The sequence below is a fragment of the Antarctobacter sediminis genome (assembly GCF_019218285.1).
In the GTDB taxonomy this organism is placed as follows: domain Bacteria; phylum Pseudomonadota; class Alphaproteobacteria; order Rhodobacterales; family Rhodobacteraceae; genus Antarctobacter; species Antarctobacter sediminis.
Map to the genome: position 1 here is coordinate 54526 of NZ_JAHUZG010000001.1, position 222154 is coordinate 276679.

At 63.6% G+C, this 222154-nt stretch carries 220 protein-coding genes and 1 tRNA gene (2 of these 221 running past the window's edge); 118 read left to right on the forward strand and 103 right to left on the reverse strand.

Features of this window, described 5'->3' with window-relative positions:
* Positions 1-936, forward strand: partial view of a quinone oxidoreductase family protein gene (locus KJP30_RS00295; protein WP_218446966.1) — the 3' portion only. It extends 60 nt beyond the left edge of the window; only the last 936 of its 996 coding nucleotides appear in the window; its start codon lies off the left edge, out of view; the stop codon is at positions 934-936.
* 17 nt (positions 937-953) lie between these two features.
* Here KJP30_RS00295 and KJP30_RS00300 read toward each other — a convergent pair whose 3' ends face one another.
* Positions 954-1853 (reverse strand): DMT family transporter, encoded by a 900-nt coding sequence (locus tag KJP30_RS00300; protein WP_218446967.1) that lies wholly within the window; start codon positions 1851-1853, stop codon positions 954-956.
* Positions 1854-1972: 119 nt separating this feature from the next.
* On the opposite strand from KJP30_RS00300, the gene KJP30_RS00305 reads away from it, so the two are divergent.
* Positions 1973-2629: an NADPH-dependent FMN reductase gene (locus KJP30_RS00305; protein WP_218446968.1), complete on the forward strand. Its 657-nt coding sequence runs from the start codon at positions 1973-1975 to the stop codon at positions 2627-2629.
* On the opposite strand, the gene KJP30_RS00310 is transcribed toward KJP30_RS00305, so the two are convergent.
* The 6 genes from KJP30_RS00310 to KJP30_RS00335 all read right to left on the reverse strand — a co-directional run bounded on the left by KJP30_RS00310 (position 2626) and on the right by KJP30_RS00335 (position 8948).
* Positions 2626-3486: a helix-turn-helix domain-containing protein gene (locus tag KJP30_RS00310; RefSeq protein WP_218446969.1), complete on the reverse strand. Its 861-nt coding sequence runs from the start codon at positions 3484-3486 to the stop codon at positions 2626-2628. The two genes, KJP30_RS00305 and KJP30_RS00310, sit on opposite strands and share 4 nt — an antisense overlap.
* 1 nt (position 3487) lies before the next feature.
* A complete protein-coding gene (locus KJP30_RS00315) occupies positions 3488-4285 on the reverse strand; it encodes an IclR family transcriptional regulator (RefSeq protein ID WP_218446970.1) in 798 nt (265 codons plus the stop codon).
* A 139-nt stretch (positions 4286-4424) separates the two neighbouring features.
* The gene (locus KJP30_RS00320; RefSeq protein ID WP_218446971.1) at positions 4425-5732 is read right to left on the reverse strand and encodes a TRAP transporter large permease; all 1308 of its coding nucleotides are present in this window, start codon (positions 5730-5732) and stop codon (positions 4425-4427) included.
* On the reverse strand, positions 5719-6234 hold the full coding sequence (locus KJP30_RS00325; RefSeq protein WP_218446972.1) for a TRAP transporter small permease: 516 nt from the start codon (positions 6232-6234) through the stop codon (positions 5719-5721). Before KJP30_RS00325 ends, KJP30_RS00320 begins: the two co-directional genes overlap by 14 nt.
* Before the next feature lie 60 nt (positions 6235-6294).
* Complete coding sequence (locus KJP30_RS00330) at positions 6295-7389, reverse strand: type 2 periplasmic-binding domain-containing protein (protein WP_218446973.1); 1095 nt, start codon at positions 7387-7389, stop codon at positions 6295-6297.
* 59 nt (positions 7390-7448) lie between these two features.
* Positions 7449-8948, reverse strand: coding sequence for an aldehyde dehydrogenase family protein (locus KJP30_RS00335; protein WP_218446974.1), 1500 nt, complete (start codon positions 8946-8948; stop codon positions 7449-7451).
* Positions 8949-9052: 104 nt separating this feature from the next.
* Between KJP30_RS00335 and KJP30_RS00340 the strand changes: the two genes are divergently transcribed.
* Positions 9053-10663 (forward strand): GMC family oxidoreductase, encoded by a 1611-nt coding sequence (locus KJP30_RS00340; RefSeq protein ID WP_218446975.1) that lies wholly within the window; start codon positions 9053-9055, stop codon positions 10661-10663.
* Positions 10664-10667: 4 nt separating this feature from the next.
* On the opposite strand, the gene KJP30_RS00345 is transcribed toward KJP30_RS00340, so the two are convergent.
* The 9 genes from KJP30_RS00345 to KJP30_RS00385 all read right to left on the reverse strand — a co-directional run bounded on the left by KJP30_RS00345 (position 10668) and on the right by KJP30_RS00385 (position 20456).
* Entirely contained in the window at positions 10668-12251 is a 1584-nt protein-coding gene (locus KJP30_RS00345) for an MFS transporter (RefSeq protein ID WP_218446976.1), read from the reverse strand.
* Positions 12244-13239, reverse strand: a complete 996-nt coding sequence (locus tag KJP30_RS00350; RefSeq protein ID WP_343222724.1) for an aldo/keto reductase — start codon at positions 13237-13239, stop codon at positions 12244-12246. Before KJP30_RS00350 ends, KJP30_RS00345 begins: the two co-directional genes overlap by 8 nt.
* 12 nt (positions 13240-13251) lie before the next feature.
* Positions 13252-14550, reverse strand: coding sequence for a TRAP transporter large permease (locus tag KJP30_RS00355; protein WP_218446977.1), 1299 nt, complete (start codon positions 14548-14550; stop codon positions 13252-13254).
* Positions 14547-15014: a TRAP transporter small permease gene (locus KJP30_RS00360; RefSeq protein ID WP_218446978.1), complete on the reverse strand. Its 468-nt coding sequence runs from the start codon at positions 15012-15014 to the stop codon at positions 14547-14549. Before KJP30_RS00360 ends, KJP30_RS00355 begins: the two co-directional genes overlap by 4 nt.
* Positions 15015-15077: 63 nt before the next feature.
* Entirely contained in the window at positions 15078-16091 is a 1014-nt protein-coding gene (locus KJP30_RS00365; RefSeq protein WP_218446979.1) for a TRAP transporter substrate-binding protein, read from the reverse strand.
* A 56-nt stretch (positions 16092-16147) separates the two neighbouring features.
* Positions 16148-16705 carry a carboxymuconolactone decarboxylase family protein gene (locus tag KJP30_RS00370; RefSeq protein WP_218446980.1) on the reverse strand — a complete coding sequence of 186 codons (558 nt, stop codon included), beginning with the start codon at positions 16703-16705 and terminating at the stop codon, positions 16148-16150.
* Between the two features lie 5 nt (positions 16706-16710).
* Positions 16711-17958 carry a thiolase family protein gene (locus tag KJP30_RS00375; protein WP_218446981.1) on the reverse strand — a complete coding sequence of 416 codons (1248 nt, stop codon included), beginning with the start codon at positions 17956-17958 and terminating at the stop codon, positions 16711-16713.
* A complete protein-coding gene (locus KJP30_RS00380) occupies positions 17955-19466 on the reverse strand; it encodes a class I adenylate-forming enzyme family protein (protein WP_218446982.1) in 1512 nt (503 codons plus the stop codon). The genes KJP30_RS00375 and KJP30_RS00380 overlap by 4 nt, the downstream gene beginning before the upstream one ends.
* Before the next feature lie 3 nt (positions 19467-19469).
* Positions 19470-20456, reverse strand: a complete 987-nt coding sequence (locus tag KJP30_RS00385; RefSeq protein ID WP_218446983.1) for a zinc-binding dehydrogenase — start codon at positions 20454-20456, stop codon at positions 19470-19472.
* 126 nt (positions 20457-20582) lie between these two features.
* On the opposite strand from KJP30_RS00385, the gene ribB reads away from it, so the two are divergent.
* From ribB to KJP30_RS00410, 5 genes are all read left to right on the forward strand, one after another.
* The gene (gene ribB / locus KJP30_RS00390) at positions 20583-21230 is read left to right on the forward strand and encodes a 3,4-dihydroxy-2-butanone-4-phosphate synthase (RefSeq protein ID WP_218446984.1); all 648 of its coding nucleotides are present in this window, start codon (positions 20583-20585) and stop codon (positions 21228-21230) included.
* Complete coding sequence (locus tag KJP30_RS00395; RefSeq protein WP_218446985.1) at positions 21220-22113, forward strand: alpha/beta hydrolase; 894 nt, start codon at positions 21220-21222, stop codon at positions 22111-22113. Before ribB ends, KJP30_RS00395 begins: the two co-directional genes overlap by 11 nt.
* Positions 22114-22131: 18 nt before the next feature.
* Complete coding sequence (locus KJP30_RS00400; protein WP_218446986.1) at positions 22132-23361, forward strand: acyl-CoA dehydrogenase; 1230 nt, start codon at positions 22132-22134, stop codon at positions 23359-23361.
* Between the two features lie 101 nt (positions 23362-23462).
* Complete coding sequence (locus tag KJP30_RS00405) at positions 23463-24641, forward strand: acetyl-CoA C-acyltransferase family protein (RefSeq protein WP_218446987.1); 1179 nt, start codon at positions 23463-23465, stop codon at positions 24639-24641.
* A gap of 43 nt (positions 24642-24684) precedes the next feature.
* Complete coding sequence (locus tag KJP30_RS00410) at positions 24685-25887, forward strand: acyl-CoA dehydrogenase family protein (protein WP_218446988.1); 1203 nt, start codon at positions 24685-24687, stop codon at positions 25885-25887.
* Positions 25888-26020: 133 nt separating this feature from the next.
* Here KJP30_RS00410 and KJP30_RS00415 read toward each other — a convergent pair whose 3' ends face one another.
* From KJP30_RS00415 to KJP30_RS00425, 3 genes are all read right to left on the reverse strand, one after another.
* Positions 26021-27520 carry an aldehyde dehydrogenase family protein gene (locus KJP30_RS00415; RefSeq protein WP_218446989.1) on the reverse strand — a complete coding sequence of 500 codons (1500 nt, stop codon included), beginning with the start codon at positions 27518-27520 and terminating at the stop codon, positions 26021-26023.
* Positions 27521-27624: 104 nt separating this feature from the next.
* Positions 27625-28164 carry a riboflavin kinase gene (locus KJP30_RS00420; protein ID WP_218446990.1) on the reverse strand — a complete coding sequence of 180 codons (540 nt, stop codon included), beginning with the start codon at positions 28162-28164 and terminating at the stop codon, positions 27625-27627.
* A gap of 3 nt (positions 28165-28167) precedes the next feature.
* Entirely contained in the window at positions 28168-28617 is a 450-nt protein-coding gene (locus KJP30_RS00425; protein ID WP_218446991.1) for a MaoC/PaaZ C-terminal domain-containing protein, read from the reverse strand.
* A 159-nt stretch (positions 28618-28776) separates the two neighbouring features.
* Between KJP30_RS00425 and KJP30_RS00430 the strand changes: the two genes are divergently transcribed.
* Positions 28777-30495 (forward strand): acyl-CoA dehydrogenase family protein, encoded by a 1719-nt coding sequence (locus KJP30_RS00430; protein WP_218446992.1) that lies wholly within the window; start codon positions 28777-28779, stop codon positions 30493-30495.
* Positions 30496-30513: 18 nt separating this feature from the next.
* Here the strand turns inward: KJP30_RS00430 and KJP30_RS00435 are convergent, their stop codons facing one another.
* The 4 genes from KJP30_RS00435 to KJP30_RS00450 all read right to left on the reverse strand — a co-directional run bounded on the left by KJP30_RS00435 (position 30514) and on the right by KJP30_RS00450 (position 34324).
* Positions 30514-31377 carry a crotonase/enoyl-CoA hydratase family protein gene (locus KJP30_RS00435; RefSeq protein WP_218446993.1) on the reverse strand — a complete coding sequence of 288 codons (864 nt, stop codon included), beginning with the start codon at positions 31375-31377 and terminating at the stop codon, positions 30514-30516.
* Entirely contained in the window at positions 31374-32165 is a 792-nt protein-coding gene (locus KJP30_RS00440) for an SDR family oxidoreductase (protein WP_218446994.1), read from the reverse strand. Before KJP30_RS00440 ends, KJP30_RS00435 begins: the two co-directional genes overlap by 4 nt.
* Positions 32166-32238: 73 nt before the next feature.
* Entirely contained in the window at positions 32239-33474 is a 1236-nt protein-coding gene (locus tag KJP30_RS00445) for an LLM class flavin-dependent oxidoreductase (RefSeq protein WP_218446995.1), read from the reverse strand.
* A 13-nt stretch (positions 33475-33487) separates the two neighbouring features.
* The gene (locus KJP30_RS00450; protein ID WP_218446996.1) at positions 33488-34324 is read right to left on the reverse strand and encodes an alpha/beta fold hydrolase; all 837 of its coding nucleotides are present in this window, start codon (positions 34322-34324) and stop codon (positions 33488-33490) included.
* A gap of 273 nt (positions 34325-34597) precedes the next feature.
* On the opposite strand from KJP30_RS00450, the gene KJP30_RS00455 reads away from it, so the two are divergent.
* Positions 34598-35356 (forward strand): helix-turn-helix domain-containing protein, encoded by a 759-nt coding sequence (locus KJP30_RS00455; protein WP_218446997.1) that lies wholly within the window; start codon positions 34598-34600, stop codon positions 35354-35356.
* Between the two features lie 23 nt (positions 35357-35379).
* Here KJP30_RS00455 and KJP30_RS00460 read toward each other — a convergent pair whose 3' ends face one another.
* Together KJP30_RS00460 and KJP30_RS00465 are read right to left on the reverse strand one after the other, a co-directional pair.
* Entirely contained in the window at positions 35380-35889 is a 510-nt protein-coding gene (locus KJP30_RS00460) for a nuclear transport factor 2 family protein (protein WP_218446998.1), read from the reverse strand.
* Positions 35890-35944: 55 nt separating this feature from the next.
* Positions 35945-36889, reverse strand: a complete 945-nt coding sequence (locus KJP30_RS00465; RefSeq protein ID WP_218446999.1) for an alpha/beta hydrolase — start codon at positions 36887-36889, stop codon at positions 35945-35947.
* 391 nt (positions 36890-37280) lie between these two features.
* Between KJP30_RS00465 and dusA the strand changes: the two genes are divergently transcribed.
* The 3 genes from dusA to KJP30_RS00480 are packed head-to-tail and all read left to right on the forward strand — an operon-like array spanning position 37281 to position 39880.
* Positions 37281-38288, forward strand: coding sequence for a tRNA dihydrouridine(20/20a) synthase DusA (gene dusA, locus KJP30_RS00470; protein ID WP_343222725.1), 1008 nt, complete (start codon positions 37281-37283; stop codon positions 38286-38288).
* Positions 38289-38291: 3 nt separating this feature from the next.
* Positions 38292-39107, forward strand: coding sequence for a sulfite exporter TauE/SafE family protein (locus tag KJP30_RS00475; RefSeq protein WP_218447000.1), 816 nt, complete (start codon positions 38292-38294; stop codon positions 39105-39107).
* Positions 39107-39880: a hypothetical protein gene (locus tag KJP30_RS00480; protein ID WP_218447001.1), complete on the forward strand. Its 774-nt coding sequence runs from the start codon at positions 39107-39109 to the stop codon at positions 39878-39880. The genes KJP30_RS00475 and KJP30_RS00480 overlap by 1 nt, the downstream gene beginning before the upstream one ends.
* A gap of 18 nt (positions 39881-39898) precedes the next feature.
* Here KJP30_RS00480 and KJP30_RS00485 read toward each other — a convergent pair whose 3' ends face one another.
* From KJP30_RS00485 to ccmI, 3 genes are all read right to left on the reverse strand, one after another.
* Positions 39899-40135: a DUF1289 domain-containing protein gene (locus tag KJP30_RS00485; protein WP_218447002.1), complete on the reverse strand. Its 237-nt coding sequence runs from the start codon at positions 40133-40135 to the stop codon at positions 39899-39901.
* 5 nt (positions 40136-40140) lie between these two features.
* On the reverse strand, positions 40141-40638 hold the full coding sequence (ruvX, locus tag KJP30_RS00490) for a Holliday junction resolvase RuvX (RefSeq protein ID WP_218447003.1): 498 nt from the start codon (positions 40636-40638) through the stop codon (positions 40141-40143).
* A 144-nt stretch (positions 40639-40782) separates the two neighbouring features.
* Positions 40783-42015 (reverse strand): c-type cytochrome biogenesis protein CcmI, encoded by a 1233-nt coding sequence (ccmI, locus tag KJP30_RS00495; RefSeq protein ID WP_218447004.1) that lies wholly within the window; start codon positions 42013-42015, stop codon positions 40783-40785.
* Between the two features lie 170 nt (positions 42016-42185).
* Here ccmI and KJP30_RS00500 point away from each other — a divergent pair, with 170 nt between their 5' ends.
* The 10 genes from KJP30_RS00500 (at position 42186) to rarD (ending at position 50900) form a co-directional block, all read left to right on the forward strand.
* On the forward strand, positions 42186-43430 hold the full coding sequence (locus KJP30_RS00500; protein ID WP_218447005.1) for a sarcosine oxidase subunit beta family protein: 1245 nt from the start codon (positions 42186-42188) through the stop codon (positions 43428-43430).
* A 106-nt stretch (positions 43431-43536) separates the two neighbouring features.
* Positions 43537-43779 (forward strand): hypothetical protein, encoded by a 243-nt coding sequence (locus tag KJP30_RS00505; RefSeq protein ID WP_218447006.1) that lies wholly within the window; start codon positions 43537-43539, stop codon positions 43777-43779.
* Positions 43780-43896: 117 nt separating this feature from the next.
* Positions 43897-44226: a sarcosine oxidase subunit delta gene (locus tag KJP30_RS00510; protein ID WP_218447007.1), complete on the forward strand. Its 330-nt coding sequence runs from the start codon at positions 43897-43899 to the stop codon at positions 44224-44226.
* A 62-nt stretch (positions 44227-44288) separates the two neighbouring features.
* Positions 44289-47309 carry a sarcosine oxidase subunit alpha family protein gene (locus KJP30_RS00515; protein ID WP_218447008.1) on the forward strand — a complete coding sequence of 1007 codons (3021 nt, stop codon included), beginning with the start codon at positions 44289-44291 and terminating at the stop codon, positions 47307-47309.
* Complete coding sequence (locus KJP30_RS00520) at positions 47302-47874, forward strand: sarcosine oxidase subunit gamma (RefSeq protein WP_218447009.1); 573 nt, start codon at positions 47302-47304, stop codon at positions 47872-47874. Before KJP30_RS00515 ends, KJP30_RS00520 begins: the two co-directional genes overlap by 8 nt.
* A gap of 74 nt (positions 47875-47948) precedes the next feature.
* Positions 47949-48365: a hypothetical protein gene (locus tag KJP30_RS00525; protein WP_218447010.1), complete on the forward strand. Its 417-nt coding sequence runs from the start codon at positions 47949-47951 to the stop codon at positions 48363-48365.
* A gap of 92 nt (positions 48366-48457) precedes the next feature.
* The gene (locus tag KJP30_RS00530; RefSeq protein ID WP_218447011.1) at positions 48458-49057 is read left to right on the forward strand and encodes a superoxide dismutase; all 600 of its coding nucleotides are present in this window, start codon (positions 48458-48460) and stop codon (positions 49055-49057) included.
* 151 nt (positions 49058-49208) lie between these two features.
* Positions 49209-49439 carry a hypothetical protein gene (locus KJP30_RS00535; protein ID WP_218447012.1) on the forward strand — a complete coding sequence of 77 codons (231 nt, stop codon included), beginning with the start codon at positions 49209-49211 and terminating at the stop codon, positions 49437-49439.
* Positions 49439-49891 carry a host attachment family protein gene (locus KJP30_RS00540; protein WP_218447013.1) on the forward strand — a complete coding sequence of 151 codons (453 nt, stop codon included), beginning with the start codon at positions 49439-49441 and terminating at the stop codon, positions 49889-49891. The genes KJP30_RS00535 and KJP30_RS00540 overlap by 1 nt, the downstream gene beginning before the upstream one ends.
* A gap of 94 nt (positions 49892-49985) precedes the next feature.
* Positions 49986-50900, forward strand: a complete 915-nt coding sequence (gene rarD, locus KJP30_RS00545; RefSeq protein ID WP_218447014.1) for an EamA family transporter RarD — start codon at positions 49986-49988, stop codon at positions 50898-50900.
* Here rarD and KJP30_RS00550 read toward each other — a convergent pair.
* The gene (locus tag KJP30_RS00550; RefSeq protein ID WP_218447015.1) at positions 50837-51394 is read right to left on the reverse strand and encodes an LOG family protein; all 558 of its coding nucleotides are present in this window, start codon (positions 51392-51394) and stop codon (positions 50837-50839) included. The genes rarD and KJP30_RS00550 overlap by 64 nt on opposite strands.
* A 131-nt stretch (positions 51395-51525) precedes the next feature.
* Here KJP30_RS00550 and KJP30_RS00555 point away from each other — a divergent pair, with 131 nt between their 5' ends.
* The gene (locus KJP30_RS00555) at positions 51526-53493 is read left to right on the forward strand and encodes a LysM peptidoglycan-binding domain-containing protein (RefSeq protein WP_246594316.1); all 1968 of its coding nucleotides are present in this window, start codon (positions 51526-51528) and stop codon (positions 53491-53493) included.
* A gap of 135 nt (positions 53494-53628) precedes the next feature.
* Positions 53629-55446 (forward strand): ABCB family ABC transporter ATP-binding protein/permease, encoded by a 1818-nt coding sequence (locus KJP30_RS00560; protein WP_218447016.1) that lies wholly within the window; start codon positions 53629-53631, stop codon positions 55444-55446.
* 84 nt (positions 55447-55530) lie between these two features.
* Here KJP30_RS00560 and KJP30_RS00565 read toward each other — a convergent pair whose 3' ends face one another.
* Positions 55531-56166, reverse strand: coding sequence for a CatA-like O-acetyltransferase (locus tag KJP30_RS00565; protein ID WP_218447017.1), 636 nt, complete (start codon positions 56164-56166; stop codon positions 55531-55533).
* A 135-nt stretch (positions 56167-56301) separates the two neighbouring features.
* Between KJP30_RS00565 and KJP30_RS00570 the strand changes: the two genes are divergently transcribed.
* Positions 56302-58452: a malate synthase G gene (locus KJP30_RS00570; RefSeq protein WP_218447018.1), complete on the forward strand. Its 2151-nt coding sequence runs from the start codon at positions 56302-56304 to the stop codon at positions 58450-58452.
* 79 nt (positions 58453-58531) lie between these two features.
* Here KJP30_RS00570 and KJP30_RS00575 read toward each other — a convergent pair whose 3' ends face one another.
* Positions 58532-58861, reverse strand: a complete 330-nt coding sequence (locus KJP30_RS00575; RefSeq protein WP_218447019.1) for a hypothetical protein — start codon at positions 58859-58861, stop codon at positions 58532-58534.
* 29 nt (positions 58862-58890) lie between these two features.
* Positions 58891-59907: a DUF2333 family protein gene (locus KJP30_RS00580; protein WP_218447020.1), complete on the reverse strand. Its 1017-nt coding sequence runs from the start codon at positions 59905-59907 to the stop codon at positions 58891-58893.
* Between the two features lie 154 nt (positions 59908-60061).
* Here KJP30_RS00580 and KJP30_RS00585 point away from each other — a divergent pair, with 154 nt between their 5' ends.
* The 13 genes from KJP30_RS00585 (at position 60062) to KJP30_RS00645 (ending at position 73931) form a co-directional block, all read left to right on the forward strand.
* Entirely contained in the window at positions 60062-60571 is a 510-nt protein-coding gene (locus tag KJP30_RS00585) for an RNA polymerase sigma factor (protein WP_218447021.1), read from the forward strand.
* 11 nt (positions 60572-60582) lie between these two features.
* Entirely contained in the window at positions 60583-61377 is a 795-nt protein-coding gene (locus KJP30_RS00590) for an anti-sigma factor family protein (protein ID WP_218447022.1), read from the forward strand.
* A 501-nt stretch (positions 61378-61878) separates the two neighbouring features.
* Positions 61879-62445 carry a Na+/H+ antiporter subunit E gene (locus KJP30_RS00595; protein ID WP_218447023.1) on the forward strand — a complete coding sequence of 189 codons (567 nt, stop codon included), beginning with the start codon at positions 61879-61881 and terminating at the stop codon, positions 62443-62445.
* A gap of 5 nt (positions 62446-62450) precedes the next feature.
* Positions 62451-62702, forward strand: a complete 252-nt coding sequence (locus KJP30_RS00600; RefSeq protein WP_218447024.1) for a monovalent cation/H+ antiporter complex subunit F — start codon at positions 62451-62453, stop codon at positions 62700-62702.
* A complete protein-coding gene (locus tag KJP30_RS00605; protein ID WP_218447025.1) occupies positions 62699-63001 on the forward strand; it encodes a cation:proton antiporter in 303 nt (100 codons plus the stop codon). The genes KJP30_RS00600 and KJP30_RS00605 overlap by 4 nt, the downstream gene beginning before the upstream one ends.
* Positions 62998-63897: a hydrogenase subunit MbhD domain-containing protein gene (locus KJP30_RS00610; RefSeq protein ID WP_218447026.1), complete on the forward strand. Its 900-nt coding sequence runs from the start codon at positions 62998-63000 to the stop codon at positions 63895-63897. Before KJP30_RS00605 ends, KJP30_RS00610 begins: the two co-directional genes overlap by 4 nt.
* A complete protein-coding gene (locus tag KJP30_RS00615) occupies positions 63894-64172 on the forward strand; it encodes an NADH-quinone oxidoreductase subunit K (RefSeq protein ID WP_218447027.1) in 279 nt (92 codons plus the stop codon). Before KJP30_RS00610 ends, KJP30_RS00615 begins: the two co-directional genes overlap by 4 nt.
* A complete protein-coding gene (locus KJP30_RS00620) occupies positions 64165-65598 on the forward strand; it encodes a complex I subunit 5 family protein (RefSeq protein WP_218447028.1) in 1434 nt (477 codons plus the stop codon). Before KJP30_RS00615 ends, KJP30_RS00620 begins: the two co-directional genes overlap by 8 nt.
* Complete coding sequence (locus KJP30_RS00625) at positions 65595-67067, forward strand: complex I subunit 5 family protein (protein WP_218447029.1); 1473 nt, start codon at positions 65595-65597, stop codon at positions 67065-67067. The genes KJP30_RS00620 and KJP30_RS00625 overlap by 4 nt, the downstream gene beginning before the upstream one ends.
* Positions 67064-68761: a proton-conducting transporter transmembrane domain-containing protein gene (locus KJP30_RS00630; protein ID WP_218447030.1), complete on the forward strand. Its 1698-nt coding sequence runs from the start codon at positions 67064-67066 to the stop codon at positions 68759-68761. Before KJP30_RS00625 ends, KJP30_RS00630 begins: the two co-directional genes overlap by 4 nt.
* A 244-nt stretch (positions 68762-69005) precedes the next feature.
* Positions 69006-70433 (forward strand): dynamin family protein, encoded by a 1428-nt coding sequence (locus tag KJP30_RS00635; protein ID WP_343222726.1) that lies wholly within the window; start codon positions 69006-69008, stop codon positions 70431-70433.
* A 213-nt stretch (positions 70434-70646) separates the two neighbouring features.
* Entirely contained in the window at positions 70647-72926 is a 2280-nt protein-coding gene (locus KJP30_RS00640; protein ID WP_218447031.1) for an AAA family ATPase, read from the forward strand.
* Between the two features lie 228 nt (positions 72927-73154).
* Complete coding sequence (locus tag KJP30_RS00645) at positions 73155-73931, forward strand: gamma-glutamyl-gamma-aminobutyrate hydrolase family protein (protein WP_218447032.1); 777 nt, start codon at positions 73155-73157, stop codon at positions 73929-73931.
* A gap of 252 nt (positions 73932-74183) precedes the next feature.
* Here the strand turns inward: KJP30_RS00645 and KJP30_RS00650 are convergent, their stop codons facing one another.
* Positions 74184-76421 carry a xanthine dehydrogenase family protein molybdopterin-binding subunit gene (locus KJP30_RS00650; protein WP_218447033.1) on the reverse strand — a complete coding sequence of 746 codons (2238 nt, stop codon included), beginning with the start codon at positions 76419-76421 and terminating at the stop codon, positions 74184-74186.
* A gap of 3 nt (positions 76422-76424) precedes the next feature.
* Entirely contained in the window at positions 76425-76880 is a 456-nt protein-coding gene (locus KJP30_RS00655; RefSeq protein WP_218447034.1) for a (2Fe-2S)-binding protein, read from the reverse strand.
* Positions 76881-76970: 90 nt separating this feature from the next.
* On the opposite strand from KJP30_RS00655, the gene KJP30_RS00660 reads away from it, so the two are divergent.
* Positions 76971-77552, forward strand: coding sequence for a TetR/AcrR family transcriptional regulator (locus KJP30_RS00660; RefSeq protein WP_246594318.1), 582 nt, complete (start codon positions 76971-76973; stop codon positions 77550-77552).
* A gap of 9 nt (positions 77553-77561) precedes the next feature.
* Here the strand turns inward: KJP30_RS00660 and KJP30_RS00665 are convergent, their stop codons facing one another.
* Entirely contained in the window at positions 77562-78311 is a 750-nt protein-coding gene (locus tag KJP30_RS00665; RefSeq protein WP_218447035.1) for an SDR family NAD(P)-dependent oxidoreductase, read from the reverse strand.
* Between the two features lie 124 nt (positions 78312-78435).
* Between KJP30_RS00665 and KJP30_RS00670 the strand changes: the two genes are divergently transcribed.
* From KJP30_RS00670 to KJP30_RS00690, 5 genes are all read left to right on the forward strand, one after another.
* Entirely contained in the window at positions 78436-79392 is a 957-nt protein-coding gene (locus tag KJP30_RS00670; RefSeq protein ID WP_218447036.1) for an MBL fold metallo-hydrolase, read from the forward strand.
* 75 nt (positions 79393-79467) lie between these two features.
* The gene (locus KJP30_RS00675) at positions 79468-79893 is read left to right on the forward strand and encodes a rhodanese-like domain-containing protein (protein ID WP_218447037.1); all 426 of its coding nucleotides are present in this window, start codon (positions 79468-79470) and stop codon (positions 79891-79893) included.
* 78 nt (positions 79894-79971) lie between these two features.
* Positions 79972-80424, forward strand: coding sequence for a methyltransferase family protein (locus KJP30_RS00680; RefSeq protein WP_218447038.1), 453 nt, complete (start codon positions 79972-79974; stop codon positions 80422-80424).
* 377 nt (positions 80425-80801) lie between these two features.
* Positions 80802-82376, forward strand: coding sequence for a Re/Si-specific NAD(P)(+) transhydrogenase subunit alpha (locus KJP30_RS00685; RefSeq protein WP_218447039.1), 1575 nt, complete (start codon positions 80802-80804; stop codon positions 82374-82376).
* A 15-nt stretch (positions 82377-82391) separates the two neighbouring features.
* Entirely contained in the window at positions 82392-83825 is a 1434-nt protein-coding gene (locus KJP30_RS00690; RefSeq protein WP_218447040.1) for an NAD(P)(+) transhydrogenase (Re/Si-specific) subunit beta, read from the forward strand.
* A gap of 79 nt (positions 83826-83904) precedes the next feature.
* Here KJP30_RS00690 and KJP30_RS00695 read toward each other — a convergent pair whose 3' ends face one another.
* Positions 83905-84339 carry a hypothetical protein gene (locus tag KJP30_RS00695; protein ID WP_218447041.1) on the reverse strand — a complete coding sequence of 145 codons (435 nt, stop codon included), beginning with the start codon at positions 84337-84339 and terminating at the stop codon, positions 83905-83907.
* A 272-nt stretch (positions 84340-84611) separates the two neighbouring features.
* Here KJP30_RS00695 and KJP30_RS00700 point away from each other — a divergent pair, with 272 nt between their 5' ends.
* Entirely contained in the window at positions 84612-84911 is a 300-nt protein-coding gene (locus KJP30_RS00700; RefSeq protein WP_218447042.1) for a hypothetical protein, read from the forward strand.
* Positions 84912-85057: 146 nt separating this feature from the next.
* Positions 85058-85657, forward strand: coding sequence for a biotin transporter BioY (locus KJP30_RS00705; protein ID WP_218447043.1), 600 nt, complete (start codon positions 85058-85060; stop codon positions 85655-85657).
* Positions 85658-85723: 66 nt separating this feature from the next.
* Here KJP30_RS00705 and KJP30_RS00710 read toward each other — a convergent pair whose 3' ends face one another.
* Positions 85724-86935, reverse strand: a complete 1212-nt coding sequence (locus KJP30_RS00710) for a bifunctional alpha/beta hydrolase/OsmC family protein (protein ID WP_218447044.1) — start codon at positions 86933-86935, stop codon at positions 85724-85726.
* Positions 86936-87036: 101 nt separating this feature from the next.
* Here KJP30_RS00710 and KJP30_RS00715 point away from each other — a divergent pair, with 101 nt between their 5' ends.
* Together KJP30_RS00715 and KJP30_RS00720 are read left to right on the forward strand one after the other, a co-directional pair.
* Complete coding sequence (locus tag KJP30_RS00715) at positions 87037-87906, forward strand: endonuclease/exonuclease/phosphatase family protein (protein ID WP_218447045.1); 870 nt, start codon at positions 87037-87039, stop codon at positions 87904-87906.
* Complete coding sequence (locus KJP30_RS00720; RefSeq protein WP_218447046.1) at positions 87896-88426, forward strand: NUDIX hydrolase; 531 nt, start codon at positions 87896-87898, stop codon at positions 88424-88426. The genes KJP30_RS00715 and KJP30_RS00720 overlap by 11 nt, the downstream gene beginning before the upstream one ends.
* 9 nt (positions 88427-88435) lie before the next feature.
* Here the strand turns inward: KJP30_RS00720 and dddP are convergent, their stop codons facing one another.
* Positions 88436-89776 (reverse strand): dimethylsulfonioproprionate lyase DddP, encoded by a 1341-nt coding sequence (gene dddP, locus KJP30_RS00725; protein ID WP_218447047.1) that lies wholly within the window; start codon positions 89774-89776, stop codon positions 88436-88438.
* A 138-nt stretch (positions 89777-89914) separates the two neighbouring features.
* Here dddP and KJP30_RS00730 point away from each other — a divergent pair, with 138 nt between their 5' ends.
* Positions 89915-90655 carry a heme-dependent oxidative N-demethylase family protein gene (locus KJP30_RS00730; RefSeq protein WP_218447048.1) on the forward strand — a complete coding sequence of 247 codons (741 nt, stop codon included), beginning with the start codon at positions 89915-89917 and terminating at the stop codon, positions 90653-90655.
* Here KJP30_RS00730 and KJP30_RS00735 read toward each other — a convergent pair.
* The 5 genes from KJP30_RS00735 to KJP30_RS00755 all read right to left on the reverse strand — a co-directional run bounded on the left by KJP30_RS00735 (position 90636) and on the right by KJP30_RS00755 (position 94581).
* Positions 90636-91307 carry a hypothetical protein gene (locus tag KJP30_RS00735; protein WP_218447049.1) on the reverse strand — a complete coding sequence of 224 codons (672 nt, stop codon included), beginning with the start codon at positions 91305-91307 and terminating at the stop codon, positions 90636-90638. The genes KJP30_RS00730 and KJP30_RS00735 overlap by 20 nt on opposite strands.
* 119 nt (positions 91308-91426) lie before the next feature.
* Positions 91427-92227, reverse strand: coding sequence for a lytic murein transglycosylase (locus tag KJP30_RS00740; protein WP_218447050.1), 801 nt, complete (start codon positions 92225-92227; stop codon positions 91427-91429).
* A gap of 117 nt (positions 92228-92344) precedes the next feature.
* Complete coding sequence (locus KJP30_RS00745; RefSeq protein WP_218447051.1) at positions 92345-92575, reverse strand: hypothetical protein; 231 nt, start codon at positions 92573-92575, stop codon at positions 92345-92347.
* 190 nt (positions 92576-92765) lie between these two features.
* The gene (gene glnA / locus KJP30_RS00750; RefSeq protein WP_218447052.1) at positions 92766-94169 is read right to left on the reverse strand and encodes a type I glutamate--ammonia ligase; all 1404 of its coding nucleotides are present in this window, start codon (positions 94167-94169) and stop codon (positions 92766-92768) included.
* A 73-nt stretch (positions 94170-94242) separates the two neighbouring features.
* Positions 94243-94581 carry a P-II family nitrogen regulator gene (locus KJP30_RS00755; RefSeq protein ID WP_218447053.1) on the reverse strand — a complete coding sequence of 113 codons (339 nt, stop codon included), beginning with the start codon at positions 94579-94581 and terminating at the stop codon, positions 94243-94245.
* A gap of 169 nt (positions 94582-94750) precedes the next feature.
* Here KJP30_RS00755 and KJP30_RS00760 point away from each other — a divergent pair, with 169 nt between their 5' ends.
* Positions 94751-96379 (forward strand): NAD(P)H-hydrate dehydratase, encoded by a 1629-nt coding sequence (locus tag KJP30_RS00760; protein WP_218447054.1) that lies wholly within the window; start codon positions 94751-94753, stop codon positions 96377-96379.
* A 19-nt stretch (positions 96380-96398) separates the two neighbouring features.
* Here KJP30_RS00760 and KJP30_RS00765 read toward each other — a convergent pair whose 3' ends face one another.
* A complete protein-coding gene (locus KJP30_RS00765) occupies positions 96399-96896 on the reverse strand; it encodes a Hint domain-containing protein (protein WP_218447055.1) in 498 nt (165 codons plus the stop codon).
* A gap of 150 nt (positions 96897-97046) precedes the next feature.
* On the opposite strand from KJP30_RS00765, the gene KJP30_RS00770 reads away from it, so the two are divergent.
* The 3 genes from KJP30_RS00770 to KJP30_RS00780 all read left to right on the forward strand — a co-directional run bounded on the left by KJP30_RS00770 (position 97047) and on the right by KJP30_RS00780 (position 99953).
* Positions 97047-97131 (forward strand) — tRNA-Leu (locus KJP30_RS00770).
* 130 nt (positions 97132-97261) lie between these two features.
* The gene (locus KJP30_RS00775) at positions 97262-98242 is read left to right on the forward strand and encodes an ABC transporter substrate-binding protein (RefSeq protein ID WP_218447056.1); all 981 of its coding nucleotides are present in this window, start codon (positions 97262-97264) and stop codon (positions 98240-98242) included.
* Complete coding sequence (locus KJP30_RS00780) at positions 98235-99953, forward strand: ABC transporter permease (RefSeq protein WP_343222728.1); 1719 nt, start codon at positions 98235-98237, stop codon at positions 99951-99953. The genes KJP30_RS00775 and KJP30_RS00780 overlap by 8 nt, the downstream gene beginning before the upstream one ends.
* A gap of 19 nt (positions 99954-99972) precedes the next feature.
* On the opposite strand, the gene KJP30_RS00785 is transcribed toward KJP30_RS00780, so the two are convergent.
* The 9 genes from KJP30_RS00785 to KJP30_RS00825 form a co-directional block, all read right to left on the reverse strand.
* Entirely contained in the window at positions 99973-100983 is a 1011-nt protein-coding gene (locus KJP30_RS00785) for an ABC transporter ATP-binding protein (protein WP_218447057.1), read from the reverse strand.
* A gap of 106 nt (positions 100984-101089) precedes the next feature.
* Positions 101090-102547, reverse strand: coding sequence for a DUF4384 domain-containing protein (locus tag KJP30_RS00790; protein WP_218447058.1), 1458 nt, complete (start codon positions 102545-102547; stop codon positions 101090-101092).
* A 3-nt stretch (positions 102548-102550) separates the two neighbouring features.
* Positions 102551-104401 (reverse strand): caspase family protein, encoded by a 1851-nt coding sequence (locus KJP30_RS00795; protein ID WP_218447059.1) that lies wholly within the window; start codon positions 104399-104401, stop codon positions 102551-102553.
* Positions 104402-104465: 64 nt separating this feature from the next.
* Positions 104466-105155 carry an OmpA family protein gene (locus tag KJP30_RS00800; protein WP_218447060.1) on the reverse strand — a complete coding sequence of 230 codons (690 nt, stop codon included), beginning with the start codon at positions 105153-105155 and terminating at the stop codon, positions 104466-104468.
* 36 nt (positions 105156-105191) lie between these two features.
* The gene (locus KJP30_RS00805; RefSeq protein ID WP_218447061.1) at positions 105192-106148 is read right to left on the reverse strand and encodes a trypsin-like serine peptidase; all 957 of its coding nucleotides are present in this window, start codon (positions 106146-106148) and stop codon (positions 105192-105194) included.
* A 124-nt stretch (positions 106149-106272) separates the two neighbouring features.
* Entirely contained in the window at positions 106273-107259 is a 987-nt protein-coding gene (locus tag KJP30_RS00810) for a hypothetical protein (RefSeq protein ID WP_218447062.1), read from the reverse strand.
* A 62-nt stretch (positions 107260-107321) separates the two neighbouring features.
* Positions 107322-108236, reverse strand: a complete 915-nt coding sequence (locus KJP30_RS00815) for an OmpA family protein (protein ID WP_218447063.1) — start codon at positions 108234-108236, stop codon at positions 107322-107324.
* 347 nt (positions 108237-108583) lie between these two features.
* A complete protein-coding gene (locus tag KJP30_RS00820) occupies positions 108584-109327 on the reverse strand; it encodes a ParA family protein (RefSeq protein ID WP_218447064.1) in 744 nt (247 codons plus the stop codon).
* On the reverse strand, positions 109324-110859 hold the full coding sequence (locus KJP30_RS00825; protein WP_218447065.1) for a CHAD domain-containing protein: 1536 nt from the start codon (positions 110857-110859) through the stop codon (positions 109324-109326). The genes KJP30_RS00820 and KJP30_RS00825 overlap by 4 nt, the downstream gene beginning before the upstream one ends.
* A 284-nt stretch (positions 110860-111143) precedes the next feature.
* Here KJP30_RS00825 and KJP30_RS00830 point away from each other — a divergent pair, with 284 nt between their 5' ends.
* The 9 genes from KJP30_RS00830 to KJP30_RS00870 all read left to right on the forward strand — a co-directional run bounded on the left by KJP30_RS00830 (position 111144) and on the right by KJP30_RS00870 (position 119858).
* Positions 111144-111920: a DUF2182 domain-containing protein gene (locus KJP30_RS00830; RefSeq protein WP_218447066.1), complete on the forward strand. Its 777-nt coding sequence runs from the start codon at positions 111144-111146 to the stop codon at positions 111918-111920.
* A gap of 10 nt (positions 111921-111930) precedes the next feature.
* Complete coding sequence (locus KJP30_RS00835) at positions 111931-112635, forward strand: DUF1326 domain-containing protein (RefSeq protein ID WP_218447067.1); 705 nt, start codon at positions 111931-111933, stop codon at positions 112633-112635.
* Positions 112632-113150 (forward strand): DinB family protein, encoded by a 519-nt coding sequence (locus KJP30_RS00840; RefSeq protein WP_218447068.1) that lies wholly within the window; start codon positions 112632-112634, stop codon positions 113148-113150. The genes KJP30_RS00835 and KJP30_RS00840 overlap by 4 nt, the downstream gene beginning before the upstream one ends.
* A gap of 108 nt (positions 113151-113258) precedes the next feature.
* The gene (gene acuI / locus KJP30_RS00845; protein WP_218447069.1) at positions 113259-114254 is read left to right on the forward strand and encodes an MDR family oxidoreductase; all 996 of its coding nucleotides are present in this window, start codon (positions 113259-113261) and stop codon (positions 114252-114254) included.
* Positions 114251-114667, forward strand: a complete 417-nt coding sequence (locus KJP30_RS00850) for an HIT family protein (protein WP_218447070.1) — start codon at positions 114251-114253, stop codon at positions 114665-114667. Before acuI ends, KJP30_RS00850 begins: the two co-directional genes overlap by 4 nt.
* Before the next feature lie 244 nt (positions 114668-114911).
* A complete protein-coding gene (locus KJP30_RS00855; protein WP_218447071.1) occupies positions 114912-115325 on the forward strand; it encodes a universal stress protein in 414 nt (137 codons plus the stop codon).
* 57 nt (positions 115326-115382) lie between these two features.
* On the forward strand, positions 115383-117038 hold the full coding sequence (locus KJP30_RS00860) for a BCCT family transporter (protein WP_218447072.1): 1656 nt from the start codon (positions 115383-115385) through the stop codon (positions 117036-117038).
* Between the two features lie 131 nt (positions 117039-117169).
* Positions 117170-118366 (forward strand): aminotransferase class V-fold PLP-dependent enzyme, encoded by a 1197-nt coding sequence (locus KJP30_RS00865; RefSeq protein ID WP_218447073.1) that lies wholly within the window; start codon positions 117170-117172, stop codon positions 118364-118366.
* A gap of 70 nt (positions 118367-118436) precedes the next feature.
* Positions 118437-119858, forward strand: coding sequence for a cryptochrome/photolyase family protein (locus KJP30_RS00870; RefSeq protein WP_218447074.1), 1422 nt, complete (start codon positions 118437-118439; stop codon positions 119856-119858).
* Between the two features lie 2 nt (positions 119859-119860).
* On the opposite strand, the gene KJP30_RS00875 is transcribed toward KJP30_RS00870, so the two are convergent.
* Positions 119861-120262, reverse strand: coding sequence for a hypothetical protein (locus KJP30_RS00875; RefSeq protein WP_218447075.1), 402 nt, complete (start codon positions 120260-120262; stop codon positions 119861-119863).
* Between the two features lie 145 nt (positions 120263-120407).
* Here KJP30_RS00875 and KJP30_RS00880 point away from each other — a divergent pair, with 145 nt between their 5' ends.
* From KJP30_RS00880 to KJP30_RS00910, 7 genes are all read left to right on the forward strand, one after another.
* The gene (locus tag KJP30_RS00880; protein ID WP_218447076.1) at positions 120408-121613 is read left to right on the forward strand and encodes an SAM-dependent methyltransferase; all 1206 of its coding nucleotides are present in this window, start codon (positions 120408-120410) and stop codon (positions 121611-121613) included.
* 3 nt (positions 121614-121616) lie between these two features.
* Positions 121617-122057 (forward strand): TrgA family protein, encoded by a 441-nt coding sequence (locus tag KJP30_RS00885; RefSeq protein ID WP_218447077.1) that lies wholly within the window; start codon positions 121617-121619, stop codon positions 122055-122057.
* A gap of 2 nt (positions 122058-122059) precedes the next feature.
* Positions 122060-123178 carry a gamma-glutamylcyclotransferase gene (locus KJP30_RS00890; protein WP_218447078.1) on the forward strand — a complete coding sequence of 373 codons (1119 nt, stop codon included), beginning with the start codon at positions 122060-122062 and terminating at the stop codon, positions 123176-123178.
* 252 nt (positions 123179-123430) lie between these two features.
* A complete protein-coding gene (locus KJP30_RS00895) occupies positions 123431-124465 on the forward strand; it encodes a cysteine synthase A (RefSeq protein WP_218447079.1) in 1035 nt (344 codons plus the stop codon).
* A gap of 11 nt (positions 124466-124476) precedes the next feature.
* Entirely contained in the window at positions 124477-126891 is a 2415-nt protein-coding gene (locus KJP30_RS00900; protein ID WP_246594319.1) for a DUF3772 domain-containing protein, read from the forward strand.
* Complete coding sequence (locus KJP30_RS00905) at positions 126888-127607, forward strand: alanyl-tRNA editing protein (RefSeq protein WP_218447081.1); 720 nt, start codon at positions 126888-126890, stop codon at positions 127605-127607. The genes KJP30_RS00900 and KJP30_RS00905 overlap by 4 nt, the downstream gene beginning before the upstream one ends.
* Before the next feature lie 83 nt (positions 127608-127690).
* Positions 127691-128044 carry a Rap1a family protein gene (locus KJP30_RS00910; RefSeq protein ID WP_218447082.1) on the forward strand — a complete coding sequence of 118 codons (354 nt, stop codon included), beginning with the start codon at positions 127691-127693 and terminating at the stop codon, positions 128042-128044.
* A 251-nt stretch (positions 128045-128295) separates the two neighbouring features.
* On the opposite strand, the gene KJP30_RS00915 is transcribed toward KJP30_RS00910, so the two are convergent.
* From KJP30_RS00915 to KJP30_RS00925, 3 genes are read right to left on the reverse strand one after another with little or no spacing between them, the layout of a single operon-like run.
* A complete protein-coding gene (locus KJP30_RS00915; RefSeq protein ID WP_218447083.1) occupies positions 128296-128709 on the reverse strand; it encodes a Fur family transcriptional regulator in 414 nt (137 codons plus the stop codon).
* Complete coding sequence (locus KJP30_RS00920) at positions 128706-129632, reverse strand: DMT family transporter (RefSeq protein WP_218447084.1); 927 nt, start codon at positions 129630-129632, stop codon at positions 128706-128708. Before KJP30_RS00920 ends, KJP30_RS00915 begins: the two co-directional genes overlap by 4 nt.
* A 7-nt stretch (positions 129633-129639) precedes the next feature.
* Positions 129640-130494 (reverse strand): tellurite resistance TerB family protein, encoded by an 855-nt coding sequence (locus KJP30_RS00925; RefSeq protein WP_218447085.1) that lies wholly within the window; start codon positions 130492-130494, stop codon positions 129640-129642.
* 120 nt (positions 130495-130614) lie between these two features.
* Here KJP30_RS00925 and KJP30_RS00930 point away from each other — a divergent pair, with 120 nt between their 5' ends.
* The gene (locus KJP30_RS00930; RefSeq protein WP_218447086.1) at positions 130615-131517 is read left to right on the forward strand and encodes a DMT family transporter; all 903 of its coding nucleotides are present in this window, start codon (positions 130615-130617) and stop codon (positions 131515-131517) included.
* 23 nt (positions 131518-131540) lie between these two features.
* Here the strand turns inward: KJP30_RS00930 and KJP30_RS00935 are convergent, their stop codons facing one another.
* From KJP30_RS00935 to KJP30_RS00950, 4 genes are all read right to left on the reverse strand, one after another.
* Positions 131541-132959 (reverse strand): protein adenylyltransferase SelO, encoded by a 1419-nt coding sequence (locus KJP30_RS00935; RefSeq protein ID WP_218447087.1) that lies wholly within the window; start codon positions 132957-132959, stop codon positions 131541-131543.
* A gap of 72 nt (positions 132960-133031) precedes the next feature.
* Positions 133032-133478 (reverse strand): GNAT family N-acetyltransferase, encoded by a 447-nt coding sequence (locus KJP30_RS00940; protein ID WP_218447088.1) that lies wholly within the window; start codon positions 133476-133478, stop codon positions 133032-133034.
* Positions 133475-134416, reverse strand: coding sequence for a nucleoside hydrolase (locus tag KJP30_RS00945; protein WP_218447089.1), 942 nt, complete (start codon positions 134414-134416; stop codon positions 133475-133477). Before KJP30_RS00945 ends, KJP30_RS00940 begins: the two co-directional genes overlap by 4 nt.
* A 108-nt stretch (positions 134417-134524) precedes the next feature.
* Entirely contained in the window at positions 134525-135472 is a 948-nt protein-coding gene (locus tag KJP30_RS00950) for a radical SAM protein (protein WP_218447090.1), read from the reverse strand.
* A gap of 209 nt (positions 135473-135681) precedes the next feature.
* Between KJP30_RS00950 and zwf the strand changes: the two genes are divergently transcribed.
* The 4 genes from zwf (at position 135682) to KJP30_RS00970 (ending at position 140194) form a co-directional block, all read left to right on the forward strand.
* Positions 135682-137136: a glucose-6-phosphate dehydrogenase gene (zwf, locus tag KJP30_RS00955; protein WP_218447091.1), complete on the forward strand. Its 1455-nt coding sequence runs from the start codon at positions 135682-135684 to the stop codon at positions 137134-137136.
* A gap of 27 nt (positions 137137-137163) precedes the next feature.
* On the forward strand, positions 137164-137841 hold the full coding sequence (pgl, locus tag KJP30_RS00960) for a 6-phosphogluconolactonase (RefSeq protein ID WP_218447092.1): 678 nt from the start codon (positions 137164-137166) through the stop codon (positions 137839-137841).
* Positions 137842-137922: 81 nt separating this feature from the next.
* Positions 137923-139506: a glucose-6-phosphate isomerase gene (gene pgi, locus KJP30_RS00965; protein ID WP_218447093.1), complete on the forward strand. Its 1584-nt coding sequence runs from the start codon at positions 137923-137925 to the stop codon at positions 139504-139506.
* 94 nt (positions 139507-139600) lie between these two features.
* Entirely contained in the window at positions 139601-140194 is a 594-nt protein-coding gene (locus KJP30_RS00970; protein ID WP_218447094.1) for a PRC-barrel domain-containing protein, read from the forward strand.
* A 63-nt stretch (positions 140195-140257) separates the two neighbouring features.
* Here KJP30_RS00970 and KJP30_RS00975 read toward each other — a convergent pair whose 3' ends face one another.
* Positions 140258-140683 (reverse strand): cupin domain-containing protein, encoded by a 426-nt coding sequence (locus KJP30_RS00975; protein WP_218447095.1) that lies wholly within the window; start codon positions 140681-140683, stop codon positions 140258-140260.
* A gap of 84 nt (positions 140684-140767) precedes the next feature.
* On the opposite strand from KJP30_RS00975, the gene KJP30_RS00980 reads away from it, so the two are divergent.
* The 4 genes from KJP30_RS00980 (at position 140768) to KJP30_RS00995 (ending at position 144499) form a co-directional block, all read left to right on the forward strand.
* On the forward strand, positions 140768-141391 hold the full coding sequence (locus KJP30_RS00980) for a holin-associated N-acetylmuramidase (protein ID WP_224874306.1): 624 nt from the start codon (positions 140768-140770) through the stop codon (positions 141389-141391).
* Positions 141382-141945 carry a holin family protein gene (locus KJP30_RS00985; protein WP_218447096.1) on the forward strand — a complete coding sequence of 188 codons (564 nt, stop codon included), beginning with the start codon at positions 141382-141384 and terminating at the stop codon, positions 141943-141945. The genes KJP30_RS00980 and KJP30_RS00985 overlap by 10 nt, the downstream gene beginning before the upstream one ends.
* An 83-nt stretch (positions 141946-142028) precedes the next feature.
* Positions 142029-143996: a heme lyase CcmF/NrfE family subunit gene (locus KJP30_RS00990; RefSeq protein WP_218447097.1), complete on the forward strand. Its 1968-nt coding sequence runs from the start codon at positions 142029-142031 to the stop codon at positions 143994-143996.
* The gene (locus tag KJP30_RS00995; protein WP_218447098.1) at positions 143993-144499 is read left to right on the forward strand and encodes a cytochrome c-type biogenesis protein; all 507 of its coding nucleotides are present in this window, start codon (positions 143993-143995) and stop codon (positions 144497-144499) included. The genes KJP30_RS00990 and KJP30_RS00995 overlap by 4 nt, the downstream gene beginning before the upstream one ends.
* 18 nt (positions 144500-144517) lie before the next feature.
* On the opposite strand, the gene KJP30_RS01000 is transcribed toward KJP30_RS00995, so the two are convergent.
* Positions 144518-144895, reverse strand: coding sequence for a VOC family protein (locus tag KJP30_RS01000; protein ID WP_218447099.1), 378 nt, complete (start codon positions 144893-144895; stop codon positions 144518-144520).
* A gap of 223 nt (positions 144896-145118) precedes the next feature.
* On the opposite strand from KJP30_RS01000, the gene KJP30_RS01005 reads away from it, so the two are divergent.
* Positions 145119-145622, forward strand: a complete 504-nt coding sequence (locus KJP30_RS01005) for a DUF2087 domain-containing protein (protein ID WP_218447100.1) — start codon at positions 145119-145121, stop codon at positions 145620-145622.
* A gap of 69 nt (positions 145623-145691) precedes the next feature.
* Positions 145692-146468 (forward strand): enoyl-CoA hydratase-related protein, encoded by a 777-nt coding sequence (locus KJP30_RS01010; RefSeq protein WP_218447101.1) that lies wholly within the window; start codon positions 145692-145694, stop codon positions 146466-146468.
* Positions 146469-146552: 84 nt separating this feature from the next.
* On the opposite strand, the gene gltA is transcribed toward KJP30_RS01010, so the two are convergent.
* The gene (gene gltA / locus KJP30_RS01015) at positions 146553-147848 is read right to left on the reverse strand and encodes a citrate synthase (RefSeq protein WP_218447102.1); all 1296 of its coding nucleotides are present in this window, start codon (positions 147846-147848) and stop codon (positions 146553-146555) included.
* 81 nt (positions 147849-147929) lie between these two features.
* Positions 147930-149345 carry a glutamate--tRNA ligase gene (gene gltX / locus KJP30_RS01020; RefSeq protein WP_218447103.1) on the reverse strand — a complete coding sequence of 472 codons (1416 nt, stop codon included), beginning with the start codon at positions 149343-149345 and terminating at the stop codon, positions 147930-147932.
* Positions 149346-149421: 76 nt separating this feature from the next.
* Between gltX and KJP30_RS01025 the strand changes: the two genes are divergently transcribed.
* The gene (locus KJP30_RS01025; protein WP_218447104.1) at positions 149422-151488 is read left to right on the forward strand and encodes a ComEC/Rec2 family competence protein; all 2067 of its coding nucleotides are present in this window, start codon (positions 149422-149424) and stop codon (positions 151486-151488) included.
* Here KJP30_RS01025 and lexA read toward each other — a convergent pair.
* From lexA to KJP30_RS01065, 8 genes are all read right to left on the reverse strand, one after another.
* On the reverse strand, positions 151482-152177 hold the full coding sequence (lexA, locus tag KJP30_RS01030) for a transcriptional repressor LexA (RefSeq protein WP_218447105.1): 696 nt from the start codon (positions 152175-152177) through the stop codon (positions 151482-151484). The genes KJP30_RS01025 and lexA overlap by 7 nt on opposite strands.
* A gap of 186 nt (positions 152178-152363) precedes the next feature.
* Positions 152364-153530, reverse strand: coding sequence for a molybdopterin molybdotransferase MoeA (locus tag KJP30_RS01035; protein WP_218447106.1), 1167 nt, complete (start codon positions 153528-153530; stop codon positions 152364-152366).
* Positions 153527-154411, reverse strand: a complete 885-nt coding sequence (locus KJP30_RS01040) for a GIY-YIG nuclease family protein (protein WP_218447107.1) — start codon at positions 154409-154411, stop codon at positions 153527-153529. The genes KJP30_RS01035 and KJP30_RS01040 overlap by 4 nt, the downstream gene beginning before the upstream one ends.
* Positions 154408-154884, reverse strand: coding sequence for a cyclic pyranopterin monophosphate synthase MoaC (gene moaC / locus KJP30_RS01045; protein ID WP_218447108.1), 477 nt, complete (start codon positions 154882-154884; stop codon positions 154408-154410). Before moaC ends, KJP30_RS01040 begins: the two co-directional genes overlap by 4 nt.
* Positions 154881-155684 carry an indole-3-glycerol phosphate synthase TrpC gene (gene trpC, locus KJP30_RS01050; RefSeq protein ID WP_218447109.1) on the reverse strand — a complete coding sequence of 268 codons (804 nt, stop codon included), beginning with the start codon at positions 155682-155684 and terminating at the stop codon, positions 154881-154883. Before trpC ends, moaC begins: the two co-directional genes overlap by 4 nt.
* On the reverse strand, positions 155681-156346 hold the full coding sequence (locus KJP30_RS01055) for a uracil-DNA glycosylase (protein ID WP_218448396.1): 666 nt from the start codon (positions 156344-156346) through the stop codon (positions 155681-155683). The genes trpC and KJP30_RS01055 overlap by 4 nt, the downstream gene beginning before the upstream one ends.
* Before the next feature lie 17 nt (positions 156347-156363).
* Positions 156364-157383, reverse strand: a complete 1020-nt coding sequence (gene trpD / locus KJP30_RS01060) for an anthranilate phosphoribosyltransferase (protein ID WP_218447110.1) — start codon at positions 157381-157383, stop codon at positions 156364-156366.
* Positions 157380-157961, reverse strand: coding sequence for an anthranilate synthase component II (locus KJP30_RS01065; protein ID WP_218447111.1), 582 nt, complete (start codon positions 157959-157961; stop codon positions 157380-157382). Before KJP30_RS01065 ends, trpD begins: the two co-directional genes overlap by 4 nt.
* A gap of 189 nt (positions 157962-158150) precedes the next feature.
* Here KJP30_RS01065 and KJP30_RS01070 point away from each other — a divergent pair, with 189 nt between their 5' ends.
* Positions 158151-159776, forward strand: coding sequence for a polysaccharide deacteylase family 2 protein (locus KJP30_RS01070; RefSeq protein ID WP_218447112.1), 1626 nt, complete (start codon positions 158151-158153; stop codon positions 159774-159776).
* On the opposite strand, the gene KJP30_RS01075 is transcribed toward KJP30_RS01070, so the two are convergent.
* The 5 genes from KJP30_RS01075 to KJP30_RS01095 form a co-directional block, all read right to left on the reverse strand.
* On the reverse strand, positions 159773-160435 hold the full coding sequence (locus tag KJP30_RS01075) for a DUF1638 domain-containing protein (RefSeq protein WP_218447113.1): 663 nt from the start codon (positions 160433-160435) through the stop codon (positions 159773-159775). The two genes, KJP30_RS01070 and KJP30_RS01075, sit on opposite strands and share 4 nt — an antisense overlap.
* On the reverse strand, positions 160416-160589 hold the full coding sequence (locus KJP30_RS01080) for a hypothetical protein (RefSeq protein WP_218447114.1): 174 nt from the start codon (positions 160587-160589) through the stop codon (positions 160416-160418). Before KJP30_RS01080 ends, KJP30_RS01075 begins: the two co-directional genes overlap by 20 nt.
* A gap of 91 nt (positions 160590-160680) precedes the next feature.
* Positions 160681-160998 carry a YbjQ family protein gene (locus tag KJP30_RS01085; RefSeq protein WP_218447115.1) on the reverse strand — a complete coding sequence of 106 codons (318 nt, stop codon included), beginning with the start codon at positions 160996-160998 and terminating at the stop codon, positions 160681-160683.
* Positions 160998-161213 (reverse strand): hypothetical protein, encoded by a 216-nt coding sequence (locus KJP30_RS01090; protein ID WP_218447116.1) that lies wholly within the window; start codon positions 161211-161213, stop codon positions 160998-161000. Before KJP30_RS01090 ends, KJP30_RS01085 begins: the two co-directional genes overlap by 1 nt.
* 87 nt (positions 161214-161300) lie before the next feature.
* Positions 161301-162005 carry a corrinoid protein gene (locus KJP30_RS01095; RefSeq protein ID WP_218447117.1) on the reverse strand — a complete coding sequence of 235 codons (705 nt, stop codon included), beginning with the start codon at positions 162003-162005 and terminating at the stop codon, positions 161301-161303.
* Positions 162006-162178: 173 nt separating this feature from the next.
* Here KJP30_RS01095 and KJP30_RS01100 point away from each other — a divergent pair, with 173 nt between their 5' ends.
* Positions 162179-163264 carry a PA0069 family radical SAM protein gene (locus KJP30_RS01100; RefSeq protein ID WP_218447118.1) on the forward strand — a complete coding sequence of 362 codons (1086 nt, stop codon included), beginning with the start codon at positions 162179-162181 and terminating at the stop codon, positions 163262-163264.
* On the opposite strand, the gene KJP30_RS01105 is transcribed toward KJP30_RS01100, so the two are convergent.
* Positions 163261-163533, reverse strand: coding sequence for a DUF4242 domain-containing protein (locus tag KJP30_RS01105; RefSeq protein ID WP_218447119.1), 273 nt, complete (start codon positions 163531-163533; stop codon positions 163261-163263). The two genes, KJP30_RS01100 and KJP30_RS01105, sit on opposite strands and share 4 nt — an antisense overlap.
* 115 nt (positions 163534-163648) lie before the next feature.
* On the opposite strand from KJP30_RS01105, the gene KJP30_RS01110 reads away from it, so the two are divergent.
* Positions 163649-164584 (forward strand): LysR substrate-binding domain-containing protein, encoded by a 936-nt coding sequence (locus KJP30_RS01110; protein ID WP_218447120.1) that lies wholly within the window; start codon positions 163649-163651, stop codon positions 164582-164584.
* 8 nt (positions 164585-164592) lie between these two features.
* Here KJP30_RS01110 and bmt read toward each other — a convergent pair whose 3' ends face one another.
* Genes bmt through KJP30_RS01130 form a run of 4 tightly spaced genes read right to left on the reverse strand, consistent with a single transcriptional unit; the run spans position 164593 to position 169102 of the window.
* Positions 164593-165606, reverse strand: a complete 1014-nt coding sequence (gene bmt / locus KJP30_RS01115; RefSeq protein ID WP_218447121.1) for a betaine--homocysteine S-methyltransferase — start codon at positions 165604-165606, stop codon at positions 164593-164595.
* A gap of 36 nt (positions 165607-165642) precedes the next feature.
* Positions 165643-166350: a YdcF family protein gene (locus KJP30_RS01120; protein WP_218447122.1), complete on the reverse strand. Its 708-nt coding sequence runs from the start codon at positions 166348-166350 to the stop codon at positions 165643-165645.
* Positions 166347-167915 carry a glutamine-hydrolyzing GMP synthase gene (gene guaA, locus KJP30_RS01125; RefSeq protein ID WP_218447123.1) on the reverse strand — a complete coding sequence of 523 codons (1569 nt, stop codon included), beginning with the start codon at positions 167913-167915 and terminating at the stop codon, positions 166347-166349. Before guaA ends, KJP30_RS01120 begins: the two co-directional genes overlap by 4 nt.
* Before the next feature lie 41 nt (positions 167916-167956).
* A complete protein-coding gene (locus KJP30_RS01130) occupies positions 167957-169102 on the reverse strand; it encodes an alpha/beta hydrolase (RefSeq protein ID WP_218447124.1) in 1146 nt (381 codons plus the stop codon).
* A 186-nt stretch (positions 169103-169288) separates the two neighbouring features.
* Here KJP30_RS01130 and KJP30_RS01135 point away from each other — a divergent pair, with 186 nt between their 5' ends.
* A complete protein-coding gene (locus KJP30_RS01135) occupies positions 169289-169468 on the forward strand; it encodes a hypothetical protein (protein ID WP_218447125.1) in 180 nt (59 codons plus the stop codon).
* Positions 169469-169553: 85 nt separating this feature from the next.
* On the opposite strand, the gene KJP30_RS01140 is transcribed toward KJP30_RS01135, so the two are convergent.
* Positions 169554-170255 carry a DUF2270 domain-containing protein gene (locus tag KJP30_RS01140; RefSeq protein WP_218447126.1) on the reverse strand — a complete coding sequence of 234 codons (702 nt, stop codon included), beginning with the start codon at positions 170253-170255 and terminating at the stop codon, positions 169554-169556.
* A gap of 128 nt (positions 170256-170383) precedes the next feature.
* Between KJP30_RS01140 and KJP30_RS01145 the strand changes: the two genes are divergently transcribed.
* The 3 genes from KJP30_RS01145 (at position 170384) to KJP30_RS01155 (ending at position 172732) form a co-directional block, all read left to right on the forward strand.
* Complete coding sequence (locus tag KJP30_RS01145; protein WP_218447127.1) at positions 170384-170725, forward strand: Lin0512 family protein; 342 nt, start codon at positions 170384-170386, stop codon at positions 170723-170725.
* Positions 170722-171051 carry a hypothetical protein gene (locus tag KJP30_RS01150; protein WP_218447128.1) on the forward strand — a complete coding sequence of 110 codons (330 nt, stop codon included), beginning with the start codon at positions 170722-170724 and terminating at the stop codon, positions 171049-171051. The genes KJP30_RS01145 and KJP30_RS01150 overlap by 4 nt, the downstream gene beginning before the upstream one ends.
* Before the next feature lie 136 nt (positions 171052-171187).
* Positions 171188-172732, forward strand: coding sequence for a trimethylamine methyltransferase family protein (locus KJP30_RS01155; protein ID WP_218447129.1), 1545 nt, complete (start codon positions 171188-171190; stop codon positions 172730-172732).
* Positions 172733-172765: 33 nt separating this feature from the next.
* On the opposite strand, the gene KJP30_RS01160 is transcribed toward KJP30_RS01155, so the two are convergent.
* On the reverse strand, positions 172766-173053 hold the full coding sequence (locus tag KJP30_RS01160) for a DUF6477 family protein (protein ID WP_218447130.1): 288 nt from the start codon (positions 173051-173053) through the stop codon (positions 172766-172768).
* A 230-nt stretch (positions 173054-173283) separates the two neighbouring features.
* Between KJP30_RS01160 and KJP30_RS01165 the strand changes: the two genes are divergently transcribed.
* Complete coding sequence (locus KJP30_RS01165; RefSeq protein ID WP_218447131.1) at positions 173284-174399, forward strand: DUF6456 domain-containing protein; 1116 nt, start codon at positions 173284-173286, stop codon at positions 174397-174399.
* Between the two features lie 224 nt (positions 174400-174623).
* Complete coding sequence (gene lipA / locus KJP30_RS01170; protein WP_218447132.1) at positions 174624-175571, forward strand: lipoyl synthase; 948 nt, start codon at positions 174624-174626, stop codon at positions 175569-175571.
* A 177-nt stretch (positions 175572-175748) separates the two neighbouring features.
* On the opposite strand, the gene KJP30_RS01175 is transcribed toward lipA, so the two are convergent.
* Both KJP30_RS01175 and KJP30_RS01180 read right to left on the reverse strand, forming a co-directional pair.
* Complete coding sequence (locus KJP30_RS01175) at positions 175749-176627, reverse strand: c-type cytochrome (RefSeq protein WP_218447133.1); 879 nt, start codon at positions 176625-176627, stop codon at positions 175749-175751.
* 6 nt (positions 176628-176633) lie between these two features.
* Entirely contained in the window at positions 176634-177086 is a 453-nt protein-coding gene (locus tag KJP30_RS01180; protein ID WP_218447134.1) for a c-type cytochrome, read from the reverse strand.
* Positions 177087-177281: 195 nt separating this feature from the next.
* Here KJP30_RS01180 and KJP30_RS01185 point away from each other — a divergent pair, with 195 nt between their 5' ends.
* The gene (locus KJP30_RS01185) at positions 177282-178226 is read left to right on the forward strand and encodes a tetratricopeptide repeat protein (protein WP_218447135.1); all 945 of its coding nucleotides are present in this window, start codon (positions 177282-177284) and stop codon (positions 178224-178226) included.
* 10 nt (positions 178227-178236) lie between these two features.
* On the opposite strand, the gene hpt is transcribed toward KJP30_RS01185, so the two are convergent.
* Entirely contained in the window at positions 178237-178776 is a 540-nt protein-coding gene (gene hpt / locus KJP30_RS01190) for a hypoxanthine phosphoribosyltransferase (RefSeq protein WP_218447136.1), read from the reverse strand.
* A gap of 71 nt (positions 178777-178847) precedes the next feature.
* On the opposite strand from hpt, the gene KJP30_RS01195 reads away from it, so the two are divergent.
* Entirely contained in the window at positions 178848-179291 is a 444-nt protein-coding gene (locus KJP30_RS01195) for a type II toxin-antitoxin system RatA family toxin (protein WP_218447137.1), read from the forward strand.
* 144 nt (positions 179292-179435) lie between these two features.
* On the forward strand, positions 179436-179945 hold the full coding sequence (locus KJP30_RS01200) for a hypothetical protein (protein ID WP_218447138.1): 510 nt from the start codon (positions 179436-179438) through the stop codon (positions 179943-179945).
* Between the two features lie 63 nt (positions 179946-180008).
* Here KJP30_RS01200 and KJP30_RS01205 read toward each other — a convergent pair whose 3' ends face one another.
* The 4 genes from KJP30_RS01205 to KJP30_RS01220 all read right to left on the reverse strand — a co-directional run bounded on the left by KJP30_RS01205 (position 180009) and on the right by KJP30_RS01220 (position 183547).
* The gene (locus tag KJP30_RS01205; RefSeq protein ID WP_218447139.1) at positions 180009-181187 is read right to left on the reverse strand and encodes an ammonium transporter; all 1179 of its coding nucleotides are present in this window, start codon (positions 181185-181187) and stop codon (positions 180009-180011) included.
* A 283-nt stretch (positions 181188-181470) separates the two neighbouring features.
* Complete coding sequence (locus KJP30_RS01210; RefSeq protein ID WP_218447140.1) at positions 181471-181938, reverse strand: CinA family protein; 468 nt, start codon at positions 181936-181938, stop codon at positions 181471-181473.
* Positions 181935-182420: a phosphatidylglycerophosphatase A family protein gene (locus tag KJP30_RS01215; protein ID WP_218447141.1), complete on the reverse strand. Its 486-nt coding sequence runs from the start codon at positions 182418-182420 to the stop codon at positions 181935-181937. The genes KJP30_RS01210 and KJP30_RS01215 overlap by 4 nt, the downstream gene beginning before the upstream one ends.
* Complete coding sequence (locus tag KJP30_RS01220) at positions 182417-183547, reverse strand: bifunctional 2-C-methyl-D-erythritol 4-phosphate cytidylyltransferase/2-C-methyl-D-erythritol 2,4-cyclodiphosphate synthase (RefSeq protein ID WP_218447142.1); 1131 nt, start codon at positions 183545-183547, stop codon at positions 182417-182419. Before KJP30_RS01220 ends, KJP30_RS01215 begins: the two co-directional genes overlap by 4 nt.
* A gap of 196 nt (positions 183548-183743) precedes the next feature.
* On the opposite strand from KJP30_RS01220, the gene dusB reads away from it, so the two are divergent.
* The 11 genes from dusB (at position 183744) to KJP30_RS01275 (ending at position 197021) form a co-directional block, all read left to right on the forward strand.
* Positions 183744-184724 carry a tRNA dihydrouridine synthase DusB gene (gene dusB / locus KJP30_RS01225; protein ID WP_218447143.1) on the forward strand — a complete coding sequence of 327 codons (981 nt, stop codon included), beginning with the start codon at positions 183744-183746 and terminating at the stop codon, positions 184722-184724.
* Positions 184724-185806, forward strand: a complete 1083-nt coding sequence (locus KJP30_RS01230) for a two-component system sensor histidine kinase NtrB (protein WP_218447144.1) — start codon at positions 184724-184726, stop codon at positions 185804-185806. Before dusB ends, KJP30_RS01230 begins: the two co-directional genes overlap by 1 nt.
* Positions 185807-187177 (forward strand): response regulator, encoded by a 1371-nt coding sequence (locus KJP30_RS01235; RefSeq protein ID WP_218447145.1) that lies wholly within the window; start codon positions 185807-185809, stop codon positions 187175-187177.
* A 131-nt stretch (positions 187178-187308) separates the two neighbouring features.
* The gene (locus tag KJP30_RS01240) at positions 187309-189567 is read left to right on the forward strand and encodes a sensor histidine kinase NtrY-like (RefSeq protein WP_218447147.1); all 2259 of its coding nucleotides are present in this window, start codon (positions 187309-187311) and stop codon (positions 189565-189567) included.
* A 27-nt stretch (positions 189568-189594) separates the two neighbouring features.
* Positions 189595-191010, forward strand: coding sequence for a nitrogen assimilation response regulator NtrX (gene ntrX / locus KJP30_RS01245; protein WP_218447148.1), 1416 nt, complete (start codon positions 189595-189597; stop codon positions 191008-191010).
* Between the two features lie 10 nt (positions 191011-191020).
* On the forward strand, positions 191021-191629 hold the full coding sequence (locus KJP30_RS01250; RefSeq protein WP_218447150.1) for a hypothetical protein: 609 nt from the start codon (positions 191021-191023) through the stop codon (positions 191627-191629).
* A gap of 235 nt (positions 191630-191864) precedes the next feature.
* Positions 191865-193241, forward strand: a complete 1377-nt coding sequence (trkA, locus tag KJP30_RS01255) for a Trk system potassium transporter TrkA (protein ID WP_218447151.1) — start codon at positions 191865-191867, stop codon at positions 193239-193241.
* A gap of 69 nt (positions 193242-193310) precedes the next feature.
* On the forward strand, positions 193311-194819 hold the full coding sequence (locus KJP30_RS01260) for a TrkH family potassium uptake protein (RefSeq protein ID WP_218447152.1): 1509 nt from the start codon (positions 193311-193313) through the stop codon (positions 194817-194819).
* A 136-nt stretch (positions 194820-194955) separates the two neighbouring features.
* Positions 194956-195195, forward strand: coding sequence for an RNA chaperone Hfq (hfq, locus tag KJP30_RS01265; RefSeq protein ID WP_023849333.1), 240 nt, complete (start codon positions 194956-194958; stop codon positions 195193-195195).
* Complete coding sequence (hflX, locus tag KJP30_RS01270) at positions 195192-196469, forward strand: GTPase HflX (protein ID WP_425515692.1); 1278 nt, start codon at positions 195192-195194, stop codon at positions 196467-196469. Before hfq ends, hflX begins: the two co-directional genes overlap by 4 nt.
* Before the next feature lie 51 nt (positions 196470-196520).
* Positions 196521-197021 (forward strand): P-loop nucleotide/nucleoside kinase family protein, encoded by a 501-nt coding sequence (locus tag KJP30_RS01275; RefSeq protein WP_343222729.1) that lies wholly within the window; start codon positions 196521-196523, stop codon positions 197019-197021.
* 15 nt (positions 197022-197036) lie between these two features.
* Here KJP30_RS01275 and KJP30_RS01280 read toward each other — a convergent pair whose 3' ends face one another.
* On the reverse strand, positions 197037-197912 hold the full coding sequence (locus KJP30_RS01280; RefSeq protein ID WP_218447153.1) for an aminoglycoside phosphotransferase family protein: 876 nt from the start codon (positions 197910-197912) through the stop codon (positions 197037-197039).
* Complete coding sequence (locus tag KJP30_RS01285; RefSeq protein WP_218447154.1) at positions 197909-200374, reverse strand: penicillin acylase family protein; 2466 nt, start codon at positions 200372-200374, stop codon at positions 197909-197911. Before KJP30_RS01285 ends, KJP30_RS01280 begins: the two co-directional genes overlap by 4 nt.
* A 102-nt stretch (positions 200375-200476) precedes the next feature.
* Here KJP30_RS01285 and KJP30_RS01290 point away from each other — a divergent pair, with 102 nt between their 5' ends.
* From KJP30_RS01290 to KJP30_RS01305, 4 genes are all read left to right on the forward strand, one after another.
* Complete coding sequence (locus KJP30_RS01290) at positions 200477-201349, forward strand: NAD(P)-dependent oxidoreductase (protein WP_218447155.1); 873 nt, start codon at positions 200477-200479, stop codon at positions 201347-201349.
* 155 nt (positions 201350-201504) lie between these two features.
* Positions 201505-203625, forward strand: a complete 2121-nt coding sequence (locus KJP30_RS01295) for an ATP-binding protein (protein WP_218447156.1) — start codon at positions 201505-201507, stop codon at positions 203623-203625.
* Positions 203626-204028: 403 nt separating this feature from the next.
* Complete coding sequence (locus KJP30_RS01300; protein WP_218447158.1) at positions 204029-207517, forward strand: Rne/Rng family ribonuclease; 3489 nt, start codon at positions 204029-204031, stop codon at positions 207515-207517.
* A gap of 163 nt (positions 207518-207680) precedes the next feature.
* Positions 207681-207905, forward strand: coding sequence for a hypothetical protein (locus KJP30_RS01305; RefSeq protein WP_218447159.1), 225 nt, complete (start codon positions 207681-207683; stop codon positions 207903-207905).
* Positions 207906-207970: 65 nt separating this feature from the next.
* On the opposite strand, the gene KJP30_RS01310 is transcribed toward KJP30_RS01305, so the two are convergent.
* Complete coding sequence (locus KJP30_RS01310; RefSeq protein ID WP_218447160.1) at positions 207971-208192, reverse strand: sulfurtransferase TusA family protein; 222 nt, start codon at positions 208190-208192, stop codon at positions 207971-207973.
* A gap of 110 nt (positions 208193-208302) precedes the next feature.
* On the opposite strand from KJP30_RS01310, the gene KJP30_RS01315 reads away from it, so the two are divergent.
* The 5 genes from KJP30_RS01315 to KJP30_RS01335 all read left to right on the forward strand — a co-directional run bounded on the left by KJP30_RS01315 (position 208303) and on the right by KJP30_RS01335 (position 213511).
* Complete coding sequence (locus tag KJP30_RS01315; protein WP_218448399.1) at positions 208303-209058, forward strand: cytochrome c biogenesis CcdA family protein; 756 nt, start codon at positions 208303-208305, stop codon at positions 209056-209058.
* Positions 209059-209119: 61 nt separating this feature from the next.
* Positions 209120-210361, forward strand: coding sequence for a hypothetical protein (locus KJP30_RS01320; protein WP_218447161.1), 1242 nt, complete (start codon positions 209120-209122; stop codon positions 210359-210361).
* On the forward strand, positions 210358-211707 hold the full coding sequence (locus KJP30_RS01325) for a cytochrome P450 (protein ID WP_218447162.1): 1350 nt from the start codon (positions 210358-210360) through the stop codon (positions 211705-211707). The genes KJP30_RS01320 and KJP30_RS01325 overlap by 4 nt, the downstream gene beginning before the upstream one ends.
* Positions 211708-211837: 130 nt before the next feature.
* Complete coding sequence (locus KJP30_RS01330; RefSeq protein WP_218447163.1) at positions 211838-212740, forward strand: fructose bisphosphate aldolase; 903 nt, start codon at positions 211838-211840, stop codon at positions 212738-212740.
* 264 nt (positions 212741-213004) lie between these two features.
* On the forward strand, positions 213005-213511 hold the full coding sequence (locus KJP30_RS01335; RefSeq protein WP_218447164.1) for an adenine nucleotide alpha hydrolase family protein: 507 nt from the start codon (positions 213005-213007) through the stop codon (positions 213509-213511).
* A 139-nt stretch (positions 213512-213650) separates the two neighbouring features.
* On the opposite strand, the gene KJP30_RS01340 is transcribed toward KJP30_RS01335, so the two are convergent.
* Positions 213651-214313: a helix-turn-helix transcriptional regulator gene (locus KJP30_RS01340; RefSeq protein WP_218447165.1), complete on the reverse strand. Its 663-nt coding sequence runs from the start codon at positions 214311-214313 to the stop codon at positions 213651-213653.
* 185 nt (positions 214314-214498) lie between these two features.
* On the opposite strand from KJP30_RS01340, the gene tatA reads away from it, so the two are divergent.
* Genes tatA through KJP30_RS01360 form a run of 4 tightly spaced genes read left to right on the forward strand, consistent with a single transcriptional unit; the run spans position 214499 to position 217007 of the window.
* Positions 214499-214720 (forward strand): twin-arginine translocase TatA/TatE family subunit, encoded by a 222-nt coding sequence (tatA, locus tag KJP30_RS01345; protein ID WP_218447166.1) that lies wholly within the window; start codon positions 214499-214501, stop codon positions 214718-214720.
* Between the two features lie 6 nt (positions 214721-214726).
* Positions 214727-215194, forward strand: coding sequence for a Sec-independent protein translocase protein TatB (gene tatB, locus KJP30_RS01350; protein WP_218447167.1), 468 nt, complete (start codon positions 214727-214729; stop codon positions 215192-215194).
* The gene (gene tatC, locus KJP30_RS01355; protein ID WP_218447168.1) at positions 215191-216150 is read left to right on the forward strand and encodes a twin-arginine translocase subunit TatC; all 960 of its coding nucleotides are present in this window, start codon (positions 215191-215193) and stop codon (positions 216148-216150) included. The genes tatB and tatC overlap by 4 nt, the downstream gene beginning before the upstream one ends.
* Positions 216151-216161: 11 nt before the next feature.
* Positions 216162-217007, forward strand: coding sequence for an ATP-binding protein (locus KJP30_RS01360; protein ID WP_218447169.1), 846 nt, complete (start codon positions 216162-216164; stop codon positions 217005-217007).
* A gap of 72 nt (positions 217008-217079) precedes the next feature.
* On the opposite strand, the gene KJP30_RS01365 is transcribed toward KJP30_RS01360, so the two are convergent.
* From KJP30_RS01365 to KJP30_RS01395, 7 genes are all read right to left on the reverse strand, one after another.
* Positions 217080-218243 (reverse strand): peptidoglycan DD-metalloendopeptidase family protein, encoded by a 1164-nt coding sequence (locus tag KJP30_RS01365; RefSeq protein ID WP_218447170.1) that lies wholly within the window; start codon positions 218241-218243, stop codon positions 217080-217082.
* Between the two features lie 77 nt (positions 218244-218320).
* Positions 218321-218962 carry a protein-L-isoaspartate(D-aspartate) O-methyltransferase gene (locus KJP30_RS01370; protein WP_218447171.1) on the reverse strand — a complete coding sequence of 214 codons (642 nt, stop codon included), beginning with the start codon at positions 218960-218962 and terminating at the stop codon, positions 218321-218323.
* Positions 218959-219744 carry a 5'/3'-nucleotidase SurE gene (gene surE / locus KJP30_RS01375; protein WP_218447172.1) on the reverse strand — a complete coding sequence of 262 codons (786 nt, stop codon included), beginning with the start codon at positions 219742-219744 and terminating at the stop codon, positions 218959-218961. The genes KJP30_RS01370 and surE overlap by 4 nt, the downstream gene beginning before the upstream one ends.
* A gap of 135 nt (positions 219745-219879) precedes the next feature.
* The gene (locus tag KJP30_RS01380; RefSeq protein WP_218447173.1) at positions 219880-220542 is read right to left on the reverse strand and encodes an SDR family NAD(P)-dependent oxidoreductase; all 663 of its coding nucleotides are present in this window, start codon (positions 220540-220542) and stop codon (positions 219880-219882) included.
* Between the two features lie 42 nt (positions 220543-220584).
* Positions 220585-221148, reverse strand: coding sequence for a DUF2199 domain-containing protein (locus KJP30_RS01385; protein ID WP_218447174.1), 564 nt, complete (start codon positions 221146-221148; stop codon positions 220585-220587).
* A 63-nt stretch (positions 221149-221211) separates the two neighbouring features.
* Positions 221212-221478: a pilus assembly protein PilP gene (locus tag KJP30_RS01390; RefSeq protein WP_218447175.1), complete on the reverse strand. Its 267-nt coding sequence runs from the start codon at positions 221476-221478 to the stop codon at positions 221212-221214.
* A 139-nt stretch (positions 221479-221617) separates the two neighbouring features.
* Positions 221618-222154 carry the 3' portion of a hypothetical protein gene (locus KJP30_RS01395; protein ID WP_218447176.1) on the reverse strand. Its footprint extends 87 nt past the window's final position, so the window shows 537 of its 624 coding nt (coding positions 88-624); the start codon falls outside the window, past its right edge; the stop codon is at positions 221618-221620.

Here is a 222154-nt window from a genome sequence, read left to right on the forward strand (position 1 = left end):
CAGTCGACCCCCATGCCCGGCAAGGGGCAGGTTCTGATCCGCAACCATGCAACGGCGGTGAATTTCATCGACACGATCATTCGCCGGGGCGAAATGCCGGAGGGCATGATGCCTGATCTTCCACATGTTCCGGGCGTCGAAGGTTCCGGCATTGTCGAGGCGCTGGGCGAGGATGTCGTGGGACTGACGGTCGGGGACCGCGTGGCCTGGCTCGGCCCGGTGGGGGCAGGCGGCTATGGCACGCATTCGGTGATTGGTGCGCCCTATGTGACCAAGCTGGCACCAGAAGTGGATTTTTCCACCGCAGCCGCGATCCCGGTCAATGCAGTCACCGCGTGGCATATGCTGGTCAACCTTGGCCGTGTGACGCGTGGCGATACGATTCTGGTTCATGCGGCGGCTGGCGGTGTCGGAACGATGATCCTGCATATTGCCAAGCACCTTGGCTTGACTGCCATCGCCTCGGTCAGTTCGGGAAAGCAGGAATATGCCCGCGCGCAGGGGGCCGATTACGTGATTGATTACCGCACCGAGGACCTCGTCTCACGTGTGATGGAAATCACCAACGCGCGTGGCGTTGACTTGACGCTGAACCCGGTGGCCGGAGAGACGCTGAAATCAGACCTCGAGGTACTGGCCCCGCTGGGCACCGCCGTGATCTTTGGTTTTCTATCCGGGCCGCCGACCGGCAGTTTTGCCGAGGATCTGGCAAGGCACTTTCAAAAATCCGTCGCGGTGCGGGTCAGCGACCTCTACACGTGGTACAAGGCGGCGCCCGACCGGTTCAGTGCCGACATGACCAGTGTTTTCGATCTTTTGGCCGATGGGGTTCTGCGCCCTCAGATTGGAACCTTGCCGCTGTCCGATGCGCCCGAGGCGCACCGGAGGCTTGAGGCGGGCGAAACCACGGGCAAACTGGTGCTGACCATTGAGTGAGCCTTGTCCCGGCGGCATCAAGCGTCCGCCAGACGGAGCGCTGTAGGCGCGGTAAGGATCACCAGCAAGCCGGTGCTGGCCAAAAGTGAACCGGCCAATTCCGCCGCATCGGGAGCGTTGCCGAACAGAAGGTAGGTCAGCACAAATCCCATGACCGGCGTCAGCGAGGGCAGGGCCGAAGCGCGCGGCCCGCCCAGCGACCGGATTGCCAGTGCAAAGGTCAGCACCGCCAAACCTCCGCCAACGACGCCTTGCAGGATGGCCTGCAAGGCGATCTGTGAAATCGGCGCGGGCGGCAGCGCGGGGCGCAGGAAAAGGCAAGCCAGCAGAACCTGAAGCAGGCTGAACCCGGCTACGCCACAGGTGACCGGTCCGGGTGGCAGCCGCCAATGGCCGATCAGGAAGGTAAAACTGCCCCACATCAGACCAGCGACGACAAAGATCACATCGCCTGCCAGAACGCGCGGGCCAAGCTGTTGCAAGTCGAAGCCCGAAAGCACAACCAATCCGACCAGCAACAGGCCTGCGCCCGCGTATTGGCGTGCGGTAAACCCGGGCTTTCCCATCAGTCGCCCCCAGATTTGCCCCGCCGCCAGAACCGCCGCCGGTGCAAAGACCAGCCCGTGCGACAGGGGCGCATAGCGATAGCCCCATGTCGCAACCACGCCGAACAGCGGGCCGCCCACGATGGACAGAACAGCCAGTTTCTTGGCGCCGATCCGGCGCAATGGGTGCCGGTACAGCCATAGCCCCAAGGGCAACAGCAGCGCGCCGGAAACGCCGAAGCGCAGAAGCGAGAGGTCGAGTGGTGTGAAGCCTTCGGCAATCCCGGCCACGGCGGCCACGTTGTAGCCCGACCACGACAAAATGGTGAGAAAGGCCCAAAGCAGCCCCAGCGCCAACCTTTTGTCCGTCATAGGCGCAGGTTTCCGATTGGGTTGACAGAGGGATGGCGATTCATCTTGAAAACGTCCTGTTCTTTGGATTATGTTCTAAATAACGGGATTGATCCACTTATGCAAACAGGAGGTGCAAGATGACCCCGAAGGATATCATCGACGGATACCGTCCCTTTATCGTTGGGCTCGGGGGCACGCAGCGTCCGAATTCGACCTCGGAAAAGGCGGCGCGACTGACCTTGAAACATGCCGAGAAAGCTGGTGCGAAGGTCGAAATGCTGGCCGGTCCCGACCTGATCTTTCCGATGTATGACCCGGCGGTGACCGAACGGACGGAAAACGCCGTGAACATGATCGAAACCCTGCGCAAGGCGGACGGGATCGTGCTGAGTTCGCCCAGCTATCACGGTTCGATTAGCGGTCTGCTGAAAAACGCGCTGGATTACACAGAGGACATGCGCAGCGACAAAAAGGTCTATTTCGGCGGGCGGGTCGTGGGCTGTATCGGCTGCGGCGCGGGATGGCAGGGCGCGGCCTCGACCGTCGAAACGCTGCGGTCCATCGCACATGCGCTGCGCGGGGTGCCGACCTCGATCGGAGGGTTGATCAACACGGCAGAACCGGTGTTCGACGGTGATGGCAACTGCATTGATCCGCGAACCGACGAGGTGCTGCGCATCATGGCCATCCAGATGGTAAAGCTCGCCCGGATGCGCTATGTCGCCCGCGCCGCCGATCCCGATTGGGAACATTGGGTCAAGACCGACGAGCGCATTCCGGTGCTGTATCGTTAACTGCCGCCGGCCGTCAGACGGATGACCTTCAACTCTTCCATCTGGATCTCATCTGGCGGGATGTCGTCAAAGGGTGTGGCCGCCTTGTCCCCGGCGGCCACAAGTGTGGCACAGATCGCGGCGGCCTCTTCGTCGATCCCTGCGGCAAGCGCGGTGTCTTGCAAACGGTCCGGGACAACTCCGACCGAAAGCGAGCCAAGCACCGCGCCCGTGCCAGACCGCAGGGGATAGCTCAGCCAGTTCAAAGCGCTGTAGTCGGTGGGTTCCAGCCGCAACTTGCCATCCTGGCTGACCGTGCGGGCCAGCGCGGCAAGGTCTTTCATGTCGGGCGCGGGTTCGTCGCCACGCGGGCCGGATTGCGCCCACCACGCCTGATAGGCCTCGATCCCTGCGGGGCCAAGCGCGGCAAGGATGGTCCGCGGACCGATCCCAAGATGAAGCGGCCGCGCTTCGCCGATGCGCCGGATCTGATAGCTTTCACGCGTTCCTTCGAAGGCGGACAGGCGCATGCTGTGCCAGCCGATCCGCCAGTTCAGCGAGACCGTCACATCGCAACTTTCGCATAGCGCACGCATCGGATCGGCCAGAATGGCGCGGGCCGGGAACAGTCCGACCATCGAACGGATCAGGTGGTGGATCGTTTCCCCGGCGATCAACTTTGCCGTGCGGCCCGAGCGTTTCGCAAAGCCGCTTTCTTCCAGCGTCATCAGCGCGCGGTGCGCCGTGGATTGCGGCAGCCCCATGCTCTCGGCGATCTCGTTGAGGCCAAGGGGGTGGGGGCTTTGCGCGATCAGGCGCATTGCCTCGATCACGTGGCGGGTCGATGAATTTGTCTTGGTGCTGTCGCTTTGGGCCATGTCAGAGTGCCTCGTAAAGGGCGGCAATGGTGCGCAGGCGGTCGACGATGTCCCGCATCCCGGGCAGCAGACTGTCTTCCCAGTCGCGGGGCAGCCGTTCGACGGGCCCGCCAACCACAACCGCGCCGTGCGGCTTGCCATAGACGTCGGGCAGGGCGAAACCGATCGCGGCGGTGCTTTGGTTGAAGTCACCGAAAGAGATCGCATGCCCAACCTCGCGCACCTGTGCCACTTCCTTGCGGATGGCGGCGGGGCGGGTCAGCGTCTTGTCGGTATAGGCGCGCAAAGGCGCATTGCGCGACAGGTAGTCCTCGACATCTTCGTCGCTCATGGCGGCCAGAATGGCGCGCGAGGCGACCGAGACATGCAGAGGTAGCGCGCGACCCAGCTTGACCCGCAGGGCGACAGAACCGTCGCCTTCGATCCCGTCCAGCACCACCTGCACGTCGCCGGACCGAATGGACAGGATGACCGTTTCGCCGGTCAGTTCCTTCAGTTCTTCAAGGAAGGGGCGGGCAATGGTGCGGAAATCCGGCGCGGGCACTTCGGTGTTCTGAAGGCGGGCCAGATTGTAGCTGAGGTGATAGCGGCCGGTGTCGCCGTGCTTGTGCAGCAACCCTTCCTCGGCCAGCGTGACCAGCGCGCGGTGCACCATGTTCCGGCTCATGTCCAGACGGCGGCTGAGTTCCGAAGCGCCCAGTGGTTCGGTCTGGCCGACGAAGCTTTCCAGCACCATCAGAACGCGCTGTGTTGCCTTGTTGATGCCTTTGCTTTCAAGCTCTTGCCGTGGTGCGACCATACCTTGCCCGTTGTGTCGAATTCCCTGTGCCCACGTTACCTGTCTGTCCGGGCAAGTACACCGTATTTCGGGTTTGGTTTCTTGATTTAAACGGCGTGTCGCAGGCAAACCCCGCGCGGATCACCGCGCGGGGGGCAATTCAGTTCAGCAGCGAGGGCAGGAACAGCGACAGTCGCGGAAAGCCGATCAGGATCGCCATGATCAGCACCTCGGCCGCAAGGAACCATGTGAGACCGCGAAAGATCTGGCCTAGCGTGACCTCGTCGCCAACCACGCCTTTGACCACAAAGGCATTCATGCCGACCGGTGGTGTCAGCAGGCCGATCTCGACGAATTTCACCACGATCACGCCGAACCAGATCAGGTCGTAACCGACGCTTTCCGCGATTGGCAGCAGGATCGGCAGCGAGACCAGCATCACGCCCAGACCTTCGAGGAACATGCCAAGCACAAGGAACAGCGCGCAGATCATCAGCATGACGATGAAAGGGTCGACCGCGTTGTCCTGAATGGCACGCGCGATAAAGCGCGGCACACCCGAAAGGGTCAGGAAATGGGTGAACAGCACCGTGCCGATGATGACGAAGAACAACAGCGCCGTGGTGCGTGCGGCGTCCGACAGGCTGCCGATGAAACGGCTCCAGTTCATCTCGCCGTTGGCAATGGCCACAATCAAGGTCAGGAACGCGGCGGCGGCGCCGGCCTCGGTCGGGGTGGTGGTGCCGGTGTAGATGCCAAGGACAACGCCGAACACGATGACGGGCAAAGGCCAGACCGCGCGGATCGCCTGCCATTTTTCGTCCCAGCCGGGGCGGGTTTCGGGCATGGGCGCCAAGGCGGGCGTGCGTTTGACCCGCAGGTAGATCATCAGGCAGTAGACAAGCGCCGTCAGGACGCCCGGCACGATGCCCGCCAACAGCAGCTTGCTGATGGATTGCGAGGAATACCAACCATAGATCACGAAGGCGACCGAGGGCGGGATCAGCGCGCCCAGCGTGCCTGCGGCGGCCACGACGCTGGTGGCCAGTGCCTTGTCATAGTTGTGTTTGAGCATCTCCGGCACCGCCAGCCGCGACATGGCGGCCGTGGTAGCCAGGGTCGAGCCGGACACGGCGGCAAAGCCCGCGGCGGCGAAATTGGTCGAAATCGCCAGCCCACCGGGAAGGTGCCCGATCAGAACGCGGGCGGCGGTGAACAGCCGTGCCGCCATGCCGGACCGCTGTGCGAAAGTGCCCATCAGCAGGAACATGGGAACGGCGGACAGCGCCCAGGTGGCTGCAAAATCGTAGGGGGCGTCGCCCAAGGTGCCTAGCGCTGCGCGTTCCCCCCGGATCAGGTACAGCCCGCCCAGCGAAACCGTGCCCAAAGACACGGCAATCGGCACCCGGATCGCCAGCAGCACCATCATCAGGCCGATGCCATAGAAACCGATTTCAAGATTGCTCATCGGAGGCTCCGAACAGGATGGTGGGGATGTCTTGGATCAGTTGCAGCAGGCACCACAGGCAGGTCGCCCCGTAGCCAAGCACCGGCAGCCAACGGCCCGGCCAGACCTGCACCTGGAACTCGATATTCGTGGAAAGCTCGCGCACCAGTGTCTTTTCCAGCGCGGTCCCGAAACCTTTCCAGGTGAGCAGCGCGCAAAAGATCAGCGTCAACAGCAAGGCAAAGGCATCCAGCGCGGCCTTGCCCCGCGCAGGCAGGTTCTGGGTGAAGAGTTCGATAAAGACCTGTTGCCGGTCACGCTGCACAACGGCCAAGGGCAGAAAGACCAGCGTGACCATGTAGAACAGGCTGACCGTTTCCAGCGTTCCGATGATCGGCTGGAGGAGGAACAGCTTGGAGGCCACATCGGCGGTGACATGCAGCATCATCAGGCCTGCGGCCAGGGCCGCGATGCCCAAAAGCAGGCGGCTGATACCGGTGAGAAGGTTCGATAGGTGTGACATGGGAAATCCGGCATTGGGGACGCCGACCGCGGGAGGATGACGGTCGGCGTCCTCTGGGCCTCAGCGGCCCGCGTACACCGTTTCGGCAAGCTCGGCGCGGACGGCATCGGCGTCCCCGTTCAGCTCGCCTACTCGGGCATTCCAATGCGCGACCTTGGCGACAAATCCGTCGAGGATCGTCGCGGCATTTGTGACGCCGTGGTCCTCGCCCCATTTCTGCACCGAGGCGCGTTCCGAGGCGAACCATTCGGCCATTGTGGCGCGCATCTCGTCGGTGGGTTCGCCCCACACGACCCCGCGCTCGATGGATTCCGCGCGGATCGCGTCGGCCGCGACGATGCCATTGGCGGCGGCCTGCGTGACCAGCGTTGGCAGGTTGCCGAGGATCGCGGCGCGCGCGTCGTCGTCGAGGTCGTCGTTCCAGATCTCTTCATTCACGCCAAAGACCAGTCCGTTGTTGTACTGGCCCATCGGCAGATCCAGCACATAGCCGACGGAATCCCAAAGGCTGTACGCCTGCAACCAGAAGATCGAGCCGACGGCGCATTCCACCTGACCGCGCTGGATGGCTTCCATGACCTCGGTGGTGGGCGTGTTCACGGGCGTCGCGCCGATGAAGTTGACGAACCGCAGGTTGGCCGAGGCCGCCCGGATCGACTCGCCCTTGAGGTCGTCGAAGCTGGCGATCGGGTCCTTGCACATCAGGTAGAAATGCGGGGTTCCCGCGTAGGCAAGCGGCAGGACACCGTGGCCTTGCGCCTCGGCCCGGCAGTCATCGCAGTCGTTCAGGATGAAATCCGTCACCGCCGCCGAGATTGACAACGGGTTTGCCTCGACCACGGAAAACTGTGTCAGCATCGAGTCGATGGGCATCTCCGCCTGGTAGATCGCTCCGGCGACATAGCCAACATCGACCAGACCGTCCTCGATCCCGCCAAGGACCGTGCGCATCCCCACGACCGAACCATCGTAGAAAGTGTCGAAACGGACCGCAGCGGTGTCCGCAACCGCCTCTGAGAAGGTGTCGAACGCCTTCGAGGCCGGATCGCTGGAGGGGGCCCATGACCCGTAGGCCAACGTGGTTTCCGCAAGCGTGGCCGTTGCGGCCGTGACGCCGAGGGCGGTGGCTGTTGCTGCGATGATGGGGTGTTTCATGGGTCTCCTCCCTAAGAAAACAGGTCCTGCGTGGGGCGGGGGATGACTCCCCCGCGGGGTCAGCCGTCCATGTTCAGGATCAGCGTCTTGAGTTCGGTAAAGGCTTCGATCGTCGCCTTGCCGCCTTCGCGTCCGATGCCCGAACGCTTGATCCCCCCGGCGGGCGAGTTGGGCATGACCGAATAGCCATTGATGCCGACGGTGCCGGTGCGCATGGCACGGCCAACGCGGAAGGCCCGTGTCAGATCCGAGGTCCAGACCCCGCCTGACAGGCCATAGTCGCTGCTGTTGGCGATGCGGACGGCCTCTTCTTCGGTCTCGAAGGGAATGACCGACAGCACCGGGCCAAAGATCTCTTCCTGCGCGATGCGCATGTCGTTGGCGACATTGGTGAACAGCGTCGGGTTGATCCAGTTGCCATTGGCAAGATCCCCGCCCGGGCGATCGCCGCCAAAGACCAGTTCGGCCCCCTGTTCCCGGCCGATGTCGACATAGGTCATGATCTTGTCGACCTGCCGTTTCGAGATGATCGGCGCAGAGGTTGTCGTCAGATCGAAAGGATCGCCGAATTTGACCGTGGCGACCTGTGCCCGTGCGTGTTCCAGAAACTCGTCGAGGATGGCACGGTGCACCACCGCCCGCGTCGGCGTGGAACAGACCTGACCGGACAGAAAGGTCGAGGACAGCGCCATGGTTGTCTTGGCGGCTACCTCGACGCCACGCGCATCGGGAAAGATCAGCGCGGCGGATTTCCCGCCCAGTTCCAGCGTCACGCGCTTCATGTTGCGCCCGGCGGTCGACAGGATCTTTTCCCCGACAACCGGGCTGCCGGTAAAGGTCACCTTGTCCACGCCCGGATGATCGGACAGGGCGGCGCCGGTCTCGGCGCCGCCGGTCACAAGGTTGAAGACGCCCTGCGGCAGGTCGCTTTCGGCGATGATCTCGGCCAGTTTCAGCGCCGCGAGGTTTGCCAGCTCCGAGGGTTTCAGCACGATGGTGCAACCGGTGGCCAGCGCCGGCGCAACCTTGAGTGCGAACATCATGATCGGCGCGTTCCATGGGATGATCGCGCCCACCACGCCCACCGGTTCACGGTAGGTCATGAAATGCAGGTTCTGGCTGTCCGTGTACTGGGGAAAGGTCTCGCCCGTGATCTTGTCGATCCAGCCGGCGTAGTGGTCGAAAATATCCGAGGCCGTGACCGCCGAAACCCGCGTATTCAGGCTGAAGTTGATCGGGATGCCGTTGTCCAGCGTTTGAAGGTGTCCCAATTCCTCGGATGCATCAAGGATGCGGTCCACCAGCCTTTGCAGGATACGTTTGCGTTCGCGCGCACCCATCTGCGGCCATGGGCCGTCATCAAAGGCGCGGCGTGCGGCGGCCACGGCCTTGTCGACGCCGCGCTGACCGGCCTCGGGCATCGCGGCCACGATTTCATTCGTCGAAGGATGCACCTGATCGAACGTCGGGCCTTCGCCCGACTGCCATGATCCGTCGATGAACAGACGCCCGTCGCCCACGTTCCATCTTGCTTTTTGCTGTAGCACGCTGCTGGTCATGCGATGCCTCCGTTTGTTCTGATTTATGGGAGTAATCCCAAATATTGCAAAAATCAAGCCGGATGTTAAGACTGCTTTCCAGAGAGTGAGAACAGGGATGAAAAATGACGGACTACGTGATCGTGGGCGCGGGCTCGGCTGGCTGCGTGCTGGCCAACCGACTGTCGGAAAACCCGAAAAACACCGTGACGCTGCTTGAGGCGGGTGATGCGGACCGGTCCATGATGATCCATGTTCCAATTGCCAGCGGCGATCTGATTCGCCGCGGAGCCTTTGGCTGGAACTTTCATACCGAGCCGGAACCGGCGCTGGGCGACCGACGCATTTTCTGGCCGCGTGGCAAGGTGTTGGGGGGGTGTTCTTCGATCAACGGGCAGGTCTATATTCGCGGCCACCGGTCGGATTTCGACCACTGGGCGCAGCTGGGCAATAGTGGCTGGTCACATGACGAGCTGCTGCCCTACTTTCGCCGCTCCGAAGGACATGCAGACCGCAACGATCCCGCGCATGGGCGGGATGGAGAGTTGCGCATCACCCGCGCTGCGATGGAGAACCCGCTGTTTGATGCCTTCGTGCAGGCCGGAGGGCAGGCAGGGTATCCGGCGACCGATGATTTTAACGGCGCGCAACAAGAGGGCTTTGGGCGTTTCGATTTCACCACCTGGAACGGGCGGCGGCAAAGCAGCGCGGTGGCCTTTCTGCGGCCTGCCAAAGGGCGGCCAAACCTGCGGGTGGTCAAACATGCCCATGTGACCCGGGTTGTGATCCACGACGGGCGTGCCGTGGCCGTCGAGGCGCGGGTGCGTGGCAGACCGACGCGTTTCGCCGCCGCGCGCGAGGTGATCCTTTCGGCGGGGGTTGTCGGGTCTCCGCATGTGCTGATGCTGTCTGGTATCGGTGGGGGTGCCGCCCTGTCGGCGCAGGGGATATCGGTGCAGACGGATCTGCCGGGCGTGGGTGGCAATTTGCAGGACCACGTGCAATCGCCGCTGATGTTTGCCTGCAACGCACCGCTGACCATGCATCAGTTGATACGCATGGATCGGGCCGCGTTGCGCTTTGCCCAGGCGTTGTTTCTGCGCAGCGGTCCCTTTGCGCATTTCCCGGTGCAGGGCGGGGCCTTTACCCGGTCGCGTCCCGGACTGGAGGTGCCGGACACGCAATGGCATTTTGGCATCGCGCTGGGGATGCGCCGCGCCCGTTGGCCCAGCTGGAAAGCCTCTGGCGATCCTTTCGACCGCGATGGCTTCACACTTGCTCCCTGCCTGTTGCGACCGCAAAGCAGGGGGCGGATTTCGCTGGCTTCCTCGGACCCCGATGCCGCGCCGCGGATCGAAGCGCGCTATCTTTCGGCCGAGGCGGACAGGCTGTTCTTCCGCGATGTCCTGCGCGATGGCCGCCGGATCGCGGGGCAGCCCGCGCTGTCGCGCTATGTCGCCGCCGAACTGAGGCCCGGCGATGCGGTGCAAAGCGACGACGAAATCGACGCCTATGTGCGTGAGACACTGGCCACCTGTCACCATCAGGTCGGCACCTGCAAGATGGGCGTCGACCCTCAGGCCGTGGTGGATCCGCAATTGCGGGTGCGCGGGGTTGCGGGGCTGCGCGTGGCCGATGCCTCGATCATGCCGACGCTGGTGGGCGGCAATACCAACGCGGCGGCGATCATGATCGGTGAAAAAGCTTCGGACCTCGTGCTGGGCAAGGCGGCCTGAGAGGTTACAGCCGCACGGCCACCCAATGCGCCACGCGCGGCGGGTGGCCTTCGACCAGCAGTTCCATCTTTCGTTCGCGCAGCAGTGCATCGGCTTCGGTCGTGCGCAGGGCCTGCCGCTGTCGGTCGCCCCAGCTTTCATAGATGACCTGTTCGGTGAACCGGTGACTGTCTTCGAGGTCGCGGAACAAGGACCACGACAACGCGCCGGTCCGTAGGCGCAGGCGGCGGCTTTGGCGCAGTATGTTCAGGAACGCGGCTTCGGCCCCGTCGCGGATCGTGTATTCGATCAGCAGCACGGCAGGGCCGCTGTCATGGGTGACGGGGATCGCCAGAGCAGGTTCGCTCCAATAACGGTTCGGGGTGATCTCGGGCTGCGCGGGGGCCAGCAGGGTCAGCCATGGGCGCACCGACGCCATTGCCAAGCCGCCAAGCGCCGCCAGCCAGAGCGTCGGCGTCAGCCCGATCAAGCTTGCGATCTGCCCCCAGACGGCGGCACCGATGGCCACACCGCTGATCAGGGCCGCATGGGCCAGCGCCATGCCACGCGCGCGAATCCATTCCGGCAGCGATTGCTGGGCGAGGCTGGTAAAGGTCGCCAGACCCGCCAGCCAGCCCATCCCGTGCAGGATGGCCCCTCCAAGGGCCAATGGAATCGACGGCGCAAGGCTGACACAAAGCGCCCCGGTCGCCATGAACAGCGCCGCAAGCCGCGCCACCTGCGTCCGGCGCAGACGACTGCGCAGACGGGGCAGGGACGCCCCGGCGAGAATTGCGCCAACGCCCGCCGCGCCGATCATCGCCATAAAGCTGTTGGCCCCGCCACCCAAAGAACGCGTCGCCGCCAAAGGGGCCAAGGCCTGCGCCGCCGCGCCGAAGAAAAAGAAAAAACCGCCCCGGATCAGCACCCGGCGCAGCTCGGGGCTTTGGGTGGCAAACTGGACAGAGACGCGGATCGCACCCAGCATCCGCTCGGCGGGCAGGACGGTGTCCGGACGGCCTTGCGGCAGGTCGCGCAGCAGGATCAGCGCCCCAAGGCTGAACAGGGCTGTCAAAAGGTAGGGGCCGGGTGTCCCCAACGCCCAGATCGCCACGGTTGCCAGAGCGGGCCCCAGAAAGCGGCTGACCGAAGTGGCGATGCCCAGCAAGGTCATTCCGTCGGGCAGATGCGCGGGGTCCAGCGTTTCGGGAACCAGCGAGGTCAGCGCCGGCAGCCGCATCGCCACCGACAGTCCCCCCAGCGCCACCGCGCCCAGCAGCCAGACCGGTGTCGTGGCCCCCAGCCAGACCATGACTACAACCGCACAGGCGACCAGAACGCTCAGCATCTGCGCCACGCGCAACTGGCCAAGGCGTCCGCCGGTATCGGCCAGCGCGCCAAAGGGCAGGATCATCAGGACCACGGGCAGGGTCGCGGCGGTGGAGGTCAGCGCCACCAGCGCTTCGGGCGCGCCATTTGCGGCCAGAGTCCATGCGGCGCTGGCCTCGAAAATGGCCGAGCCCAGAAAGCACAGGACATAAACGATATAGAGCCGCGCAAAGCCCGCGCCGCGCAGCGGATGCCAGACAGCGCCCGGCGTGTCAGGCATCGACCCGCGCGCCGACGCTGCCCTCGGGCCAGCTTTGCCCGCCAAAGGCCTCGGCGGGGGCGGCGCGTTCGATGGCGGCAAGGTCCTGCGCCGTCAGGTGAAGGTCCAGCACGGCGGCATTTTCTTCGAGTTGTGCAATGGTGGTGGCCCCGTTCAGCGGTGTGACGGATGCGGGGGCGGCGCGGCACCATGCCAGCGCCAGCTGCGCCAAGGTGCATCCCTTGGCCTGCGCCACCTTTTGCACCGCGTCCACGATGGCAAGGTTGCGGGCAAAATTCTCGCCTTGGAAACGTGGGGAATGCCGTCGCCAGTCATCTTCGGCAAGATCGTCGATGGATCGGATCTGCCCCGACAGGAAACCACGCCCCAGCGGGCTGTAGTTGACGAAGGAAACGCCCAGTTCGTTCAGCGCCTCGAAATGCATTTCCGGATCGCGGTGCCAGAGCGAATATTCCGATTGCAGGGCCGAGACCGGGTGCACCGCGTGGGCGCGGCGCAGGGTGGCGGCGCTGATCTCGCAAAAGCCGATGTGGCGGACCTTGCCTTCTTGCACCAGTTCGGCCAGCGCGCCGGTGGTTTCCTCGATCGGTGTGGTCGGGTCCAGCCGGTGCATGAAGTAGAGATCGATCACATCCGTCTGCAACCGTTTCAACGAGGCCTCGCAAGCGCGCTTGACGAACTCGGGCCGGCCGTTCAATCCGCCCGTCAGACCAGCTGCATTGCCTGCTTCGCGGTCGACGCCGAACTTGGTGGCAAGAATGGCCTTGTCACGCTTGCCTTTCAACGCCCGGCCCACAGCCTCCTCGTTGCGGAACGGGCCATAGGCATCGGCGGTATCAATCAGCGTGATACCCAGATCCAGCGCGCGGCCGATCACCGCGTCCGGGTCGGCATGGGCGCTGTCCTTGCCATAAAATTCCGTCAGGGCCATGCAGCCAAGGCCAAGACCGGGCAGGGTGAGGCGCGGGGAAGGGGAAGTGTCGGTCACGGGCGGGCTCCGTTACATCGAATTGGGAAGATACAGGACAATGATCGGGAACAGCACGATCAGGATGACGCGGATCATGTCGACCGCGATGAAGGGGGTCACGCCGGCATAGATCTCGCCCAGCCGCAGGTCGGGGGCGACGCTTTTCAGCACAAAGACGTTCATGCCGTAGGGCGGAGAGATCAGGCCGATCTCGACCACCATGACCAGCAGGATGCCGAACCAGATCGGGTCGTATCCCAGTTCACGGATCACCGGCAGCATGATCGGCACGGTCAGCAGGATGATGGCAAGGCTGTCGAGGAACATGCCAAGGACGACATAGCCGAGGATGATGATGAGCAGCACGGTGCCCGGACTCCACGGCAGGTCTCCGACATAGTTGGCAAAATTCTGCGGCGCGCGGGTCACGGTCAGGAAATAGCCGAAAATCACCGCGCCGATGGCAATGATAAAAATCGCGCCGGTCAGGCGGGTCGCTTCCTTCAGCGAGGCGAGCGTGCTGGAGAGCGTCAGCCGACCGCGCAGGATGCCGATGATCAGCGTGCCGCCCGCGCCCATGGCCGCGGCCTCGGTCGGGGTGAAGAACCCGACATAGATGCCGCCGATCACAAAGACGAACAGCAGAACCACCGCCCAGATCCCGGCCAGAGACCGGATCGCCTCACGCAGGTCGAACTGGCCAGAGGCCGGGGCTACTTCGGGTTTCAGTCGGGTCAGGACGGCGATCACCCCGGCATATAGCGCAATGGCCAGCAGGCCCGGCACCAGGCCGGCGATGAACAGCCGGGCAATGTCCTGTTCGGTCAGGATGCCATAGACCGCAAGCACGATGGACGGCGGGATCAGGATGCCCAGCGTCCCGCCCGAGGCGATCGTGCCCGAGGCGAAAGAAGGCCGATAGCCATAACGCAGCATCTCGGGCAGGGCGACCTTGCCCAGCGTTGCGGCAGAGGCCACCGAAGACCCGCAGATCGCCGCGAAACCGCCGGAGGCAAAGATCGTGGCAAGGGCCAGACCGCCGCGCCGATGCCCGACCCAGGCGTGCGAGGCCTTGTACAATTCCTGGCTGAGGCCGGAATTGGTGGCAAAGGTGCCCATCAGGATAAACAGGGGGATAACGCCAAACACCTCGTCCGTCGCGGTGCGGATCGGCGCTTGACCAAGGATGTTCAGCGCCGGGTCAAAGGCGATCATCGTGCCGAAGCCGCCAAAACCCACCATGATCATCGCGATGCCGATCGGCACCCGCAGGATCATCAGGCCAAAGAGCGCGCCAAAGGCCAGCAGGGCAATGAGTTCGCCGCTCATGCCTTGGGCTCCCCGACCAGCGCCAGCCATGTGTTGCGCAGGGCAAAGCCCGCCGCGACCAACAGCGCCAGCGCGCAGGCGGCGTAGAAATACCAAAGCGGGATGCCGGTGTCCTGCGTGCGGATGCCATTGCCCTGCGCGTCGATCACGGTCAGGACCATCCGCCAGCTTAGCAAGGCAAGGATCACCAGCGTGCAGGCCGATCCGGCAAGGTCCAGAATGCGGCGCCCGGTCTGGCCCAGCGCCTGATACAGGAAATCCGCCGTGATCAACGACCGCCACGCCACCGCGCCCGCAATGCCCCATGTGACCAGAACGCCAAGGAACATTCGCGACAGGTCGAAAGCGTCAGGAATGATAAAGCCGAAAACTTGCCGCGCGATGACGGAGCAGAAGATGACCGCCATCACGATGAACAGCGCGACGGCGCCAATGGTTTCCGAGATGTCCTGCAAGCGCTGCACGGGGGCCTCCTTTGTTGTTCGGCGGGCGGTCATGAAAGCCGCCCGCCGGTTTCCCTGTCTGGATCAGTAAGCCACACCGGCCTGTGCCAGCGCATCCAGCAACTGGTCCAGCGCGGCCTGCGGGTCGTCCAGATCATCGGCCACGTCGGCCATCCAAGCGTCGCGGATCGGCAGGCTGGCGGCGATCCATTCGGCCTGCGCCTCGGCGGGTATGTCGAAAAAGACGTGGCGGTCATCGCTCTCGGCGAGGATCTGGTTGGCCTCTGCCTCCCAGTCCGACCACATGCCGTTGATCCGCTCGGACCATTCCGGGGTGCAATGGGCATCAACGGCGGCGCGGCCCTGTTCGGACAGCCGGTCATAGCTGCGCTTGTTGAACACCACGGCGGCGGGCACCGCGTAAAAGATCATCTGCTGATGGTAAAAGACCGAGCGATCCATGCCAAAGGGGATCAGGGTACGGGTAGGAAAGGCGATACCGTCCAGCATACCCCGGTCAAAGGCCTGTTGCGCCTCCGGGGCCGGGATGGCCACGGGTACAGCACCAGCATCGGTGAAATACTTGGTGACCAGCGTGCCCGCCGGACGCATTCGCAAGCCGGCGATCTCGGCGTAGTGCACCACTTCGCGGTCTTTGAAAGACAGTTTGCCGTTCGGTGCCATTGTGACAAAGCAGAACTTGGTCTCTGACATCTCTTCGTCGGCATATTGCGCATACCATTCGTGGAATACGCCCGAAGCCTTGGCGGCATCGGTGGTCATGAAGGGCATTTCCATCGCCGCGAAGATCGGAAAACGACCGGGTTCGAAGGCGGGCACTGCCCATGTCAGGTCGGCGATGCCGTCGCGCGCCATGTTGTAATGGTCGCGCGGGTTGCCCAGCTGGCCCGAGGGATAGAGATCCACCTTGATTTCGCCGCCCGAGGCATCTTGTAGCGACTCCATCCAGGCCTTGAACCCCGGCGTGGGGTGGGTGGTTTCGGGCACCCATGTGCCAAAGCGCAGGGTGGTTTCTGCGGAGGCCGTGGATGTCATCATCAAGGCAAAGGCGCCCGCGGTGAGAAACTTGGTCAGCATGATCTCCTCCATCCTGCTGTTATGTGGGATGACTTCTATTATTTAGACGATTCGATTTATGTCAACGCGTTTCTGTCAAAGACCGTGCTTCCATCGGTCGTTTCATGTTCAACCGCGTTCAGAAGATGCGCGCCGATCTGGTAATAGCCGATCAGGGCGGTCAGCTCGACAAGGGCCTTTGCGCCAAATTCTGACATGAAGTCAGTGTATTGCGCGTCGCTTAGCCGGTTCTTGTCGAGCAGGCCGCGCACCGTGTCGTGCAGGATGGCCGCCGGGCCTTGCAGATCCTCGGGCGGTCGGCCTTGGCGCAGGGCGTCAATAATTTGCGGTGCCAACCCCTCGCGCGCGGCGATGGGGGCGTGAACGAACCATTCGAACTCGCAGCGATGATGGGCGGCGACCATCAGGATCACCATTTCGCTCAGGTGCTTTGGAAACACGTTGTTGAAGCGCAGATGCTCACCCAATGCCTGTGCGCGTTCGGCCAGATCGGGGCTGTTCAACCACAGCGCCAACGGTCCGGCCACGCGGCCGCGCGGGCCGCTGGCGATTGTGTCATGCAGCGCCTGCTGGCGCGCGTCCATATTCGGGGGAATACCCTTCAGTCGGTCCATCTGGCTTAACCCTTTTGCGGTGCTTCCAGCACCGTCACCACGCAGGCGGCATCCTCGACGCCCACGAAACCGCCACCGTTCTCGGCCACAGCAATCCGCGCACCGTCGATCTGTCGTGGCCCCGCCTCGCCACGCAACTGCGTCACCAGTTCGTGCAACTGGATGATGCCCGTCGCCGCAATCGGATGCCCTTTGGACACCAGCCCCCCCGAGGGGTTCACCGGCACCCGTCCGCCCAACGCCGTGTCCCCGGCCAGCGTTGCCGGGCCACCTTGGCCGCGCGGCACGATGCCAAGGTTCTCGATCTGCATGATCTCGCCAAAAGAGGTTGCGTCATGCAATTCGACCACGTTCACCTCACTGGCCGAGATCCCGGCGGCGTCATAGGCGTCCAGCGCGGTCAGGCGGCCGATGTGGCCGTCATAGTCTTCCACGTCGCGCGCCTGTCCCGAGCGCAAGGCAATGCCCCGCAGCCCAACGGCGCGGCCACGGCCATGGCGGCGCACCCAGTCGTCCGAGGCGACGACCAGCGCGGCGGCCCCGTCGCTGATCGGCGCGCACATGGCGCGGGTCAGCGGAAAGGTGATCGCCCGGTCGGCCAGCACCTCGTCCAGCGTCATCGCATGCTGATATTGCGCCAGCGGGTTCATCACGGAATGAGCGTGGTTCTTGGCCGCCGCCGCGCCGATCTGTTCCTGCGTCGTGCCGAATGTCCGCATGTGGTGTTTGGCCAGCGCGGCGTACATATCCATAAAGAAGGTATGCGTGCCGCCCTCGGCGGTTGCCCCGTCGCCCAGTTCGCCGGCCAACTGGCGGAAAAAGGCGCGGGCCTCGTCCATGCGGTGGATGTCGGTGCCGCCCATGAAGGTCTTGAACACCGTTTCCTTGTCCACGTCGGGATAGATCATCTTTTCCGATCCGACGACCAGCGCGACCTCGCAGGTGCCCGAGCGGATCGCGTTGACCGCGTTCCAAAGCCCGGTCGAAGACGAGGCGCAGGCGTTTTCGACATTGTTGATGCCGGCCCCGTGAAAGCCGAGATCGCGCAGCGCCGCCTGTCCACGGATCGAGTTTTGCCCTTCCATCAATGCCTGTCGCGTATTGGAGAACCAGATCGCCTGCACCTCGGGGGGCTCGATCCCGGCATCTTTCAGGGCGCCGCGAACGGCCTCTTCGGCCATGTCCTTGACGGACCGGTCCAGCAGCTTGCCGGTGCGCAGCATGTGGATCCCGATGATAGATGTACCGGTCATGCCAATTCTCCCAGCGCGATGGCCCAGGCCTTTGCGTCCTTGCGCAGCACCTTGCCGATGGGCGAGCGGGGCAGATCGTCCGAGATGTGCACACGCTTTGGGGCTTTGACCGATCCGATCCGCTCTTTGACGTAGGCGATCACGGCGTTTTCATCCGTGGTCATCCCCGGATGCAGTTCCACCGCCGCCTCGACCCGTTCGCCCCATTTTTCGTCGTCGATGCCAAAGACCACCGCCTCGCGGATTGCGGGATGCTGAAACAGCACGTCTTCGACCTCGATCGGGTAGACGTTAAAACCGCCGGTGATGATGACGTCGCGCAGGCGGTCCTTGATATAGAGAAACCCCTGATCGTCGAGGTAGCCCACGTCGCCCGTATGCAGCCAGCCATCGACCACCGTGCGGGCGGTTTCCTCGGGCATGCCGTAATACCCTTTCATCATCAGCGGGCCGCGCCCGACGATCTCGCCGGTTTCGCCGGGCGGCAGGATTCGGCCCTGTGGGTCCATGACCTCGACCTGAATGCCGGGGGTGATCCGGCCCGATGATGCCAACCGGCGATCATCGGCGAGGTCCCGCGCCGTCATGATCGACATGACCACTGGCATCTCGGTCTGGCCATAGACGACCTCCAGCTTGTCCCGGAAGAACGCGCGCGCCTCGCGGACCTTTTCCGGCGGCATTCCCGCCGCGCCGTAAATCAGGTGGCGCAGGTCGGCGAAGGCGGGGCGGCGGTCGCCCGCAGAATCCATGATGGCATAGACCAGCGTCGGCGGAATGAAGGTGGTGGTGCCTTCGCCGGTTTCCAGCAAGTCCAGCACGATCTCGGGGGCCGGGTTCGGCACCAGCCGGTTGACACCGCCGGTGGCGAGGATCGGTATCATGAAGGTGCCCGCGCCATGGCTGATCGGTGCCACGCAAAGATGCCGGTCCCCGGCGTCGAAGCCAAATTCCATCATCATCGTGGTGACAAGAGTGCTGACACAACGAAAGCTCTGTTCCACCGCCTTGGGCACACCCGAAGTGCCGCCGGTGAATTTCAGCCCGTTGGTGTCGTCCAGCGTCACATCGGGCCAGTGGGGTGTCTGCCCGGCAAAGCTCTGGCGCAGCTCCGAGGCATCATAATCTCCGACACCGGGCGCGCCGCCGATGACTGGCACATCGGCCCCGGCGAACAGGCCGGCGGTCTTGGGTTCGGTATAGATCATGTCCGGTTCCGCCCGCGCGATCTGGGCCTGCGCGTCGGATGCCGAATTGCGGGCATTGATCGGCACAAGGATGCCGCCTGCCGCGTGAACGGCCAGCACGGTTGCGAAATGGCCCAGCGTGTTGTTGCCGCAGACGGCGACCTTGGGGCGCTTGGTCCCGGCCAGTGTTTGCAGCGCGGCGGCCATGGCATCGACTTCGGCCAGCATCTGGCGGTAGGTCCACGTGGTCTGCCCGTCGCTGGCGGCGGGGGCGTCGGGCGTGTAGCGCGCGGTGCGGCGCACGAAATCTATGGGAAACATCGGTTACTCCTCGGAACCCGTGGTCAGGATGACCTTTCCGAAATGCTGGTTGGCACGCATGTAATCTTGCGCGGCGAGCGCTTTGTGCAGGGGAAAGGCGCGGTCGATGACCGGCGCGATGCGGCCCGAGCTGAGATGCGGCGACAGATCCCGCAGCATGGCGTCTCGCACCGCCCGTTTCTGGTCGCGTGTCCGGGTGCGAAAGGTGACCCCGATCAGCGAAAGACGGCGCAGCGCCAGCTTGTCGAAATCCACCGTGTCGTTGAACCCGCCCATGCGCCCGACAGAAACGATGCGCCCGCCAAGCGCCGCGGCATCCATCAGGGCCGGGACAAGGCCCGCGCCAACCATGTCGATTGTGACATCTGCGCCGTGGCCCTCGGTCTGCGCCATGACCTGATCGGCCAGAGTGCCCGGTTCGCCGGACAGCACCGCATCAAATCCCGCATCGGCCAGCCTGGGATCTTCGCTGCGCACCGTTCCGATGACCCGACCCGCGCCAAGCGCCTTGGCGCATTGGGCGGTGGCAAGGCCGACGCCTGATTTGGCGGCGGTGATCAGCACGGTGTCGCCCGGTGTGAAACCTCCGGCACTGACCAGCGCGTCATGCGCGGTCTGATACCAGACCGCCAAAGCCGCCGCAGCGTCGAAAGAGACGCCTTGCGGCACCTTCAGCGTCGCGGCTTCGTCGGCAATGGCGAAATCCGCGTATCCCCCCGGCGCCATGGCAGCCACCCGTTCGCCAATGGCATAGCCGGTGACGCCGGGACCCAGTGCCGCGACGCGGCCCGACACCTCCAGCCCGGCGATCACCGGGCCATCGACCGCGAAATGCGCCTGTGTGCGGCGCAGGTCGGCACGGTTAAGCCCGGCTGCGACCACCTGGATCAGGATCTGGCCCTCTCCCGGTTCGGGGCGCGGGGCCGAGATCACTTCCAGTGTCGGTCCGTCCTGTCCTTCGATGATTGATACAGCGCGCATCGTCGCCATGGCGTCTTGCCTCCCGGATCATGTGGCAGCGATCCCCGGATCGCGGCTTGTTGACAAGCTAATACATGTCTGCAATGTTAAACAAGTCCTGTTTTTTAGAACAGTTGTGAATTGGAGGAGAAAGAGATGTCCCAGCCGGGTCTGTCACCGATCGAAGAGGCGCTGGACGAGATCCGCGCAGGGCGTCCGGTCATCGTGGTCGATGATGCGGATCGCGAAAACGAAGGCGATTTCATCATGGCGGCGGAACATGCCGGTGCAGACTGGCTGGGGTTCGTCATTCGTTATTCCAGCGGCATCGTCTGCGCAGCGATGGGCGCGGACCGGGCTGACGCTCTAGAACTGCCGCCCATGGTCGATACCAACACCGATCCGCGTCAGACGGCCTATACGGTGACGGTGGATGCGGCGCATGGGGTGACGACGGGGGTTTCGGGCGCTGACCGGGCGCACACCATCCGGCTTTTGGCCGATCCGGCAACCCAACCCGACGCGCTCAGCCGTCCGGGGCACATCCTGCCTCTGCGAGCCCGCGAAGGCGGCGTGCTGACCCGCACCGGCCACACCGAGGCGACCGTCGATCTCTGCCGTCTGGCCGGGTGTCAGCCCGTTGGCCTGCTGTCCGAGGTCATGCGCGACGATGGCGAGATGATGCGCCTGCCGGAACTGGTGTTCTTTGCGCGGCGGCACGGGTTGGTCGTCATCTCGATTGCCGATCTGGTGGCCTGGCGGCTGCGCAATGACGTGCCCGAAGGGGTCGAACGTGTCTGCTGACCAGTCCCTCAGCGCCAGCGACATGGGCCGCCTGTCGCCCAGCCTGCGCGCACAGGCTGAAACCTACGCCAAGGCGCGAGCGGCGCGGGGTGTGGATGACGACAGTTTTGACGTTGACGGCGCGCGGGCCGCGCTGGCCAAAAGCTCGGAAGGGCGGGCCACGGCGGAGGCTTTCATGCGGCGCAGGCTGGGTGAGGCCGCCGTCTGCGAACGTCCGGGGCAGGGGCCGGTGCTGCTTTACCTGCACGGCGGCGGGTTTGTCGGCGGATCGGTGGACAGCCACGGACATATCGCCCTGCAACTGGCCGCGCCGCTTGGCCTGCCGGTGTGTTTCGTCGATTACCGGCTTGCGCCGGAACATCCGTTTCCAGCCGCATTTGACGATGTGGACGCCGCTTTGTCCGCCACGCGGGGGCCGGTGCTTTTGGCTGGCGACTCGGTTGGGGGGGCGCTGGCGCTGTTTCTGGCGCTGCATCATCGGGACCGCGCCCGCATCCGCGCGCTGGCGCTGCTGGCCCCGATGCTGGCATTTGATACCGGCACCTCGGAATACATGCGCACGCACGGGCGCGCCCGCGCCATGATCGCAAACGCGATCCGCGAAGGGGACCGGACCGATCCCCGCCTTTGTCCGCTGGCGCAAGACCTGTCGCACCTGCCACCTACCTTGGTGCAAAGCGGCGGCGCCGATTACGTCAAGGCGGACGGCATCGCCTTTGCCAGCCGGGCCATGCAGGCCGGCGCACCGGTTGTTGCCGAACACTGGCCGCACATGCCGCATGTCTGGCAGCGCTACGCCCCCGACGCGCCCGAGGCGGCGCGGGCGCTGGCACGGGCCTCGGCCTTTTTGTCGGCCCATGCCGGCACCTTTCCCTCAACCTGACCCGCTGGAGACATTCCGATGGACGGACAATCCGTGACGCGCGATCTCGCGCCCAAATCCCGCCCCGAGCTTGGCCATTTCGACTGGCAGGACCCGCTGCTGCTGGAGGCGGACCTGACCGACGAAGAGCGCATGGTGCGTGACACCGCGCGCGCCTATGCGCAGGACAAGCTGCTGCCGCGCGTCATGAGCGCCTATGCCGAGGAACGCACCGACCGGGAAATCTTTTCCGAGATGGGCGAACTGGGCCTTCTGGGCTGCACCACACCCGAAGCCTATGGCGGGGTAGAGGCCTCTTACGTCGCCTATGGCCTTGTCGCCCGCGAGGTCGAGCGGGTCGACAGCGGGTATCGTTCCATGATGTCGGTGCAAAGCTCGCTGGTGATGTACCCGATCTATGCCTACGGTTCCGAGGAGCAGCGGCAGAAATACCTGCCGAAACTGGCCAGCGGCGAATATGTCGGCTGTTTCGGACTGACCGAACCCGATGCCGGCTCTGATCCGGGCGGTATGAAAACCCGGGCCGAACCGGTCGATGGCGGCTATGAGCTGACCGGATCCAAGATGTGGATTTCGAACTCGCCCTTCGCGGATGTTTTTGTGGTCTGGGCCAGATCGCGGGCGCATGACAACCGCATCCGGGGTTTTATCCTCGACAAGGGGATGGCGGGCCTCAGCGCGCCCAAGATCGGCGGCAAGCAAAGCCTGCGCGCCTCTGTCACCGGCGAAATCGTCATGGACAAGGTCTTTGTCCCCGAAGAAAACCTGATGCCGCATGTCGAAGGTCTGAAAGGTCCGTTCGGCTGTCTGAACCGCGCGCGCTATGGCATCTCATGGGGGGCGATGGGCGCGGCAGAGGATTGTATGCACCGCGCCCGGCAGTATGGGCTGGACCGCAAGCAATTCGGCAAGCCTCTTGCCCAGATGCAGTTGTTCCAGAAAAAACTGGCGGATATGGAAACCGAGATTGCGCTTGGCCTGAACGCCTCGCTGCGGGCCGGGCGGTTGCTGGAAGAAGGGCGGCTTGGCCCCGAGGCCATCAGCCTGATCAAGCGCAACAATTGCGGCAAGGCGCTGGAGATCGCGCGCATGGCCCGCGACATGCATGGCGGCAATGGCATCTCCGAGGAATTCCACGTGATCCGCCATGCCGCGAACCTTGAAACGGTGAACACCTACGAGGGAACGCATGACGTGCATGCGCTGATCCTTGGCCGTGCAATCACCGGTCTTCAGGCCTTTGCCTGAGATCTGACCCGACGTCCCTTTTCGCTAAAACGCCCCGGCCGGACCGAGCGGCCGGGCTGTGCCTTGTCGCGCCTGCGACCCATGACGGAGACCTTATAACCATGACTGACGTGGTGATCCTGTCCGGTGCCCGGACCCCGATCGGAACCTTTGGCGGCGCGCTCGCCAGTGAAACGCCAACACGGCTGGGGGCGCATGTCGTGCGCGCGGCCTTGGCGCGTGCGGGGCTGGACCCGGCGCAGGTGGGCCATGTTGTCATGGGCCATGTGATCAATACCGAACCGAAAGACATGTATCTGGCCCGAGTTGCCGTCGTCGAGGCGGGCCTGCCGGACAGCGTGCCCGCGCTGACGGTCAACCGGCTTTGCGGGTCCGGTGCGCAGGCCATCGTTTCAGCGGCGCAGCATCTGATGCTGGGCGATGCAGATTTCGCCGTGGCCGGTGGCGCCGAGGTCATGTCGCGCGGACCGCACGCGCTGCAATCTGCGCGTTGGGGCCAGAAGATGGGTGATACGCAGGCTGTCGACATGATGGTGGGCGCATTGACCGATCCCTTTGGCACCGGTCACATGGGCGTCACGGCTGAAAACGTGGCCGCCGAGAATGGCATCACCCGCGAGGAACAGGATTCCTTTGCCTTGGAAAGCCAGCGCCGCGCCGCGGCAGCCGTGGCCGCCGGGCATTTCGACGAACAGATTGCGACGCTGACGCTGAAGACCCGCAAGGGCGAGGTCGAGGTTTCGCGCGATGAACACATCAAGGCCGATGCGACCGCCGAAGGGCTGGCCAAGCTGCGACCGGTCTTTCGCAAGGACGGGACGGTGACGGCGGGAAACGCCAGCGGCATCAACGATGGCGCGGCGGCGCTGGTTCTGGCGCGGGCCGAGGCGGCGCAGGCGGCGGGATTGACGCCGCGCGCACGGATCGTCGGCTATGCCCACGCGGGCGTGCGCCCCGAAGTCATGGGCATCGGCCCGATCCCGGCCGTTCAGACCTTGATGCAAAAGACCGGCCTGACGGTCGCGGATTTCGACGTGGTGGAATCGAACGAGGCCTTTGCCGCGCAGGCCTGTGCGGTCTCAAGGGCGTTGGGATTTGATCCGGCGCGGGTGAATCCCAATGGCGGCGCAATTGCCCTTGGTCATCCGATTGGCGCGACGGGGGCGATCATCACCCTGAAATGCCTTGCCGAACTGGAACGCACCGGGGGCCGCCATGGCCTGATTACCATGTGCATCGGCGGCGGGCAGGGTATCGCGCTCGCCATTGAGCGGCTGTGAGGGCAGGGCGATGAAAGACATGACACAGAGCCCCGTTCCCCGCATGGCGGACACGATGTATCACGACATGCTTTCGCCGCCCGAAGTGGTGGCCATCCGTGCCGAGGTTCGCGATTTCGCCGAGCGCGTGCTGCGCCCGCGCGCCCGCGCCATCGGTGAGACCGACGAGTCGGTCGAGAGTTTTCCCCGCGATGTCTTTGACGCGATGGGAGAGGCCGGGCTGTTCCGGATCCCCTTTTCGGCACAGAATGGTGGCCGCGGCCTGTCCCATCCTGTGGCCGCCACGGCGACGGCAATTGAAGAACTGGCATATGTCTCCAACTCTGTTGCCGCAGTCTATGACGTGCATTGCATCCTCGCCGGGCGCACGATGGAACGCGCCTCGCCCGAATTGCGCGAGGAATTTCTGCTGCCGGTGACCCAAGGCACCAAGATCGGCGCTTTTGCCACCACAGAACCCGAGGCGAGTACCGATCTCTCGCGGCGCGCGATGCAAACCACCGCAATGCGCAAGGGTGCAGGTTATGTCGTCACCGGGCACAAGCGCTGGATCACCAATGCGCCGGTGGCGGATTTCGTCACCATGCTGTGCAACAGTGACGAGGGCATGGTCGAGCTGTTGATCGACCTGAAATCGCCGGGCGTCCGGGTCGGGGCGCCGGATCGAAAACTGGGCAATCGCGGCCAGTTGACCGGCGACATCTACCTGGACAAAGTAGAGGTGCCGGAAGCCCGCCGCATCGGGGAGCCGGGCGAGGGGCTGCGCATCGCGCTGCAAACCTTGACCTATGGCCGGATTGGCATTGCCGCGACCGGCGCGGGCATGGCGCAGGCCTGTTTCGACGAGGCGATGCAGCATCTCAAGACCCGGCAGGCCTTTGGCAAGCCGGTGGGGGCCAACCAGCATTGGCAGTTCAAGATGGCCGAGCGCGCCACCGCGCTGGAAAACGCGCGCAGCCTGTACCTCAAGGCGGCGCTGCGCATGGATCAGGGCACCGAGTTCCCGGAACCCGAAGCCGCCATGGCGAAATACTATGCCACCGAACTGGCGGTCGACATGGCGCGCGATGCCATTCAGGCGATGGGTGGCTATGGTTTCATGCGCAGCCTGTCGCATGACGATCATCACAATCTGGTCGAGACCATGTACCGCGATGCCAAGATTGCCGAGATCTACGAGGGCACGAACGAGATCCAGCGCCTTGTGATCGCCCGCGCCTTGTTCGGCAAAGAGTTGACGGGCTGAGATACAGCGCCCCGAGATCCAAGCGAAAGCCGCCGGGTACATCCGCCCGGCGGCTTTTTCGTGCCCGGTTGAAGGGAACGGCAAAAGAAACGGGCGCCGAAGCGCCCGCATGCTTTTCCGCCGTGCGTGGATCTTAGACGTTGAGGTTGAAGATCATGGTCTTCAGCTCGGTAAAGGCCTCGATCGAGGTAAAGCCGCCTTCGCGCCCCAGACCCGAGGCCTTGAACCCGCCGAACGGCGAATTGGGCTGGAAGGAGTAGCCGTTCACCCCCACGGTCCCTGTGCGCAGACCCTGTCCCACGCGCCATGCCCGGCCATTGCTGCCGGTGTAGATGCCCGCGGACAGGCCGTATTGCGAGTCATTGGCGATGCGGATCGCTTCTTCTTCGGTCTCGAATGGGATCACGGTCAGCACTGGGCCAAAGATTTCTTCCTGCGCGATGGTGGCGTTCGATCCGACATCGGCAAAAAGCGTCGGGTTGTACCAGTTGCCCTGTTCCAGATCTCCGCCGGGACGGGTGCCGCCAAAAACCATGCGGCCCTCGGTCTTGCCCTGATCGACGAACCCCTGAATCTTGTCCAGCTGGCGCGGGTTGATGATCGGGGCCGAGGTGGTCGTGTCCGCGAAAGGATCGCCAAAGCGCACTGTTTGCACCTGCTCTTGCGCGTGGGAAATGAACTCCTCGTAGATGTCGCGATGCACGATGGCGCGGCTGGTGGTGGAACAAACCTGCCCGGACAGGAACATGCTCATCATGCCCATGACACCATGCGCCGCGGCCTTCAGATCCGGCACGTCAGGAAAGACCAGCGCCGGGCTTTTGCCGCCCAGTTCCAGCGTTACCCGTTTGATGCCCTGTGCCGCGACGGACTGGATGTGTTCGCCCACCGCGCGCGAGCCGGTAAAGCTGATCTTGTCCACGCCCGGATGCCGCACCAAGGCGTCGCCCGTCACGCCGTCGCCGGTCAGGTACTGGAAAACGCCCGGCGGCAGGTCGGCCTCTTGCACCAGTTCGGCCATTCGGGTCGAAGCGTGGGGCGCGAATTCCGACGACTTGATGAGGATCGTGCAGCCCGCCGCCAGCGCCGGGGCGACCTTTTCGGGGAATTGTAGCAAGGGCGCGTTCCATGGCGTGATGCCCACCGTCACCCCGACAGGTTCGCGGACCGAAACCATTCGCATCGGAACGTTATCGGTAAATTGCGGATAGCTGTGGCCGGTGATCTTGTCGATCCAGCCCGCGTGGTGGCGGAAGATATGCCCGCCCAGTTCGCCGGTAAATCCGACCCGGTTGCTGACCGCGTAGGGGATCGCGTTGTCCAGGGTTTGCAGCCGGGTCAGTTCATCGGCGTGTTTGTCGAACAGGTCGGCGATCCGCAACAGCACCTTTGTCCGCTCGGCGGCCTTCATCTTGGGCCATGGGCCTTCGTCAAAGGCGCGGCGTGCGGATTTTATGGCCCGGTCGACTTCGTCTGGCTCGGCAAAGGGGATCTCGGCGATCACCTCGTTGGTGGCCGGGTTGCGGTGCTGGTGGCTGCGCGTGCCACCGGCATCGACCCATTGCCCGTCGATCAGGAACTTGTTGGACGTAACGCCGAGCGTGTCTCGGACGGTCAGCACGGAAAGGGGCATCTTGATCTCCATCTTGGGTCTTTCGGGGCGGCGGATCTGACGGATGCGTCCAAGCCCGGGATGCTCCGGTAAATTCGGACGATGATCTGCGGCCATGCAAGTTTCTAAAGGGGGTGCGGGCCGCCTGTCGGTGCAGGTTTCCCGGTTCCGGGGGGCGGTGTCGTTGGATGGGGGCGGGTCGCGTCAGTTATGTTTGCGGATATGCGCCGCAGGACGCGTCGGGCGTTTAGTACATCCGCATCGATCTGTCGGATCAGGGCGTCGATGCTCTGGAATTTGACCTCTGTGCGCAGGAATTTCACGAGGTCGACCGCGAGCCGGCGACCGTAGAGATCGCCTGTGAAGTCCAGAAGATGAACCTCGAAATTCGCGGCAAAACTCCCGATGGTCGGGCGTGTGCCAATCGAAGCGCAGCCGTCATAAAGACCCATGTCCGGCCCTTCCAGAACGGCGACCCGGGCAACGTAGATGCCATGCGCCAGACCCGCCTCCGAGGGGAGCACGAGGTTCGCGGTTGGAAAGCCGAACTTGCGCCCGTTTTTCAGCCCGTGCACCACGGTGCCGGTGATCCGTTGCAGCGGTTTGGCCTTTTCTATTCGGGTAGGGGCGTGACGCATGTCGTCAACCGGGGGCGCGGCATTCATGGATCAACTCCTTTGGACAAGAAACAGCGCCTCGGCCACGGCGACTGTTGTTCCGTCTTCGGCAAGGCAGATCGTGCTTCGCGTCCTGAGCAGCAGGCCGGTGGATTTTGCGTCGATGTCCAAGACCTCGATGTCAAAGCTCAGTTCCGCGCCCGAGGGCACGGGCGCGAGAAAGCGCACCTTGTCCAACCCGTAGTTCAGGACCTGCGCGGCCTCTTGCGGGAAAATTCCCGCAGCTTGGTGCGCGGCGACAAGGAAGGACAGCGTGAGATAGCCGTGGGCAATCGTGCCGCGCGTTGGGCTTTCATTTCGGGCGCGCGACGGGTCGACGTGAATCCATTGATGGTCTTCGGTGCAGTCCGCAAATTGGTCGATGCGGGCCTGCGATACCGGAAAACGCCGGGCCGGTCCAAGACGGACGCCGGGCCGGATCGTTGGCAGTAGGTCTAGCATCCGTGGGTCTCCGGCTTGATTTTAGTCTGTATAATGGTATTAATCCAAAAATACAGATCAATTCGCGAGTGTCAACCTCGCCTTGCGATCACCGTCAAACCCGCCATCACACATTCAAAGGATATCCCGATGCAGCCATATGCGGCCCCCCTTCGTTCCATGGATCACGTCTTGGCCCGGATTGTCGGGATGGACGATTTGCAGGGCAGGTATCCCGACGCGGATCCAGAGCTTGTTTCGGCCCTTTTGGAAGAGGCGGGCCGGTATATCGCGGGCGAAGTGGCCCCGCACAACCTTGCGTGGGACAGGATCGGCGCGCGCAGAACCGAGGATGGCGTGACAATGCCCGACGGCATGAAAGCCGCGTGGGACGGGTATCGTGCGCTTGGCCTGACCGGGATCACCGCACCGCCGGAATTTGGCGGACTGGGGTTGCCGCATACGGTTTTCTCGGCGGTGCAAGAGATGACGGCGGCCGCCGGCCTGTCCTTTGTTCAGACGCCGATGCTGAACCTCTGTGCCATCGAGGCGCTGGAGGTTCATGCGCCGGAAGCGCTGAAACGCCTCTATTTGCCACGCATGGCAGCGGGAGACTGGACCGGGACGATGAACCTGACTGAACCGCAGGCGGGGTCGGACCTTGGCGCCCTGCGCACACGGGCCACTCGAGCAGGGGACGGCAGTTATCGGATCAGCGGGCAAAAGATCTTTATCACCAGTGGCGAACATGATCTGGCAGAAAACATCGTTCATCTGGTTCTGGCCCGGCTGGAGGATGCGCCTGCGGGCACGCGCGGTTTGTCGTTGTTCCTCGTGCCCAAGTTCCTTGTCGGGGATGACGGCGAATTGGGGCCCCGAAATGACGTCACCTGCGCGGCCATCGAGGAAAAGATGGGCCTGCATGCCTCGGCCACATGCACGATGATCTTTGGCGAAGCCGGCGGTGCCAAGGGCTATCTGATCGGCGAAGAACACAAGGGCCTTGCCTGCATGTTCACCATGATGAACTCGGCCCGGTTGCACGTCGGGTTGCAGGCGGTGGGCTGTGCTGAACGCGCCTTTCAGATGGCCGCCGCCTTTGCCGCAGAGCGGGTGCAGGGCACGCCGCTTGGGGCGGAGGCCGGAGCACCGATCCGCGACCATGCCGATGTGCGACGGATGTTGATGACCATGCGTGCGCGCATCGCGGCGGCGCGGGCCATCTGCTATCGCACGGCCAAGGCGCTGGACATGGGCGATGATGCCGTGGCCGATGTGCTGACGCCGCTGGCCAAGGGATATGCCACCGATATCGGGGTCGAGGTCGCCTCGGACGCGATGCAGGTTTTTGGCGGCATGGGCTTTGTCGAGGAAACCGGCATCGCCCAGATCTATCGCGATGTGCGCATCACGCCGATATACGAAGGCACCAATGGCATCCAGGCATGGGATCTGGCGAACCGCAAGCTGCGGCTGGCGGGCGGCGCGGCCTTTGATGGTGTCGTTGCGCAAATCGCGGGCTTCGTGGCAGAGCAACCCCGGGCCGGGGCAATGGAAGGGGCATTTCGCGCGCTGAGCGCGGCGGTGGAGGCGGTGACCGCCACGGCCGGATGGTTGCGGGACCAGCATGACAGCGCCCCGCGCAGCGCGGCGGCTGGGGCCGTACCCTTTCTGCGCATGGTCTCGGACACAGTGGGCGCGTGGTTGTTGCTCAAAGGGGCGGTGGCGGCGCAGGCCGAGATCGACAGCGGCGCAAAGGACCCGTTCCTGCACGCTCAGATCACGCTGGCGCGGTTCCATGCCGAACGGCTTTTGCCGCTGGCCGTGGCGCAGGCCGCGCCCATCCAGACGGGCGACGACCTTGTGTTCGGGGCTGATCCAGAGATGCTGGTGGCCTGAATCCCGCCGGACCCGGGGTCATTCGAACCCGGGTTCTTCCTCCCAGTCCAAAGCGCGCGGCATGTCGCGGCTGACCTTGCCGGTGAAGGCGGGGGCGCGTTTTTCGGCAAAGGCGCTCACGCCTTCCTTGCCGTCGCGCATGCTGAGTTCGAACATGGTGCGGCTGTCGATCTTGTGCGCCTCCATCGGATGGGCTGCCCCGGCCATGCGCCACAGCAACTGCCGGTTCACCGCAACCGAGACCGGTGCCGTGCCCCGTGCATAGCGCTGCGCCAGCTTGCGGGCAGTGGGCAAAAGGTCCTCAGGCGCGACGAGATGCCGGGCAAAACCTGCCCGGTGGGCTTCGGCCGCGCCGATGATCTCGCCGGACAGCGCCCAGTCCAGAGCGGTTTCCATGCCAACGAGGCGCGGCAGGAACCAGCTGGAACAAGCCTCCATCGAGATTCCGACCTTGGAAAACACAAAACCGATCCGCGCCCGTTCCGACAGCACCCGGGCATCCATGGCCAGCGTCATGGTTGCGCCAATGCCCACGGCGACGCCGTTGATGGCGCCGATCACCGGTTTCTTCATGCGGAAAATACGCAACGTGACCTGCCCGCCAGTGTCGCGGATCTTCTCGGCTTCGGGTCCGTAGGGATCGACGCTTTCGTCAAGGCCAAAGACATTGCCGCCCACCGACAGGTCCATCCCGGCACAAAAGGCGCGGCCTTCGCCCGTCACGATCACCGCGCGTACTTCGTCATCGGCATCGGCCATTTCCAGTGAGTCCTGAATCTCATGGCACATCTGCACGGTGAAGGCATTCAACCGGTCCGGGCGCGACAGGGTCAGCGTGGCGATGCCGTCCTCGACGGCATAGGTCAGGGTGTCATGGCTCATGCGGCACCCCCGAAGTCAAGCGGCGCGCCGTTCAACGCCCAGCCGCCATCCGCGGTCATCACGGTGCCGTTGACGAACCCCGCCGCGTCAGAGCCGAGGAACAGGCAGGCGCGGGCCACGTCCTCTGGTGCGCCCCACCGCCGCATCGGCACGCTGGCGGTCACGCGGTTGCGTGCCTCGTGCGTGGGCGCAAGCCGTGCCATGCCTTCGGTGCCGTCGATCGGGCCGGGGATCACGCCGTTCACCCGCAGCCCCTCTGGCGCCCATTCGATGGCAAGGCAACGTGTCACCATGTCAACGCCGGCCTTGGCGGCGCAGACATGCACCTGATGCGACATGGCCACCACCGATTGCGGGGCAGAGATGTTGATCAAGCTGCCGCCGGGTTTCTTCATGTGCGGATATGCGGCCTTCATCACGTGGTATGTGCCCAGCAGGTCGATATCGACCACAGCCTTGAAACCATTGGGGCTGATGTCGTGGGCCAATGCCGGAAAATTGCCCGCAGCGCCCGAAACCAGCACGTCGATCTGACCGACCTCATCCGCAAAGGCGTCAATTCCCTCGGCCACGACGGCAGCATCGCGCACGTCAAAGGTATAGCCCAGCGCCGGGCCCGCCGTGTTCGAGAGCATCCCGACCGCCGCATCGACCTTTTCCTGCCGGCGCGAGGCCACGCCGATCCGCGCGCCCGCTTCGGAAAACGCTTTGGCGATGCCAAGGTTGATGCCGCTGGTGCCCCCCGCGATGAAGACATTGCATCCGGTGTAGTCGAAGTTCGCTTTCATTTTCCGTCCTTGCGTTCAAAGAAAAGGGCGGGCGCTTGGCACGCCCGCCCTGACAGTCGGCTTCAGTGAGGTGTCATCCAGCGGTGGCCATCTGGAATTTGGGCTGCTGGAATTTCTGCAAGCGGGGCAGGACCTCGGTGCCGAACAGACGGATCGAATCCTGCGCCTCTTCGCCCGACAATTCGCCGCCGTGGCCCATCATCAGGAAGGTGCCCAGCCCGCCGATCTGTTCGGCGAACTCTGTGATCTGGTGGTGAACGTCATCGGGGCTGCCGGCAAAGACAAGATTGGCGTCGATCACGTCCTCCATCGGCACCTCCCCGGTCCAGTCGCGGCCCGACCCGATCTGCAAGACCGTCCCGTCGCGTTTCTGAACCGGGAAGTGGTCGCCCGCGCGGCCGCGTGTCTGGTTCTTTTTCATCCACATGACGTTGCCTGCGGGCGGCATGTAGCCCGGCGGGTTCATAAAGACATCCGACACGATCGAGGTGGTGCGCAGGTAGCCCATGATCTTTTCGGCGCGCGCCCAGCCTTCCTCGCGGGTCTCGCCCACGGCCATGATGCCCATGTAGGCGAATTTCTCGGGGCCGGGTTCGGGCAGCCCGGCCTCTGCTGCACCCTGATAGTAGGCCTCTTTCAGCTTGCGCGCGTTCAGGCCGGACAGGAACATCGCCATGGTATGGCCGCGCGCGCCGATTTCCTTGGCCGAGCCAAGCGAGCCTGCGGGAATCCAGATCGGCGGGCGTTCCTGTTGGTAGGGCCGGGGCCAGATGTTGACCTGCCGGAAATGGTGAAAATCGCTTTCCCAGTTGAACGGTCCCTCGTGATGGGTCAGCGCCTTGATGATAAGGTCATGCGCATCCCAGAAACGCTCCATGAAACGTGCGGGGTTCGAATTGGCGGGGGACAGTTCATAGGGCGCGGCCTTGGTAAAGCCCACGTCCAGCCGCCCCTTGGTCACGCAGTCGATATAGGCGATTTCCTCGGCCAGCCGGATCGGGTCTGTCCGGTTGGCGATGGGAAAGCCCAGACCCAGCAGGCGTACGTTCTTGGTGCGTCGCGCCAGCATCGACAGGGTCATGGTGTTCGACGGCGACAGGCATGTGGCCGAACTGTGGTGCTCGTTCACAAGGATGTTGATGCCGTATTTATCGCACAGCTCCCACTCATCGAGCCGGGCGTTGATCAGGTCCGAGGCGATCTGCGGGTCGCAATATTTGTTCGGCAAGGTCACGCGCAGGCTGTCGTGGTTATCCTGGTGCTCCCAGGCGCCGGGGTAGGGTTGTTCCGAGAAATAATAGGTTTGCATGGGGGCTCCTCGCTCAGGCGGCCTCGTGGCGCGCGGCGGCGCTGGTTTCCAGGAATTCGCGCAGCAGCCGCAGCGTGTCCTCGGGCTGTTCGTGCCACGGGTGGTGGCCGGCCTTGGCGACGGTTTCGAAAACGGCGCCGGGGATCGCCCCGGCCATCTGGCGGCCATAGTCGGGTGGGGTCACACCGTCCTCTGCGCCCCAGACCACCAATGTTGGCACATCGATCAGACCCGCCCAGTGGCGCAGCGCCGGATCATGCATGTAGGGTTTCCAGCCATAGCGCGCGACCGCCTCGCGCGAGCGGGCCAGCGCCCACATCTGCCAGTCGGACATTTCGGTATACTTGTTCAGCTTGTTGTCCGGGTCGGCGTATTCCAGCGCCTCGAACTGCGCGAAGGGGGTGCCGTAGATATCCGCGATTTCACGGGTTTCCCGGTCTCTGAATTTCATCCCGACCGACCCGATCAGGGCCAGGGCGCCGATCCGCTCGCAGCCCGTGGCCGCCAGTTCCAGAGCGATCCAGCCGCCAAAGCCCGCGCCGATCACGGTCACGTCTTTCAGGTCCTGTTCGCGCAGGAAATGGGCATAGAAGTTGGCAAGGTCATGGATGGTCTGAAACGCATCCGGCCCTTCGCTATGGCCGAACCCGGGGTGCCACGGGGCAATCACACGTGCCTTTTGCGACAGTCCCAGCAGAAAAGGATGGTCAGGAAAGATACCGTCCAGTCCATGCAGGTAGAGGATCGGTTGCCCCGAGCCAAGATCCACAAGGTCAATGTTCAGCCCGGCGATCCGAACCCTTGTTTCGGGGCGATCGTCCGGTTGGGTAATGTCAAAGGGCGGTGCCATGAGTTCCTCTCCATTATTGTCTATAATGATGTAATAATCCCGTTATGCAGTCAACATGAGAATGCCGGATCTTTTCAAGACGCGCGAATGTGATGTCTATTAGTTTGAAGCTATTCAGATTTTCAGCTATTGGTGCTGCGCCCTTTCAGTGCATCGACCCCTGTTTCCATGGACCGGTGCCTATCTGAGGAAGCGCGCAGGTTCGGTCTTCCTGAACCTGCAAATCCTTGGAGGGGCCATTGAAACGGAAGTGAACGCACGCAGATTGTCCAGATGCCCGATGTCGCCACGAACAAGACCGTTTTGCCTGCAGGGGGCGGCCCCTTTGCCTTGTCCTCGTTGACGGTGGGGATCTTTCTGAACGATCAGCCGGCGCATCGCTTTGCGCATGCAGGCACGCTGGCCTCATCGGTGCCGTTAAGGGCCAGGCAGGGGTGGATCCTGCCGCCGGGCAGCGAGGGGGTCTGTGAATATGATCAAGAGCTTGAGTTCGTCACCGTGCAACTGGACGATGCCATTCTAGCCGAGTTCGGGATAGAGCGGACGGTGGATTTCTCCCCGATCCTTGGGGACATTGATCCGCTTTTGCTCAACCTCAGCCTGACGGCCAGCGAGGCCGCCAGCGGCAGCACGCTTTACCGCGAAACGATCCAGCGCGCTCTGGCCGCGCAGATCGTCGAGCTGATCAGGCCAACCCCGTCTTGGAGCGGCACAGTCACGGACCGGCGCCTGCGCCGGGTCCTGGATCACATTCACGACCAGCTTGCCGAGGATCTGTCGTTGACGGCAATGGCCGAACTGGCCGCCATGAGCCCGACCCATTTCTCCAAGGCCTTTCGCAAGGCGATGGGTGAGTCGCCCCTGCAATATGTCATCGCGGCGCGGATGGAAAAGGCCGCAGTCCTGTTGAGGACCACGGCCCTGACGGTGGCCGAGGTGGCCTACCGCGTGGGGTACGAGGATGTCAGCCGCTTCGGGCAGCACTTCAAGCGCAGGTTCGGTGCGACCCCGGCGGCGTTCAGGACGGGATGATCCGCAGGATCGCTGCTGCGATTTCAATCCTGTGTTTTGGCCGTGCGTTCTGCGGCAAGCGCCACCAGTCCGCGATCACCGGTTTCCCAAAGTGCGGTCATTGTCAGGGACCGAACCTTCCATCCTTCCTCGGTTTTGGTCAGTTCATAGGTGTACCGCCCACCCAGCACCCACAGGGCCGCGTCGATACGGTGGGTCGCGGTGAAATCGGCCTCTGCTCGGGCCGTGTTTTTGTCCAAGGGCGTCACGCTGTGATTGGTGACCATGTGGTGGGTTGCCTCGAACCCGGGCAGGAAGCCTGACCACGCTGCGATCAGTTCTTCGGCCGGTTGGGTTTGCGGCTCGCCGCCCCAAAGGCTTGTGTAATCGGTGGTCACTGTATCCGCGAAGGCGGCCCGCACGCGGCGCCAGTCGTGCCGGTCCGCGCCTGCCGCAATGTCGGTGATGAGGTCAGAGATCTGGGCCGGTTCAGCAAGGGCCGCCCCGCCGATCAGGCAGGCGGCGGCGAGGTGGGTCAGGAAATGCGATGTCATGGGAAGCCTCCGTAACAAGGGGAGGGGCCGGGATTTCCCGACCCCTGTATCAGGATCAGCGCGCCGCGTGGAAATGGTCGGCCACGGTTTCAGCAGCGCGTTCAACGTCCTCGGGGTTGTCGTAGAAGTCGAACTGGGTCACGTCCTCCAGCCACTGCATTGTGGCGTCGCCGGTGAAGCCTCCAAGGAAGGAACGGACGCCCTGCGGGATGGCCGCGCTTTCCGAATGAACAACGGCCAGCGGTTTATCCAGACGCTGCGGGTTGTCGGCGGGGTGATAGGTCAGCCAGCCTTCCCAGCCCGCGTTGTTCCACTTGTCGTCATACTCGGGGATCGCGCCGCGATCTGCATCGTAGTAATAGCCGCCGATCGGCATCAGCACACCTTCGGCACCTTCGGGGCCGGCAGCGGGGATGATCTGGCCTCCGGCCGCTTCGGCCTGACGCGACACGTCGATCAGCGATGCAACGCCCGCGGCACCGCCATAGACGGTTTCGACGATCTCGGCGTTCTGAAGCCACGGCGCGACAAGGCCAAGACGATTGACCAGCGGGTTTCCGGCGACCGCATCCACCATGTAGCCCGCCGAGGCACAGATCCCGAGGCCATGCACCTGTGATGCGTCGACCTCGGGCAGGGTGGCGACAAAGGCAAAGGCCGCGCGGATGTCCGATGTTTTTGCCTCGGGGCTTTCGACAAAGCGGTCATGCTGCGGCAGGTCGCCGGATTTGCCCCAACCGCGGAAGTCGAAGGTAAAGGCGGCAAAGCCGCGTTCGGCCATTTCGCGGGCATAGTTGGCGGGCATCTGTTCTTGGACCGAGGTCCAGGCGCCGGTCACGACAACCGTCGGCAGGGGCGCGCCGCTGTGGCCATCGGGCAGATAGAGCGTGCCCGCGAGGGTGGCGCCTTCGTTTTCGAAGGTGACGGCGCGTGTTTCGATATCCGCCAAGGCGGTTGTTGCCATTAGCGCGGCGGCTGTGGTCAGGGTGGTCAGTTTCATGTTGGTCTCCATCTTGGACGGTTGGTTTTCGTCATGAGGGGAAGATGAACATTGACCCGTGCCGTGAGAGGCGCGATTCCTGTCGTTCGATATGCCATTCCTGTGCTTTGCGGGCGCATTGGCCCGGAAGCAGCCCGCGCGTCGATGATCCCGGCGCGCACCGGGCGCAGTGACGGAGCACTTTGTTCCTGTCGGTGGGGTTGCGGGCCGATCTGGCCAAGAGTTGTGCTGGCCTGTTCGGATCGTTAGTAGGGTCCGAAATCCGGGATTTGCCTGCTGCGGGTGACGGCCGGGGCTGGTCTGGCCAAGCCCGCCTGCCGCGCCGGGTCGTGAAACCGCGCCGGTGCGCCCTAGAACCCGAACAGGCACCGGCAAAGATGGAGAGTGCGACGTGAACACGACGGTACACGCAACAGTGGCCAATGCGGCGCGCCTGTCCGTCGCCCCGATGATGGATTGGACCGACAGGCATTGCCGGTATTTCCATCGGCTGATGTCTGGACGGGCATTGCTGTATACCGAGATGGTGACCGCACCCGCCTTGGTACGTGGTGGCGCGCTGCACCTGCTGGACTTCAATGCCGAGGAACACCCAGTGGCCCTGCAACTGGGCGGGTCGGATCCTTGGGAACTGGCGCAGGCCGCAAGGATGGGACAGGCGGCTGGCTATGACGAAATCAACCTGAATTGCGGCTGCCCGTCGGATCGCGTGCAATCGGGCACCTTTGGTGCGGTGCTGATGAAACATCCGCAGACCGTGATCGACTGCGTCAAGGCAATGCAGGACGCGGTGGATGTCGAGGTGACGGTCAAATGCCGGATCGCGGTCGACGATCAGGACCCCGAAGAGGTGCTGCCCGAATTCCTCGCCCGGCTGGGTGCCATTGGCTGTGCGCGGATTACCATCCATGCCCGCAAGGCTTGGCTGCAAGGGCTCAGCCCCAAGGAAAACCGCGACATTCCTCCGCTGGACTATGACCTGATCCATCGCATGCGGGCGCTGTTCCCGCATCTGCACCTGTCGGTCAACGGTGGCATCACCAGCCTTGATCAAGCCGAAACATTCCTTGAAGGCGGACTGGACGGCGTGATGGTCGGCCGCGCGGCCTACCATCAGCCATGGGACATTCTGGGCGAGGCGGATGCCCGTATCTGGGGCGAGGAGCGGGCGCAAAGCCCCGAAGAGGTCGCCCGGGCCATGTTGCCCTATGTCGAGACTCATCTGACCTCTGGCGGCAAGCTGCACCAGATCACGCGGCACATGTTGGGGCTTTTTGCGGGCCGTCCGGGGGCGCGTCGCTGGCGGCAAATCCTGTCCACCGGGGCCAGCCGCGACGGCGCGGGGCCTGAATTGGTCGAAGAGGCGCTTTCACATATCGGACCGGCAAAGGCAGCCTGACACATGGATTTATCGATTGTTCTGCCCCTTCTGGGGGTGCTTGTTGTTGCGGCGGGCTTTGCCGGGGTGCTGGCGGGGTTGTTTGGCGTCGGCGGGGGGATCATCCTTGTGCCCGCCTATTATTATGTCTTCTCGGCGACGGGGTTTGACGGGCCGCAGTTGATGCAAGTCTGCCTTGCGACCTCGCTGGCCTCGATCATCGTAACATCGACACGGTCGGTCATGGCGCATAACAAACGCGGCGCGGTGGATTGGGCGATCCTGCGGACGTGGGCCCCGGGCATCGCGCTGGGTGCGCTGGTGGGCGTCTTTATCGCCGCCGGCCTGCGGTCCGAGGCTCTGGCCGTGATCTTTGCTGTCCTGGCCATGCTGGTTGGCCTGTATCTGGCCTTTGGCCGCAAGGATTGGCGTATCGCCGCACAGATGCCGGGGATCGTCACGCGCTCGGTGTTGTCGCCTGTGCTGGGATTCCTGTCGGTGCTGATGGGGATCGGCGGTGGCAGCTTTGGCGTGCCGTTGATGACGCTGTATAACGTTCCGATGCACCGGGCGGTGGCGACGGCGGCCGGGTTTGGCCTGTTGATCGCGGTGCCTTCGGTGCTGGGGTTCCTGTTCGTCACGATCGACGGGGCGCCGCCATGGACGCTGGGCGCGGTCAACGGTCCGGCCTTTGTCGTGACGATCTGCATGACCGTTCTGACCACGCCACTGGGAGCCAAACTGGCCCATGCCTTGCCTGCGCTGGTGCTGCGGCGCATCTTTGCGGTCTTTATCCTGATCGTCGCCGCCAACATGATGCGAGAGGCCCTGTGGGGCTGATGGATCTGCAAACGCGCGGCTGGACGCGGTTCGGTGTCGATCCCGACACGCTGGCCTGGGCGCGGGCTGCGCGCGAGGCCGGGATGCAGGTCTTGGCGGATCCGGAGATGCGCCGGCAATGGTTGCAATGCGAAGGCACGTGGTTTGTCGGTGTCGACGCATTGCCCACCGCACCGGATGGCAGCGTGGGCGGCGTACCCCTTGCCGGGGCGGCGGTGTCCGCGCTTGGCGCGCTGCCGCCACTTCATCCCGCGCAACTGTCCGTCACTTACCCCGGCTATCCGCGCCCCCGTGCAGGGGAGAGCGACGCCAGCTTTCGCTATCGGTTGCGGCGCGATGCGGCCCATGTGGACGGGGTGATTGCCGATGGCGCAGCACGGCGCCGCCGGATTCTGGAACCGCATGCCTGGATCCTTGGCCTGCCGCTGACAGAGGCAGAGCCAACCGCCAGCCCGCTGGTTGTCTGGGAAGGCAGCCACAGGATCATCCGCGAGGCGCTGTTTGCCGAACTGTACAAATACCCGCGGGAACGCTGGACCGAGGTCGATGTAACCGAAGCCTATCAAGCCGCACGGCGGATCTGTTTCGATCAATGCCGCCGGCTGCCGCTGCCTGCGGTTCCCGGCGAAGCGCTGGTGCTGCATCGTCACCTGCTGCACGGGATCGCGCCTTGGGCCGAGGGGGCAAAAGCGCCGCAAAAAGGGCGGATGGTTGCCTATTTCCGCCCGCAGATGGCGGGCGGTGTCAGCGCATGGATCGCAGAGGTGGCGTAACCCGCCGCGACGGCCGGATCAGTTCCCGGATGCAACGCGCGCCGCGCGCCCGCCGCGACGCTTGCGCAAGCGTCCCGAGCGTTCGGGAAGTTCATCCAGAACCTCGCGCCGTTCCTCGGGCGACATTTTGGACCAGAGGGTGATTTCCCGCGCGGTCCGCAAACAACCGGTGCAGAGCCTTTCACGCGGATGGATCACGCAGACTTTCACGCAGGGGCTTTCGATTTCTGATCGCGCCCAGACGTCGTCTTTCATCAATACTACTCCGGCTCGTCCGTCGTCTTGCCCAGACTGTCCAGATGCCTCATCCGGTCCAGCGCTCCCTGAAGGATATAGGCCGCGGCCACATGATCAATCACCTCAGAGCGACGTTTTCGCGTCGTATCCGCCTCAAGAAGGGCTTTTTCGGCGGCAACTGTCGATAATCTTTCGTCCCAAAACGCAATCGGCCCCGGCCAGAGTGCCTGAAAGTTGCGCGCAAAGGCGCGGGTGGACTGGCACCGGGGGCCTTCGCTGCCGTCCATGTTGCGCGGCAGGCCGAGGACGATGCCGCCAATGGCGCGCTTCTCCAGAATGGCCCGAAGCTCGGCGGCATCGACGCCGAATTTCTTGCGTTTGATTGTTTCCAGAGGCGTCGCGACCGATCGGAAACTGTCGCTGACCGAGACGCCGATTGTGCGCGTGCCAAGATCCAGCCCCGCAAGGGCGCTCATCGGAGGGAGCGCCGCGGCGAAATCTTCGATCGTGTCGTGGATCATCTTGTCCGGTTCCTGTCCGCGAGTGCGATTAGAAAGAGCGCCTTGCGGCGCGCAGGTTGCCTCGCCCTCGGCCTGTGGCCTCTGGCTCGAGCAGGGGCGTCGCAACGCGGATAGCCGTAGCGGAGTTTCCGGGCCGGGGCCGGGTCACTCGACGATCCCGGCCTGCCGCGCGGCGGCTTTGAGTGTTTCCAGCGCCTCGGGGCGCTGCGCAAAGACGGTCAGCGACTCGTTGTAGATGGCCCCGGCGCGCTCGGTCTCGCCCAGAACGCCGAGGGACGAAATCAACCGCGCCCAGTCTTCTGGCGGGCCGCCTTCTTCGGCGAGCCGGGCCGAGAGTTGCCCCACCATGCCTCGGATCATCTCTTGGCGTTCTTCCGGGGTCATGTCGCGCGCCGCGGCGATGTCTGCCGCGCTTGGGCCACGGGGCGTGCCGCCCAGAGTCGGCATCTGGAAATCCTGAACCCCGGCCATAAAGGCCAGATCCTCGATCTGGCCGCTGATCGGCGCCACCCATGGATCCTGCGCCGTGCTTTCGCGCAAGAGCTTGTTCCACATGCGAAAGCCCACGTCGGGGCGGCCGACCTGTGCCATCATCAAGCCGCCGTAATAGCGCGCCACGCCATTGTCGGGGTCGCGCGACAGGGCCTGTTCCAGCACCGACTGCGCCTCTGGCGAAACATAGCCGCCGGCGGCAAGGATCATCATATCGGCCAGATCGGTGAAATCCTTTGCAGTCGCGGCGTCCCCCTTGAGCTGGATCACCTGTGCCTGCGCCTTGTAGGCGGCACTGAAATTGCCCAGCCGCGCCTCGGACCGGGTCAGCAGAAGATGCCCTTGCAGGTCATCCGGACGGCTGGCCACGGCCTGCCGCAAACGTTCCACCAGCTGCATATAGTCCGCCGAGACATCCGGCGCCGGTTGCGGGGGGATTCCGGCCTCGACCTTGGCCTGCGAGGGCCGGTTCTTCAAAGCTTCGTCCGCACGGGCCAGCCGCGCCTTAAGCGGTACGTCAGCATAGCCCGGCGCGCCGATCTGTGTGTAAAGACCATAACTGCCGCCGATCACGGCCAGCCCGATCACCGCGGCCAAGACCAATCCCAGCGTCCGCGGTTGTTCCGATCGGGAACCGCCCTGTTGCAGCTTGGCATCCGCCGCGAGCAAACGGCGTGAGATCTCCACGCGCAGCCGTTCCGCCTCTTCTGCCGGGATCTTGCCACGCGCGGCGTCGGCCTCGACCTCCTTCAACTGGTCGCGATATACATCAAGGTCAAAAGCCTCTGCCGGACCGGTCGCACGGCGTCCACGCAACAACGCCAGAACCAGCGCCCCGGCGGTCAAAAGCACGGCCCCTGCGGTCACAATCCAGAATACGGTCATCGGCCTCCCTTTCTTGATCCTGATTTAAGCCGCGGCCCCGATGGAAAAAAGGGCAAAAGGACGCGATGACGCGCCATGTCGCAACCGCACGCTATTGTGACGGTTGCACACGTCTTCAGTTTGGCGTTTGGGTGCATCACAGCCAAAACGGAGATCCGGATTCGAGCGCCATGAAACGATATTCCGCCTTTGCCATTGCCCGCGAAGCCTTTTTTGGCCACCAGAACTGGGAGCGCGCCTGGCGCAATGCCCAGCCTAAGAAACGCTACGACGTGGTTATCGTCGGCGCGGGGGGGCACGGCCTTGCGACAGCCTATTACCTCGGCAAGAACTTCGGCATCACCAATGTGGCGGTGATCGAGAAGGGCTGGCTGGGGGGCGGCAACACGGGCCGCAACACCACCATCATCCGGTCGAACTATCTTCAGGATCCCTCTGCCGCGATCTATGAAAAGGCCCGCAGCCTGTACGAGACGCTGAGCCAGGACCTGAACTATAACATCATGTTCAGCCCGCGCGGCGTCATGATGCTGGCACAGACCGAACATGAGGTGCGCGGATACAAGCGCACCGCCCATGCCAACGCCCTGCAAGGTGTCGAAACCCGCTATATCACCCCGCGCGAGGTCAAGGAGATCGTTCCGATCATCAACCTCGACGGTCCGCGCTACCCGGTGCTGGGCGCGCTCTGGCAGGAACGCGGCGGCACAGCCCGCCACGACGCCGTGGCCTGGGGCTATGCGCGGGCCTGTTCGGCCATGGGCATGGATATCATCCAGAAATGCGAAGTCACCGGCGTCAGCCAGGAAGGCGGTCGCGTGACCGGCGTGGACACCACCAAGGGCCATATCGCCTGCGAGAAGCTGGGCATCGTGGTCGCCGGCCATTCCGGCGACCTTGCCGCAAAGGCAGGCTTTCGTCTGCCGCTGGAATCCGTGCCGCTTCAGGCGCTGGTGTCGGAACCGATCAAGCCGATCATGGATTGTGTCGTCATGGCCAACACGGTGCACGGCTACATGAGCCAGTCCGACAAGGGCGAAATGGTCATCGGCGGCGGCACCGACGGGCACAACGGCTATACCCAGCGCGGCAGCTTCCACCATGTCGAAGAAACCGTGCGCGCGCTGATCGAAACCTTCCCCATGGTCTCGCGGCTGAAGATGTTGCGGCAATGGGGCGGGATCGTCGACGTGACCGGCGACCGCTCGCCCATCCTGTCGAAAACCCCACTCGAAGGCTGCTTCATCAACTCCGGCTGGGGCACCGGCGGCTTCAAGGCGATCCCGGGCTCGGGCTGGGGCTTTGCCGAACTGATGGCCAAGGGCCATTCGCCACTCTGCGAGGAATTCAGCATGTGGCGCTTCGGCGAGGGAAAATTTATCGACGAATCCGTGGCGGCGGGGGTGGCGCACTGATGCGCGTGCAACCGCTCATGCCCGACACAGTGCGGAACCCCGTCGGGGGGCAGGCCGTTGTGTTGTCAGATCGTAGAAACGAGATGACAACCAAGGAGGCTTCGCCATGTCCGACGCCACGCATAACAATACGACCACCACAACCACGACCCGTGACCGGGGCGGCAACAGCGGGCTGGCCTTCATCGTCGGCATCCTTGTCGTCGTCGTGGCCCTGCTGGGGTATGTCGTCTTCTCGGGCGGTGTCCCCACGGCCTCCGGTGACGGCGGCGCAGATCTCAACATCACCGTGCAAAGCGACGATGGCGCAGCGCCTGCGGCCGACCCGAAAGGCGGCGGCGACAACTGATCCGTCCATCAATGCTCTGGCATTTCCGGGGGTCGAGGCGCGTCTGCGCCCCGGCCCCTTTGCCTGTGAGCGCACGACATCCCGCAACGCCTCGATGCTGCAAGAGGAGACCGGACAATGCTGATCCTTGAATGCCCCTACTGCGGCGTCAAAGCCGATGAAACCGAATTGCACGCCGGCGGCGAGGCGCATCTGACGCGGCACGGCCCCGGCTCTTCGGATGAGGACTTCGAGTCCTACCTTTTCATGCGCGAAAACCCGAAGGGTGTGCATTTCGAACGCTGGCGCCACGTGAATGGCTGCGGAAAATGGTTCCACGCAGCGCGCTGCACCATGACGATGGAGGTCTTCGGGACTTATCCGGCCCAAACCACCGAACCGCCACAGGAACTGCGCGACGCGATTTCCGAACAACGCCCCGGCTGGAGCTGGAGAGATCTGTCGTGATGTTTCTTCTTGGTGAAAATACTCAAAATATCAAACGCCTGCAAAGCGTGGAGGCCTGAGGCATGAGCATCCGTCTCGCCACCGGCGGCCGTCTGATCGACCGCACGACCCCTGTGACATTCACCTTCAACGGCAAGAAATTGACCGGTGCCAAGGGCGATACGCTCGCCTCTGCGCTGCTGGCCAATGACCAGATGCTGGTGGGGCGCAGCTTCAAATATCACCGCCCGCGTGGGATCGTCGCCTCAGGCGCCGAAGAGCCGAACGCGCTGGTGAACCTCGGTGAAGGCAATCGCCATGAGCCGAACCAGCGCGCCACCACGACTGAGATCTTTCCGGGACTGGCCGCAAGTTCACAGAACCACTGGCCCTCTCTGGAATACGACGTGGGTGCCCTGAACGGCTTTTTTGCGCGCTACCTGACGGCCGGGTTCTACTACAAGACCTTCATGTTCCCGCGACCGTTCTGGAAACATATCTACGAGCCTTTCATCCGGCAGTCGGCGGGGCTGGGCAAGGCTCCCGATCCGGAGAACCGGGACCCCGACACCTACGAACATTTCTACGCTTTCGTGGATGTGCTGGTGATCGGCGGCGGTGTCGCGGGATTGCAGGCGGCCAAGGCGGCAGGCGACAGCGGTGCCAAGGTACTGTTGATCGAACAGGACGCCAACTGGGGTGGCCGCGCGCCCGTCGACGGTGGTGAAATCGACGGCATGCCCGCCGGTGAATGGATCAAGACCACGCTGCAAGCCCTTGAAGACATGCCAAATGTCACGCTTCGCAACCGCTGCATGGGGGCGGGGGTCTATGATCACGGCTATGTCCTGGGATACGAACGGCTGACCGACCATCTTGGGGCATCCAAGGGGCCGCGCCACCGCTTGTGGCGCATTCGGACGGCGCAGATCATCACCGCAACCGGTGCGATCGAACGCCCGCTCAGTTTTGCGGGCAACGATATTCCGGGCGTGATGCTAGCCTCGGCCGTGCGCGATTACCTTGTCGACTACGGCGTTGCCGCGGGCAAAAAGACTGTCGTTGTCACCAACAACGACGATGCCTACCGCACCGCAATCGCGCTCAAGAAGGCCGGGCTTGACGTCCCCGTGGTGATTGATGCGCGCGAATACGGTGGCGGCCCGCTGATGGAAGAGGCCAAGGCGCTTGGGATCCGCGTCGAAACCGGCAAGGCCATCGCCAAGGTCAAGGGCGGCAAGCGGGTCACTGGCGTGGCGCTCTGCGCCATGGCGGGCGGCGGCGCGCTGCTGGAGGAAATCAAATGTGACGCGGTCGCCATGTCTGGTGGCTGGTCGCCCGTCGTGCACCTCTGGTCGCATTGCGGCGGCAAGCTGACATGGGACGATGCACAGGCCTGTTTCCGCCCCGATCCGGCGCGGGCGCCCACGGGGGCCGACGGTCAGGCCTTTGTGACCTGCGTTGGCAGCGCCAATGGTCATCTCCGTCTGAACGACGTTCTGCAAGATGCTGACAAGGCTGCAAAAACCGTATCCAAGGCGGCGGGTGCCACGGTCTCGTCCACCGCGGCCCCTCAAGGTGCGGACAGTGACGAGGCCGCGTTGATGCCGGTTTGGCTGATGCCTGCCAATGCCTGGGATGACCTGCGCATGAAGGCCTGGCTGGACTACCAGAACGACGTCAAGGTTTCTGACGTGCAACTGGCCGCACGCGAGGGTTATGAATCGGTCGAACATACCAAGCGCTACACGACGCTGGGCATGGCGACGGATCAGGGGAAATTGAGCAACATCAACGGTCTGGCAACGCTTGCTGCATCGTTGGGTGAAGATATTCCCAATGTCGGAACCACCACGTTCCGTCCGCCCTATACCCCCATCAGCATGGGGGCCATCGGCGGCGAGGCGCGCGGCGAGATCTTTCAGCCGGTGCGCAAGACACCGATCCACGGCTGGCATGAGGAAAACGGTGCAAAATGGGAACCGGTTGGCCACTGGCGCCGTCCCTATTGCTACCAGAAACCGGGCGAAAGCGTGCATGACGCCGTGAACCGCGAGGTTCTGGCGACGCGCAACAGCCTTGGGATGCTGGATGCCTCGACCCTTGGCAAGATCATCGTCAAGGGGCCGGACGCGGGCAAGTTCCTCGACATGCTCTACACCAACATGATGAGCACGCTGAAACCGGGCAAATGCCGCTATGGTCTGATGTGTACGGAAAACGGGTTCCTGACGGACGACGGCGTTGTGGCGCGGATCGACGAGGATACTTTCCTGTGCCACACCACCACCGGCGGCGCGGATCGCATCCATGCCCATATGGAAGAATGGCTTCAGACCGAGTGGTGGGACTGGCAGGTCTATACCGCAAATGTGACCGAGCAATACGCACAGGTCGCCGTGGTCGGCCCCAACGCGCGCAAGCTGTTGGAAAAGCTGGGCGGCATGGATGTCTCGAAAGAGGCGCTGGCCTTCATGGAATGGAAGGATGGCACGCTGGGCGGTTTCCCTGTGCGGGCTTACCGGATCTCGTTCTCGGGCGAACTGAGCTATGAAATCGCCGTGCCCGCGCATCTGGGCCGTGGTTTCTGGGATGCCCTGATCGAGGCCGGCAAAGAGTGGGACGTCACCCCCTATGGCACCGAGGCGCTGCATATCATGCGGGCCGAGAAGGGCTTTATCATGATCGGGGATGAGACCGACGGCACGGTGATCCCGCAGGATCTGGGCCTGCACTGGGCGATCTCGAAGAAGAAAGAGGATTTCCTTGGCAAGCGGGCGCAGGTGCGCAGTCACATGGCCGATCCGAACCGCTGGCAATTGGTGGGGCTGGAAACGCTGGACGGCTCTGTCCTGCCCGATGGCGCCTATGCAGTTGCTCCGGGGCGCAATGCCAACGGGCAGCGCAACACCGAGGGCCGCGTGACCTCGACCTATTATTCGCCGACGCTGGGCAAGGGGATTGCCATGGGGCTGGTTCACAAGGGGCCGGACCGCATGGGCGAGACCGTGACCTTTATCGGTGACGATGGCGAAACCGAACACAAGGCCAGGATCGTGAACCCGGTCTTCTTTGATCCGGAAGGGGAAAAGCAGAATGTCTGATCCGGTTCTGCCGCTGGGCGGCGTGCGTTTCGAAGGTCTGGTGGACGTTCGGGAAACTGGCCCGCAGGGGATGATCACCCTGCGCGGCGATCTGGCCGATGGCGATGTACAGGCGGCGGTCACCGACCTGACCGGCGTGGCCATGCCGGATCTGCGCGGGGCCAACACCGAGGGCGACACCGGTCTTTTGTGGATGTCGCCTGACGAATTGCTGGTGCTGGTGCCCTATCGTCAGGCCGCACAAGCCGTCACGCGGCTAAGCGAGGGGCTGGAGGGGCATCACGTTCTTGTGGTCAATGTCTCGGATGCGCGGGCGCTGTTCCAACTGCGCGGGACGCAGGTGCGCGACGTTCTGGCCAAGCTGGCGCCGGTGGATTTCGCCCCCGAGGCTTTTGCCGCAGGCGAACTGCGCCGCACCCGGCTGGCACAGGCAGCCGCCGGCATCTGGATGAGCGATGACACCACGGCGCATGTCTTCTGCTTCCGGTCCATGGCGACCTACATGTACGGGCTGCTGTGCACGGCGGCGGACCCCAACGCGCGGGTAGGCTTTCACGCCAAATAAGCCGGGCGTGGCAGTTGCCTTGTCGGGCGGCTCTGCCGATATTGGCAGGGTCGTCCCCAAGACACGGAGCCGCAATGCGCCGCCTGTTCCTGACCTGCCTTGCATGGATGGCCCTTGCGGGGGCTGCTGCGGCGGAAAAGACCGCTTACCAGTGCTTCATCAGGGGCACGTCGGAAAGGCAATGGATCCAGCCATTGATCTTTATCGCGCTGGATCGGGCCATTGACCGCGTTGTCGTGTCCGACGCGTCAATCCTTGGGTTCAACGACGGCGTTCCGGTCGAAGGGGCGCTGATCAAGGACAACAAGGCGCGGCTGACCGTATCGTGGCAGTTGCAGATGCGCTCGGCCTCGAACCAGCGGGTCGACATGGCCTACCGGGCGACCTTTCTCAAGTCCACGGGCAAGGTGAATGTCACTGCGCGCCCGCTGGGCCGCGAGGGGCTGTTCAACCGGTCCGGCACCTGCACAGTGACGAAACTTTCGGGTTGAAGTCATCTTTAGCGGGTGGCGCAGGGTTGACGATCCGGTGCAGGCGCGACACCTATTGATCCATCTACCGCCACATCACGAAGGGGTGAACCATGGCTTTCGAACTTCCCGATCTTCCTTACGCACATGACGCGCTGGCCAGCCAGGGCATGAGCCAGGAAACGATGGAATACCACCACGACATCCACCACAAGGCCTATGTCGACAACGGCAATAAGCTGATCGCCGGCACCGAGTGGGAAGGCAAGTCGCTGGAAGACATCATCAAGGGCACCTACAACGCTGACGCGGTTGCCCAGAACGGTATCTTCAACAACGCATCCCAGCACTGGAACCACATGCAGTTCTGGGAAATGATGGGCCCGGGCCCGAACGCGATGCCCTCTGAACTCGAAGCGGCGCTGAAAGAAAGCTTTGGCACCGTCGAAGAGTTCAAATCGCAATTCGCCGCGGCCGGTGCCGGTCAGTTCGGTTCGGGCTGGGCGTGGCTGGTCAAGGACGCCGACGGTGGCCTGAAAGTCACCAAGACCGAAAACGGTGTGAACCCGCTGTGCTTCAACCAGACTGCGCTGCTGGGCTGCGACGTGTGGGAGCATTCCTACTACATCGATTTCCGCAACAAGCGTCCGGCCTATCTGGCCAACTTCCTGGACAACCTGGTGAACTGGGAAAACGTGGCCTCGCGCCTGTAAATCCCGCCCTAGCCGGAAATACCGAAAGGCCCGCCTGTTTGGCGGGCCTTTTTCGTATTTGGGCTGATCCCGGATCCCTTGGCCGCAATTCGGAACGCCCGCGGCAGGTCATGCGTTTGTCTTTGAATCGCAAAGCATTGGAGGAACGACCATGGCCGACCGTGCAAGATCAAAAGATGGACGCCGCGAAACCGAGGAGGTCCTTGGCGAAAAGCCCGAAGATATGGGGCCTGCGCCGGGCGCTCAGGGCCGTTCGGGTGGCGAGATCGCCCGCAAGGTGGGCACCCGTGATGAGGTGAAACGCCACGACCAGACGTCGGCGGGCAAGACGCGCCCGCTCGCGCAGGACCAGAACAGAAGCGGCGACAAGGAGAACGTGTGATGGGTATCTTGACCAAGGGCACATGGGTGCTGGTTGCCGATGGTGAAAAGGCGCTGTTCCTGCGCAATGACATCGACGACATCAATCCGGACCTGAACGTGGTGCGGATCGAACAGCAGGAAAATCCGTCGGACCGCGAACAATCCGCCAACCGTCCGGGCCGCATGAACGATGCGGGACCGGGGCAGAAGTCGGCGATGGACGACACCGATTGGCATGAACTGGCAAAGGAACGCTTTGCCGATGACCTGTCCGAGATCCTGTACAAACAGGCACATAGAGGCGCTTTTGACCGGATCGTCATTGTCGCGCCGCCGCGAACGCTGGGCGAATTGCGTGACAAGCTGCACAAGGAAGTTCTCGACAAGGTTGTGGCGGAACTGGACAAGACTCTGACCAACCATCCGATCGACAAGATCGAAACGCTGCTGGTGAACGAACTGGCGGCTTGACAGATTTGGGTCGGGGCAGCGCCTGTTGCCCCGGCCCTTGCCCTTGGAAATCCGTCGCTCTACCCATTGGCGGGTAACGACGAAAGCCCTCCTCATGAACAACAGCACGTCCGGTGTCCTGCTGATGATCGCTGCCTGCACGGTCTGGGGGCTGTCGCCGATCTATTACAAGCTGCTGGTGAATGTTCCGCCGCTGGAATTGTTGGCCCATCGCACGGCGTGGTCTTTGGTGGTCTTTGCCGGGCTTCTGGCGGTTCAGGGCCGGCTGGGACAGCTCAAGGCGCTGCTGGGGCAGGGCCGGTCGGTGCTGATCACCGGCTTTGCCGCCCTGATGATCACCGCCAACTGGTTTCTTTTCATCTTCTCGGTGCAAATCGGACAGGTGCGTGAAACCTCCCTAGGCTATTACATCTTTCCCCTGGTGGCGGTTCTTTTGGGCGTGGTCGTGCTGCGCGAACGGTTGGCCGCCCTGCAATGGGCGGCGGTCGGGCTGGCGGCGCTGGCGGTTCTGCTGCTGACGCTGGGACTGGGCGATGCGCCGTGGATCGCACTGATCCTTGCGACCACCTTCGGGGCCTATGGGCTGATCAAGAAGCGCCTGACAGCCGGGGCTGTCGTATCGGTCACGGGTGAGGTTCTGTTGCTGACGCCGCTGGCGCTGATCTGGCTGGGGACGATCCATGCACAGGGCAAGGGCGTCTTTGGCAGCGATTTTCAAACCTCGGCGCTATTGGTGTTTTCCGGCTTTCTGACGGCGCTGCCGCTGATCTTTTTCTCTGCCGCAGCCAAGCGGGTGGACATGGCCACCATGGGATTGTTGCAATACATCAACCCGACCTTGCAATTCTTCTGTGCCGTGGTGCTGTTCGGTGAGCCCATGACAACATGGCATGTAGCGGCCTTTGGGCTGATCTGGGCGGCGTTGGCCTTGTATTCCGCCTCGGGTTACGCGCGGGGCAGGGCGCGCCGCAAAAGCGCCATGACCTCCTCGGCCGAACCACCGCTCTGAACGAAATCCAGCAGCGAGCCATCGGCAAAGCCGCTGTCGACCACATGCGCCATCAGCGCCCGCAGAGGCCCCCAATATCCCGCCACATCCATCAGGATGATCGGCTTGTCGTGCAGGCCCAACTGGCGCCATGTGAGCACTTCGAAGAATTCGTCCAGCGATCCGGCCCCACCGGGCATGACAACCACAGCGTCGGCGTTCATCAGCATGACTTTCTTGCGCTCGTGCATCGTCTCGGTGATGACGAAACTGGTCAGGTCGGTCTTGCCGACCTCCAGTTGCAGCAGGTGCGTGGGGATCACGCCAAAGGTCTCGCCACCGGCGGCCTGTGCGGCCCGTGCCACGCTGCCCATCAGCCCCACGTCGCCCGCTCCATAGACCAGCCGCCAGCCTTCCTGCGCCAGCGCCTGACCCAGCACCTCTGCCTGGGTGGTAAAGTCGGGATTGTCGCCCTTGCGCGATCCGCAATAGACACAGATGGAGAAGTTGGACATCGCGGGCCTCAAGGCTAGTAGAAAAAACGACTTTTGACGCTTGTTAGCCTGTGGTTTATATTCGCTCAACCGTACTGTTGGCCTGCTGTCGGGGGGCTTGGGCCACAGAGGCTGATATTCGGAAGGCTGCCATGAGCAAGATCGTACTCTATTTGGTCCTCGCCGGCGCAGGCACCGCCGGTGCCGTGGCGGTGATGGTGATGACCGGCATGATCGACATGCCGGGCGCGGCAAAGCCGGATGCGCCCGCCCCGGAGGTTGCCGCCGATGCGCCCAAGGCACCGGTTTCGCCCGATCCGGCAAGCCCTTCGACACCTCTGGCCCCATCGGCAACGGCAAAGGTGGCCGATCCGGTGGCCCCGGACGTCGCACCGGCAGATCCCGTGAAACCGGTCGAGGTTGCGGAACCGACCGAAACGGTGGATGCGCCCGAACCGGTCAATCCGGTTGTGCCGACTGACCCGGCCATGCCGCCGGTTGACACCGCAGAGGCGGCCGAGCCTGCGGAGCCGGTGGAAACGGCCCTTGCGCAGGATGTGGCGGATCCCGATCCCGCTGACCCTGCGGCGGTCCCGGCCGCGCCGGACGAAACCGTTGCAGCACCCGCGCCGGATGAAACCGCTGCCGCGCCTGTTGTGACCGATGGCGATCTTGATCCGGCCTCGGTCGAAGCTGTTCCGGATCCCGATGCGACCGCGCTGATCCCGCTGTTTGATCCGAATGCCAAACCGGTGGCCGAGGAGTTGCTACTGGACGGCGATCTTGCCATCAAACGGCCCAGCTTTGACGTCGTGCGGGCGGAAACGGATGGATTTTCGCTGATCGCGGGCGGAGGAGAGCCGGGCGCCAAGCTTGAGGTCATCGTTAATGGCGAACCGGTCGAAACGCTTGAAATTGGCCGGGACGGCAAGTTCACCACTTTCCTCAACCTGCCGCCGGACCGGGCCGCAGTCATCACGCTGCGCCAGACCAAGGATGAACGAACCGTCGTTTCCGAGGGGGAACTGATCGTCGCCCCGCGTCAGCAGGTCGCTGCCGCGGATATTACGCCGGAACGGCAACCGGCGGTGCCGGTGGACACAGGCCCGATCCTTGAGCGACAGCCCGACGCGCCCGAGGCGGACAGCGCGCCTGCCGCTGGCGATGCGGTTGTGGTGGCCGATGGGCCTGAACCGGGGTCCGTTGACCCGGTGGATTCCACGTTTGTGCCCCTGGCGGATGGCGACCAACTGGCCCGTGTTGACCTGCAACCCGACGTGGGCGAGGGGCCCGATCCGCTGGGTGCACCGAAATGGAATGGCGCGCCGGCACGCGGCCCCGTTCCCGGCAGTCAACCCGCCCCGGCGACGGCGGGCGCACCGCTGCGCCCCGGCGGTTTGCCCGGTGCTCAGGCCGCCGTCGACAGCAAGGATCCGACCGAACCGCAGGTTGGCACCGTCGATCCGGCGCGACTTGCCGGGGCCGACCCGGCGGATGGCACGGGGGCAGGGCGTCCGGCGGCCGATCCGGTGATCACGGCAAGGGCCGAACCTGATGTCGGCGACGCACCGGTCACGCCACGCCCGCCCGCCGTGCTGCTGTCTTCGCCGCGCGGGATCGAGGCGCTGTCGACTGCGCCGATCGCTCCCGGTGACGTGGCGCTGGATTCGATCAGCTATGACGATTCCGGCGATGTCCTGCTGTCGGGGCGCGGCACGACGGCGGCTTTCGTGCGCATCTATCTCGACAATACGCCGGTCACCACCTCGCGCATCCGCGAGGACGGCCGTTGGCGCGTGCAACTGCCCGAGGTCGACCAAGGCACCTATGTGCTGCGGGTGGACCAGATCGACGCGGGCGGACGGGTCTTGGCGCGGGTCGAAAGCCCCTTTCTGCGGGAAAGCGCCGCAGTTCTGGAACAGGCCGTGGCCGGGGGCCGCGGGCCGGTGCGCAGCGTGACGATCCAGCCGGGCAACACGCTTTGGGGGATCTCGCGGCAACGCTATGGCGACGGGATGCAATACGTCCGCATCTACGAGGCCAACCGCGACCGCATTCGCGATCCCGACCTGATCTATCCCGGACAGATCTTTGATTTGCCGGACGGAGAAACCAACTGATCCAGCGGTTATTCCGGTGTTGCGCGGTGTCCTGCGCTGTTGCACGGGGGACAGGTTCGGTTTGCAACGCTGTCCCCCGGCTTGCAGCCTGCGGCCCGCCGCCCTAGGTGAAAGGGCCTAACAGGAAAGCCTTTCATGCCCCCCGAGACATCCGCCGACGCCCAGATCGCCAAAGATGAACGTCGCTCTGGCTGGCGGACGATCCGCCGCGTGGGGCCATATCTCTGGCCCGAGGGGCAGACTTGGGCCAAACAGCGCGTGGTGATCGCCATGGGGTTCCTGGTGCTGGCCAAGCTGATCGCGGTTTTCACACCCATCCTTTACAAGAACGCCGTCGATACGCTGTCGGGAGAGGTTTCCGACCTCATGCTGAGTGCGGTCGGTCTGACGGTGGCCTATGGCATGGCCCGTTTGATGACCGTCGGCTTTCAACAGTTGCGGGATGCGGTCTTTGCCAAGGTCGGACAGCGGGCCCTGCGGACGCTGGCGCTTCAGACCTTTACGCATATTCACCGCCTCTCGATGCGCTATCACATCACGCGCAAGACCGGCGGGTTGAGCCGCATCATCGAACGCGGGGTCAAGGGGGTCGAATTCCTGCTGCGCTTCCTGCTTTTTTCCATCGGTCCGCTGATGCTGGAACTGGTGCTGGTGGCGGCGGTACTCTTTTTCCTGTTCGACGTCTGGTATCTGGCGGTCGTGGTCGGGGTGGTCAGCCTTTACGTCGCCTTCACCTTCAAGGTGACCGAATGGCGGGTGAAACTGCGCCGCGAGATGAACAAGCAGGACACGGATGCCAACCAAAAGGCCATCGACAGCCTGCTGAACTTTGAAACCGTCAAGTATTTCGGTGCCGAGGGGCGCGAGGCCGCGCGCTATGACGTGGCGATGCAGGGCTATGAAAAGGCCGCGATCAAGACGGCGACCTCGCTGGCGATGCTGAACACGGGGCAATCGCTGATCATCACTTCGGGCCTTGTGGCGGTCATGGTCATGGCGGCGGTGGGCGTACAGAACGGTGCGCTGACCGTGGGCGATTTCGTCATGGTCAACGCCTATATGATCCAGATCACCATGCCGCTGAACTTTCTTGGCACGGTCTACCGCGAGATCCGGCAGGCGCTGGTGGATATGGGAGAAATGTTCGACCTGCTTGAACAGCCGCGCGAGGTGTCCGACAAACCCGGCGCGCCCGAACTCGGGGTTTCGGGCGGTGTGGTCAGCTTCAAGGATGTGCGCTTTGGCTATGACCCGGCGCGCCCGATCCTCAAGGGGATCGACGTGCAGGTCGGCGCGGGGGAAAGCGTGGCGCTGGTCGGGCCATCGGGGTCTGGCAAGTCGACCATCGGGCGGCTTTTGTTCCGCTTTTATGATGTGGACGGCGGCTCTGTGCGCATCGACGGGCAGGATGTGCGCGACGTGACGCAGGATAGCCTGCATTCGGCCATCGGCGTGGTGCCGCAGGATACGGTGCTGTTCAACGATACGATCCGCTACAATATCGCCTATGGCCGCGACGGTGCCACCGAGGAAGAGATCATTGCCGCCGCGCGGGCCGCGCAGATCCATGATTTCATCTCGAACCTGCCCGAGGGCTATGACACGCAGGTGGGTGAACGCGGGCTGAAGCTTTCGGGCGGTGAGAAACAGCGCGTGGGCATCGCCCGCACCCTGCTGAAGGATCCGCCGATCCTGCTGCTGGACGAGGCGACCAGCGCATTGGACACCGAAACCGAAGCCTCGATTCAGGAGGCGCTGCGCCGTGCCGGTGAAGGGCGCACCGTCATCACCATCGCACACCGCCTGTCGACAATTGCCGATGCGGACCGGATCGTGGTTTTGCAGGACGGGCAGGTGGTCGAACAGGGCACACATGAGGCGCTGCTGGAACGACACGGGCGGTATGCTGCGCTGTGGGCCCGTCAGCAGGCCGGCGAGGATGAGGCGGCCTGACGCGCCACCAGCCACCAGCCAACAGGCACTTCGCGTCCCGGGCTTGACCCGGGACCTCTTACCAGCCAGCCAAGCGGGGCTGGCTCAGCCCGCCGCCCCGTCCAGTGCCGCCTGCGCCGCTTTGAAAAAGCCGCCCAGATGTTCGCCGTCCACCAGCGCGTGATGCACCTGAATGCTCATTGCCATGCGCCAGCCGCCGGTATCTTCGACGATTTTTCCCCATGCGACGCGGGGGATACAATCCTGCGCATGGGGCAGGGCGTTGTCCAATGACGTGAAATCCAGCCACGGAAGGCAGGACATGAAGGCCACGCCGTCCTGTCCTTCGCCATTGGCCGCCAGCGACTCTCGCTGTCGGGCCTCCTCGATCGCCGCGTGTGCGCCTTTGTCGAAGGCATCGAAGTCTGGCACAAAGGGCACGTAGGAAAAGTTGAACCCGCCATCCGGGCGCGGCACCGGCGTGGACAGCATCACGCGGTCATGGTGCACCACCACATCGCCGCGAAAGCGCATGTTCAACTCGGGCACCGCGTGCAGCCCGCAGCCGATGGCGTGCAATCCTGCGCGAAACAGCGAAACACCCGCAGGTTTGCGGACGCGCATCAGATGCGAGACATCCATGCGAACCGTCACGGCGTAATGCGGACGTTCAAAGCCGCGGAACCAAAGGAACTGCGCCTTGCGGGGCCATTTCTCCAGATCCACAACATGTTCGGCCATTGGGCGCTCCTGTCTGTTTTCAAATCCCGCAGGAAACTGCATTCGCCCCGAGGCGGGCAATATCGGCGGTGCAGCATGTTGCCTATCGGAAACAGAATGCTACTGTCCGCGTCAAGCCATCAGCGGAGGTATACCATGGTCGACCGTGTCGAGCGCGCCGGACTGCAAGTCGATGCAGGCCTTGCGAATTTCATCGAAACGCAGGCGCTGCCCGGAAGCGGTATCGCCACCGAGGGGTTCTGGGCCTCGCTGTCGCGACTGGCGCAAGACTACGGGCCGCGCAATCGCGCCTTGCTGGACGCCCGTGAGGCGATGCAAAAACAGATCGACGACTGGCACAAGGCGCGCGCCAACCAGCCGCATGACCACGAAGCCTACAAGGCGTTCTTGACCGAGATCGGCTACCTTCGTCCTGAAGGTGAGGATTTCGAGATCGAGACCGCCAATACCGATCCGGAAATCGCCCATGTGCCCGGCCCTCAGCTGGTGGTGCCGATCACCAATGCCCGCTACGCGCTGAACGCGGCCAATGCCCGCTGGGGCAGCCTGTATGACGGGCTGTACGGCACTGACGCGCTGGGCTCTGTGCCTCCGAAAGGGGGATATGACAAGGGCCGAGGCGCCCGCGTCGTGGCGCGGGCGCGGGTTTTCCTGGACGAGGCCTTTCCGGTCGAAGGCGTCAGCCATGCCGATGCCCGCCGCTATCATGTTCAGGGCGGGGCGCTGCTGGTCGACGATCAGCCGCTTTCCGATCCGTCCAAGTTTCGCGGCTATCGCGGCCACCCCAAGGCGCCCACTTCGATCCTGCTGTGCAACAATGGTCTGCATGTCGAACTGGTCTTTGATCGTACCCATCCGATCGGCGCCCGCGATCAGGCCGGTCTGGCCGATGTCCGGCTGGAATCTGCCGTCTCGGCGATCATGGATTGCGAGGATTCCGTGGCTTGCGTCGATGGTGAGGACAAGGCGCTGGCCTATGCCAACTGGCTGGGCCTGATGAAAGGCGACCTGACAGAAACCTTCGAGAAGGGCGGCAAGACGATGACCCGCCGCCTGACCCCGGATCACGAGTTTATCGGCCCCGAGGGCGCGCCCTTTACGATCAAGGGCCGCGCGCTGATGCTGGTGCGAAACGTGGGCCACCTGATGACGAACCCGGCGATCCTTTTGCCGGACGGCTCCGAGATCTTCGAAGGCCTGATGGACGCGCTGGTGACGGTGTTGATCGCCAAACATGATCTGAACCGCACCGAGGGCGGCCTGCGCAACAGCCACCATGGATCTGTCTACGTGGTGAAGCCCAAGATGCACGGCCCTGACGAGGTCGCCTTTGCCGACGAGGTTTTTACCTTCGTCGAAGAGGCACTGGACCTGCCGCGCTACACGGTCAAACTGGGCATCATGGATGAGGAGCGCCGGACTTCGGTCAACCTCAAGGAGTGCATCCGCGCCGCGAAACACAGGGTCGCCTTCATCAACACCGGTTTCCTTGACCGCACCGGGGACGAGATCCATACCTCGATGGAGGCGGGCCCCTTCAGCCGCAAGGATTTCATCAAGCGCAAGGGCTGGATCGGTGCCTACGAGGCGCGCAACGTCGACATCGGACTGGAATGCGGCCTGTCCGGCAAGGCGCAGATCGGCAAGGGCATGTGGGCCATGCCGGACAAGATGGCGGCAATGCTGGAAAGCAAGATCGAACATCCGAAATCCGGCGCGAACTGTGCATGGGTTCCATCGCCCACTGCGGCCACGCTGCATGCGTTGCACTACCACAAGGTCGATGTCTTCGCGGTGCAAAAGGCGCTGCGCGCCGGGGGGCGGCGCGCCCATGTGGACGCGGTTCTGGAAATCCCGCTGGCGACCTTCCGCAAATGGCGCCCCGAACAGATCACCCGCGAGGTGGAAAACAATGCGCAGGGCATCCTTGGCTACGTGGTGCGCTGGATCGACGCCGGTGTGGGCTGTTCCAAGGTGCCCGACATCAATGACGTCGGCCTGATGGAAGACCGCGCCACCTGCCGGATCTCGTCTCAGCATATCGCCAACTGGCTGCACCACGGGGTCGTCAGCCATGACGAGGTGATGGCGATCATGAAACGCATGGCCGAGGTCGTGGATCGCCAGAACGCGGGCGATGCCTCGTATGTGCCGATGGCACCAGGTTTCGACGGCATCGCCTTCAAGGCGGCTTGCGAACTGGTCTTTGACGGGCGTGTGCAGCCCTCGGGCTATACCGAACCGGTGCTGCATCGTCGGCGGCTGGAACTGAAGACCGCAGGCTGATCGGTTTTGAAACCATTCGGCGGGCGACACCGGGTCGCCCGCCGTTTTTTGGTGTTGTTGGGGATGCGGCGGCGGGCTGTCAGGCGGCGGCCGACACGGTCTTTGGCGTCTCGGCCGGCGGCTGGATCGCTTCTCCCGCGTGTTCATCGGTGGCGTTCTCCAGCATGGCCAGCACCTCGTGGCCGACCTGTCGCTGGCGTTCGGCCTCGATCATCATGTCGGATACCGTCTCGAACAGGGTGTCGCGATGCAGGCCGATCATGGCAAGGCGACGGTCTGACAAGCGGTCAAGCGTCGCCATGATCGCTGCCACGTCCCGCTGGAACCGCCAGCTTTCGTATTTCTCCTGCAACGAGGGCCGTGGCTCGTCGGCCTCTGCGGCCTTGGTACGGAACAGTCGGTCAAACATGGGTTTTCCTCCAGGTTACAAGGTCGGGGTCAGACCGCCATCACGCTGACGATCTCTTCGAGTTGCAGGATCGCGCGCTTCATGTAGAAACCCTGCAAGGCGAGGTGGTTGGCAAAGACGGACTGGTCCAGATCGCCGTTCAGCACGATTACCGGCTGAAGCTGGGACCCCTGTTGCAAGCTTTGCAACGCCTGGTTCCAGACCTGGCCGAGGTTGCGCTCGCGGATAACGGGTTCGAAATCTTCGCCAAGGGCGGAGAGCATCACGTAATAGCCGTAAAGCATCCCCTTGTTGTAATAGAACACGTCGTCTGCGGTGCGGCTGAAGATCCACCAGCCGGTATCCTGCGCCCGGTCCAACTGGGCGGTTTGTGAACCAAGGTCGGCCGAGATCCGCGAAATGGTCCCTGCCAGCGTATCGGCGCGGCGTTCAAAGACCGCCTCGCCGCGGGCCAGCCGGGCGTTGTAGCGTTCCAGCGCCGCAAGGCCTTGGCGATACTGGCTTTCGGAAGGCACGGTCGGAAGCAGCGAGATCGACGGTTCCCATACCCAGATGTCGGGCGGGAATTGCAGAAAACCGCTGGCACGTTCGAGATCGGGATCGGCGCTGGACGATCCCCGCGTGCGCGCGATCTGGTCCAGCAGTTCGAAACTGAACCGCCCCACGGATTTTGTTACACCCGCCTGAAAGTTCGGCATGTTGTCGAGGATCGCCGAGGGGGACATCCATGGATCGTTCGGTGTCCAGCCGTTCACGTTGACCTCCCGGTCGATCAGCGCGGCCGCCGTGGCGACGGCTGCGCTGCCGCCTTGGGGGACCGTTGCGGGACGAAACTCGGGATCGTTGTCGATCTGATGGGTCAGCGGTCCCAACACGCCGTAATTCACCGTTGCGCCCAGCAAGAGCGCCGCGACGGTCAGCTTGACCACCCGGGGGCCGACCCTGCGGCGTTTGCGGCGGTCCTGTTCATCCGGCGCCGCCTGAAAGAGGACCAGCGCGCCCTTGCCTTGATCGGACCTGTCTGCGGTCGCACTTGCGGTTGTCATGGTCGCCCCCTCCATCGGTTGGTTCGACACAAAAACGCACGCGGCGGGCGGTCCATCCCTGCAATCCGCGGGAAGGGGCGAAAAATATTTTTGCAAATTTTTGGATGAAGCAGCCGGTTCGTGCGTATTCGGTTATATCACAGAGGAGACGGATATGGGTGGACGCGAGGAACTTGAGCGCCGGTTGTCAGACTACGTGAAAAGTTTGCGACGCTATGCGCTTGTTCTCACGCGAGACGGGGATGCCGCAGAGGATCTTGTGCAGGAAACCCTGACCAAGGCAATTGCGGCGTCCGACAGTTGGCAACCGGGGTCGGACATGCGTGTCTGGCTGTTTCGGATCCTGCACAATACGCATGTCAGCGACATGCGTCGCGTGCGGGTGCGGGAAAACGCCAAGCTGATGTTGCCCGAACCCGTAGAGGAAACCGATCCGACAAAGAGGCTGGAACTTCAGCAGGTGCTGGATGCGCTTGAGGAACTGCCCGAACCGCAGCGCCTGCCCATTGTTTTGGTCGCGCTCAAGGAAATGAGCTATGCGGATGCGGCCCAGACGTTGAACGTGCCGCTTGGGACGTTCTACAGCCGGTTGGCGCGTGGCCGCGAGGCGCTTCGCAAGATCATGGCGGGCGTGAAATCCACCAAGCTCAAACTGGTCGTATAAGGAGAGAACGAATGACCCCCAGCGATACGATCGACATTCATTCCTACCTTGACGGCGAGCTTGGCCCCGAAGAAGCGGCGGCCATCGAAGACCGGCTTGAAAACGATCCCGAGGCGCGCGCCCGGCTGGAAGCCATGGCGCGGCAAAAGGAACTGGTGGGCGCAGCCCTGACCGGCGTCGCCGGGACGCAGGCGGAAAACCTGCGCACGGCCCGGCTTGAACGGCGTCTGGCCGCGGCCCTGCACCGGCGGATCGCACCGCGCCGCGCGCCGATGTTCGTCGAGACATGGGGCCGCAAGGCCGTGCAGATCGCGGCGGCCTGTGCACTTGTCAGCTTTGGCTGGTGGGGCCACGCGCTTTGGTCTCCGGGTGCGCAGGGTATCCCGGAATACGTGTCCGAGGCCGTCGGTGCCCATCGTGTCTTTGCCGAAGACAGCCTGCGCCCGGCTGAGTTCATCGGCAATGACGTTGACACGGCCGCGGCGTGGTTCTCGAACAAGATGGGGGTGCCGGTGGATGTCCCGGACCTTGTTGCCTTCAACCTCAATCTTGTCGGGGCGCGTCTGCTTGGCACCAAGGAAGGCCCGCTGGCGCAGTTCATCTATGAAGATGCCGGTGGAAACAGGTATTCCCTGACGCTTGCGCGGCACCCTGTCGAACGACCGCTGGAACCCTTGCAGGTTGTCGATTACCCGGATCGCTCGGTTGGCTACTGGAGCACGACAAACATCGATTTCGCGCTGGTCGGAAACCGGGATGCGCCCGTGGTCAAGGATCTTGCCATGACGCTGGCCAGCGTGGATTAACTGACCGAACCGGCCCGTATCGAAAAAACACCGCCCGTTCCGTCCGGGCGGTGTTTTTTCGTTTTTGCCCGGATGAAAGCCGAGGCGCGAGCGTTTTCCTGACATGAGCGCGGGCCGGGCAGGTTTGACCCCCATGGCAGGCAACGAAAGATGGGCCGATACCGGTTCGCCGTGATCCCCTGCGGGACAGGCTACGAACGGCTGCCACCGGTCCAACCGCAAGACTCGCGTTCTGCCCGGCGAAGCGTCCTCCGTCCCTTGTCCCTCCGGCGCTTCGCGACTTGGGGGTCGGTCTCCTCCGGGCCGGCCCCCTTTTTTACGGTTTCTTAGGGATGAAATCGCGCGCCGGGGCGTAATTTCACCAAAGGCGCGGCGCCAAGGGCGCGCGTGTCGGTCTGAGCACAAGACCACAGGGTCCGGGCCCCTCTGACAACCGACGGCAGCCGGTTGTGATGTCGGAACCTTCCACCAGCGCCATCCGAGGCTGCCGAAGGAGGTTCGATGAACGTAAGACATGATTTCATTCCTTGTCCGCAGCCGGTGCAATCGGCGCCGGCGACGGTGCCGGGCATCAAGGGGGCCTTGGGTGCAGGCCGCCTGCGTTCGGCCCTGTTTGCCGCCGGCGGTCTGACGGCGATCTGGGCCGGCCTGCACTGGTCCGATCCGGCGAGCTGGATCATCGGTGTGCCGACCATCCTTCTGGGCAGCGCCTCGACCCTTCTGTTGCCCGCCAGCCCGCCGCCCCGTCTGTCTGTCCGGGGGGCTTTTCGGTTCGCGGGGTTTGCAGCGCGCGGGATCACCTTGGGCGCGGTCGATGTCACCCGGCGCAGCCTGCGCCCCGAACTGCTGAACGCCGGTTGCCTGACCTTTCACACGCGCCTGCCGCAGGGCCGCCCGCGCCGGATGTTCGCGGTGGCCATCACCTTGCTGCCGGGCACGCTGACCAAGCGGATGGACGACGAAACCCTGATTGTTCACGCGCTGGATGCCGGGCCGGCCACGATGCGGGAACTGACCGAACTGGAGGACCGCGTCGCCCAACTTTTTGGACTTGAGGAAATGGAATGATGCAAATGATCCTTGAACTCCTTGCCTTGGCGACCTTGATCGCAACGCTTGCCGTTCTGCCCCGGCTGATCGTCGGGCCCGAGGCTGCCGACCGGATCCTTGCCGCCCAGCTTGCCGGAACGGGCGTTGTTGCAACGCTGATCCTGCTTGGCGCTGCGGGGGCGGCTCCGGCGCTCTACGAGGTGGCTCTGGTCTTTGCGGCGCTGGCCGCCGTTGCCGGGCTGGCCTTCGTCGCATTGGGGAGGCAGCCGCAATGACCCTTGTTCTGGAAACGTTGGGTACGGCGCTGATCGGTACGGGCGTCCTGTTCCTGTTGGCGGCGGCCATCGGTTTGTGGCGTCTGCCGGACGTGTTGTCCCGCCTGCACGCGTTGACCAAGGCCGACACGCTTGGTCTGGCCTTTGTCGCGGCGGGGGCGGCCTGCCTGTCACCCACGCCTGCCGCCGTCGTGGCCTTGTTTCTTTGCGTGTTCCTGATTGCGGTGTCCGGCGTCACCGTCGGACATCTGATCGCGCGGTCCCATCCCGAACGGCGGAGCGCGGGGGACGCGGAATGAGCGTGCTTTTCGATCTGCTGACCGCGTTGGGCGTGCTTGTCTGCGCCGGGGTGGCCTTGATCGCGCGGGACCGTATCGCGTCGGTTGCGGCCTTCATGATCATGGGTTTGTTGGTCGCGCTCGCCTGGGTGCGGCTTGGAGCGCCGGATGTGGCGCTGGCCGAGGCGGCGATCGGTGCGGGCCTGACAGGCGCGCTGTTCCTGCGCAGCCTGCGCCGGATGACGCCCGCCGGGGAACAGGGCAGCCCACCAAAGTGGATGTCATGGGCGGCGGGAGGTCTTGGGCTGGTCTTGGCCGGGGCAATCACCGTTGTGCTTGTCACCGCGCTGGCAGAGCCGGTCTACCCCATGCTCGTCGCGGGCAATCTGGACCAAAGCGGAGTGACAAACCCGGTCACGGCGGTTCTGCTGAACTTCCGCGCATGGGACACCCTGCTGGAAATCGCCGTGCTTCTTGTTGCCTTGCTTCTGGTCCGGCTGCTGTTGAACAGGCCGCTGGATCCGTCACCGCTGGGTGAACTTGTGTTGCCCTTTGCCCGGATCATCGCGCCGATTGCCGTGTTGCTGGCCGGGCATCTGTTGTGGCGCGGCGCCAGCGCGCCGGGGGGAGCCTTTCAGGCCGGGGCCGTTCTTGCCGGTGGTGGGCTGGCCCTTGTGATGACGGGCGTCGTCCGGATCGGGCAGGGCGCTGGCCGCCTGTTGGTCCTTGCCGGGTTGGCGGGGCTGGCGGTCTTTTTGCTGGCCGCTCTGGCAACCGCTGCCATGACGGGCGGCTTTCTGGATTACCCCGCTGGTGAGGCCAAGATCTGGATCATGGCGATCGAAACCGCCCTTACCCTTTCCATCGCCGCGACGCTTGTCCTGTTGTTCGTCGGCCCTGACCGGAGTGCGCAATGACCTCTCCCGAACTTTTCTACATGTCCACCGGGGCCGGTCTGGTGGCCCTTGCGCTGTGGCGATTGGCCACCAGCGCGGATGCCATCCGGCGCATTCTTGGCCTTAACGTGCTGGCTGTGGGGATCGCCATGCTGTTCCTTGCCGCCGCACGTCAGGCGGGGAACACCGACGCTGTTCCGCAAGCCTTTGTGCTGACGGGGATCGTGGTGCTTGTGGCGGTGACGGCCGCGTTGCTGGCGCTGGCCGAGCGGATCGGAGCCTTTGGCGATGACTGAACCGATGTTTCTGGTCACCGTGCCGTTTCTGGCCGCCTTGATTGCGGCGGCACATGCCCGCAGCGCCGGTGCGCTGGGCCTTGCGGCGACGCTGGGCAACCTGGTGGCATCTGTTGCACTGCTGCACAGCCTAAGGCTGGGCGGCGCGACGGAAACTCCGCTGGGCGGCTGGTCCAGCCCGCTTGGCATCGCCTTCACAGTCGACGGTCTTGCCGCCCTGATGATCCTGATGACAGCGGTTGTCGGTGCCTTTGTCGCCCTTCAGGCGCAAAGCTGGGGCGCATTTACGCCCCGTGACCCGGATGTGGCGCAAACGCGGGCCGGCTTCTGGCCGATGTGGCTTTCGACGCTTGGGGCGATGAATGCGTTGTTCCTGTCGAACGACCTGTTCAACCTCTATGTCGCCTTCGAGGTCCTTGGGCTGGCGGCTGTTGGCCTGACCGCACTGTCAGGACAGCGGGCCGCGCTGGCGGCTGCATTCGATTACCTGTGTGCCGGGCTTGCCGGCAGCCTGTTGATGCTGCTGGGGATCGCCTTGGCCTATGCGGCCACAGGGCGGGTCGACATCGCGGCGATGCCGGAGATGGCAGGAACGATGCAGGGACGGGTTGCGCTTGCGCTGATGGTGGCCGGACTGGCCGTGAAGGCGGCGCTGTTCCCGCTGCACTTCTGGATGCCCGCCGCGCATTCCAGCGCGACACCTGCCGCAAGCGCAGTGCTGTCGGCGCTGGTGGTCAAGGCGGGCCTGTATCTTGCGTTGCGGATCTCGGTCGAAGGCGGCGCCGGGGTCGAGCATCTGCGAACGGTCTTGGCCGTCGCGGGTGCCGGGGCGATGATTTGGGGATCGTGGAAAGCGCTGCGCGCCACCCGGCTGAAACTGCTGGTCGCCTATTCCACCGTGGCCCAGGTGGGGCTGATCACGCTGGCGCTGGGCGTTTCGGGCGAGGGGGCCCTGTGGCACGCGGCAGCGGTGGTGATGGTGTCCCATGCGCTGGCCAAGGCGGCGATGTTCCTTGCCGTAGGCCGGATCGCCGAGGAACTGGGCCATGACAGGATTTCGGGTCTGAACCGCGAGGACCTGCGGCCGGGTGCGGCGGAATTTGCCTTTGCCATCGCAACCATAAGCCTGATCGGCCTGCCGCCGACGGCGGGGTTCGTCGGGAAATGGGTTCTGATGGAAGGCCTGATCGACCGGGGTGCATGGATCTGGGTCGGCCTTGTCCTCGCCGGGACTGCCCTGTCTGCGGCCTATCTGCTGCGGGTCGTTTCGCGCTGCCTCCGCGGAGGGCCGCATGTTGCGCCCGGGGCGCGCCGTCCGCCGTGGCGCACCGGAGACGTGGCCGCGCTTGGTCTGGCTGCGGCGGCGCTTGCGCTAGGCCTTGCCTCGGCGCTCCCCCTAACGCTTCTGGAGATCACCGTTACATGACCGACCTGCTTCCCTTGGCCATCCTGATGACCTCGCTGGGCGTTGCCCCGGTGATCCTGGCCATGCCCGATCATTGGAGCCGATTGCGCACCGTCATCAACCTTGGCGCGGCGGCCATCAAGGTGGCGCTTGTCGCCTGGATTTCAGTGGCGGTCGCCAATGGTGCCGAATTCGAACTGGGGCTGGAGATCGTTCCGGGCCTGTCCCTGACCTTACAGGCCGACGCGCTTTCGGTTCTGTTTCTGGCGCTGTCGGCGGTGCTGTGGCTGCTGACCACGATCTATGCCATAGGCTATCTTGAGGGCGGCACCGACCGCAGCCGGTTCTTCGGGTTCTTCAGCCTTTGCGTGGCTTCGACCGTTGGTATCGCCATGGCGGGGAACCTCTTTACGTTCCTCGTCTTTTTCGAGTTGCTGACGCTGGCGACGTGGCCGCTGGTGGTGCATCGCGGGTCTGCGGAGGCGCATCGCGCGGGCCGCATTTACCTTGCCTATACGCTGGGCGGCGGAGTGGCGCTGACGCTTGGCACCGTCTGGCTTTACGCGCTGGCGGGCAGTGTCCCCTTCGTCCCGCAAGGAGTGCTGGGGGCGCTGGCAGAAACGCATCCTGTCACTTTGGTGGCGATCTTTGTTCTGCTGATCGCCGGCGTTGGGGTCAAGGCGGCGCTGGTGCCGTTGCATGGGTGGTTGCCGCTGTCGATGGTGGCCCCGGCACCGGTCAGCGCCCTGCTGCACGCGGTGGCGGTGGTCAAGGCAGGGGCCTTTGGCATCATGCGGATCGTCTATGATGTCTACGGCGTGGAAACCGTCCAGTTGCTGGGCCTTGCCGGGCCGCTTGCCGCCCTCGCGGCGGTGACGATCCTCTGGGGGTCTTTGCGGGCGCTGGCACAGGACGATCTGAAAAAGCGGCTGGCCTATTCGACGGTCAGTCAGGTCAGCTATATCACGCTGGGCGTTGCTTTGATCTCGCCCATCGCGGCGGTGGGCGGGCTGGCGCATCTGATCCATCAGGGCATCATGAAGATCACGCTGTTCCTTGCGGCGGGTAATTTCGCCGAGGGGCGCGGGGTCAAGACCGTCAGCGCGATGGATGGCATGGGACGGCTCATGCCCGGTGCGACGATCGCCTTTACGATCGGTGCACTTGGCATGATCGGGATCCCGCCTTTGGCCGGGTTCGTCAGCAAATGGTATCTTGGTGCCGGCGCCCTTGATGCGGGCCAGCCCGCGGTCATCGCTTTGCTGGCGGGCTCCAGCCTGCTCAATGCCGCGTATTTCCTGCCGATCCTGTACCGCGCATGGTTCCGCGATCCGCCCAAGACCGCGGCGGTCAAGCGGCGCATCGGCTGGATGCTGGCCGTACCGCCTGCGGCGACGGCCGTTCTGATCCTTTGCGCCGGTTTCCTTGCAAATGCTCCCTTCAGCCCGCTGGGCTGGACCCAATTCATCGTGTCACTGGAGTACCTATGATCGCCTTTCCTCTCTGGCTCGTTCCTGCTGTTCCGCTTGCCGTTCTGGTCTTGTTCCCGGTGCCCGCGCTGCGCCTTGCACGGGGGGCGCTGGTGCCGCTTGCGGCGCTGCCTGCGCTTTTCGCGGCGTTGGCGGACCCGGTGCCAGCATCCCTGCGGCTTGACTGGCTGTTGCTGGGAACCGAATTTGCCCTGACCGAGACAGGGCGCAGTTTTCTGGCCTTTTCCGCGCTGCTTTGGGCGCTGGCGGGATGGCAGGCGGTGCGGCTTTTGTCCGGTGATCCGCGGCGTGACCGTTTCCTTGTCTTTTTCCTGCTGGCAATGGCGGGCAACCTTGGCTTGTTGATCGCGCAGGACATCGCCTCTTTTTACGCGTTTTTCGCGCTGATGAGCCTGTCTTCATGGGGGCTTGTCCTGCATGGGCAGGGGGCCGCGCAGGTCTTTGCCGGGCGGGTCTACATCGGCTTTGCCATAGCGGGGGAGGTGGCGCTGTTTGCCGGGCTGGCCTTTGGGGCCGCGGCAACGGGCGATCTGGCGCTGTCGGGCATGGCTTCGGCCGAGGTGCCGACCCTGGCGACGGCACTGATGGCTAGCGGGTTGCTGGTCAAGCTGGGGGCGGTGCCCCTGCACCTGTGGTTGCCCTTGGCCCATGCAGCAGCTCCGGCTCCGGCCAGTGCGGTCTTGTCCGGTGCCATGCTCAAGGCGGGGCTGTTCGGACTGATGATCATTTTGCCGCTGGGCGGTGCACCACAATTGGCGGCGGCAACGGCGCTTGCAGCGATGGCGCTGTCCGGGTTGGTGATTGCACCGGCGCTGGGGCTTGTACAGGGCGATCCCAAAGCTGTGCTGGCCTATTCCAGTGTCGGACAGATGAGTCTGATGGCGCTTGGTCTGGCCGGTGGGCTTGCCGCACCCGAGGCATGGCCCGTGATCGCACCGGCGCTGGTCCTGCTGGCGGCACATCACGCTTTCTCCAAGGCGGCCTTGTTTCTTGGCGTGCCCGCCGTTTGGGCCACGACGACAGGCCCGCTGCGATACGGAATGATGGCGGTGCTTGCGTTGCCGGCGCTTGCACTGGCCGGATTGCCGGCCACCAGCGGCTGGATGGCAAAGGACGCGCTGAAATCCGCGCTGGGCGGCGTCCCCGCAGGCTGGCAGATCTGGCTGGGGGCTGCGCTGTTCGTCGCAAGCCTTGGGACGGCGCTGCTGATGCTGCGGGCGCTGGTCCTGCTGGCGCGGGCCGAGCGAAAGCCTGATGTGCCAACCGACGTGACCGTGCCGGCGCTTGCGGCGGCCGGGCTTGTCGTTGCGGGGCTGTGGATCGTGCCCATCACACCGCATCAACCCAAACCGGCGGATCTTGCCGCGCTCGCTCCGTTGCTGCTGGCGGCGAGCCTTGCCTTGGCTGGTCTGATGCTTGCGCGGTTCGGGCGGCTCCGGCTGGCTGCGATGCCTCCGGGCGAGCTCTTTGCCCTGATCCGAGTCGAAGCCGCACCAGAGCCTGTTCTGGCGCTGCCCGGACCGGTGCGGCCAAGCCGGGCGCTGGCCCCCCGACGGCAACGGGACAGGCTGCCACGACCAGAACAAGGGGCTCTTGCGCTGCTGGGGATCGCGGCGGTGCTGGCCATCGTCTTTGCCGTAACCCCGCCGTCAGAAGCGAAGTTCGCGCCGCCTGTCCCGGTCGAAACCGGCTGAACCAGTTGGGCAGGAAAACTTGGGGCGGGCGGCCCTGGTGCGGATGAAACGGCGCGCCGGGGCGTTTTTCCTCGACATGACACAGGCCGTGGCCCCGGTGATGACGACGGGTTGCGCCACCAGAAATGTCCCGTGATCCGTTCTTGGTGCGGGCTGTCGGAAAACGACCAACGGGCGCGGACCGCAAGGGGAACGCGCCGGATTGGCCAAGGGAACTGATCCCAAAGGTAAGAAAGGTTTGCGCGTGCAGCAGGCGATTGAAAACTATGCCGAGATGATCCGGGATTTTTACAGCGATCCGCTGGAACCGCTTTCAGAACAGTTCATGTTCCGGCGTCCCCCGACCATCGGTGAGCTGCGACGGCCACCGCAGGTCTTGTTGCTGGGCAACCATTCCTCGGGCAAGTCGACTTTTGTGAATTATCTCGTTGGCGAGGATATCCAGAAAACGGGCGTGGCCCCCACCGATGACAGTTTCACCATCGTGACTTGGGGGGCGGCGCTGGCGGATCGGGACGGGCCATCGGTGGTCAGCAACCCGGACCTGCCCTACGAGGGGTTGCGCCATTTTGGCGACCAGCTTGTCAGCCACGTGCGCCTGAAACAGCGCCCCGCCGAATTGTTGCAGACGGTGACACTGATCGACAGCCCGGGGATGATCGACGAAGCCAAGGCCGAAGGCGGGCGCGGCTATGATTTTCCCGGAGCTGTGCGCTGGTTTGCGGAACGGGCCGATCTGGTCATCGTCTTCTTCGACCCGGACAAGCCGGGCACCACCGGCGAGACGCTACAGGTTTTCAAAGAGGCCCTGAACGGCATCGACCACAAGCTGTTGATCGTCATGAACAAGATGGATCGCTTTCGCAACCTGCACGATTTCGCCCGCGCCTACGGGGCCTTGTGCTGGAACCTCGGGAAGGTGATTCCGCGCAAGGACCTGCCGCTGATCTACAACACCTATGTTCCCGTGGCGGGGCAGCCGGTTTCAGATCTGCCGACGGCGGATTTCGACAGCGCGCGAGCGGAACTGGTGACCGAACTGTACCGTGTGCCGACCCGCCGCCTGGACAACCTGATCACGCAGATGCAGGGATTTGCCGAACGGCTGCGCCTGCATGTCTTTGTGATCGACGCCGCCGCGCGCCGCTTTCGGCGGTTGCGCAACCGCTGGCGATTGTCGCTGGGGGCGCTCTTTGCCGGGCTGTCAGGCGCCGCTGTGGTGACCGGACTGATCATTGCGCTGCCGGTTGTGGCGGCTGTCTTGGCAATGCTCGTGGCCATCGTGGAACTGGTTGTCTTGCCGAAGACGCGCAAGCGGATGGTCGCGCGGTTCGACGATGTCTTTGAGCGCATCTATGAAAGGGAATTGCTGGTGCGCGACCGGGCCGAGGATCTGCGGGCCTTGTGGGCAGAGGTTTTGCCCCGCGCGCGCGACGTTGCGATGAAATGCGGCCTGCAATCCTTTCCAAGGTTGTCGCGGTCAGACCGCATCAAGCTGGATGAATTGATCGACGAAGCCATCCCCAAGCTGCGCAGCGATCTCTACGGCCATTTCAACGCAAAGGAGGGCAGCGTCGAACCGCTGGACACTTACCTGTCCGGTCTGTCGGAGGACATGCCGTCCGACAAAGGCGAGCTTTCCCCGGACTGGCGGGGCCGCAAGGCTGGCTGAACTGGTCTGCATCTCAGGCCTCAATCCGACGTCGCCACAGGCGGCGCAATGGATTGGGTGAATCTCAGGGTTTTTGACCGCCCGGAGGGATGAAAACGCACCTTGGCACGTTTGTGTTGGTGAAGGCGCGGGCAAAGCGTCTGGCCGCGGCGGTTGCGCGCGCAGGTCAGGCGAAGGCCCGCGACGTTTCAGAGATTGGGAGGGAAGACAAGGATGCATCAAGTCACGTCAATCACGCCGGCGCTGGCCGTCAACGCCCCGTCGGATGTTGCGACCGGACAGGAAGCGGGCTTTCGGCTGCGCCGATACCGGGTGACGAACTTCCGCTCTGTCACCGACTCCGGCTATCTTGACCTCGACCGCGTCACGGCGCTGATCGGCGTGAATGAATCCGGCAAGACAAACCTCCTTTTGCCGCTTTGGAAACTGAACCCTGCCGGTGATGGCGCGATTGATCCGACCTCGGACTTTCCCAAGGCCTTGTTCGGCACGATCCGGCAATCACCGGGTGCCTTTCCATTCGTCACGGCGGAATTCGAAACCGGCGAAGCGGCGGCTGAACTCGCCGCGCTTGGCCGCATTCCGGAAGAGGCGGCGGCCGTGGTCTCTGTCAGCCGCAGCTATGATGGCAGCTATCTGGTCAGTTTCCCGCTTCATCGCCCGCGCAAGACCAACGATTGCGCCGATGTGCAAAAGCAGGTTCTGGAAACGCTGGAGCGCCTTTCCACATACGAGGAAACCGACGGGGATCTGGCGGCGCAGGCGAAAGAGGTTCTTGCGGAAATCCGCGATGAACTGTCTGGCGGGGCGCCCCTGACGGCAAACGACCTGATGCGCCTGCGCAATCGCGTAGGGGCCCTGGTGCCCGAGGATGCGCCCGACTCGGGCGAGGGCGCATCGGCGCTGGTCGACGACCTGCGGGCGCTGCGCAGGGGCCTTGGCGAGCGCATGGCACGCATTCTTGCACCGGACCCCGGGCAGTTGGATCCGGTGCGGGAGTTCGTGCTCTCGCGGATGCCGGTTTTTGTCTATTACTCGAACTACGGCAATCTGGATTCCGAGATCTACCTGCCTCATGTAGTGGATAATATTCAGCGTGCCGACCTTGGTGCCAAGGAGGCAGCCAAGGCACGCACGCTGCGGGTCTTGTTCGGGTTCGTCGGCCTTGAGGCCGCAGAGATCCTTGAACTCGGGCGCGACTTTCGCGACATCATCGAAGAAGCAGAGGCCGAAGCGCTGGCGCGCGAAGGAAAGATGGGGCTGGTCCGGTCGCTTGTCGAACGCGCCCGGACGCAGGAACGCGGACCCGATGCGGCCATGCTGGCACAGATCGCAGAAGCCAAGCGCACCCGTTCCATCCTTCTGCAATCGGCCAGCACCAAACTGACCGAACATTTCGGCCAATGGTGGAAGCAGGGGGATTACCGCTTCCGGTTTGAAGCGGACGGCAATCATTTTCGCATCTGGGTGGCCGATGCGAGGCGTCCGCAGGAGGTGGAACTGGAAAACCGCTCGACCGGGCTGCAATGGTTTCTGAGCTTTTTCCTTGTTTTCCTGCATGAAAGCCGGGGGGCGCATCGCAATGCCGTGCTGCTGCTGGACGAACCGGGCCATTCGCTGCACCCGTTGGCGCAGCGCGATCTGTCCATGTTTTTTGAAGGTCTCGCGGCGACGAACCAGATCCTCTACACGACGCATTCGCCATTCCTTGTCGGGGCGGACCGTCTGGAGCGCGCGCGCAAGGTGTTCGTCGATCGGGACGGTTCGACACGGGTCTCTGGTGATCTTGGCAGCGATGAGGGCACCGATACCAAGCGCGGAGCAGGTTTCGCGGTGCGCGCGGCGCTGAGCATCTCGGTCGCCGATGCGGTATTGCTGGGCTCGGCCCCGGTTCTTGTGAGCAGCACCACCGATCAGATTTATCTGTCCGCAATCAAGACGCTGCTGATCCGTGCGGGACGCCTGCGCCCGGGGCGCGATATCGTTTTTGCACCGGCAACGGGACCGGGTGTGATGCAGTCCATGGCGCAACTTTTGGCGGGCGAAGGGACGGGAATGCCGCCGGTCATCGTCGGCGGGCACGAGGGGGCTTTTGCCGAACCGGCCCTGCGCGACGGGACAGAGGCCGCCGTGCCATCGGAGTCTGTCATCCGGCTTGACCGGGTGAGCGGGATCAGCGGTGCCCGGATCGAGGACGTCATCGGGGCAGAACTGCTTGCGCCGCTGGTGGACAGGGTGGAACGTCGCCCCGACCGGCTGTTCGTGGATGTCCTGCGCCCGGATGTGCCGTTGGTGCCGCAGGTCGAACGCTGGGCCGAACAGGAGGGCATCATGCTGGCGCCGGACTGGCGGCGGCAACTGGCGCTGCGGGCCAAGGCGCGCCTTTTGGAAATGGCGCCGGACCGGATTGCCGCGGAGACCATGGATCTCTGGGGTGACCTGATGGACCGCGTGATGCGCGCGAGCGATGCCCGATCGCGCTGCGGCGGGTAAAGGGGCGGTACGGGCGGGGAGGGGGCGCTGCCCCCTCTTGGCCTGACGGCCAATTCACCCCCGGGATATTTTAGGACAGAAGAAAGGCGTGGAGTTTCGCGGGGTGTTGGCGGCGGGTTTGCTCAAGGCTTGGGCCATGCGCGGAGCCGCAGGCCCCCCTGTGCGGGCGGGCACTTTTGTTGCGGGGGCTTGTGGTTTACATATTGCCTGTTCACACGGAGACAGTTCATGGCGCGCCCCATCGTCGGCATCATCGGCAACCAGTACCTGATCAACGATCAGTATCCTACCCATGCAGGGGGCACGATGAACTCGGAGGCTGTGTCGGAAGTGTCGGGATGCCTGCCTGTGGTGATCCCGTCGGATCCGCGGCTGGTGTCGGTGAACGAGTTGTTGGACGCCTTTGACGGGTTTGTCCTGACCGGGGGACGGCCCAACGTGCATCCCGAGGAATACGGTGAGGAATGGACCGAGGCGCATGGCCAGCCGGACCGAAATCGCGACGCGATCACCTTGCCATTGGTGCGGGCCTGTGTGCAGCGGGGACAGCCGTTTCTTGGCATTTGCCGCGGTTTTCAAGAGGTCAACGTCGCCATGGGTGGGTCGCTTTATCCGGAGATCCGCGAATTGCCGGGTCGCATGAACCACCGGATGCCGCCGGACGGCACGCTGGAAGAGAAATTCGCCCTGCGCCACAAGGTGAGCCTGACCGAGGGCGGACCGTTTCATCATCTTTTCGGTGCGACCGAGGTGATGACCAACACGCTGCACGGGCAGGGGATCAAACACCCGGGGGCGCGGATTGTCGTTGACGGGCACGCGCCGGATGGTACGCCCGAGGCGATTTATGTCCGCGACGCGCCGGGCTTTACCCTGTCGGTGCAATGGCATCCGGAGTGGAATGCCGCCAATGACCCTGTGTCGCGCCCCTTGTTCGAAGCCTTTGGCCGGGCGGTGCATGACTGGTCCCGAAAAGGGGCCGAAGGACTGCGGGCGGCGGTTTGAAGCCTGTTCCGGCTGGACCATGTTTTTTTTCGGCTGGAGAAGAAAACGGCCCCCGCCGGGACAGCAGGGGCCAAGATCGTTAACAGCGTGCCCAGGAACAGCCTGGTTGGGATAGTCTATACCTTCGGGTATCGTCTTTTCCTGTGCAAGGACCGTGGTAGAATCGAGGGAAAATTCCCCCTCTTTGCCAGGTCTTGAAACAATCCGAAGCAATTTGAGAGTGCCCCGGACGGGACCGGCGCGCCCGTTCGTTCAGACGTGGAAGTCGAACTCTTTGTTGAGAGGCAGGCTGCGCGCGCGTTTACCGGTCAGGTCGAACAGGGCATTGGCAAGGGCCGGCGCGGCGGGGGGCGTGCCCACCTCGCCGATGCCGTTCAAACGCTCTTGGTTTTCCAGAACCTTGACGGCGACGCGCGGCATCTGTGGCATGCGCAGCGGATCGTAGTCCGGGAAGTTCTGCTGTTCGACCCGGCCATCGGCAAAGGTGATCTCCTCGCCGATCGCCGCCGACAGGCCATAGGCCATGGCGCCGGTCAACTGGGCCTCGATAATCGACGGATCCAGCGCCACGCCGGGGTCTGCGGCGATCCAGGCGTCGGTCAGGCGGATCATGCCGTCGGTCTCGCGGACTTCGATCACCATGGCCGTCGGGGTGCCGAAGCTATAGACCATGGCCAATCCGCGCCCGACGCCCTCCTCGGTCTTGCCGGTCCAGCCGGACATGTCGCGCACCGCCTCCAGCACGTAGAAGGCGGGCAGCCATTCGTCACGGGTGAGTTTCAGGCGCATCTCCAGCGGATCGGCCCCTGCCGCCACTGCCAGTTCATCCATGAAGCTTTCGTGGAAGAACCCGTTGAAACTGGCCCCGACCGAGCGCCAGAAGCCCAGCGGCGGCGCGATGTCGGCCTTGTGGCCGCGCACGCGGTAGTTCGGGATGCCGTAGGGCTGATTGTAGATGCCGTCGACGATCCCCTTGTCGGGGCCGCCGGGCGCAAAGCCGACCCAGCGTTTCAATGCCTGCTGCGCGATGGAGGGCGACGAGACCTGTGCATCGAAAGCCAGTGGCTGGCCATCCTTCACCGCGCCCTTGATCCGCGCGATGGCGGCGGGGCGGTAATAGTCATGGGTCATGTCCTCTTCGCGCGACCAGGTGACGTTGACCGGCGTGCCGGGCACCGCCTTGGCGATGCGCGTGGCGATCACCGCATAGTCGAATTCTCCGCGCCGGCCAAATCCGCCGCCCATCAGCGTGACGTTGACCTCGACCTCTTCGGGGGCGATGCCCGCCTCGGCGGCGCAGGCGTCGCGCAGGAAGGTCGGCCCCTGGTTGCCGCACCACAGGCGCAGGTGCTGACCGTCGAACCAGGCGGTCGCGTTCATCGGCTCCATCGTGGCGTGGGCAAGGAAGGGCACGCGGTATTCGGCTTCGATCGTGGTCGCGCCCGAGGGCAGCTTGTCCGGGTTGCCATCGTCGCGCAGGGTCGAGTTCGGGTCCGCGTCGAATGCGGCCTCGATGGCTGTGACCATCTCATCGGTGGAGGCCGGGTAGGGGGCCGGACCCCAGTCGACCTCGATCGCGTCGACGGCTTGTTGGGCAAGCCATGTGTTCGTGGCGATCACCGCAAGCCCGTCGCCGAGATCCACGACCTTTTCGACGCCGGGCATCCGGCTGGCCTCGAAGGCATCGTAGGATGCCATCGCGCCGCGCGTGGGCGACATGCGGACGGCGGCAAAGCGCATCCCCGGCAGGCGCGTGTCGATGCCGAACTGCGCGGTGCCGGTGGATTTTGCCGGAATATCCTTTCGGAGCAGGGATTTGCCCAGCAGTTTCCAATCGCGGCGGTCGCGCAGTTCCACCTTGGGTGGCTCCACCGTCGCGGCCTCGGCGGCCAGTTCGGTATAGGGGATCGCGGTGCCGTCCGGCGCGATCACGCTGCCGTTTTCGGTGCGCAGATCCGCGACCGGCAGGTTCAACCGGTTGGCGGCGGCGGTCTTCAGCATCTCGCGGGCGGCGGCGCCGGTGACGCGCATCCGCTCGTAGCCGTCTTTCATGGCGGTCGATCCGCCGGTGACCTGCATGGAAAAGACCTTGCCCATGACGCCCATCATCTCGCCCAGGGAATGCTGGAAGGAGGACGCGTCATAGCCCTTGTGGTTCAGCCCTTCGCCCATCAGCGCGCTGTTGTAGTAGGCCTGTGCCGGCGGGCCGTGGATGATGTTCACCGCGTCCCAGTCGAGGTCCATTTCCTCGGCGATCAGCGCGGCCCATGTGGTCATCGTGCCCTGACCCATTTCGGCGCGGGGGGCGATCAGCGTCACGCCCTCGGCGTCAACCACGACAAAGGCGTTCAATGCGGCCTCGCCTGCGCCCGGTTTCAGGGGGTTGGGCGCGGGGCGGCTGACATACCATGCGCCAAAGGCCGCGCCCCCGGCCACGGCCACGGCGCCGAACAGAAAGGTGCGGCGGGCGATCTTGCCGATGCTTGCCATGGCTCAGGCCTCCCCTGCGGCGGATTTGATGGCGGCGCGGATGCGCGGGTAGGTGCCACAGCGGCACAGGTTGCCCTGCATGGCGGCGTCGATCTCGTCATCGCTCGGGTTGGGCGTTTCCGCCAGAAGGGCGGCGGCCTGCATGATCTGGCCGGACTGGCAATAGCCGCATTGCGCCACCTGGTGGTCGATCCAGGCCTGTTGCAAACGGTGCAGCGCCTCGGGCGTTCCCAGCCCCTCGATGGTGGTCACCTCGCCCCAGACGTCCCCCACGGGCACCTGGCAGGACCGCACCGCTTCGCCGTCGATATGCACGGTGCAGGCGCCGCAGGCCGCCACGCCGCAGCCAAATTTCGTGCCGGTCAGGTTCAACGCATCGCGCAGTGCCCAAAGCAGCGGGACCTCGTCGGGCAGGTCCACCTCGTGGGCGGTGCCGTTCACGGTAAGCGTGGTGGCCATGTCGTCCTCCTGGAAAGTTCCTGACAAAATGCGCGCCATTTGTCAGGGTGTCAATTGACAGTTTTGCGACTTTTTGTCAGAACGTCATTTATGATGGATGCATCCGAAACCGAACGTCTCCGACAAGAGGCGATCCTGCAAGCCGCCATGGCGGTGATGTGTCAATACGGCTTTCGCCGCACCTCGATGGAGGACATAGCCCGCGCTGCCGGCATGTCGCGCCCGGCCCTGTACCAGCATTTCCGCAACAAAGAGGACATTGCCCGCCGCATGGTCGAAGTCTATTTCGAGACAGCGGCGCAGGACGTGGCCACGGCGCTGACCGGGGAGGGCAGCGTGCCAGAGCTTTTGGCGCGCGCATTCCGGGCCAAGGCGGGACCACTGGTGCAGCAACTTCTGGAAAGCCCGCATGGCGCAGAGCTGTTGGACCAGAAACACAGCCATGCGGCACCAGAGATCGAGGCCGGCACTGCGCGTCTGACCGAAATCTTTGCCGCATGGCTCCAGCGTGAAGACACCGCCGGGCGGGTCACGCTGGAGGGGGCGGCACAGGAGGTTGCCGAAACCCTGCTGAATGCCCTGAACGGCATCAAGAAACCGCCCTATGACCGGTTCGTGGCCGAACGCACGCGGCTTGCGCAGTTGTTGGGCCGGGGGCTGGCACCGCGCTGAGCGGTTTTCTCAGACCTCGCCGCCAGCAATCTGGATTGCCTGACCGTTGACGCTGCCCGAAGCCTCGTGGCACAGCCAGACCGCCGCCTGAGCGACTTCTTCCGGGGCAATCAGACGTCCGTGCGGATTGACGTCCACCATGGCGGCGCGGGCCTCGGCCTCGGACCAGCCGGTGCGCTTCATGATGCTGTCCACGTTCATGGTCACGATGTCCGTGTCGACATAGGCCGGGCACAAGGCATTGAAGGTATAGGGTTTCTTGGCGTAATCCGCCGCCAGTGCCCGGATCAGCCCCATCAGCGCGTGTTTCGAGGCGGTGTAGGTTGCGCCGCCCTTCAATCCCTTGATCCCCGCGATAGAGGACACCGCGATGACGCGGCCCCAGTCCGTTTCGACCATGGTCTTGAGGCATTCGCGGATGGTCAGAAAGGCGCCGTCCACATTGGTGGCCATCATGGTCCGCCAGAACGCCATGTCCGTCTTGAGGATCGACCGCCCCTCGGCAATCCCGGCATTGGGCACGCAGATCTGCACCGGGCCGCGATCCTCGACCGCCGCCGCGACGCCATGCACGACCGAGGCCTCGTCCATCACATCCATCGCCAGCGGAAAGATATGGTCCGAGCGCGCGGCCTCCAACCGGTCGACATTGCGCCCGGTGATCGTGACCTGCGCCCCTTCGGCGGCCAGCGCCTGCGCAATAGCCAGACCGATGCCGCTACCGCCGCCCGTGACCAGCGCGTGTTTTCCATTCAGCATGGTGTCCTCCCTGATGTTCCGCGCAGCCTACAGCGGCGCGGGGCTGTGACAAGAGGTCCGCGACGGAACGCTTGGCAATGCTATTCACGCATGTGAATGTATCGATGATTTTCGGGAGGATCTCATGAAACGTAAATCCCTTACAGGCGGTCTTGCCCTTGTTCTTGCGGCCGTTGCGGCGCAGGCAAGCGAGGACATCGCGGACAAATATCCGCAGTCAGAGCTTTATGACAAACCGGTCGAAGTCATTCCGCATGTCTTCTCGGCCATTGGCGCCACGGCCCCGCCGACCTACGAAAACTCGGGCCATAACAACAACCTGTCCTTCGTCATCACCACCGATGGCGTGGTGGTCATCAATGGCGGCGCCTCGGCGCGGCTGGCCAAGGCCCTGCACGACGAGATCAAGGCCGTGACAGATCAACCGGTCAAGCTGGTGATCAACGAGAACGGGCAGGGGCATGCCATGCTCGGCAATTCCTATTGGGCGGATCTGGGCATCGATATTCTTGCCCATGTGGATGCGATCCACGAAGTCGAGGAAAATGGCGATTTCATCCTGCAAGGCATGCAGCGCTACAACCGCGACAAGGCCGAGGGCACGCGCGTCGTGGTCCCCAACATGTCTTTCGAAGACGAATTTGCCTTTACCCTTGGTGATGTGGAATTTCACGTCCTGCACCTTGGCTCCGCGCATGGGCCGGGCGACACGCAGGTCTGGATTCCGCAATGGGGCATCGTCATTGCCGGGGACATCGCCTTTCACGAGCGTATGCCGCCGATTTTCGAGGATACCTGCACCAGTTGCTGGATCGAAACCTTTGACGGGCCCTTTACCGGGTTGGGCGCGACCTACGTGATCCCGGGCCATGGCCACCCAACGAACATGGCGCAAGTGACGCGCTATACCTCGGATTATCTCAAGGATCTGCGCGCCAAGATCGGCGATCATATCGACGACGGCGGCGATCTGGCCGAGGCCTATTACGTCGATCAATCCAACTGGGCGCATCTGGATACATTCGAGGAACTGGCCACCAAGAACGCCGGCCGGGTATTCGAAGAGATGGAATGGGAGTAACCTGAAAACAGGGCGGCAGGAGCCGGCCGGGCATCGGCCCCGCCTGCCTGCGGTCCGGCAAAAGGGAGAGGCGCGATGCGATACCTTGTGATGGCCTTGGGGCTGTATCTGGGAGCAAATCTGGGGGCGTCACCCGTTGCGGCGGGAGAACTGGAGGATGAGATCATCGGTTACATGGATTTCGCCACGGAAACCGCCGGGATCATCCTGCCGCAGCAACTGACCGCCGAGATCTGGGAGGGGGTCTATTTCGTGGATACGCGCAGCCGGGCGGATTTTGAGGCCGGAACGATCCCCGGCGCGGTGCATATCGAATGGCGCGATGTGCCGGGGCGACTGGACGAGATCCCAGAGGACAAGATGGTCGTACTGTTCTGCAACACCGGGGTCCGGTCGTCACAGGCAACCTTTGCCGCCCGCGTCATGGGGCGTGAGAACGTTCTGGTGATGCAGTCGGGGTATGAGGGCTGGTTGACGGAAGGGGCCTATCACCCGAGGTGAAAGAGGGGGCGCTGCCCCCGTCGCCAGAGGCGACTCCCCCGAGGTATTTGGACAACCAAAGAAGCAGGAAGCTGCGAAATGTTGAAGTGGATCGACATGCCGCCAGTCTGGCTGGCCGGGGCGCTGGGGCTGGCGTGGTTTCAGAAGACTTATTTTGCCATGGGGCTGGGATTTGGCCCGGTGGTGGCGGATTTGTTGGGGGGCGTGCTGGTTGGAGGCGGGGGGATCCTGATGGGGCTGGCGCTGTTCGAAATGCGCCGCCACCGCACGACGGTCATTCCGCACCGGGAGGCGGAGCGTCTGGTCAGCAGCGGAATTTTCAAACGGTCCCGCAACCCGATCTATCTTGGCGATGTCCTGATCCTGACTGGGATGATCCTGTATTGGGACGCGGTGCTTTCGCTGCCGCTGATCCCGGTCTTTGTCTGGGTGATCGAGCGGCGTTTCATCCTGCCGGAAGAGGACCGTTTGCGGCGCAAGTTCCGCGCCGGGTTTGCGCGGTACGAACGGGATGTGCGTCGTTGGGTTTAGGTCGCGGCATAGGCGAGAAGGTCATGGGCGATTTGCCAACTGGCCTTTGGTGGAAGTGACCTGTGGTCGCAGGCTCTGGGTCTCCTTCGGCCTTTCTGCGGTCGCGAGATGCCTTGGGGGGATGGGGGACAGGCGGCCCAAATGCCCGGAAAACATGCGGAAAACGGGAAACGAGAGGCGGTCGTCTATGCGGCGGTGCGTAATATTGTTTCCGGGTTGACCTATGTTGCGCAACAAAACAACAGCGGGTTTAACTTTTGGCCCGGGTGTGGTTTACAGCGCGCGCTGCCTGTCGCTGCAGGGCCGCATTTTGCGGTGAAATGCGAATTAACGCCTCATCAGGGGCGTAGGAGTACCTGAGAACAAAGGGGAATACCGTGAAGATAGGGACGCCAAGAGAGGTCGAAGCCGGAGAGAATCGCGTTGCGATGACCCCGGATTCGGCCCGCCAGCTGCAAAAGCTGGGGTATGAATGCATGATCGAATCCGGGGCGGGCGACAAGGCCGGCTTTTCGGACCAGACATACCGGGACGCCGGTGTCGAAGTGGTCGAAGGCGCCGATGCGCTTTGGGCTGGTGCGGATATCATCGCCAAGGTGCGCATTCCCACGCTGGATGAGCTGGATCACCTGACGGCGGACAAGACGCTGATCACCTTCTTCAACCCGGGCGGGAACGAAGAGGGTCTGAACAAGGCCAAGGAAACCGGCGCCAGCGTCATCGCCATGGAAATGGTGCCGCGTATTTCCCGCGCCCAGAAGATGGACGCCCTGTCGTCCATGGCCAATATCGCCGGCTATCGTGCGGTGATCGAGGCGGGCAACAACTTTGGCCGTTTCTTCACCGGCCAGGTGACCGCCGCGGGCAAGGTGCCTCCGGCCAAGGTGCTGGTTGTCGGCGCCGGTGTCGCGGGTCTGGCCGCGATCGGCACCTCGACCTCACTGGGTGCGATCACCTATGCCTTTGACGTGCGTCCCGAGGTGGCCGAACAGGTCGAATCCATGGGTGCGGAATTTGTCTACCTCGATTTCGAGGAAGAACAGCAGGACGGATCGGCGACCGGCGGCTATGCCTCGGTTTCCAGCCCCGAGTTCCGCGAGGCGCAGCTCAAGAAGTTCCGCGAGCTGGCACCCGAGATCGACATCGTCATCACCACGGCCCTGATCCCCAACCGCCCTGCACCCAAGCTGTGGCTGGAGGACATGATCGCCTCGATGAAGCCGGGGTCGGTCATTGTCGACCTTGCGGCTGAAAAAGGCGGCAACGCCGAAGGCACCGTGATGGACGAGAAGGTCGTGACCGAAAACGGCGTGACCATCATCGGCTATACCGACTTCCCCAGCCGCATGGCGACGCAGTCCTCGACGCTCTACGCCACCAACATCCGTCACATGATGACCGACCTGACGCCCGAAAAGGACGGTCAGATCGTACACAACATGGATGACGACGTGATCCGCGGCGCGACCGTGACTCACAAGGGCGAGATCACCTTCCCGCCACCGCCGCCCAAGGTGCAGGCCATCGCGGCCAAGCCCAAGGAGAAGGCCAAGGAACTGACGCCCGAGGAGAAGCGCGCCCAGGAAGTGGCCGCCTTCAAGGCGCAGACCAAGCAGCAGTTTACCCTGCTGGCGGTCGGTGGCGCGCTGATGCTGCTGGTGGGCATGGTTGCCCCGGCCAGCTTCCTTCAGCACTTCATCGTCTTTGTCCTGTCGGTCTTCATCGGTTTCCAGGTGATCTGGAACGTCAGCCACTCGCTGCACACGCCGCTGATGGCCGTCACCAACGCGATCTCCTCGATCATCATTCTCGGCGCGCTGATGCAGATCGGTTCGGGCGGCGGGGCCCTGGTGGTCATCCTTGCCGCGATCTCGGTCTTCTTTGCCGGGATCAACATCTTCGGCGGCTTCCTCGTGACCCGGCGCATGCTCGCCATGTTCCAGAAATCGTAAAGGGGACAGGGACAAATGGAATACGGATTTACAACGGCGGCCTATGTGGTCGCGGCGGTCCTCTTTATCCTGTCGCTCGGCGGTCTGTCGGGACAGGAAAGCGCCAAGCGCGCGGTGTGGTACGGCATCGTCGGCATGGGCCTTGCGGTCTTTGCCACGCTGATCGGACCGGGTTCGGGTCTCTGGATCCTGTCGATCATCCTGATCGCCTGTGGCGGCGTGATCGGCTATTTCCTGGCATCCAAGGTCGAAATGACCCAGATGCCGGAACTGGTGGCCGGTATGCACGCGCTGGTCGGCCTTGCGGCGGTCTTTGTCGGCTATAACGCCGAACTGGTGATGAACGCGGTGCAGGGGCTGGACGGCGCGGCGGTTGACGCGCTCAAGGGCTTTTCGGCCAAGGTGGCGCACAAGACCCCGGCAGAGATCAATATCCTCAAGATCGAGGTCTTCCTTGGTGTCTTCATCGGTGCTGTGACTTTTACCGGCTCGGTCATTGCCTATGGCAAGCTTTCGGGCAAGGTCACCTCGGCGGCGACCAAGCTGCCGGGCGGTCACATGCTGAACGCCAGCGCGGCGGTCCTTTCGCTGATCCTGCTGCTCATCTACATGAGCACCGGCGGCGGCTGGACCCTGCTGTTGATGTCGGTGCTGGCCTTCTTCATCGGCTATCACCTGATCATGGGCATCGGCGGCGCCGACATGCCGGTCGTGGTCTCGATGCTCAATAGCTACTCGGGCTGGGCGGCGGCGGCCATCGGCTTCAGCCTTGGCAACGACCTGCTGATCGTGGTTGGCGCGCTGGTTGGCTCTTCGGGTGCGATCCTGTCCTACATCATGTGCAAGGCCATGAACCGTTCGTTCATCTCGGTCATTCTAGGCGGCTTTGGCGGCACCGGTGGTCCGGCGATGGAAGTCGAGGGTGAGCAGATTGCCATCGACGCCGATGGCGTGGCGCAGGCGCTGGACGATGCGGACAGCATCATCATCATCCCGGGTTACGGCATGGCCGTGGCACAGGCCCAGCAGAACGTCGCCGAACTGACCCGTCGCCTGCGGGCCAAGGGCAAGAACGTGCGCTTTGCGATCCACCCGGTCGCGGGCCGTCTGCCCGGCCACATGAACGTGCTCTTGGCCGAAGCCAAGGTGCCGTATGACATCGTGCTGGAGATGGACGAGATCAACGATGACTTCCCGGAAACGGATGTGGCCATCGTCATCGGTTCGAACGACATCGTGAACCCGGCGGCACAGGAAGATCCGAACTCACCCATCGCGGGGATGCCGGTTCTGGAATGCTGGAAGGCCAAGCAGGTCTTTGTCTCCAAGCGGGGGCAGGGCACCGGCTACTCGGGCATCGAGAACCCGCTGTTCTACAAGGACAACACGCGGATGTTCTACGGCGACGCCAAGGCCAGCCTTGGCGAACTGCTGAACCGGATCAGCTGATCCGGCAGGCGTGACGCAAATTGGAAAGGCCCCGGCAATGACCGGGGCCTTTTCCGTTCGGGGATATGGTGCCGGGTGGCTAGCTGGCGGCGCGATACTGGCGCAGGCCAAGTTCGTCCAGCAATTCCTGAGGGCGATCCATCCAGCACAAGACGGCATCTGCCTCGCGGAACACGGCGGCCTGTGTCGGGCCGGGTTCCTTGTCCACAAGTTCCGCAAAGGTGCAGGCCGCGGCGAACTGGCTGTCGGTCGGAGCATAAAGGCCGATCTTGCGTCTGCCATAAGGGGCGATCCCCGTTCGGTTGACCAGTTGCGCCACCTGTCTGGTGTCGTCCCGGGTCATGTCGAACCGTGTCACCTGTGACAGGTCGGTAAATTCGGGCATGCCGGGGCGATACCCGCCAAGGGTTTCCAGCGCCAGAATTGCGCCGGTCGCATCGTCCAGAGCCAATGACCCGATGAATCGTTTGTAAACAAGGCGTCCTTCGCCCAATACCCGCAACAGGGAACTCATGATGGCCGCCCTTTCATTTCGGCACAGGTTTCCACCCGGTTCGAGTGGCACATAAACTGCTTGATCAAGCAACCATATAGATCACTTGTTATGATTTATTTATGGTTAATGCCCGGCCGCTGCGCAGTTCATGACAGAATTTTTTGTCTTGACCGGCTTAAATCGACGGCAGGTTTCCGCTCGCGCGTAAGGTCAACGGCAATCAGGCCCTCGCACATGGGTCGGCAGGTTTCTAATTTACGCCCAAACCAAAAAGCGCCTATGGAGAGCCAATGGAACCCGCATTGCAGATCAATTCAGTGTTTCGCGGGGCGGGGTGGAAGGTCGTCAAGCCTTTGGAACCATTGTCCTCTTCGGCTATGGTCGAAGATATGGCGCAGTTTACAAAGCGCAGCGTGATCGTGAGTTTTGGTCATTACGGCGATGCCGAGGCCGGGGATTTCCGGGTTTACGCCATCCGCGACGGAGACTGGCAGAAACCCCTTGCGGCCATAAGCATTCGGAATGCTGACATGGCGCTGGATCTGCTGCGGCAGATGCCGGGTTTGCTGGGGCGGTTGGGGCCATTGTAAGCGTATTGCAGGCGAATTTCGGATTTTGCGCCTGCTAACTATGGGTTTGCAAATTAACCGGCCCTGCGCTGCGACGCGCACTTGCGAGGCGCGCCCGCATGAGGCACAAGTTTCGCCAAGCGAAAAAGGACCTAAGGGGGACTCCCATGAACCTGACAATGAACCGCAACGTGCTGGTCGAGGCCTTCGGTGCCAACGAAGGGACCGCGCTGCGCCTCAAGCAGGCGGCGCTGGTCGTGCTTGGTATCGCCGTGCTGGCCGTGGCCGCCAAGATCAAGGTGCCGATGTGGCCGGTTCCGATCACCATGGGCACCTTTGCCGTGCTGACCGTGGGCGCCGCTTATGGCCCGCGTCTGGGTCTGGTGACGATCCTTGGTTACATGATCATTGGCGCGCTGGGCTTTGACGTCTTCGCCGGTTCCTCGGCCGAGAAGTTCGGTCTGGAATACATGATGGGCGGCACCGGCGGTTACCTTGTCGGCTATGTTCTGGCCACCGTCGTCCTGGGTATGCTGGCGCGCGCTGGTTGGGACCGTTCGGCCCTCAAGATGGGCGGTGCCATGCTGGTCGGTAACGTGATCATCTACGTCCCCGGCCTGATCTGGCTGGGCATGCTCTATGGCTGGGACAAGCCGATCCTGGAATGGGGCCTGACGCCCTTCCTGGTGGGTGACGCGATCAAGCTGGCGCTGGCCGCCGTGATCCTGCCGCTGGCATGGAAGCTGGTTGGCCGCGCACGCGGCTGACGGACAGCCGGGGTCAGACCCGGCAAGGCAATGACATCGGGGCCGGGCGGCAATGCCCGGCCTTTTTCATGCCAGTTGAGTCTCGATCTCTGCGCCCTGTTCCAGCGTTCGGTGAACCGGGCATTTGTCCGCGATTTCCAGCAGCCGGGCACGTTGATCCGGGCTCAGCGGACCGGTCAGGGTGATCGTCCGCACAAAACGGTCGATCCGCGTTTCGGCCGAGGTGCCCGCGTCCTGCGCATGTACCTTGTCATGCACCACGTCGACGCTGATGCCCGTCAGGGGCCACCCTTTGCGCCTTGCGTACATGCGGATCGTCATCGAAGTGCAGGCCCCCAAACCGGCCGAGACAAAACCATAGGGCGACATGCCCCGGTTTTCACCGCCATATGCGGCCGGTTCGTCGGCAATCGCATGATGGTGCGGACCGTTCTGAATGTCCTGCAAGAACCCGTCCGGGCCGGCTTCGGTGACACGTACCACGCCTTCGGGCGCGCCAATCGGCGGGGCCGGGGTCCGCAGTTCAAGATAGCGATCCGCCCATGCGGCGATGACCTCGGCGGCATATTCAGCGTCGTCCGGGTTGCTGACAAGGTGGTCGGCGTCGTCCAGCGTCACAAAGCTCTTGGGGTGTTTTGCGGCGGTAAAGATCCGCGTTGCGTTGGAAATATCCACCACCGCGTCGCGTGGAGAATGCAGCACAAGCAGCGCCTTTTTCATCGTCGAGATGATCGGAGCCAGTTCCTGTGCCCGAACGTCCTTGACGAAATCGCGCCCGATCGTGATGGGGCGACCGCCAAGGTCCACCTGCGCCTCGCCCTCGGATTCGATCTGGGCAAGGGCGTCGGCAAAGTTATGCGTCACGTGATCGGGATCAAAGGGGGCACCGATCGTTGTCACGGCCTTGACCGATTCGATCATCGGCGCGGCGCGCAGCACCGCGGCCCCGCCCAGCGAATGGCCGATCAGCAGGCTGGGCGCCATGCCGCGGCTCTCAAGGTAGTCGGCGGCAGCCTTGAGGTCATCGACATTGCTGCGAAAGGTGGTGTTGGCGAACTCTCCGCAGGAATGGCCAAGACCGGTAAAGTCAAAGCGCAGCACAGCGATCCCCATGGCGGAAAGACGCTGGGCGATGCGGCGTGCCGCGGCAATGTCCTTGCCGCAAGTGAAACAATGGGCAAAGAGAGCCGTGGCAAGCAACGGCCCTTCGGGCAGGTCTAACCTGGCGGCAAGCCTGTCCCCGGCATGGCCGGGAAAACTGATACGTTCGGTGGGCATTTTTCTGATCCTTTGGTTGCCCAGACAATGGGCGTCTCTGAACGCGGCCACAAGCAAAGTGACAGAAGCGTCACGGGATGGTGAGAGAGATGCGAGGCGTGGTGAGTATTGTTGCGGCCCTTTTGACGCTGGCTGCGCTGGCCACATGGGGCGGGGCGCTGCACCCGGCGGCAGACACGCTGGCCGTGATGCGGCTGCCTCTGGTGGCCCTTGCCGGTACGGCGGTGATCTGGACGAACTGGCCGCGCCGGTTGCGCTGGCCGCTGGCCGGGCTGGCGCTGTTGGTTCTGGGGCAGGCAGCGGGGCTGAAACTGACCACGCCAGAGCCGGGCGCTTTCACGGTCTACCAAAAGAATCTCTGGTACGGGAACACCGGCTACCGGGACGTGGCGCAGGACATTCTTGCACAGGCGCCGGACGTCGTGACCCTGCAAGAGGTCTCGCGCCACAATGATCCTTTGCTCGACCTTCTGCGCGCCGAATATCCGCATCAACACCGCTGCAATTCTTACGGATGGGGCGTCGTGGTCCTGTCGCGGCACCCCATGATGCCCGGACAGGCGCTTTGTTCGACGGGGCGCGGCCTGTCCGGCGCGCGGGTCGCCACGCCCGATGGGCCGGTCTGGGTGCTGTCGCTGCATCTGTTCTGGCCCTGGCCGCATGAACAGCGCCCGCAGGCGGAACAGATCGAGGCGCTGGTCGACGGGTTGGAGGGGCCAGTGATCCTTTCCGGGGATTTCAACATGGTGCCCTGGGGCAGCGATGTGCGCAGGCTGGCCCTGGCGACCGGGGTCGAGCGCGCCGGGCCGATGCGGCCGACCTATTGGCTGCGGCTGGCGGGCTGGCCGCTTGCCATTCCCCTGCCGCTGGACCAGGTCTGGGCCACCGGGGGCGGCCGGGCAGAGCTGCGTCCCCGGTTGGGCTCGGACCACGCGGGCGTTCTGGCGAGGGTGCATCTGGATGCGGATTGAGGGGATTGGCCGGTTCGAAGCGCGGGACGCGCGGGACCGCAGCGAATGGGCACGGGTTGCCGCCTTCTGCGAGGCGCATGGGCCGGCGGCCTTTTCGCGCGATCCGCATATCGGCGGGCATGTGACCGGTTCGGCGTTTTTGCTGTCGCCGGATCGGCGGGCCGTCCTGCTGACCCATCACGCCAAGCTGGACCGCTGGTTGCAGCTGGGCGGGCATTGCGACGGTATCGCGGATGCGTCCTTTGTCGCGCTGAAAGAGGCCTATGAGGAAAGCGGCCTGTCCCGGATTCGCCTGCTGTCAGATCGGGTCTTGGACGTAGACATCCACGAAATCCCGGCCCGAGGCGCGGAGCCGGCGCATCTGCACTATGACATACGCTTTCTGATGCAGGCCGAGGCCGGAAAGATCCGGCCATCACCGGAATCCCACGCGCTGAAATGGGTGCCCCTTGCGGACCTCGCCAGTTTCACACGGGCGGAATCTGTCCTGCGGATGGCACGTCGCCTGACGGTGCAATAAGGGGCGCGTTCAGCGCCCCATCAGCCGATCATCATAGGGGTATGAGATCAGGTTCTCATAACCGTCTTCGGTGATCAGAACCTGCTCTTCCAGCTTGATCGAGAAGTCGCCCCCCTCGGGTGAGGCCAGAACCTCGACGCAGAGGGTCATGCCCGGCTCCAGTTCATAGTCAAAGGCACCTTCGACCATCTTGTCCGGATAAGCCACCAAGGGCCACTCGTCACACAGACCCACGCCATGCATGAGGCAGCCATATTTCTGCTTTTGGAACTCTGGCCGCAGGACATGGGTGTTGCGCGACAGTTCTTGGATGTTCACGCCGGGTTTTAACATCTCCATGTTGGTCATGACGTGTTCATAACCGTGCTGCATGGCATCGATCATATCCGGGCGCGGCGCCTGATCGCCCACCCACCAGGTGCGGGAAATATCCACGCAGATACCGTAGCTGCCGACCAGATCCGTATCAAAGGCGACGATCTCGTTGTTCTGGACGATACGCGGGCCGCATTCCTGGAACCATGGGTTCGTGCGTGGCCCCGAGGTCAGCAGGCGGGTTTCGATCCATTCCCCACCGCGTCGGATGTTTTCGGCATGCAGGACCGCCCAGATGTCATTTTCCGAAGTATTGCCCAGCGGAACATTGGCGCGTGTGAACCGTTCCATCTCGGCCATTGCGGCCTCGCAGGAGTGCACGGCACAGCGCATGGCCTTGATTTCGTCCGGGCCTTTGACCGAGCGCGCTTTTTCGGTGACTTCTTCGCCGGGCAGCACGGTCAGCCCCTGCGCCTGAAGCGCGTGCAGACCGTGCATCATCGGTTTGTCCACGGCCAGACGCTTGTTGCCGGGGGCATGTTCCTCCAGCAGGATGCGGACCTCGTTCGAAAAGGCGTCCGCCGCCACGTCGATCTTGTCGCCGCGGTCGAAATAGAACAGGTCCGCGCCGGACCGCGCCTCGCGGACAAGCGGGTTGAAGGACGACAGGAAGGGAGAGTTCTTGTAGTCCCAGATCACCATGTAGCCATCGGCACAAAGCAGCACCGCGCGGAACGGGTTGTGCGTGTTCCAAAGCTGCATGTTGGTCGAATCCGTCGCGTAGCGGATGTTCAGCGGATCAAAGACCAGAAGCCCGGCAAGATCCCGTTCGACCACATGCCGGGTCAGCCGTTCCCAGCGATAGCGGCGCATCTCTTGCAGGTCCGGTTGCACTAGTCCGGCTGCCGCCCATTCGTTCAACGCAAGGCGGGTTGGACCGATTTCGATCCGATCCATGTCGTTCGGAGTGTTATCGCCGGTCACGGCGCCGCGGGTGGGGTCGATCTTTCGGGTGTCGCGATAATGGGTGTTCATGGCTTGATCCTGGCTCTGTCCGCCCAGCCTGCAAGCGACAGCCGCCCCCGGCGCGCCGTTTTGCGACCAGACAGCGGGTCGTTTTTCGGCCAGAATCCGGCTCTGGTGCTGGATGACAGAACTGCCTAACGTCCGGCCATGATCCTTCACGACCGTATTCCCTATGACATCACGCGCCCACGGCCCTTGCCGGGGATTGCACCGTTCGACGTGTCAGAGTGGCTTTGGGTAGACGAGGCCTATGCCGGACAAATGGCGGAGCGGCGGGCTCGTTTGCAGGGCGACCGGGCCTCTGTGCTGGCGCTGGATCCGGCGGCGCAACCGGCAGCGCAAGAGTTGCTGGATCTTGCGCTGGGCCTTTTGCCCGAGGGCTTCGCGGTAGACGCAGAAGGTGTGGACTGTCCCGACGGCGTCAGGATGGCGCTTGACCGATCCGATCCGCTTGCGGTGCTTGGGGGCATCCTGCAACAGGACTTCTGCCTGATGGAAAAGCGGGGGGATCAGCATGTTCTGACCGGCGCGGTTCTGTGCTTCCCGGCAAGTTGGCGTCTGGACGAAAAGTACCTGCGCCCCATGACTGCAATCCACGACCCCGTGGACAGCTATGATGCCGATATGGCGCGTCGCGTGCAAAGGCTGTTCGATGGGGTGCAGCCGGAGCGCCCGCTGTGGCGGTTCAATGCCTTCCCCTATGTCAGCCCTGACCTGTACCAGCCGCGGTCCGTCACCGAGCCTCGGCCTCCTGTCCCGCAGGGGCAGGCCGCTTATTGGCGCTCTGAACGTCAGTGCCTTGTTCGCCTGCCGCGCACCGGGGCAGTGGTGTTTTCCATCCACACCTACGTGGTGCGCGCCGAGGCGATCAGTTCAGGAACGGACTGAGCAGCAAATGCATCTGGCCGGTCGTCGCCAGCACGGCAAGCAGGCTGCTGACGGCGGCAAGTTGGCTGGTTCGGCGCAGGCCGAAACCTCCGATTGCGCGGGCGGCAACGGGCGGGGCCACGACAGCCGGCAGATTGGGCGTGTGTTCGGCAGGCTTGGGGCGTTCGGGGTACAGCGATCCACAGATCCCCTGCGCGGCTGCGGCGCTTTCGAACAGCGCGTCCTCAATCTGGGTGTCGATCCGACCGATCTGTCGCGGCGAGACGAAGTTGCGCAGTCGGATGAAATCCTCGCGGTCGATCAGCGTATCAGGGGCATACCATTCGAGAATATCGGCAGAACTGTGGTCCAGTGCCGCCCGAACCGCGTCCGACAACAGCCGCGCCGCATCGGTTTCATCCGGCGGTGTGCCATCGGCGGTCACAACTTCCAGCACCACGCGGGGACCATAGTCGCTGAACTCTTCCGAGATCACGGCGATGCCCAGCTGCCGCCCCATGACCCGCCCCGGTTGTCTCCGGGTTGGGGCCATACTGTCGGGCAAAGGGTCAAGGCGTGCCAGCACGGCGGCGGCACTGTCCAGATAGGGGCCGGGGGGCAGATCCCGCGCATCCGGCAGGATCATCCCCGCATAGGGGTAATCGAAGGTCATACTGCTCTCCTGTCGCGGTTATTGGACCGCACAAGGAAAAGTTGACCCTGAATCATGGTTGCAATCGGGCAATTTCGGGAAAATTGCGCGGATTTTAACGATTTGTTTCCGTTTTGGGGTCAGCGGTGGATACGTTCCGCCGCTGCCGCGATGGCCTGCTGATAGACGGTGGCCGCGTTCCATTCATTCAGCACGCGAAAATTGTGGGTGCCCGGACCGTAAGGCTGCCCAGGTTTCCAGCCTTTCTGGCGCAGGAAATTCGCGGTCGAGGCCAGCGCGTCAGCCTGATTGTAGAAATCCACCAACCCGTCGCCATTGGCATCGACGCCATAGCGCATGGCGTTGCCGGGCAGGAATTGCGTGTGTCCCAACTCGCCGTGAAAGGCGCCTTTCTGGGTCGGTGACAGCATGCCGCGATCCACCATCTTGAGCGCCGCGATGGCATGAGGGCGGAACAACTGTGGGCGGCGGCAGTCATAGGCAACTGTCAGGATCGAATTGATCACCGGTTCGGTGCCCATGGTCCGGCCATAGCCGGTTTCCATCCCGTGAATGGCGACGATGATGCCCGCCGGCACACCGAACCGTTTTTCGAGACTGTCGTAAAACGCCTTGTTCTTGTTGATCCGGTTGCGCGCGCCATTGGCGAAACTGTCCAGCGATCCAAGACGGATCTTCACGAAACGGTCGAACGAGTATTTGACGCCTTTCTGATTGCGGTCCGCGCCAATCGTCTTGGTAGAATAGCGCGCGCTCATCAATGCGTTGATGCCGCGATCGCCAACACCGGCGCGGCGCGCCTCGGCGGCAAATTCGGACTTCCAAGCGTCAAAACCCGATCCCGTGTTGCCGCATCCGGCCGCAAGGGCAGGGGCCGCGGACAAAAGAGCAAGGGCAAGGGCAGGGACAAGGCGGCGCATGGCAGAACTCCGATCAATGGACTTGGGCCAAAGGTACTGGCGCATCAAAAATAGTAAAAGGGGAAAGGCCCGAGACACGCGGCAAGCCGCCGCCCGCCTGTTTCGCGGTGTGCCCTGCTAGGGCAAGAGCATCATACCTCCGGCGATCACGATCAGGCCCAGAACAAAGGTGGCGCCAAACATGGCGATCAGGCGGCCCGCGCTGGGGCGGCTGTCGTCGCGTCCAAGCTCCATGCCGTCCGGCCTGACTCTGTCCGTGGGCAGAGATTCGGAACCGGATCCGGCGGTGGCCATCTCGCCGTTCTTGGCGTTGATCCGTGCGATGCGTTCTTCAAAGCTCGTGCTCATCGACTGATTTCCCCGAATATCAGGCAGGGCTTGTGCCTGCCGTCGATGTGTTACGCTACTTGGCGTCACTCTCGGGTTGGCCTGCGGCGATTTCGTGGCACGACCGGGGCAAAGCCATGGAACCGGTCCGGCGCGCAAAGAAAAACGGGCGCCACAGGGGCGCCCGTTTCCGTGATGACCGCGCAGGCGATCAGCAGCTGTAGTACATTTCGAATTCAGCCGGGTGCGGCGTGGTTTCGTAATGCTCGATCTCTTCCATCTTGAGTTCGATGTAGCCTTCGATCTGGCTCTTGGTGAAAACGTCACCGGCCAGCAGGAACTCGTGATCGGCGGCCAGAGCTTCCATGGCTTCGCGGAGCGAGCCACAGACGGTCGGGATGCCTGCCAGCTCTTCTGCGGGCAGATCGTAGAGGTTCTTGTCCATGGCTTCGCCCGGATCGATCTTGTTGTTGATGCCGTCGAGGCCGGCCATCAGCAGGGCAGCAAAGCACAGGTAGGGGTTTGCCGCCGGATCGGGGAAACGTGCTTCGACGCGCTTTGCCTTGGGCGATTCGGTCCACGGAATACGGACACAGCCGGAACGGTTGCGGGCCGAATAGGCGCGCAGAACGGGCGCTTCGAAACCCGGGACCAGACGCTTGTAGGAGTTGGTCGAGGGGTTGGTGAAGGCGTTCAGCGTCTTGGCGTGCTTGAGGATGCCGCCGATGAAGTACAGGGCTTCCTGGCTGAGATCCGCGTATTTGTCACCTGCAAAGAGCGGCTTGCCGTCTTTCCAGATCGACATGTTCACGTGCATGCCCGAACCGTTGTCGCCTTTGATCGGCTTCGGCATGAAGGTGGCCGAACGGCCATAGGCCAGCGCAACGTTGTGGATGATGTACTTGTACTTCTGAAGCTCGTCCGCCTGCTTGGTCAGGCTGCCGAAGATCAGGCCCAGCTCGTGCTGCGAGGTCGCAACTTCGTGGTGGTGCTTGTCGACCTTCATGCCGATGCGCTTCATGGTCGACAGCATCTCGGAGCGGATGTCCTGACCGTCATCGGAGGGGTTCACCGGGAAGTAGCCGCCCTTGTAACCGGGGCGGTGGCCCAGGTTGCCGGTTTCGAACTCGGCGTCGGTGTTCCATGCCGCGTGCTCGGCATCGACCTCGGCGTAGATCTTGTTCGGGGAAACGGCGTATTTCACGTCGTCGAACAGGAAGAATTCCGCTTCGGGACCGAAATAGGCCACGTCGCCGATGCCCGAGGACTTCAGGTAGGCTTCTGCCTTTTCGGCGGTGCCACGCGGGTCGCGGTCATAGGCTTCGCCGGTGTCGGGCTCGACGATCGAGCAGTGCAGGCAGAGCGTTTTTTCGGCGTAGAACGGATCGATGTAGGCGCTGTCGCAGTCGGGCATCAGTTTCATGTCCGATGCTTCGATCGACTTCCAGCCGGCGATCGAGGAGCCGTCGAACATAAAGCCTTCTTCCAGGAAGTCTTCGTCGACCTGATCTGCCATCACCGTCACGTGCTGCAACTTGCCGCGCGGGTCGGTGAAGCGGATGTCGACGTATGCGACGTCCTCTTCCTTCATCATGGTGAGAACAGCGTTGCTCATACCGTTGAGTCCCTTTCTGTCGTGTAGTCTGAATGCATCGCGGTGCCTTTGGCCCGGATGCGGATTTCTGGAATTACAGTGCGTCCGAGCCGGTTTCGCCGGTACGGATACGGATGGCCTGTTCGACCGGGCTGACAAAGATCTTGCCGTCGCCGATCTTGTCGGTCTTTGCCGCTTCGACGATGGCCGTGATGGCGGCGTCGACCTGGTCGTCATCAAGAACGATCTCGATTTTGACCTTCGGCAGGAAGTCGACGACATATTCGGCGCCGCGGTACAGTTCCGTGTGGCCCTTCTGGCGGCCGAAGCCTTTGACTTCGACAACGGACAGGCCCTGGATGCCTGCTTCCTGCAGCGCCTCCTTCACTTCATCAAGCTTGAATGGCTTGATGATCGCTTCGATCTTTTTCATGAGACCTCGCTCTCCCTTGCGCTCCTTGTGGAGATGGCAGATCACTTCTCATAGTCGGCCACAATCCGATAGGCGGCACAGCGGCCTTCACCAGAGGCCGATTTTTTGGGCGAAGTTATTTTTTAGGCACTTTGCTCAAAAATAGTGCGAAAGTGAATCGCGGGGCAAAATGACGGAACTTCTGACATCGGCGCAGATGCGCGCGATCGAGCAGGCAGCCATGGAAACGGGTGCCGTGACCGGGCTGGAACTGATGGAACGTGCGGGTGCTGGCGTGGTTGCCGCGATCGAGTCGGAATGGCCCGACATGGCGCCGGGCCGGGCCGTGGTGCTTTGCGGTCCGGGGAACAACGGCGGAGACGGTTTTGTCATCGCCCGACTGTTGCACGGGGCGGGATGGCAGGTCGAAGTCTATCTGCTTGGTGATCCTGCAAGGCTGCCTGCCGACGCGGCGGAAACTTGTCGCCGCTGGCAGGAGATCGGCAGTATCGACAATGCCGAATTGTTGCCGCAGCACCATGGCTATGACCCCGAAAGCAACCTCTGCTTCGCGGGGGAGCCGGTCCTGTTCATCGATGCGCTGTTCGGCACCGGGCTGACGCGACCGGTTGAGGGGGAAATGGCCCTGTTCCTGTCGGATGTGCGCGACCACTGTGCCGGGCGCACCGTGGCCGTGGATGTTCCCAGCGGGCTGTGCGCCGACAGTGGGCGCGCATTGGGAGAGGGCAACCCGTTGGGAATTGCCGGACGTTACGATCTGACGGTCACCTTCCACCGTGCAAAAACCGGGCATGTGACGCTGGAGGGGGCCGGTGTATCGGGCGCGCTGCGACTGGTCGGCATTGGGCTGGACGAGGCGCAATGGGACTTCAACTGGTCCGGGTTGGCGACCTCGGCGGACAAGGTTGCGAAATGGCTGGGTGGCGCAGGGCCGCGCGATCCAAGCCTGCCCGTGGCGGGCAGCCGACTGGCCAAGACGATCCATGCGCATAAATACGATCACGGTCACGCGCTGGTTTTGTCCGGGCCGCCGGGGCAGGGCGGCGCGGCGCGTCTGGCGGCGCGTGGCGCGCTGCGGGTGGGCGCGGGGCTGGTCACCGTGGGATGCCCGTTACGGGCGGTGTCCGAACATGCCGTGCATCTGAACGCGATCATGGTGCGCGGGCTGGATGGCACACATGGTCTGGCCGAGATGCTGGAAGATCCGCGTTTCAATGCGCTGTGCCTTGGGCCGGGGCTGGGACTTGGCCCTGCGACCGGTGGGCTGGTCAAGGCGGCCCTCGCGGCAAAGCGTGGCACGGTTCTGGACGCGGACGCTCTGTCCCGGTTTCAGCGCGATCCCGACGTGTTGTTCCGGATGCTGCACAAGGACGTTGTTCTCACACCCCACGCGGGAGAATTTGCGCGCCTGTTTCCCGATATCGCGGCACGGCTGTCCAAGGCGGCGGACATCGGTCCGGCCTATTCCAAGCTGGACGCAACGCGGGATGCGGCGGCGCGGGCGGGATGTGTGGTCCTGTTCAAGGGCCCCGATACCGTCGTGGCCGATCCAAAAGGCCGCACGACATGCGTCCCGGCCCTGTACGACCGCGAAGCGCCCTGGTTGGCCACCGCTGGCGCGGGGGATGTTCTTGCCGGGATCATCACCGGTTTGTTGGCCCGCGGTGAAAGCGCCAAACAGGCCGCCCAGAAGGGTGCGTTCCTGCATATCGAGGCCGCGCGCAGCTTTGGCCCCGGCCTGATCGCCGAAGATCTGCCCGACGAACTGCCCAAGGTGTTCCGCGCACTGGGCCTGTAGGCGTTGATGCCGCCGCCGATCAGGCGGTGGCGGTCACCGGTTCGGCCGACGCAAGTTCCAGTCCATCGGCATAGAGGATATGCGGCCCGGCAAAACTCAAGGCGATCAAACTCTGATCCGCCTCGACCGCGTCACAGATGAAGTGCCCATCGACCAGCCGCGACAATGGCACCAAGGCCTGCCGTGCGCCAAACAGGGCGCTGGCCCGCCAATCGCGCAACAGGATTTCCTGCGATGCCGGCAGGCAAAGCGCCTGATCGGGCCGCTGATGCCCCAGCGCCCCGGGCGCAATACGCACCATGTGCTGACGGCCAAAAAGGCGCATCGCAGCGATCAGTCGAACGGCCCCGCTGTCGCGGGTGATGATCCTGTCGCCGGGACAGAGGAATTCCACCGGCAACGCGCCGTCGAGCGTCAGAATCTCGGTTCCGAGGGGGAGCGCGTTGCAGGGGCTGCCTTGGGTCACGTGCCGTGCGGATAGCACGGCGCTGCCACGCTGGACCTGGTCTGGTACCATCGTCTCTTGTTCCTGTATGTAACTGCCGGTCTTTTTTTGTTTGCAGCAGGATACGCCAAGATCTGGTTCATGTCGCGGGAATTTCCGTGGAGTTTTATCGGAATTTTCCGCTCGCCTCGGACCCGCCGCTTTGTTATTCAGCGCGTCGTTGCGGGTGTGGCGAAATTGGTAGACGCACCAGATTTAGGTTCTGGCGCCGCAAGGCGTGGGGGTTCAAGTCCCTCCACCCGCACCATTTTTTCCGGTTTTCATCGGCCAAACCGCCGGTCTGCCTGTCTTGGCGAAAACCTTGGAAACCGTCAAAAGACTGTAGCATCCGCCTGATAAGTCGCGCGAACAACGTGAATCACAGGACGGAACACGCGATGAAATCTCTGCTCATGACGGCCACTCTGACGGCGCTGATGGCAACTTCGGCCTTTGCCCAGGACATCTCTGGCAAGCTGGTGCTTTATACCTCGCAGCCCAATGCCGACGCCCAGCAGACGGTCGATGCCTTCAAGGCCAAGTACCCAGAGGTCGAGGTCGAATGGTTTCGCGACGGCACAACAAAGGTCATGGCCAAGCTGCGCGCCGAGTTCGAGGCCGGCACGCCGCAGCCCGACCTGCTGCTCATCGCAGATATGGTCACCATGGAAGGTCTTGAGGCCGAGGGCCGCCTGATGGCCTACCCCGAGGCAGATACCTCGGCCTATGACCCGGCGATCATGGATGCCGAAGGGCATTATTTCTCGACCAAGCTGATCACCACCGGCATCGTCTACAACACCGCCGCAGAAATGGTGCCGACCTCTTACAAGGATCTGCTCAAGCCCGAAGCCAAGGGCAAGATCGCGATGCCGTCGCCGCTGACTTCGGGCGCGGCCACGATCCATATGGCGGCGCTGACCGCCCATGGTGATCTGGGTTGGGATGTCTACGAAGGTCTGGCCGCGCAGGGGGCAAACCCGCAGGGCGGCAACGGCGGCACCTACAAGGCCGTGGCCGGTGGCGAAGCCCTGTACGGCTTTGTCGTCGACTTCCTGCCGATCCGCGAAAAGCTCAAGGGCGCGCCGGTGGAATTCGTTTTCCCGGCCGAAGGCGTGTCCGCCGTGACCGAACCGGTTGCAATCCTGTCGACTGCCAAGAACCCGGATGCGGCCAAGGCCTTTGTCGATTTTCTGATCTCTGAAGAAGGTCAGGAACTGGCGGCGGCGATGGGCTATTTGCCCGCGCATCCCGCTGTTCAGGCCCCCGAGGGTTTCCCGGCCCGCGACCAGATCAAGCTGATCGAGTTCGATCCGGCGGCGGCGCTGTCCAACGATATGGACAACAAGGAAAAATTCCTCGAGATTTTCGGTGGCTGACCGGATTTTTCGCATGATGGGGCGCGGCGAGGGGGCAACCCTTGCCGCGCTCTGCCTTTTGGCGCTGGTGCTTTTCGGCCTGCCGTTGGGATTGTTGGCCAAGGTTGGTCTGACCGACGGCGGCGTGCCGTCGTTTGCGCCGCTGATCGAGGCATTGGGCAGCGGTTCGGTTCGGCGCGCGGCGTGGAACAGCCTTGAAAGCTCGGTGGTATCCGGGCTGGCTGCCACCTTGATCGGCACCTTTCTGGCATTGGCTGTGGGGCTGACGAACGTCCGGGCCAAAGGGGCGCTGGTCTTTGTGCTGCTTCTGCCGATGATGATCCCGCCGCAGGTCACCGCCATCGCGTGGGTGCAGGCGTTGGGGCCGTCCAGCGCCGTTCTGACGACGTTGGGGATCGCACCGCCGCCGGGGTCTGCGCACCCACTGTATTCACCCTTTGGCGTGATGCTCTTGCTGACGGTCCAGCACGCGCCACTGGTCTTTTTGGTGGTGCTTGCCGCGCTCCGGGGGCTACCGCGAGAGATGATGGAAGCGGCGCGGATTTCCGGGGCCGGGCCGATGCGCGTCCTGCGGCGTGTGATCCTGCCCCTGCTGGCACCATCGCTATTGGCCGGTTTCATGTTGGCCTTCGTTTCGGCCTTGGGCAATTTCGGGATACAGGCAATCCTTGGCATTCCGGCGCGTTACACGACCTTGCCGGTGCTGATCTGGCGGCGGCTCAGCAGTTTTGGACCCTCGGTTCTGACGGATGTGGCGGTGATCTCGATCCTTCTGGCGCTGGTCGCCCTGTTGGCGATAGCAACGCAAAGCTGGCTGCAAAAACGCACGCGCCGGGGGTTGATCGGACCGCCACAGCCCTCTTTGCGCATCGCGCTTGGGCCGCTGCGCCCGGTGGTCGAAGCGGGTTTGGCGACCTATGTGGCCGCGACCCTGCTCTTGCCCTTGGCGGCTTTGGTGGCGACGGCACTGGTGCGAACCTACGGCTTGCCGCTGACGGCGGACACCGTGACGCTGGAAAATTTCGCCGAGGTCTTGTTCCGTCAGGCTTCGACCTTGCGGGCCTTTGCCAACTCCACACTGACCGCTGGCGCGGCAGCACTGGTGCTGGCGGGGGTGTCGATCGCACTTGCCTACTTCCTCGCGCGGCCCGCTGCCGGGCTGCAACGGCGGGCGGGTGGGATTCTGGCGGCGCTGGCGGACGTCAGCTATGCCATTCCGGGGCTGGTGATCTCGGTTGCTTTCATCCTTGCCTTCATCCGTCCGCTGCCTCTGGTCGGGTTGTCGCTATACAACACGCTGGGGATCATCTTTCTGGCGTATCTCACGGCTTTCTTGTCGATCTCGCTAAAGCCGGTTGCGGCGGCATACCTTCAACTTGATCCATCGTTGGATGACGCTGCGCGGGTGTCCGGGGCGGGGTTCGGGCGGCGGATGTGCCGGATCTTTGCGCCGTTGGTGGCGCCTGCCGCCGGATCGGGGGCGATCCTGATGTTCCTGACCGCCTATAACGAGGTTACGGTTTCCGCGCTGCTGTGGTCGACGGGGAACGAAACGATCGGAACGGCGATCTTCAACTACGAGGACGGCGGATACACCACGTTGGCGGCGGCGATGTCCTGCGTGACGGTCGTGGCAACGATCTTGCTGATGGTGTTGCTGGACCGGGCGGGCCGACGATTGCCTCCGGGCGTGGTGCCATGGCGGATCTAGGCCCGTGAGACGGGACGCGCTAACCGGGTAGAACCCATGCCCCGGTCAGGCTGAGGCTCACCGTTTCGCCGTCGCGCAGCACTTGGGTCGAGGTCAGCGGCAGCGGTTCGGGCAGGCCCTCGACACGCGCCTGTGCCTCCCACAGGCCGCCGCGATAAAAGACGGACTCCAGCCGCGCCGGGGTGCCGGGGCCAAGCACCACGTTGCCGGGGCGCAGCACGACCCGGGCGGGCCCGTCCGGGGCCGCGACAGGGGCGCTGAGGGGGCCAATCGTTGCGATGCCATTGGTCACTTGCGCGTCCAGTACGGTGGCACGCCCGATAAAACGCGCGACCTCTTCGACGGCGGGCCTGTCGTGTATATCCTGCGGCGAGGCGACTTGCAGGAATCGTCCCTGCCACATGACCGCAATCCGGTCGGCCAGCGCCATGGCCTCGCGCTGGTCATGGGTGATGTACAGCGTGGTCACCCCGGCCTTGCGGTGAAATCCGTGGATCTCGGTTTCCATCCGCCCGCGCAGGTGAGGATCAAGATTGGCCAGCGGTTCGTCCATCAGAACGGTTCGCGCGCCCCCCGCAAGGCAGCGCGCAAGCGCCACGCGCTGACGCTGACCACCCGAAAGGGCCGACGGAGTGCGGTCTGCAAAGCGCATCAGGTCCACGGTTTCAAGACTGCGGTCCGCGATCCTTTGCACTTCGGCGCGGCTGGCGGTGCCGCCCTCGGCGGGAAAGGCCACGTTCTGGCGCACGGTCATATGTGGCCACAGTGCGTAGGATTGGAAAACCACCCCGACCGATCGTTTTTCCGGCGGGACATGCAGAGCAGGGGCGGAGACGCGCGCGCCGTCCAGCGCGATCTCGCCGCTGTCGACCTGTTCCAGCCCGGCGATCAGCCGAAGCAAGGTGGATTTGCCACAGCCCGAAGGGCCAAGCACGACAAAGAACTCTTCGTCCTTCAACCGGGCCGAGATGTCCTGCACCACGGGGTGCCCATCGAACCCCTTGCTGACGTGATCCAGATCGACTGACATGCGGCTGCCCCCTTTGTCCGGGTAGCCGGGTAATCGCTTTGCGCGCGACGGGCAACGGGCGGAAGACCGCGTTACAAAAGCTTCACCAAAGCTGGGGAGGATATGCTTATTTCATGCGGGTCATGCCGATGATGCGCACCCGGGCCGCAGCCCCGGCCAAGGGGCCCGCGTCGCGCAGGATCGCCAGAAGGGCCAACCGGTCCGCCGGGGTCAGTCGCAGGCCGTCCAGATCCTCTAGCGCGCGGATCAGCGAAGCGGGCAGCGACCGGTACAGCAGGCAGCCCAAAAGGGTTTCGGCCGGTGGCCCCATCGCGGGCCAATAGATCCGGTTGCCGCCGGGCAGAGGCGGCAGGTCGTCCGGCAGAACAAGGGGCTGTCCGGCGGTCAGGCGCAGATCGGGGGCGTATTCGGCGGGCAGGATGATGAAGAACTGCCCGGTTTCGTCCAGCGAAAGACAAAGCAGCGCACCGTCGCGGTCGGACATCAGGGACAGGTGCATCAGGCTGTCTGCGCAATCGGCGGGGACGCGGGCGGGGTCGGTGGCGGTGCAAACCGGATAGGTGCCGGCCCGCCCGCCCGTGGCGGTCATTCCCAGTTGCGCCCGACCCATCGCGGCAAGGGCGGCGGCCATTCCGTCCAACCCGGTGTCCTGGTTCATGTTGTCGGGATCCAGCAGCGCGCGCAGATGCGCGGGCATCCGCAGCGAAGACAGGTCCAGCGTGCGGCTGGCCCGCAACGCGCCGTCCTGTGACAGTCGCAGCACCAGTTGAAAGCGGTTGCTGTCGATCAGGCGGATATAGCCGCCGAGGTAATAGCCGTTTGCCGGGCGCGCGCCTCTCAGTACCCTCGCAGGCGGTGCGTCCCGCAACAACGCGGTGACGGAGTTCGCCGCATCCAGCCATGCTTCGACCGCGATATCGGCCAGCGCACGCCCGACGGGCGTTTCCAGCCCCGAGGCTTCATTCACGAAAGCGCCGATGGTGATCTGGTCTCGGGTTTCGGGCAGCATGTCGAGGAATTGCCGGATCGCGGCACCGATGGCCGCACGGGGATCCCCGCCTGTTTGCCCGGTGACCCCGCCCAGCGGCGCGTCCGAGGTTTTGACGATGACACGGCCATCCGCCAGATCGACCAAGGTCAGGCGCAGTGTGACCGCGCCGCCGGCAAAGCCCGTTTCTCCGACCAGAACGAAATCGGCCTCTTGCCGCAGGGTCGACTGGATCGTCTTCTGCCATGCGGCGGTGCCCTGACGATTCAAGACCAGCGCCAGCGAGGCGCGCAACTCGGCGCTGCCAGCAAGGATGCGGGGTTTGTCCTGCCAGTCGGCACACATCTCTTGTGCCGCGCGGCTCATGATCGCCTCGATTTCGGGGACGGGCAGCGGCGTCTCCGCGGCCAGCGGCGGGGCCAGAGCGATGGTGCTGCCCGCGGGCATCTGCCCCTCGGCCGCGTGGCACAGCTGTGCGCCCAACAAGACATCCGCCTGCGCCGCACCGCGTTGTGGCAGCACGACAAGCAACGCCAACATGAGCAAGGCAGAAAGGAGGTCGGTCAGGCGCGTCATCGGTCAGTCTTCCGTCCTGTATTCGGTCAGGACATTGTCCTGACTGCCCGGCAGCAGACTGGGCGATTGCCGCAGATCCTGCTGGGCCAGCTTTTCGTCGATATGGTCGCGCAGTTCCGACAGGCGGATGCGCCCGTCTCCGTCGCTGTCCGCAGCGCCGCGCAGCCCGTCCAGCGTGTAATAGGTAAAGGCGCCGTGTTTCTTGTCGTCCAGCCAATGCGCGAATTGTGGCGTGCGGAAATCGGTCGCCGTCAGGACCGATACCTTGGCCTTTTCCTGTGGCGGAGCGACGGCCACGCCAAAGGCCCCTGACACGCCCGGCACAAGACTGCCTTGGGTGGACAGACCGGAAAAGCAGGCGTCCAGCAGGACAGTGATGCTTTTGACCGGCAGTGTTTCAAGCTGGCGGATCAGCATATCCAACGGGTAGGCGCCAAATCCGGGTTCCGCGGCGGGCACGTCAACGGGCAGAAGATAGCCGCTGGGCAGGCCTTCCTCGTGAAAGACGGGGACGCCGTGCCCGGAATAGACCACTACGATTTCATCCACGAAACGCGCGCGGCGCGCCAACCTGCCGTCCGGCACCTCATCGGTGCCGAAATAGCGGGCCATACCAATGGAATTCAGGTCTTTTTCGACAATGATGTTGTCTTCGGGCACTTGCAGAATGTCGCGGAAATAGGCCGCAAAGGCATCGGCATCGTTGTGGGCATAGGCCACGGGCGGGGCCTCGGCGTAGGTGCGGTTGCCAATGATGAGAACAAGCATGTCGGGATGGGCGACGGCCACCTTGCGGGCGGGTTTCACGGCCGGTTGCGGCGCAGGTGTAACCGCTGCAACGGCCGCTGCGGGTTGTTTTTCCTCAGGCGCGGGCCACGGCGGTTCCGGCACCGGCCACAGCCGAACCGTCCCGTCCCAGCTGGCGGTCAGCACGGTCCGCCCGTCCGGGGCAAAATCCACCGCATCGATCGAGGCCCCGTGACCATCAAGGACGCGCAGTTCCTCTCCGCTGGTGGCGTCCCACAAATAGGCCATGCGGTTCCATTCCCCGGTCAGCACCAGCTTGCCGTCCGGGCTGAAGGCAACGGCGCGGATGGCGGCGTCATGGCCGGAAAACCGGCGCAGGACCATGCCGGTTTCCGCATCCCACAGGATCGCGGTCTTGTCCCAACTGCCCGTCAGCACGCGCTGGCCCGTGGGGTCGAAGGCAACCGAGAGGATCAGCGCGCCGTGCCCGTCGAAGCTGCGGATTTCCGCGCCGCTGGCCACATCCCAAAGCCGCGCCGTGCGGTCAGTGCTGCCCGTCAGCAGGCGGCTTCCGTCAGGGCTGATCGCGAGGGTGGTGATGGCCTCGGCGTGGCCGGTGAACTGCCGCAACTGTGCGCCGCTGCGCAGATCCCAAAGGCGGGCAATACCGTCATTGCCCCCGGTGATTGCCTGCCGTCCATTCGGGCTATAGGCGGCGGCGGTGAACCTGCCGCCATCCTGTTGCAATTTCAGCAGTTCATTCCCTGTCGACAGATCCCAGACCCGCGCCGTGCCGTCCGCGCTGGCCGTCAGTGCGCGGGTGCCATCCGGGCTGAAGGCAACGGCGCTGACCCGGTGGTCATGGCCTTCGAGAATGGCCAGCCCCCGCTGGCTGGACACTTCCCACAGTTCGGCGGTGAAATCGGCGCTGCCGGTCAGCACCTGCCGACCATCTGGGCTAAAGACCGCGGCGTCAATCGCGCCCTGATGACCGATCAGCACCGTCGAAGCCTCTTTGTCGGCGCGCGGCGTTTCGGCGGAAAGAGCCCCGGCAAGGACGACACCCAAGCCAAAGGCGATCCGGGCCAGTGTCGAAATGCGTCTCATCTGTGTGCCTCGTCTGAGAAACCCTGTCGGGGCCGCCCGTGGACGGCCCCGGTGCCAGCCTTGCCTACCAGGTGATCGTGATGTTGCCGTCCTTATCCTTTTGCAGCGTGCCGGGCAGGGGTGTTTCGGGTTGCGGCGCGGGAACGATGCTTTCGGCTGGGGGCGGTGTTGTCGTGGCTGCGGGGGCGGCGGGGGCTGCGGCCTCGGGGCGAGCGGGCAACAGCAGCGTGACCTCGACCCTGCGGTTGATCGCGGCGGTTGGGGTCTGCGGCGTCTTGAGCCGGGTTTCGCCAAAGCCCACGGCAATCAGGCGCGCCGGGTCGATCGGAAAATTCTGGACAAGGTAACGTGCCACGCTTTCGGCGCGTCGTTCGGATAGCCATTGATTGTAGGCGTCGTCGCCGCTGACATCGGTGTGACCGGCAATCAGGTAGCGGTGCGGCCGCAGCGCAGAGGAGGCCAGCGCATGGCCAAGCGCGGCCAGATCCTCGCGCGCGCGCCATGTCAGCTCATAGCTGTCCAGCGCAAAGAAAACCTGAAGGTCGATGCTGTGTTGCGGCACTACCCAGACGGTGCGATTGCCGATCTGCACCCCGCGAGACGCCTCTTGCGCGGGGGCTGTGCTTTCTTGCTGCATTGGGGCGAGGGCGCTGATGATTTTTTGGATCTCCTCAGCCTGATCTGCCTGCACCGGCAGGGCGGTCGCCAGCGCAAGACCCAGTCCGGCAAGCCACGTTGGAGCGGTCAGTTTCATGTCTTCTCTCCCTTTGGGTCTGGGCGCGGGCTGATGTCAGTTGCCGCGCAAAAGGTCGTTGATGCCGCCCGAACCAAGCCCGTCGCCACCCGTCGCGGGCGCGCGTTCAACGGGCAGCGCGGTGCTGGCGGCAGGGGCGGCGGGCGCGGAGGCGGCTGGCGCGCCACCGCCCGTGATCTGGCGCAGCAGTTCCGATTGACCGAGGATCGCGCTCAACCTCGTGCTCTTGTTAAAGCTGCGATCGTCGTTCGGGGTCATGCCGCCAGAGTGATGCAACGCAACGGGGCGCATCTCGCGGTCGAACAGGATCGAGCCGGAACTGCCCGGCTGGGTGTCGCAGCGGTGGCGCAGGATCGGCCCGGCGTCCTGTTCGCGGGTGGCAAAGCAGCGAAAGCGCGTCATGACCTGCGGACGGCCCAGCGGATGGTGAATGACCGTCAGCGGATCACCGGGATCGACCTCTGTGTTCTGGATCAACAGCGGCAGGATGTCCTGCGGTGTCTCGGTCATGCGCACAAGGCTGAAGTCCAGCACCGAATGCCAGTCGCTGGGATCAACCGAAAGGCTGTAGCGATGGGTGCCCTTGTCGCCCTGCACGAGGTAGCCGGTCAGGATCGAGGCGGCCAGCAGCGTGTTCCGCCCGTCCTCGGGGATGCAATGATGGTTGGTCAGCACCCAGCCGCCGGGCAGGATCGCGCCGGTACAGGTGATCAGGTCCCGGCCGCCGTGATCGTTCTGTTCCAGCAGGTCAACACGGCCGATTGCACTGGCCAACCGGCGGATAGGATCATCAGCGGGCAATTCCCGGATCGGTTCGAATGCACCATCCTGCGCCGCGATATAGGCGCTGGCATTGCCGGTGCTTTCCAGAAAGACAAGATCGGTCTTGCCATAGTCATCGGCACTGAAGGTGGCGACCTGCGCCTGCGCCCCGTTGCCTGCAAGCGTCTGGGCAAAGGCAAGGACCAGCGCGAAACTGAGGAAACGTGTCATCCTGGGGTCTCTTTGGATTGCAGCGCGATGCACGCGCGGAACGCCGTGTGAAAGGGGCCTTGTCCGGGTTTCGGTGGGCCGCGCCGGGGGACGTTTCCGGCGCGGCCCGGGGGTCACGGGCCTCTTAGCGGTTGCCCATCAGGCCGATCTTCTGGATCTCGAAGCGGTTGCCCGCCATCGCGATCCGGGCCTGGATCCCCATCGCTTCGACCATCAGGCGCAGGTTCCGGTTCAGGCGCGCCACGTCCGAGCAGGTTTCGTACCAGTAGTCCGCGCTGGTCATGGTCACCCGCACAGGGCGGTGGTGGTCATAGCCTTTGAACCCGGCAAGGTAGCCTTCGATCAGGGTCATTTCCTGCGGCTGAAAACCGGTGAAGGCCAGCGTGTAGGCGGTGGTCAGACCGGTGCAGCCAGCAGGCGCGGGAACGATGGGTTGCGCCACCGGCGGGGTCACGACAACCGGCTGGTTGGGAACCGGCACCGGCTGTTGGCGGGCGGGCGACAGCACGTCCAGCTTGGTGGCCAGCACGCGACCGACCTCGGCGCCGATGGTCTTGGCCTCGTTGCCCACATGTTCCAGAACGCAATCCCGGTTGCAGACGCGCGGCAAAGAGGCGACGGGGATCTCACCGGCTCCGGGGCCGAAATGCACCTCGAAATTGCCGAGGCTCTGCATGGTCTGGGCGTGGATCATGCGGCCCGTCACCCGAATGCGCAGGTCCAGCACATCAGGGATATAGGGGTTCTGATCCGCCGAGGCATAGATCTGGATTGGCAGGATCACGTCGATCGGTACGTTGGGCACGCGCTGGGCAAGGGCGATCAGTTCGGCATCCGTCCGCCGCACGCGGTTGGGATCGGTAAAGCTCATGATCACGCCGGTCTGGTCATAGACGCGAAAGCCCATGGTCTGCATTTCGGTGATGACGGCACGCAGGACACGTTCGAACACGCGCGAATTTCCGGGCACCGTGTCCAGATCGGCGTCTTCGGGCACCGGCAGGATGTTGGGCTGGTCTCCGGCCTGTACCGGGGCCGGGGTGAGCGACAGCGAAAGTGCCAGCGCGAAGATCGCGAAGGCCGCTGTCAGGGTCTTGGTCACTACGGTCATTTGAGACTCCTCCTGAATGGGTCGAAATCGAGGGGCGGACCTTGGCCGGTCCACGCCCGGGGTCACTGGACGACGATGATGCGCCCGTCGGGCTGAACGATGACGCGGCCCGAGGCGGGCAGGTCGGCGTCACAATCAATGCCCGGTTCGGGCGAAAAATCGTCCAGGTCCAATGCCTTGCCTTCCGGGCTGACGATGCCCGCAGGGCAGGGCGGCAGCGGCGGCACGTGATAGTATCCGGGCTGTGGCACCGGCTGGACATCGCTCAGCTGCGCGGGCGGCGCGGGCTGTGGGACAGGTTGCGGCGCCGGCATGACCGGCTGCACCCTGTCGATCAGGGTGATCTCGACCCGGCGATTTTCCGGCGCGTAGGGATCGGCGGGGTTCCTTGGATACCGTTCCCCCCAGCCGATCACCTCCAGTCGCCACGACGGGATCGCGTGGTAGCGCATCAGATAGCGTTTCACCGCCCATGCCCGCCGATAAGAGAGGTCGATGTTGTAGTCGTCTGGCCCGCGGGCATCGGTATGTCCCGCGATCAGATAGCGGTTGTTCATCAGTTGAGGCGATTTCAGCGCCCGGCCGATGAGATCCAGATCCTGCCGAGCAGGAGGTGTCAGAAAGGCGCTGTCATGCGCGAAGTAAACCGTGACATCCAGACTGTAGGCGTAGTTCAGCACAATCGGGCGGCGGTCGATGATGATCGTCGTCGGGCGCCCCAAGATCACCGGCGGCAAGAAGACGTCCGGCAGGGTCTGCACCACGATCGGTGGCGTCCCCCCACCAGGGGGGGGATCAGCGGGCGGCGTGCCCGGCTGACCGGCCATCGGCGCAAGCGACTTGATGATCGCCGTGACGCTGTCGGCCCGCGAGGTGTCCAGCTGCAAGGTTTCCGTATTGGTCTGGGCATGACCCGCAGCGGCGGCTGCGATCATCATGGCCAGCAGAATGGATAGTCGTTTTCGTTGTCCGGGCATGTCGTCTCCCCCACGGCAATGCATCCGGCACCCGTTCGGGACCCTGCCTGTTACTCGTACTCACTCTGTTTCGGGTGTCGGTAACATCAGGGTCGGTCAAAGCCGCGAGCTGTACTTTGAGCCAGATCAAGTCACATTGAAAATTTGGAATGTTATTGGATAACAAGGGAGTTGCAGAGGGGTCCGCGACTGATCCCCGCATCCCTGCGGGCAAATTTCAAGAGGCGCAGACAACGAATTTCGCGGCCTTTCCGCCATCGGGAGAGGACGAATCCACATTTGACATGACAATGGCCAGACATCGGTGTCTGGCCATTGTATCCGGTTGGGTTGTGGGGTGGTGGGGCCTAGAAACGCCCCAGCACTTCCTGTGACAGCGCCTCATAGGCTTTGCCGGCGGTGTGACGCCCGGCGTAGGTGGTCACCGGGGCGCGGTGCAGGCCCATCTTTTCGACCTCGCTTGAGAAAGGCACCACCGTTTCGAGGAACCGCTTGGCGTGGGTGTCTCGCATCCGCTCGATCGTATCGGTGTGCAGGCGCTTGGTGCCCTGCGCCATCGAGAAGAAGCCGAGGATCTTCTTGCGGTCCAGCTTGTGTTCGCGGAACAGGTCGATCAGCTGTTCGAAGGTGCGTTCCGACAGGGTGGTCGGGATCACCGGAACAAGGATCGCATCCGAGGCCCGGAACACGTTTTCAGACAGGGTGGACACATTGGGCGGGCAGTCCAGCACGATCACGTCGTAATCGCTGTTCACCGCCTTCAACGCCTTTTTCAGTCGCGTGCGCGGGTTTTTCATCCGCGACAGGAAGATATCGAAATCCCTGAAGGTCATATTCGCGGGCAGGATGTCCAGACCATCGTAATCGCTGGCCCGGATCGACCGGGTAAAGCGCTGGACATCTTCGAAGAAGGCGGCTTCCTTCAGCTTTTTCGAGGGTTTCACCCGAAAATAGAACCCCGAGGCGCCCTGTGGATCCAGATCACACAAGAGCACCCTTTGACCCGAGCTTGCCAGCGCGTGGGAAAAGTTGACCGAAGTGGCCGTCTTGCCGACGCCGCCCTTGTTGGAATAGCAGGCGATGATCTTCATTCCGCGGCTTCCTTTTTGGCAAAGAGTGCCTTGAACCCTGCGCGGGTCTCTTCTGAATCGAAGGCTGCGAAGGTGGCCATGACACGCGCCCGTTCCGCATCCTGACGTTGATGCAGCACGGTGGTCAGCGCCCCGACGCTGCGGGCGATTTCCATCTGGGTCGCGGCATCTGCGCCGCGCAGATTGGCCAGCACCGTGGCCAGCGATTCCTGCTGGACGACGCAATCGTTGAAGGTGCCAAGGTTATCCTGCAGTTTCTTCAGCGACTTGATGAGGGGCTTCATCTGGCCTTGGCCGAACAGCGGCGCAAAGAACTCCATCAGGTAGCGCAGTTTCTTGCACTGGATGCGCAGTTCGTGGACCTCTTCGTCAGGGGTGTCCGCGTCGATGGCGCGCGCAATGCGCCGCACCTTGCGATACCGCTTGCGGATCAGTCGCTGGGCATAGTCCAGACCGGGGTGATCGGCCTCGGGGCCGGGCTCCAGCCGTTTACCGGGTTTGGCAAACAGCTTTTCCAGCGCCTTGAACTCGGCCTGATAGTCATCGCTTTGCAGGTGCCGACACAGCGCGCGATGCGCCGTGCGTCTCTGGCGGGCGAAGCGGTCGAACAGCAGGTCGACCCCGGGGCGCAGGTCTTGCGGCACCATTTCAAGGTAATGGGGACGTTCGATCAGGTAGACGTCCAGATCCCGCAGCCGTCCGGTGACGGCCATCAACGCGGAAAACCGCGCCTTGAGCGCCTCGGCCTGTTCGGGGCTGTAAACGCCCTTGAACAGCGAGACCACCGACCGGATCTTGCGCAGGGCAACGCGGTAGTCGTGCAGGAATTCGCTGTCATGATCGGCGATGATGCCGTCTTCGTTGGCGCGGGCGACGGGCAGATGCGCGGCAATGATCGCGGCCGAGGCGGCAAAGGCCGGTGTATCCGGCCCCATGTCCACGGTTGGCTTGGGCTCATATGCGGTGGCCCGGGGAAACAGCGTTTCGACAGCAGCGCGCGGGGTCAGCGGCCCGATTTCCGAAGCCGCCGCCAGATGTGCCTCCAGCCGTTCGAAATCGCGGTCGTAGCCGCGCAGGCGCTCCAGCCGCACCAGCGAAACCTGCTGCCCCTCGGCGGCTCGCAAGACGCGCAGGTGACAGCGCGCGCGGGTCTTGTCTTCGTCATCCAACAGGGTCAGGCTTTGGGTGATCAGTTCGCCATTGCCCAGCGGCAAAAAGCTGCGCAGGGCCATCACGGCCTTGGTCAAAACCTGGGCGACGGGACCGTCGGGCATATCGGCGGCAAAGCCGGGCGCCCCTGTTTCTTGATGAATTTCCCGGCCTCTGCCATCCAGCAGGCACAAGCCGCCATCCGAGGCGATCAGCATCCGCTGACCATGGGCCAGTTCGGTGTCGAAACTGTCGTGCAGGGAAAATTCCCCCAACACTTCGTCGCCGCCGGGTACAAGTCGGCGGTTGCCTATGGAGGCATCCAGCAGGATGCTTCGAAGATCGCCGCCATACAGCAGCGTTGCGGGGGCGTGGGTGTTCATCATCCTCCTGCGAACGGGATCCTGCACCCGCGCGCGTCCGTGTCATCCCGGCCTGCCACCTTGGAGAGGACCGGAGCGTTGAAATAGACGGGTCTTTTGTCATGAAATCGTTACCTGTTGCAACCTTGGGGTGACTTGCGCCATGTCACATGCCAATTCCCGACCGCTGGGTTTGGCCGACCCATTTGCCGACAGGCGTTTGCGGGGGAGGGCGCGGGCCGGGACGGGGCCTGAAAACCGATTGCCCTTGTGCGCAGGCTCTGCAACGGTCTGGCAAAGGGGGCATGATGGCGCGCATCTGGCAGGACATCTTCTGGTTGGGGCTGTTTGCGCTGGTTCTGGCGGCCTGGGCGGCGCTGTACGCCATGGCGCTGGGCAGCGGACTGGACGTGTTGGGGCGGCCGGGCCTTGGGGCCGAGGCGCTATTGGCCCTGTGTTCCGGACCATCCGCGGGGTTTGCCGGGGCGGCGGTTGTCTGGGCCATGTGGGCCGGGATGGGCGTTGCGATGATGCTTCCCACCTTTGTGCCCGTCCTGACCACCCACCAAAAAATCGCCACCCGCATGGCGGACGCGATGGCCTCTCGCCTTGGATTGGTGGCGGGGTACATGGGCATCTGGCTGGGGTTTTCGCTGTTGGCGGCGGCGGCTCAGATCGCGTTGTCGCGGGCGGGACTTCTGGATGATTTCGGGGCCGCGCGCGGGTCCGCCGTTCAGGGCGGGTTGCTGATCCTTGCCGGCCTGTGGCAGTTCACCGCCTTCAAGAGCCGATGCCAAAGCGTCTGCCTGACACCCATGGCCTATTTCATGGGCCGCTTTCGTCCGGGGGCCGGTGGTGGGCTGTGGATGGGAGCAGAGCTGGGACTGGCCTGCGTGGGGTGCTGCTGGGCGATCATGGCGCTGGGCTTTGTCGGCGGGGTGATGAACCTTGCATGGATGGGGCTTGCCACCCTGTTCATGGTGTTGGAGAAATTGCCCGCGGCGGGGGCGCTGGTGCGCCGACCGGCCGGGGGAGTGCTGATCGTGTCCGGGCTCGCCCTTTGGGCGGGCACCATGCTGTGAGGGAGGAAACATGAGCCTGACGAGACGCCCCGACGCCGACCGCCTGCCGGTCAGCCAACGTATCGACCAACGGATGCCCAACCCCAAGCGCCGCCAGATGCGGCCGACGAACTGGGCCATCAAGGGCGAGCTGTTCCTGAACTGCAACTGCGAGGTCTTTTGTCCCTGCGTGGTCAGCCTTGGTCAGCATCCCCCCACCTACGGCAGCTGCAAGACATGGATGGCCATCGCCATCGACGAAGGGCATTTCGAAGGCGAAAGCCTGACTGGCGTCAATGTCGGTTTGATGGTCGAGATCCCCGGAAAGATGGCGGAAGGCGACTGGAAGGTCGCTGTCTACATCGACGAACGCGCCACCCCTGCGGCCTATAACGGCTTGCTCAAGATCCTGTCGGGCGAGGCAGGCGGTACGACGGGCCTGTTTACGTTGCTGGTGTCCGAGATCATCGGCCATGAACGCGAAAAGGTGGAGATTGTCCGCGAAGGCACGCGCAGGGGGCTGTACATCGGGCGCAAGATCCAAGGCGAGATCGAGATGGTCGAAGGCGCGGATGGCGGCCCGATCGTGATGAAGAACACCAAATATTGGATGGGGCCGGACGTGATCGTCGCCAAGGGGCTGAAAAGCAAGGTCCGCGACTATGGTCGCATCTGGGACAATTCAGGCAAGTCGGGCGAAATCTGCGCCATCGACTGGAAAGGGGCCGCGAAATGATGATCTCGCCGGAGTATTGTCTGACCATGGCCCGCTACAACAGCTGGCAGAACCGCCAGCTAATGGCGGCTTTCGAGCGGTTGGATGCGGCCGAATTGACCCGCGACCGCAAGGCATTCTTCGGCTCGATCCTTGGTACGGCCAACCACCTGCTGTGGGGGGATCGTATCTGGATGTCACGCTTTGCCGGAACAGAGCCACCCGTCGGCGGGATCAAGGACAGCACAGGTCTGATGCCCGACCGCGCTGCGTGGGAGCGGGAGCGATTTCAGACCGACACCCGGATCACGGGCTGGGCCAAAGAGCTGGGCCCGGCCGATCTGGCCGGTGACTTAAGCTGGTATTCGGGGGCGATGGGACGGACCGTGGCGAAATCCATGGCGCTCTGCGTGACCCATATGTTCAACCACCAAACCCACCACAGGGGACAAATTCACGCCATGTTGACCGCCGCCGGGGCAGAGGCCCCGGTCAGCGATCTTGTCTTCATGCCCGAGGACGAAACCGGAACGTGACGGGGACGCCGGTCGGACGCTGTTCCGCGCCTTTGGCGCGAAAGGCGCCCCGCCCACCGTCCCTTTGGGGCGCTCAATCCAGAAAACAGGACGATAACGGAGGGATCCATGTTCAAGGCACTGGTTGTCGAAAAGGACGAGGAAAGCGGCAAGACCGCAGCGGCGGTGCAGGAAATCGGGCTGGACGCCCTGCCTGACGCAGAGGTTACCGTGGCTGTCGATTATTCGACCGTGAACTACAAGGATGGTCTGTGCATCGGGCCGGGAGGCGGTCTGGTCCGCAAGTATCCGCATGTGCCCGGCATCGACTTGGCCGGGACGGTCGAGGAGTCCTCGGACGCGCGCTACAAGCCCGGCGACAAGGTCGTGTTGACCGGCTGGCGCGTGGGCGAGGCGCATTGGGGTGGGTATTCCCAGAAGGCGCGGGTCAAGGCGGACTGGCTGGTGCCGCTGCCCGAGGGGCTGGACAGTCGGCAGGCCATGGCGGTCGGCACCGCCGGTCTGACCGCCATGCTGGCGGTCATGGCGCTGGAGGATCACGGGCTGGAACCGGGTCACGGGCCGGTGTTGGTGACGGGGGCCGCGGGCGGAGTTGGTTCGGTTGCAACGGCGATCCTTGCCAAATTGGGCCATGAGGTCGCCGCGGTCACCGGGCGCCCCGAGCAAGAGGCCTATCTGCGTGAGCTTGGTGCCACGCAGATCGTCCCGCGTGACGAGCTGACCGAGGTTACCCGCAAGCCGCTGGAAAGCGAGATGTGGGCGGGCTGTGTCGATGCCGTGGCCGGGGCCATGCTGGGCCGTGTGCTGAAGCAGATGAAATACGGCACGTCGGTCGCGGCCATCGGTCTTGCCGGCGGCGCGGCGATCGAAGGCGCGTTGATCACGCCCTTTATCCTGCGAGGCGTCAACCTTCTGGGCATCGACAGCGTGATGCAGCCCTATGCCAACCGTGTTCGCGCCTGGCAGCGGATTGCGCAGGATCTGCCGATGGACAAGCTGGAAGCGATGGTGCACCCGGCAACCCTGTCGGACCTGCCGCAACTGGGCAAAGACATCCTGAAAGGGCAGGTCAAGGGCCGCGTCGTGGTGGATGTGAACGCATGAGCTATGACGACCAGAACATCTTTGCCAAGATCCTGAGGGGAGAAATCCCCTCGACCAAGGTCTACGAAGATGACGAAACCCTGTGTTTCATGGACATCTTCCCGCGGGCGGATGGCCATTGCCTTGTGATCCCCAAAACGCCCTGCCGCAACCTGCTGGACGCGTCGGCGGAACAGTTGAACGCGGTTGTTGCGACCACTCAGAAAGTGGCGAAGGCCGCGATGACGGCGTTGGCGGCGGATGGGATCACCGTGCAGCAATTCAACGAGGGTCCGGGCGGGCAGGAAGTGTTCCACCTGCATTTCCATATCCTGCCCCGGCACGAAGGCGTCGCGCTGCGCAGACCGGGGCAACCGGGTGACATGGCGCAGATTGGTGAAATCGCCGAGAAACTGCGCGCCGCCCTGACCTGATCCATGCGGAAAACGCATGTGACCCGGCGCTGTCCGACAGCGCCGGGTTTTTCGTTGTCACGTCAAACATTTCCGACCTGTAATGTCGTTTTCGGTGGATAAACCACCTCATCGGTTTGCGTCTTTCCGCCTATGGCACCTAGTCTGCAACAAATCGGGGGAACGAAAAACGCCCCCGTTCGTTGAGACGTCGGAGTGATGTGTCCGACGCATCTCTTTAAAAGATAACAGAAAGGAGAGGGACGTGTTCAAACGGATCATGGTGCCGGTCGACCTCGCGCATGCCGACCGTCTGGAAAAGGCGCTGGGCTGCGCGGCGGATTTGGCAAAGCACTACGGCGCGACCGTTATCTATGTCGGAGTGTCCACGACGGCACCGTCTTCGATCGCGCATACGCCGCAGGAGTTTGCCACAAAGCTGGCAGGTTTCGCCGAGGCGCAGGGCGCGGTTTCTGGCATCGCGACAGAGGCACATGCGGTGACCAGCCACGACCCGGCGACGGATCTGGATCCGACGCTGTTGAAGGCGGTGGGCGAAACCGGTGCCGACCTTGTGGTCATGGCAAGCCATATTCCAAACCTCACCGACTACATCTGGCCGTCGAACGGCGGCACGATCGCAGGCCATGCCAAGGTCTCGGTCCTCGTGGTGCGCTGACCCACGACGCGGCGCCTCTGCGCCGACTGAACTGCAATAACACATGGGAGGCCATTCATGGCTGACACCTCCAACGATCAGGGAATCCCCGAGCCAGAAGGCGCGGCGGACCTGATCCAGACCGATTACGAGATCGGTCAGGACAATATCGAAACACAGATCGGGCCGTTCGGGATGGATATCCATAACCCGGTCTTCCTGATTTCCGGGCTTAGCGTCGTTGCTTTTGTCTTTTACGCGCTGGCCTTGCCAGAGCAGGCAGAGTCGCTGTTCGGAACCCTGCGCCCATGGCTGACGTCGACCTTCGACTGGTTCTTCATGAGCGCGGCCAACGTTTTTGTGCTGTTCTGCCTGCTGCTGATCGTGCTGCCTTTGGGCAACGTGCGGATCGGCGGGGCAGAGGCGACGCCGGATTATTCCTATCTTGGCTGGTTCGCGATGCTTTTTGCCGCCGGCATGGGCATCGGCCTGATGTTCTTCGGGGTGCTGGAGCCCGCCTATTACTTTGGCACGCCTTGGGGTGATGCGCCGCTTGGCGCGGTCCGGCCCTTTGCCGAGGACGGCACGCTGATCCCCGAAAACGTCGAATCGGCCCGGCGCATGGCGCTGGCGGCGACCTCGTATCACTGGGCGTTGCACCCGTGGGCGATCTACGCGGTCGTGGCTTTGGCGCTAGCGCTGTTTTCCTACAACAAGGGTCTGCCGCTGACGATCCGTTCGGCCTTTTACCCGGTGCTTGGCGAACGTGTCTGGGGCTGGCCGGGGCATGTGATCGACGTGATCGCGGTATTTGCAACGCTGTTCGGCCTTGCCACCTCGCTGGGTTTCGGCGCGACGCAGGCGAACGCCGGTCTGGAAAAGCTCTTTGGCTTGCCGAACACCACGACGGTTCAGGTTGTCCTGATCTCGCTGATCACCGCGGTTGCGCTGGTTTCGGTGCTGCGCGGGCTTGATGGCGGGGTCAAGGTGCTGTCCGAGATCAACATGGGGCTGGCGCTGTTGCTGCTGCTTTTCGTGCTGTTCTCGGCCGGTTTCGTTGGGCTGATGACCGACTTTGGCAAAGGTCTTGTGGCCTACGCGCAAGAGGTCATTCCGCTGTCGATGCCATTCGGGCGTGAGGACGACGGATACCGTGAAGGCTGGACCGCCTTCTATTGGGCGTGGTGGATCAGCTGGTCGCCCTTCGTCGGCATGTTCATCGCCCGCGTCAGCCGTGGCCGCACGGTGCGCGAATTCGTGATCTGCGTGCTGCTGATCCCCAGCTTTGTCTGTGTACTCTGGATGTCCGTCTTTGGCGGCGCAGCGATCAACGACATGATCGCCAACCCGGAAACCTCGGCGGTCAAGGCGAATGTGATCGACAACTACAGCCCGGAACTGTCGCTTTTCGCGCTGCTGGAAAGCCTGCCGCTGTCCTCGGTGACCTCGGTGATCGGGATCGTGCTGGTGATTGTGTTCTTTGTGACGTCGTCGGATTCTGGCTCGCTGGTGATCGACACGATCACAGCAGGCGGCAAGGTCGACGCCCCGGTGCCGCAGCGCGTGTTCTGGTGCGTGTTCGAAGGAGCCATCGCGATTGTGTTGTTGATTGGCGGCGGACTGGCCTCGTTGCAGGCCATGGCGATCTCCATCGGGTTGCCCTTTACCGTGGTGCTGCTGTTCATGTGCTTTGGCATCTGGCGGGGCCTTTTGTCCGAACGGCGCGTCACCTGAGACTGATCGGATACCCTTGCAAATCGGGCCTCGGCGGAAACGCCGGGGCCTTTTGCCTTTGCGGCACGGGTTGACGCGCCGGGGCTGCGGCGGTTCTTGTCGGGCGCGCAGTGGCAAGGAGTGAGCAGACCATGGATATGGAATTCGTTCGGGGGCAGTTTCCGGCCTTTGCGGCGCCGTCCCTGCAAGGGCAGGCGTTTTTCGAGAACGCGGGTGGGTCTTATGCCTGTCGGCAGGTGATCGACCGGCTGACCCGCTACTACACGGAACGCAAGGTGCAGCCTTACGGCGCTTTTCCTGCCAGCGCGATTGCCGGGGCGGAAATGGACGAAGCGCGCAAGCGTCTTGCTGCCCTTCTGGGGGTCAGCGACGACGAATTGAGCTTTGGCCCGTCGACCACTCAGAACGCCTATGTGCTGGCGCGTGCCTTTCGCCAGTTCATGGAAGACGGCGAAGCCATCGTCGTCACCAATCAGGATCACGAGGCCAATTCCGGCCCGTGGCGGCGGCTGGCGTCGGAGGGAATCGAGATCCGCGAATGGAAGATCGACCCGGAAAGCGGGCATCTGAACCCGGCGGATCTGGAACCGTTGCTGGATGAAAAGGTCCGGCTGGTCTGTTTTCCGCATTGTTCCAACGTGGTCGGAGAGATCAACCCAGTCGTCGAGATCACCGCGCTGGCCCATGCGGCGGGGGCTTTTGTCTGTGTGGACGGCGTCAGCTATGCGCCGCATGGCTTTCCCGACGTGGGGGATCTGGGCCCCGACATATACCTGTTTTCCAGCTACAAGACCTATGGCCCGCATCAGGGGATCATGGTGGTGCGCCGCGCGCTGGCCGAGGTCTTGCCTAACCAGGGCCATTACTTCAACGGGGATGTTCTGACAAAGCGCTTTACGCCTGCGGGGCCGGATCATGCGCAGGTGGCGGCCTGTGCCGGGATGGTCGATTATGTCGAGGCGCTGGCCTCGCATCACGGCTGTGCCGCTCACGAAGTTCACGATCTGATGAGAGAGCATGAGACCCGGTTGTTGCAACCGTTGTTGGATGTGGTGGCGGATCGCAAGGGCGTGCGCCTGCTGGGTCCGCGCGACGCGGCGCTGCGGGCCCCGACCGTGGCCCTTGCGCTGGACCGCAACGCCCGCCCGGTGGCCGATGCTCTGGCCGATCACGAAATCATGGCTGGCGGCGATGACTTCTATGCCGTTCGGCCCTTGCAGGCGATGGGGCTTGACCCGGTGCGCGGTGTGTTGCGCCTGTCGTTTGTCCATTACACCACGCAGGCCGAGGTCGACCGATTGATCACGGCACTGGACCAGGTTCTCTGAGGCTTCGGGGGTTGCCCTTGGGACGGGCGCGCTATCTGCATGACGGGCAATGCCCGTGAAGGAGACCGCCTTGTCCGATACCGCCCCCGTCATCCTTTGGTTCCGGCGCGATCTGCGTCTGTCCGATCATGCCGCGCTGGAGGCAGCCTGCCGGACGGGACGACCGGTGATCCCGGTGGTGATCCGTGACGGCGTGATGGATGCGCTGGGTGCCGCGCCGAAATGGCGGATGGGGCTGGGCATCGGGCACCTAGCACACCGGCTGAAGGCCAAGGGGTCAGGTCTGATCCTGCGATCGGGCGATGCGGTCGAGGTGCTGACCGCGCTGGCGCGGGAAACGGGGGCAGGGGCCGTCTATTGGATGCGGGCCTATGACCCGCCCAGCGTGGATAGGGACACCGCGGTCAAATCCGCTCTGAAAGAGGCGGGGCTGGAGGCGCAGAGTTTTGCCGGGCACCTGCTGTTCGAGCCTTGGACGGTCGAGACCAAGCAGGGCCAGTACTACAAGGTCTTTACCCCATTCTGGAAATCGGTGCGGGGCCGGGATGTGGCGACGCCCCTGACGACGCCCGCGAAAATTCCCGCGCCGCCGAAATGGCCCGCCAGCGAAACGCTGGAGGACTGGGCGCTGGGAGCCGCCATGCGGCGTGGGGGCGGGATCGTGCGCCCCTGGGTGCAGCTTGGCGAAGAGGCGGCGCAGGGGCGGTTGGGGGCCTTTATCGCCGAAAAGGTGGCCCGCTATGGGGATACACGCGACCTGCCATGGCGGGACGGCACCTCTTGTCTGAGCGAAAACCTTGCTCTGGGCGAGATTTCCCCGGCGCAATGCTGGCATGCCGGGCGGCGCGCCATGGAGGACGGCAAACAGGGGGCCGAGACCTTTCTCAAGGAACTGGTCTGGCGTGAGTTTGCCTATCACCTGATGTGGCACACGCCGCATCTGCTGAGCAGCAACTGGCGCGAGGAATGGGAGGCCTTCCCATGGAACACGGACGAGGATCGGCCCGAGGTGCTGGCATGGAAACAGGGGCGCACCGGCATCCCCTTTGTCGACGCAGGCCAGCGCGAGATGTACGTGACCGGCCGGATGCACAATCGCGTGCGGATGATCGTGGCGTCCTATCTGACCAAGCATCTTTTGACACATTGGAAGATTGGGATGCGCTGGTTCGAGGAATGCCTGATTGACTGGGATCCGGCATCGAACGCCATGGGGTGGCAATGGTCTGCCGGGTCAGGGCCGGACGCCACGCCGTATTTCCGTGTTTTCAACCCCGTCACGCAACGAGAGAAATTTGACCCCCGGCGCCAATATGTCGACAGATGGATCGCCGAAGGACGCAAGACCCCATCGGAAGAGGCGCAAAGCTATTTCAAGGCCGTTCCGGTCAGCTGGGGCCTGTCAGCCGATGATGGCTATCCCGATCCGGTGGTCCCCGTGGACCAAGGCCGCAAACGGGCGCTTGCAGCCTATGAGAACCGGGGATTCTGAGTTCAGTTGGTCAGGCCGCCCATACGGTCCATCTTGACCCAGCCCGAGGAATTGCCGGCATAGGCGATCTTGCAGACCGGCTTGGCGTCGGAACAGGTTTCGATATAGCCGCCTTCACCCGGCGACAGGGTGCCGACCTTCTGGGTGAACTCGACATCGCTGAAGACCGCGATCGGCAGGGCCGACATGTTGTAATAGGGGATATCGCGGGCGACGTTGCGTTCCCAGGATCCGCCAGCCACCGGTTTGGGCTGCACTTCGCGGACGGGTTCCGAGAGGGTCATGGCCGGGCGCGCCTGCGGCGCTGTCGTTTCGCCTTTCTCGACGCCAACGAAATTCATCACCTTGCCACATCCAGAAGTTGCAAGGGCTATCAGGAAAACCGCTACCAATTGCTTCTTCATCTGTCTTCTCCCGTTCTGAGGGAACGTTGTGCCCCGGACTGATACCAGAAAACACCATGTTGGCGAAAATCCAAAGCAGAAATCCTTGCCACATGTGGATTGGGCCATAGACTTCGTTAAAATAACCGCCTCGCGAAAGAAACTTATGCATCTGACAGACACTCACGGTCAGCCCGATCTCCCGCGATACTTTGCCCGCGTCTTTGACCTTGCCCGCGATATGGAACGGGGACGGTTGGATTTCATCCTGCGTGACGGCCGCTGCTTTCGCGCAGAAGGAAAGGTGGCGGGGCCGGTCGCGGAACTGCACATATCGCACGATGATGTCTTTGCCCGCCTGATCCGGGAAGGCGACCTAGGCTTTTGCGAGGCCTACATGGATGGCTGGTGGTCGACCCCTGACCTGATGGCCTTTCTGGATCTTGTGCACGCCAACGAGGACCTGTTCGATGCCTATCCGGGTGGCGGTTTGGTGCGGGCTTGGGAACGGTTCCGGTTCTGGCTGCAATCCAACAGCAAGCGGCAGGCGAAAAAGAACATCGCCCACCACTACGATCTGGGCAATGATTTCTACGGTCTCTGGCTGGACGACACGATGACCTATTCCTCGGCCTTGTTCACCACCGGGCAGGAAAGCCTCGAAAAGGCGCAGGAGGCGAAATATGCCTCGATGATCGACCAGATGGGGGCCCAACCGGGCGACCATGTTCTGGAAATCGGCTGTGGCTGGGGCGGCTTCGCCGAATATGCCGCGCGGGAACGCGGGCTGCGTGTGACGGGCCTGACCATCAGCCGCGAGCAATTCGCCTATGCGCAGGATCGGATCGCGCGGGCCGGGTTGAGCGATCGGGTCGAATTGAAATTGCAGGACTATCGCGACGAACGCGGCAGTTACGACGGCATAGCTTCGATCGAAATGTTCGAAGCCGTGGGCGAAAAATATTGGCCGGTCTATTTCGACAGCGTGCGGGACCGTTTGAAACCCGGGGGCAGGGCGACGCTTCAGATCATCACCGTGCAGCACAAGCGGTGGGAACTGTACCGACGTGGGGTGGATTTCATCCAGAAATACATCTTTCCCGGCGGAATGCTGCCCTCGCCCGAAGTACTGCGGGCCGAGGTAGAGCGGGCAGGTTTGCAGGTCGTGCGCAGTTTCGAGTTCGGCGAAAGCTATTCCCAGACGCTGCGCCGCTGGCATGAGACCTTCAATGACCGATGGGACGAGGTTTCGGCGCTGGGGTTCGACGACCGGTTTCGCCGGATGTGGAATTTCTACCTCGCCTCTTGCGCGGCGACCTTTCACGGCGGTAACTGTGATGTGACCCAGATCACCATCGCAAAGCCCGCCTGACCCATGCCCAATGCCGCAAGACTGTTTGCCGCCCTCGGCCTGGCCGTGCTGGGCTGGATCGCGTCAGACATGATCAAGCCGCTGGTGCCCTTCAGTGTCGATTTCGGATGGTTCAACTTCGTCAACGCGGGGATCGGCGCGCTGGTGGGGTGGATTTTCGTCGGGCCGCGCAGCGGCGGCGGAACCACTGCGGCCATCAACAACGGCATCACCGCCGCGGTTGTCATGGCCATTGTCGGGCTGCTGGTGCAGGGCACCAATGAAATGGTGCGGCTGTCCTTTGCCAACCGCTATGACTCTCCCTTCGAGGCGATTGCCGCGATCTTCGAGATCAGTCTGGATTACGGGATGATCCTGCTCGACATGCAGTTGATCCTGACGCTATTGGGCGGCGGTATCGTGGCGGCGCTGGTGGCCGAAGCGGTAGGCAGACGCTGGAGATAACCTTGTCCGACCTGTTTTTCTACGGAACGCTGCGGCATCTGCCGCTGCTCGAACTTGTGCTGGGCCGTTTGCCCGAGGTGACGCCTGCTGTCCTGCCTGATCACGCCGTGGTCTGGGCCAAGGGGCAGGCCTTTCCGCTGATCCTTTCGCGCCCGGGCACCAGCGCCGAGGGCCTGTTGGTGCGCGGACTGAGCGAGGAGGACCGCGCGGCGCTGGACTATTACGAAGGTGGTTTTGCCTATGCACTGCGCCCAGTGACGGTCAGCACGTCCGAGGGCGCTGCGCAGGCCGAGGTCTATTTCCCTGAAACAACGCGCTGGGAACCGGGCGCGCCATGGTCGCTGGAGGATTGGGCGGACCGCTGGGGCGGAATATCCATGCGGGCGGCCCGCGAGGTGCTGGACCGCCGTGGCAGCTATGATGCCCGCGAAGTGGCGGGAATGCTGCCGTTTTTCCGGGCGCGGGCCTGGGCGAACGAAATCGCGGCAGAGGGTGCGCCACAAACCCTGCGTCGCGCCAGCGGCATGGAAGACGTCGATTACCAGGGGTTGCGTGGCGCGCCGTATCGCGGCTTTTTCCGGATTGATCCCTTCCGCTTGCGCTATCGCCGTTTCGACGGCGCGTGGAGCGCGCCGATGGATCGTGAGTGTTTCATTGCTTTCGATGTCTCGCTGGTGCTGCCGTATGACCCGGTTTTGGACAAGGTGCTGTTGATTGAACAGATGCGCTTTGGTCCGATCCACCGGAGCGATCCGGCACCTTGGGTGCTGGAGGCCGTGGCTGGTGTGATCGACGCAGGAGAAACCCCCGAAGAGGCCGCGCGCCGCGAGACGGTCGAAGAAGCGGGTCTGGATGTGCGTGAATTGTTGCCCGCATCCCGCGGCTACGCTTCGCCCGGCTATACGACCGAGTTCTATCACGCCTTTGTTGGCCTTTGTGATCTGTCCGGACGTGACAAGGCGATTGGCGGACTGGACGAGGAAAACGAGGATATCCGCAGCCATGTCATCCCCTTCGATCAGGCGATGGAGCTTGTCGACAGCGGTGAGATCAATGCGCTGCCGCTGGCCATGCTGATCAACTGGGTGGCGGCACGTCGCGACAAGCTGCGGGCGCGCTGACAGGACTATCGTCGCTGTGCGGGGTGGAGGACGGCGCTCGTCCCGGTCGGTTGACCGGAACATCGCCCCGCCCACCATCCCCGGAACGCGCCTTTGGCGCGTCATGCCGCCCGTGGTGCAATAGCGCCCGGCTGGAACCTCACATCAGGGGCAGACAGGGCCGAAACCCGCGGCTTTCCCGGCCCGCGGCGTCTTGAGTTCCCTTTGGACGAGCCCTACACCAAGGGGAACAGGTTTCGGAAAGGACACGTCATGCGCAAATCGCAGGACCTCGCACAGGCTGTCGGACAAACGCCGCTGATCAAGCTTCGCAAGGCGTCGGAGATGACCGGCTGCGAGATCTGGGGCAAGGCGGAATTCATGAACCCCGGCCAGTCGGTCAAGGACCGCGCAGCGCTGTATATCATTCAGGACGCCATCGCGCGGGGCGAGCTGGAACCGGGGGGGACCATCGTCGAAGGCACCGCCGGGAACACCGGGATCGGCCTTGCGCTGGTCGGTGCGTCGATGGGGTTCAAGACCGTCATCGTGATGCCCGAGACGCAGAGTCAGGAAAAGAAGGACATGCTGCGCCTTGCCGGGGCCGAACTGGTCCTTGTTCCGGCTGCGCCCTACAAGAACCCCAACAACTATGTTCGCTATTCGGGCCGTCTTGCAGCGGAACTGGCCAAGACCGAACCGCATGGCGCGATCTGGGCCAACCAGTTCGACAACGTGGCCAACCGGCAGGCGCATATCGAAACGACCGGCCCCGAGATCTGGGAGCAGACCGGCGGCAAGGTTGACGGGTTCATCTGCGCGGTCGGCTCGGGCGGGACTGCCGCCGGTGTGGGCATGGCGCTGCAACCCAAGGGCGTGAAATGTGGCATCGTCGATCCGATGGGGTCGGGCATTTACACGCTGTACACCGAAGGCACCGCACGGGCCGAGGGCAGTTCGATTTCCGAGGGGATCGGGCAGGGGCGGATCACCGCCAACCTCGAAGGGTTCAAACCCGACTACCTGACCCAGGTGACCGACGAAGAGGCGCTGCCCCTGGTTTTTGACCTGCTGGCCGAGGAAGGGCTGTGCATGGGCGGATCCACCGCGATCAACATCGCCGGTGCGATCCACATGGCGCGTGAGATGGGCCCGGGCCATACCATCGTGACGGTTCTGTGTGACTATGGCACGCGGTACCAGTCCAAACTGTTCAACCCGGATTTCCTGAGGGACAAGGGCCTGCCCACGCCGCCGTGGATGACACGCGGCCCCTCCAGCATTCCCGGCGTATTCGAGGACGCATGACCTGCCATCCGATGACCGTACTGCGGGCGCTTTCGGCGCTCATTCTTTCGCTGTTCCTGTGGTCCGCCTCTGTTTTGGCGCAACAACCGGGCGCGCCGGACTATACCGCGTGGGAGCCTCTGGCCTCGCGCGCGGAGGCGATGATCGACGCCGAGCGGGCCTCGGACGAACGGTTCGAGACCCTGCGTGCCCAGGTGGCGGACTGGCGGGAACAGTTTCTTGCCGCGCAGGGCGTCAATACCTCGCGCATCCAGACCTTGCAGGCGCAGCTTGAAGCACTTGGTCCCGAACCGGAAGACGGCACAGAGGCTGCCGATATTTCGGACCAGCGCACGGTTCTGAACAAGCAACTATCCGAGCAACGCGCCCCCGTCCTGCGGGCCGAAGCGGCCTATTCGCGGGCAAATGCCATTGTCGGAGAGATTGACCGCATCATCCGCGAACGGCAGGCCAGTGAACTGCTGGAGTTCGGCCCGTCGCCGTTGAACCCGGTGCATTGGCCTGGTGCCCTGCTGAACCTCAGGACGACCTTTACCACCCTCTGGACCGAGATCGTCGACAATGTCAGCACACCGGCCAACCGCCGGGCCGCGATGCAGAATGCGCCGATGGTGCTGCTGTACCTGCTGATCGGCGTGATGCTGATTGCACGCGGTGCTTATTGGGCCAAGGCCGGGGTGGACAAGCTGAGCGCGGGCACGCGGCGGGGGACGGGTGTGTTCCGCTTCCTCGTGTCTTTGGGGCAGATCCTTTTGCCCTATATCGGCGTCGTGATGCTGTTGCAGGCGGTCTCTGCCACCGGGTTTGCCGTGGACAACTGGAACGTCCTGTTGGGCAAACTGCCGTTCTGGGCCGCGATGCTGTTCGGCATCCGCTGGCTGGCGGATCAGGCGTTCAACAAGGATGACGAGATCGCGGCCCTGCCGCTTCCGGCCGAGGAACGGCCAACGGCACGTCGGCTGGCGAACCTTCTGGCCTTTCTCTATGTGATCGAGGACCTGGTCGCGACGCTGATCCAGGTCGACGGCTACCCGTCCGCCACAGCAGCCGTGTTGCAATTCCCGGTGCTGGTTCTGTCGGGCCTGTTGCTGGTCCGTCTGGGCCGCGTCCGGAACGAAGCGGCGATGGTCGGCTCTGCCGAGGCGCGCGAGGAAGGGGCGGGGGATTTCCGCCTGCGCTTTGCCAAGCTGTTGGGTCGTGTCGCCCAGATCGTCGGGATCATCGGGCCGGTCATGGCCGCCATCGGCTATTTCAAGGTGGGTGAGGCGCTGGTCTATCCGACGATTGCCACGCTGGCCTTGGTTGGCCTGATCATGGTCATCCAGAAGTTCATCAGCAACATCTATGAATTGCTGACCGGTCATCAGCCGGACAAGTCCGAAAGCCTGCTGCCTGTGCTGGCAGGCTTTGTCCTGTCGCTGATCGCGCTGCCGGTTCTTGCGCTGATCTGGGGCGCGCGTGTCGCTGACCTGACCGAAATCTGGGCACGTGCGCAGGAAGGCATCACGCTGGGCGATACCCGTATCTCGCCGACGTCGATCATCGTGGTGATCATCGTCTTTGCCGCGGGCTATATGCTTACGCGCCTGATGCAGGGGGCCTTGCGGACTTCGGTGCTGCCCAAGACCAGAATGGATCAGGGCGCACAGAACGCGATTGTCTCGGGTGTGGGATATGTCGGCGTCTTTCTTGCGGTGGTGATCTCTGTCACCGCGGGCGGATTGGATCTGTCCTCGTTGGCCATCGTTGCCGGTGCCCTTTCGGTTGGTATCGGTTTCGGCCTTCAGAACATCGTGTCGAACTTTGTGTCAGGGATCATCCTGCTGATCGAGCGGCCCATTGGCGAAGGCGACTGGATCGAGGTTGGCGGCACCCACGGGATCGTCAAGGACATCTCGGTGCGCTCGACGCGGGTGGAGACCTTTGACCGCTACGATGTCATCATCCCCAACGCGGATCTCGTGTCCGGGACGGTGTCGAACTACACGCGGGGCAATTCCCTTGGGCGGATCATCGTCGAGGTGGGCGTGGCCTATGGGTCTGACACGCGCAAGGTGGAACGCATCCTGCTGAACATCGCGCGGCAGCACGACATGGTGCTGATGAACCCGGCTCCTGCCGTGGATTTCATGGGCTTTGGCGCGGACTCGCTGGATTTCCGCATTCGGGCAATCCTGCGTGACGTGGGGCAGGGGCTGGCAGTGAAGACCGAGATGCGCCATCAGATCGTCGAGGAGTTCACCAAGGAGGGGATCGAGATTCCCTTTGCGCAGCGCGACCTGTGGTTGCGCAATCCCGATGCGCTGGCCGACGCGGTGGAAAGCCGCTGGACGGCAACGCAGAACGCCGAAGGCTCCAGCACTCCGCGCAAGTCCAATGCGGTTTTGGGTGATGAACGCGTGGCTGACGATGGGGACGAGGCGTGACGGCGCAGGCGCTTTACCTTGATGATCCCTATCTGCGCGACGCAGACGCCGAGGTGATCGCATTGACCGATGAGGGCGGCGTGGTGCTGTCCCGGTCGGTGTTTTACCCGACCGGCGGCGGCCAGCCCGGCGACAGCGGCTGGCTGGAATGGGGCAGTCAAAGCCTTCAGATCGCAACGGCCGTCAAAGGCGACGGCGGCGGGGCCGTTCTGGTGCCCGCCGAACCCGCGCGCTTGCCGCCCGTGGGCACCCGGGTCCAGCAGACGCTGGACTGGGAACGGCGGCACAGGCATATGCGCATCCACACTGCCTTGCACCTGCTAAGCGTGGTGATCCCCTTGCCGGTCACGGGTGGGCAGGTCGGCGCTGGAACCGGGCGATTGGATTTCCTGATGCCGGAGCCACCCGAGGACCGCGAGGCTGTGGAACAGGCGCTGAATCGGCTTGTCGACCGTGACCTTGAGGTCACCGAAGGCTGGATCAGTGAAGCGGAACTGGACGCACGCCCCGAGTTGATCAAGACCATGTCTGTCAAGCCGCCACGCGGTGCCGGAGAGATCCGGCTGGTGCGGATCGGCGTGGGCAGTGAGCAAGTGGACCTGCAACCCTGCGGCGGCACCCACGTGGCCCGAACAGGCGAGATCGGTGCCCTGAAACTGGGCAAGATCGAAAACAAGGGCAAGCAGAACCGGCGGGTGTATATCTCGCTGGCCTGACGCGTCGTGATGGCATGTCTGGGCAGAAGGGCGCTTTGGTCGTATCCTGCCCGGACAAGTCATGTTCGCCGGAGGCCCCAAAAATGCGTTTTATCCCATGCGTCGTGAGCCTGATGTCGCTCGGCCTGCCAGCAGCGGCGGACACCACAACCGAAGACTTCATCCAGAGTTGCCGCGATCTGCATCAGGGCCGGTCGGGCGGCGCGCACTGCGAAGCGATGCTGGAAGGCGCGCTTGGTGCATTCAGCCTGTTGGGCAAGGATTACTACCCGGTTTCGGCTGAGCTTGGTTACTGCCTGATGCCCGACATGACCCCGACCGAAGCCGCAACCGCGATCGTTCGCTATGTGGACCGGGATCCATCCTGTGCCCGGTTGGCGCATTTCTCGATGTGTATGAACCTTGCGTTTCGCGAGACCTACGAAGGGTCGTGTTGATCGGAACGTCGCGCGGCGGGCCGGAGGGACGTGTGAAACTTCGAGATTCACCAGAACGAAGATCTTCGTTCCGTATCCATTCCTCGTCCCGCCTTGTGCCTGACAGCCCCGTCCGCCTGTGCCAAGCAAAATAGCGGTATCCCGCCTTTCGGCGGGGCCCTCCGCGATTTGGCTTGTCCCATGCGCCCGGCGCCGTCTTGAGGCACGCGGGACGAGGGATGGCTCCGGAACGAAAATCCGCACCGCCGGGGTCAGCGTTTCTTGAGCGGGACGCCGTAGAGTTCCATCCGGTGGCCCTTGAGCCTGTAACCCAGTTTCTCGGCGATCTTTTCCTGAAGGGCCTCGATCTCGGGGTCGACGAATTCGATGACCTCGCCGCTGTTGAGGTCGATCAGGTGGTCGTGGTGTTCGCGTTCCGCGTCTTCGTAGCGAGCGCGCCCGTCGCCGAAATCTACGCGTTCGAGAATGCCCGCCTCTTCGAAGAGTTTGACCGTCCGGTAGACGGTGGCGATCGAGATATTGGGATCGCGCTCTGCGGCGCGGGCGTAGAGTTCCTCGACATCCGGGTGATCGGTGGCGTCTTCCAGCACGTCGGCGATGGTCCGGCGCTGTTCGGTCATGCGCAGGCCCTTGGCGGTGCAGCGGTCTAAAATGCTTTCGGTCATGGGCCCGGTGTCGTTGATCTGGCGCCTGTTTTAGGCAAAGGCGCGGTCGAGGCCAAGCCTCGAACGCGGCGGGTTCGGGCCACGTAAACCGCCAGCGTCGCCACGACAAGAGCGCCGCCGGCCATCATGCGGGGCGAAGGGGCTTCGCCGATGCCAAGCCAGACCCAAAGCGGCGCCAGCACGGTTTCCAGCAGCAACAGCAAGCTGACGTTCGCCGCCGAAGTGTGGCGCGAGGCCTGACTGAGCGCAAAGAAGGACAGCGGCAGGATCACACCGCCTGCCAAAAGGATTGCCCACAGCGCGCCCTGTGCCATAGCTGCGGGCCCGGTCATGCCCCAGCCAAGCGCCCCGGCAAGCAGCGCGCCGATGCCGATGACCAGCAACAGCGGCAGATCTGGGTGATGGCGCAAGGTGACGAAATTCAGTGCCAACGCAAAGGCCACGCCCAGACCGCAGGCCGCACCGGTCAGGGCGGCGGCATCCAGAGCGGCGGCGTCATGGTCGGTGACGGCGATGGTCAGCCCGGCCAGCACCAGCGTGATGGCGGCCCATGTCGCTGTCGAGGCGCGTTCGCCATACAGCAAATGCGCAAAGAGCGCCGACCAGACCGGGACCGTGGCCACGCCCAGCAATACTGGCGCAACCGGAGAGACCGCAATGCCGATGGGAAAAAGCGCCGCGTTAAGCGCGTGGCAGGCGATCACCAGCAGCGCCGTTGTGCCGCCGATCTGACGCAACTCGCCGCGCCGGTTGTGGCTGGTGATGGCCCAGGCCAGCAAAAAGATCGCGCCCATGAACAGGCCGCGCCACCCCAGCATCTGGAAACCGCTCATGCCCGAGAGCCGCAGAAGCAGCGCATCCGGTGTCAGAACCAGCGCCCCGGCCAATGCAAGGCCAAGGCCGAAGCCCGTGTTTCGGTTCATACCGGGATCAGCCGTAGAGTGGTTGCAAGCCCATCTGCATGTGCAACATGTTGACCATGGCCTCTTCCAGTTGCATCGCCCGCGCCAACCGGTCCAGATAGTCGGCTTCGGCCTGCGTATCGACACGGATGGTCATCAGCGAGGCGGAATAGACCTGCATGCGCTGTGCCTCGGGGACATCGGCCGCCAGCGCCTCGGGGTCGACTGGAGCCTTGAGCTGGGTCTCGACAAAGGCCCGATCCGAGGCGTCGGCATCATCGCCCAGCGTGTCGAGAATGCGGGCCTGTTCGGCCTTGTCGATGCCGCCGTCGGCCTTGGCGGCCATGATCATGGCGCGCAACATCAGGGCGGCGGCCGCTTCGGCCTCGGGGGCGGTGTCCTGCGCCTTCATTGCATCCAGAAACCCCGCGGCGCCCTTGCCCTGCGCATCGGCGGCGGAGCCTGCAAAGGCCGCCAGCATCCCGGCCAGCCCGGTGCCACCGGCACCCAGCTGGCCCAGCAAGCCATCCCCTTTGGCGCCCCCGGTGTTGCCAAGTATCGACGACAGGTCCATGCCGCCGGATTGCAGGCTTTTCATCATGTCGGCCAAGGGGTTGCCCGCGCCGCCCGCAGTCGGGGGCATTCCGGGGAAACCGCTTTTCTGCGCTGTCTCCATCATTTCCTGCAACCCGCCGCCCTGTGGCATCTGACCGCTCATCATCTTGCCCATCTGCGCCTGCATCTGTGCTGCCGGTGTCTTGGCGGGTACCTGTGCGCCGCCCCCCAGAAGCGCGCCAAGCCCTTGTCCGCCAGACAGCCGATCCACGCCGCGTGCGGCGGCATATCCGATGGCGACCTTGGCCAGTGTTCCCATGAGACCCATAAGGCTTCTCCTCCTTGCCGATGATGTACCTGCACCGACTGTGACAGATGTCTGCGCCTGCGCACAGGGGAACTGTCGTTCGCAGATTGACCTTGTCGGTTCGCGGGTGTCCAAGGGGGCATGGAACGCAAGGATCAGATGGATCTGGCCGGAGCCGTTGGGATGGTGGTCTTCGCCAGCCTGCTGGCCTTCAACCAGGTGGCAATCAAGTTTACCAATGCCGGCTTCGGGCCGGTTTTTGCGGCGGGGGTCCGTTCGGGGCTGGCGCTGCTGGTGTTGGGCCTGTGGCTGAAATTCAGCGGTCGCCGTATCGGCGGGCTGCGCCGGACGCTGTGGCCGGGGCTGATGCTGGGCGGCCTGTTCAGCGTCGAGTTCATCTTTCTGTTTTCGTCGCTGGACATGACCAGCGTGTCGCGTGCTTCGATCACCTTTTACGCCATGCCTGTCTGGCTGGCGATTGTGGCGCATTTCACCCTGCCGGGCGAGCGCCTGTCGGCCCGGCGCTTGCTGGGGCTGGTTCTGGCCATGGCGGGCGTGGCCTGGGCGCTGGCCGATCCGCAAAGCCGGGGCGGAGGAGACATCCGTGGCGACCTTTTGGCGCTGCTTGCCTCCTGGGCCTGGGCAGGGATTGCGCTGACCGTGCGGCTGACCCGCGTGTCGGAGCTGAACGCCGAGGGGCAGCTTTTCTGGCAGCTTGCCGTCTCTGCCGTGGTGCTATGTGCCCTTGCGCCTTTGTTCGGGCCATTGATGCGCGACACCGATCTGCTGAGCCTGTTCGGCTTGGGCTTTGGCGTCTTTGTGGCCTCGTTGGGATTTTTGTTCTGGTTGCGGCTGATGGCGATCTATCCGGCGTCGGACATTGCCTCGTTCAGCTTTCTGTCGCCCGTCATGGCAGTTGGCTTTGGCTGGCTGGTCTTTGACGAACCGGTTGGCATCGGTTTCATCGGTGCGCTGGTGCTGGTGGCGGTGGGGATCGTTCTGATCAACCGCCGGCGCAAACGGCCGGCGGTGACAGTGACCTGATCCGCCGGGGCGGCGGGCCGTAATCAGGTTCCGCAGAAGGTTGCCCGCACCTTTTCATGATTGGCCGGGGCCTGACGCAGATCTGCGAAGTCATCGTTCTCGGCCATCGGGGTGGCAAGCGCGGCGTTCAGTCGGTGGAACGGAGCGTCATCGCCCTCAACGGCGGCGTCGATCATCTGTTCGATCCGATGGTTGCGCGGGATCAGAACGGGGTTCACCGCCCGCATCAGCCCGTGCGGATTGTCCTCTTGGTCCAGCCGCTTTTGCCATCGTACCTGCCAGTCGGCAAAGCCGTCGCGGTCGGCGATCTGGTCCTTGGCTGTCCCCTCGCTCAACGCGCGGAAGGTGTTGGTGAAATCCGAACCTCCCGTCTGCATCAGCGTCAGCAATTCGCCGATCAGGTCGAGATCGTCCTCGGTGGCGTCATGCAGGCCGATCTTTTGACCAAAGCGCTTGCGCCAGTGGCGGCGCAGCAGGTCTGGCATGGCATGAACGGCGGATGTGAAATCCTCGATCGCCTTGTCCGTGTCTGGCATCAGCGGCACCAGGGCGGTCGCCAGTTGCGCCATGTTCCACACGATGATGTCCGCCTGCGCGGCATAGCCATAACGACCGAAGCGGTCGATGGAGGAAAATACCGTGTCCGGGTCATAGGCATCCATAAAAGCGCAGGGCCCATAGTCGATGGTTTCGCCGGACAGCGCGCAGTTGTCCGTGTTCATCACACCATGGATAAAGCCGACCGCCATCCAGCGCGTGACCAGATCGGCCTGCCGGTCAATCACCGCTTTCAGCAGGTCCAACGGATCGCGTGCCTGCGGATAATGGCGTTCGACGGTGTAGTCGAACAGGGTTTGCAGGCGGTCGTTGTCACGCCGGGCCGAAAACACCTGAAAGGTGCCGACACGGATATGGCTTTGCGCAACGCGGGTCAGGACCGCGCCGGGCAGGGGGCGTTCGCGGATCACCTCTTCGCCGGTGCGGGTGGCAGCAAGCGCGCGGGTGGTCGGGATGCCAAGCGCATGCATCGCCTCGGAGACGACGTATTCGCGCAGAACCGGCCCCAGCCAGGCGCGTCCGTCGCCGCGCCTCGAGAAAGGCGTGGGACCGGAGCCCTTGAGCTGAATATCCCGGCGTATGCCGTCGCTGCCCACGACCTCGCCCAGAAGCAGGGCGCGCCCGTCGCCCAGTTGCGGGTTGAACTGGCCGAACTGGTGGCCGGCGTAGAGCTGTGCCAGCGGTTCGGCCCCGTCCGGCAGCGCATTTCCAGAGAACAGCGCGGCAAGGGCCGGATCATCTTCGCCGGTGATGCCCAGCAACTGCGCCAGCGGCTGGTTGAAGGCAACGGTTTGCGGGGCCTTGACCGGGGTCGGGCGCTGCCGGGCGAAGAAGCCGTCAGGCAGGCGGGCAAAGCTGTTGTCAAAGGGGATGTGCAGGGTCATGTGCGGGATATAGGCGGGCCGGGCCGTCTGTGCCAGATCAGGCGGCGGACTGGCGCGCCCGTGCAGGCGGGGTCACAGGGTGCGGGACATGAAAATATAGCGGTCCCGCGCCTCGAAACGGGCACGGCCATAGAAACGGCGGGCGCGGTCATCTTCGCGATCGACCTCAAGGTGCAAGGCGCGGACACCGGCTTGTTTCATCGCTTTGGCAATTCCGTCCAGCGCCTCCAGTCCCATGCCGCGGCCACGCACGGCGGGCCGGATAAAGATCTCGTCGACGATGGCGTCCAGACCGCCGAATTCCACCGACCAGCCGAAAGTCAGCACAATATAGCCCACCGGCGCGCGGCGCGGCCCGATCAGCCAGACCGCCCCGTGCGGCGACCCCTGCAAAAGCGGTGCCACCGCCTGCGCACGGTGTTCGGCATCCGTGTCAAAGCCCATTTCAGAATGAAAGGCGGCGACAAGCGGCAGCAATTTGTCCGCGTCGTCTTCGCCTGCGAGATGCAGGGATTTCATAGGCGCGCGAGCCTTTCGGTCAGCAAGTCAAAGAAGCCGTCCGCGTCCAGATCGCCGATAAAGGTCGCATTTGCGGGTCGGTCCGTGACCCCCCACCAGTCCGCGACTGTCATCCCGCGTGTCAACGGCGATTGGGTTTCGATCTCGACATTGATGAAACGTCCGGTGAAGAGCTCGGGCCGGATCAGGTAGGCGGTCACGCAGGGATCATGCAGGGGGGCACCCTTGGACCCGTATTTGGCTTTGTCGAACCGTTCGAAGAAATCGGTCATCTGCGCCACGGCCAGCCCCACCGGGGTTCCAAGATCGCGGAAGGCTTCGTTCCGGGGTGTCGTCACCAGCGCCTTGTGCGTCACATCCAACGGCATCACGGTGATCGGTGCGCCGGATTTAAACACGATTTCAGCGGCTTCCGGGTCGACGTAAATGTTGAACTCAGCCGCCGGGGTGATGTTGCCCACTTCGAAATAGGCGCCACCCATCAGAACGATCTCGCGGATGCGGGGCGCGATGTCAGGGGCTTTTTGCAGGGCTGTGCCGATATTGGTCAGAGGCCCCAAGGGGCAGAGCGTCACTGTTCCGGCCGGTTGGCTGCGAAGCGTTTCGATGATGAAATCGACCGCATGTTGCGGTTGTACCGGCATGGTGGGTTCAGGCAGGTCCGGACCGTCCAGCCCGGTTTTGCCATGCACATGCTCGGCGGTCACAAGCTCATGCGCCAGTGGCCGGTCACAGCCGGAATAGATCGGCGTTTCCGTCTTCCCGGCCAGTTCACAGACCTTGCGCGCGTTCTTGAGCGTCAGGTCCAGCGGGACATTGCCCGCGACCGCAGTAATGCCCAGAACCTCGATCTCTTCGGGCGAGGCCAGCGCCAGCAGGATGGCGACGGCGTCGTCTTGTCCGGGGTCGGTGTCGATGATGATCTTGCGCGGTGACATCTGGCGTTCTCCTGCTCGTTGAGCGAGCAGTGACATGCGGGCGGTGGCGGCGCAAGGCGGTTCGCGGTTTCGGCAAGGGCTTGCCGGGGCGTGGCGGGCAGGGTGCCGTTACGCCGAACAGCTTGCCCCGCCAAGGACGCAGAATTTGGCGCAATGGGGATGATTCAAAGGCACATCGCGTTCAGCCTGTTCAAGGGTTTGACCCATGTCGAACTGGTCCTCGTAAGGCAGCAGGGTGCAGGCCACGACGGACGGGCTGTCAGCGCCCTTGCGTTTCACGACCATGCGGGACGAGGCGCACATGATGTCATCGGGGGATTTGTTCAGGATGCCCCAACAAGCGGTTGTGATCTCGGGCACTTCGACGGTTAGGTCCATTTCCGGGAACAGAACGCATTGACTGGGGTCGCGCGCGTCGATGGCGAATCCTTCCGCCTCGAACACCCGGGCAAAGCCGTCACGGGCGCTGGCGTCGTCTTCGTCCCACATGGTCCGCCCGGCCACTGTCATGCGGATGCCCGCGTCGCGCAGCCAACGCATGCCTTCGATCGTCTTGTCATAAGTGCCGGCACCGCGTTCGGCGTCATGATTGGCGGCGGACCAATGGTCCAGTGAGATACGCAGGGTCAGGCGGTCTCCATGCTGCGTCTGCAATTCCTCCAGACCCTTGCGGACCGAAGGACGCATCATCGGACGCATGGCATTGGTGAGGATCAGAACCTCGTACCCACGGTCAAGACAGCGGCGTGTCATCTCGATCATCTGGGGGTTCATGAAGGGCTCGCCACCGGTAAAGCCGATCTCTCGCACGCCCCAATTGCGCGCTTTCAACTGATCCAGATAGTCGCTGACCTCGTCCGCGGTGATATAGACCAACCTGTCGTTTTCAGGCGAACTTTCGATGTAGCAGTTCAGGCACTCGATGTTGCAGAGTGTCCCGGTATTGAACCACAGAGTCTGAGGGTTGCTGAGGGCCACATGGGCACGAGGTTCGCCTTTGGCGGTGACTGTGGGGTTTTCGAACTTGCCAGCGTTGGCGGCGGCGGAGTCTTTCATGGGGCGTCCTTCGCGTCGTTCCCAAAGGCCTAGGCGGAAGGCAGTTGAGGTGCCAGTCCCAAGATTTTTCCTGACGCCATTGTGAAGGGGCACATGGATGTTAGACTTTCATCTGCACATGGGGTATGCGGTGCACGAATGTAAACGTTAGCGCTAACGGGCGCTGCCAAAGGCGGGCGTTCCCGCCAAGTTGGAAAGGCACGGGACTCATGGTTTCACGCGTTATTCCGGTCGACCCTTTCGATCTGGTGATCTTTGGTGCGACGGGCGATCTGGCCCGCCGCAAGATCCTGCCCGGGCTGTTCCGGCGATTCTGTAGCGGGCAGATGCCCGACGGCGCGCGCATCATCGGCGCTGCCCGGTCCGAGATGGACGGTGCAGGATTCCGTCGCATGGTGGCCGAAGCAGTGGCCGAGTTCGGTGGCGGTCGCCATTGCGAGGACGGCACGCTGGAACAGTTCCTCGAACGGGTGGAATACGAACCGGTTGACGCCATGGGGGATGGCGGCTGGGAGGCATTGAAACGGCACCTGCGCCCGGATTGTGTACGCGCTTTCTATTTCTCGGTCGGGCCGTCGCTGTTCGGCGCCTTGGCAGAGCGGTTGCGTTCCTTCGGGCTGGCCGATGATGACAGCCGGGTCGTTGTCGAAAAACCCTTTGGCCATGACCTTGAAAGCGCGCGGGCGCTGAACGTCACGCTGCGGACCCATTTCGCCGAAGATCAGATCTATCGGATCGACCACTACCTTGGCAAAGAAACCGTGCAGAACCTGATGGCGGTCCGGTTCGGCAACATGCTGTTTGAACCTCTGTGGAATGCGCAATACGTCGATCATATCCAGATCACGGTGGCCGAAACCGTCGATGTTGGCGGGCGCGGGGGGTATTATGACAAGTCAGGCGCCATGCGGGACATGGTGCAGAACCACCTGATGCAGCTCTTGTGCCTGATCGCGATGGAGCCGCCGGCGCGCTTCGAACCAGACGCGGTGCGGGACGAAAAACTCAAGGTGATCAGGGCACTGGATCCGGTGGATTACCACCACATCGTGCGCGGCCAATACAGCGCCGACGAGGAACAGCCCGGCTATCGGGAACACGTGGACAACCCGCGGTCCACCACCGAAAGCTTTGTGGCGATGAAGTGCCATATTTCCAACTGGCGATGGGCGGGTACGCCCTTTTACCTGCGGACCGGCAAAAAGCTGCGGGCGCGGGCCTCGGAAATCGCGGTTGTCTTCAAGGATGCGCCGCATTCGATCTTTGGTCCCGAGGCCGGAACCCATCGCAACGTTCTGTCGATCCGGCTGCAACCGAACGAAGGCATGACGCTGGGTGTGACCATCAAGGAACCGGGGCCGGGGGGCATGCGTCTGGTTGACGTGCCGTTGGACATGAGCTTTGCCGAGGCGCTGGGACCAGAGGCCGAGGAAGTGCCAGACGCCTATGAGCGGTTGATCATGGACGTGATCCGGGGCAATCAGACCTTGTTCATGCGCGGCGACGAGGTCGAGGCCGCCTGGGCCTGGACCGATCCGATCATCGCCGGATGGCAGAGCCGTGGCGAAGTGCCCAAGCCCTATGATCCCGGATCGGCCGGACCGGAAGATGCGCTGATGCTGATGCATCGGGACGGGCGCCGCTGGCGCGAAATCCGCGCGTGAGCCGAGCCAACCGAAGGAGGCGCAGGCATGAACTATGAATTCCTCACCTACCAGGATCGCGAGATGCTGGCCATCGACCTTGCCAACCAGCTTGCGGGTGAGTTGCGTCAGGCGCTGTCGCAGAACGACAGGGTGGCTTTTGCCGTGCCCGGCGGTACATCGCCGGGACCTGTCTTTGACGACCTGAATAATGTCGATCTGGACTGGTCGCGGGTGGATGTCATGTTGACCGACGAACGCTGGGTGCCCGAGGATCATGCCCGGTCCAACACAGGATTGCTGCGCGAACGCCTGCTGACGAACCGGGCGGCGGCGGCGGGATACCTGCCGCTTTATGCGCCCGCTGAAGAACCCGAGGGCGTGCTGGCGGCTCTTGAGGAACCGATTGCAAGGGAATTGCCCTTGGCGGTGGTCTTGCTGGGCATGGGGGCGGACATGCATACCGCATCGCTGTTTCCCGGCGCGGACCGTCTGCAAGAGGCGCTGTCGTCCAAGGCGCCGATCCTTCTGCCCATGCGCGCGCCCGGTGCGCCCGAACCGCGCATCACGCTGAGCGCGCCGGTGCTGAATGGCGCACTGTCCAAACATGTGCTGATCTTTGGCGAGGAAAAGCGGGCGGCGCTGGAGGCCGCGCGCGGCAAACCCGCGCTTGAAGCTCCGATTAACGCTGTCCTGAGCGAAGCCAAGGTTCACTGGGCACCGTAGTCGCAAATCTGACATCTGCCGCCTGATATTGGGCGGGAAAGCATTTTCAACGGCCGCGAGAACGGCGGCGAGGGAGACGGAATGTTCGAGGATCTCAAGGCATTGGCGGCGGGCATCGGCGATCGCCGGATCGAGGATCAATTCGCGGATGACACCCGGGCCGCGGCGTTCAGCCTTCGCGCCGAAGGCATGTTGTTCGACTACTCGAAAACCCAGATCGACCCCGAAGTGCGCAGCGCGCTGCTTGCGTTGGCCGAGGCGCGCGGCGTGGCCGAACGCCGCGACGCGATGTTCGCGGGCGCACGGATCAATGAAACCGAAGGCCGGGCCGTGCTGCATACCGCATTGCGCAATCTGGACGGCGCGCCGGTCGAGGTGGACGGCGTCGACGTCATGCCACCTGTGCTGAACACGCTGGGGCGAATGCAGGCACTGGCGCGTGACATCCGGGCCTCGGACGTGACGGATGTGGTGAATATCGGGATTGGCGGATCGGACCTTGGGCCGGTCATGGCGGTATTGGCGCTGGCACCTTACCATGACGGTCCGCGCACGCATTTCGTGTCCAACGTGGACGGTGCGGATATTGCCGATACGCTGGCAGGCTGTGATCCGGAAAGGACGATCTTCATCGTCGCGTCCAAGACCTTTACCACCATCGAGACCATGACCAACGCCCGCACGGCCAAGGATTGGCTGGCAGCCAAGGGAGTTTCGGATGCGGGCAAGTTCATCGCCCTGTCGTCGAACCTTGAAAAGGCGGCAGAGTTCGGCATCCCCGCAGAGCGTGTCTTTGGTTTCGAGGATTGGGTTGGCGGGCGCTATTCCGTCTGGGGACCGATCGGCTTGTCGCTGATGCTGGCGGTCGGCCCCGAGCATTTCCGCGCCTTCCTGACCGGCGGCATGAAGATGGACCGCCATTTCCAAAGCGCGCCGCTGGCCGAAAACATGCCGGTTCTGCTGGCGTTGGTGGGGATCTGGCACAATCAGGTGCTGGGGCACGCGACACGCGCGGTGCTGCCTTATGACAACCGGTTGATGCGCCTGCCGGCCTATCTGCAACAACTGGAAATGGAATCGAACGGCAAGGGCGTCAGCATGGATGGCGCAGATCTGCCTTATGAATCCGGGCCAGTGGTCTGGGGCGAGCCGGGCACGAATGGCCAGCATGCCTTTTACCAGTTGATCCATCAGGGCACGCGGGTCATCCCGGCAGAGTTCCTTGTGGCCGCGCAGGGGCATGAGCCTGAGCTCAAGCACCATCACGACTTGCTGGTTGCCAATTGCCTTGCCCAGTCCGAGGCGCTGATGCGGGGCCGGTCGCTCGACGAGGCGCGCGCCAAGGTGGCGGGCAAGTTCGAAGGTGACGAGTTGGAACGGCAGGCGCGGCACCGGGTGTTCCCGGGCAATCGGCCGTCGACGACGCTGATCTATCCGCTGCTTGATCCCGAAACACTGGGCAAGATCATCGCGCTGTATGAACACCGGGTTTTTGTCGAAGGCGTGATCCTTGGCATCAACTCTTTCGATCAATGGGGCGTCGAACTGGGCAAGGAACTTGCCACCGCTCTGGGACCGATGGTGACAGGTGCGGCCAAGGTCGAAGGCAAGGACGGGTCCACCGCCCAACTTTTGAGCTTCGTGCATACGCACGGTCGCGGATGAAGTTCCCTGAAAGGGAAAAAATATAGCGTGGAACGACAGGGGAAAATCGCGGGTTAGTCAGCCAGATCAAACGGAAACAAGGAAGGAATTCGACATGAACCGCTTCATGATGACCGTTGCTGCTACTGCCCTGATCCCCGCGGCTGCCTTTGCAGAAAGCCACGCGACAGGGGACACCATGGACCCGGCTGCGGACCCGGTGCCGATGGAACAAGCCGACCCGATGGCAGCCGACCCTGCCGCCGAAACCGATGCTCCGGACATGACCGACAAGGACGTGGCCGAAGACGCGGACCCGATGACGCCGAAACCGGTGCCCTCGGACATGGCCAAGGCTGATGGCGCCAGCCAATCCGGCCTGATGGCTCCGGTCAAGGCTTCGGTGATCATCGGTGCGCCGATCTACACGCTTTCCGAGACCGGGGAGGCCGAATGGGACGCCAGCGTACGCTACGAGGCCGTGGCCGACGAATGGACACGCATCGGGTCGATCGACGATTTCGTCGTCGATGAAAGCGGCAAGATCACCGGTCTTGTCGCCGAGGTCGGCGGCTTTCTGGGGCTGGGGGACACTTTTGTCCTGCTGCCGCTGGACGAAGCAAAGATGGTGATGGTGAGCGAAACCTCCTACGCGGTGGTCACACCCTTCACCGGTGACCAACTGGCCGATATGGAGCGCGTTCAGTAATCGAACGCCTGCTTGAATGCGGAACGCCCGGGGTCCACTCCCCCGGGCGTTTTGCCGTTCGCGCTAGACTGGAATATCGAACCCGGGTGCAGCCAGTTCGAACCCTTCAAACAGAAAGCCGGGCGATACGGTGCAGCCGACCAGCGTCCAGTCGCCCAGCGATTGCGCCGCCTGCCAATGGCCCGGTTCGACAATGCCTTGCGGTCGTTGTCCCGCGCTCAGGTCAGGACCAAGGAACATGTCCGTACGCGGTCCATGTTCCGTCGGGGCGCGCATCAGGCGCAGCGGTGCCCCTGCGTAGTAATGCCAGATTTCGCCTGCATCCACGCGGTGCCAATGGCTGCGTTCGTCCCCTTTCAGCAGGAAATAGATGCAGGTTCCGGCGGATCGCGTTCGCTCCGGTGCCTGTGCCTGCCATGTCTGCCGATAGTGCCCGCCTTCGGGGTGGGGCGAAAGTTCGAGCAGCGCGATGATCTCGTCAGCGGTCATGCAACGTACGGTCCTCTGAGGATTGGTTAAGGGCTGCGGCGCACCTTTTCTGCCATCGACAGCAAACCGAGCAGGAGAGACAAGATGTCGACTCTGACAACAGGCGTCCGCAAGATGGCCGAGGAAATCGTTGCCCGCGAAGGCGGGTATGTCAACGACCCGGACGATCCCGGCGGCGCAACCAAATATGGTGTGACGATTCACACCATGCGGCGGCTTGGCCTTGACCTAGACGGCAACGGTCGGGTGGATGCGCAGGACGTGCGCCAGATTACGCGTGAACAGGCGGTGACGATCTTTCTGACCCATTATTTTGTCAAACCACGGATCGCTGAACTGCCCTCGGCACTGCATGAGACCGTCTTTGATATGTACGTCAATGCCGGGGGTAATGCGGTGAAGATCCTTCAGCGGTTGCTGAACCAGATGGGCGAAAAGGTCAGCGTCGACGGGGCCATTGGGCCGCAGACCGTTGGCGCAACGGCGCGGGCCTACTCCAAGGCGCCTGACCACATGGTCGATGCCTATGGCATTGCCCGGCGCAACTATTACTTTCGCATCGCCGACAATCGCCCGGCCAGCCGCAAATACGCCCGCACCCGCGCAGGCGGCAAAGGGGGGTGGATCAAACGGGCCGAAGAGTTCATCTCGCCGCGCTATCACCTGACGGAGGCCGAGTTTCAGGCACGGGTGGCAGCATGGGGCTGATTGGTCAGATCCTTGGCGTGCTCTTTGGGTCGGGCCGCAACGTGGTTGCGGAAACCGCCGAGGTGTTTCGCGTCAACGCAGAGGCACAGGCCCAAAGAGGGCACGACGCGCAGTCGGCTTCGCTGGCCCAGATGGCGGGAGAGTTCCGCGTTGTGCGGCGTAGCTGGTTCGACAGCCTGATGGATGCGCTGAACCGGGTGCCGCGCCCGGCGATGGCGTTGGGAACGCTGGGAATGTTCGTGGCGGCCATGGTTGATCCCATCTGGTTCGCCGCGCGCATGGCCGGGATTGCTTTGGTGCCAGAGCCGCTGTGGTGGCTTTTGGCGGCGATCGTCAGCTTTTACTTCGGCGCACGGCATCAGGCCAAGGGGCAGGACTTCCAGCGCGAGATGGCTGCAACTATCGCCACCGTGCCGCAGGTCGTGCGCACCGTCCGCGACGTAGAGGCGTTGCGCGATGTCACACCCGAGGGCGCGCGCCCGGAGGATCCGGCAACTTTTGACGTGCCAGCCGACAACCCTGCGCTGGCGGACTGGCACCGCAGCCGCGGCTAGCGCCAAACGTATTGCGACATTGTGATCTGAAAGGCGGGCCGATTTCGATTGGCCCGCTTTTTCGTGCGCCCTATAGTCCGGGCATGATTACAGAGCTCGGACATTTCGCCCTTATCCTGGCCTTCGTGGTCTCGCTGGTTCAGATGGTGATGCCATTGGTGGGCGCACACAAGCGTTGGCCCGGGTGGATGGCGGTGGCGGAACCGGCTGCGACGCTGCAATTCCTGTTGGTCGCGTCCAGCTTTGCGGCGCTGACCTATGCTTTCGTGGTCTCGGATTTCTCGCTGAAGCTGGTCTATCAGAACAGCCATTCGGCCAAACCGATGCTTTACAAAGTGTCCGGCGTCTGGGGAAACCACGAGGGGTCGATGCTGCTTTGGGTGCTGATCCTTGCCCTTTTCGGGGCCTGCGCCGCGTGGTTCGGATCGAATATTCCGCCGACTTTGCGCGCCCGGGTACTGGCGGTGCAATCCTCTGTTTCGGCAGCGTTTTATGCCTTTATCATCTTTACGTCCAATCCCTTCACCCGGCTGCCGGTGCCGCCGATTGACGGCACCGACCTGAACCCGCTGTTGCAGGATCCCGGCCTCGCCTTCCATCCGCCGTTCCTTTACCTTGGGTATGTCGGGCTTTCGATCTGCTTTTCCTTTGCAGTCGCCGCCTTGATCGAGGGGCGGGTGGATGCCGCATGGGGCCGCTGGGTACGGCCATGGACGCTGGCGGCGTGGATCTTTCTAACCATCGGTATCGCGCTGGGATCGTGGTGGGCCTATTACGAACTGGGCTGGGGCGGTTTCTGGTTCTGGGATCCGGTCGAAAACGCCTCGTTCATGCCTTGGCTCTTTGCTGCCGCGCTGCTGCATTCGGCCATCGTGGTGGAAAAACGCGAGTCGCTGAAAAGCTGGACCATTCTGCTGGCGATCCTTGCCTTCGGCTTTTCCCTGATCGGCACGTTCATCGTGCGATCCGGCCTGCTGACTTCGGTTCATGCCTTCGCCAATGACCCGGTGCGGGGCCAGTTTATCCTGTATATCCTGCTGTTCTTCACCGGCGGGGCGCTGACGCTGTTCGCCGCGCGTGCCAACGTGATGGAGGCCAAGGGCGTCTTTGGCGTGGTCAGCCGCGAAAGCGCGCTGGTGGCGAATAATATCCTGCTGGCGGTGTCGAGCTTTGTCGTCTTTGTCGGCACCATGTGGCCCTTCGTTGCGGAGATGCTGTTTGACCGCAAACTCTCGGTTGGCGCGCCTTTCTTCAATATGGCCTTTACGCCGTTCATGGTGGTCCTCGGCCTGATCCTGCCCGTGGGGGCGATGATCAGTTGGAAACGGGGCAAGCTTGACCGCGTGCTGAAATCCCTGACCCCGGCCTTTGTCCTTGCGATTGCGCTGATGGGTCTGGTCTGGGCAATGCAGACGGGCCGCAGCCTGATGGGGCCGATCGGCGTCTTCCTTGGCACATGGATGGTGGCGGGCGCGGTGACGGACCTTCTCTCGCGTACTGGCCAGTCTCGTGACTTGTCGCGGTTGTTCCGCCTGCCGCGCGCCGAATGGGGCAAGGCCGTGGCGCATGCGGGCCTTGGCATCACCATGCTGGGGATTGCCGGGCTTCTGGCCTGGCAGGAGGAAGACATCCGCGTCGCCCGTATTGGAGAAGCCTTCACCGTTGGCGATTTCGAATTCACGCTGCGTTCGGTCGATCGTGTGCAGGGGCCAAACTATATCTCGACCATGGGCGACGTTCTGGTCACCCAAAACGGGCGTGAGATCGCGGAACTGAACCCCGAGAAACGCGTCTACCCGGTTGCGGCCATGCCGACGACCGAAGCGGCCATTGATTATCGGATCATGCGCGACGTCTATGTCGTGATCGGTGATCCGCAGGACGATGGCGGCTGGGTGATGCGTGTCTATATCAAGCCGCTGGCGAACTGGATCTGGGCCGGGGCCATCATCATGGCGCTGGGTGGCTGTCTGAGCCTTTCGGATCGCCGCTATCGGATCGCCGCCGGCGCGCGCAAGACGGCCCCGGCACAGGGAGTGCCTGCGGAATGACGGTGTTCGGACAGGCGGTGCGCAAGACGTGCGCGCCTTACGCAATCGCGGCTCTGATCGCCTTTGCCAGCGTTGCGGGCGCGGTTCAGCCCGACGAGGTGCTGGAGGACCCGGCGCTGGAGGCAAGGGCGCGCGACATTTCGGCCGGGTTGCGCTGTCTGGTCTGCCAGAACGAAAGCATCGACGAAAGCAATGCTTCGCTGGCGCGGGATCTGCGCCTGCTGGTCAGAGAGCGTCTGCTGGCAGGTGACACGGACAAGGAAGTGGTTGCCTTCATCGTCGACCGTTATGGCGAATTTGTCCTGCTTCGGCCCACGACCGGCGGTTGGAACTGGTTGCTCTGGGCCTCTGGGCCGGGTCTGTTCGTGTTGGCTCTGGGGTTGGGGGTGGCCTACGTCCGCCGCCGTTCGGCTGCGGGGACGGGGGAGGCAGACACAGGCCTGTCCGTTGACGAGCAAAAGCGGCTGGATGAACTGCTGAAAGGGGACGGGCAGGGCGGTTAACCCGCCCCGAACCTGTGGTCAGGCGGGTGCGCCCATCTGCTTGGACACATACCATTGGGTGCCGCAGGGCGTGCGAAACCCGCCGCGCCGGTCGCCGTCACCTTTTTCCATCATCGGCTGCAATTCTTCGGCGCCCAGGGCCATGGCCTTGGCAAAGGCTGTGTCCGGGTCGGGCAGGTACAGGTGCAGCATCGCGCCGGCACCGCCTTCGGCCCCGCCGATCATCAGGACGGAATCGCCTATTCGGCATTCCGCGTGAATGATCCGATCTCCGTCGTGAAAGACCCGCAACCGGGTTGCGTCAAAAACCTCTTCGCAGAACCGCAGCACGATTTCCGGATCCGGCACGATGAGGTAGGGGGACAGGTCACTATAGCCGTCGGGTTTGTAGGTCATGGCATCAGCCTCGCAGGGCTGTAGGAACCGGTCAACATCCGTGATGGACCTGCGCGGGCCGCTCTGCTACCCGTTCCTGCAGGGTCCGCAGTTCACCCAGGCGCCGCCTTTCGCTAAACCTGCCTTGAACTTCTGACCATGGATTGCCCTCGCGATGCCCATGGACAAGGGCGGCCCTCCTCTCCCCGTTACGGGGACGCGGTATCGGTGATGGAGCAGACCCATGTCTCGTGATCCTATTGCCCTGACCATTCCGGACCTGTCCGCCTTTGCCAAGGCGCTGCGCTCTGGCATGGACAGTCCTCCCTCGCATCTGGAGATGCTGGGGCTGATCTCCCGCGCGGCGGGCTATCGCAACTATCAGCATCTGCGCGCGCGGTTGACGGAAACCCCGGATGAACCGGTGGACGAGAAATCCGTTGCCCGGGCGGCCCGGTTCTTCGATCCGGAACGGCGGTTCATTGACTGGCCCGGGCGCACATCCATTCAGGGACTGTGCCTCTGGGTGATCTGGGCGCAACTGCCGCCGGGGCAAAGCTGGACCGAACGCCAGATCAGCACCGCCCTCGACGCGCTTTGCACCTTTCGGGATGCGGCGCAGATCCGGCGGTCGATGATCGAACACGGCCTGTTGCGGCGGGACAGGGACGGCAGCGCCTATGAACGCGTCGAACGCAAACCGCCTCCCGAGGCTCGCGCTTTGATCGCCCGTATCCTGCGGTCGTGACGTGGCGTTTGGCTTTGCCTTTCGCTTGGCGGGCATGTTTGATGCCCGCCAAGAGATGGGAGCACGCCGATGCAATACGACATGATTACCTACGCGGTGGCTGAGGATATCGCCACGGTCACCTTGAACCGACCGGACGTGATGAACGCGTTGAACACACAGATGCGCGCAGAAATCGCCGAAGCGGTTCAGCGCGGCGGACGCGAGGCGCGAGTTGTTATTCTGACCGGCGCGGGCAAGGCCTTTTGTTCCGGGCAGGACCTTGGAGATGGGGCCAACGCGGCCAACCTTGATCTGGAACGCACGCTGCGGGACGAATACGTGCCGATGCTGCGGGCCATCCACGACTGCCCTGTGCCGACCATCAGCGCGGTCAACGGAGCAGCGGCCGGCGCTGGGGCGAATCTTGCGCTGGCGGCGGACGTGGTGATCGCGGCGGAATCGGCCTTTTTCCTTCAGGCCTTTACCCGGATCGGGCTGATCCCGGATGCTGGCGGCACATGGCTTTTGCCGCGCCAGATGGGCTTGGCCAAGGCCATGGGCGCGGCGCTTTTTGCGGAAAAGATCACCGCCGCACAGGCGGATGACTGGGGAATGATCTGGGAAGCGGTGGCCGACGATGTCTTTGGCGCCCACGTCAAGGCGCGCGCTCTGCATCTGGCCAAGGGGCCGACGGCGGCCTACCAGCGTGTGAAACAGGCCATCCGCGCTTCGTTCGAAAACGATCTCGACGCGCAGTTGGGCATTGAATCCAAATTGCAGGGGGAATGCGGCAAGACCCGCGATTTCAAGGAAGGCGTTGTCGCCTTCAACGAAAAACGCCCCGCCGTCTACGAAGGGCGCTGACGTCCCTTTCCACAACGGACACCGGCAAATGAAAAGGCCCGGCAGCAGGTGCCGGGCCTTTCCTTTGTGGGGTCAATGCGACGCTCAGCGGTCTTCGATGTCCACGTAGTCGCGCAGGGTTTCGCCAAGGTACAACTGGCGCGGACGGCCGATTTTCATCTGAGGATCTGCCAGCTGTTCTTTCCACTGCGAAATCCAGCCAACGGTCCGCGACAGTGCGAAGATCGGGGTGAACATCGAGGTCGGGAAGCCCATCGCCTCGAGGATGATGCCCGAATAGAAATCGACGTTCGGGAACAGCTTTTTCTCAGCGAAATAGGGATCGGCCAGCGCCTGCTGTTCCAGTTCCTTCGCGGTGGCGAGGATCGGGTTGTTCTCGACACCCAGCAGATCCAGCACCTCGTCGGCGGACTGTTTCATCACGGTCGCGCGCGGGTCGAAGTTCTTGTAGACGCGGTGGCCAAAGCCCATCAGGCGGAACGGGTCGTTCTTGTCCTTGGCGCGGGCGATGTACTCGGGGATACGCTCGGGCGAGCCGATTTCCTTGAGCATCTCCAGGCAGGCCTGGTTTGCGCCACCGTGCGCGGGGCCCCAGAGGCAAGCGATACCGGCAGCGATGCAGGCAAAGGGGTTTGCGCCCGACGAGGACGCAAGGCGCACGGTCGAGGTCGAAGCATTCTGTTCGTGGTCGGCGTGCAGCGTAAAGATCCGGTCCATCGCGCGGCTGAGGATCGGGTCGACCACGTATTCCTCGGCCGGAACCGAAAAGCACATGTGCAGGAAGTTGGCCGCGTAATCCAGATCGTTGCGCGGGTACACGAAGGGCTGGCCGATCGAATACTTGTAGGCCATGGCCGCGATGGTCGGCATCTTGGCGATCAGGCGGTGGCTGGCGATTTCGCGCTGGCGCGGGTCGCTGATGTCGGTCGAGTCGTGGTAGAAGGCGGACATGGCGCCGACCACGCCGACCATGGTGGCCATGGGATGCGCATCGCGGCGGAACCCGCGGAAGAAGTTGTGCATCTGCTCATGGATCATGGTGTGGCGGGTGATCGTGCTTTCGAACTCTTCAAGTTCGTTCGCCTTGGGCAGATAGCCGTAAAGCAGCAGGAAGCAGACCTCGAGGTAATGCGATTTCGACGCCAGCTGGTCGATCGGATACCCTCGGTGCAGCAGTTCGCCCTTGTCACCGTCGATGAAGGTGATGGTCGAGTCGCAGGAAGCGGTCGAGGTAAAGCCGGGGTCATAGGTAAAGACACCGGCCTGGCCATAGAGCTTGCGAATGTCGATCACATCCGGGCCCGCGGTGGGCGAATGCATCGGCAGATCATATGTGGCGCCGTCGATTGTAAGCGTCGCGGTCTTGCTGGTCTCAGCCATGCTGGTCATCCCTCTTATATCGTGGAGCGGGGCCGCCCGGCGGCCCTGCCGATTGAAGTCACATGGCCGATGCGGGGCTTGTTATCCCTCTTGGTCGGCCGCCGCCCGGGCCAGCCGCGCGAGGCTTTCGTCGCGGCCCAGGACAAGCATCATGTCGAAGACCGAAGGGGTCACCGCGCGCCCTGCAAGCGCCGCCCGAAGCGGGCCGGCCAGCTTGCCGAACTTGGTTCCCTGATCTTCGGCGAAACGGTTGAGCACCGCCTCCAATTCGTCTCGGGACCAGCTAGCATCTTGCAACTGCGGCGTCAACGCGGCCAGTATACCACGGGATACCGTGTCGAGGTTCTTCAGCGCCTTGGCATCCGGCTCGATCGGCGTGTCCGTCAGGACAAAGTGAGCCTTTTCAAGAAGTTCAGGGAACGTCTTGGCCCTGTCCTTGAGGCAATACATCGCACGAAGCAAACCGTCCCTCTTGGACGGGCGCAAGGGATTTTCATCAGTTGCCGCAAGGAAATCTTCGATTTCTTGCAGCAGCGCAGCATCGTCGCCCACGGCGATATGCTGGCCACAGAGGTTTTCCAGTTTCTTCAGGTCGAAACGGGCGGGCGATTTGCCGATCCCGTCAAAGCCGAACCACTCTTGTGCCTGCGCATCCGTAAAGAATTCGTCATCGCCATGGCTCCAGCCGAGGCGTGCAAGATAGTTGCGCATTCCGGCGGCCGGATACCCCATCTTCTGGTATTCATCGGCGCCAAGCGCGCCGTGACGTTTCGACAGTTTCTTGCCGTCCGGCCCGTGGATCAGCGGGATATGGGCGTAGACCGGCAGGTCCCATCCCATCGCTGTATAGATGCCCATCTGGCGGGCCGCGTTATTAAGGTGGTCATCGCCCCGGATCACATGGGTCACCCCCATGTCATGATCATCGACCACAACGGCCAGCATGTAGACGGGCGTGCCGTCCGAGCGCAGCAGAACCATGTCGTCCAACTGGTCGTTGCGGATGGTGACCGTGCCTTGCACCTCGTCCCGAATAACGGTTTCGCCCTCCGTCGGGGTCTTCAGCCGCACAACAAAGGGCGCATCCGGGTGGCTGGCAGGATCGGCGTCGCGCCACGGGCTTTGGAACAGGGTCGATCTGCCCTCGGCGCGGGCCGCCTCGCGGAAGGCTTCGATTTCTTCCTGTGTGGAAAAACACTTGTAGGCCGCGCCCTTGGCCAACAGGGCGTGCGCGACTTCGGCGTGGCGGCCGGCCCGTTCAAACTGCGAGATCACCTCGCCGTCATGGTCGAGGCCCAGCCAGTCAAGCCCGCGCAGGATGGCCTCGGTGGCTTCCGGTGTCGAACGGGCGCGGTCGGTGTCTTCGATCCGCAGCAGGAACTTGCCGCCCCGGCCACGGGCATAGAGCCAGTTGAACAGCGCGGTGCGTGCGCCGCCGATATGCAGGAAACCGGTGGGCGAGGGGGCAAAGCGGGTGACGACCTGTGCGTCGGACATCGTGGTTAACCTTTTCCTAACGGCGGGAGGACTATCTTGGGCCGTTCCTTAACGAGCCACCCATCGGGGGGCAAGCATGGGTCAAGCCCTGACATGGCTGGCGCTCCTTTTGCTGGGGCAACGCGGCCACCTGTTTCCCTGGGCGCCGGTCTGCCTTGCAACCGGCATCGGGATCTTCTTTGCCCTGCGGGTGGAACCGCCCGTTGCGCTGCTGTGGCTATGCGGTGGGGTGGGTGCGCTGGTTCTGCTGCAACATCGGGCTGGTCCTCTTTGGGGGCCGATCCTTGGGGCGGTGACGCTGGCCGCGCTGGGATTCGCGCTGGCCGGGGCGCGGGCGCATCAGGTGGCGGGGCCTGTTCTGGACTTTCGGCATTATGGCGCGGTCGAAGGCCGTATCGTTGCCATCGACCGGTCCGCCTCGGACGCGCTGCGGCTGACGCTGGATCATGTTGTGCTGGAACGGATGGACCCGGAAGAAATACCGCGCCGGGTGCGCGTCTCTTTGCACGGCAAGACCCGATACCATGACCCAAGACCGGGGCAAGTGGTGATCCTGACCGGGCACCTTGGCCCGCCCGGCGGCGCGGTCGAGCCGGGCGGATTTGATTTCCGCCGGCACGCATGGTTCCTGCGGCTGGGGGCGGTCGGCTATACACGCAATCCGGTGCTGTTGCTGCAAGAGGCGGACGCGCGGCTTCCGGTTGCGCGATTGCGCTTGTGGTTGTCGGCCCGAGTGCAGGCGGCGTTGCCGGGCGAACGTGGTGCCTTTGCGGCGGCAATCATGACCGGGGATCGCTCTGGCATGGGGCAGGCGACCTTGCAGGCGCTGCGGGACAGCAACCTTGCGCATCTGCTGGCGATTTCCGGGCTGCATATGGGGTTGCTGGCGGGGTTCGTCTTTGCCGCGCTGAGGCTGGCGCTGTTGGTGTCCCCGCATACGCGCCACCACTGGCCGGGCAAAAAGCTGGCGGCGGCGGGGGCCTTGATGGCGGCGGCGGGCTACCTTGCTCTGTCGGGGGGCAATGTCGCGACCGAGCGGGCCTTTATCATGGTGGCCGCCGCGCTTTGTGCGCTGATGCTGGATCGCCGTGCCTTGTCGTTGCGCAGCGTCGCCATCGCGGCCCTGATCGTCCTTGTCTTGCGGCCCGAAGCCCTGCTGGGGCCTGGGTTCCAGATGTCTTTTGCCGCGACCACGGCGTTGGTGGCTGTCTTTGAACGGATGAGCCTGATCCAACGCGACAGGACTTGGCCGCGCTGGATCGCGCCGATCCTGTCGGTGGTGCTGTCCTCCGCTGTGGCCGGGGCTGCGACTGCTCCGGTGGGCATGGCCCATTTCAACCAGGTGGCGCATTTCGGTCTGGTGGCCAATCTTGTCGCGGTGCCGGTCATGGGACTCTGGGTGGTGCCGCTGGCAGTGCTGGCAGCGCTCTTGATGCCTTTCGGGTTGGACTGGGTTGCCTTGCAGGTCATGGCGCTGGGGCTGGACTGGATCCTTGGTGTCGCCCATACGGTTTCAGACTGGCAGGGCGCGGTCGGGCATGTGGTGGCTCCGGGGCCAGCCGTCCTGCCGCTGATTGCGCTGGGAGGGCTTTTGCTGTGCCTTTGGCGTGGCAAGGGCCGCTTGGTTGGCGTGGTGCCTGTGACCGTTGCGGTCATTCTTTGGATCGGGACGGAGCGGCCTGCCGTCTTGATCGCGGACAACGGCACGCTGGTGGGCATCATGACCCCGCAGGGCCGCGCGCTTTCCCGAGACCGCGGTGCCGGCTTCGTGGCCGGGGTCTGGTTGGAAAACGACGGTCGGGGGCAGGCCCAGCCCGAGTCGGCACGGTTGTGGCCCGGCGAGACCGAAGGGCGCCTTGCCCGCGCGCCCCTTGGCGCGGGCGAGATCCTGCATGTTCAGGGCAAACGCGCGGCGCAGGCGCTGACCAGTTGCCACAAGGATCAGATCGTTGTGTCCAGCGTGACGCTGTCCTTGCCGGGGGGCTGCCGGATCTTTGATCCGCCGCGCCTGAAAGACAGCGGATCGGTGGCCTTGTGGCTGGATGACGGCCCGCGTGTCGTCACGGACCGGCAGGTATCGGGGTGGCGGTTGTGGCACGGTGCCACGACCTTGCCGCTGCAACTGGCGCTGAAAGCTCAGTAGGTGCGGATCAGTCCGACCAGCCGACCCTGCACACTGACCGCCCCTTGCGGCAGCACGCGCGGTTCATAGGCGGGGTTCGCGGCCTCGAGGATGATCATGTCACCCTTGCGGCGAAAGCGCTTCAGCGTTGCCTCGTACCCTTCGATCTGCGCCACGACGATGTCGCCGTCTGCCGCCGCCGAGGTTTCGCGGATCACCACGACGTCACCGTCATTGATCCCTGCCTCGATCATCGAGTCGCCCTTGACCTCCAACGCGTAGTGCCGCCCTTGTCCGTGCAGCATCTGGCCGGGGACCGATACGCCCGGCGCCGGGTCGTTGATGGCTTCGATCGGACGACCAGCGGCGATGCTGCCCACAAGCGGCAGTTCGGCAAGACTGGCCGGACCGAGGTCGAAAGCCCCGTTGGGGCGGCTGTCGGCGCGGTCGCCTTCGATGATCTTGGGGGTAAAGCCCGCAGGCGCACCGCCAAGGCTTTCGGGCAGTTTCACGATCTCGATCGCGCGGGCGCGATGCGCCAGCCGGCGGATGAAGCCGCGTTCCTCGAGCGCGGTGATCAGCCGGTGGATGCCGGACTTGGACCGCAGGTCCAGCGCATCCTTCATTTCATCGAAACTGGGCGGGACACCATCGCGCGCCATCCGCTTGTTGATGAAGTCGAGAAGGTCGAGTTGTTTCTTTGTCAGCATGCCGCCACCCCGGATTTTGTTAACTTTTGTTCTACGGGTGTTCTTGTTTTGTGTCAAGAATGACGCGTTTTGCCCAAACGGACTGTGGCGTCAGGGCGTCAGGATGCAGGGGGCGCTGCCCCCTCGGCCTGCGGCCTCACCCCCGGGATATTTCGGGACAGAAGAAACGCAGGGGCAGCGTGCGGATCAGAGCGGCAGGTAGTCGACCCGGTCGCCGATTTCGCGGGGCGGATCACCGACCGGGCGGATCAGCAGGGCGTTGGCGGCACCAAGGACGCTGAGCAGGCTGGAATCCTGCCGGTCAAGGGCCTGGATGCCGTCGTTGGTCAGCTGCGCACGCATGTAGTGTTCGCGTGGGCCATTGGCGGTCAGCGCTTTGCTCAGGCGGGCGGTGTGGCGCGGTGCGGGGGCGGCAGGCAGGCCCAAGAGGCTGCGGATGACGGGCGCGACGAAGACATGGCCGCAGACCATGGCCGAAACCGGATTGCCCGGCAGCCCGATCATCATCGCGTCTTGCAGGCGGCCGGACATGAGCGGTTTGCCCGGGCGCATCGCAACCTTGTGAAACGCGCGATCCATGCCCAGTTCCTCTGCCACCGGGGCGACGAGATCGTGGTCGCCGACCGATGCGCCGCCGATGGTCAGCACGAGGTCCGCGTCTTCGATCAGGCCAAAGGCGTGGATCAGCGACTCGCGCGTGTCGCGGGCGATGGGGAGGATGCGGGCCTCGGCCCCCAGATCGCGCAGGAGAGCGGCCAGTCCAAAGGTGTTGGAGGCGATGATCTGATCGGGCCCGGGTGTGTCGCCGGGCATCACAAGTTCGTCGCCGGTGGAAATCAGGGCGACCTTCGGGCGCCGCGTGACCGGCACCTCGGCGATGTTCATGGCGGCCAGAAGGGCCACGTCTTGCGGGCCGAGGCGGCGCGGGGCTTCCACGGTCTGACCGTTGCGGAAGTCGGTGCCTGCGGGGCGGATGTAGGGATTGTCGTCGAGCGTCGCCTTCAGGGTGATCCTGTCGTCGTCGCGGGTGACGTCCTCTTGGATTACGACGCGGGTTGCGCCGGGGGGCACCGGCGCGCCGGTGAAGATGCGCACCGCCTGGCCGGGTCCGACCCGACCGTCGAAGCGGTGGCCTGCGGCGCTTTCGCCGATGACGGTGAACCGGTCGCCGGGGGCGGCGGTCGTGACCGCATAGCCATCCATGGCGGAGGCGGGAAAGGGGGGCTGGTCACGACGGGCGGATACCGGGCGGGCCAGAACGCGGCCCGCCGCGCGGTCGAGCGGTACGGTTTCCGTTTCCAGCGCGGAGGCCAGCGAGAACAGGTGGTCGAGGGCTTCGGAAACGGAGATCATGTGACACTTCTCAATTCGGTTTCTTCCCACTGCCGGTATTTCAAACCGGTCTTGTCGTGAATGAGCAGTTCCAATCCGCTTGTGGCCTGACCGATAACAAAGTCGCTGGCCCCTGATGGGCTTTTGAAAGCAACGTTCTCCAACAAAACGTCGTGATCCGCTGAGCTCGTGAGCGCACCAGTTTCACTCAACCGGCGTCGTTTCTTGGAGACCGAAGTGAGCGAAGGCGGAATGTCATCGGTTGGGCGTAGTTTGGCGCCCGCAAGCATCACGAATTCACCGTCAATCAAATCAATCTTGGCCTGCCATCCTTTGGCGTGCTGAACGTGGAATCGTTCTGCGCCTTCTGCAGGGTCACCTGATGCTGGTTTTGCGGGACGTCTTACAGTTTCAAAAAGGTCCACTCGGATTGCAGGAAGAACCATCAAAACGGTTTCGACAAAGGTTTCCATGTTCGCAGTCGCGGCCTCGTTCAGGCTGGACCGTGGGGGGACATTCCCGTTCATCAAATGTGCATTCCCAGCTGACGTCGCCAACTCGACAAGACGGCTTTCCAAATACTTGGCATGGGCCTTATGCAAAGCATCTCCGGCGGTCGTTACGATTACGACCTCGTCCCACCATTCTTTGCTGGTATCGTGATCCGGAATGCGTTTCGCGACGTTTTCGGCTTCGCCGATATAGGCGAGGGGGCCTTGATCATTGGAGCCAATCAGGAGGTAGACTCCGGTTTGTTGGCACTGCGCGCGTCTAAGGCCATCCGCCAGACGAGTACGGGGAATGCGCAAGATGTGGCCGGTCCAATTGAAAACTTCCGCCGTGAGCATTCCGTCCGGGCGTCCATCGACGAAGTAGAGCTCCAGGGAACGTCCGGCGCTCATGTCGCCTCGTAACGTCCTGACTTGCCGCCGTCTTTCAAGAGGACGCGGATGCCGCCGATGGTCATCGCCTTGTCCACGGCCTTGACCATGTCATAGACCGTCAGCGCGGCGGTGGAGACGGCGGTCAGTGCCTCCATCTCGACGCCGGTCTGGCCCGAGGTCTTGACCGTGGCCGTGATCCGCAGGCCGGGCAGGTCGGGGTCGGCGGTCAGGTCGACGGTGACCTTGGTCACGGGCAGCGGATGGCAGAGCGGGATCAGGTCAGGTGTCTTTTTCGCCCCCATGATCCCGGCCAGACGGGCCACGCCGATCACGTCACCCTTTTTGGCGCGGCCTTCGGTGATCATGGCGAAGGTCTCGGGCGCCATGATCACATGGCCTTCGGCGGTGGCGATGCGGTCGGTCACCGGCTTGTCCGAGACATCGACCATATGGGCGTTGCCCTGATCGTCGAAATGGGTCAGCCCGCTCATGCCGGCACCGGGTTCTTGAGCAGCGCGCGGGTGGCCTCGGTCACGTCGGCCTGCCGCATCAGGCTTTCGCCGATAAGGAAGGCGCGGGCGCGATGGGCGGCCATGTCGGCAAGGTCGGCGGGGGTGTTCAGCCCGGATTCGGAGACAAGGAAACGGTCGTCCGGCAAATGTTTCGACAGCTCGCGCGTGGTGTCCAGCGAGGTCTCGAAGGTCTTGAGATTGCGATTGTTCACGCCGATCAGCGGGCTTTTGAGGTCCAGCGCGCGATCCAGTTCGGCGCGGTCATGCACTTCGATCAGCACGTCCATGCCCCAACCCTGCGCGGCGTCCTCAAGCTCTTGCGCCTGAGTGTCCGAGACCGAGGCCATGATGATCAGGATGCAATCGCCGCCAAGCGCGCGCGCCTCGGCCACCTGATAGGTGTCATACATGAAATCCTTGCGCAGCGCGGGGAGCGAGCAGGCCTCACGCGCTGCGCTCAGGAAGGGCTTGGCCCCCTGAAAAGACGGTGTGTCGGTCAGCACCGACAGGCAGGTTGCGCCGCCGGCCTCATAGGCGCGGGCCAGCGTGGCCGGGTCGAAATCGGCGCGGATCAATCCCTTGGAGGGGGAGGCTTTCTTGACCTCGGCGATCAGCCCATAGCCCTTTTCGGCGGCCTCCATCAGCGCACCGGCGAACCGGCGCACCGGCGGGGCGGCGCGGGCCTCGTCCTCGACCGTGCTGAGCGGCTTGGCGGATTTGTCGGCGGCCACTTCCTCCAGCTTGTAGGCCTTGATCTTGTCGAGGATGGTCGTGGTCATTGGGCGGTTCCCCCGGTCCAGTTGATCGGCGTCTGGCCCCTGTCCTTAAGCCAGTCATTGATGCGGGAAAAGGGGCGCGAGCCGAAAAAGCCCCGCCGCGCGGAGAGCGGCGACGGATGGGCGCTGGTCAGGATCAGGTGATCGTCCCCGGTGATATGTCTGGCAAAACCCTGCGCGTTGTTTCCCCAGAGCAGGAAGGCGCGGGGATGATCGGACAGCGCCGCCAGCACCTGTTCTGTGAGTTTGGACCAGCCAAGCCGCGCGTGGGCGCCCGCCTTGCCTGCCTCGACCGTCAGAGCCGTATTGAGCAGAAGCACGCCTTGCGACGCCCACGGGCGAAGGTCGCCGTTTTCAGGCGCACCGCCCAGATCCTCGGCCAGATCCTCGGCCAGTTCCTTGTAGATATTGGTCAGCGACCGGGGCAGGGGCCGCACCTCCGGTTCGACGGAGAAGGCAAGCCCATGCGCATGGCCGGGTGTCGGGTAAGGGTCTTGTCCAAGGATCACCACGCGGGTCGCCCCGGGTGCGCAGGCGTCCAGCGCGGCAAAGACCTTTGGCGCGGGTGGCAGGATCTGCGCGTCCCTTTGCGCAAGGTTTTCGGCGATCCGGGGCAGATCCTGTGCGAAAAACGGCAGGTGCCGCCAATGTTCCGGCGGCACCATCTTGTAGGCGCTTCGGGTCACGCGGCCTGCGTCGCCTTGGCCAGTGCCTGCACCTTGCCAAGCGCGGCACCGCTGTCGATGCTTTCGCGTGCCATTGCCACGCCTTCACGCAGGTCGGCGGCCTTGCCCGAGATGGTCAGCGCGGCGGCGGCGTTCAACAGCACGGCGTCGCGATAGGCCGATTGCGCGCCGTCGAGCAGCGCGCGCATGGCCTCGGCGTTTTCCTGCGGAGAGCCGCCGACGATGGCCTCGAAGGGATGCACGGGCAGACCCGCATCCTCGGGGTGGATCTCGGCCTCGCGGATAGATCCGTCCTCTTCCAGCGCAGCGATCCAGCTGACGCCGGTGATGGTCAGTTCATCGGTGCCGTCGGAGCCGTGCACCAGCCATGCGTGTTCGCTTCCCAACTGGCCCAGCGTTTCGGCCATGGGACGGATCAGGTCGCGGGTAAAGGCGCCGGTCAATTGACGCTTGACGCCTGCCGGGTTGGTGAGCGGCCCAAGGATGTTAAAGATCGTCCGCGTGCCAAGCTCGGCCCGGACGGGGCCGACATGGGCCATGGCCGGGTGATGCATGGGGGCCATCATGAAACAGATTCCGACCTCGGCCAGTGCCTGTTCCACCTTGTCGGCAGACAGCATGACCTCGATCCCCATCTGGCCCAAAGCATCCGCCGCGCCCGATTTGGACGACAGGTTGCGGTTGCCGTGCTTGGCGACGGTTACGCCGGCCCCCGCTACCACAAAGGCCGTGGCGGTCGAGATGTTCAGCGTGCCCTTGCCGTCGCCGCCGGTGCCGACAATGTCCATAGCGTCCGCAGGCGCCGCGACCTTGTTGCATTTGGCGCGCATGACGGCGGCGGCGGCGGCATATTCATCCACCGTTTCGCCGCGCGTGCGCAGCGCCATCAGCAAACCGCCGATCTGGGCGGGGGTCGCCTGCCCTTCGAAGAGGATGCCAAAGGCGGTTTCAGCCTCGGCGCGGCTTAGCGCGCGGTCGGCGGCGGTGCCGATGAGGGGGCGCAGATCGTCGCTCATGCCGGCACCTTCAGGACATCGAGGAAGTTCTGGAGCATGGCGTGGCCATGTTCCGAGGCGATGGATTCGGGATGAAACTGCACGCCGTGAATGGGCAATTCGCGGTGCATCAGGCCCATGATCGTCCCATCCTCAAGCTCGGCTGTGACCTTGAGGCATTCCGGCAGGTCCGAGCGGCGCACGACCAGCGAATGATAGCGTGTCGCCTTGACGGGCGAAGGCAGGCCCTTGAACACGCTTTCGCCGTTGTGGTGCATCAGGCCCATCTTGCCGTGCACGATTTCATCGTGCCGGACAACGGTGCCGCCAAAGACCTGACCGATGGTCTGGTGTCCTAGGCAGACGCCCATCAGCGGCGTGCGGGTTTCGGCGGCGGCCTGCGTCAGCGCAAGGCAGATACCGGACTGGTCCGGGGTGCCGGGGCCGGGGGACAGGACGATGCCCTCGGGCTTGAGTGCCATGGCCTGTTGCACATCCAGCGCGTCGTTTCGCCAGACCTCGACATCCGCGCCCAGCTCGCCCAGGAAGTGGACGAGGTTGTAGGTGAAGCTGTCATAGTTGTCGATCAGGAGAAGCATGGCGCGGCCTTACTCTTCAGGCTTGCGGTTCGGGGCGAATTGCGGGCGACATGAACGGGGGGCTGGTGGCCCGGGCCCACGTCGCGGTATACATGCGCAGGCCCTCCCGGTGGCGTCAAGCCCGCCAAGGGGATGGGACAGCAGGACAAAGGCACCGGGACAGGTGCGCGAGAGGTCGGAGAGAGCAGCATGGCACGGGGTTTTCTGTCTGGAGCGATCTGGGGTGCGGTGTTTTCGGGGGCCGGACTGGCGGCGATTTCGCTGAACGCGCCCTTGCCTGACGGCGCCGAAATCGTGCCGCCGGCGGGCGGCGCGGTCGACAGCAGTCTGTTGACGGAAACGCCCGACGCGACACCCGATTCCGAACCGCCCCTTCCCGCCGATCCGCCGGTGGCCGAGGTCGACGACCCGGCGCCCGAGGCATCGGCCCCCTTGGTCGTGGTCGCTCCCGAAAACGGCGAAGTGGCCAAGCCGAAACCGGACCTGTCGCAACCCGGGCGCCGCCCGGAACCGGAATCCGGCGTGGACCGGCCTATAGCGCCCGCCGTTGCGCCTGCCGCGCCCTCCGGGCCGGTGGCCGTGGGCGCGGACACCGCTCCGCTGGCCCCGCCGCGGGTCAGCGATGCGCCGGATGCGCCCGAAGGCGTGACCCCGGAACCGGCATCGGCACCGCCGGTTCTTGGCCGGGACGCGCCGGTCAAACCGGGAGCCAAGGCTGCGGCGGCCCCCGGTGCGCCCCGTCCCGAGGCACAGCCCGTCATCGTGACCGGCCCGGCGCAACCGCCAGCCCCCGCCGTGCCCGGCGGCGACAGCGCGCTTGTGACGGAAAGGGTGGATGTTGCCCCGGCTGATCCAGATGCCGATCCGATCCTGCCCGCCGAAACGCCCGAACCCGAACCAGAGGTCGCCGCGCCTGTGGCGGTAGAGCCGGTGCCGGAACCTGCCGCACCGGTGGCCACTCTGGATGACCCCGAGCCCGAGCCCGAGCCGGAAACGCCTGACGCGAGCGGCCCCGGCATCGGCAAACCGGCGCGATCGCTTGTGACACGTGCGCCAGAGCCCGTTTTGGATCCCGAACCGCAAGAGACCGGCCCGGCCGCGCAACCCGCAGCCTTTGCGGCCCTGGCAGAGGACAGCCCGCTGGTCCGTTTCGCGACACCGGTGGATGTGTCGCCAGAGGTGCCGCGCATGGCGGTTGTGCTGATCGACGATGGCAGCGGCCCGCTTGGCCCGTCGGGGCTGGAGGCCTTCCCCTTTCCGATCAGCTTCGCCATCGCCCCGACCCATCCCGACGCGGCCAATGCCGCCAAGGGCTATCGTGATCTTGGCTTTGAGGTGCTGGTGCTGGGCGATATGCCGGACGGGGCAACCGCCGCCGATGTTGAGGTTGCGATGCAGGGGTTGATCGGCGCGGTGCCGCAGGCGGTTGCCGTGCTGGAAGATCCCGAGGGCGGTTTACAGGACAACCGTGAGGTTTCGGCGCAGGTCGCGGCCTTTCTTGCCAGCAGCGGTCACGGGTTGATCACCCAGCCCAAGGGGCTGAACACAGCGCAGAAACTGGCGCTGAAGGACGGTGTGCCCTCGGTGACATTGTTCCGGGATTTCGATGGCGAGGGGCAGGATGCGACGATGATCCGTCGCACGCTGGATCAGGCCGCGCTGCGCGCCCGTCAGGACAGCGGTGTTGTCATGATGGGGCGGCTGCGGGCCGATACGATTTCGGCGCTGGTGCTGTGGGGGTTGCAGGACCGCAGCGGCAGCATCGCCCTGGTGCCGGTTTCGGTGGTGCTGGCCGAGTCGCTGGCGACGGACTAGGCGGCGGGCGCTTTGGCCCAGCCCTCCAATACGGCGGCCAGATCGCCGTAGCCGGTAAAACGCCGTTCAAAAGCCAGCCCCATCCGTTCGGCACAGGCCTCTGCCCGGGCGGTCAGATCGGCGTCTTCCGTCTGGGCGAGATAGACCAGCCGTTCATAGTGGCCGAAATACATGTCACGCAGCTGTGGGTGACGGTCCAGCCCCAAGGGTTTCCAGACGAAGGCATCGAACTGGCGGCATAGAAAATCCGTCAGGTAAAAGGCGGTGATCTCGTCCCGTTCCTCGAAAGCGGCCAACCCGTCGAAAAAGGCGTAACAATGCGGGCCGGGCACCATCTGCACCCCCATCTCGTCACAGGCCGCCTGCAACAGGCCACCCGTGCCGCAATCGGCGTAGACCACGCAGATGCGCGCGTAATTTGCGCGGTGTTTGTCCACCGCGGCGCGCACGGCATCGGTGATCTTTTCCGGATGGTTGTGCAGAATCGCCGGCAGACAGGCCAGATCCATATGCTCCCACCCGTTGAGGCGGATCAGGGCCAGGATCTCCCGGGCCAGAGCACCACAGGCGAGAAGCAGCACGCGACCGTCGCCTTTGGGGCGCAGGCCATCCTCTGTCAGGTCGTGATCGGAAAGCGTGTCAGGTACGGCTGTCATCATAAGGCACATGCGCAAGGGCCCAACGGGCAAGGAGCGCAAGCGCGAGGAGGACGGGCATGACCGTCAGAACCCCGAAGATCGACATCGCCCAAACCGTCAGACCGGCTGCTAGGATTGCGGCACATACAAGCAGGGCAAAGGATGTCACTGGCATCGGGGTCTCCTTCCTCCTTCTAATATGGGCCAAAGGTTACAAAAGAAAAAGCCCAATCCGGCAGTTGGGCTATTCGTGATCAAGGATCTGCCTACGATGTCAGCTTGACCGCGGTGCCGTAGGCGACGATTTCCGATGCCCCGCGGGTGATGGCCGAAGTCTGCATCCGCATGCAGATCACGGCATCCGCACCAAGCGCCTCCGCCTCGGCTGCCATCCGGTCCAGCGCCTGCTCGCGTGCACCCGCCATAAGCGAAGAATAGCCGGTCAGTTCGCCGCCGACGAGCATCTTGAGCGCGGCCACGATGTCGGTGCCCAGATGCTTGGCACGCACGGTGGCCCCGCGCACAAGGCCAAGCGTCTGGGTGACCTCGCGCCCGGCGACGGATTCGGTGGTGACGATCAACATCAGTGGTTCATCCTGTCGTAGTGGTCCTCTTCTTCATTGCCGACCCGTTCGGCGATGACGCGGTAGAGGATGTAGCCAACCAGACCAGCGGGCAAGAGCGCCAGACCCGCGAAGGGCACACTGAGCGCGGCCAGCAATAGCATGGACAGCCAGAAAGTGAACGCGCTGCCAGCCAGCACGCAGACAATGATCAGAACAAGCGTGTCGAGTTTCATGGGCGATCCTCCGAGGTCATCCTGCCTGCGGCGACGCCAAAAGAAAAGCGGCGGGACCGAAGCCCCGCCTGCAAACCGTCAGACAGATCAGCCAGCGGCCATCTGGTTGTGCTTGCGCGCGATGAAGTCTTTTGCAGTCTCCACCGCGACGGCGGCATCACGACAGTAGGCGTCGGCTCCGATGGCCTTGCCGAATTCCTCGTTCAGCGGCGCACCGCCAACAAGGACGATATAGTCGTCGCGGATGCCCAGTTCGACCATCGTGTCGATCACGACCTTCATGTAGGGCATCGTGGTCGTCAGCAGCGCGGACATGCCAAGAATGTCAGCCTCTTCTGCCTTGATCGCTTCAAGATAGTTTTCGACCGGGTTGTTGATGCCAAGGTCCACGACCTCGAAACCGGCACCTTCCATCATCATCGACACAAGGTTCTTGCCGATGTCATGGATGTCGCCCTTGACGGTGCCGATAACCATCTTGCCCATGCGCGGCGCGCCGGTTTCCGCCAGCAGCGGTTTGAGGATGGCCATGCCGCCCTTCATCGCGTTGGCGGCCAGCAGAACCTCGGGGACGAACAGGATACCGTCGCGGAAGTCATTGCCGACGATGGTCATGCCGCCAACCAGCGCCTCTGTCAGGACGCGGTAGGGGGCCCAACCCCGGTCCAGAAGGATCTGTACGCCCTCTTCGATCTCTTCCTTGAGACCGTCGTAGAGGTCGTCGAACATCTGTTGGACAAGCTCGTCGTCATCGAGTTCGGACAGGATGATGTCGTCTTCTTCGTCGGACATGGCGCGATTCCCTTGATTTGACATGCCATGGCATGCCGCCGTTTGAACGACTATTCGTCGTTTTCCGTTGGGTTCAATTGGTGGATTGCGACATTGGACAAACCTGTACCGACCTGTCGCGGGTTGATCTGGCATTTCTTGCCAATGTTCACGTTGCGTTCTATCATCGGGCGATGAATTCTCCAGCACGCCCCGTCGATCCTGACCGCGCCCGCGGTCGCGCCGCCCTCAGCCGCGATTGCGGCCGGTATGAACGGCTGCGGCGCGAAGATGAACACGATGGCTGGGACCTGCCCGAGGAGGGCGCCGTATTCCGGACCGAGGTCAGTGAGGAACGGCCAAGGTCCATCATCAATTACGTCCGGTCGCCTGATCTGCCGTTCGACAGGACGCTTAATCCCTATCGGGGCTGCGAGCATGGTTGCATCTATTGTTTCGCGCGGCCGACGCACGCCTGGCTGGGTCTGTCGCCGGGGCTGGATTTCGAAACGCGGCTGGTGGCGCGCCCCGCAGCACCAGAGGTGCTGGCGCGCGAATTGCGGGCCAGAAAATACAGCGTCGCTCCGCTGGCGATCGGCACCAATACGGACCCCTACCAACCGGTCGAACGGGACCGGGGAATCATGCGCGCCTGCCTTGAGGTGCTGCGCGATTTCCGGCACCCGGTGGCCATCGTGACCAAGGGCGCGTTGATCGAACGCGACATAGACATCCTGTCTGACATGGCGGCGCAGGGGCTGGCGCGTGTGGGGATTTCCGTCACCACGCTGGACGACCGGCTGTCGCGCCGGATGGAGCCGCGCGCGCCGGGCCCAAAACGCCGTCTGGCCGCCATCAAGCGCCTGACAGAGGCCGGGGTTCCGGTGCGTGTCATGGCCTCGCCGATGATTCCGGCGCTGACCGACCCTGAGCTTGAGGCGATCCTTGCGGCCGGGGCCGAGGCAGGGGCGGATGCCGCCAGCTGGATCATGTTGCGCTTGCCGCTGGAGGTATCCCAGCTGTGGCAGGACTGGCTGCGCGAACATTACCCGGATCGGGCCAATCGCATCATGGGCCACCTGCGCGACATGCACGGGGGCGAGGTGTATTCCGCCAAGTGGTTCAACCGTATGCGCGGCGAAGGCCCCTATGCGGATCTGATGGCCGCCCGGTTCCGCCGGGCGGTCCGTGCGCTGGGGCTGGATCGTGACCAGCCGCCCCTGCGGTGCGATCTGTTTGCGCCGCCGCCCCGCAAGGGCGATCAACTGAGCCTGTTCTAGCCGGCTGTCGTGGGGTCGATCACGGTCTTGATTTCGGTGATCGTGTCGGCGGGGAAGCCGCTGAGCTGTGCATGTTCGCGGATCACGTCCTCGTTCTCGGCCAGATAGACACAAAACGTCTTGTCCCCGGCGACGTAGGAATGGTTCCATTGTACGCGTGGTGCCAGCTTGGCAAGCGCGGCACAGGACGCGCCCGCCGCACCGGACAGTTCCTCGGCCGACATGCTGCCTGCGCCGGGGATATTGCGTTCGATCACATAGGTTTTCATGGCTCTCTCCCTGCTGGTCCGGGCCGTCTGGCCCTGCTGACAGTAGAGCGCAGTAGGTCGGGAGGGTCATTTGAGATAATGTAGCGGCGTGCTGACAAAATCTTGTCGGGGGATCATGTCGCTTTCGCATCTCAACGCATGGCGTGCCGTGGATGCGGTGCTGCGCGAGAAATCCGTGGCCCGCGCGGCGGAAGATCTGTCGGTGACGCAGGCCGCGGTCAGCGCACAGATCCGGCGTTTGGAGGAATGGCTGGGCCGCAGCCTGTTTCGCCGAACACCCGGCGGGCTGGAACCGGTCGAGGATCTGGCCGCTTTGGCCGCTGCATTGCGTGCGGGCTTTGCCGGGATCACCAGCGTGCAGGACGCGCTGCGCAGCGGCGTGTCCGAGCGTCGCCTGTCGCTGACCGTGACACAGACCTTTGCCGAAAGCTGGCTGCCGCATCACCTGCCGGATCTTTTTGCGCGGATCGGCGCGGTCGACCTGCGCATCGACGCCACCTGGGACGTGGTCGATCTGGCCTGTGCCGATGTGCATTTCGCCATTCGTTTCATGCCGCCGCCCGAAGAGGGATATTGCGCGGTGGACCTGCTGCCCAGCGGCGTGGTGCCGGTTTGCACGCCGGCTTTCGCGCAACGCTACGGGCTTGCGCCCGGTCAGGCCAACCTTGGCGAATTGCCGATCGTGCATATCGACGTGCCGACCTCGGACGAAACCTGGCTGGATTGGGCGGGGTGGAGCCGCGAAACCGGCATCGACATCTCGAGCGCCAGCGGTGCGCCGCAGTTTGCCCTGACGGGCAGCGGCGCACGGATCGCCCGTGCGGGGATCGGGCTGGTGCTTGGAGGATTGTCTGACGTGGTTCATGCGGTGGAAAGCGGGGACCTAGTGATGCCTTTCGGGCAAAGCTCGATTGTTCCGGCGCGTTATTGGCACCGGTTGCTCTGGTACGAGAAACGCCCGTTGGGGCCTGTTCAGCGCAAGTTCCGTGACTGGATTGCCGAGCGCGCCGCCGAGGACCGCGCGCGTATGCAACGCCTTTTCGGGGTCTGACCGCCTGCCTAGCCGCGCCGACGGCGACCGCGGCGTTCGCGGGTGGGGCCGTCGTCGCCGGTGCCATCGCTGTCCGAGGAAAAGCCACCAAGCGCGGTGGCGATCTGGTCCAGCGTCGGGCGCGGGCCCGGCGCGCGGGTTTCCAACGCCTCGCGCATGGCGCGCAGGTGGTCCGGCATGGTGCCACAGCAGCCGCCGATGATCCGCGCCCCGGAATCCCGTGCCATGACAGCGTAGTCGGCCATCAGCGCGGGGGTGCCGTCATAATGGATGTGTCCATCGACATATTTCGGAATGCCCGCGTTGCCTTTGGCGATCATCGGGCGTTCGGTGCCTTGCGCGGCAAATCCCAGAACGGTGCGCAACAGGTCCGAGGCGCCGACACCGCAATTTGCACCAAAGGCCAGCGGCGCGTTGGGCAGGCTGTCGACCATCTTGACCATATCGGCCGAGGTCACGCCCATCATGGTGCGCCCGGCGGTGTCAAAACTCATGGTGCCACACCATGGCATGTCAGCATTGGCAAAGGCTTCGGCGGCGGCTTTGAATTCTTCGGGGGCCGAGATCGTCTCGACCCAGAGCACATCCGCGCCGCCGTCCTTCAGGCCGCGGGCGGTTTCCTCGAACATCTCGACTGCGCTTTCATGGCTGAGGCTGCCGGCCTCTCCCATGATTTCGCCGGTCGGCCCGACCGACCCCGCGACAATCACGTCACGCCCTGCGCTGTCGGCGATTTCGCGGCCCAGTTCGGCCGCGAGTTTCGACAGTTCATAGGCGCGGTGCGCGGCGTCGTGCAGTTTCAGACGCGAAGCATTGGCCCCGAAGCTGTTGGTCAGGAACAGATCCGATCCGGCCTCGACCGCGCCACGGTACAGCGCGCGGATCTTGTCGGGTTCGTTTTCGTTCCAGAATTCCGGAGCGTCACCGGACATCAGGCCCATGTTGAAGAGATTGGTGCCCGTGGCCCCATCCGCCAGAAGCCAGTCGCGTTGCGCCAGCGCCTTGGAGAGTGCGTCGCTCATGTCGGTTGCCTTTCCGCAAGCTTTTGGGGCCGTGTTTCACATCTGCCGCCACGAGGCAAATTCATAATCATCATCATTTACATGAGCCGGGCTTGGGAACGCCTGGGCCAAAAGGCCCAGCGGAATGCGTCCTTTGAAGCCAAGCTGTTCGCCAAGGCTCCATGTGGCGGCGCGCACAAGGTTCAGCCCCCATGCGGCCGGTTCGCGCAGCATCGTCTGAATGGTCTTTGCCAAGGGGAGTTCGGGACTGGGGGCGGCGCAGGCGGCCCCGGGGCGTCCCGCCCATGCAAAAGAGGCCTGCGCGCGCCACGCGTGATAGCCATCGGTCACGATGATGACACGCGCCTCTTGCGGCAGGTCCGGCTTTGAAAACAACGCGTTTTGCAGTGTGGAGAGCGAATCAGGTTCCAGGGTCATGGCCGCTTCCGGAATGCCGTGGGCCCGGGCAACGCCTGCCATTCGGGGGGCGTTCGATGCATTGGCCATCGCCGGGCCGCCGGTCAGATGCAGCCGCGATACGGCGTGCCGGTCGAACAGGTCAATGGCGGCGTGCACGCGGCCTTTGCGCTCGCGCATTACGCGCGGCCCCATCACGGACCCGCCGCCCAGAACGACGGCGATGTCGTAGGTTTCATCGACTTCGGCGCAGCCCGGCGTCAGCACCGCCGAACCCAGCGCCAAGAGGACGCAGACCGCCACATAGGCCGCCAACAGGCGACCAATCCAGCGTGTCAGGCGTCTCATTCCCACTCGATCGTGCCCGGAGGCTTCGAGGTTACGTCATATGTGACGCGGTTGATGCCTTTGACTTCGTTGATGATCCGCGTCGCGGTTTCGCCAAGGAACTCGTGGCTGAACGGGTAGTAATCCGCCGTCATGCCATCGACCGAGGTCACCGCGCGCAGGGCGCAGGCATAGTCGTATGTCCGTCCGTCGCCCATGACACCCACGGTGCGCACGGGGAGGATGGCCACGAAGGCCTGCCAGATCTCGTCATACAGCCCGTGCTTGCGGATCTGGTCGATGTAGACCGCGTCGGCCTTGCGCAGGATCTCCAGCTTTTCGCGGGTGATCTCGCCGGGGCAGCGGATCGCCAGACCCGGCCCGGGGAAGGGGTGACGGCCGATAAAGCTGGCCGGCAGGCCCAGTTCGTGCCCCAGCGCGCGCACCTCGTCCTTGAACAGTTCGCGCAGCGGTTCGACCAGTTTCAGGCCCATCTTTTCCGGAAGGCCACCGACGTTGTGGTGCGATTTGATCGTCACCGAAGGCCCGCCGCTGAACGACACGCTTTCGATCACGTCCGGGTAGAGGGTGCCCTGGGCGAGGAATTTCGCGCCCTCGATCTGGTCGGCGTATTTCTGGAACACGTCGATGAACAGCTTGCCGATGATCTTGCGCTTGGTTTCGGGGTCGGAGACGCCGTCCAGTTCGCCAAGGAACAGTTCCTGTTCCTGTGCATGGATCACTTGCAGGTTCATGTGGTCGCGGAACATGCCGACCACTTCTTCGGCCTCGTGCAGGCGCAGCAGGCCGTGATCGACAAAGACGCAGGTCAACTGATCGCCGACGGCTTCGTGAATCAGTGCCGCCGCGACGGTGGAATCGACCCCGCCCGACAGCCCGCAGATCACCTTGGCGTCGCCCACCTGTTCGCGGATCTTGGCAATCGCCTCTTCGCGGTAGGCGCCCATGGTCCAGTCACCCTTGAACCCGGCTTCGCGTACAAAGTTTTCGTACAGCGTCTTGCCGTTGGGCGTGTGGTGCACCTCGGGGTGGAACTGCACCGCGTAGAAGCGCCGCGCGGGATCGGCGGTAATGGCAAAGGGCGCTCCGGTGGAGGTGCCGAAGACCTCGAAACCGGGCGCGATTTCCGAGACGTGGTCGCCGTGGCTCATCCAGACCTGTTCGCGGCCCGACCCGTCCATGAACCAGCCGGTCAGCATGTCCAGACGTTTGTCCGAAGGAGAGACGTAGGCGCGACCGAATTCGGCGGTGCCTTCGCCTGCGATGACCTTGCCGCCGAGGTCCTGCATCATGACCTGCTGGCCATAACAGATGCCGAGGATCGGCACGCCCAGGTCATAGACGCCCTTCGGCGGGCGCGGGCTGCCCTCGCGGGTCACCGAATCGGGACCGCCCGAGAAGATCACCGCTTTCGGAGCGAAGTCGCTCAGGAAAGCCTCGGTGACATTCTGGTAAGGGTGGATTTCGCAATAGACATTCAGCTCTCGCAGGCGGCGCGCGATCAGCTGCGTCACCTGGCTGCCAAAGTCGATGATAAGAAGGCGGTCGTGCTGGGTCTCGGTCATGGGTTTCCCATAGGCAGGGCGGGCGAAAATGGCAATGTGCCTCAATCACCAAGGAAGGCTTCCGTCCGTGTCAGCGCCTCATCCCATGCCGGATCATGCGGCAAAAGCATGTGGCTGCGGGTCTTGAGCCGGACAAGCCGGGCATCGGGGAGATGCGCGGCCAACAGTTGGCCCTGACTGATGGGGTGGATCGCGTCGCCCTCGGCGTGAAAGATCAGGGTCGGCGCGCGGACGTTTGGCAGATCCTCCATCACGTCGAAACGGTCGATCACGCCGCGTAGGGTGACCGCGGTGTCCGGGCTGGCCGAAGACAGCTGCATCCGGACCAGTTCATCCAGCTGGGGCCGCGTTGCGTCGGGGGCAAAGATCGTCGAAAACGCTTGCATGAAAGGGCTGTCTGCCTTGCCCCATCCGGCGCGGATCATGGCAAGGATCGTATCCTCGTCGACCGAATCGGCGCCCTCGGGCCGGTGGACCCGGCCCTGGGCATAGCCGCCGACAATTACCATCCGGCGCACGCGATCCGGCCAGCGGGCGGCAAAGCGGATGGCCACCGGCGCGGCCTGCGAGGCGGCGAAGACATCAAAGCGGTCAAGGCCCGCCGCATCGGCAACAGCGGCCATGTCCTCGACAAAAACGTCGATTCCGCTGAGCGGTGCATCGCGTGACGACAGGCCGGTGCCGCGCAGGTCATAGCGCACAAGGTGATGACGCGAAGCCAGACGTGCGATCAGAGGCCCCCAGATCGTTCCGCTCGAATCCAGTTCGAGATGAGACAGCCAATGCCCGATCCGCATCAGCGGCGGGCCCTCGCCGATACCCGTCCACGCGATCACGCTGCCATCGGCAGACCGGGTATAGGACACCTCGGGCATATCGGAAGGCTGTGGGGCAGGGGGGCTGTCCGGGCTGTGCAGGTCGGCGACAAAGGCCAGCCCCCGGCGCGGAATCGTCCGCAGGATGGCTTGTTCCTTGCCGGAATCTCCCACCGCCGCGCGCGCCGCGCTGATCCTTGCGGCGATCGTGGCGTCGGAAACCGCCAGCCCGTTCCAGATGGTTTCCACCAGCCTGTCCTTGGAAACCACAGCCCCGCCGGATTGCGCCATGAAGGCAAGAAGGTCAAAAACCTGCGGTTCCACATGCACTTCTTCCTTGCCCCGCCAAAGCTGGCGACGGTCAAGATCCATCCGGCAATCCCCGAAGCGCAAAATCATGCACCGAGTGTCCCCGAAGCCGGAGCCGAGCCAAAGCGTTTTCTGCATCCGAAGGCAAAGACAAGGGTTTCGCAAGGCAATCAGAAGGCACTCTTCAAGCGGCCCGCCAGGGGACGTGTTGAACTGGGTACATCACACCGCCAACCCGGAGTAACCGCCATGACCCGCCAGCAAGAAAACATCCGCACCCGCGCCGACGGTTCGATCGACACCGCCTATTATATGGCGCGCGGTCGCCGCCTGCGGTCCGAAGCCGCCCACGCCATGTTCCAGCCCGAGCCGAAAGTTCGGCGGCCGCGGCGCGGCATTGCGCGGCTGTTTGGCGGTGTCTTTGCCTGACGTGCCGGGCCAGCCGTCAGGCAGACCCCGCGTGCCGAAAATGACCCCGGTCATTCTGCGGTGCGCGGGGTCATCTGGTTTGGGCTCATCCCATGGAGTGTGATTTCTCGTGTCCGCGCTGGCGTCCGCGCTGGACATCCGACCGCCATGACCACAGCGCCAGTCCGGCGGCTGTCGTGATATAGATCACTCCGCCCGCCACCAGCACCTCTCCCGGAACGGGGCCGACGTCGGCCCGGTCGAGGGCCTCTTGCCAGCTTTGGACGGCGGTTGGATGCACCGCCAGCTTGCCTGCGAAGGCCAGCGACTGGATCAGTAAAATCCAAAGGTAATTCGAACGGATGCGCCGTCCGATGGCAGTCATCAGGGTGACGTGATAGGTCGGCCTCATATAATCTTTGGCCAAGGTCTTTTGCCAGCATTCTTCAAGATGCAGGTCACCGTCATCCAGCATGGGCGCGTAGAAATGCTGTTCCATCCAGCGACAGCGCGCGCGCCAGACGTTGAAATAGCGATACCGCCGCGCCTCCAGCATCAGGAAAAGCAGGATCAGCACGCCCACGAGCACAAGAGGCAAAGGCGAAGAATCTGGGGAAGCAAAGGAAATGGACAGCGCCACGCCCAAAGTCACCACCGCCCAGTTGGTCGTTGTGTCCAGCCGGGTGCGCCAGATCGTGCTGCGGTAAACCTCGCCCCGATACAGATGGGCGACGGCGGTGATTTCGGACGAACTCAGCGTCTTGCGCTCCATTGCCTGTGCAGGCTGCGGCGCGGGCTCTCCTCCCATGGGGCCGGTATCCTTGTCTTTTCCCCAGTCTGGCGTGAAAGCGGCGACAGGTCAAAGCCGCGGCGCGACGGGGGCTTGCCTTTCGATGCAGAGCGGGGTCCGCTGCGACCATCAAGGATGGAGAGATCATGATCGTTCTGACGGAATTCGGGATGGGTACGTCGTTAAGGCGCGGCGATTACACCGAGGCGGCGGCACGCGCCTTGCGCGATGCGCTTTGGAAGAGTTCGATCAATGCCGCCGAATGGCTGGGGCGCCAGAAGATGGATATGCGTCTGGGTGTTCAGATCGCGGTACAGCGCCCCGAAGAGGTGGAAGTCGCCAAGCTGGCAGAGGTATTTCCCTATGGTTCAGCCGAGATCACGGTCGGCTTTGGCGGGCTGGATGTGCCGCGCCCCGAGGGCACGGGACATCCGACGGTTCTGGCACATGCGGCCATCACCGTCCGGTTCGAGGAGGATGAGGTGTGAGCGGGCAAGGACACAGGCTGATCGTGCGGATGGGCACTGGCATCGGAGACACCGTGCTGGAGGCAGCGCGAAAGGCGCTGGCAGATGCGCAGACGCGGGCGCGCCTGTACGTGGACGTGGAATGCCGCGTGGTGGTGACGCTTGGCCTGCCCAAGGCGGCCGGGGAAGTTGATACCGGCGCACTGCCTGTCGGGGATCTGGGGGACGACGTGGAAATGCGTGTCGTGCCGGGCGGCATGATGGTCGATCAGCCCAACGGCAGGCCGGTTTGTATTGTCAGTGCCGCAATCGAGCACTTTCCCAAAGCGCTTTCGGCGCGTGGCTAGGCCCTCTGCGACCGGTTCATGTCGCTTTTTCCCGCCAAGCGCCGCAATCGCGCAAAGCCGCAGAGCTGGAACGGGATAGATACAGGAACACAGTTTTTCCGGGCGCATTTGCGCTCTTTGCGGTCGAGGACGACAAATGGCAGACGTGGCAGCGCGTAAACGGTCCAGAGGTGGCGGCGGGGCCGCACGTCGGGCAGAGCGAACTTCGGTTCAGGTGGAAACCGCCCGTTACATCGAGCGGAAGATTCCGAACCTCGAGATTCTGGACGAGGCCGCGCTGGAACTGATCGAAGATCACGCCGAGCAGGTGCTGGAAGAGATCGGCGTCAACTTTGTCAACAATCCCGGCGCACTGGACCGCTGGCGCGAGGCTGGCGCGCAGATCGACGGCGAGCGTGTGCGCATTCCGCGCGGTCTGGCCCGCAAGCTGGTGGCCACGGCACCGTCGCAATTCACCCAGCACGCCCGCAACCCGGAACGTTCGGTCGAAATCGGCGGACGCAACCTTGTGTTGGCGCCGGTCTATGGCCCGCCCTTCGTGCGCGATGCCGAAGGTGGTCGTCGCTATGCGACGATGGAGGATTTTCGCAAGTTCGTGAAGCTGGGCCAGATGTCGAAATGGCTGCATCACTCGGGCGGGACGGTCTGTGAACCGACCGATATTCCGGTGAACAAGCGCCATCTGGACATGTTGCTGGCGCATATGACCCTGTCGGACAAACCTTTCATGGGCTCCGTGACCGAACCCAGCCGCGCGCAGGACAGCGTCGACATGGCGGGGATCCTGTTCGGCAAGGACTTTGTGCGAGACAACACCGTGATGACCTCGCTCATCAACATCAACTCGCCGCTGACCTTCGACGACGTGATGATGGGCGCGCTGGAGGTCTATGCCTCCAATATGCAGGCCTGCATCATCTCGCCGTTCATCGTAGGCGGGGCCATGGCGCCGGTTTCCGTTGCGGGTACCCTTGTGCAGGTTCTGGCCGAGGTCTTGGCAGGGGTGGCGTACAGCCAGCTTGTCCGTCCCGGCGCGCCGGTGATCTTTGGCGCATTCGTGACCTCGATCGACATGAACTCGGGCGCGCCGACCTTCGGTACGCCAGAAGCATCGCAGATCACCTATGGCGCGGGCCAGCTGGCACGTCGTCTTGGGCTGCCCTATCGTTCGGCAGGGTCCTTCTGCGGGTCCAAACTGCCCGATGCGCAGGCCGCCTATGAGACTGCGAATTCACTGAACATGGGGCTTTTGTCGGGAGTGAACTTCATGCTGCACGCCTGTGGCTGGCTCGAAGGCGGTCTGGTTTCCTCGTTCGAGAAATTCGTGATGGATGCGGACCAGCTGGGCACATTGCACAAGATGGCGCAGGGTGTGACGGTGGACACCGATACGCTGGCGATGGACGCAATCCGGGAAGTCGGCCCCGGCGGGCACTATCTGGGCTGCGCGCACACGCAGGCCAATTTCAAAACCGCCTTCTGGCGCTCTGAACTGTTGGATTACAAACCTTATGAAACATGGTCCGAGGAAGGTGCGCGGGATACCGTCGCGCTGGCCTCTGCCCGGGTTCAAAAGCTGTTGGACACCTATCAGCAGCCGATGCTGGACCCGGCGATCAACGAGGCGCTCAACGCCTATGTGACCGAAAAGAAGGCGTCTATGCCCGACGCCTTTTCCTGAGACGGTACCAGGGTTTTGACATTGCGGGCGGCCTTAGTAGGCCGCCTCGCGCAGGATGCGGGCCTCGCCCATCATGGCGGTCAGAACCTCGACGTGGCGGCTTACGGAATAGGCTGCATCGTCGGTGTGACGCTTGTCATTCAACTCTGCCTCGATCTCGACCAGTTGCATCAGCGCGGCCCCGGGTCGGGGCAGCGCACCATAGCCCAGCAACCGGTTGAGATGGGGGTTGCGGCGATAGTCCTGTGCGCCGATCCGGGCCGCCCGGATCAAAAGCCGGGGACGACGCAGATCGTTCAGCAAACCAAGAATGTCCTTCATCGCATCGCTCCTCGTTTTTTGCGAATGTGAGGGAACTATGCACAGCCAAACCGGGTGTTGCGCGAGCAACGATCGGTCCGTACGCATGGTAAAGGGCTGGTTTAACTTTCTTATAAATAATCATTTTTGCGGTGTTCTGTTAACTGTCCAGTAAGGAACACACGTCTAGGTTGCGATTATAGCTAATGGGGATAAGTCTGTGGAAAATACCCCTGGAAAGGAAAGCGCGAATGCGTGACGCGCGTCTCGACACCCCGGCAGAAGAACTGCCGAACTGGGTGCCCGATGCGGCGCGCGTCTACCTTGCGCATACCGAACAGGGGTGCTCGATCAGGGAACTCGCGCGGCAAGCTGGGTGCCACGCGTCGACCGTCTTGCGTCAGGTGCGCAAGATCGAGACCCGCAGGGACGATCCTCTTGTCGATGCGGCTTTGTGCAACCTGGGGGCAGCCGGGGCGGAAACTCCGGCACTTGAGACCAGAAAGGACAAGGACCCGATGAACGCTGCCATGATACCCACGCCCCCGGACGAGGTCACACTCGCCCGCGAGGCCCGGCGCGTGCTGCGCCGTTTGTGCGAAAGTGGCGCAGTCCTGGCCGTTGCGGCCGAAATGGACAAGGCCGTGGTCGTGCGGGACACCGGTGACGGTGGCAATACGCGAACCGCGGTTGTGGATGTGGCCGTGGCCCAGGCCATGGCGCTGAAGGATTGGATCGGTTGCGACGCGCCCGGGCGGATCTCACGTTATCGGATTACCTCGGCAGGGCGTGCGGCCCTGAACCGGCTGGTGGCCGAACAGGAAAGCCGCGTAAGGGGTTTCGCCGAGGCGCAGGCCGGGTTCGAAACCGGACGGGATGCCGAGGCCGCGCTGGACGAGGTCGAACGCGACCCGCGTGCCCGCAAGGGGCGCTACATGTTGGCGGAAAGTCCGCTGACCGCTCTTGGGCGGCGTCGGGACAAGGACGGCACGCCCTTCCTGTCCGAGGAGCTGATCGCTGCCGGGGAACGGTTGCGGGAGGATTTCGAATTGGCTCAAATGGGCCCGCGCACGGCGCAGAACTGGGACCAGTTCCTGACCGCGGGTGTTTCGACCGGCCCCTCTGGGGGCGGAGAGGTTGGGTCCAGTGCCGCGCAGGGCCGTCTTCAGGCTGCGCTGCGCGATCTTGGCCCCGGGCTGGGGGACGTTGCGCTGCGCTGCTGCTGCTACCTCGAAGGGTTGGAGACCACGGAAAAGCGGCTTGGCTGGTCTGCGCGGTCGGGCAAGATCGTTCTGCGGATCGCCCTGCAACGGCTGCGCCGCCACTATGAGGAACGCAGCAAGGGCGGCGGCGACCTTATCCGCTGATCCCGGCCCTGACGGGAGTGCAACCCTGTCCGGCCCTGATTGCATGGCCCCGGAGTGGCGAAGAGCCGCTCCGGGGCCTAAGTCTTTGACACAGCCGGGAAAGGTGCAGGGGGCACTCGCTAACATCGGGGATTGGCCGCCGGGTGAGCGACCGGGTACACTGGAAACACCCCCTGCATTCCGGTAATAAGGATCAAGCCGCCGCAATATGAGGGGAAATTTCCGTGCGCGATCTCAAAATGCCTGCCGAGCGCCATCCGGAAAAGGCGCACCGCCCCGACAACGTTCAGCCCAAGAAACCGGAGTGGATCCGGGTTAAGGCACCGGGCGGACAGGGCTATGCCGAAACCCGCCGCATCATGCGCGAGCACAACCTTGTGACCGTCTGCGAAGAGGCGGGCTGCCCCAATGCCGGCGAATGCTGGAACCAGGGTCACGCCACGATGATGATCATGGGCGAGATCTGTACCCGTGGCTGTACCTTCTGCAACGTGGCCACCGGGCGCCCGGATACGCTGGACGTGTTCGAACCGGGCCGCGTGGCGGATGCCGTGCAGAAGCTGGGCCTGAACCATGTTGTGATCACTTCTGTCGACCGGGACGATCTTGACGATGGCGGGGCCGAACATTTTGCCCAGACCATCCGTGCCGTGCGCCATCGCGCGCCGGGCACCACGATCGAGATCCTGACCCCGGACTTTCTGAAATGTGGTCCCGAGGCGCTGGAGATCGTGGTTGCCGCCAAGCCGGACGTCTTTAACCACAACCTTGAAACCGTGCCGGGCCTGTACCCGGAGGTGCGACCCGGTGCGCGGTATTTCCACTCTCTGCGGCTTTTGCAGCGGGTCAAGGAGATCGACCCCTCGATCTTTACCAAGTCGGGGATCATGGTGGGACTGGGCGAAGACCGTCAGTCGGTCACGCAGGTCATGGATGACATGCGCGCGGCGGATGTCGATTTCCTGACCATCGGCCAGTACTTGCAACCGACCCCGAAACACCACCGTGTCGACCGTTTCGTGACCCCGGAGGAATTCGCGGCCTACGAAAAGTCAGCTTATGGCAAAGGTTTCCTGATGGTTTCGGCCACACCGCTGACCCGGTCGTCTTACCATGCGGGCGATGATTTCGCCCGTTTGCGCGCGGCGCGTGAGGCAAAGCTGGCGCGCTAAGGGTCGCGGCTCTGTCTCTGGGGGGCGGAGCAATGTGAAGATCGTTGCGGTCTGGAGGCGTCGGCGCGCACCAATACAAAATCCGAACGGTGGCATGGTGCGGCTGGTAACACATGAAAAAGGCCGGGGTTTGAAACCCGGCCTTTTGTGTTTTCAGGGTGCTTTTGCGACCTGCTGTCAGTTGCCCAAAGGGGGCAAGGCCTTGACGTAGGCGGCGACTGCCTGCCGATCCTCAGCCGACAGATGGGCAAAGTTTTCGACAACTTCGGCCATATGCCCGCCAACGGCGTCGAAGCTGGGGGTGAACCCGGATTCGAGGTAGTAGGCCACGTCTTCGGCAGACCAGTCCAGTTTGTCAGGCGTCAGCGGCGGGATTGTCCCGCTGCCTGAGGGGTTCGGTGCCCCGCCCATCCAGCGACCCTTGTCCAATGCCCCCAGCGCATTGCGCGGAGTATGGCATTCGGCACAATGCGCCAGCGTTTCCACCAGATAGCGGCCGCGTTCGTTTCCATTGGCCTCCATCACGTAGTTGTCCGACATGAAGAGGAATTTCCAGCCGCCCACCGAACGGCGGATGTTGAACGGAAATCCAACGTCGTGCGGTTTGCTGGCCACATCGCTGGCAGGCAACGTCTGCATATAGGCCCAGAGATCGACGAGGTCCTGGTCTTCCATCTTGACGTAGGAGCCATAGGGGAAGGCCGGGTAGTAATGCTGGCCCTTGGGGTTTACGCCGCGCGTCACCGCGTTGGCGAAATCCTCAAGGCTCCACCCGCCAATGCCGTGATCCTGGTCGGGCGAGATGTTCGGCGCGTAGAACGTGCCGAAGTCAGATACAAATTCCATCCCGCCGGTCAGAACCAGCTTGTCCTCGGCCCCTTTTGTGTGGTGGCACGAGGCGCAGCCAGCCGCGGTAAAGACCGTCTCTCCCCGTGTGGCATCGCCGGTCAGCCCGCTGAACTTGTCCGCGTCGACGCGATCCGGCGCAGTGACCCACAAGCCGACCCCGGCGCCGACAATCGCCGCCAGGACCACGAGTTTCAGGAACGTCCGCACCGGGAATTACTCGGGCGCGCGATAGGTATCGTGGCAGCCTTTGCAGGATGCGCCGAGGGCACCCATGTTCGGGCCGATCGCGTCCTTGCCGGTGCCGGCGGCCGACGCCATCGCGGTGGCCGCTTCGCCGAAGGCGGCCCATTTGGCCGAGAAATCATCCATGTTTTCCCAGATCGCCGGTTGGGCGCGGGTGCCGTCCAGCGACATTGCGTCGGTGCCATCGGCCCACATTGCGGCCTGCGACAGCTTGGACACGGCCACCAGCGAATCGGCTGCGGCCTGTGCGGCGTCGGCGTCGTAATCCACCGAACCGCGGGCCATGCCGCCAAGAATGCCGAGGTTCAGCGCCATGATGTTGAATTGGCCCTGACGCGCCTTGACCGGCTGGGGAAGGTCCTGAGCGAAGGCGGGGGCGGCAATAACGGCCAGTGCGGCCAATGCAGCAAACGAGGTTTTCATGGGTATCTCCCTGTGTTGAATACCTGCAGCATAATATCGCAGGCGGATGTGACAATCACATTCTCGTATCCCGATTTCCTCAGCCGTGCCAAGCGGTCGGCTGCACAAATCCGCGGCGGATCTTGGCGTTTGACCGGGATATGGGCGCCTGTCTATCCTTCGGAGGTAACACATTTTTTTCACGGAGGAATTTTCATGTCCCGCATTCTTGCCGCAGCGATCGCGCTTTGGCCCGTGGTGGCCCCCGCGCAGGGTACGCTGGATGTGCCGATTTCCGCCGCTTTGGCCGAGGCGAGGGACGCATGGCTGGACGGTCGCTATGACGGTATCTGGCAGATCGTGCGCGAGGCCGCCGAGGCGGGGAACCCGGTGGCACAGAATATCCTTGGTGCCAGCCTGACGGAAAAGGATGGCGGCAAGGGCTTGGCCTATGATCCGGCCAAGGGGCTGGAATGGTATCGGCGCGCCGCCGAACAGGGATATGCCCGCGCGCATTTCAACATGGCCCTGTTCTGGCAGAATGACCATGATGGTTTCGGCGTCGACTTTGACCAGATGCGGGCCGAGGCGGAAAAGGCCATCGCGCTGGATTATCCAGAGGCGTGGAACCTCTTGGGCGACATGTATTACCACGGCCGTGGCGTGGCAGAGGACAAGGCGCAGGCGCTGGCCATGTACCGCAAGGGCGCGGATGCCGGCACCTTTAACGGCCTGCGCGAGGTTGGCTACGCCTATTACCACGGCAACGGTGTCGCGCCGGACGTAGATCTTTCACGCCTGTATCTTGAACGGGCGGTGGCCGCGGGCGACAGGAAATCCATCCCCGACCTCGCATGGCTTTACGAAGGCAATGACGGGATCGCGCAAGACCTGCTGAAATCCTATCTGCTCTACATGATGGGGGTCGAACGGGGCGTCCCCAAGGCCGCCTACGAGCTGGGGCTTTTCGTGGCTTGGAAGGATTATGAAGGCTTCTGGCACGATCCGGTCAAAGGGTACGGATACTGCCTGTTGTCGCTGGACTGGGGGTATACCTTGTCCGACGGCGATGCCACCGCCGAATGCGAAGAGATCGCAGAAGGGTTTGACGCGGGACAGCGTGCAGCTGCCCGCGCCTTTGCCGACACGCTGAAGCGCTGAGGCGGCGCGGTCAGTCCGTAAACCGCACCTTGCCGATATAGGGCAGGTTGCGGTTTCTCTGGGCAAAGTCGATGCCGTATCCGACGACAAATTCATCGGGGATCTCGAAGCCGGTCCAGTCGGCCTTGACCTCGACCTCGCGGCGCGAGGGTTTGTCCAGAAGGGCGATCACCCTAAGCTTGCGCGGCCCACGCGCCTGCAACAGGTGGACGACGTGGCTCATGGTGAAGCCGGTGTCGATGATGTCCTCGACCACCAGAACGTCGCGGCCTTCGATGCCAGAGCGCAGATCCTTGAGGATGCGCACTTCGCGGCTGCTTTCCATGCCGTCACCGTAGGAGGAGGCTTCGAGGAAATCGACCTCGACCGGCAGGTTCAATTCTCGCACGAGATCGGCGATAAAGACGAAACTGCCGCGCAGCAGGCCGACAACCACCAGTTTGTCGGTGTCCGCGAATTCACGGTCGATCTCGCGCGCCAGCGCCTCGATCCGGGCGGCTATAGCCTTGGCCGAGATCATTTGGTCTACGACATAAGGACGCTTTGTCATGGCTTTCCCTTGAAATTTCCGCCTGACAATACGAAATCCCGCCGCATTGTTCAGTCCCCAAAAAGAGCGACATGCCGACCCACTCTGAAACCCGCAATCTGCCCTACACCGCCCAACAGATGTACGATCTGGTTGGGGATGTGGCCTCATACCCGAAATTCCTGCCGTGGACAGCGGCGGCGCGCATCCGGTCGCGCGAGGATCACGGAGACCACGAGGTGATGCTTGCGGACCTGGTGATCTCGTTCAAGGTCTTCCGCGAGAAATTCGGATCGCGCGTGACGCTCTGGCCCGAGGATCGGCGGATCGACACCGAATACCTCGACGGGCCGTTTCACCACATGGTGTCAAAGTGGGGCTTCAAGGATGTCGAAGGCGGATGCGAAGTGTCCTTCTTCGTGGATTTCGAATTTCGCAACCGCATCCTGCAAGGGGCGGCGGGCATGTTCTTTTACGATGCGATGCAGCGGATCGTGCGTGCATTTGAGCGGCGCGCGGCGGAACTTTACGGCTAGGTCAGGGGCAAGAGGACAGGCGGCGCCTTCCCTGGATCTGCAAATACGCGGTTAACCACGCCGCGTGATCCCGGGGTATGTGCCCCTGTTTCGTCAGATTTCCGGCGCATCCTTGGCCAAAGCCTTGATGACCGGATCCGCGCCATGCCTGCCGTTTTCAACATCGCCGCGATCAAACTGCCCTTGGTGCAGCTTTTGTCCATGCCGCAGGCGGCCAAGAACGCCGCGCAGAAAGTTCCGCCGGGACAGGCGCAGCACGCCGCGCAATCCGCCCCCACGGCGGTCGCGCCCAACGGGGCTGGCGCGCCCATGGCCACCGGCGCGGTGTTGCCACCCTCGGCGCAGTTGCCGGTTCCGGCACCGCCGCCGGTGGTTTCGACCAGCCAGACAGGGCGCCTTGCCGCCGCTGCGATCAACGGGCTGGAGCGTCAGCCGGAGGACCGGCGAGGACAGAGGCAAGGACAAGGGCAGGGCGACCGACACCGGCATGGCGACCCGGCGCAGGGCGATGACCCCGAACATCCGCCGCAGGCCCAGACCGCATCTCATGACAGTCTGCCCGGCGGTCTGGCCCCCTTGTCATCAGATCCACAGACCACCCGTGCTGCTCCGGGGTATGCTGCCGCGCGGGCGGCTACCCGCAGCGGTTCGTGACGGACGCAAAGAAAAACGGGCCCCGAAGGGCCCGTCCGTTGCGGCTTGTCTGTTTGTGGCGGATCAGCTTGCGTGATCGTAGGCCCGTTCGCCATGCACGCTGATGTCCAGCCCGTTGACCTCGGTCTCTTCGTCGACCCGCAGCGGGAACACCGCCTTGACCACGAAGATCAGAACCACGGTCACGACTGTGGTGAAAACACCGACAACCACCAGCGATCCCAGTTGCGCCGCCCAAGACCCAAGGCCAAAGACCGCGATCATGATGGTGCCAAAGATCCCGCCAACTCCGTGGACGGCAAAGACGTCCAGTGTGTCGTCGATCTTTAGCTTGTTGCGGATCAGGTTGACGGCTTCCTGACAAAGGATGCCAGCCACCGCGCCGATGATCAGCGCCTGCACCGGACCGACAAAGCCAGAGGCCGGGGTGATCGAGGCGAGGCCCGCGATCGTGCCCGTCACCATGCCCACCATCGAGGCTTTGCCGAACTTCACCTTTTCCCACAGCGCCCAGGTCAGCGAGGCCGCTGCCGCGCTCAGGTGTGTCACGGTCAGCGCCATGGCCGCGCCACCGTCCGCCGCCAGTTGCGAGCCGCCGTTGAAGCCGAACCAGCCGACCCAAAGCATCGCCGCGCCGATCATCACGTAGCCGGGGTTATGCGGGGGATGGGTGGTGGTGCGGCGCGGACCAAGGAAAACCGCGATCAGCAGCGCCGCAAGGCCAGCGGTTTCATGCACCACGATGCCACCGGCAAAATCCTTGACCGCCTCACCGAACAGCGGGGTATCTCCGGCCAGCAGGCCGCCGCCCCAGACCCAATGCGTCACCGGCGCGTAACACAGCAACATCCACAGGCCCGAAAACACCAGCACAAAGCCAAAGCCCACGCGTTCTACGTAGGCGCCCACGATCAGCGCCGGGGTGATGATGGCAAAGGTCATCTGGAAGGCAAAGAACAGCACTTCGGGCAGGGTGCCCGCCAGCGTGTCGGCGTCGATGCCGTTCAGAAACGCCTTGCCCAGACCGCCCCACAGGGCGTTGCCCTCACCAAAGGCGATGGAATAGCCCAAGGCGAACCAGAGCACGCTCATCAGGCAGGCGATGGCATAACAATGCATAAAGACGCTGAGCACGTTCCGTGCCCGCACAAGGCCGCCGTAAAACAGCGCCAGCCCCGGCAGCGTCATGAACAGCACAAGTGCTGTGGCTACGATGATCCAGGCGGTGTCCGCTCCGTTCATATCCCATGTCCCTCCGTTGATTGGCGGGCACAAAGACGGATTCGACTGCGGATAAAAACAGCAGGCATGTTTTGAGGCGCGTAAAAACCCGGCCTTTTGCAAACTGCACAAAATATGTGCTTAAAAATTTGGCGTTGCGCGGGTTTTGGGCGGTTCGGAAACCGCCAATATGCGTGGGGTTTCAAGTATCGCTGACCGAACGGGCTGTGCGCCGCTTGATGATTTGCCTAAAAATTAGTCACATTTGGGTCAAGGACGGCCTGTCAGTCACTGCGGCAGCCCGTTATTTCAACGCCGCAAGGATCATCGACAGCGCATGTTCGGTTGCGGCAGCGCGAACCGCTGCACGGCCAAGCGCACCGTGTTCGATGGTCTCGCTTGTCACCCCTCGCGGGGTGGCAAGGCCGTAACACACGCGGCCTTCGGGTTTGAACTCTGACCCGCCGGGGCCGGCGATGCCGCTGATGGCGACGGCAATATCGGCGCCCGCTCCCGACAGCGCGCCCTGCGCCATCTCGCGCACAACTTCCTCGGACACCGCACCATGCGCGTCCAGCGTCGCGGGGGACACGCCCAACATTTCGGTCTTGGCGGTGTTGGAATAGGTGACAAAGCCGCGTTCGAAAATATTGGACGATCCGGCCACATCGGTAAGCGCCGCGGCAACCTTGCCGCCTGTACAGCTTTCGGCACAGGTGATGTGCAGCCGCCTGTTCATGGCCGCCTCCAGGATTTGCTCGGCAAGGCTCACATCAATACTCCATGAGAAAGACCGGCCAGCAGGATGGAAACGACGGCGGCAAAGACCCCGGCGACCACATCATCCAGCATGACCCCCAAAGGCGTGCCCATGCGGTCGGCCCGGCCCACCAGCCAGGGTTTCCAGATGTCGAAGAGGCGGAACAAGAGGAACCCCGCCAGCCATCCGGGCCATAGCCGCCAAAGTTCGACGGACATGAGCATCGCACCGTAACTGACGGGAAAGATTGCGATCCATTGGCCCACAAGCTCGTCGATGACAACCCAGGAGGGATCTTCGCCATGGCCCTGCGCGGTCAGCCGGTCTACGGCCCACCAACCAAGGGCAAAGGCGACAAGCGTCAGCGCCAGAAGCAACCAAAAACCACCAACAAGGTGGACACCATAGGCCAGCGGCAGCGCCGCCAGCGATCCCCAGGTGCCGGGGGCCGGTCGCAGAAAACCTGCGCCGCCCAGTGCCGCGAACCACCTCATGCCGCCACCAGAGTCGCGGTGGCCAGCGCGGCGATCCCTTCTTCGCGGCCGGTAAAGCCCAGCCTTTCTGAAGTTGTGGCCTTGATCGATACGCGGGACGGGTCCAGCGTCATGATCTCGGCCATTCTGGCGGTCATTTCGGCCGCGTGCGGACCAACTTTGGGCCGTTCGCAGATCAGGGTGAGGTCGATATTGCCAATGTCAAAGCCGCGCGACCGGGCCAGATCGACCGCATGGCGCAGAAAGATCTCGCTCGCGGCGCCTTTCCATTGCGGATCTGAAGGCGGGAAGTGGCGGCCAATGTCGCCCTCTGCCATTGCGCCGTATAATGCGTCAGTGACCGCGTGCATGCCAACGTCGGCGTCGGAATGGCCTTTGAGTTTATGTGTATGCGGGATCTTTACGCCGCAGAGGATCACGTGATCGCCTTGCTCAAAGGCATGCACGTCAAATCCGTTGCCCAGTCGAATGTCCATTTGTCCTCGCAACTGTTTGGCGGCCCTGAGGAAATCCTCCGGGCCGGTAATCTTCAGATTGGCTTCGTCGCCGGGGACGATGGCCACATCCATGCCCGCCGCCCGAGCCACCGCCACATCATCCGCCGCACCGCCAGGATGAGCGCGATGCGCCGCAAGGATGCCTGCGTAGTCAAACCCTTGCGGGGTTTGCGCGCGGTACAGGCCTGCGCGGTCGCGGGTGCCGCTGACCAGGTCATCGTCGCCGGTCCAAAGCGCGTCCGTCACGGCCAGCGCAGGGGCCGCGCCGGGATGATGGTCCAGTGCGTCGATCACCGATCTGATCACCCGGGGGGCGATGCAGGGGCGGGCGACATCGTGGATCAGCACCTTTTGCGGGGCGCGCGGCTCCAAAGCTTCCAGCCCGGCGCGAACAGAGGCAGAGCGTTCCGCGCCGCCTGCCACCAGTTGAACCTCCAGCCCCTTGGTCACGGTGGTGGCAATGTCGCGATCATCTGGGTGAATCACCATGACCAACGGGCCGAATCCGGCAAAAGCCTCCAACGTCCAGCGCGCCACCGGTTTTCCGGCAATCTCGCGCCATTGTTTCGGCTGACCGCCGCCCGCCCGCGTGCCGCGTCCGGCGGCCACGATGATGATCCCAGTCTGCATGGCTTTTCCGTCTTTTGCCGGTTTGTCATAGGCGCAGCGGCGAGGCGGCGCAATCACGCGGGGAAAGTGCCTAAAAATTAGGCGCGACGATCTGCGTCGCCCTAGAAATGGGCCTCTCAGATTGAAGAAAACACTGGTTCCTCATAAATCTGACTTGAACAAAAGAGTTGAACGCCATCGCACAAGGACTGGGCATTTGGGTTTTGATCTAGGAGATCGGCAGATCACGGAACCGGTCTTGCTGGCGCCACTGGCGGGAATCACCGATCTGCCGTTCCGAACGCTGGTTTCGCGGTTCGGTGCCGGGCTGGTGGTGTCCGAGATGATTGCCAGCGGCGAGTTCCTGACCGAACGCCCCGGAACACGGGAAAAGGCGGAATTGGGCGCGCAGATCGAAAACACCTCGGTCCAGATTGCGGGACGCGAGGCCGGGCCGATGGCCGAAGCCGCGCGCATGGTCGCGGACATGGGCGCGCGGGTGATCGACATCAATATGGGGTGTCCGGCCAAGAAAGTGACCGGAGGATGGTCCGGGTCGGCGCTGATGCAAGTGCCCGACCACGCGCTGCGCCTGATCGAGGCGGTCGTCGCCGCGGTGGATCTGCCGGTGACGCTGAAGACCCGTCTGGGGTGGGACAACGACTGTCTGAACGCCGCGGAAATCGCCCGGCGGGCCGAGGCGGCGGGTGTGCGAATGATCGTCATTCACGGTCGCACGCGCTGTCAGTTTTACAAGGGGTCGGCCGATTGGGCGGCCATATCGGAGGTGAAGAACGCGGTGCAAGTACCTGTAATCGCGAATGGAGATGTCGTCAGCCCCGCCACCGCGCGACAGGCGCTGGCGCGCTCTGGCGCAGATGGTGTGATGATTGGGCGCGGCGCGCAGGGCGCGCCCTGGCGGCTGGCTCAGGTGGCGCATGCCCTTTATGGCGCACCGGCGCCGGTCGTGCCGCAAGGCACCGATCTGGTCGACATGGTCTCGGGCCATTACGACGCCATGCTGGCGTTCTATGGCAAGACTCTCGGCAACCGCGTCGCCCGCAAACATCTGGGATGGTACATGGACGAGGCCGGGACCCCGGCAGCCTTGCGCAAACGCCTGTTGACCGAGCGCGATACCGGCGCCGTTCTGAACCTGTTGCCCGAGGCGCTGTTGACCCCGGCGGAGGCAGCGTGATGGGGGACGGGGATCTCAATATCTGGTCGTCGCTGCCGGTTCCGGCAATCCTGATCGACGAACATGACCGCATCGGAGACCTCAACCCGGCGGCCGAGGGGTTCATGAACAACTCGGCCAAATGGCTGGTAGAGCAACCGATCTGGGATCGTCTGGCGGTGGACGCACCGCTAGAGGAAAGTTTTGCCCGCGCCCGGGCGCAGGGTACGCCGTTGTTCGTCAATGATGTTGACGTGGGCACCGGATCGCGCCCGCCGCTGGTCTGCAACCTGCAAATCGCGCCGCTGTCGGGCAAGCCGGGCTGGATGGTCATGTTGATTTCGCCGCGCGAACTGGCGGGACGCATGACGCAAAGCCATTCGGTCAAATCGGCGGCGAAATCGGCCATCGGCATGGCCGAGATGCTGGCCCATGAGATCAAGAACCCGCTGGCGGGCATCACCGGTGCGGCGCAGCTTCTCAGCATGAGCCTTGGTCCGGAAGACCTTGAATTCACGGATCTTATCGTGGCCGAGACCCGGCGCATCGTAAAACTGCTGGAACAGGTCGAGCAATTCGGCAACCTGTCGGCCCCCGAGGTGCGCGAGGTCAATATTCACGATGTGCTGGACCGGGCGCGGCGGTCTTCGCTGCTGGGCTTTGGCGCGCACATGAAGATCGTCGAGGATTACGACCCCTCGCTTCCGATGGCGCTGGGAGACCCCGACCAGTTGTTGCAGGTGGTGCTGAACCTGATCAAGAACGCCTCCGAGGCGGCCGATGGCAAGGAGGGCGGCACGATCCGCCTGCATACCTTCTACGAGCACAGCTTTCGCCTGCGCCGCGCCGATGGCAGCGGCCAGACCCTGCCTTTGCAGGTCGAGATCATCGACGACGGCCCGGGCCTGCCGCCGGACATCAAGGGCGACATCTTTGATCCCTTTGTGTCTGGCAAGGAGAACGGCACCGGGCTTGGACTGGCGCTGGTCAGCAAGATCATCTCGGACCATGACGGGTGGATTTCTGTCGACAGCGTCCCGGGCAAGACGGTTTTTCGCATTTCGCTGCCGCGGGCGCCCGCGGCACCAAAGGAGAGCAGCTAAATGGATGGCACAGTACTGGTCGCCGATGACGACCGCACGATCCGCACGGTTCTGACGCAGGCTTTGACGCGGGCGGGCTGCAAGGTGCATGCCACCTCCAGCCTTACGACGCTGATGCGCTGGGTCAGCGAAGGCAAGGGCGACGTGGTGATTTCCGATGTGGTCATGCCCGATGGCAACGGGCTTGAGATGCTGCCCAAGATTTCCGAGGACCGTCCCGGGCTGCCGGTGATCGTGATTTCGGCGCAGAACACGATCATGACCGCGATTCAGGCCGCCGAGGCCGAAGCCTATGATTACCTGCCCAAGCCCTTTGACCTGCCGGACCTGATGAAGCGGACCGCGCGGGCGCTGGAAAACCGCAACCGGACGCCCAAACGCGAAGAACCGGTGGTTGGCGCAGATGAGCCGGACGAACTGCCGCTGGTGGGCAAGACGCCTGCGATGCAGGGGCTGTACAGGCTGGTGGCCCGCGTGATGAACACCGATCTGCCGGTCCTCATCACCGGCGAGAGTGGCACCGGAAAATCGCTGATTGCCCGTGCGTTGCACGATTTTTCGGACCGGCGGACGCTGCCGTTCATCACGGTGACCGGTGCGGACCTCTCTGATCTGGACGGCCCCGCGCGGGTTCTGGCGCGGGTCAAGGGCGGCACGCTGCTGATCGACGAAATCGCCGACATTCCTGATGAGTTGCAGGCACGGATCGTGCGCATGATGGATGTGCCGGGCGATCACGTGCCACGCTTTCTTGCCTCGTCGCAGCATGATCCGCAGTCGCTGATCGAGGGCGGAAAAGTGCGGCAGGACCTGTTCTATCGTCTCGACGGGGCGGCCATCGCGGTGCCATCCCTGCGCGAACGGGTCGAGGATATTCCGCTGCTTGCCGAACATTTCCTCAACCGGGCCGAGCGGGAAGGAGCGCCGAAACGTTGGCTGTCCGAAGGGGCCGCGGAACTGTTCCGCGTTTATTCGTGGCCGGGCAACGTTCGCCAGTTGGAAAACGCGGTGCGCCGCCTGTCGCTGACCAGCCGGGCCGAAGAGATCACCCGCGCCGAGGTCGAAGCGGTACTGGGCAACCAGCCCGAAACCGGTCCGGTTCTGCGCGGTGGCGACAGCGACAAGTTGGGCGAAAGCGTCGGCCGCCATTTGCGGCGCTATTTCGATCTCCATGGGGCGATGTTGCCGCCGCCGGGCCTGTACGGACGCATCCTGCGCGAGGTCGAAGCCCCGCTGATCGAGATCGCGCTGGAAGCGACCGGTGGCAATCAGGCCAAATGCGCCGACCTTCTTGGCATCAACCGCAATACCCTGCGCAAGAAGATCACCGATCTGGATATTCGCGTGACACGCCGCCGCAAGTTGATGTAAAAGGGCCACATATGTGTGGCCCCGCCGCCTCGGCGTGGTGAGAAGGCCACAAAATATGGCGGTCGCCGGGCTCTGGTTTCCCAGAACCGGCACATTGGCGAGGTTAGGCTGTGGCCACACGGGCACGCACCATGTTCAGGTTCCCGACGTGGGAGACATTCTCACGCCTGCGTCGGACAAGGCTTTTTCAGAATATCATCGCATTGTTGCTGGTGGCGCTGGGGCCTGCGCTGGCCTTTGCCACCTTCATGGTGCTGGGGCCGCTGGATCAGGGGGCAGGGGCGCTTAGCCTGCGGTTGGTTCTGCTGGCGGATCTGGTCTATGTCCTGCTGCTGGCGGCGCTGCTCTTGGCGCGTGTGGCGCGCATGGTGGCGGATCGTCGGGCGCAATCGGCGGGATCCCGCCTGCACCTGCGGCTGACCGCGGCCTTTGCGCTGATGGCGCTTTTGCCGACGGTCACGGTGGCGGTTTTCGCGGTTCTGACGATCAACATCGGGCTGGAGACATGGTTCTCGAGCCGGGTGCAGAACGTGGTGGGCGCATCGCTGTCCGCCGCCGAAGCCTATGAGGCCGAAAGCCGCGCCGGGCTGATTCAGGATGCGCGCGCGCTTGCGGGTTTTCTTGATGCCAACCGCCGCCGCAACTTTGTCATGGACGACGGCGAACTGCGGCAGGTGCTCAGCCAGGGGCAAGCGCAGATCCAGCGAGGGCTGCGCGAGGCCTTTGTGATCGACAGCGCCGGAGAGATCCGCGCCCGCGGCGAACGTTCCTACCTGTTTGATTTCGAAAAGCCCGGTCAGACCGATTTCCTGCGCGCCGACGCCGAGGGCGTCACGCTGATCCCGGATTGGGACAACAACGAATTCCGCGCGCTGCTGCCGCTGGAGGCCTTTGCCGACCGGTATCTCTATATCAGTCGCGAAGTTGACGGTCAGATCCTGAACCTGCTGGACGAAACGCAGGAAACCGCACGCTTTTATCAACAACAGGAAAGCGAACGGGGGCGGCGGCTTTTTGACTTTGCGCTGCTCTATCTTGGCTTTGCGCTGTTGCTGATCCTTGCGGCCACCTGGGCGGGCCTTTGGTTCGCCGAACGGCTCAGCCGCCCGGTGGGGCGTCTGACCGGGGCGGCGCAGCGTGTCGGTTCAGGCGATCTGGACGTGCAGGTTCAGGAAGAAGAGGGCGACGACGAGATTTCCATGCTCGGGCGCTATTTCAACCAGATGACCCGCCAGCTGAAGGCACAGCGCGAAACGCTGTTGGAAAACACCCGCCAGATCGAACGCCGCCAGCGCTTGTTCGACTCTGTTCTGTCTTCGGTGACTTCGGGCGTGGTCGGTCTGGATGCCGAAGGAAAGGTGACCTTCGTCAACCGCTCGGCAGAGCGGTTGTTGGGATGGCATGAAACGCATCGCGCCGTGCCTTTGGGTGTGGCCGTGCCAGAGTTTGGCGCGCTGTTTGACCGGTTGCGGACCGAAACGCTGGAAACCGCGCAGGAAGAGGTCAAGGTCAGCCGCGAAGGCCGTCTGGAACACCTGCTGGTGCGCCTTTCCACGCGCCGCCGCGACGATCGTTCGCTTGAGGGGTATGTTGTGGCCTTTGACGATGTGACCAACCTTGTCAGCGCCCAGCGGATGGCGGCATGGGGCGATGTGGCCCGCCGCATCGCGCATGAAATCAAAAACCCGCTGACCCCGATCAAACTGTCGGCGGAACGCATCCAGCGCAGTTTCGCGACCAAGCTGGAGGGGCGCGACGTCGAACGGGTCACCGACCTGACCGGACGGATCGTGCGCCAGACGGAAACGCTGAAACGGATTGTCGACGAATTTTCGCGCTTTGCCCGGATGCCGGAACCGGATCGCAAACCCGAGGACGTGGGTGCGCTGTTGCGCGAGGCTGCGCTTTTGCAGGAAACGGGGCAGCCGGGCATCCGGTTTCACATCGACATTCCCGACACGCCCATGTGGGCGGATCTGGATGCGGGCATGATCGGCGGGCAGGCTTTCTTGAATCTCATCAAGAACGCGGGCGAGGCGATCCAGAGCCTGCACGACAAGGGCACGCCCGAGGATTACCACCCCGAGGTGCGCGTTTCGGCGGAGGTGGCCGAAGATGGCCGCGCCGAAATCCGCATCATGGACAATGGCATCGGCCTGCCCGAAGACCGGGCGCGGCTGTTCGAACCCTATGTGACCACCCGCGACGAAGGCACCGGCCTTGGCCTGCCGATCGTCAAGAAGATCATCGAGGAACACGGTGGAACGCTGGCGCTGGAGGATGCGCCCGCCTTCTCCGAAGGTGCCCATCGCGGCGCCATGGCAGTTATCCGGCTGCCGCTGAACCCCGCGGCCGAGGCTGTTCCGCCGACCGCATTGGAAAGTGTTTGAGTACCAAGGAATGAGAGGGCAGAGGAAATGAGCGACATTCTGATCGTCGACGACGAGCGCGATATCCGGGAATTGATCGGCGACATCCTTGAGGACGAGGGCTTTGCCACCCGTCTGGCCGGAAACAGCCAAGAGGCGATGGCCGAAATCAACGCCGAACCGCCCGCGCTGCTGATCCTCGACATCTGGCTGAAGGACAGCAAGATGGACGGGATCGACATTCTCAAGACCGTCAAGCGCGACAACCCCGACATTCCCGTGGTCATCATTTCCGGCCACGGCAATATCGAAATCGCCGTGGCCGCCATCAAGCAGGGGGCCTATGACTTTATCGAAAAGCCGTTCAACATCGACCAGCTTCTGGTGGTGATCCGGCGCGCGATGGAAACCTCTCTGCTGCGGCGCGAAAACCTGCAACTGAAGCGGGGCGAGGTGAAATCCGCCGAGATGATCGGCGAAAGCGCGGCCTTCCGCGCCTTGCTGAGCCAGCTGGAAAAAGTGACGAAATCGAACGGTCGCGTGATGCTGACAGGTCCGGCGGGATGCGGCAAGGAGGTCGCGGCGCGTTATATCCACGCGCAATCGGGCCGCGCCAAATCGCCTTTCGTCACGGTCAACTGCGCCGGGGTGGAACCCGAAATGATGGAGGCCATGCTTTTTGGCCGCGAAACCGCCAAGCGCGGGGTCGAGCCGGGGCTGCTGGAACAGGCGCATGGCGGTGTGATCTATTTCGACGAAGTGGCAGACATGCCTTCGGGCACACAGTCCAAGATCCTGCGCGTGCTGGTCGATCAGCAATTCACCCGCGTGGGTGGCAATGACAAGGTGCGGGTGGATCTGCGGGTGATTTCCTCGACCAACCGCGACCTGCAAGAGGAAATCGCCGCCGGGCGGTTCCGCGAGGAGCTATACCACCGTCTGAACGTGGTCCCGATCGCGGTGCCGTCGCTGGCTGAGCGACGCGAGGATATTCCGGTTCTGGCAGGCCACTTCATCGGGCAATACAACCAGTCGCAAGGGCTTCCGATCCGGGAACTGACCGAAGAGGCCGTGGCGCTGATGCAGACGATGACCTGGCCCGGCAACGTGCGCCAGTTGAAGAACCTCGTGGAACGGGTGCTGATCCTTGGCGATGGCACCGGCCCGATCGAAGCACGCGAACTCCCTCAGGAAACCGCTCCGGGCGAAGACGCGGACGGGCGTGTTGTCCTGTCGGGCACGCTTGCGACTCTGCCGCTGCGCGAGGCGCGTGAGGCATTCGAGCGGGAATACCTGCTGACGCAAATCAACCGGTTCGGGGGCAATATCTCGCGGACGGCGTCTTTTGTGGGGATGGAACGTTCGGCCCTGCACCGCAAGCTCAAGTCGCTTGGGGTTGTGACCTCGGCCAAGTCGGGTGCGCGGGTGGCGCGGCTGGACGAACCCTTTACCGAAGCTTCCTGAGGGCGCGGGCATGTCCCTGACGCGACGGGCCATGTTGAGCCTTGGAGCCGCGGCGGCCCTGGCGGGCTGTGCGGCGCCTTCGGCGGAGGTGGCCACTGGTCCGGGCTTTGCCGAAACGCCCGGCGCCGACGCGCTGACCGGCAAGATCGCGGCGGTCGAACGGGCGGTACTGGCCCTGGGCCCGGGCGTGAACCCGCAGGAGGCGGCCTTTGTCGCGCGTGTTTCTGTCCGCGATCCGCTGGTCTGGGCGCGGGAATGGGGGGCGGTGGATCCGCCGCTGATCCATAACATCCAGGTCAACACCGGCCGCAAACCCCGGGGTCTGTGCAAACACTGGGCCGATGACCTTGAGGCGCGGTTGAAAAAGGAAGGGTTGCAAAGCCTGTCCCTGCATCGTGCCATTGCCAATGCCGACAACCTGCGGATTGAACATTCGACGGTGATCGTCTCGGCCAAGGGGGCCGCGATGGATAAGGGGCTGGTGCTTGACCCGTGGCGACTGGGGCAGGGGCAGTTGTGGTTTGGCCCGGTGGCGACTGATCCGAAATACCGCTGGGTGCCGCGAGCCGAGGTTTTTGCCATGAAACGCGCGCGTCGGGCGCGGCGCGGCGGGCCGTAGTGTCTGTCCTGTCGGCCGTCGATTTCGGACAGGCTGTCGGGACGGGACTGGTTGCGGCTGCGCCGCAACATGCGCCCGCCCGCCAACCCGCATGCGCGCCGCCGGCCAGGGTGGCCGCCCCGGGAAGCCGCAGGGCGCAACGGCTTGGGGCCGCGGGCCATTGACGGCGGCGCGCCTGCATGCGAGGCAGTGAGGCTGAAGCCGGGACGCGGTGCAGGATCGGAGCGCAGGGCGCATGAAGGTCATCATTTGCGGGGCAGGTCAGGTTGGCTGGCAGATTGCCCGTCACCTCGCCGGGGAGCGCAACGACGTAACGGTTGTGGACAACAACCCTGATCTTGTGCGCCGGGCCACCGATACGCTGGACGTACAGGGGATCGCGGGGTTCGCCTCTTATCCTGATGTGCTGGAAAAGGCGGGAGCGCGCGATGCCGATATGGTCATTGCCGCGACATATTCGGACGAGGTCAACATGGTCACCTGTCAGGTGGCGCATTCGGTCTTTGCCGTGCCGCGCAAAATCGCCCGGCTGCGGGCCGAAAGCTATCTGACCGCGATCTATTCCGATCTGTACCGGCGCGATCACATGCCGATCGACGTGGTCATCAGCCCCGAGCGGGAAGTGGCCGAGGCGGCGCTTCAGCGCCTTGCGGCACCCGCGGCCTTTGACACCGAGTCATTTCTTGATGGCCGGGTTCAGCTGATGGGGCTGACCATCGACGAAGACTGTCCCATCGTGAACACGCCGTTGCGACAACTGACGGATCTGTTCTCGACCCTGCGGTCCGTCGTGGTGGGGGTCCGCCGGGAAGGACAGCTATTCGCCCCCGAATCCGGAGACCAGTTGTTCGAAGGCGACAGCTGTTACGTCATGGTGCATGCCGACGACGTGCAGAGAACCATGGAAATTTTTGGCAAGGCGCATCACAAGCAAGAGCGTGTGGTCATCGTCGGCGGCGGCAATGTCGGCCTATCGGTTGCGCGCGCGCTGGAAACCGGCAAGACCCGTGTCCGCGCCAAGATGATCGAGCGCAACCGCAAGAACGCCGAACGCGCCGCCGAAGAGCTGGAACGCACCATTGTCCTGCATGGCGACGGTCTTGACGCAGCCCTGATGGTCGAGGCCGGGGTGGCACGCGCGGATGCCGCGCTTTGTGTGACCGACGACGACAAGGTCAACATGCTGGCCGCGGTCCGGGCCAAGGCCGCAGGATGCCCCATGGTGATCGCGCTGATCAACGACCCGACGTTGGTGCCCTTGATGGAGCCGTTGGGCATTGATGCCTATATCAACCCGCGCTCGACCACGGTCAGTTCGATCCTGCGGCACATCCGCCATGGCCGTGTCAGCCAAGTCTATTCCATCGGTGACGCCGAAGCCGAGGTGATCGAGGCCGAGGTCCTGTCGACCTCACCGATTGCCGGGAACATGATCCGCGAGGTCGATTTCCCCGAGGGGGTGCTGGTGGGAGCCGTGCGCAAGGGCGACAAGGTGGTGAAACCCACCGGTGCCCTGCGGATCGAGGAAGGCGACCAGATCGTCATCTTTTCCCTTGCGGGCGACGTGCCCGAGGTCGAGCGCCTGTTGCAGGTCTCGATCGATTTCTTCTAGGCGCGGTCCGCCTGTGATGGACGCTGTGCTGCCTTGCCGCATCGCCGCCCCGGCCTTGGGGGGCTGCCGATGAAGGCGATTGCGCGGCTGCCGCTGTTCCTCTTGCTGACGGGGCTTGGCTCTGTCTCGATGCTGCTGCCTGCGGGTTTTGCCTATGCAATCGAGGAGTTTCACGACGCGCGCAGCTTTTTCTACGGTGCCATTCTGGGGCTGATCCTGACGACGCTGGTGGCGCTGGCGCTTGGCAATCGTCAACATAACGAAAGCGCCTTGCGACAGTTGGTGGCGCTGGCGGCGGGCGTGGTCTTTATGCCGCTGGTTTTTGCGGTGCCTTTCCACGAAGCCGTTCGGACCACCGGGTTCAGCAATGCCTATTTCGAGATGGTGTCCAGTTTCACCACAACAGGCGCGACACTGTTTGACGCCGCGCGCCTGTCGGGCCCAGAGCATCTGTGGCGGGCGCAGGTTGGCTGGATGGGCGGTCTGGTGATGTGGATCGCGGCCTCGGCCATCCTTGCGCCGCTGGCGCTTGGCGGGTTCGAAGTGACAGCGAGCGGCGAACCGGGGCAATCCTTCGGGCAGGGCGCCTTGAACACCGGACCGACCAGCCCTGCGCAACGGCTGATGCGCAGCACAGAGGTGCTGTTTCCGATCTACACGGGCCTGACCATCGCGCTTGCGGTGATGTTGCTGGTGGCAGGTGATCCTCCGCTGGTGGCGCTGAGCCACGCGATGTCGGTCATGTCGACCTCGGGGATCAGCCCCCTGCCGGATCCGGGCGCCGCGCCCAGCGGGCTGGCGGGTGAAATGATCCTGTTCTGTTTTCTGGTCTTTGCGCTGTCGCGACTGACCTTTTCCACCGACACCCGCCAGGAACGCGGGCTGGTCTATGACCCGGAATTCCGGCTGGGCCTGATCATCGTCGTCGCGGTGCCGCTGGCGCTGTTCATGCGTCACTGGGTGGCGGCCTTTGACGTGGGCGAGGAACAGAACTGGGTTGCGGGCCTGCGCGCGCTTTGGGGCGGGCTGTTCACGGCGGCGTCTTTTCTCACCACCACGGGATTCGTCAGCGGTGACTGGGATACCGCGCAAGACTGGTCGGGGCTGCCGACGCCGGGAATCATTCTGGTGGGACTTGCGCTGATTGGCGGCGGGGTGGCGACCACAGCCGGAGGGGTCAAGCTGTTGCGGGTTTACGCGCTGTATCTGAACGGCAAGCGTGAAATCGAGCGGCTGGTCCATCCCAGCTCTGTTGGCCGGGCTGGTCCGATGGGGCGGCGAATCCGGCGCGAAGGGGCCTTTATCGCTTGGGTTTTCTTCATGTTTTTTGCGCTGGCATTGGCCGCGCTGACCCTGATCCTTGGCCTTTACGGTGTGGACTTTGAACGGGCGATCGTGCTGACCATTGCCACGCTTTCAAACACCGGCCCGCTGATCGGAGCAGCCTCTGCCGCGCCCATCGACCTGACTGCGATGGGCTGGGATGCGCGATTGATCCTTTGCGGGGCAATGGTGCTGGGACGGCTGGAACTCTTGGCGATCATCGTGATGATCAGCCCGGATGTCTGGCGCGAGTAGTGGCCCACAAACACTAAGGCACGATTGGCCTTGCCAAATCGCGCTTTTTCGGCTGGAAACTCCTGCGTTGGCATATCATACTCGCGCAAACGAGGGTAGCCCGGCGCGCGGGCACGGCAAGAATAAAGGCAATTCAATGGCTTCTGATAGACAGAACCTGCAGGACGCATTTCTGAACCACGTCCGCAAAACCAAGGTCCCGGTTACCGTATTCCTGATCAACGGGGTCAAGTTGCAGGGCGTCATCACCTGGTTCGACAATTTCTGCGTTCTTCTGCGCCGTGACGGCCAGTCGCAGCTTGTCTACAAGCACGCAATTTCGACCATTATGCCCAGCCAGCCGATCAATCTGTATGACGGCGAAGGGGACGCGTGAAGGAACACGCTACGCCTGTGACCCGCGCCTGGGTCCTGCATCCCGACATCAAAAGCGATCAGGACCGGCGTGATGCGCGGATGGCCTTGGACGAGGCTGTCTCGCTTGCGCGTGCGCTGCCGGGGCTTGAGGTCGCTGGCGCCGAAGTTGTGCCTTTGCCGCGCCCGCATCCCGGTGCGCTGTTCGGGTCTGGCAAGATCGAGGAATTGCGCAACCGGCTTCATGACGAAGAGATCGAGCTTGTCCTGATCGACGGGCCGGTGACGCCAGTCCAGCAGCGCAACCTTGAACGCGAATGGAAGGTCAAACTGCTGGATCGGACCGGTCTGATCCTCGAAATCTTTTCCGACCGCGCCGCGACACGCGAAGGTGTCTTGCAGGTCGAGATGGCGCATCTGTCGTACCAGCGTACCCGGCTGGTGCGCGCCTGGACCCACCTTGAACGCCAGCGGGGCGGATTGGGGTTTGTCGGCGGTCCCGGCGAAACCCAGATCGAGGCCGACCGCCGCGCCATCGACGAACAGCTGGTGCGTCTGCGCCGGCAGTTGGACAAAGTGGTCAAGACGCGCGAGCTGCACCGCAAGGCACGCGCCAAGGTGCCGTACCCGATCGTTGCCTTGGTGGGCTACACCAACGCGGGCAAATCGACGCTGTTCAACCGGCTGACCGGGGCCGAGGTCATGGCAAAAGACATGCTTTTTGCCACGCTGGACCCGACCATGCGGGCGGTGCGCCTGCCCACGGGCGCGGATGTGATCCTGTCGGACACGGTGGGATTCATCAGCGATCTGCCGACGGAACTGGTCGCCGCCTTTCGCGCCACGCTCGAAGAGGTGCTGGCCGCCGATGTGGTCGTACATGTGCGCGACATCTCGCACCCCGAGAGCGAGGAACAGGCCGAAGACGTGCGTGGCATCCTTGAAAGCCTGGGCGTAGGTGAGGAAATCGCCCAGATCGAACTGTGGAACAAGCTGGATCAGCTTGAGCCGGACGATCTGGATGCCGTGCGCGCCCGTGCGGCGCGTGATCCTTCGGTTTTTGTTGTCTCGGCGTTGACTGGCGAAGGTTTGGATACCTTTCTCGAAGCCGTGACCGAGGCCCTGTCGGCCGAACGGGTGCAGGAAAACCTTGTGCTGACCTTTTCGGACGGGCGTCGCCGGGCGTGGCTCTTTGAAAAGGGGCTGGTCGAGGACGAACGGCAGGACGAGGACGGGTTTCACCTGCGGGTTCTGTGGTCGGCACGTGATCGTGCCCAGTTCGAGTCCATGGGCTGACAGCGCGGCGTGCCACCGTTTCCAAGGGCCGGTACTTAGCCAAAAGGACGCATGATGGGGGAACCGACGCCGACGCTGCACATGGTGTGCGGCAAGATTGCTGCGGGGAAGTCGACGCTTGCCGCGCGCCTGGCCACGGCGGACCGGGTGGTACTGATCGTCGAGGACGATTGGCTGCACAAACTGTTTGCCGAAGAATTGGCGACGCCAAGGGACTATCTGCACTGTACGGCCAAGCTGCGCAGCGCCATCGGGCCACATGTGCGTGAACTTTTGAATGCGGGTCTTTCGGTCGTGCTGGATTTTGCGGCGAACACGGTCGAGCAGCGCCGCTGGATGAAGGGTCTGCTGGAGGGCACAGAGGCGGCGCATCAGATGCATGTTCTTGTTCCCTCGGACGAAACATGCCTGATGCGGCTGCGGGCGCGAAATGCGGCAGGCACGCATCCGTTTTCCGTGACCGAAGAACAGTTTTACCAGTTCTCCAGCCATTTCGTGCAGCCCACTGCGGACGAGGGGTTTGATCTGGTGGTCTACGACACAGCCACATAGCCCCGGACGGGCGGCTCAGATCAGCGGATCGGAACTGTCCAGAATTTGCCGGGCGCAGGTCCAGCGCTGTGCCTGATGCGCGGTCGGGTCCGGCGGCGTGTTGGCCCAGACACCCAGCGCAAAGCAGCGTTGCAGGAAAAGCCGGACCGCCGGTGCGGTCACCTCATCCCCATACCCTTGGCGCAGGGCAGCAAGCGGGGCGGTCTTCCCGGTTTCGCAGAGCGCATCCAGCGCCAGCGAAAAGACATCGCGCAGGGGCTCGTCTTCCTTGGCGTTCTCAAAGTCGATGCCCCAAGTGTTGTTCCCGGGGCCATGCACGAGGTTCGACAGGGTCAGGTCGCGATGTGTCACGGCGCGGGTGGCGGGCAGGCCGCGCACCTTGGCCCGCATGGAGGCAACGGTTTGCGCAGCCTTGACGAATCCCGCAGGCCGGGGCGGTGTGCGGGTGCCGCCATTCACTTCGGCCGAAATGCGGGACAGCCAGTTGACCTGCCCCTTGGGCCAGAACGTGCGCCGTCGCAGGGTCAGTCCGTGAAACGCTGCCAACCAGTGGCCCGCATCGCGCAGAACCTCCTCTGCCGTGTCGGTTTCCATCCGTCGGCGAAAATCCGGGCCACAGACGTCCTCCATGACCATCACGCCCGCCTCGAACCATAAAACGCCAGAGGCACGGAACGGACCTGCCAGTCTGGCGGCGACCTCGGCCTGCCTTAGGGCCTGACGTTCCGATTTTTCTTCATCGCCTTCGGCCCAGACCTTGACCACGGCAGGGACGGGACCGCCGGACAGACGATAGACCCAGGTATCCGGACCTTGCCGCAGCGGCACGAAACTGCCCGCCCAGCCGGGCCAGAGCGCGCGCAGCGCGGCCTCGGCCCGGGGTTCGCTCACGGTTTGATCAACCGTGTAATTCCGACCGAGGCCGCCCGCGCAAGTCCCACGTCCAGCGACATGGGGATATATTCGCCGCGCCGCCAAAGCTGACCCAGATCGTCGTAATGGCGCGACAGCGGGTGGCCCGACTGACCGGTGGCCGAAACAAAGACAGAGCTGTCCGGATCGGCAAAATCATAAACGCCGCGATAGCCTGCGCCATGAACATTGGCAAAAGGATCGGGGCCTTCGCCCTTGGTCAGTCCACGTTGCAGGGTATGATCCCCGCCCGAGGTGGTCTGCCGGATGTTCACGAAATAGCGCAGGATCGGAATATCACCCAGAACAGGATGCTTGTGTGTTGCGGTGTGTTCATCGCCCCAACGCAGCGCCTCCAACGCCGAGCCGGAATGTTCTTCGATCCAGATCAGCGCATCGTCCAGCGCCATCCGCGCAATATCGGTGCAGCTTTCTACAGCAGCGGAACGGATCACGTCGCACCATGCGCTGGCACCGTTCACATCGCGAAACACCCGTTCGATGAACAGCGGTTCCACCTGCGTGAACTCTTCGGCAAGTGGGCCAAGATCGTCGCGGATCAGCCGCGACTGAAGCGCCCGCAACCAGGCAGCGTACAGCAGCGGTTCGGGCAGATGTTCGTTCATCTCGCCGTTCCAGTCGGCCAGCAGATCCAGCGCGCGCTGGCGGCGGCGTTCCGGCGTACCTTCGGGCGCGGCCTGCGAAGTGAACCACAGGTCCCGCCCGATCAGCGGCAAAAGGGTCCGCGCGGCAGGCGAAACCGTGTCCAGCTGTGCCTCGATGAAACTGTCGCGGGTGTGGACCTTGCGGCCCTGCATCATGTTTTGCCACCGCTGGATCCGCTGGCTGTCACCCCAGTCAAAGCTGACGTGCTCGGGAAAGGGGCGGTCGATCAGCTTGTTGTTGGTATTGCCGACGATGCCGCCTTCAGGGGCAAGGAACTCGGGGTTGGCAGAGAAGGGATAGACACCCTGCCAGCGGTTGGTTTTGATCCATCCGCGCGACGGGACGCGGCCCAGCCCTTCGTTCGCGGGGTCGCGGCGGGGCATTGCGCCCACCAGCTTGAGCGCGACGGTATCGCGATCGATCACCGTCAGGTTCTGGGACGGCGCAACGTAAAGCCGCGAAGACTCCATCGCTTCCTCGACAGAGCGCGACATCATCAGACCGATGGCGGCCGAAGCCGAGGTGTCCTCGTGGCTGAGCGCGGTCCAGGCCAGCGAAACGAGGTGCCCCGGCGGAGTGATTTTGTCCAGATCGAACTGCGAGGCGGGCAGGATCGGGCCGTTGTCGGTCCATAGCAAGGTCAGCGTGACGGGGGCTTCGTCCTTGATGCGGATGATCGACTGCCGCTGTTCAAAAGCCTTGAAACCGTCCGGTGTGCGGTATTCGCCGCGCGCGTCGGGGTTCAATTCCTCGAAGTACAGATCCTGATCATCAAGATAGGAGGATGTGATGCCCCATGCGATATGTTCCGAACGCCCCACCATCAGCGTGGGAATGCCGGGGATCGAGGCGCCAATGACGCCGCCAGTCCCCAGTTGCAGCCGGGCCAGATACCAGACCGACGGAGCGGTAAAGCCAAGGTGCGGGTCATTGGCCAGAAGCGTCCCGCCCGAGGCCGAGCGCTCTGGCGCGGCGGCCCAGACATTCGAGGCCCCGGCAAAACCGCGGCGCGGTACCGGCCAGAAATCATCGCCGCCCTCAGGGGACAGGCCAGCCTGCCGGGTGCCTGCGCCCGCAGGCAACGCCGCGACGCGGGGCAGGGCGGCAATGCCATTCCCGGGCATGTCCGGAAGGATGTCCGACAGGCGCTTTTCATCGCCCAGCAGCAGCGAGGTGCGCGCCCTCAGCACTTCTTCGCCGATCTGACCGGAGAGTTGCAGCGCCATCAGCTTGATGATCGCAATCGAATCCGCCGGTTGCCAAGGCGCGATCTCGGCGTCGAAGAGAAAGAATTCTGGCGCGCCGCGCCCAAGGCTCTGGCTGTTGATCTCGGCGATGCGGGCGTTGATCCCGGCGGCATAGGCCTCGAGCGCGTCCAGCGTGCGTGCGTCCTGATGTTCGACCGATGCCTTGGCGGCGGAATAAATGTCCAGCCGTCGCAACAACGTATCCGTGCGCAGGGTCCGGCGACCGAAAAGTTCCGACAGGCGGCCCTGTGCCGTGCGCCGCAGCATCATCAGTTGCCACAGCCGGTCCTGCGCGTGGACATAGCCCAGACCAAAGAAGGCATCGCGATCGGACAGTGCCATGATATGCGGCACAGCCGAGTTGTCGCGGACGATTTCAATGTCGGCGGTGATTCCCGCAACCGCCAGCGTCTTTTCGTAGTCGGGCAAGGACCGCGACCCGAGGTAGTAAACCAGCAAGACCCCGATGACGATCAGGGCGACGGACAGGCTGGCCAGCCGCAACAGCCATCGGAACACAACCGCCATTTCGCTCTCCGTCCATTTGGGTTAGGTCAGATCGCACCGGGATTAACTTGCCAGCCCGGGCTTGCCAAGGGCAGGCGGGCTGGACCGACGGAGGAGAAAGACATGGCGAAAGTTGCATTTCTGGGTCTGGGCGTGATGGGCTATCCGATGGCAGGCCACATGGCCAAGGCCGGGCACGAGGTCACGGTTTTTAACCGCACCGCCGCCAAGGCCGAGAAGTGGGTCGCCGAACATGGCGGTTTTGCCGCGGCCACGCCGCGCGAGGCGGCTCAGGGGGCCGATTTCGTCATGGCCTGCGTGGGGAATGACGACGATCTGCGTGGTGTCTGCCTTGGAGAGGATGGTGCCTTTGCCGGCATGTCCAAAGGCGCAACCTTTGTCGATCACACGACGGTATCGCAGCAGGTGACGCTGGAATTGTCCGCCGTGGCCACCGAGCGGGGCCTTGGCTTTGTCGATGCGCCGGTATCGGGCGGACAGGCCGGCGCGGAAAACGGCCAGCTTGTGATCATGTGCGGCGGCGAGCAGGCCCGCTATGACGCGGCCGAACCGGTGATGCAGGCCTATGCCAAGCTTTGCAAACGGTTGGGCGAAAGCGGCGCGGGCCAATTGTGCAAGATGGTCAACCAGATCTGTATTGCCGGGCTGGTGCAAGGCCTCTCCGAAGGGCTGCATTTCGCCGAAAAGGCCGGTCTGGACGGTGCCACCGTGGTTGATGTGATCGGCGGCGGCGCAGCGGGATCGTGGCAGATGGTGAACCGCTACAAGACCATGATCGCGGATGAGTTCGAACACGGGTTCGCCGTGGACTGGATGCGCAAGGATCTGGACATCTGCCTGCGCACCGCCAACGAAAACGGGGCGTCCTTGCCGGTGACTGCCCTTGTGGACCAGTTCTACAAGGATGTGCAGAAAATGGGCGGCGGACGCTGGGATACCTCGTCGTTGATCAAACGCTTGCGCGCCATGGAGTAATTTAGAAATGAGGGTTCACGCGCCTTGACCTGAGCCCCGCGCAGGTGTCGAATGTTGGCAATGGATTTTTCCGACGTTCGTTTTTGGTGACCCCTCGAATGCCGTACAGGCCGAAGTCGAGCAAGCTACTGACACTGGGCACCGCCGCAGCGGTCTTGACCATTTTGGTGTCCAGCGCCGGTTTCTACAAAGGTTTCACGGATTCCTCCCGCCTGCGGAACACGGAATTGCGTCTGTCGATCCTGTCGCAGGACCTGATGTCGACTATCGGATTCGACGGGATGATCCATGATTTCAAGAACTGCGTGCTGCGTGGCGCGGCGGAACCTGATTATTGCGACGAAGCCGAGCGTGAGTCGCTGCGGGCGCTTGATATCCTTGACCGGATGGAGACGCTGACGGCCGAACACGGCCTGCGGCTGACGCTTGATCCGGTCCGCGCCTCGGCGCGTGATTACGGTGCGCGGATCGAACAGGTCCGGCAGGGCCATGCGGACGGTTTGTCCGTCGTCGAAGTCGACGAGTCGGTGCGCTATGACGACGGCCCGGCGGTCGACGCCCTGCAAGAGGCGCTGAGAGTGGCGACCCAAACGCTGAACAGCCGAGTCGACGCGCTGCAACGGGACTATGTCCTGATGACCGCGCTGGCCTTGTTGTTCCCTCTGGCGCTGGTGATCTGGTTCGCATTCGCCGCCCGGCGCGAGTTCCGGTCCACCGTGGACCGGCAGGCGCAGCTTGACGCGGTCTTTGCCTCGTTGACCGGTGGCTTGATCGGGTTCGATCAGAGCGGCGAAATCGTCCTGATCAACCCCACCGCGCGCAGGTTGTTGCGTCTTGGCCAACAAGAGGTCCCCTTTCGCTGGCCGGCCCATGCGGAATTGCGCCCGCGCGACGAAAGCGAAGGGGATACGCCGCATGACATCGACCCGGTGGAAATCGCGCTTTCGCCCGACGGGACCGAAGAACAGGTGCGTCGCCTGCGGATCAACGTAGGGCAGGAACCGGACCGTTACGTCAAGATCGGCAGCGCGCGCGTGGATTTGCCCAATGCCCGCCTCACGGCCTTGCTGTTCATACAGGACGTGACGCTGGAAGAGCGGAACAGGCAGGTGATCGAACGCGATAGCCGTTTGGATGCTCTGGGTCAGTTGTCTGGCGGGATTGCGCATGATTTCAATAACTTGCTGGCTACTCTTCTGTTTTCGATCGAACTGGCCCAGCAAGAAGAGATCTCGGACACGGCTTCGGGCCTGCTGGAACGGTCGAAATCCGCCATCTGGAGCGGGCAGAGCCTGACGGATCGCTTGTTGTCCTTTGCGCGACGTCAACCGGGGCGGGAACAATCCCGGCCCGTGCGCGAGGTCTTCAAGGACATCGAGGTGTTGGCCCGTCCTGCACTCAGCGGCGAAGTCACGCTGCGACTTGATTGTGATGACCCGGACCTGATGGTGCATGCGGATCCGGGGCAACTGGAAAACGCCCTGTTGAACCTGGTCCTGAATGCCCGCGATGCAATCCGCGAAAAGGGCGAGGAAGGGTCGATTACCGTCACCGCACGCGGGGTCAACGGCGATGAAATCGGCTTTGCCAACGGGCAAGAGGGCAGCGGCAAGGATGCCCGTGTCCCGGCGCACCAACGCCGCGTTGAAATCGCCATCAGCGACGATGGCAAAGGTATGTCCGACGAAGTGCGCCGCCGTGCGGTGGATCCGTTCTTTACAACGCGCCGGGCGCGGGGCGGCACCGGGCTTGGGCTCGCCATGGTTTACGGTTTCGTGCAGCAGTCCAACGGCGACCTGCGCATCTATTCGATCCCGGGGCAGGGGACCACAGTGCGTCTGACCTTGCCGCGCGGCCTGTCCGAAAACGCACCGGAACCTTCGGCGTCCAAGGGGGCCACCCTGCGCGGCAGCGCGGAACGCGTGTTGCTGGTCGAGGATGAACCGGACCTGATGGAGGTCATGCAGGGCGTGCTGGCCGGGCTGGGCTATGAGGTTCTGACCGCTCCCACCGGTCGCAAGGCATGGGACCTGATCGAGAACGGGTTGGAGTTCGACGTACTCTTGTCGGATGTGTTCATGCCCGGAGGTGTTTCCGGCCAGGAGCTTGCCGAACGTGTGGTTGACCGGTTCCCGCGCAAACCTGTTGTTCTGATGTCGGGATATGCCTTGCGCCCCGAAAGTGACGGCAAAGGCCCCGATTTCCTGTTCGTTCAAAAGCCCTGCAAGCCCGAAGAGCTTGCCCGTACCCTGCGAACAGCCCTCGAAAAGGCCTGAAAGCCGGTTCCGGCGGCGTGCTGTCGCATTGGGCTATTGTCATTCCCTTGTGGCTGGTCTTATGTTAGCGGTCAGGCTGCGAGCAGATTGTGCCGCGCCGAAAGTTTCGCTGACCGTGGACCCTGACACACTGGACCCGGCCAGACCGATCGGGCCGAAAGGCCAAAGTCCCTGCCCGGACCGCCAAAAGCGACGGGCGCAACGAATGGGCGCCGTCCCGGCCAACTGCCGGAGATGCGCGTCGGAGAAGAACCGCGATGAAGCGCGCGACAGACATGAGGCATGAGGCAGGGACACCGGTTTCCCGCCATGCCATCGCGCACCATCTCGCCCAGACAAGACATGCCTCAACCTCTGCGGGTCCACCGGGCCCGGCGGAGCTTTGGGTGTGCAAACGGATAATATGGCAAAGAAAATGCTCATCGACGCCACCCACGCGGAAGAGACCCGCGTCGTGGTGGTGGACGGAAACAAGGTTGAAGAATTCGACTTTGAGTCTGAAAACAAGCGGCAGCTCGCCGGAAACATCTATCTAGCCAAGGTCACGCGGGTCGAACCCTCGCTTCAGGCGGCTTTTGTCGATTACGGCGGCAACCGCCACGGTTTCCTGGCTTTTTCGGAAATTCACCCGGATTACTACCAGATCCCCGTCGCAGACCGTCAGGCGCTGATGGAGGAAGAAGAGGCCGCTGCGCGCGCCGCCGCTGAAGAGGAAGAGAAACCCAAGAAATCGCGGTCGCGGTCGCGCAAACGTTCGTCGAAATCCTCGGACAAGACCGAGAAGGCAGAACAGCCGGTGCAGGCAGAGGCCGCGCCCGAGGCGTCGCCTGAAACCACCCCTGATTCCAAGCCGCGCGTTCCCAGCGGCATGGAAACCATCGACCTGAGCGATGACCTCGAGTCCGGCGAACCGGGCGAGGGCCTGTCGCCCATGGCAACCGTGCACGAGACCCCGGTCGAAGAGCCGGTTGAGCCCGAGGCGCAGCCCGCAGAGGCGCCCGCCGAACTGCCGGAACCGGTGGCCGAAACCGTCGAAGCCGCCCCGGCCGAGGTGCCGGCCCCCGATGCCGTGCCCGCCGAAGAGCCCGCACCGGTCGAAGTCGCCCCGACAAAGCCTGTGGCCGAGGAAGCCCCGGCAGAGGACAGCATTGCCGCGACACAAGAGGCTCCGGCTCCCGAAGGCCTGTCGCCGCTGGAACCCATGGCCAGCGCCGAACCGCAGTCCGAAGATGCAGGTCAAGCGGCCGAAAGCCCCGAAGCCGAGGCCCCTTCGGACGAAGACGACGGCGACACCATCCCGCCGCGTCCCATTGCCGAAGGCACCAAGGACGAAGCCGAGGTTGTGACGCAGGAACCGGCCTCCGCAGATGCGGCGGAGCCTGAGGCTCCGGAACAGGTCGATGAGGCCAAGACCGAAGACCCGGAAGCCGAGATCGCGGAAACTGCGACACCGGAAGCCGCAACACCGGAAGCCACCGAACCTGAGGCGGTCGAGGTCGTCGAAGAGGCGGCTGCCGAAGTTGTCGAAACGCCCGTTGCGGAACCTGCCGCAGCCGAAGTGACCGACACGGTCGAGGCTGAGGAAGCCCCCGAGGAGGAGGCCGACACCGCCGAAGCGGAAGACGATGCCGAGGACGCCGAGGACGAGGATGAAGACGACGGCAAGGAAGACGCCGCCGCGCGTGACGCCTCGATTGAATCCGTCGCAGACGACGACACCGAGGAAGACATCCGCCCGGCCCGCAAGCCGCGTCCGCGCCGCTACAAGATCCAGGAAGTCATCAAGGTCCGCCAGATCATGCTGGTGCAGGTGGTCAAGGAAGAGCGTGGCAACAAGGGGGCCGCGCTGACCACCTATCTGTCGCTCGCGGGGCGCTATTGTGTCCTGATGCCGAACACCGCGCGTGGCGGTGGCATCAGCCGCAAGATCACCAATGCGACCGACCGGTCCAAGCTCAAGGAAATTGCGCAGTCCATCGACGTCCCCAAGGGCGCGGGGCTGATCATCCGCACCGCGGGTGCCAAGCGCACCAAGACCGAGATCAAGCGCGACTATGAATACCTTCAGCGCCTGTGGGAGCAGATCCGCGAACTGACCCTGAAATCCATCGCGCCGGCCAAGATCTACGAAGAAGGCGACCTGATCAAACGGTCGATCCGCGATCTGTACAGCCGTGAGATCGACGAAGTTCTGGTCGAAGGCGACCGTGGCTACCGTGTGGCCAAGGACTTCATGAAGATGATCATGCCGTCCCACGCCAAAAACGTGAAGCATTACACCGATCCGATGCCGCTGTTCGCGCGCTATCAGGTGGAAAGCTATCTTGGCGGGATGTTCAACCCGACGGTTCAGCTCAAATCCGGCGGTTACATTGTAATCGGCGTGACCGAGGCGCTGGTTGCCATTGACGTGAACTCGGGCCGTGCCACCAAGGAAGGCTCGATCGAGGAGACCGCGCTAAAGACCAACCTTGAAGCCGCCGAAGAAGTGGCGCGCCAGTTGCGTCTGCGCGACCTTGCCGGGCTGATCGTCATCGACTTCATCGACATGGATGAGCGCAAGAACAACGCCGCCGTCGAGAAGAAGCTGAAGGACAAGCTGAAAACCGACAGGGCGCGTATTCAGGTTGGCCGGATCTCGGGCTTTGGCCTGTTGGAAATGTCGCGCCAGCGTCTGCGCCCCGGCATGATCGAGGCAACGACCCAGCCCTGCGCGGCCTGCCACGGCACCGGCCTGATCCGTTCGGACGACAACATGGCACTGCAGATCCTGCGCCAGATCGAGGAAGAAGGTGTGCGCCGCCGGTCGCGCGAGGTGCTGGTGAAATGCCCCATCGGCATTGCCAACTACCTGATGAACCAAAAGCGCGAACACGTGGCCATGATCGAGGCGCGCTATGGCATGTCCGTCCGCATCGAAGGCGACCCGCATCTTGTTGCGCCTGACTTCTCGATGGAGAAGTTCAAAACCGCGACCCGGGTCGTGCCCGAGGCGACCGCACCGGTGGTTTCTGTCGACACATCGTTGATGGATCAGGTGGACGAGGACGCCGAGACCGAAACCGAGGTTGAGGAAGAAGAGGTTCAGGTTGCCGAGGTCGCGACCCCGGGAACTTCGGATGACAGTGGCGAGGAAGGCAAGCCTAAGAAGCGCCGCCGCCGTCGCCGCCGCAAGTCCAAGTCGAAGGAGGGCAGCGAGTCCAATGGTGTCGAGTCCGGTGACGAAACCGGCGATGGAGCGGATAACGAGGCCGATGCCGCCCCGGCGAAGGATCAGGACGATGCGGTAAAACCGGCAGAGCCTACCGAAGCTGACGCCGCAGAGGCAGAGGCCGAGGAAGCGCCGAAGCCCAAGCGCAGCCGCTCGCGGTCGCGCCGCTCGCGCAGCAAGTCGACCGAGACAGAGGCTGTGGCAGAAACTGCCGAAGCCGAGGCTGCAAAGCCCGAGGCAGAGGTGGCTGAGGCCGCAACGCCCGAGGTCGCTGTGACCGGCGAAGCCGCCGAAGCGCCCGCCGCCGAGGAACCGGTGGCCGAGGCTGCCCCGGCAGAGGTTGTCACGTCCGAGGTCAAGGCGCCCGAAGTGGCCACGCCCGAACCGGAAGCAGCCCCCGCCGATGTGACCGAAGAGACCGAGGACAAGCCCAAGCGCGCCCGGACCCGCCGCAAGGCGTCCGACGTGATCGCGGCCGTGGTCGGAACCCCGATCACTGAAACCTCTGTCCAGCCGGAAGAAACCACCGCCGAAGAAACCGCAGAAGACCCTGCCGAAGCGGTCGAAGTGACCGCGGCCGAGCCGACAGCGGATGTTGCGCCGGAACCGGTAGCCGAAGCTGCCGAGACCGAGGCGGATGACAAGCCCAAGCGTCGCGGCTGGTGGTCGCTGGGCCGCTAGGCGCGTAGATAACGGATAAAAGGCCCCGCTTTGGCGGGGCCTTTTTGCGTTGAAATCCCGGTGACTTGAGCCTGCGATTTTAACCGTCTTTCAGGTTGGTGTCGCAAACCGAGCCACCCCGGTCGCGTTTTCGCGGTTCGCAAAAGGGGGCGCGGACAGCGACGTGGACAAGGGATCCCGTCGGGCTGCATGTCAACGCTTTGACCTTGGTCCTTTTGAAACAGGGAGGGGCGGTGCCGGTAAAGGCGAGCGCTTTGCCGCGACCCTATTGCAGCGCCTGTCCCGTCAGGATCATTGGCAGGGGGCGCATTTCCCGGTGAACCTTTGCGCGCATCACGATGCCATCGACAGGCTGGGCAGCCTGATGCTTTCAACCGTCCTGCCGTGATCTCTGCTGCCGCGTGCCAATTATGTGCCCCGGTCCCCCCGGGCCACCGGGGCGGGTCTGGGGCATCAACCTTTGCGGATCGTCCAGGTGATTGCCTTGCCGCTTTCGACATGGTTTTCGAGCACATGGCCGGCCTCGGCGCAGAAATGCGGTACGTCCACCACGGCGGCGGGATCGTCGGTGTGCAGGATCAACAGATCGCCCGGCGCAAGGTCGCGCAGGCGTTTGCGGGCCTTCAGAACCGGAAGCGGGCAAAGCAGCCCGAGCGCATCGAGGTCATGGGTCATGCATCCGCATCTAGCCCGTTGACCGCCCGAAGGAAAGATGCCGCCGAGGCCACGAGGATGTGACAGTCAGGCGGCGTGACGCGGCACGCGCTTTCGCCTATGTCGGTTTCATGTTTGGAATCGAGATCATAGACGCGTCGCTCCTGCCTGCCATGTTCGTGGCGCTTCTGGCCGGTGTCATTTCCTTCCTCAGCCCCTGCGTGCTGCCGGTGGTGCCGCCCTATCTGGCCTACATGAGCGGGGTGTCCCTGTCCGACCTTGGCGACCGCGACAGCGGCGGGGCGAACCGGGCCTTGCTGCCGGCCCTGTTCTTTGTGCTGGGCCTGTCGACGGTTTTCTTGCTGATGGGCTTTGCCGCCTCGGCGGTGGGGGCGACCTTCCTGCAATACCAGGGGTGGTTCAATACCGCCGCGGGCGTTGTCGTGATGATCTTTGGCGCGCATTTCGTTGGGGTGTACCGGATCGGTTTTCTGGATCGCGAGGCGCGGCTGGATGCAGGCGACAGGGGCGGATCGGCCTTTGGGGCCTATATCCTCGGGCTTGCCTTCGCCTTTGGCTGGACGCCCTGCATTGGCCCGCAATTGGGCGCGATCCTCAGCCTTGCGGCATCCGAGGCGTCGGTGGCGCGGGGCACGGTGCTGTTGGCGGTCTATGCGCTGGGATTGGGTGTGCCCTTTTTGTTGGTCGCTGCTTTCCTGCCGCGTCTTGGCGGCGTGATGGGCTGGATCAAACGGCATATGGAACAGATCGAACGGGCCATGGGCCTGTTGCTGTGGACCATTGGCCTGCTGATGCTGACGGGCGGGTTTTCCTCGCTGTCCTTCTGGCTTTTGGAAACCTTCCCGGCGCTGGCCACCCTGGGCTGACGCGCCGCCTTACTCTTGCCGAAAAGCCGCGTTACCATTGGCGCAACAATGAGGTCGCGCAATGGGTATTGGCCAAACCGATACATCACAGGACGTCCACAAACGCCGGGTCTTTTACATTCCCGGTTATGATCCGATTCACCCTCGGCGCTATCGCGAATTGTACCGCAAGGAGGGGGCCGCGCAGGCCGGGATTTCGGGATATCAGATCGGGCTGAAGCCCAAGCGCAAGGGCGGCCTGTATGGTTGGCACGTCGAAAGCGACACTGGCGGGCAAACCGTTTCGGCGGATGTCGAGGTGCTGGTCTGGTCGGACATCGTGCGGGACAGCATGTCGAATTCGATCCCGGCAACCTACGGGCAACTTGTGCGCACGGCTTGGGAATACATCGCGACCGGGGCCTTGTTCCGGTTGATGCGGCTGCGCAAGGGGCCGGTGATCGCCGCGCTTTACCCCATTGGAATGCTGTTGCTGCAACTGGTGATTGCGGTGTTTGCAGGTTGGGCGGGCTATGCGTTGATTTCGCTCTTGTCGCCGTGGCTTGGGCTTGCGGCGACGGGGCTTGGTCTGGTCGCGGGGGCGGCTCTGGCCATTGGCCTGCTGCGTTGGTTCAAAAAGAAGGACGGCAAGCTTTTTGCCTATTACCTGATGCACGACTACGCCTATTCGGCGCGGTACCGTGGCGCCAATCCGCCCGAACTGGAACAGCGCATGGCGGAATTTGGCGACATCATCGCCGAGGCCCTTTGTGACGAAGTGGACGAGGTTTTGGTTGTCGGGCATTCCTCCGGCGCGCATCTGTCGGTTTCGATCCTCGCGGATCTGGTGCGGGACGGGCGAGTGCCTGCGAACGGTCCCCGGCTGGCGTTTCTCAGCCTTGGTCAAGTCGTGCCGATGGTGTCTTTTCTGCGCGATGCGCACCGCTTGCGGGCGGATCTGCGCTATCTCAGTGCCCAAGAGGATCTGACCTGGGTTGATGTGACCGCGCCGGGGGATGGCTGTGCTTTTGCGCTGTGCGATCCGGTCAGCGTGTCCGGCGTCGCGCCAGAGGACAAGCGCTGGCCGCTGGTCTTTTCGGCACAGTTCACACGCTCGCTTAGCCCGGAACGGTGGAAGGAACTGCGGTGGAAGTTCTTTCGCCTGCATTTCCAGTATCTTTGCGCGTTCGACCGGCCGCTGGACTATGATTATTTCCAGATCACCGCCGGGCCGCTGTCGCTGGCGGCGCGCTATGCCGGTCGGCCGCCTTCGGCCAGCCGCATCGACATCCCCGTGTCCAAGTTCACGAGCATCGCCGCATGATCCCGCCAAAACCGGCGGCGCGGCCGGATCGGGTTTCGCTGTGGCGCTATGTCAAATTGTTCCGGCAGGATATTCTGTCGGCGCAACCGGCGCGGCTGTACCGGGCCAAAATGGCCGAATTTCGCACACCCTTTTTCCGCTCCTACCTGCTGAACCAGCCAGATCTGGTCAAAACCGTGCTCAAGGATCGTCCGATGGCGTTCCCAAAATCCGACAGGATTGGCGAGGGACTGCGCCCCTTGCTGGGCAATTCGGTTTTTCTGACCAATGGCACACAGTGGCAACGCCAGCGCCGCATCATCGATCCGGCCTTTGAGGGAGGGCGCTTGCGCGAGACCTATCCTGCCATGTGGGAGGCGGCGCAGGCGGCTTTGGCCCGATTGTCGGCGCGGGCCGGTCAGCAGGTCGAGATCGAGGAAATCGCCAGTCACGCCGCCGCGGATGTGATTTTTCGCACCTTGTTTTCGATCCCCATCGAAGATGACATTGCGCAGAAAGTCTTTCACGAGTTTCGAGCGTATCAGAGAACGCAGCCGATCCTGAATCTTGCAGCCTTTGTGCCTGTTCCGCGTTGGGTGCCACGGTTCTTTCGCCGCGACACCAAGACAGCGGCCCGACGCATCCGTCGGCTGATTGCCCGCCTGACCGAAGATCGCCTTGTGGCCATTTCCAAGGGCACGGCGCCCGATGATCTGGCCACCAAGATCATGACCACCCGCGACCCCGAAACCGGCGAGACCTTTTCCGTGGATGAAATGGTCGACCAGGTGGCAATCTTTTTCCTTGCGGGCCATGAAACCAGCGCCTCGGCGCTTGGCTGGGCCTTGTACCTGCTGGCAACGCACCCCGATTGGCAGGATCGGCTGGCAGCGGAGGCGCAGGCATTGACGACCTGCGATTTCGCGGATGTCGCAAAGCTGCGCATCAGCCGCGATGTCTTTCGCGAGGCGCTGCGCCTGTATCCTCCGGTGCCCATGATGGTGCGCCAGACCACCTGTCCCGAACGATTCCGCGACCGGGACATACCGACGGGGTCGCAGATGGTGCTGAGCCCCTGGCACCTGCAACGCCACGAATCCTTGTGGGACAATCCGGACGGTTTTGATCCCGGACGCTGGCAAACCGAAAACGGCAAGGCCTGCGCGCGCGAGGCGTTCATTCCGTTTTCGGCCGGGCCACGTGTCTGTACCGGGGCCGGGTTCGCCATGGTCGAAGGTGTGCTGCTGTTGTCGCTGATCCTGCGGGATCTGCGCGTGGCACCTGTGGCGGGCAGGGTGCCCGTGCCGGAGGCACATCTGACCGTGCGGTCGCGCGACGGGATTTGGCTGCGGGTTGACCGGCGCTAGGGCATCTGGTCGGCGGAAAACCGTCTCGGCGTCACAGTTAGCGCTAACCACTTTCGCGCCCACTATACCGGGCCTGCGCCCTGCGGTATCGAAGCGGCAAATGCCTTTCATCTCAGAATACGAGGGTTCCATGGGACAGGACGCCGCCACTTTTGCCAAACAAGCCGAGCAGATGCGCACCGGTGCGGGCTTCATCGCCGCATTGGACCAGTCCGGGGGCTCGACGCCCAAGGCGCTGCGTCTCTACGGTGTCACCGAGGACATGTACGATGGCGAAGACGCCATGTTCGGTGAAATTCACGAAATGCGGTCGCGCATCATCACCGCGCCGGAGTTTACCAATGCCAAGGTGATCGGAGCGATTCTCTTTGAACGCACCATGCGTGGCGTTGTGGATGGCAAACCCACCGCCCAAGCCCTGTGGGAAGACCGCGGCATCGTGCCGTTCCTCAAGATCGACAAGGGGCTGATGGACAAGGCGGATGGCGTCCAATTGCTCAAACCGATCCCGGGCGTCGAGGAAATGCTGAAGGAAGCGGCTGAATTCGGCATCTTCGGCACCAAGGAACGTTCGGTGATCCACGAAGCCAACGAAACCGGCATCAAGGCGGTCGTGGCGCAGCAGTTCGAACTGGGCAAAACCGTGGTCGCGGCGGGGCTTGTGCCGATCCTCGAACCCGAGGTGGACATCAACTCGGCCACCAAGGCAGAGGCCGAAGCCATCCTCAAGACCGAGATCCTTGCCCATCTGGATCAGCTGGCCGACGATCAGAACGTGATGCTCAAGCTGACCATCCCGACCGAGGACGGTCTTTATGACGATCTGGCGGACCATCCGCGCGTGATCCGTGTTGTCGCGCTGTCGGGCGGCTATTCCACCGATGAGGCCTGCGAGCGTCTGTCCCGTCAGCCCAAGATGATCGCCTCGTTCAGCCGTGCGCTGGCCGAGGGCCTGACCAAACAGATGTCCGACGCCGAGTTCAACGCGGCCCTGGGTGCGAACATCGACAAGATCTATCAAGCGTCGGCCTGATCCTTCTGTCAGCCAAGGCGATCTGCGCCCCGTTTCCTGATCGGAAGCGGGGCGTTTTCATGTGGTCTTGGCAGCGCGTGCATGTTTTTATCTCGCATTCCCATGGGTTTGACGGTGGACGGAGGATTTCCACACCTGCGCGAACCAAGGATTGCTGCCTATCTTGCGTCATAGTTTCAAGGTTCGGGCCAAGGGGCGGCACGCCCCCCGATCCGGTGCAGATAAATCGCGTTGACCAGAATATTTCTTCAAAGGAACAGACCTATGAAAACCATTGCAAAGATTGCCCTGACCGCCCTTGCGCTGACCGCCACCGCCGCCGCTGCGGAACAGGGCGACAAGATCACCGCCCTCGGGTATGGCCACAGCCAGCAGCAGGCCAAGATCGTGACCATCCAGACATGGACCGCGGCGGCGCATGACGCCTACGGTTATGCCGATTGGAACACCGCCTATGTGGGTCAGATGGAATGCGTTCAGAACTACGCGACCACGACCAACAAGAAATTCACCACCCTTTCGCGTGAGATCATTAAGATCGGTGGTGATCAAAGCGCCCCCTGGACCTGCATCGTAGGCGGCTATCAGGACGTCAAGACCACTTACAACGGCGGTTACGATGGCGGCTACAAGGCCCCGGCGGCACCGACCTATGGGGGTGGCTACAAGGCCCCGGCATCCGGTTACAGCGGTGGATATACGGGCGGATACACTGGTCATACCGGCGGCTACGGCGGCGGCTATGGCGGGAGCACCACCTACAAATACTGATTTCGGGCTGGTCCCTGCGCGGCCTATCCCCACGTCCCTCTCCAGCCGCGTCAGCCCCGAAGACCCCGGTGCCCCCTCCCGCACCGGGGTCGTTTTGTCTCGACTGCGCGGTGGGGTGTCAGCAGCTCTCCGGGTCCGGCTATTCAGGGGGCTGACGCCGCCAGTCGGCGAGTGTCTTGCCGGGTTCATCCACGAACAAGCCGGGCAGGGGCGTCAACCCGTCGATCCGATCGACCCGCAGGCTGAGGAACTGCCCGGCGGTTTCGTCCCAGCCGACGCAGGTCCAGACCCGTCCGAAATAATCCAGATGCAAGGGACGAAGGTCGTGCCGTTCGCCTGCGGTTTCGATCCGTAGCCTTTGCCGCGCCCGGATGGCGGCGCGGATCACCGGCATATGGACAAAGCCACGCGCAGCTTCGGCGAAACTGTCGGTGGCAAAGCCAAAGGGGGCGGGCGCGGGGCCGGAATCTTCGGGCAGCACGGCCTCGATCTTGGCGGCAAGGCTGCGTGCCGCTTCTGCCTGTTCTTGCAGTTCCGAGGCCCCAAGCGCGGCCAGCGCCAAGTGCAGCGATTCCAGTTCCGCCTCGGTCAGGTTCAGCGGCGGCAGGGTGATCGCCGCCTGGACGGTATAGCCATACCCTCGCGCGCCTTCGACCGGCACACCAGAGGCGGCCAGCACCTCCATGTCGCGATAGATCGTGCGCACCGACACCCCAAGGTCCTGCGCCATGGCCTCGGCGGTGTGCAACTTGCCGTCGCGCAGGCGCTGGGTCAGCGCGTAGAGTCGGTCTTTGCGGTTCATGTCCGGCACCTTTTTGCCGGACATACTGACAAAATCCTGACAACTGACAAGCACATGACAAAACGAGTGCCCCTTCGCGGCGCTTTGGCGCTTTTCCGGCGTCTCCAGAGTTATTAGATAGCCCAAGTGGCATTCAAAGTGCGGGCCCCGACAGGGGGCAGACCGCCGACCTGAGGAGAGATATCATGGGTATCGGAAACATCGGCCTTCCCGGCCTTCTGCTGATCGCCGTTGTCGTGCTGGTGCTGTTTGGCCGCGGCAAGATCTCGTCGCTGATGGGCGAAGTGGGCAAAGGCATCACCGCCTTCAAAAAGGGTGTGAGCGACGGCCAGCAAGAGCTGGAAGACCAGAAGGCCGACGAGGCCAAGGACGTCACCCCCGCAGCAGAAGACAAGGACAAGGCGTAACCTGCCATGTTCGATCTTGGCTTCGGCGAACTGCTGGTCATCGGCATCGTTGCGCTGATCATCGTGGGGCCCAAGGACCTGCCGGTGCTCTTTCGCAACGTGGGCCGTTTCATGGGTAAGGCGCGCGGTATGGCGCGCGAATTCAGCCGCGCAATGAACGAGGCCGCGGATGAATCCGGCGTGCGCGACGTGGCCAAGTCCCTCAAGACGGCCACCAATCCGGTCGGCAGCGCCATGGACGGCGTCAAGGACGCGGCGAAATCCATGACCAGCTTTGATCCGGACAGCGAGACCGGAAAGCTGGCCAAGGAACGCGACGACGCCCGCAAAAAGATCGAGGCCAACGCCGCCCGCAAGGCCGCCGAGCGCAAGCAGCGCGAGGCCGAGGATGCCGTGCGGCGGGCCGAGGAACTTGAAGCCTCGCTGAAGGCCGACGAAGGCGGGGCGCCCGCAGAAGGGGACACCAAGGCATGAACAATGCCCATGACGAGATCGAGGACAGCTCTGCCCCGCTGATCGAACACCTGGCCGAGCTGCGCACGCGGCTCATCCGCTCGGTTCTGGCCTTTATCGCGGCCATCTGCGTGTTCTTCATCCCCATTCAAGGGGATTTCATCGCGGAACATGTGCTGAAACTGCTGTTGGGACCGATCGAACAGACCCTGCGCACGCTGGGAGACCCGTCGCCGACCTTGCAGTATACCTCGCCGCAGGAATATCTGTTTGTGCTCTTCCGGATTTCGATGGTCTTTGGCTTTGGTCTGGCCTTCCCGGTGATCGCACACCAGATGTGGCGTTTCGTGGCGCCGGGTTTGTACAAATCCGAGAAGAAGGCGTTTTTGCCGTTCATGATCGCCTCGCCGATCATGTTCATGCTGGGCGCCAGCTTTGCCCAATTCGTGGTGACGCCGCTGGCGATGACCTTCCTGCTGGGCTTTGCCGATGTCAGCTCGATCTTTGCGAACCTCATGCAAGGGACGGGTGATACCGCCGCCGTCGCGGTCCCCGAGACCGAGAAGGGGCTGACCATCACCTTCCTTGGTAAGGTCAACGAAAGCCTTCAGATCACGCTGGTTTTCATCATCGCGTTTGGCTTGTGTTTTCAATTGCCTGTGCTGCTGACCCTGATGGGCAAGGCGGGGCTGGTGTCAGGCGAAGGTCTGGCAAACGTTCGCAAATACGCCGCCGTCGGTATCCTTGTTCTGGCCGCGGTCATCACGCCGCCGGACGTGGTGACGCAGGTGATCCTGTTCACGGTGGTCTATGGCCTGTACGAAGTGTCGATTTTCCTTGTCCGCCGCGTCGAGAAAAAGCGCGAAGCAGAACTGCGTGAGCAGGGGCTGTGGTTCGAGGAAGAGCCCGACACCGAGAACGATCCCCTGATGGACGAGTTCGACGAGGACGACCTGAACGAAGGCGAGAAACGATGAAGCCAGGCGTGATGCAGCGCAACGCCGCGCTGATCCGGATTGCCTCGGCGCTGGAGCGCATGTCTCCGGCGCCGCAACCGGCCCCGTCCTTTGACGGGGCCGAGGCCTTTGTCTGGCACGTCGATCCCGACCGGTTGCAACCGGTGCCCAAGGTCAACCGGGTGGCGCTGGATCTGCTGGTGGGAATCGACCGGTCGCGCGATACGCTGCTGGAAAATACGCGCCAGTTTGCGCGTGGCCTGCCCGCGAACAACGCGCTGCTCTGGGGCGCGCGGGGCATGGGAAAATCCAGCGTGGTCAAGGCGGTGCATGCCTCGGTTTGCGCCGAAGGCCATGACCTGAAGCTGGTGGAATTACAGCGCGAGGATCTGGGATCGGTTGGGCGGTTGCTGAACGTCCTGCGGGCCGCGCCGGCGCGTTTCGTCCTGTTTTGCGATGACCTGTCGTTCAGCCACGACGACGAGCACTACAAAAGCCTCAAGGCCGTGCTAGACGGCGGCATCGAGGGCCGCCCGGACAACGTGATCTTTTACGCGACGTCCAACCGGCGTCACCTGATGCCGCGCGACATGATCGAAAACGAACGGTCGAGCGCGATCAACCCCTCCGAGGCGGTGGAGGAGAAGGTTTCGCTGTCCGACCGGTTTGGCCTGTGGTTGGGATTCCACCCCTGTTCGCAGGATGAATACCTGGCGATGATCCGGGGCTATTGCGATGCCTATGGCGTTCAGGTTGCCGAAGAGGAATTGCGGGCCGAGGCCGTGGAATGGCAAGCCACGCGCGGGGCACGGTCGGGCCGTGTGGCATGGCAGTTCTTTACCGATCTGGCCGGGCGCAAAGGCGTACCGCTCGGCTGAAGGTCCCGATAGACGACAAAGCAAAACGCCCTGCCGGATCGGCAGGGCGTTTTTTCGTTTCTGAAAACTCGTTCAGCGCAGGTAAGACATGGGATCCGCGCTATCGAGGCCCTGCCGCACTTCGAAGTGCAGAAAGCCGACTTCGCCCGGAGCCACGCGCGCGATCTGCTGACCGCGAGAAACGCTGTCGCCCACGTTCACGCCGATGTCGGCCACGTTCAGATAGACCGTGTTCACATTATTGGCGTGGCGCACGATGATGAAGCTGGAGCCGTTGGTCTTTTTCGACACGCTGATGACAGAGCCGCTGTCGGCGGCCACGACGGGCGTGCCGGGCGAGGCGCTGATGTCGATGCCGGGGTTCGTGCCGGGGCTGTATTCGCGGATGATCGACCCGGACACCGGCATCGTCATGCTGCCTTTTGCCTTAGCCTTGCTCTGACCGATGTCGGCCACCGGTTCCTCGGGCTTGGGCGCCGGATCGGTGCTGCGCGGCTCGGGCGTTTCGCTGGGCAGCGGTGCCGCCGCAGAGGGCGGCACAGGCGTCGGGGAACCGGACCCCGGCGGCGTGGTCACCGGATCGGCGCTGCGCGGTTCGCCCGGTTTGGCGGCGGGGATCAGCAGGAACTGTCCTTCCCGGATCGAGAAATCGCGATCAAGCGCATTCCATTCGGACAGTGCCCGCGGCGAAACGTTGTACAGCCGTGCAATGGTAAAGGCGGTTTCGCCGCGCGCTACCTTGTGCCGGACGGGTTCGACGCCGGTCTGCGGCTTGGCCCCGCGGCGCGAGGTGTCCGGCGCACCGTCAATGGCGTTCGAGGCCAGCGTGGTCACATCGACACCGGAGGGGGGGCGGATCGGGCCGGTGGTCGCGGCACCAGTCAGCGGCGAGGGTTCGGACACGCGGCGGGGCAGCGCCACGATTTCACCCTGACGCAGCGCATCGCTGGGCCGGATGCCGTTATAGCGGCTCAACTCGTCGGCGGGCAGGCCGATCCGCGCCGCCACATCGGCCAATGTGTCGCCCCTGCGGGCCACGGCCACCTGGTAGCTGGGGTAAGAGATGATCCCGCGATCATCGGGTTCCGGTCGGTCCGCCGTCGCCTTGAGCGCGGCATCGGTGGTGTCGACCTTGCCGCCGATCCCTCCGCGCAGGTCGAAATCTACACCGTCGGAACAGGCCGACAGAAAGGCAACAAGGGCAAGAGCCGTCATGGGGCGGGAGGCAAGTGTCATCTCGATATCCTCACATGCACCCCTTGTCTCCGGGGCGTCACAGGTTGGCGGTGCCTGTCCAGCACCGCGCCGGCCGGTCAGTCCTTGCCGAGCCCCTCGACCAATGGGACGAAACGCACCGGACGCATTTCATCATAGTCGTATCCACTGTCCGTCCGCGTCACGCGGATGAGGCTTTGCACGGCATCGGATTGGCCCACCGGCACGACCATGATACCGCCAATCTTCAATTGCGCCAATAGGGGCCCGGGCGGGTCTTCGGCGGCTGCGGTCACGATAATACGATCAAAGGGGGCTTGATCGGGCAGACCAAAAGACCCATCGGCGGTAAAGGCGGTGATATTGTTCAGTTCCATCTCGTCAAAGACGGCGCGTGCGGCGGTGACCAGCCGACGATGGCGGTCCACGGTATAGACCCGGCGCGCCAGTTGCGACAGAATCGCCGCCTGATAGCCCGAGCCGGTGCCCACCTCCAGAACCTTGTCCCGCGGGCCGATCCTGAGCGCCTGCGTCATCAGACCCACCACCGACGGTTGCGAAATGGTCTGGCCGCAGGCGATCGGCAGCGGCATGTCTTCGTAGGCGCGGTCAGTGAAATAGCCTTGGATGAACCGGCCGCGATCTATCGTTTCCATGGCGTTGAGCACGGATTTATCCGTCACGCCCTTTGACCGGAGCGCAAAGACGAACTGCATCTTGGCTTCGGCGTCGAAGGTCATGAAAAGGCGTCTTTCAGCGTATCCAGCGCGGCATGATCGGTCAGGTCTGCCACCATCGGGGTGACGGTGATCCAGCCCTTGAGGTTCATGTCCGCGTCGCTGCCTTCGTCGGTGGCGGCGCGCTGGTCGCCGCCCCGGACCCACAGGAACCGGCGGCCCGAAGGCGAATGAGTTGCTTCGACGGTGAAACGGGTATTGCGGCGAAGGCCCTGAGGTGCGGCTACGGTGCCTTTCACCTCTGCGGCGGGAACCGGCGGAAAGTTCACGTTGTAGAACCGCTTGTAGCCGCCCGTGTCGCCGGGATCGGCGGCAAGGATGCGGCGGATCGTGTCCGCCCCATGAGTGGCAGAGGCCTCGAACGGGTTGGCTTCCTGCGCGTTGGCGGGGCCATAGTATTGCGACAGGGCAATGGCGGGCAGGCCTTGCAGCGCGGCCTCCATCGCGCCACCCAGCGTCCCGGAATAGAGCGCGTTTTCCGCCGAGTTGTTGCCACGGTTGACGCCGGACAGGACAAGATCCGGCGCATTGTCCTTCAACACGTCGTGCAGACCGGCCAGAACGCAATCCGCCGGGCTGCCTTCGGCGGCAAAGGTGCGGTCCCCCAATTGGGCGATCATCGTCGGGTGGCTGTACGAGATGCAATGCGCAACACCGGACTGTTCAAAAGCCGGGGCGACGGTCCAGACCTCGCCTTCGGGGCCTGCCAGTTCGGTTGCGATGGCGGAAAGGATTTTCAGACCCGGCGCGTTGATGCCGTCGTCATTGGTGATGAGAATGCGCATGAAGAACTGTGCCCGTAGTGGTTTGTCCTTCTCTAGTCAAAGGGAACCTGTGGGGCAAGCGGCGGGGCGCCGCGCCACGTCCTGCCGGGGCAGGTCAGTTGCAGCGCGGTGTCGCTTTATTTTCCGGTGCGCCCCTCAGGCCAGCGCGGCCAGCAGGCGCTTGGCCTCGGACTCGGGCGTGGCCAGCGTCTTGGGGTCTTCGCCAGGGTGGAACCTTGCGCGCACGGCCGTCGCCATCGGCGCCGGTTCAAGGATGTGGACGCGCGGCCCGGTGCGTTCGCTTTCGGCGGCCCAGCTGCGAGCCACGGCGATCTGCGCCGCCTTGCCGGTGCCGTAGAGGCCATAGAACTTTTCGCCACCCTTGGCATCGTCAAAGAACAACGCCTGACCGGCCTCACCCAAAAGCGGGGCGACGAAGGGGATCAGGTGTCCCATCGCCTCCACGTTGGTGGTCAGCGATTTGCGCCATTCCTTGGGATCGATATGCGGAGCCGGTGTCAGGGCGCTGGCATGGATGGCCGTATGCGCCCAAAGCGCCAGCGTCGGCTGCCCTTCCGGCATTTCCGGGGTCCAGCGATCATGGATCGAACGGCAAAGATGCGCCATGGCATCGCGGTCGGTCACATCCATCGGTGCCAGCGTCGCGCTGCCGCCCTTGGCCTGAATGCGATCGTCCAGCTCTTCGAGCCCGCCGACGGTGCGGGCCACGGCGATGATGTGATACTCGGGCGCAAGCGCCTCGGCGAGGGCAAAGCCCAGGCCGCGCGAGGCTCCGGTGATGAGGGCAAGCTTGGTCATGGCGGCTGATTTGCCGGGGTTTTGGCGCGCGGTCAAGCGGGGTCAGTCTGCGACAAGATGCGGGCGGACGTCATCCCCGAAGGCGTCATAGAGATCCAGCAGGTCGTCGAAGGTGATCCCGTCGACCTGTGCTTGGGCAAGGGGGCCGTCCTCGGCCCGCATCTGCGGACGCTGCGCCGGGTCGGGCAGGGTCAGGGTCACTGCGGCGCCGATGTCCTCTTTGAAACCGGGCAGGGTATTGGCAAGAATGCCCTCGGCGGGGCCAAAAGGCTGATCCGGGGCGTCAATCGTGGCCAGATAAGCCCGGAAGGTGGTTTCAGGCACCTCGGCCCAAGGGCCAAAGGAGAAATGCTCATCGGCCCCGCGCAGCTTCAGGGTCAGCACGCCGCGCAGAAAATAGCGCCCGCCGATGCGGCAGAATTCCGGACCAAGCCGATCGGCGCCAACCTCAAGGTCGTCCTCGCCAAGGCGGTCGCCGTGCAGCCAGTCGTCGGGCGCGTCAAAACCGATGTCAAACACACCGGAAAAGCGCCGCCCACAGCAGGGGCAGGCCCGGTCGGGATCGTTGAAGCGGCGCCAGCGGCTGTCGAGATCTAGCAGGTTCATGGGCGTGATGTGCTGCGGATTGCCCGGCGGGTCAAGCCCGCGCCGGGAGCCGCTTTGCAGGGATCAGTTGGCCACAGGCTGTGTCAGCCAGCGGGTTTCACCCTTTTGGACCAGTGCCAACCGGCCATCTTCGATGGCCACGATGGGATCGCGGCCAATCTTGTCTCCGGGTTTCAGGGTCACGACCTTGCCGCGCGAGGTGCGGACCAGCGCGCGCGGCGTCTCGCCCGTGCCAAAGGTGCCCAGCAGGATCAGCCCGTCCAGACTGCCCTTCGATGTGGTGGTTGCGGCCGAGATGACGGCCTGTGGTGTTGCGGTTTCCTGTGCCATTGCTTTCACCGGGGTTGATGCGATTGACGCGCATACTGCGGCGCAGCATCGGGCGAAAGAGGCGGCCCGGAACATCCGCCAAAGGCCGCCGAAACGGCCAGCGACACCGGCGCGGAATTGCCGATGACGCTTGGTGCCGTCAGTCTTGAACGGTCCCGGCAGGGGACAGGGCAAGCTCTGTCAGACTACGAATGGCCGCCTGCACCTGTTCTGCGGAGGCGGGCCAACTGGCCTGATCGGATATGTCAAACGAGGGACCCCAGACGTGGTAGAACTGCATCACAAGCGTGTCTGACCCCGCCAGTTTGTTCATGTCGATCACGACGATCTCGCCCTTTCCCGGAGCGTCGTTCAGACGGGTGCAGAACAGCAGCGCCATCGCGCGCGTGGCAGTTTGGATCAGTTCCTGTTGCGCCGCATCGGCGCAGGCCTCGGCGTATTTGTTGATCTCGCCGTTGACATATCCCTGTGGCGTTCCCGCCCGCTTGCTTTGCCCCAGAATTGTGAACCGTTGCGAGGGATCGGCGAAACTGTCGCCTTCGGGCACGATCCGATAGCCAACAAGGTCACTGCCGTCGCCCACGGCGGCATCGACGATCTGTGTTTTGGTCAGGGATTGCAGCTGTTCAGGATCAGAGATGCCCGCAGCCCAAGGGGGCGGCTGATGGGTCACGTC

Bases quoted from the DNA above. Each gene is read 5' to 3' on its own strand.
- KJP30_RS01100 (WP_218447118.1), top strand. From the start codon at position 162,179: ATGAATTCTCCAGCACGCCCCGTCGATCCTGACCGCGCCCGCGGTCGC.
- KJP30_RS00755 (WP_218447053.1), bottom strand. From the start codon at position 94,581: ATGAAAAAGATCGAAGCGATCATCAAGCCATTCAAGCTTGATGAAGTG.
- KJP30_RS00805 (WP_218447061.1), bottom strand. From the start codon at position 106,148: ATGACACGTTTCCTCAGTTTCGCGCTGGTCCTTGCCTTTGCCCAGACG.
- tatA (WP_218447166.1), top strand. From the start codon at position 214,499: ATGGGTATCGGAAACATCGGCCTTCCCGGCCTTCTGCTGATCGCCGTT.
- KJP30_RS00445 (WP_218446995.1), bottom strand. From the start codon at position 33,474: ATGCAAACCTATTATTTCTCGGAACAACCCTACCCCGGCGCCTGGGAG.
- rarD (WP_218447014.1), top strand. From the start codon at position 49,986: ATGAACAACAGCACGTCCGGTGTCCTGCTGATGATCGCTGCCTGCACG.
- KJP30_RS00520 (WP_218447009.1), top strand. From the start codon at position 47,302: ATGTCTGATCCGGTTCTGCCGCTGGGCGGCGTGCGTTTCGAAGGTCTG.
- ccmI (WP_218447004.1), bottom strand. From the start codon at position 42,015: ATGACCGTATTCTGGATTGTGACCGCAGGGGCCGTGCTTTTGACCGCC.
- KJP30_RS01075 (WP_218447113.1), bottom strand. From the start codon at position 160,435: ATGATGACAGCCGTACCTGACACGCTTTCCGATCACGACCTGACAGAG.
- KJP30_RS00625 (WP_218447029.1), top strand. From the start codon at position 65,595: ATGACCGACCTGCTTCCCTTGGCCATCCTGATGACCTCGCTGGGCGTT.
- KJP30_RS00835 (WP_218447067.1), top strand. From the start codon at position 111,931: ATGAGCCTGACGAGACGCCCCGACGCCGACCGCCTGCCGGTCAGCCAA.
- KJP30_RS00565 (WP_218447017.1), bottom strand. From the start codon at position 56,166: ATGGCCGAACATGTTGTGGATCTGGAGAAATGGCCCCGCAAGGCGCAG.
- guaA (WP_218447123.1), bottom strand. From the start codon at position 167,915: ATGACCGAGACCCAGCACGACCGCCTTCTTATCATCGACTTTGGCAGC.
- KJP30_RS00595 (WP_218447023.1), top strand. From the start codon at position 61,879: ATGAACGTAAGACATGATTTCATTCCTTGTCCGCAGCCGGTGCAATCG.
- KJP30_RS01380 (WP_218447173.1), bottom strand. From the start codon at position 220,542: ATGACCAAGCTTGCCCTCATCACCGGAGCCTCGCGCGGCCTGGGCTTT.
- KJP30_RS00365 (WP_218446979.1), bottom strand. From the start codon at position 16,091: ATGCTGACCAAGTTTCTCACCGCGGGCGCCTTTGCCTTGATGATGACA.
- KJP30_RS01085 (WP_218447115.1), bottom strand. From the start codon at position 160,998: ATGTTGATCGTCACCACCGAATCCGTCGCCGGGCGCGAGGTCACCCAG.
- KJP30_RS01370 (WP_218447171.1), bottom strand. From the start codon at position 218,962: ATGACCTTCGACGCCGAAGCCAAGATGCAGTTCGTCTTTGCGCTCCGG.
- KJP30_RS01360 (WP_218447169.1), top strand. From the start codon at position 216,162: ATGCAGCGCAACGCCGCGCTGATCCGGATTGCCTCGGCGCTGGAGCGC.
- KJP30_RS01385 (WP_218447174.1), bottom strand. From the start codon at position 221,148: ATGAACCTGCTAGATCTCGACAGCCGCTGGCGCCGCTTCAACGATCCC.
- trkA (WP_218447151.1), top strand. From the start codon at position 191,865: ATGAAGGTCATCATTTGCGGGGCAGGTCAGGTTGGCTGGCAGATTGCC.
- KJP30_RS00875 (WP_218447075.1), bottom strand. From the start codon at position 120,262: ATGAAGAAGCAATTGGTAGCGGTTTTCCTGATAGCCCTTGCAACTTCT.
- KJP30_RS00815 (WP_218447063.1), bottom strand. From the start codon at position 108,236: ATGCCCGGACAACGAAAACGACTATCCATTCTGCTGGCCATGATGATC.
- KJP30_RS00525 (WP_218447010.1), top strand. From the start codon at position 47,949: ATGCGCCGCCTGTTCCTGACCTGCCTTGCATGGATGGCCCTTGCGGGG.
- bmt (WP_218447121.1), bottom strand. From the start codon at position 165,606: ATGAGCGACGCACTCTCCAAGGCGCTGGCGCAACGCGACTGGCTTCTG.
- KJP30_RS00405 (WP_218446987.1), top strand. From the start codon at position 23,463: ATGACTGACGTGGTGATCCTGTCCGGTGCCCGGACCCCGATCGGAACC.
- KJP30_RS00640 (WP_218447031.1), top strand. From the start codon at position 70,647: ATGCATCAAGTCACGTCAATCACGCCGGCGCTGGCCGTCAACGCCCCG.
- KJP30_RS00385 (WP_218446983.1), bottom strand. From the start codon at position 20,456: ATGGCGACGATGCGCGCTGTATCAATCATCGAAGGACAGGACGGACCG.
- KJP30_RS01205 (WP_218447139.1), bottom strand. From the start codon at position 181,187: ATGAACGGAGCGGACACCGCCTGGATCATCGTAGCCACAGCACTTGTG.
- KJP30_RS01335 (WP_218447164.1), top strand. From the start codon at position 213,005: ATGAAAACCATTGCAAAGATTGCCCTGACCGCCCTTGCGCTGACCGCC.
- KJP30_RS00600 (WP_218447024.1), top strand. From the start codon at position 62,451: ATGATCCTTGAACTCCTTGCCTTGGCGACCTTGATCGCAACGCTTGCC.
- KJP30_RS00940 (WP_218447088.1), bottom strand. From the start codon at position 133,478: ATGAAATCCCTGCATCTCGCAGGCGAAGACGACGCGGACAAATTGCTG.
- KJP30_RS01365 (WP_218447170.1), bottom strand. From the start codon at position 218,243: ATGACACTTGCCTCCCGCCCCATGACGGCTCTTGCCCTTGTTGCCTTT.
- KJP30_RS00795 (WP_218447059.1), bottom strand. From the start codon at position 104,401: ATGAGACGCATTTCGACACTGGCCCGGATCGCCTTTGGCTTGGGTGTC.
- KJP30_RS00830 (WP_218447066.1), top strand. From the start codon at position 111,144: ATGATGGCGCGCATCTGGCAGGACATCTTCTGGTTGGGGCTGTTTGCG.
- KJP30_RS01230 (WP_218447144.1), top strand. From the start codon at position 184,724: ATGGGGGACGGGGATCTCAATATCTGGTCGTCGCTGCCGGTTCCGGCA.
- KJP30_RS01055 (WP_218448396.1), bottom strand. From the start codon at position 156,346: ATGGTGCCGCCGGAACATTGGCGGCACCTGCCGTTTTTCGCACAGGAT.
- KJP30_RS01130 (WP_218447124.1), bottom strand. From the start codon at position 169,102: ATGGATCTTGACCGTCGCCAGCTTTGGCGGGGCAAGGAAGAAGTGCAT.
- KJP30_RS00675 (WP_218447037.1), top strand. From the start codon at position 79,468: ATGCGATACCTTGTGATGGCCTTGGGGCTGTATCTGGGAGCAAATCTG.
- KJP30_RS01110 (WP_218447120.1), top strand. From the start codon at position 163,649: ATGTCGCTTTCGCATCTCAACGCATGGCGTGCCGTGGATGCGGTGCTG.
- KJP30_RS00910 (WP_218447082.1), top strand. From the start codon at position 127,691: ATGCGTTTTATCCCATGCGTCGTGAGCCTGATGTCGCTCGGCCTGCCA.
- KJP30_RS00555 (WP_246594316.1), top strand. From the start codon at position 51,526: ATGAGCAAGATCGTACTCTATTTGGTCCTCGCCGGCGCAGGCACCGCC.
- KJP30_RS01330 (WP_218447163.1), top strand. From the start codon at position 211,838: ATGGGACAGGACGCCGCCACTTTTGCCAAACAAGCCGAGCAGATGCGC.
- KJP30_RS00850 (WP_218447070.1), top strand. From the start codon at position 114,251: ATGAGCTATGACGACCAGAACATCTTTGCCAAGATCCTGAGGGGAGAA.
- KJP30_RS00950 (WP_218447090.1), bottom strand. From the start codon at position 135,472: ATGAAAGACTCCGCCGCCGCCAACGCTGGCAAGTTCGAAAACCCCACA.
- KJP30_RS00540 (WP_218447013.1), top strand. From the start codon at position 49,439: ATGGGTATCTTGACCAAGGGCACATGGGTGCTGGTTGCCGATGGTGAA.
- KJP30_RS00860 (WP_218447072.1), top strand. From the start codon at position 115,383: ATGGCTGACACCTCCAACGATCAGGGAATCCCCGAGCCAGAAGGCGCG.
- KJP30_RS00450 (WP_218446996.1), bottom strand. From the start codon at position 34,324: ATGGCACCGCCCTTTGACATTACCCAACCGGACGATCGCCCCGAAACA.
- trpD (WP_218447110.1), bottom strand. From the start codon at position 157,383: ATGAGCGACGATCTGCGCCCCCTCATCGGCACCGCCGCCGACCGCGCG.
- KJP30_RS00880 (WP_218447076.1), top strand. From the start codon at position 120,408: ATGCATCTGACAGACACTCACGGTCAGCCCGATCTCCCGCGATACTTT.
- KJP30_RS00485 (WP_218447002.1), bottom strand. From the start codon at position 40,135: ATGAAAGACGACGTCTGGGCGCGATCAGAAATCGAAAGCCCCTGCGTG.
- KJP30_RS01250 (WP_218447150.1), top strand. From the start codon at position 191,021: ATGTCCCTGACGCGACGGGCCATGTTGAGCCTTGGAGCCGCGGCGGCC.
- KJP30_RS00515 (WP_218447008.1), top strand. From the start codon at position 44,289: ATGAGCATCCGTCTCGCCACCGGCGGCCGTCTGATCGACCGCACGACC.
- KJP30_RS00380 (WP_218446982.1), bottom strand. From the start codon at position 19,466: ATGTTTCCCATAGATTTCGTGCGCCGCACCGCGCGCTACACGCCCGAC.
- KJP30_RS01105 (WP_218447119.1), bottom strand. From the start codon at position 163,533: ATGAAAACCTATGTGATCGAACGCAATATCCCCGGCGCAGGCAGCATG.
- KJP30_RS00505 (WP_218447006.1), top strand. From the start codon at position 43,537: ATGTCCGACGCCACGCATAACAATACGACCACCACAACCACGACCCGT.
- pgi (WP_218447093.1), top strand. From the start codon at position 137,923: ATGTTCGAGGATCTCAAGGCATTGGCGGCGGGCATCGGCGATCGCCGG.
- ruvX (WP_218447003.1), bottom strand. From the start codon at position 40,638: ATGATCCACGACACGATCGAAGATTTCGCCGCGGCGCTCCCTCCGATG.
- KJP30_RS01120 (WP_218447122.1), bottom strand. From the start codon at position 166,350: ATGAGACGCCTGACACGCTGGATTGGTCGCCTGTTGGCGGCCTATGTG.
- KJP30_RS00985 (WP_218447096.1), top strand. From the start codon at position 141,382: ATGGGGCTGATTGGTCAGATCCTTGGCGTGCTCTTTGGGTCGGGCCGC.
- moaC (WP_218447108.1), bottom strand. From the start codon at position 154,884: ATGAGCGGGCTGACCCATTTCGACGATCAGGGCAACGCCCATATGGTC.
- KJP30_RS00590 (WP_218447022.1), top strand. From the start codon at position 60,583: ATGACCCCCAGCGATACGATCGACATTCATTCCTACCTTGACGGCGAG.
- KJP30_RS01180 (WP_218447134.1), bottom strand. From the start codon at position 177,086: ATGAAAACCTCGTTTGCTGCATTGGCCGCACTGGCCGTTATTGCCGCC.
- KJP30_RS00615 (WP_218447027.1), top strand. From the start codon at position 63,894: ATGACCTCTCCCGAACTTTTCTACATGTCCACCGGGGCCGGTCTGGTG.
- KJP30_RS00705 (WP_218447043.1), top strand. From the start codon at position 85,058: ATGAACCTGACAATGAACCGCAACGTGCTGGTCGAGGCCTTCGGTGCC.
- KJP30_RS00775 (WP_218447056.1), top strand. From the start codon at position 97,262: ATGAAATCTCTGCTCATGACGGCCACTCTGACGGCGCTGATGGCAACT.
- KJP30_RS00305 (WP_218446968.1), top strand. From the start codon at position 1,973: ATGACCCCGAAGGATATCATCGACGGATACCGTCCCTTTATCGTTGGG.
- KJP30_RS00335 (WP_218446974.1), bottom strand. From the start codon at position 8,948: ATGACCAGCAGCGTGCTACAGCAAAAAGCAAGATGGAACGTGGGCGAC.
- KJP30_RS00620 (WP_218447028.1), top strand. From the start codon at position 64,165: ATGACTGAACCGATGTTTCTGGTCACCGTGCCGTTTCTGGCCGCCTTG.
- KJP30_RS00695 (WP_218447041.1), bottom strand. From the start codon at position 84,339: ATGAGTTCCCTGTTGCGGGTATTGGGCGAAGGACGCCTTGTTTACAAA.
- KJP30_RS00790 (WP_218447058.1), bottom strand. From the start codon at position 102,547: ATGACGCGCCTGACCGACCTCCTTTCTGCCTTGCTCATGTTGGCGTTG.
- KJP30_RS00415 (WP_218446989.1), bottom strand. From the start codon at position 27,520: ATGCCCCTTTCCGTGCTGACCGTCCGAGACACGCTCGGCGTTACGTCC.
- KJP30_RS00740 (WP_218447050.1), bottom strand. From the start codon at position 92,227: ATGCGCCGCCTTGTCCCTGCCCTTGCCCTTGCTCTTTTGTCCGCGGCC.
- KJP30_RS01315 (WP_218448399.1), top strand. From the start codon at position 208,303: ATGTTTGGAATCGAGATCATAGACGCGTCGCTCCTGCCTGCCATGTTC.
- KJP30_RS00800 (WP_218447060.1), bottom strand. From the start codon at position 105,155: ATGAAACTGACCGCTCCAACGTGGCTTGCCGGACTGGGTCTTGCGCTG.
- pgl (WP_218447092.1), top strand. From the start codon at position 137,164: ATGAACTATGAATTCCTCACCTACCAGGATCGCGAGATGCTGGCCATC.
- KJP30_RS00810 (WP_218447062.1), bottom strand. From the start codon at position 107,259: ATGACCGTAGTGACCAAGACCCTGACAGCGGCCTTCGCGATCTTCGCG.
- ntrX (WP_218447148.1), top strand. From the start codon at position 189,595: ATGAGCGACATTCTGATCGTCGACGACGAGCGCGATATCCGGGAATTG.
- KJP30_RS00465 (WP_218446999.1), bottom strand. From the start codon at position 36,889: ATGAAACTGACCACCCTGACCACAGCCGCCGCGCTAATGGCAACAACC.
- KJP30_RS01275 (WP_343222729.1), top strand. From the start codon at position 196,521: ATGATGGGGGAACCGACGCCGACGCTGCACATGGTGTGCGGCAAGATT.
- KJP30_RS00570 (WP_218447018.1), top strand. From the start codon at position 56,302: ATGGTCGACCGTGTCGAGCGCGCCGGACTGCAAGTCGATGCAGGCCTT.
- KJP30_RS01040 (WP_218447107.1), bottom strand. From the start codon at position 154,411: ATGAGCGCCGGACGTTCCCTGGAGCTCTACTTCGTCGATGGACGCCCG.
- KJP30_RS01310 (WP_218447160.1), bottom strand. From the start codon at position 208,192: ATGACCCATGACCTCGATGCGCTCGGGCTGCTTTGCCCGCTTCCGGTT.
- KJP30_RS01235 (WP_218447145.1), top strand. From the start codon at position 185,807: ATGGATGGCACAGTACTGGTCGCCGATGACGACCGCACGATCCGCACG.
- KJP30_RS01215 (WP_218447141.1), bottom strand. From the start codon at position 182,420: ATGAGGTGGTTCGCGGCACTGGGCGGCGCAGGTTTTCTGCGACCGGCC.
- KJP30_RS00310 (WP_218446969.1), bottom strand. From the start codon at position 3,486: ATGGCCCAAAGCGACAGCACCAAGACAAATTCATCGACCCGCCACGTG.
- KJP30_RS00690 (WP_218447040.1), top strand. From the start codon at position 82,392: ATGGAATACGGATTTACAACGGCGGCCTATGTGGTCGCGGCGGTCCTC.
- tatC (WP_218447168.1), top strand. From the start codon at position 215,191: ATGAACAATGCCCATGACGAGATCGAGGACAGCTCTGCCCCGCTGATC.
- KJP30_RS00915 (WP_218447083.1), bottom strand. From the start codon at position 128,709: ATGACCGAAAGCATTTTAGACCGCTGCACCGCCAAGGGCCTGCGCATG.
- dddP (WP_218447047.1), bottom strand. From the start codon at position 89,776: ATGAACACCCATTATCGCGACACCCGAAAGATCGACCCCACCCGCGGC.
- lexA (WP_218447105.1), bottom strand. From the start codon at position 152,177: ATGCTGACAAAGAAACAACTCGACCTTCTCGACTTCATCAACAAGCGG.
- KJP30_RS01200 (WP_218447138.1), top strand. From the start codon at position 179,436: ATGCCTGCCGTTTTCAACATCGCCGCGATCAAACTGCCCTTGGTGCAG.
- KJP30_RS00370 (WP_218446980.1), bottom strand. From the start codon at position 16,705: ATGGACCGACTGAAGGGTATTCCCCCGAATATGGACGCGCGCCAGCAG.
- KJP30_RS00430 (WP_218446992.1), top strand. From the start codon at position 28,777: ATGGATCACGTCTTGGCCCGGATTGTCGGGATGGACGATTTGCAGGGC.
- KJP30_RS01240 (WP_218447147.1), top strand. From the start codon at position 187,309: ATGTTCAGGTTCCCGACGTGGGAGACATTCTCACGCCTGCGTCGGACA.
- KJP30_RS01080 (WP_218447114.1), bottom strand. From the start codon at position 160,589: ATGCCAGTGACATCCTTTGCCCTGCTTGTATGTGCCGCAATCCTAGCA.
- KJP30_RS00900 (WP_246594319.1), top strand. From the start codon at position 124,477: ATGACCGTACTGCGGGCGCTTTCGGCGCTCATTCTTTCGCTGTTCCTG.
- KJP30_RS00480 (WP_218447001.1), top strand. From the start codon at position 39,107: ATGGATCTGCAAACGCGCGGCTGGACGCGGTTCGGTGTCGATCCCGAC.
- KJP30_RS00975 (WP_218447095.1), bottom strand. From the start codon at position 140,683: ATGACCGCTGACGAGATCATCGCGCTGCTCGAACTTTCGCCCCACCCC.
- KJP30_RS00425 (WP_218446991.1), bottom strand. From the start codon at position 28,617: ATGCTAGACCTACTGCCAACGATCCGGCCCGGCGTCCGTCTTGGACCG.
- KJP30_RS00355 (WP_218446977.1), bottom strand. From the start codon at position 14,550: ATGAGCGGCGAACTCATTGCCCTGCTGGCCTTTGGCGCGCTCTTTGGC.
- KJP30_RS00865 (WP_218447073.1), top strand. From the start codon at position 117,170: ATGGATATGGAATTCGTTCGGGGGCAGTTTCCGGCCTTTGCGGCGCCG.
- KJP30_RS01285 (WP_218447154.1), bottom strand. From the start codon at position 200,374: ATGGCGGTTGTGTTCCGATGGCTGTTGCGGCTGGCCAGCCTGTCCGTC.
- KJP30_RS01185 (WP_218447135.1), top strand. From the start codon at position 177,282: ATGTCCCGCATTCTTGCCGCAGCGATCGCGCTTTGGCCCGTGGTGGCC.
- KJP30_RS01340 (WP_218447165.1), bottom strand. From the start codon at position 214,313: ATGAACCGCAAAGACCGACTCTACGCGCTGACCCAGCGCCTGCGCGAC.
- KJP30_RS01010 (WP_218447101.1), top strand. From the start codon at position 145,692: ATGCAATACGACATGATTACCTACGCGGTGGCTGAGGATATCGCCACG.
- KJP30_RS00745 (WP_218447051.1), bottom strand. From the start codon at position 92,575: ATGAGCACGAGCTTTGAAGAACGCATCGCACGGATCAACGCCAAGAAC.
- KJP30_RS01135 (WP_218447125.1), top strand. From the start codon at position 169,289: ATGACCCGCCAGCAAGAAAACATCCGCACCCGCGCCGACGGTTCGATC.
- KJP30_RS01195 (WP_218447137.1), top strand. From the start codon at position 178,848: ATGCCGACCCACTCTGAAACCCGCAATCTGCCCTACACCGCCCAACAG.
- KJP30_RS00930 (WP_218447086.1), top strand. From the start codon at position 130,615: ATGGAACGCAAGGATCAGATGGATCTGGCCGGAGCCGTTGGGATGGTG.
- ribB (WP_218446984.1), top strand. From the start codon at position 20,583: ATGTCCCAGCCGGGTCTGTCACCGATCGAAGAGGCGCTGGACGAGATC.
- KJP30_RS00315 (WP_218446970.1), bottom strand. From the start codon at position 4,285: ATGGTCGCACCACGGCAAGAGCTTGAAAGCAAAGGCATCAACAAGGCA.
- glnA (WP_218447052.1), bottom strand. From the start codon at position 94,169: ATGAGCAACGCTGTTCTCACCATGATGAAGGAAGAGGACGTCGCATAC.
- KJP30_RS01390 (WP_218447175.1), bottom strand. From the start codon at position 221,478: ATGGCACAGGAAACCGCAACACCACAGGCCGTCATCTCGGCCGCAACC.
- tatB (WP_218447167.1), top strand. From the start codon at position 214,727: ATGTTCGATCTTGGCTTCGGCGAACTGCTGGTCATCGGCATCGTTGCG.
- KJP30_RS01300 (WP_218447158.1), top strand. From the start codon at position 204,029: ATGGCAAAGAAAATGCTCATCGACGCCACCCACGCGGAAGAGACCCGC.
- KJP30_RS00655 (WP_218447034.1), bottom strand. From the start codon at position 76,880: ATGGCCACCACGCTTACCGTGAACGGCACCGCCCACGAGGTGGACCTG.
- trpC (WP_218447109.1), bottom strand. From the start codon at position 155,684: ATGACCACGACCATCCTCGACAAGATCAAGGCCTACAAGCTGGAGGAA.
- KJP30_RS01220 (WP_218447142.1), bottom strand. From the start codon at position 183,547: ATGCAGACTGGGATCATCATCGTGGCCGCCGGACGCGGCACGCGGGCG.
- KJP30_RS00345 (WP_218446976.1), bottom strand. From the start codon at position 12,251: ATGCCTGACACGCCGGGCGCTGTCTGGCATCCGCTGCGCGGCGCGGGC.
- KJP30_RS00895 (WP_218447079.1), top strand. From the start codon at position 123,431: ATGCGCAAATCGCAGGACCTCGCACAGGCTGTCGGACAAACGCCGCTG.
- KJP30_RS00435 (WP_218446993.1), bottom strand. From the start codon at position 31,377: ATGAGCCATGACACCCTGACCTATGCCGTCGAGGACGGCATCGCCACG.
- zwf (WP_218447091.1), top strand. From the start codon at position 135,682: ATGGTTTCACGCGTTATTCCGGTCGACCCTTTCGATCTGGTGATCTTT.
- KJP30_RS00660 (WP_246594318.1), top strand. From the start codon at position 76,971: ATGATGGATGCATCCGAAACCGAACGTCTCCGACAAGAGGCGATCCTG.
- KJP30_RS00760 (WP_218447054.1), top strand. From the start codon at position 94,751: ATGACGGAACTTCTGACATCGGCGCAGATGCGCGCGATCGAGCAGGCA.
- KJP30_RS00550 (WP_218447015.1), bottom strand. From the start codon at position 51,394: ATGTCCAACTTCTCCATCTGTGTCTATTGCGGATCGCGCAAGGGCGAC.
- surE (WP_218447172.1), bottom strand. From the start codon at position 219,744: ATGCGCATTCTCATCACCAATGACGACGGCATCAACGCGCCGGGTCTG.
- KJP30_RS01140 (WP_218447126.1), bottom strand. From the start codon at position 170,255: ATGGGAGGAGAGCCCGCGCCGCAGCCTGCACAGGCAATGGAGCGCAAG.
- KJP30_RS01005 (WP_218447100.1), top strand. From the start codon at position 145,119: ATGTCTCGTGATCCTATTGCCCTGACCATTCCGGACCTGTCCGCCTTT.
- KJP30_RS00920 (WP_218447084.1), bottom strand. From the start codon at position 129,632: ATGAACCGAAACACGGGCTTCGGCCTTGGCCTTGCATTGGCCGGGGCG.
- KJP30_RS01070 (WP_218447112.1), top strand. From the start codon at position 158,151: ATGGCACGGGGTTTTCTGTCTGGAGCGATCTGGGGTGCGGTGTTTTCG.
- KJP30_RS00885 (WP_218447077.1), top strand. From the start codon at position 121,617: ATGCCCAATGCCGCAAGACTGTTTGCCGCCCTCGGCCTGGCCGTGCTG.
- KJP30_RS00650 (WP_218447033.1), bottom strand. From the start codon at position 76,421: ATGGCAAGCATCGGCAAGATCGCCCGCCGCACCTTTCTGTTCGGCGCC.
- KJP30_RS00735 (WP_218447049.1), bottom strand. From the start codon at position 91,307: ATGACCTTCGATTACCCCTATGCGGGGATGATCCTGCCGGATGCGCGG.
- KJP30_RS00530 (WP_218447011.1), top strand. From the start codon at position 48,458: ATGGCTTTCGAACTTCCCGATCTTCCTTACGCACATGACGCGCTGGCC.
- KJP30_RS01065 (WP_218447111.1), bottom strand. From the start codon at position 157,961: ATGCTTCTCCTGATCGACAACTATGACAGCTTCACCTACAACCTCGTC.
- KJP30_RS00300 (WP_218446967.1), bottom strand. From the start codon at position 1,853: ATGACGGACAAAAGGTTGGCGCTGGGGCTGCTTTGGGCCTTTCTCACC.
- KJP30_RS00730 (WP_218447048.1), top strand. From the start codon at position 89,915: ATGATCCTTCACGACCGTATTCCCTATGACATCACGCGCCCACGGCCC.
- gltA (WP_218447102.1), bottom strand. From the start codon at position 147,848: ATGGCTGAGACCAGCAAGACCGCGACGCTTACAATCGACGGCGCCACA.
- hfq (WP_023849333.1), top strand. From the start codon at position 194,956: ATGGCTTCTGATAGACAGAACCTGCAGGACGCATTTCTGAACCACGTC.
- KJP30_RS00580 (WP_218447020.1), bottom strand. From the start codon at position 59,907: ATGACAACCGCAAGTGCGACCGCAGACAGGTCCGATCAAGGCAAGGGC.
- KJP30_RS00820 (WP_218447064.1), bottom strand. From the start codon at position 109,327: ATGAAGATCATCGCCTGCTATTCCAACAAGGGCGGCGTCGGCAAGACG.
- KJP30_RS00720 (WP_218447046.1), top strand. From the start codon at position 87,896: ATGCGGATTGAGGGGATTGGCCGGTTCGAAGCGCGGGACGCGCGGGAC.
- KJP30_RS00995 (WP_218447098.1), top strand. From the start codon at position 143,993: ATGACGGTGTTCGGACAGGCGGTGCGCAAGACGTGCGCGCCTTACGCA.
- KJP30_RS00585 (WP_218447021.1), top strand. From the start codon at position 60,062: ATGGGTGGACGCGAGGAACTTGAGCGCCGGTTGTCAGACTACGTGAAA.
- KJP30_RS00330 (WP_218446973.1), bottom strand. From the start codon at position 7,389: ATGAAACACCCCATCATCGCAGCAACAGCCACCGCCCTCGGCGTCACG.
- KJP30_RS00765 (WP_218447055.1), bottom strand. From the start codon at position 96,896: ATGGTACCAGACCAGGTCCAGCGTGGCAGCGCCGTGCTATCCGCACGG.
- KJP30_RS00325 (WP_218446972.1), bottom strand. From the start codon at position 6,234: ATGTCACACCTATCGAACCTTCTCACCGGTATCAGCCGCCTGCTTTTG.
- KJP30_RS01090 (WP_218447116.1), bottom strand. From the start codon at position 161,213: ATGAAACTCGACACGCTTGTTCTGATCATTGTCTGCGTGCTGGCTGGC.
- KJP30_RS00925 (WP_218447085.1), bottom strand. From the start codon at position 130,494: ATGGGTCTCATGGGAACACTGGCCAAGGTCGCCATCGGATATGCCGCC.
- KJP30_RS00610 (WP_218447026.1), top strand. From the start codon at position 62,998: ATGAGCGTGCTTTTCGATCTGCTGACCGCGTTGGGCGTGCTTGTCTGC.
- KJP30_RS00560 (WP_218447016.1), top strand. From the start codon at position 53,629: ATGCCCCCCGAGACATCCGCCGACGCCCAGATCGCCAAAGATGAACGT.
- gltX (WP_218447103.1), bottom strand. From the start codon at position 149,345: ATGTCCGACGCACAGGTCGTCACCCGCTTTGCCCCCTCGCCCACCGGT.
- KJP30_RS00500 (WP_218447005.1), top strand. From the start codon at position 42,186: ATGAAACGATATTCCGCCTTTGCCATTGCCCGCGAAGCCTTTTTTGGC.
- KJP30_RS01025 (WP_218447104.1), top strand. From the start codon at position 149,422: ATGGGTCAAGCCCTGACATGGCTGGCGCTCCTTTTGCTGGGGCAACGC.
- KJP30_RS01145 (WP_218447127.1), top strand. From the start codon at position 170,384: ATGATCGTTCTGACGGAATTCGGGATGGGTACGTCGTTAAGGCGCGGC.
- KJP30_RS00825 (WP_218447065.1), bottom strand. From the start codon at position 110,859: ATGAACACCCACGCCCCCGCAACGCTGCTGTATGGCGGCGATCTTCGA.
- KJP30_RS00575 (WP_218447019.1), bottom strand. From the start codon at position 58,861: ATGTTTGACCGACTGTTCCGTACCAAGGCCGCAGAGGCCGACGAGCCA.
- KJP30_RS00420 (WP_218446990.1), bottom strand. From the start codon at position 28,164: ATGAATGCCGCGCCCCCGGTTGACGACATGCGTCACGCCCCTACCCGA.
- KJP30_RS01165 (WP_218447131.1), top strand. From the start codon at position 173,284: ATGCGTGACGCGCGTCTCGACACCCCGGCAGAAGAACTGCCGAACTGG.
- KJP30_RS00340 (WP_218446975.1), top strand. From the start codon at position 9,053: ATGACGGACTACGTGATCGTGGGCGCGGGCTCGGCTGGCTGCGTGCTG.
- KJP30_RS01160 (WP_218447130.1), bottom strand. From the start codon at position 173,053: ATGAAGGACATTCTTGGTTTGCTGAACGATCTGCGTCGTCCCCGGCTT.
- KJP30_RS01035 (WP_218447106.1), bottom strand. From the start codon at position 153,530: ATGATCTCCGTTTCCGAAGCCCTCGACCACCTGTTCTCGCTGGCCTCC.
- KJP30_RS00935 (WP_218447087.1), bottom strand. From the start codon at position 132,959: ATGACCCTGCACATCCCCTTTGACAACAGCTTTGCCCGCCTGCCTGAC.
- KJP30_RS00455 (WP_218446997.1), top strand. From the start codon at position 34,598: ATGCCCGATGTCGCCACGAACAAGACCGTTTTGCCTGCAGGGGGCGGC.
- KJP30_RS00945 (WP_218447089.1), bottom strand. From the start codon at position 134,416: ATGTCACCGCGCAAGATCATCATCGACACCGACCCCGGACAAGACGAC.
- KJP30_RS00375 (WP_218446981.1), bottom strand. From the start codon at position 17,958: ATGACCGGTACATCTATCATCGGGATCCACATGCTGCGCACCGGCAAG.
- KJP30_RS00440 (WP_218446994.1), bottom strand. From the start codon at position 32,165: ATGAAAGCGAACTTCGACTACACCGGATGCAATGTCTTCATCGCGGGG.
- KJP30_RS01290 (WP_218447155.1), top strand. From the start codon at position 200,477: ATGGCGAAAGTTGCATTTCTGGGTCTGGGCGTGATGGGCTATCCGATG.
- hpt (WP_218447136.1), bottom strand. From the start codon at position 178,776: ATGACAAAGCGTCCTTATGTCGTAGACCAAATGATCTCGGCCAAGGCT.
- KJP30_RS00645 (WP_218447032.1), top strand. From the start codon at position 73,155: ATGGCGCGCCCCATCGTCGGCATCATCGGCAACCAGTACCTGATCAAC.
- KJP30_RS01320 (WP_218447161.1), top strand. From the start codon at position 209,120: ATGGGTATTGGCCAAACCGATACATCACAGGACGTCCACAAACGCCGG.
- KJP30_RS00970 (WP_218447094.1), top strand. From the start codon at position 139,601: ATGAACCGCTTCATGATGACCGTTGCTGCTACTGCCCTGATCCCCGCG.
- KJP30_RS00410 (WP_218446988.1), top strand. From the start codon at position 24,685: ATGGCGGACACGATGTATCACGACATGCTTTCGCCGCCCGAAGTGGTG.
- KJP30_RS00510 (WP_218447007.1), top strand. From the start codon at position 43,897: ATGCTGATCCTTGAATGCCCCTACTGCGGCGTCAAAGCCGATGAAACC.
- KJP30_RS01155 (WP_218447129.1), top strand. From the start codon at position 171,188: ATGGCAGACGTGGCAGCGCGTAAACGGTCCAGAGGTGGCGGCGGGGCC.
- KJP30_RS00710 (WP_218447044.1), bottom strand. From the start codon at position 86,935: ATGCCCACCGAACGTATCAGTTTTCCCGGCCATGCCGGGGACAGGCTT.
- KJP30_RS01095 (WP_218447117.1), bottom strand. From the start codon at position 162,005: ATGTCCGACGAAGAAGACGACATCATCCTGTCCGAACTCGATGACGAC.
- KJP30_RS00665 (WP_218447035.1), bottom strand. From the start codon at position 78,311: ATGCTGAATGGAAAACACGCGCTGGTCACGGGCGGCGGTAGCGGCATC.
- KJP30_RS01325 (WP_218447162.1), top strand. From the start codon at position 210,358: ATGATCCCGCCAAAACCGGCGGCGCGGCCGGATCGGGTTTCGCTGTGG.
- KJP30_RS00605 (WP_218447025.1), top strand. From the start codon at position 62,699: ATGACCCTTGTTCTGGAAACGTTGGGTACGGCGCTGATCGGTACGGGC.
- KJP30_RS01000 (WP_218447099.1), bottom strand. From the start codon at position 144,895: ATGACCTACAAACCCGACGGCTATAGTGACCTGTCCCCCTACCTCATC.
- acuI (WP_218447069.1), top strand. From the start codon at position 113,259: ATGTTCAAGGCACTGGTTGTCGAAAAGGACGAGGAAAGCGGCAAGACC.
- KJP30_RS00460 (WP_218446998.1), bottom strand. From the start codon at position 35,889: ATGACATCGCATTTCCTGACCCACCTCGCCGCCGCCTGCCTGATCGGC.
- KJP30_RS00630 (WP_218447030.1), top strand. From the start codon at position 67,064: ATGATCGCCTTTCCTCTCTGGCTCGTTCCTGCTGTTCCGCTTGCCGTT.
- KJP30_RS00670 (WP_218447036.1), top strand. From the start codon at position 78,436: ATGAAACGTAAATCCCTTACAGGCGGTCTTGCCCTTGTTCTTGCGGCC.
- KJP30_RS00700 (WP_218447042.1), top strand. From the start codon at position 84,612: ATGGAACCCGCATTGCAGATCAATTCAGTGTTTCGCGGGGCGGGGTGG.
- KJP30_RS00535 (WP_218447012.1), top strand. From the start codon at position 49,209: ATGGCCGACCGTGCAAGATCAAAAGATGGACGCCGCGAAACCGAGGAG.
- KJP30_RS01260 (WP_218447152.1), top strand. From the start codon at position 193,311: ATGAAGGCGATTGCGCGGCTGCCGCTGTTCCTCTTGCTGACGGGGCTT.
- KJP30_RS00840 (WP_218447068.1), top strand. From the start codon at position 112,632: ATGATGATCTCGCCGGAGTATTGTCTGACCATGGCCCGCTACAACAGC.
- KJP30_RS00680 (WP_218447038.1), top strand. From the start codon at position 79,972: ATGTTGAAGTGGATCGACATGCCGCCAGTCTGGCTGGCCGGGGCGCTG.
- KJP30_RS00320 (WP_218446971.1), bottom strand. From the start codon at position 5,732: ATGAGCAATCTTGAAATCGGTTTCTATGGCATCGGCCTGATGATGGTG.
- KJP30_RS00990 (WP_218447097.1), top strand. From the start codon at position 142,029: ATGATTACAGAGCTCGGACATTTCGCCCTTATCCTGGCCTTCGTGGTC.
- KJP30_RS00980 (WP_224874306.1), top strand. From the start codon at position 140,768: ATGTCGACTCTGACAACAGGCGTCCGCAAGATGGCCGAGGAAATCGTT.
- KJP30_RS00785 (WP_218447057.1), bottom strand. From the start codon at position 100,983: ATGTCAGTCGATCTGGATCACGTCAGCAAGGGGTTCGATGGGCACCCC.
- KJP30_RS00475 (WP_218447000.1), top strand. From the start codon at position 38,292: ATGGATTTATCGATTGTTCTGCCCCTTCTGGGGGTGCTTGTTGTTGCG.
- KJP30_RS00400 (WP_218446986.1), top strand. From the start codon at position 22,132: ATGGACGGACAATCCGTGACGCGCGATCTCGCGCCCAAATCCCGCCCC.